This is a genomic window from Streptomyces sp. NPDC042259, from assembly GCF_055582085.1.
This window is the reverse complement of record NZ_JBVJDW010000002.1, coordinates 442,790-673,475: the sequence shown is the minus strand read 5'-3', so window position 1 is coordinate 673,475 and position 230,686 is coordinate 442,790. Positions and strand designations below refer to the sequence as shown.

Below are 230,686 nucleotides of genomic sequence, written 5' to 3'. Positions count from 1 at the left end.
GCGTCGGCGCCCTGCTGCTCAAGCCCCTGGACCGGGCCCTGGCCGACGGCGACCGCGTCCACGCGGTGATCCGCGGCGTGGCCGTCAACCACGGCGGCCAGGCACAGTCCTTCACCGCGCCCAACCCGGACGCCCAGGCGGACCTGCTGGTGACCGCGTACAACGAGGCGGGAGTCGACCCGGCGACCGTCGGATACCTCGAGGCGCACGGCACCGGCACGCGCCTGGGCGACCCCATCGAGATCTCCGGCATGGTCGCGGCGTTCGAGCGCCTCTACGACCAGTGGGGCCACCCGCGGCCGGCCGAACCGCACTGCGGGGTCGGCTCGGTGAAGACCAACATCGGCCACCTGGAGGCGGCCGCCGGGATCGCCGGCATGATCAAGGTGATCCTGGCCATGCGCCACCGCACGCTGCCGGCCAGCCGCAACGTGTCCCGGCCGAACCGGATGATCAAGACCGAGGGCACACCGCTGCGGCTCCAGCTCGCGCGGACGGCCTGGGAGGCACCCGCCGGCGGCGGCCCCCGCCGGGCCGGCGTCAGCTCCTTCGGCATGGGGGGCACCAACGCGCACGTCGTACTGGAGGACGCGCCGGAGACGGCCCTGCCGTCCCCGGCCGTGCCGCTCCCGGTGACCGTCCCCGTCTCGGCCCGCACCCCGCGGGCCCTGCGGGAGGCCGTGACCGCCCTGCTGGACGTGGTCCGCTCGCCGGACGCCCCGCCACTGGCCTCGATCGCGCGCACCCTGCGGACCGGGCGCGCGGCCCTGCCGTGCCGGATCACCGTCGAGGCGGCGGACCTCGGTGAACTCGCCGCGAAACTCGCCGCGGTGCTCGCGAACGCCCCGGCCGACGGCGTGGTCCCGGACCCCGCCCCGGGTCCGGACCCGGATGCCGACGCGGCTCCGGCCCCGGCCGCCCCGCCGGTGTCGCTGCCGACCTACCCCTTCAGCCGCGACCAGCACTGGGCGGCGCCCGTCGCCGGTACCGAGTTCCTCACCACCACCTGGCAGGACGCGCCCGCCCCGGACACCGCCCACGACGGCCGGCTCCTGGTGGTCACCACCGACCCGGAGTTCGCCCGCACGGTGCTCGCCGACCGCGGCGTCGCGCACGTCCCCGGCGACCCGCTGCCCGACGCGAGCGGTCTGACCGGCGTCGTCGACCTGGTCGACTGGTCCGCGCCCGGAACGCGGATCACCGAACGGATCGCCCTGCTGCGGCAGGTGCTCACCGCCAACCCCCGCACGGGGCTGCGCTGCGTGCACGTCAGCGGCGCCGAACGCTCTCCGCTCGCGGGCTTCTACCGTTCGCTGTCCGGGGAGTTCCCCGGCGTCCACGGGCGGACCGTCCGCGTGGACGGCGGCACCGCCGCACTCGTGGCGGCCGTCAGGGCCGAGACGTCGGCGACCGACTTGGAGACGGAGATCCGCTACGAGGGGAGCCGGCGCCGCCGCCCGGTGGCCGCCTTCGCCCCGGCACCGGCCGGTGCCGACCCGCTCGCGGGCCTCGGCCGCGGCGCGGTGCTCATCACCGGCGGCCTGGGCGGCATCGGCCTGCGCCTGGCGGCCCATCTGGCCGACCGCGGCGCCCGGCACATCGTGCTGGTCGGCCGTTCCCGGATGCCGGTCCGCAACCAGTGGGCCGCCCTCGCCGCCGAACCCGCCACGGACCCGGTCCTGCGGGCCCGGCTCACGGCGCTGCTCGCCCTGGTCGAGCGCGGGGTGACCCTGACCGTCCGGACCGACGCGCTGGACGATGTCACCTCGCTCCGCCGGCTGATCGGCCGCGTCAGGAAGCAGGCGGGCGGGATCGACGCCGTCTTCCACTGCGCGGGCGTCATGGACCCGCCCACGTCCTTCCTCTCCCGGACCGCCGAGGATGACTCCCGGGTGCTGCGGCCCAAGGCCGACGGGCTGCGGGTGCTCTGGTCCGCCTTCGGGGCGACGCCCCCGGACCTCATGGTGCTGTTCTCCTCGGTGGCCGGAGCGGTACCGCGGCTGGCCGCGGGCCACCTGGACTACGCGGCGGCCAACACCGTGCTCGACGACTTCGCCACCGCCCACGACGGCGAGTCGGGCTGTGCGGTGCGCTCCCTGCGCTGGCCGCTGTGGCGCGGCGTGGGCATGGGAGCCGAGCGGACGAGCGCCGGCGGTGCGCTCGGCATCCCCGACCTGAACGAGGACGAGGCCCTGGAACTGCTCGACCTCGCCCTGCGGGTGCCCGGCGAACCCGTCCTCCTGCCCTGCCGGGTGGAGCGCGCGTCGCTGGCCACGGCCGAGCTGTTCCAGGCGCCGTCCCGCCCCGCACCGGCCGCCCCCGCCCCCGGCAAGGCCCCCGCCCCGGCGGCCGATGACGCGCCCGCTCCGGCCACCGCGGCCGACGACGCGCCCGCCACGGCGGCGGACCTCGGTTGGCTGATCGCCCTGGTGGCCCGGACGACCAAGGTCGAACCGGCGCTGCTCGGGCCGGACACCGCGCTCGGTGACGTCGGCGTGGACTCGCTGCTGATGGCCGAACTGGTACGGGACCTCGAAGCGGAGCTGGGGCACCCGGTCGATCCGAGCCTGCTCCAGGAGCACCCCACGCTCGCCCGGCTGGCCGCCGCGCTCGGCGCGACCGCACCCGCCACCGCCCCCGGGCCGGCCGGCCGGCCCGCACGGGCCGTCGTCACCGAACCGGCCCCCGCCCCCGGCGGGAAGCCGACCCCGATCGCCGTGATCGGCATGGGGTGCCGGCTGCCGGGCGCCGCCGACCCCGCGCAGCTGTGGGAGGTGCTGCTCGCGGGCCGCGACCTCGTCACCGAGGTGCCGGCCGACCGCTGGGACACCGGCTCGCTCTACAGCCCGGCCGGCGGACCGGGCCGCAGCCAGAGCAAGTGGGGCGGATTCCTGGACGACGCCGCCCTGTTCGACCCGGAGTTCTTCGGCTTCGACGACGAGTCGGCCCGGCAGCTGGACCCCCTGGCGCGCAAGGCGCTGGAGGTGTCCGTGGAGTGTCTGCGCGATGCCGGCTACCGCGAGGACGAGGTACGGGGCCAGTCGCTGGGGGTCTTCGTCGGCACCCGGACCGGTAACCACCGCGTCCATCTGCAACCCCCGACACGGCAGTACACGGCCGGGGTCAACCAGAACTTCGTGGCCGCGCACATCTCGCACTTCCTCGACCTCTCCGGGCCGAACCTCGTGGTCGACAGCGCCTGTTCGTCGTCGCTGGTGACCATTCACCTCGCCGCGCAGAGCCTGGCGTCGGGCGAGTCGTCCATGGCCCTGGCCGGAGGCGTGGACCTGCTGTTCGACGAGGAGCCCTACCTCATGCTCAGCGCCGGCAAGGCGCTGTCGCCCAGCGGCCGCTGCCGCACCTTCGACGAGTCCGCCGACGGCCTCGTCCCCGGCGAGGGCGCCGGAATGGTGCTGCTCAAGCGGCTCGCCGACGCCCGGCGCGACGGTGACCGGGTGCTCGCCGTGATCGAGTCCTCGGGCGTCAACAACGACGGCAGGACCATGGGGCACACCACCCCCAACGGACGCGCACAACGCGCCCTGGTCTCCGACGTGCTCGCCCGCGGCGGGATCGACGCCCGCACCATCGGATACGTCGAGGCGCACGGCACGGGCACGATGATCGGCGACCCGATCGAACTCCAGGCGCTGACGGCCGTCCACCGGACCTACACGGACGACCGCGGTTACTGCGGCATCGGCAGCGTCAAGAGCGCGATGGGCCACCTGCTCAGCGCGGCGGGCGTCGCCGGGTTCATCAAGGCCGTACAGATCCTGCGGCACGGCCGGCTGGTGCCCACCCTGCACTGCCACCGGCCGAACCCGCGCTTCGCGTTCGCCGAGTCGCCGTTCTTCCCGGTGACCCGCGCCGCGGACCTGTCGCCCGGCAGCCGGGTGGGGGTCAGTGCCTTCGGCTTCGGCGGCACCAACGCCCACATCGTGCTCGGACCCGGTACCCCGGGCGAGCCGGGCAGGCCCCCGCTGCCGCTGCCCGCCTACCGGCGCAGCCGGTTCTGGCGCCTGCCCGCCGTACCCGGGCCGGCCACGGCGCCGGCCCGCTCGGCCCGGCTCGACCTGACCCTCATCTGACCCGGCCTGACCCTCACGCAACCCGGCGCGCCCGGGCCGTGGATCACGCTCCGCCGCATCGCCGATCACCAGGAGAGAACACGTGGACCGACGGTCCGTTCGCTGCGTCTTGCACCTGAACCGGGACAACCCGATCGTCGACGACCATCGGGTGCACGGGGTGCGCACCCTGCCGGGTGTCACCTTCCTCGACCTCGTCTGCCGGCTGCTCGCCGCGCGCGACATCCCGCTGGACGGCTCCGAGCTGCGCGACGTGCTGTTCGTCGAACCGGTGGTGACCACCGAGTCCTTCGACCGCGAACTGGTCGTCGCCCTCGAACCCGACGGCACCGACTTCCAGGTGACGGCGACCAGCCGCCGCACGCAGGACGGCACCCCCGTGGACGAGGCGGTGACCACCCACCTCCGGGCGACCCTGCGCACCGGTCTGCCGCCGCTGACCGGCGCCCTGGAGCCGGCCGCGCCCGGCACCCCGCGCGACGTGGGCGAGGTGTACGCGACGGGACGGTCGGCCGGGATCGAACACCGGGCTTTCATGCGGTGCGCGGGCACCCTGCGGGCGGCCCCGGGCCGGGTACGGTCCGAACTCGCGCTCGGCGACGAGGCCCGGGCCACGGTGGCGGACTTCCTGCTCCACCCCGCCCTGCTCGACGGGTCGACCATGCAGTCGTACGCGCTCGTCTTCGACGGCGCGGACGCGGACGGACGCCCGCTCATCCCCCTGCACATCGCCGCCTTCCGCGCGGCCCGCACCCTCGGTGACGCCTGCACCGTCGACCTGCGCCTGGCCCCCGCCCCCGCCGGGACCGGTGACGACGTGGTGAAGGCCGACATCGACCTGTACGACCGGTCGGGCGCGCCCGCCGCCCGGTTCACGGGCCTGACCTTCAAGCGCGTCCGCTCCACGGCGGCCATCACCCGGCTCACCACGGGCACACCGCCCCCCGCGCCGGGGCCCGCCACCCCGGCCGCCACGGCCCGCACCGCACCCGCCGCTCCCGTCGGGGCCTCGGCACCCGTGAGCACGGACGGTGACCCGGGCGACCTCCGGGCGGAGATCGCCGAACTGGTCCGCCAGGCCGTCGGCGACCCCGCCCTGGCGGTGGACGGCGACCGGGGCTTCTACGACCTCGGACTCGAGTCGACCCACCTGCTCACCCTGGTCCGCGCCTTCGAGGAACGCTGGGACATCGCCCTCTACCCGACCCTGCTGTTCGAATACCCCACGGTCGACGCCGTCGCGGAGCATCTCGCGGAGCTGCTGCCCGCCGACCGGCGTGCCCGGCCGGCCGCCGCACCGGCCGCCGCCGCACCGGCGGACGACACCCCCGCGCGGACCGGCTGCCTGACCGGGGTGTGGCAGACGGCGCCCCGGCCCACCGCGCCGGCCACCGCCTCGTTGCTGGTGATCGGCGAACTGCGGGCCCGGCCCGGTCAGATCACCGCCCGGCGCGGTCCCGCCTTCCGGCGGGTCGCCCACCACGAGTACGAGATCCGCCCCGGCGAGGCGGGGGACCTGCGGCTGCTGCTCGCCGACCTCGGCGCCCCGCCCGAGGCGGTCCTGCACCTGGCGCAGGACGACACCGCCGATCTGCCCGAGGCCGTCCAGGCGGCCTGCTGCGAGGTGCTCGCCCTGGCCCGGGCCCTGGCGGACACCCCGGTGCCGGTCGTGCACGCCGGACCGGCACCGGTCGCCGCCGCCGTGGCCGGGCTCGCCCGTACCGTCCGTCTGGAGCAGCCGCGCCTGGCGATCACGGCCGTCGAGTGCGACGGCCCCGCCGACCCCGACGCGCTGCTCGCGGAGTTCGGCGACCCGGACGAGACCTGGGTGCGGCACACCCCGGGGCGCCGCCACGTCCGCCGCTACCGCGAGGCGGACCCCGGCGGCGCGACGCCGATCCGGCCCGGCGGTGTCTACCTGATCACCGGCGGGGCCGGCGGCATAGGCCGGGAACTCGCCGCCCGGCTGACCGCACAAGGGGCCACGGCCGTCCTGACCGGGCGCACACCACGGCCCGAACCGGCCGCCGGCCGGTACCTCCGTGCCGATGTGACCGTGCCCTCCGAGGTGACCTCCCTGGTCACGGACATCCTCGACCGGTACGGCCGGCTGGACGGCGTCGTCCACGCGGCCGGTGTGCTGCGGGACGGCCTGTTCACCGCCAAGTCCGCCGCCGACGTCGCGGCGGTCCTCGCCCCCAAGGTGCGCGGCACGGTGCTCCTCCACGAGGCGACCCGCCACCTGGACCTCGACTTCTTCGCCGTCTTCTCGTCGGTGACCGGCGTCGCGGGCAACGTGGGCCAGAGCGACTACGCCGCCGCGAACGCCTTCATGGACGCCTACGCCCGCGAGCACCGGCTGACCTCCTTCGCCTGGCCCCTGTGGGCCGAGGGCGGCATGCGCACCGACCCGGCGGCCGAGGCACTGTTCCGCCGTCAGGGACAGGCCCCGCTGCCGACGACGGACGGCCTGGACGTCTTCGAGCGGGCGCTCACCCACACCGGCACCGAGATCGTCGTGCTCCACGGCGACCCCGAGCGGGCCCGCCGGTCGCTGGGCCTCCACCCCGCCGACCCCGCCTCGACCGAAGCCTCCGTAGACGCCTTCGACGTCCCCGGTCGGGGCACGCCCCGACCGGAGCGCCCGGCGCCGGAAGCCGACCGGGACATCGCGGTGATCGGCATCGCCGGCCGGTACCCCATGGCCGACGACCTCGACCAGTTCTGGACCAACCTGCGGACGGGACGCGACTGCGTCACCGAGATCCCCGCGGAGCGCTGGGCGTCGGCGGGCTTCTACGAGCCGGAGCGCACCCCCGGGCGGTCCACCAGCAAGTGGGGCGGGTTCCTGGACGGCATCGACGAGTTCGACCCCGCCTTCTTCCGGATCACCCCGCGCGAGGCCGAGGGCATGGACCCGCAGGAGCGGCTGTTCCTGCAGACCTCCTGGCACGCCCTGGAGGACGCCGGCCTGACCCGCGCCGACGTGGCCGGCCGCCCGGTGGGCGTCTTCGCGGGAGTGATGTTCAACCAGTACCAGATGCTGGGCCTGGGCGCCGAGGACCGGCTGCCGGTCCTGCCGACGTCCTTCTCCTCGGCGGTGGCCAACCGCCTCTCCTACTTCCTCGACCTGCGCGGCCCCAGCCTGGCGCTGGACACGATGTGCTCGTCGTCCCTGACCGCACTGCACCTGGCCTGCGAGAGCCTCCGGTCCGGGGACAGCGAACTGGCGCTGGCCGGCGGGGTGAACCTCATCGTCCACCCGTACAAGTACCTGCACCTGAGCCAGGTCGGCTTCGTCTCCTCGGACGGCCGCTGCCGCGCCTTCGGCGCCGGCGGGGACGGCTACGTCCCCGGCGAGGGCGTCGGCGTCGTCGTGCTCAAGCCCCTGGCCCGCGCGCTGGAGGACGGCGACCGCGTCCTCGGGGTGATCAAGGGCAGCGCCGTCAACCACGGCGGGCGCTCCGGCGGCTTCTTCGTCCCCAACCCCACCGCCCAGGCCGACGTCGTACGGCGGGCCCTGCACCGGGCCGACGTCGACCCCGCGTCGATCGGCTACCTCGAGACGCACGGCACGGGCACGGCGCTCGGCGACCCCATCGAGATATCCGCCCTGGCCCAGGTCTACGGCGGCACGCGGATCAAGCTGGGGTCGGTGAAGTCCGGCATCGGCCATCTGGAACCGGCCGCGGGCATCGCCTCCCTGACGAAGGTGCTGCTCCAGCTGCGCCACCGCACCCTGGTCCCGTCCCTGCACGCCGACCCGGCCAACACGGCCATCGACTGGGACGCCGTGGGCATGGGTGTCCAGCGCGAGGCCGCGCTGTGGCCCGCCGGGCCCGGCACCCCGCGCCGCGCCGGCGTCAGCGCGTTCGGCGCGGGCGGCGCCAACGCCCACGTTGTCGTCGAGGAGTTCCCCCAGCCCTGGGCCCCGGACGCCGCCGCCGTCGGACCGCAGGTGGTGCTGCTCTCCGCCCGCACCCCGCGGGCCCTGCGCGAGCTGGCCGAGCGGTACGTACGGCTGCCGGCCGCCGACCGGCTCGCGGAGGTGGCCGAGCTGGCCGGCCTGAGCGGCGCCGACCCGGAGGCCGAACTCGACGAACTCGGCCTGGACGCCGCCGATCTGCGCAGGCTGGCGGGGGCGCTCGCGGAGAACTTCCCCGGTCCCGCCCCGCACGTCGACGCCCGGTCGACGCTGGCCGGCCTCGCCGCGGCCGTGCGGGCCACCGGCACCGACACCCCCCTCGCCGACATCGCCTACACCACGCAGACCGGCCGGGAAGCCATGGAGGAGCGGCTCGCCGTCGTCGCCTCGGACATGGAGGAACTGCGCTCGGTGCTCCGCGCCTTCCTGGACGGCTCGGAGACCGCCGGCTACCGGGGCACGGTCACCGGGCGGAGCACCCTCGCCGCCCCCGACTCCACCGACCCCCATGTGCTGGCCGAAAGCTGGACGGCCGGTGCCGCACCCGACTGGCGCGCCCTGCACCGCGACCGCAAGGCGCGCAAGGTCGCCCTGCCGCAATACCCGTTCGCCCGGGTGCGGTGCTGGGTCGACGTCGAACCTCCCGCCCAGACGCCCCGGACCGTGGGCGCACCGGCCGCCGATCCGGCCCGCGCCGCCGAGCCGGTCCGCGCCGTCGCCCCGGCCGAGGCCGCCCCGCTGGACATCCCCCGCTGGGAGGCGTGCGCCGCGCCCGCCGTGCCCCGGACACCGGCCGGACCGGTCGTGGTGCTGCACGCTCCCGACCGCGCCGAACTCGCCCGCGAACTGGCCGCCCGGCATGACGGGGCGCACCTCGTCGCACTCGGGACGGCCGTGGAGGTGACGCCCCGGCTGGTCTACGTCCTGACCGGTGCCACGGACGCCGCCGCGTCGGAGACGGACCGGGTCACCGGCGCCGAGACCACCGGCGTCAAGGCACTGGCCCGCTACGCCCGCGTGTGGTCCCGCCTGCCCGCACTCGACTGGGTGATCGTCACCACCGGCGCCGCCGCGCCCCCCGGCCGCGAAGTGAGCGATCCGTACGCCGCCGGGATCGTGGGCTTCGCCCGGGTCCTGGAGAACGAGCACCCCGCCTGGTCCGTCGCGACCGTCGACCTCGACCCCGCCCACACATCGGCCGACCTCGTGACGGCGGCGCCCCGGGGCACCCGGCTCGCCTGCACCGGAGCCGTCCGCCACACCCAGGTGCTGCGCCCCGCCCCGCCCGCCGACGGCCCCGTGCCGCTCCGCCGCGGCGGCACCTACGTGATCATCGGGGGTGCCCGCGGCATCGGCCTGGCGATCGCCCGGCGACTCGTCGCGGACTGGGACGCGCACATCGTCCTGGTCGGCCGCCGGGAGCTGCCCGGCACCGGCCTGGGGGAGCGGATCCGCTACGTGCGGGCGGACGCGACCGACGCCCGCCGACTGGCCGCCGTCCTCGACGAGACGGGCCCGGTGCACGGCGTCGTGCACGCGGCGCTCGTCCAGCGGGACCGGCTGGTACGCAACCTCTCGGACGCGGACCTCGCCGAGAGCCTCGCGGCCAAATCCGGTGTCGCGGCGGCCCTCGTCGACGCCCTGCGCGGCCACCACCCGGACTTCCTGGTGTTCTTCTCCTCCGCGCAGTCCTTCACGGGCGACCCCGGCCTCGCCAACTACGCGGCCGGCTCCACCTTCCTGGACGCCTACGCCCACGCGCTCGACGCCCGCCTGCCCTACCCGGTGCGCGCGGTCAACTGGGGCTTCTGGGGCACGGTCGGCGCGGTGGCCGACGACACCCACCGCGACCGCCTGGCCGCGGCCGGCTTCCGGTCCATCACACCCGAGGCCGGATTCGCCGCGCTCGTCGAGGCACTCCGGCAGCCGGCACCGCAGGCGGTCGTGGTGCCCGGCACGGAGGCCTTGCGGACACGGATGGGAGCGACGAGAACGGAGAGCACCGACGTGACACCGACCGGCGGCCGGCTGACCACCGAGGACCTGCGCGTGGTGGAGGAATTCCACGCGCTCGACCGGCAGATGACGACGATCGCGGGCAAGGCCCTGCTCGGCCTGCTCGACGACCTGGGCGCCTGGCGGGGCCCCGACCCGGACGCCCGGGAGATCTCCCGCCGGGTGGGGGTCACCCCCCGGTACGAGCGACTGCTGCGCACCGTGCTGGACATGCTCACCGAGGCGGGTCTGATCGAGGCCGACGGCGGGCACCTGCGCCCCGCCCCGGACGCCCTGGCCGAGGCACGCGCCGGCGGACACCTCCGGCGGCTCGGCGAGCTGGCCGACGCCCACCCCGAATCCGCCGTCTTCGTACGGCTGCTGGCCCTGTGCGTCGAGCACTACCCGCGACTGCTGCGGGGCGAACTCCTCGCCACCGAACTGCTCTTCCCCGCCTCCGGCACTTCCCTCATGGAACGCGTCTACCGGGGCAACCCCATCAGCGACCTCTACAACGACCTGCTCACCCGGCACCTCGTCGCGCACGTCGAGCGACGCCTGACGGAGCTGCCCGCCGACGGCAAGGTCCGCATCCTGGAGGTCGGTTCGGGCACCGGCGGCACGTCCGCCGGGCTGCTCCGCGCGCTGGCCCCCTACGGCGAGCGGGTGGAGTACTGGTACACCGACCTGTCGGTCACCTTCCTCGCCCACGGCCGACGGGAGTTCGGCGAGCGGTACCCCTTCCTGCGGTTCAAGCGCCTGGACCTGGACACCGATCCCGTCGCCCAGGGCTTCCCGGCGGACGGTTTCGACCTCGCGGTCGGCGCGAACGTCCTGCACGCCACCTCCGACGTCGGCCGGGCCGTGCGTCATCTGCGCGGAGTGCTGCGCGCCGGGGGCGAACTGCTGCTCAACGAGCTGACCACGGTCACCCTGGCCGCCACGCTCACCTACGGGCTGTTCGACGGCTGGTGGGCCCACACCGACACCGCACTGCGCCTGCCCGGCTCACCGCTGCTGGACGTGCCGGGCTGGACCGATCTGCTCACCGGCGTCGGCTACGACGCGGTGTCCGCGATGCCGGGCTCCGCCGAGAGCACCCGCAACTTCCAGCACATCCTGGTGGCCAGGGCGGACGAGGGGGCGACGCCCGACGGCGCCCCCGGGGCGCCCCTCGCCGACTTCACCGACGCGCTCCTGGACCTGACCTCGGAAGCCTCCGGCATCCCCCGCGACGACCTCGACCTCGACCGGGCCATCGGGGACTACGGGTTCGACTCGGTCAGCTACAGCCTTCTCGCGAGCCGGCTGAACGACGAGTTCACCCTGTCCGTCACCCCCGCGCTGTTCTACGAGACGCCCACGCTGCGGGCCCTGGCCGACCGGCTCGTACGCGATTACCCGGAACTCCGGCACACCACCGCCCCGGTGCCCGCCACCGCCCCCGCGCCCGCCGCCTCCGCCGTCACCGGACACCGGCCGGAGCGGACCCCCGCCCCGGCGGCACCCGCCACACCCGCCGAGCCCGCCGCGCCCGCCACCGAGCCTGAGGCGATCGCCCTCATCGGCATGAGCGGGCGGATGCCCGCGAGCCGCGACCTGGACGAGTTCTGGGAGCACCTGGTGGCGGGTGACGACCTGGTCACCGACGTGCCCGCGGACCGCTGGGACCCCCGCGCGCTCCCCGACGGCGTCCCCGCCCACCGCGGCGGCTTCGTCCACGACGTCGACATGTTCGACCCCCTGTTCTTCGGCATCTCACCGCACGAGGCCGAAGGCATGGACCCCCAGCAACGGCTGGTACTGCAAGGCGTATGGACGGCACTGGAGGACGCCGGGCTCGCACCGGGCGCGCTCGCGGGCTCCGACGTCGGTCTGTTCATCGGGGCCGGATCGAGCGACTACGAGGACGTCCGGAAGGCCGCGAACGTGCCGGTCGACGCCCACGCCGCCACCGCCACCACCCACTCCATCCTGGTCAACCGGATCTCCTACCTGCTCGACCTGCACGGGCCGAGCGAACCGGTCAACACGGGCTGCTCCAGCTCCCTCGTCGCCATCCACCGGGCCGCCGAGGCGATCCGCTCGGGGGAGTGCGACATCGCCGTGGCCGGCGGCGTCAACCTCATCCTGTCGCCGCACAACCACGTCCTGCTCGGCGGCACCGGCATGCTCAGCCCGACCGGGCGGTGCCGGACCTTCGACGCCGAGGCGGACGGATTCGTCCGCAGCGAGGGTTTCGGCCTCGTGGTCCTGACCCGCGCGAGCCTGGCCCGGCGGCACCGCGTGCGGGCCTGGCTGCGCGGCACCGCCGTCAACCACGGCGGCCGGGCCCGGTCGCTGACCGCCCCCAACCCCGCCGCCCAGGCGGCGATGATCGTGCGGGCCCACGAACGGGCCGGCACCGACCCGACGACGGTGGGCTACCTGGAGACCCACGGCACCGGCACCGAACTCGGTGACCCGGTCGAGATCAACGGGCTGCGGCTGGCCTTCGACGAGCTGCTGGACCGACGCGGCGGACCCGCGCCGGCCGAACCCTTCTGCGCGCTCGGTGCGGTCAAGGCCAACATCGGCCACCTGGAATCCGCCGCCGGCGCCGCCGGGGTGATCAAGGTGCTCCTCGCCATGGAACACGGCATGCTGCCGCCCGTCGCCGGCCTCGGCGAGCAGAACCCGCACCTGCGCCTCGACGGCAGCCCCTTCCACCTGGTCCGCTCGGCACGGGCATGGCCGCGCCCGGCCGGCCGGCCGCGGCGCGCGGGGGTCAGCTCCTTCGGCTACGGAGGCGTCAACGCCCACGTCGTCCTGGAGGAGGCCGAGCCCGCGCCGGCCTCCGAACGCCCGCACGGCCCCTGGGTGTTCCCCCTTTCGGCCCGCACCCCCCAGGCCCTGCGCCGCTACGCGGCCGCGCTGCGCACCGCCCTGGACCGGACACCGGACCTGGGGGACGTCGCCCACACCCTCCAGCACGGCCGGGACGCCATGGCCGAACGGCTGGCGGTCACCGCCGGCGACCGGCACACGCTCGCCGCCGCGCTCGCCGCCGCCGCCGAGGGCGCGGACCACCCCGCACTGGCCCGGCCCGACGGCACCGCGCCCGCCGACCGCTGGGTCGCCGGGCAGCAGGTCGACTGGGAGCAGGGCGGGACGCTGATCCCGCTGCCCACCTATCCGTTCGAACGCCGCCGCTGCTGGGTCGGCTCCCACGACCCGGCCCCCGAGACGGCCCCCACCGCCCCGGCGGGCCTGTACGCGCCGCGCCTGCGGCCCCTCGCCGGCATGGCGGCCCCCGGCCCGGTCACCGGCCCGGTCTGGGTGCTCGGCTGCGACGACTTCCCGGCCACCGACGTCCACCGGGTCGACGGTGCGCCGCTCCAGCCGCTGCCCACGCCCGCCGCGGTCCACGCCGTGGTGCGGGGCGAGGCCGGAGTCCTCGAACTGTTCCGGATCGTCCGCCACCTCCAGTCGCGGCCCGCCGCGGCCGGCGAACTCTCCCTGACGGTCGTGACGCGCGAGGCCACCGAGGTGGACTCCCCGCTCACCGACCCGATGGCCGCGGCCGTGCGGGGACTGGCCCGGTCGGTACGGCACGAGTGCGAACGCTGGCGGGTCAGCACCGTCGACATCGGCGCCGGTGACCCGGCCGTCGTCCGTGTCGCCGTCCCCGGCGACTACGCGCTGCGCGCCGGGCAGTGGTACGGGGAGGTGCTCGAACCCCTCGACGGCACGGCGCCGGCCGCGCCCGTCCTGCGTGACGGCGGCACCTACGTGATCGTCGGCGGGACCGGAGACGTGGGACTCGACGTCGCCGAGCGGCTCGTGCGGCTCCACCGCGCCAAGGTCGTCCTCGTCGGACGCTCCGCGCCCGACGCGGCCAAGGCCGCCCGGATCAGGGCCATCGACCCGACGGGCACCTCGGTGGAGGTCCACCGGGCGGACGCCGCGCGACCGGCCGAGCTGCGGGCCGTTCTCGACCGGGTGGGCGTCGTGCACGGCGTCCTGCACTCGGTGACCGTGCCGAGCGACCGGTCGCTGGCGGCCATGGACGAGAGCTGGTTCACCCGGGGCCTGGCCGCGAAGACCCGGACCCTCGCGGCGCTGGTGGAGGCGCTGGGCGACCGGCGGCTCGACTTCCTCGCGGTCTTCTCCTCGGTCCAGTCCTTCCTGGGCAACCCCGGACAGGCCGCCTACGCGGCGGGATGCACCGCCCAGGACGCCGTCGGGCGCGCGCTCGCCGCACGGCTGCCCTACCCCGTCCGGGTCGTGAACTGGGGCGCCTGGGCGGGCTCCGCGCTCACCGAGCGCCACCGCGACCGGCTGCGCGCCGCGGGGGTCCACCCGCTCGCCCCGCAGACGGCATTCGAAGCGCTGAGCCAGGTGCTCGGCCGACAGGAGGTTCAGGTGGCAGTGGTCTCGGGCACGGAGGACTTCCTCGCCCGCATCGGCGTCCCCGTGCCCGGCACGGACGCGCGACGGCCCGCGGCCGTGCCCGTGCCCGAGCCCGCAGCGGTGCCCGCGGCAGCGCCCGCGGCCGCCCCCGTGCCCGGAGCCGTGACCGAGGCGCCCGCCGGGGAGGGGTGGCGCGCGGCCGCGGCCGACGAACTGCTGGCCCTCCTGCGCGAGGTGGCCGGGATCCGCCCGGGCGAGCTGGCGCCGGACGACCCGCTCAGCCGCTTCGGCTTCGACTCGATCATGTACACCAGGCTGAGCCACCAGGTGAACGCCCGCTGGGACCTCGACCTGACGCCCGCCGCGTTCTTCGGGGTGGCCACCGCGAACGACCTCATCGACAAGGTCCTGCGCCACCACGGCCCGGCCCTCGCGGCGCACCTGGCCACGACCGCGCCTCCGGCGGCACCCACCGCCCCGGAACCGGTCACCGCCCCCGAGCCGGCCGCCACCCCCATGGCACCGGCACCGGCACCGGCCCCGGAGCCCGCCGCGACCGCCCCGGCGGCCTTCACCGGCGATCCCGCCGCCGTGGCCGTCGTCGGCATGGCCGGCCTGTTCCCCGGCTCCGACGGCCTGGACGAGTTCTGGGAGCACCTGATCGCGGGTGACGACCTGGTCGGCGAGATCCCGGCCGACCGCTGGGACTGGCGGCGGCTGCACGGGGAGCCCGAGCCCGGGGAGTTCCGCACCACGGCGAAGTGGGGCGGGTTCATGCGCCGCGTCGACCTGTTCGACCCGCAGTTCTTCGGCATCTCGCCCCACGAGGCCGTGGCCATGGACCCCCAGCACCGTCTCGTGCTGGAGACCGCCTGGACCGCGATCGAGGACGCCGGCATCCGGCCGTCCGCGCTCGCCGGCACGGACACGGGCGTCTTCATCGGCAGCAGCACCTACGACTACTTCGAACTGCAACACGCCCTCGGTGTCCCGCTCGACGGGTACAGCACGGTGGGCAGGGCCCACGCGATCATGTCCAACCGGCTGTCCTACCTGCTGGACCTGCACGGCCCCAGCGAGACGCTCGACACCGCCTGCTCGTCCTCGCTCGTCGCCGTCCACCGGGCGGCCGAGGCCATCCGGCTCGGCGACTGCGACGTGGCGCTCGCGGGCGGCGTCAACGTCATGACCTCACCCACGCTGTTCGTGGACATGAGCCAGGCCGACATGCTGAGCCCGGACGGCCGGTGCCGCACCTTCGACGCGCGCGCCAACGGCATCGCCCGCGCCGAGGGCGTCGGCGTGGTCGTGCTCAAGCGCCTCGACGCGGCGATCGCCGACGGTGACGTCATCCACGCCGTCCTGCGCGGCAGTGCCGTGAACCACGGCGGCCGCACCAACTCGCTGACCGCGCCGAACCCGGACGCGCAGGCCGCCTGCGTCGTCAAGGCGCACCGCCGGGCCGGGGTGGACCCGCGGACCGTCACCTACGTCGAGACGCACGGCACCGGTACCGAACTCGGCGACCCGGTCGAGGTCGAGGGGCTGAAGACGGCGTTCGCGCAGCTGTACGCCGACCACGGGGCCGTCTGCACGGAGCAGCACGTGGCGCTGGGCGCGGTGAAGACCAACACCGGCCACCTGGAGGCGGCCGCGGGGGTCACCGGCCTCATCAAGGCCCTGCTCGCGATGCGGCACCGGGAGATCCCGGGGAACCTGCACCTGGAGACCCTCAACCCGCATCTGCGCCTCGACGGCGGCCCGCTGCGGGTGCTGGGCGGGCGCGAGCCCTGGCGGCGGGTCCGCACCCCCGACGGCGCCGAGGCGCCCCTGCGGGCCGGCGTCAGCTCCTTCGGCCTCGGCGGGGTCAACGCGCACGTGGTGGTGGAGGAGTACCGCGAGACACCGGCCGCCGGACCGGCCGGCGCCCAGCTGTTCGTGCTGTCTGCGAAGGACCCGGAGCGGCTGCGGGCCTACGCCCGGCGCCTGGCCCACTGGGCCCGGGACAACGAGGAGGTCGACCCGGCCGCCCTCGCCCACACGCTGCGCACCGGGCGGGAGGCGTTCTCCGAGCGCCTCGCCGTCGTCGCCGACTCGCCGCGCGCCCTGGTGGCGGCCCTGGAGTCCTGGCTGTCCGGCGCCGACGCGCCCGGGGTGTTCGCCGGGGACGGCCGGGACACCACCACGGCCCTCCTGCTGGAGGGGTCCGAGGGGCACCGGTACCTGCGGGCCGTGGTGGACGCCGGCCGCCTGGACAAGGTCGCCCGCTTGTGGGTCGGCGGAGCCCCGGTCGACTGGGCGGAGCTGTATCCGGGAGCGGCACCCCGGCGGGTGCCCGCACCGACCTACCCCTTCGCCCGGGAGAGCTACTGGCTCACCCCCGGAGCCCGGTTCGACACCGTCCAGGCCGCGGAGGCGGGCCTGATCGCCGATACCGCGACCGACGGGACCGGTGCCGGTGCGGACGCCGATGCGGACGCCGGTGCCGAGGTGGATACCGACGGCGGCGTCGGCGCGGAAGCCGTCACGGCGCCCACCCGGCCGGCCGCGGAGGCGGCGCCCGCCGACGGTGACCCGGAGAGCGTCGTCCGCGAGCACGTGCGGGGGCTGCTGGCCGCGCACCTGGGGATGCGACCCGACCGGCTGCCCGTCGAACGGGTGCTGTCCGACGCGGGCGTGGACTCCCTCGGTCTGCGCCGGCTGAGCCGCCGCCTCGGCGCCGACTACGGCGTGGACATCCCGGCGCGGATGTTCGGGGTGGCGCAGACGGTGCGGGCGGTCGCCCGTGCCGTGTTCGAGGCGTACGGGCCGCTGCCGGGTCACCCGCAGGGCGAGCCGGCTCAGGCCCCGGCCCCCGAACCGGCCGCCGAGCCTGCCCCGGACGGGGTAGCGGCGCTGCTGGCGGGCTTGCGGAACGGCACCGTCCGGGTGGACGACGCGCTGGCCGCACTGAAGGGGGGAACGGGCCGATGAGTACCGAACTGCGCGAGCTGCTGGCGGCGATCGCCACCGGCGAGGTGTCCGACGACGTGGCGGAGGCCCTGCTGCGGGGCCTGATGCCGGCCTCGACACCGCTCCCGGCATCCATACCGGTGCCGGAAAAGGCACCGACGTCCGCACCGACGCCCGTACCGGCGATGACGCCGGCGCCCGAGCCGGGCCCGTACCCGCTCAGCCGGGGGCAGGCCGCCCTGTGGGCGATCCACGCCGACCAGCCGCGGGCCGTGTCGTACAACCTCCCGCTGGGGCTCTGGCTGGGCGACGGCATCGACCCGGACCGGCTCGCCGAGGCACTGGCCGCCGTGGTGCGACGCCACCCGCAGCTGCGCGTCACCGTGCGGCTGGACGCCACCGGACCGGTGCAGGAAGTCACCGACCGCCCCGCCGAGGTGACCCGGCTGGACCTCACCCAGGTGACCGACGGGGAATTCGCCGCCCGGGTGCGGAATCTGGTGCGCCACCCCTTCGACCTCGAAGACGACCCGCTGCACCGCATGTGGATCATCGCGGCGCCCGGCGGTGCCACCCTGCTGTTGCTGGTGTTCCACCACCTGATCACCGACGGCGTCTCCAGCCACCTCCTGCTGCGCGACATCGTCGCCTGCCACGACGCCCTCGCCGACGGGCGGGAACTGCCGCCCGTCGAACCCGCCGCGCCCTACGCCGAGTTCGTACGGTGGCAGCGGACGATGCTCGCCGGCCCCGAGGCCGAGGAGCACCGGCGGTGGTGGCTCGACCGCCTGGCGGGGGCCTCGACCGCACCCGTGCTGCACGCGATCGCCGACCGCCGCCGGGTCGGCCCGGCCTCGCACGCCGAGGGCGCGATGGTGCAGCTGCGGCTGCCGGAGGCCACCTGGACCGCGGTCCGGGACACCGCCCGCGCCGCCCGGCTGACCCCGTTCAGCGTCGTTCTCGGTGCCTTCGCCGCGCTGCTGCAGCGCCACTCCGGGCACCGTGACATCAGCGTGATGGTGCCCACCGACGGCCGCCCCGCGCAGCGCTTCGACCGCACCGTGGGCTATCTGATCAACCCGGTGGTCCTGCGCCTGGACTGCGACCCCGACCGGCCCTTCACCGAACTCATGGACGCCGTCCAGACGCGGATGGCGGAGGCCGAGGACCACAGCGCCTACCCCTTCGCGTCCGTCGTCGACGACCTGCGCCGGACCTCGGACGGCGAGGCCGGCTTCGACATCGGCTTCTACATGCAGCAGGGCGTCGGCGGCGACCAGGACATGGCGGCCGGGCAGACCGTCTTCCGCGACGCGCTCGACCTGACCCAGGAGGGCGAGAACGACCTCGTCGTCGAGGTGGTCGTACGCGGCACCGGCGCCCACGTCTACGTCAAGTACGACCCGGAGCTGTTCGACCGCCCCACCGTCGAGCGGCTGGCCGAGCACTACCGGCTGCTGCTGGACGCGGTGACGGCCGACCCCGCCCGGCGGGTCGGCGACCTCGCGCTCGCCTCCGCCGCCGAACGGCGAACCGTCGAACGGGTCAACGCCACCCGGGCCGAACGGCCGCGCGACGTCACCGCCGCCGATCTGGTGCTCGCCCGCGCGCGCAGCGGCCCGGAGCGTACCGCCGTCGTCGACGTCACGGAAACGCTGACCTACGCGGAACTCTCCGGGCGGGTGCACGCCCTGAGCCAGGTCCTCACCGCCCGGGGCGTACGCCGCGGCGACCTGGTCGGCGTCCTCGTGGGCCGCCGGGCCGCGCTGATCGTGGCACTGCTCGCGGTCCAGGCCGCGGGGGCCGCATACGTCCCCCTCGACCCGGACTTCCCGGCCGCCCGACTCGCCCACATCGCCACCGACGCCGGACTCGCGGCCGTGGTCCTCGACCCGGACCTGGCCGGACGGCTGCCCGACGGCACACCCGGTGCGCGCATCCCCCTGACCACCACCGGGCCGGCGGACCCGGTCCCCCCGGCCCCCCAGGCGGGCCCGGTCGCCGGCCGCGACACCGACCTCGCCTACGTGCTCTACACCTCCGGCTCGACCGGGGAGCCCAAGGGCGTCGAGATCAGCCACGGCAACCTGGTCAACCTGCTCACCGCCATGGCCGGAAGCCCCGGCTGCGCCGAGGACGACACGCTGCTGGCCGTGACCACCGCGGGCTTCGACATCTCGGGCCTCGAACTGCTGCTCCCGCTGACCCTCGGCGCCACCGTCCACATCGCGCCCGCCGACGCGGTGCGCGACGGGTTCGCCCTGGCCGAACTGCTCGACGACTCGGGCGCGACGATCGTCCAGGCCACGCCGGCCACCTGGGAGATGCTGCTGCACGCCGGGTGGACGGGACGGGTGCGCAAGCTGCTGTGCGGCGGGGAGGCCATGACCGCCGAACTCGCCGACCGGCTGCTGGACCGGTGCGACGAACTGTGGAACATGTACGGGCCGACCGAGACGACCATCTGGTCCTCCACGCAGCGCGTCCGCCGCAACCGGCCCGTCAGCGTCGGCACCCCGATCGCCAACACCACCTTCCGCACCGCCGGCCCCGACGGCACCCCCGTGCCGTTCGGCGCGGTGGGCGAACTGCTCATCGGCGGCGACGGCGTCGCCCGCGGCTACCGCGGCAGGCCGGAGCTGACCGCCGAGCGTTTCGTCAGCGACCCGTCGACCGGGGAACGGCTCTACCGCACGGGCGACCTGGCCCGCTGGTCGGCCACCGGCGACATGGTGCTGCTCGGGCGGGCCGACCGGCAGGTGAAGCTGCGCGGCCACCGCATCGAACTCGGGGAGATCGAGGCCGCCGTCCGCCGCACCGGTGAGATCGACGACGTCCGGGTGGTGGTGCGCGAGGACCTCCCGGGCCAGCCGCGCCTGGTGGCCTTCGTGACGACCGCCGAGGCCTCCCCGGACGCCGCGGCTGCCGCCGTCCGGCAGGCGGCGGCCTGGCTGCCCGACTACATGGTGCCCTCCCGCACCGTGCCCCTGGCGCGGTTCCCCCTGACCCCCAACGCGAAGGTCGACGCCGGTCCGCTGACGGCCCTCCCCGTCGACGAACTGCTGCGCCGCTTCGGCCACGGTGACGGCACCGGGGAAGCGGCGGCGAGTCCGGTGCGGACGGCCCGGCCCCCGGCGGACGACGGCGACCTCCTGGCCCGGCTGCGGGAGGCGACCGCCGGTGTCGCCGGACTGCCGGTGGCGGACGTCCCCGTCGACCGGCCGCTGGGCGAGTCGGGCTTCGACTCGATCGGCTTCACCCGGCTGGCGGTGGCCCTGCGGGAGCGGTTCGGCATCACCGTGCGCCCGACGGTCTTCTACGCCCACCCCGATCTCACCTCGCTGGCCGCCTTCCTGGCCACGGCGCACCCCGAGGCGTGCGCCCCGGCCGCCCCGGTGGCCGCCGCGCGCGCCGCAGCCCCCGCCCCGGCCGCCGCGGTGGACGGCTACCCGCCCGTCGCGGTCATCGGGATCGGCGGACGGCTGCCCTCGGCCGGCACCCTGGAGGAGTTCTGGGACCACCTGGCCGCCGGCCGCGACCTGACCCGCCCCTACCCGATGGAACGCGGCTTCTCCGCACAGGTCTTCCCGGAGCGCTTCCGGGGCTCCTTCGTCGACGACGTCGACGCGTTCGACGCGCCGCTGTTCCGCATCTCGCCCCGGGAAGCGGCGCAGATGGACCCGCAGCAGCGGCTGCTGCTGCACGCCGCGCACGAGGCGGTGCTCGACTCCGGCCAGGCCCCGGCGGCGCTGGCCGGCAGCCGCACCGGCGTCTTCGTCGGCCTCAGCGGCGCGGACTACCTGAGCCTGCTCGGCCCCGGCTCCCCGGAGATGGGCGACCACTTCCTGATCGGCAACGTCGCCTCCATCGCGGCCAACCGCATCTCCTACGTGTTCGACCTGCACGGCCCCAGCGCCGTCTTCGACACGGCGTGCTCCAGCTCGCTCGTCGCCGTGCACCGCGCGGCCCGCGCCCTCCAGCTCGGGGACTGCGAACTGGCCCTGGCCGGCGGGGCGAACCTCCTGCTGTCACCGCACGGCTTCACCGGGCTGCGCCGCGCCGGGATGCTCAGCCCCGACGGCCGCTGCAAGACGTTCGACGAGCGTGCCGACGGCTACGGCCGGGGCGAGGGCGTGGTGCTCCTGGCACTCAAGCTGCTGGACCGGGCGCTGGCCGACGGCGACCCGGTGCACGGCGTGCTGATCGGCTCGGCGGAGAACCACGGCGGGCACACCCATTCGCTCACGGTGCCCAACCCCCAGGCACAGCGCGACGTCGTGCTCGCCGCGCACCGGGCCGCCGCGGTGGCGCCCGGCACGATCGGCTACATCGAGGCCCACGGCACCGGTACCTCGCTCGGCGACCCGATCGAGATCGACGCCCTCAAGGAGGCGTTCGGCCGGCTGCACACGGACTGGGGGAGCCCCGTCGTCCCGGGCCGGACCGGCATCGGGTCGGTCAAGACGAACATCGGCCATCTGGAGGCCGCCGCCGGCGTCGCCGGCATCGTGAAGGTCCTGCTGGCGATGCGGCACCGCACGCTGCCCGGCCTGGTGGACCTGCGGGTACCGAACCCGATGATCGACCTCGCCGGCAGTCCGTTCCGGCTCCAGACCGGAACACAGGCATGGGAAACACCCGACGGCGAGCCGGCCCGCGCCGGCGTCAGCTCGTTCGGTATGGGAGGCAGCAACGTGCACGTGGTAGTGGAAGAGGCGGGGAAGCGTTGATGAGCGGTAACACCGAGCACAAGACCGCTCGACTGATCGTGCTGTCGGCCGACGGCCGCGAACAGCTCGACCGGTACCGGGCCGAGCTGGCGGCCTGGCTGGACGCCCACCCCACGGCTTCCCTCGACGGCGTCGCGCACACGCTGCGGGTCGGCCGGGAACAACTGCGGGAGCGGCTCGCCGTGGTCGCCACGAGCACCCGGGAGCTGGCGGCGCGGCTGCGCGACGGCGAGGGCGTGCTGACCGGCACCGCCCGGGCGGACGCCGCCACGGACCCCAAGGACCCCGTCGCCACGGACCCGGGCGGCACGGGCCCCGGCGCCACGGACGATCTGGCCGAGGCCGCCCGGAGTTGGGTCGCGGGCCGTCCCGTCGTCTGGCCGGAGCTGCCCGGTGGCCGCCCGGCCCGGCTCTCGCTGCCCCACCCGCCCCGGCCGACCCGCCGCTACTGGATCAACCCGCCCGCCGGCCTGTCCGAGGGCCCCGTCGAACGCCTGCTGACCGGCGACGAGTTCTACCTGCGGGACCACGCCCTCGGCCCGGTCCGGATCCTGCCCGCGGTGGCGGCGCTGGAGTTCGCCGTGGCCGCCGCCGAGCGACGGGGACACGGCACCCCGACGGGCATCGTGAACGTCCTGTGGGCCCGCCCCGTGCTCGTCGAGGACGAGGCCGTGCGCGTGCGTCTGCACCTCGAACAGGCCACCGACGGCGTGTCCTACGAGGTACGGCGGGCCGACGGCACGGCCAAGGGCGCGCTCTGCTCCACGGGCACCCTCCGGTTCGACGCCCGGCCCGAGGCACCGCTCATCGATCTGGACGCCGTCCGGGCCCGACTGCCCCGCACGGCGTCGGCCGACGAGTGCTACGCCGTCTTCACCGCCCTCGGCGGCGGCTACGGCCCCAGCCTCCAGGGCCTGCGGTCGGTGCGGTCCGCGCCGGGCGAGGCCCTCGCGGACGTCGCCGTCCCGGCCGCCGCCGACCTGCCCTTCGGTGACTTCACCCTGCACCCGTCGCTGCTGGACGCGATGCTCCAGGTCTGTCTGTGGACCGACGCGGACCCCTCGGCCCCGCGCGCCCGGCAGCTGCCGTTCTCCGTGGACGCGGTCGACATCTTCGGCCCGCTGCCCGAGCGGGGCCATGTGCACGCCGTCCGGACCCCGGCGGGCCACGACGTGGCCCTCGCGGACGCGGAGGGCCGGGTGTGCGTACGGTTGCGTGCCGTCGTGACCCGGGCCGTCGACGGCGCCGCCCACCTGGACGACACCGTCGCCACGCACCTGCTCGCCCAGCGCTGGCGGCAGGCCCCGGCCCCGGTCGGCGGCCGGGCCGCGTGCGTGGTGCTGCTCGGCGAGGGAACCCTCCCCGGCGCCGAGCGGACCACCGAGGACGCCCTCTTCCCCCGCGCCGAGGAACTCCTCGTCGTACGCGCCGTGGACGGCGACCCGCTGCCCGGACTGCTGCGGCTCTTCCGCGCCTGGTCGGCGCAGCCGGACCGGCGGCCGGTGCGGGTGCTGCACGTCTTCCGCCCGACGGGCGGGGCCGAGGACGCGCGGGTGTACGCCCTCGACGGGTTCGCGCGCTCCCTCTTCCACGAGCACCCGGAGTTCCGCGTCGCGGTGATCGAGCCCGGCACGGCCTCCCTCGCCGACGCCGTCGCCACCGAGGCACGCGGCCCGCACGAATTCCGGGTCCGCTACACGGCCGACGGCCGTCAGGTCCCGCGCTGGGAGAGCGTCGAGCCGGCCGCCGCCCCGCTCGCACCGCGCGGCACCGTGCTGGTCACCGGCGGTGCCGGGGCCATCGGCCGGCACCTCGTCACCCACCTGGGGGGTACCGCCCGTTACGTCCTGACGGGGCGTTCGGCGACGGCCGACCTCGCCGCCCTGCGCGCCGCCGGTCTCGACGCGCACTACCTGCAGGCGGACCTGGGCGCCCCGGGCGCCGCGGCGGACCTCGTCGAACGGGTCCACGCCGCGTTCGGACCGATCCACGGTGTGCTGCACCTCGCCGGGACCACCCGCGACGCGCTGCTGATCCGCAAGACCGACGAGGAGAGCGCCGCCGTGCTGGCGCCCAAGGTGCGCGGCACCCTGGAGCTGGACCGGGCCACCGCGGACGATCCGCTGGACTTCTTCGTCGCCTTCTCCTCCATGTCCGGCGCCGCCGGCAGCCCCGGGCAGACCGACTACGCCTACGCCAACCGCTTCCTCGACGCGTTCACCGCGTGGCGGCGCGACAGCGACCGGCCCGGCCGCAGCCTCTCGGTGCTCTGGTCGCTGTGGGCCGACGGCGGCATACGCGTCGACGCCGACGACGCCACGGCGGCCCGGATGGCCCGTCAGGTCGGGCTGGTGGCCCTGCCGACGAGCGCCGCGCTGACCGCCTTCGACCGGGCGCTGGGTCACGACGGCGACCACGTCCTGGTCGCGCACGGCAACCTCGCGCGCCTGCGGGAGGTACTCGACGCGCCGGCACCGGAACCGGCCGCGCAGCCGGCACGGCCCGGTGCGGTGAGCGCGGAACCGGCGGCCGAGGGCGCGGCCGAGGACTTCCTGCGCGGGGTGCTCGCCGAGGTGTTCGACTTCCCGCCGGAGGAGATCGAGGCCGACACGGCGTTCGAGCAGTACGGCATCGACTCGCTCCTGATCATGGACCTGACCCGGCGGCTGGAGGAGCACTTCGGGTCGCTGCCGAAGACGCTGTTCTTCGAGTACCAGAACCTGCGCGCGCTCACCGACTGGTTCACCGAGCACCACGGCGCCCGGATCACGGAACTGACGGCCGCGGCCGAGGCCCCCACTCCCGCGCCCGCCGCCCCCGCGCCCGTGGCCCCCACGCCCGCGCCCGCCGTCGCGGCCCCCGCGCCCTCTCCCGTCGCCGCGGCTCCCGCCACGGTGACGCCGGCGGCCGTCGCCCCCGCCCCGCCCGGCCCCATGGCCATCGCCATCGTGGGCGTCGCCGCGCGGTTCGCCGAGTCGGACACGCTGGAGGCGTTCTGGGACAACCTGAGGGCGGGCCGGGACCTGGTCACCGAGATCCCGGCGGACCGCTGGGACTGGCGCGACTACGACCAGGCCACCCCCGCCGACCGCGCCGCCCGCTACAGCCGGTGGGGCAGCTTCCTGCGCGGCATCGACAAGTTCGACCCGCTGTTCTTCGGCGTCTCGCCCCGCGAGGCGGAGATCATCGACCCGCAGGAGCGGCTGTTCCTCCAGACGGCCTGGCACGCCATGGAGAACGCCGGCCGCACCCGTGCCGACCTGCGCGCCCACCGCGTCGGCGTCTACGTGGGCGCGATGTACGGGCTGTACCAGCTGCACGAGGCCGAGGACGGCCGGATCGGCGCCTCCTCGCACGCGTCGATCGCCAACCGCGTCTCGTACACCCTGGGCCTGACCGGCCCCAGTCTGGGCGTGGACACGATGTGTTCCTCCTCGCTGACCGCGATCCACCTGGCCGTGCGCGACCTGCGGGCCGGTGACACCGACCTGGCCGTCGCCGGCGGTGTCAATCTGCACGCCCACCCGTACAAGTACCGCTTCCTGGGCCAGGGCCAGTTCACCTCCAGCGACGGCCGGTGCCGCAGCTTCGGCGCGGACGGCGACGGTTACGTGCCCGGCGAGGGCGTCGGCGCGGTGCTGCTGCGGCCGTTGGCGGACGCCGTCCGCGACGGCGACCACATCCACGGCGTCATCCTCGGCTCCAGCGTCAACCACGGCGGCCGGACCAACGGCTTCACCGTGCCCAACCCCGTCGCCCAGGGCGAGCTGGTCGCCCAGGCACTGGAGCAGGCCGGCGTCGACCCGGCGTCGCTCGGCTACCTGGAGGCGCACGGCACGGGCACCGCCCTCGGCGACCCGGTGGAGATCCGCGGCCTCGCCCGGGCGCTGGGCACGGCCGTCCCGTCGTCGCGCACCCTGCCGATCGGCTCGGTCAAGTCCAACGTCGGCCACCTCGAATCCGCCTCCGGCATGGCCGGGCTGTGCAAGGTGCTGCTGCAGATGCGGCACGGCGAACTCGTGCCGTCGCTGCACGCGGACCCGCTGAACCCGAACATCGACTTCGACTCGACCCCGCTGCGCGTGCAGCGCGACCTGGCCCCGTGGCCCCGGAGCGCGGGCACCCCCCGGCGGGCGGGCATCAGCTCCTTCGGCGCGGGCGGCGCCAACGCCCACCTCGTCGTGGAGGAGTACCAGCCGAGCGCGGCGGACCCGGCGGACGACGACGAGCACGGCCCGTGGCTGTTCCCCCTCTCCGCCAAGGCACCCGAGCGGCTGCCGGTGCTCGCCGCCGAACTGGCGGACGCCCTCGAGAGCGACCCGCGCCCGCGCCTTGCGGACGTGGCGTTCACGCTCCAGCGGGGACGTGAGGAGTGGGCGGACCGGATGGTCGTGTCGGCCTCCACCGTCACCGAGCTGGTGGCCAGACTGCGCGGGAGCGACCCGGAGGGCGTCTGGACCGGCAGCGCGCGCGGCCGCAAGGCGTCCCGCGCCGCGGCGCCCGCCGGCACCGCCCCGGCGGACATCGCCGCCGCCTGGGCCGCCGGTGCCACGGTCGACTGGCCCGAGACGCGAGGACGGCGCGTACCGCTGCCCGGCTACCCGTTCGAGGAATTGCGCTGCTGGCTCACCGACACCATCTGGTCGCCGCCCGCGCAGCCGGGCCCGGTCCAGGCCGCGCCCCGCGCCGGGCACCCGCTGCTGGACGAGGTCGACCCGGCGGACAGCCTGGACGGGCTGACCTACCGGACGGTCTTCGGCCCCGACCACCCCTACATCGACGGTCACCGGGTCGGCGACATCCGTCTGCTGCCCGCCGCGGCCGTGCTGGAAATGGCCCGCGCGGCGGCCGAGGCGGCCGGGGCGGGGCAGCGGATCACGCTGGCCCACGTCCGGTGGCTGCGCCCCCTCGTCGTGGCCGGCACCGAGCGTGCGGCCAGGACCCGGCTGCGCCGCGGTGACCACGGCCTGGTCTTCGACCTGCGCGACGGTGACGGCGAACTGCTCGCCGAGGGCCGCGTCGACGCCCTGCCCGCGCACGCCCCGGAAACCCTCGCCATCGACACCCTCCGGGCCCGGCTGAGCCGGCGTCACGAGGGCGCCGCCATCTACGCGGACCTCGCCGCGGCCGGGCTGGTCTACGGCCCCGCCCTGCGGGCCGTGGAGTGGGTCGCCGTGGGCGACGGCGAAGCCCTGGTGCGGCTGCGGCTCCCCGCCGAGGCGGCCCGCTTCGACGGCTGCGCCCTCCACCCCTCGCTGGTCGACGGCGCGTTGCACGCGTTCGCGGTGCTGCGGGACCGGAGTGCCGGTCCCGCCATGGTGCCCTTCGCCCTCACCGCCGCCGAGGTCTTCGCCCCGGTGACGGACCTCGGTTACGCGCACGTGCGGACCGTCGGCGCCGACCGCTACGAACTGACCCTGACCGACGACGCCGGACGCGTCAGCGCCCGGCTGCGGGACCTGTCGCTGCGGCCCGCCCCGGGCACGGCGGCCCCGCAGGCCGCGGCGGCGGTGCCGGCGGTGTCGGCGGACGAGCTGATGTACGTGCCGCGCTGGTCCGCGCTGTCCGCGCCGGAGCCGGCCCCGGCCGGCGGAACCACCTGGCTGGTCCGCGGCCCGGAGTCCGCGGAGCTGGCGGCGGCCCTGACGGCACGCCTGGGCGGCACCGTCGTCGAACTGGACCACGACCGGGTCGCCACCGCGACCGGCCGGCCCGACCACGTCATCCTCCTCGGCCCCGGCGGGGGCGCGCGGACCGACGACGTCGACGCCCTCGAAGCCGCCCAGGAGCGGGGCGTCCTCACCCTGTTCCGGCTCGCCAAGGTCCTGCAGCGGCTCGGCTCCTCCGTCCGGCTCACCGTGGTCACCGAGGACGCGCTCGCCACGGCCGCCGAGCCGGTCGGCAACCCGTACGCGGCCAGCCTGCACGGCCTCGCCCTGTCGCTGGCCCAGGAACACCCGCGCTGGCGCGTGGCCGTCGTCGACCGCTCGTCGGCCGACCGGCCGTCCGCGGCCGTCCTCGACGTCCCCGCCGGCGGCCCGTACGCACTGCGCGGCGGGGTGCTCCACCACCGCCGGCTGGCCCCGGCCCCGGCCACGCCCGCCCAGGAGCGGATCCGCCACGGCGGCACCTACCTGATCCTCGGCGGGGCCGGCGGCATCGGCCTCGAACTCACCGACTGGCTCGTGCGCACGTACCGGGCGAAGGTCGTGCTGCTCGGCCGCGGCGAACTGGACACCGCCCGCCGGGACCGGCTGCGCGCCATCGACCCGAGCGGCACCCTGGTCTCCTACCGCCGGGCCGACGCGACGGACCCCGCCGCCCTGCACGAGGCGGTCGCGTGGACGCGCACGAAGCACGGCGCCCCGCACGGCGTCTTCCACGCCACGATCGTCCTGCGGGACCAGACCGTCGCCACCATGACGGAGGAGACCTTCCGTTCGGTCCTGGAGGCCAAGACCCGCACCTCCGTCGCCCTGCACGCCGCGCTCGACGGCGCGGCCGACCTGGACTTCGTCCTGTTCTTCTCCTCGGCGGTCGCGCTCTCCGGCAGCGCCGGGCAGGGCAACTACGCGGCCGGCTCGACCTTCGAGGACGCCTTCGCCCACCACCTCGACGGGGTACTGGGCGCCAAGGTCGCCGTGATCAACTGGGGTTACTGGGGAACCGTCGGCATCGTCGCCGACGAACGCCACCGCAGCCGGCTCGCGGCCACCGGGATCCACTCCATCACCCCGGAGGAGGGAATGGCCGCCGTGCACGCCGTGCTGGGCCGACCGGACCGGCAGGTCATCGTGGTCAAGGCGGACGCCTCCGCCCTCGCCGCCGTCGGCGTGGAACCCGCCCCGAAGAACCGGACGCACCCCGACGCGACCGCCGGGGCACCCTCGGACGACACGTCCCTGGTGCCGTCGCTCACGGCCCTCCCCCCGGTCGCCCGGCTGCTCACCGAGGCCGACGACGCCCGGCTGACCGAGGTCATGTGCGGCTGGCTGTGGACGCTCTTCCGGCAGGAGGGCGTGTTCCTCGGCCGGGGCGAGCGGTGGACCGCCGCGACCCTCGCGGAGCGACTGCGCGTCCTGCCCGCCCAGGGCAGGCTCTTCGCCGAGCTGCTGCGGCAACTGACCGAGGCGGGCTACCTGAACGACGACGGCGGGCACCTCACCCCCGCCGGCCGCCAGAGCCCCGAGGACCCCGAGGGCGACCTCGTCGCGCTCTGCGAGGCCAAGCCGGCGCTGAACCGCTTCGACCGGCTGCTGCTCCCGTGCATGCGGAACCTGTTCAAGGTGATGCGCGGCAGCGTCCGCGCCACCGACGTGATGTTCCCGGGCGGCTCGACCGCCCTCGTCGAAGGCGCCTACCGGGGCAGCCCGGTCGTCGACCGCGCCAACGAACTCGTGGTCGGCGCGGTCACCGACGGCCTGTCCGGCCACACCGGCCCCGTCACCATCGTCGAGATCGGGGCGGGCACCGGCGGCACCACCGCCAGCGTGCTCCCGGCGCTCGACGCCACCGGCGCGGACGTGACCTACGTCTACACCGACATCTCCCGCGCCTTCCTGCAGAACGGGAAGCAGCGGTTCGCCGCGACGCACCCCTACGTCCGCTTCCAGCAGCTCGACATCTCGGGCGACCCGGTGGCCCAGGGGTTCGAGCCCGGCAGCGCCGACCTGGTCGTGGCGGCCAACGTCCTGCACGCGACCTCCGACCTGCTGCACACCCTGCGTGCGGTGGCCCGGCTGCTCAAGCCCGGCGGGCGGCTGGTCCTCAACGAGGCCAGCAGCAACGTCCTGACCGCCACGCTCACCTTCGGCCTGCTCGACGGCTGGTGGCTGCACCAGGACGCCGAACTGCGCCTGCCCGGCTCCCCGCTGCTCTCCGCGCCCGGCTGGCGCAAGGCCCTCGCGCTCGCCGGTTTCGCCCGCAGCCGGGCGCTGCCGGCCGACGAGGGGCTGAGCCAGCACGTGGTGGTCGCGGAGACGGCACCGGGCACCGCCCCGGCGGCCCACCCCACGACGGCCGCGGTCACCCCGCGGGCCCAGGAGCCGGCGCCGGCCGCCACGCATGCGGCGCCCCCGGCGCCGTCCGGCGAGAACGCCGACGCGCTGGTGGAGGCCGCCCGGGAGTACGTCAAGGACGCCTTCGTGGAGATCCTCCAGGTCCCCCGCGACCGGCTCTGGCTCGACGAGACGTACGAGAACTTCGGCGTCGACTCGCTGACCGTGGCCCGCATCGTGGACCTGCTGTCCGAGCGCGTGGGAGAGCTGCCCGCGACGCTGCTCTTCGAGTATCCGACCGTCCGTGAGGTCGCCGACTACCTGGTCGAGCGGCATGCCGACCAGGTGCGCGCCCTGCTGCCCGAGGCGCCCGCCGCGGCGGAGCCCGCCGTACGGGAGCCCGCCGTGGCCGCGCACCCGGCCGTGCGCGCCTCCGACCGTCCGTCGGAGCCCGCCGCGGAGGCGGACCGGCGCATCGCGGTCATCGGCGTCGCCGGCCGCTACCCGCTGGCCGACGACCCCGACGCGTTCTGGGCGAACCTGCGCGCCGGCCGCGACTGCGTGCGCGAGGTGCCGGCCGACCGGTGGGACCCCGCCACCCTGACGGCGGACGGGCAGAGCACCAGCCGCTGGGGCGGCTTCCTCGACGGCATCGACGAATTCGACCCCCGTTTCTTCCAGATGTCGCTGCGCGAGGCCGAACTGACCGACCCGCAGGAACGCCTGTTCCTGCAGACCTCCTGGCACGCGCTGGAGGACGCGGGCTACACCCGGGCCCGGCTGCGCGGCAGCCGCGTCGGCGTGTACACGGGCGTCATGTACGGCCACTACCAGCTGTTCGAGGACGAGCGGGGCCTCGCGGGCGGCATGGGGTACGCCTCCATCGCCAACCGGGTCTCCTACTTCTTCGACTTCAACGGGCCGAGCCTCGCCGTCGACACGATGTGCTCGTCGTCGCTCACGGCCATCCACCTCGCCTGCGAGGCCCTGGCGGCCGGCCAGGCGGACTACGCGCTCGCCGGCGGCGTCAACCTCACCCCGCACCCGCGCAAGTACCGCCAGCTCGCGGCCGGCGGCTTCACCGGGGACAGCGGCCGGTGCCGCAGCTTCGCGGCCGACGGCGACGGGATGGTGCCCGGCGAAGGCGTCGGCGCCGTCCTGCTCAAGCCGCTGGCGGCGGCGGAGCGCGACGGCGACCGGATCCTCGGCGTGATCCTCGCCGGGGCCGTCAACCACGGCGGCAAGACGGGCGGCTACGCCGTCCCGAACCCCGGCGCCCAGGGCGAGGTCATCGCCCAGGCGCTGCGCGGAGCCGGCGTCGACCCGGCGAGCGTCTCGTACGTGGAGGCACACGGAACCGGAACCGCGCTGGGCGACCCGACCGAGGTGGCCGGACTGGTCCGGGCCTTCGGCGACCTGCCGGCGGGGTCGGTCGCCCTCGGCTCGGTGAAGTCCTCCGTGGGCCACCTGGAATCCGCCGCGGGCATAGCCGCCCTCACCAAGGTCCTGCTGCAGATGCGGGCCCGCGAGCTGGCGCCGTCGCTGCACGCCGAGCGCCTCAACCCGGCCGTCGACTGGAGCGCGGTGCCGTTCCGCGTGCAGCGGGAACTCACCCCCTGGACGGGCGCCGAGCCGCTGCGCGCGGGCATCAGCGCCTTCGGCGCCGGCGGCTCCAACGCCCACCTGGTGGTCGAGGAGTACCGGCAGGACACCCGGCCCGGCGCCACGGGCGGACCGGCCGTCTTCCCGTTCTCCGCCCGCGACGCCGAGGCACTGCGCCGCGTCGTCGAACGTATGCTGACCTGGCTGCGGACGGCCGGAACCGGTGCCGACCCCCAGGACATCGCCACCGCGGCCGGCGTCCCCGTCACGGCCGTCGACGAACCGCTCGACGAACTGGGCCTGGACCCGGCCACCATGGTGCGGCTGATCGGCCTCGGCGACTTCGTCCGCCCGGGCACCGTGCACGGCGGGACGACCCTGCGCGAGCTGGCCGGACGCGCCGGCGGCGCCGGCGTCGACCTCGGCCGGCTGGCGTACACGCTCCAGACCGGCCGGGAGCCCCTGGCCCACCGCTTCGCCGTCGTCGCGCGGTCGGCGGGAGAACTCACCGAGGCACTCGAGGCGTTCCTCGCCGGCCGGCCCGCCGGCCACACCGCCGTGGTGACCGCCGAACCCGGAACGGCCACCGTGCCCGCGCCGGCCGACCCCGACGGCGTGGCCCGCCGCTGGGTGGCGGGCGAGGTCTTCGACTGGGCGGCCGCCCACCAGGGTCCGGTGAGCCCGCTGTCCCTGCCCGGCTACCCGTTCGCCCGCACCCGCTGCTGGATCGACGCCGTCACCCCGGCCGCCCCGGCCCTGGCGACCGGCCCGGCCGGGACCGCCCGCCCGCGTCCCGCCCGCTCCCTCGACACCCTGCTGCGGCTGCTGGGCACGGTCAGCGGCTACCCGGTGACCGACCTCGACCCGGCCGGCTCCTTCCACGAACACGGCCTGGACTCGCTGAGCCTGATCCGCTTCGCCGACGACGTCGCGAACGCCTTCGGCGTGCCCGTCGGGCCCGACCAGCTGCTCGCCACGCCCACCCCGGCGGCGCTCGCCGAGTGGCTGGAACGGGAACACCCCGACGCCGTCGCCGCGGCGGCCCCGGCCGAGCCCGGCCCCGACCCGGCCCACCCCGCCTCGACCCACCCGGCCCCGGTCCGCCCCGCGGCGGACGCCCGGGCCGCCGACGACCCGGTCGTGATCGTCGGCATGGCGGGCACCCTGCCCGGCGCCCGGGACCTGGACGCGTTCTGGTCCGGCCTGCAGCGCGGCGGCGACCTGTTCACCGAGGTGCCCGAGGACCGCTGGGACAGCCGCGCGCACTACGGCGACCCGGCGCACCACCCCGACCGGACCCGGATCACCCGGGCCGGCTTCATGCCGGACATCGACCGCTTCGACCCGCTGTTCTTCGGCATCTCCCCGCGCGAGGCCCGGTGGATGGACCCCCGCCAGCGGCTGCTGCTGCGCACCGTGTGGACGGCACTGGAGGACGCGGGCATCGACCCGGCCGGCCTCGCCGGCACCGACACCGGACTGTTCGTCGGCGTCGGCTCGTCCGAGTACGCCGAACTGGTACAGCGCTCCGGCACGGCCACCGACGCGTACTCCTCGACCGGCCTGACCCCGTCCATGCTGGCCAACCGCGTCTCCTACCACCTGGACCTGCGCGGCCCCAGCGAACCCGTGGACACGGCCTGCTCCAGCTCGCTCGTGGCCCTGCACCGCGCGGCGGAGGCACTGCGGCTCGGCCACTGCGACACGGTGATCGCGGGCGGCGTCAGCCTCATGCTGTCGCCCCTGACCTTCGCCTCCCTCGAACGGGCGGGCATGCTCAGCCCCGACGGGGTGGGCCGGGCCTTCGACAAGGACGCCGCGGGATACGTACGCGGTGAGGGCGTCGGCGCCGTCGTGCTCAAGCGGCTCAGCCGCGCCCGCGCCGACGGCAACCCCGTCCTCGCCGTCCTGCGCGGCACCGCCGTCAACCACGGCGGCCGTTCCAACTCCCTGACCGCCCCCAACCCGCGCGCCCAGGCCGAGGTCATCGTGCGCGCCCACCGCGAGGCGGGCGTCGACCCGGCGACCATCGGCTACATCGAGACGCACGGCACCGGGACGGTCATCGGCGACCCCGCCGAGACCAACGGCCTGCGCCAGGCGTTCGCCGAGCTGTACCGCGACTGGGGCCACCCCGCACCGGCCGCCCCGCACTGCGCCCTCGGCGCGCTGAAGAACACCATCGGCCACCTCGAACCGGCGGCGGGCATCGCCGCGGTCCTGCGCGTGCTGCTGTCGATGCGCCACGGGCGCATCACCGGCGACCCGCACGGCCCGGAGCTGAACCCCCACCTCGCCCTGGAGGGAACGGCGTTCGAGATCGCGGTGGGCGGCCGTGACTGGGCGCCCGCCGCACCCGGCGTGCCACGCCGCGCCGGGGTCAGCTCGTTCGGCTACGGCGGCGTCAACGCCCACGTCGTGCTGGAGGAGTACCCGGCCGACGAGCCGGTACCGGCCGACGGCCCCGCCGTCTTCGCCCTCTCCGCCCGCGACCCGGAGCGGCTGCGCGCCTACGCGCGGGCGTTCGTCGACGCCTCGGACACCTGGGCGCACGACCTCGCCGGCACCGCCCACACGCTCCAGACCGGCCGCGCGGAACACGCCGAACGCCTGGCGTTCACCGCCGCGTCCGGTGCGCACGCGGTGGCCACCCTCCGGCGCTTCCTCGCCGGGGACACCTCCGGCATCCACCTCGGCCACGTCGACCGGCACGCCGACAGGTCGCCGTTCGACGGCCACGGCGACGAGGACACCGCCGCCGCCTGGGTCCGGGGCCGGGCGATCGACTGGTCCGCCCGGTGGCACCCGGCGCCGCGCCGGCGTTCCCTGCCCGCGTACCCCTTCGCCGCCGAACGGCACTGGTTCACCGACGGCGCCCCTGTGCCCGCCTCCGGTGACACGGCCGACCCGGTGCCCGTCCCCGATGACACCGCGCCCGTCAGCCTCTACACGGCCGCGTGGACGGCCGAACCCGTGCCGCCCGCCGCGCCGTTCACCGGCCGGGTGCTGGTCTTCGGCGACCTGCCGGTGCCCGGCGCCGTCCATGTGCGGCCCGGTTCCGCGTACGCCGACGACGGCTCCACCGTCACGATCCGCCCCGGCGAGGCGGAGGACTACGCCCGGCTGCTCGCCACCCCGGCCGACCGGATCGTGCACCAGTGGCCGCTGCTCGAACCGGACCGCGAGGACCTCGGCATCGCGTCGCTCTACCTGCTCGCCCAGGCCATGACGGTCTCCCGCGCCGCCACCCGGATCCAGGTCCTCGTGCCCGAGGGGGCCATGGCGGAGGCCTGGGGCGGCTTCGACACCTCGCTGCGCGCCGCCCTGCCCGGCACGGCCCTGGGCGTCGTCCGCGTCGCGGGCCGCGTCGGGACGGCCGCCCTGCTCGCCGAGGTCACGGCCGAACGGCTCACCTCGGCCGCGGTCCGGCTCTCGGCCACCGGCCGCACCGTACGCGCCCTGACGGAGGTCGCCGCGCTGCCCGCCGTCGCCACGCCGCTGCGCCCCGACGGCGTCCACCTGGTGACCGGCGGCACCGGCGGACTCGGCCTGCTGCTCGCCCGTACCCTGCTGGCGCGCGGCGCCCGGGTGGCCCTCACCGGCCGCTCGCCCGCCGCGGACCGCGCCCGGGAACTGGCCGGACTGCGCGCCCTCGGTGAGGTCGAGTACTTCCAGGCCTCCGTCACCGACCCCGCCGCCATGGCCGAGGTCGTGACGGCCGTCAAGGACCGGTGGGGCGCGCTGCACGGCGTCTTCCACCTCGCCGCGACGGCCTCACGGACGCCCCTGCCCGGCAAGGACGTCGCGGAGTTCCGCGCCCACCTGCGGGCCCGCTTCGAGGGCACCCGGGTGCTCGACGAGGTGACCCGTGACGAACCGCTGGAGGCGTTCGTCCTCTACTCGTCGCTGGCCGGCCAGCTCGGCGACTACGGACTCGTCGACTACGCCGTGGGCGCCCGCTTCCTCGACGGGTTCGCCGAGGAGCGCGAGAGACTGCGCTCGGCGGGCCGCCGCAGCGGCCGGACGGTCTCGATCGACTGGCCCATGTGGCGTGCCGGGGGCATGCACGTGGACCCCGAGGACGAGCGCCGCTACCTCGCCGGCACCGGCTTCCGCTACCTGGAGGCCGAGGAGGGCGAGCGCCTGCTCGACCTCGTCCTGCGCCTGGGGCACCCCCAGATCGCCGTGCTGCCGGGAGAGCCGGAGCGGATGCGCGAGCGGATCGAGGCCATGCGGATCCGGGAGAACGACCGCCAAGGCCGCCCGGACCCCGCACGCCCGGCGCCCCCGTCACCGTCGGCCGCACAGCCGCCCGTGCCGTCGGCCGCGCCACAGGCCGCCGGTGAACTGGCCGCCCGGCTGCGGACGATGGTCGCCGAGCTGCTCGGCCTGGCGCCCTCGGCCCTCGACCCGGAGGCCGGTTTCGGCGAGTACGGCCTGGACTCCTTCGGGCTCCAGTCCCTCTCCGTGGCCCTGGAGGAGACCTACGGCGTGACGGTGCCGACGACGACGCTGTTCGGCGCCAACACGGTCGACAAGCTCGCCCGGCACCTCCTGGCCGAACACCCCGCCCTGCTGGACACGGACGCGCCCCCGGCCACCCGGCCGGAAGCGGTGGCCGCCCCGGCACCCGCCCCCCAGGCACCCGCCGCCCCGGCTCCCTCGGCCTCCTCGGCCCCCGCGGATCCGGACGACGCCATCGCCATCATCGGCATGGCCGGCCGGTTCCCCGACTCCCCGGACGTGGAGGCGTTCTGGCGGAACCTCGCCGACGGCCGGGACCTGATCACCGAGACCCCCGCCGACCGGTGGGACTGGCAGGAGGTGTCCCGGCGCTTCGGCGGCACCGCCCGGTGGGGCGGCTTCCTCAGCGACGTCGACCGCTTCGACGCGCGGTTCTTCAAGATCTCGCCCGCCGAGGCCGAGGTCATGGACCCGCAGCACCGGCTGTTCCTCGAACAGACGTGGGCGGCGCTGGAGGACGCCGGCTGCCGACCGGACCGGCTCGCCGGCCGCCGGGTCTGCGTGTTCGCGGGCGTGCAGTTCAACGACTACGAGTCGATGGTCCTGCGCGGCGAACAGGTCAACCCGCACGCCGGCACCGGGCTGGCACGGACCATCCTGGCCAACCGCGTCTCCTACCTGCTCGACCTCAGGGGCCCGAGCGAGAGCATCGACACCGCCTGCTCCAGCTCCCTGGTGGCACTGCACCGCGCCGTCCGCGCCCTGCGCGACGGCGAGAGCGAACTGGCCATCGCCGGCGGCGTGAGCCTGGTGCTGACGCCGCAGACCGTCGTGGCCGGCAACCAGCTCGGCGTGCTCTCCCCGGACGGCCGCTGCAAGGCGCTCGACGCCCGGGCCGACGGCTACGTCAAGGGAGAGGGCGTGGGCGTCCTCGTCCTCAAGCCGCTCTCCCGCGCCCTCGCCGACGGCGACCGGGTGCACGCGGTGATCCGCGGCAGCGCCGTCAACCACGGCGGACACGCGTCCTCGCTGACCGCCCCCAACCCGCTCGCCCAGGCCGACCTGCTGGTCGACGCCTACCGGGACGCGGGCGTACCGGTCGAGACGGTCTCCTACACCGAACTCCACGGCACCGGCACCGCGCTCGGCGACCCGGTGGAGATCGACGGCCTCGCCCGCGCCCACCGGACCCTGGCCACCGGGCCCGCCACCGCGTGCGGCATCGGCACCGTCAAGAGCAACATCGGCCATCTGGAACCCGCCGCGGGCGTCGCCGGTGTGATCAAGGTGGTGCAGGCCATGCGCCACCGGACCCTGCCGCCGACGCTGCACCTGCGGACGCTCAACCCGCTGATCGACCTCACCGGCACCCCCTTCCGCCCGGTACGGGAGACGACCCCGTGGGCGCCCACGGACGCGAGCGGCGCGCCCCTGCCGCTGCGCGCCGGCGTCAGTTCCTTCGGCTTCGGCGGCGTCAACGCGCACATCGTCCTGGAGGAGGCACCCACCACGGCACCGACCGCCCCGGCACCGGCGGCCCGCGAGGTGTTCGTGCTGTCCGCCCGCGACGAGGACGCGCTGCGCCGCTACGCCGCGGCCACGGCCGCCTTCCTCGACGGGGAGACACCGCCGCTGTCCTCACTCGCGTACACCTCCCAGGTCGGCCGGATCCCCATGGCGGCCCGCCTCGCCGTCGTCACCGACTCGATCGACGACCTGCGCGCGCGGCTGACCGCCTTCGTCGACGGCGACGGTGCCGGCGACCGGGGCGGTGCGGACGGCGACCACGCGTGGCTGTCCGAGCCGGAAGGCGCCAGTTACCTGGCCCGCCTGATCCGTGAGGGAAACCTCGACCGGATCGCGCGCCTGTGGCAGGGCGGCGCCGACATCGACTGGAGCGCCCTGCGCTCCGACCGCCCGCCGCTCACGTCCCTGCCCACCTACCCGTTCGCCCGCGAACGGCACTGGCTCACCGCCGGTGACGCCCCCGAGGCACCGGGGGAGCGGCAGGACACCTCGCTGCTGCTGGTGAAGGACTGGGAGGCCGCGCCGCTGCCCCAGGGCGACCTGCCGGACCGGCTCATGGTGCTCGTCAGCGCCGAGACCGAGCCCGTCGCCACGGCGGCGTTCGGCCCCGCCGCCACCGTGGTCCGGCTGGACGGTGACGCCGACGACGCCACCCTCGCGCGGATCGCGGAGTCGGCACGCCACATGGCCGCCGTCGTCGACATGGTCGACATGTCGGCCACGCCGGTCACGGTGCCGGAGGCCGACTGGCCCCGGATCGCGCTGCTGCGCGAGCTGGTCACCGCGAACCGGACCCGCGGCTTCGGCTACCTGCACCTGACCCATGGCCTGACCACGTTCCGGGCCGAGCGGCCGACGCTGCGCGGCGCCGCGTTCGCCGGCCTCGTCCGGATGCTCACGGCCGAGTACCGCGGCGTGTTCGCCCGCACCCTCGACCTCGACACCCTTGCGCCTGACGCGGTGCGGGCGGCGGTCACCGCCGAACTCGCCGCCTCCGACCCGGTGACCGAGGCCTGTGTACGGGCGGGCACACGGCACCGGCCGGTGCTGCGCCCGGCCGAGCCGGTCACGCCGTCCGCCGACTGGTCGGCGGACCTGGCCGGCCGTACGGTCGTCGTCACCGGCGGGACGGGCGCCCTGGGCCGGCTGGTCGCGGCCCGGCTCATCGAGCGGGGAGCCGACCGGCTCGTCCTGCTCGGCCGTTCCCCGCTGCCCGCCCGCGACGCGTGGCCCGCGCTCCTCGCCGACCCCGGCACCGACCCGGCGCTGGCGGCGCGGCTGCGCGACCTCACGGCACTGAGCCGCCCGGGCGTGCGGATCGCGGTGGAGACCGCCCCGCTGGAGCGCGTCGGCGAGGTCCTGGACCGCGCCCGGCGCGAGCTGGGCCCGATCGCCGGGATCGTGCACTGCGCCGGGCTCGGGGTGATGCGCGACCCGGCCTTCATCGGCAAGCGGACCGAGGACATCCAGCGGGTGCTGGAGCCGAAGACGGCCGGCCTCCAGGCCGTTCTGGACGGTTGCGCGGACGATCCGCTGCGGTTCGTCGTGCTGTACTCGTCCGTCGCCGGCCAGGTGCCCGCGCTGGCGGTGGGCATGAGCGACTACGCGCTCGCCAACTCCGTACTGGACCGGGTCGCCGAGTACCGGGCCGCCACCGGTGACGTCGTCGTCAGGTCGGTGCAGTGGCCGAGCTGGCGCTCGGCCGGCATGCCCGAGGTCGACACCCCGGCGTACCGGGACCTCGGTCTGCGGACCCTCGACCCGGAAGCGGCGCTGGACCTGCTGGACCGGGCGATGACCGGGAGTGACCCGGTGGTGCTGCCGTGCGTCGTGGACGCCGGCACGTTCGACGCCGGCGCGCTGCTCGCGGTACCCGCCCCCGGCCGCCGCGACGACGCGCCGGCCGCCTCCGCCCCGGCGGAAGCGACGCGCGCCGTCCCGGCCGGGGACGGCCTCGTGCGGCGGGTGACCGAGGTGATCGCCTCGACGCTCCGGCTGGACCCCGCCCGGGTCGGCCCGGACGAGGACTTCGCCGACCTGGGCGTGGACTCCATCATGGTCGCCCAGATCCTCGCCGCGCTGGAACGGGAACTCGGCGTCGTCGCGGAGCCGTCGGCGGTGCTCGAGAACCCGACCGTGACGCTCCTCGCCAAGGCTCTGCGGGACCAGGTGCCGGAGGCTGCGTTCCCGGCCCTCACCCCGCCCGTGGCCGGTAGCCCGGCCGCGCCGGCCGGTACCCACCCGGCCGCGACGGCCGGTACTCCGACCCCGGCTCCGGGCGGTAATCCGGCTACGCCGGCCGGCGCCCCGGCCCCGGCCGGCACCCCGGCCATGCCGGCCGGTACTCCGGCCACCGTGGCGGTCGCGGAAGCGACCGGACGGGCCGGAACCGCCGCCGCGGCGCCGACGTTCGCGTCCGGAGCGTCCGTGGCCAAGGACGGCATCGCCGTCATCGGCATGGCCGCTCACTTCCCCGGCGCCCCCGACCACCGGGCGTTCTGGCGGAACCTGCTCTCCGGGACGGACTCGGTGACCGAGGTGCCGCCGTCCCGCTGGGACCCGGACCGGTTCTGGCGGCCCGAACCGCGGCCCGGCACCACCGTCAGCAAGTGGGGCGGCTTCCTCGACGGCATCGAGGACTTCGACCCGGACCACTTCCGGCTCGACCCGGCCGGCGCCCCCTACGTCGACCCCCTGGTGCGCCAGGTCCTGGAGACCGGCGCGGAGTGCCTGGCCGACGCCGGGCTCACCCCCGAGCAGGTCGCGGGCGGCCGCGTGGGGGTCTTCGCGGGCTCCCGGGCGGCGAACTTCGGTGCGCACCACGGCACCGCGGGCCCGCACTCGATCAGCGGGATGGCGCAGAACTTCATCGCCGCGCAGCTCTCCCACTACCTCGACCTGCGCGGACCGGCCGTCGTCGTCGACACGGCCTGCTCCAGCGCGCTCGTCGCGGTGCACCTGGCCACGCACAGCCTGCGTACCGGGGAGTCGGACCTGGCGTTCGCCGCCGGCGTCGACATCCTTCTCGACGAGGTGCCGTTCGTCGGCATGAGCGGGGCGGGCGCGCTGTCCCCGACCGGCCGCTGCCACACCTTCGACGAACGGGCCGACGGCATCGTCCTCGGCGAGGGCGCCGGCATGCTGCTGCTCAAGCGCCTGTCCGACGCGGTGCGCGACGGCGACCGCGTCTACGCGGTCATCGAGGGCAGCGCGGTGAACAACGACGGCCGCACCATGGGCATCACGACGCCGAAGCCGAGCGCGCAGCGGCAGGTGATCGAGGCCGCCTGGGCGGACGCCGGAGTCACCCCGGCGCAGATCGGGTACGTGGAGGCGCACGGCACCGGCACCATGATCGGTGACCCGATGGAGCTGAAGGCGCTGACGGAGGCGTTCCGCGGCTCCACCGACGAGATCGGCTTCTGTGGCGTCGGCAGTGTGAAGACCAACATCGGACACACCCTCAGCGCGGCCGGCATGGCCGGACTGATCAAGGTCGTGCTGTCGGTCCACCACGCGCAGTTGCCGCCGACCCTGCACTGCCAGACCCTCAACCGGCGCTTCCGGTTCGAGGAGTCGCCGTTGTTCCCCGTGCGGGAGGCGCGGCCGTTCACCGGCCGCGACGGAACCCGCCGGGGCGCGGTCAGCTCCTTCGGGTTCGGCGGCACCAACGCGCACATGGTGGTGCGCCAGGCCCCCGACGACCACGTGCCGTCCCGCGAGCCCCTGGAGGCGCCGCGCTACCGGCGGCGGCGGTTCTGGTTCGACGCGCCGGCGCCCGCGCCGACGTCCGTACCCGTGCCGACGCCCACGGAAGCCGGACCCCCCGTGGTGACGGACCCGCCCGAGCCGTTCTTCGAGCTCGAGTTCTCGACTGTGCCGGAAGGAAAGAAATGAACGCGTTGGACGGCCTGACCTGCACCGTGGTGGTGCGGGGGACCGACCCGGTGCTGCGCGACCACAGGGTGCACGGCACGCGCATCCTGCCCGGCGTGTCGTTCCTCGACATGATCTACCGGATCCTGCGCGCACGCGGGGTCGACACCGCCGGGGTGGAGCTGCGCCGCGTGCTGTTCCGCAACCCGGTGGCGGCCGGACCGGACTTCGACACCGAGTTGCGGGTGGGGTTCACCGCGGACGGTGACGGCTACCGGGTGTCGGTCACCGGCACCCGCCGCCCGTCCGGGGAGACCGAACCGGTGCTGGACTGCCGGCTGCTGCTGGACGTGCCCTTCCCCGTGGAGACCGTCGACCTGGCCGCCCTGCGCGCCCGGACGCCGCACCCCGCGGACATGGCGGACCTGTACGCGCTCGTACGGCGGACCGGCATCGAGCACGGTGACTTCATGCGGGCCCGCGGCACCCTGCACGTCGGGGACGGGGAGCTGCTGGCGGACCTGTCGCTGAGCCCGCAGGCCGCCGCGTACGCCGACTACTTCCATCTGCACCCGGCCGCGCTGGACTCCTCCACGCTGCTGCCGACACAGTTCGCCCCGTCCGGGGTCGGTGCGGCCGCGCGCCCGTACATCCCGATGCTCATCGAGTCGTTCCGGGCCCGGCGGCCGATCGGGGCGCGCACCCTGGTGCACGCCACCCCGCCCCGGCCGGCCGGCCCGGACGGCGACCTGACCACGTGTGACTTCCGGTTCCTCGACACCGACGGCGGTGTCCTGCTGTGGTTCAGGGGGCTCACCTCCAAGCGGGTACGCGGCGAGGACGCCATCACCCGGCTGGACGCCGCGCCGCGCCCGCGGCGGTCGGCCGAGACCGTGGTGCGCGCGCTGCTCGCCGAGCACCTTGAGACGGCGGACTTCGACGAGGAGGCGGGGTTCTACGAACTGGGCCTCGACTCCACCGGTCTGCTCGGCATCGCGGCCGACCTGGAACGGGCGTACGGCACCGATTTCTCGCCCACGCTGCTGTTCGAGCACAACACCTTCGCGTCCCTCGTCGAACACCTCGGGGACTACCGGCTGCCCGACGACGAGCGGGTCACCACCTCGGCCCGGCCCACCGAGGCCGTGGCCCCGGCCCCGGTCCCGGCCGAAAGCGCGGCCCCGGAAGAACCGCCCACCGAGGTCGTCTGGTTCGCGCCCCACTGGCGGGCCGCGCCGCTGCCGACGGCCCCGGCCCCGGCCTCCGTGCTGACCGTCGACGCCTCGACCCCGCGCGACTGGCCGGCCCTGCTCGCGGCGACCAACGCCTCGGACGTCCTCTGGACCCCGGCCGACCCGCAGGACCTGGAAGCGGAGGCGGTCGACCTGACCGCCTTCGCGGCGGCCCTGCTGCGCACGCGCAGGAGCCCGGTCCGCGTCGTCTGCCACCTGCCGGCCGACGCGCCGGCCGCGGCGGTCACGGGCCTGTTCCGCACGCTCCGCATGGAACAGCCGGGCGTGCGGGCCGCCGTGGTGTGCTCGCCGCACGCGGCCGACGCCCTGGCGGAACTCGCGGCCGGCGCACCCGACGTGGACGTCCGGTACGAGGCGGGGGAGCGCCGGGTGCGCGACGTGCGGCCGGTGCCCGCACCGGAGGCACCGGCGCGGCTGCGCGAGCGCGGCGTCTACCTGATCACGGGCGGGCTCGGCGGGGTCGGCCTCGCCCTGGCCCGGCACCTGGCGCGGACCGTGCGGGCCCGGCTGGTGCTCTGCGGACGGACGGCGACCCCGTCGTCGGTGACCGCCGAACTGACCGCCCTCGGGGCCGAGGTCACCGTCGTCGCGGCGGACGTCACCCGTGCCGAGGACGTCCGCCGCGCGGTCGACCACGCGCTGTCCGCCTTCGGCGCGCTGCACGGGGTGGTGCACGCCGCCGGCGTGCTGCGCGACGGACTGATCGCGGGCAAGAGCGCGGAGGACGTGCGCGCGGTGCTGGCGCCCAAGGTCGCCGGGGCCCGCCATCTGTACGAGGCCACCCGGCATCTCGGGCTGGACTTCCTGGTGCTCTGCTCCTCCACGGCCGCCGCCTGGGGCAACCGGGGCCAGGCCGACTACGCCTGCGCCAACGCCTTCCTCGACGGCTTCGCGGAAGGCAAGCCGGGCGTCGTCTCGGTCGGCTGGCCCGGCTGGGCGGACGGCGGCATGCCGCTCGACGCCGGCGCCCTGCGGACCATGGGGCTGAAGGCCATGGACACCCCCACGGCGGTGGACATCATGCTGCGGGCCGCGGGCAGCGGCCGGCCGCACCTGGTCGCCCTGGTGGGCTCGGCGGCCACGATCACCGACCGGTTCGCCCCGGCGACCGCCGAACCCGCCGCGCCCGCCGAACCTGTCACGGCCATCGAACCCGCCGCACCCGCCGAGCCCGTCACCGCCCCGGTGGCCGTCGCGGCCCCGGTGCGCGAGGGGGCCGACGAGGACGACGCGATCGCCATCGTGGGGATCAGCGGGCGCTACCCCATGGCCCGTGGTGTCGACGAGTTCTGGGCGAACCTCCGGGACGGCCGCGACTGCGTCACCGAGGTGCCCGCCGACCGCTGGGACCACGACGCCATCCACAGCGACACCAAGGGCGTGCCCGGCCGTTCGTACGGCCGGTGGGGCGGATTCGTCGACGGCATCGACGAGTTCGACGCCGCGTTCTTCCACATCTCGCCGAACGAGGCCGCCGTACTGGACCCCCAGGAGCGGCTGTTCCTCCAGGAGGCGTGGCACGCCTTCGAGGAGGCGGGGCACGCGCCCTCGTCCTGGCGCGGACGCTCCGTCGGAGTGTTCGCCGGCGTGATGTACAACCAGTACCAACTGCACGGCGTCCGAACCGAACCCGGCTTCGTCCCGTCGTCGTTCAGCGCGTCGATAGCCAACCGCGTCTCGTTCTTCCTCGACCTGAAGGGGCCGAGCATCGCGCTCGACACCATGTGCTCGTCGTCGCTGACGGCACTCCACCTCGCCGTCGAGGCGATCCGGCACGGGGCGTGCGAGGCGGCCCTGGCGGGCGGCGTCAACCTGCACGTCCACCCCAACAAGTACCTGCTGCTCAGCCAGTCGTCCTTCCTGTCCACCGACGGCCGCTGCCGGGCCTTCGGCGAGGGCGGGGACGGCTACGTGCCCGGGGAGGGCGTCGGCGTGGTGCTGCTGCGGCCGCTGCGCGACGCGCTGCGCGACGGCGACCACGTGCACGCCGTCATCCGCGGCACGGTGCTCAACCACGGCGGCCACACCGGTGGCTTCTCCGTGCCCAACCCGGCGTCACAGGCCGCACTCGTGGGGACCTCGCTGACGGCGGCGGGCGTCGACCCGGCCGACCTCGGCTACCTCGAAGCGCACGGCACCGGCACCAGCCTGGGCGACCCGATCGAGATCGCCGCACTGGAACGGGCCTTCGACGAGGTGGGGGCGGGCCCCGGCCCGTGGCCCATCGGCTCCGTCAAGTCCAACATCGGCCACCTGGAGTCGGCGGCGGGCATCGCCGCCCTCACCAAGGTCGTGCTGCAGATGCGGCACGGCGCGCTGGTCCCGTCCCTGCACGCCGAGACCCTCAACCCCGGTGTGGACTGGGCCGCCTCACGGTTCCGGGTGCAGCGCGCCACCGAACCCTGGACCCCGCGCGACGGCGTGCCGCGCACCGCGGCGATCAGCTCCTTCGGGGCCGGCGGCGCCAACGCGCACGTGGTGCTGAGCGAGTACCGCGCCCCGGACGACGCCGCCCCACAGCCGGCGCGGCCCCGGCTGTTCGTGCTCTCGGCCAAGGACGCCGCCCGGCTGGACGAGACGGTCGCGGAGCTGCTCGCCCACCTGGAGCGGGCCGGCGACGCCGCCCCCGCCGGCGTGCCGGCCGCCTTGGAGGAGATCCTTACCGAGGTCGTGGGCTTCCCCGCCGACCCCCGCGAACCACTGGCCGAACTCGGCCTGGACTACCCGCGGCTGGCCGAGCTGGCCCAGCGCGTCGAGGAGGCGTTCGGCGTCCGGCTGCCCGTCGACGGGGGGACCACCCCGGCCGCTCTGGCGGCCGGGCTCGCCGCGGCCGTCCCGCCCGTGGACCCGGCGGCACTGGCCTTCACGCTCTGGGCCGGACGCGATCACCTCGACGAGCGGCTCGCCGTCGTCGCCACCACCACGGCCGAGTTCGCCGAGGCCCTGCGCACCGGGACCGGCTGCCACCGCGGCCGACGCCGCCGCTCGGCCGCACCGGTCTCCGGAAACGACCCGCACACCCTGGCCCGGGCCTGGGTCGAGGGGGCGGACATCACCGTCCCCGCCCCCGACCGCCCCCGCCGGCTCTCCCTGCCCGGCTACCCGTTCGCCCGCGAACGGCACTGGATCGACACCGCCCCGGCCCCGCTGCCCGCCCAGTCGGCGGCCCTGCCCGCGCCGACCGGGCCGACCGGGCCGGTCGAGCCGGCCGCGCCCGCCGCACTGGCCGACCTGGTCGAGCTGCCCGACCGGCACGTGTTCACCACCCGGGTCTCCACGGCCGACCGGCCCTGGCTGGCCGACCACACCGTGGACGGCACCGTGCTCGTACCGGGGACGTACTTCGTCGACCTGGCCCTGCACGCCGGAGCCCGGCTCGACTGCCCCCGGGTGGCCGAACTCGTGACCCACACCCCCCTGCCGTCGCACGACGCGGACCTGCGCCTCGTCGTCGGCCCGCCCTCGGCGGACGGCCGCCGGGACTTCGAGCTGCACGCCCGCCCCACGGCGGGCACCACCTGGACCGCCCATGTGACGGGCGCCCTGGCCCCCGCCACCGAGGACACCCCGAGCACACCGCCGCTGCCCGGGGACGCCGAGGAAGTGGACGTCACCCGGCTCTACGAGACCCTCTCCGGTTACGGGCCCGCCTTCCGGGGCCTGCGCCGCGCCTGGCGCACCGCCGACGCGGTCTACGCCGACGTGGCCGTACCCGGCGGGGACGCCGGCCCCCACGGGCTGCACCCGGTGCTGCTCGACGCCGCCCTGCACACCGTGGCCCTCACCTCCACCCTCGACGGCGACCGCCCCTACCTGCCCTTCGCCTGGTCCGGGGTGCGCCTGCACACCCCCGGCGCGACCACCGCCCGGGTACGGGTGGCGCACCTCAAGGACGACACGGTCGAGGTGCGGCTCACCGACGCGACCGGCGCCCCCGTGGCGTCCGTCGACTCGGTCGTCCTGCGCCGGGCGGGCGCCCCCGCCGACCCGCTCCACATGCTCGCGTGGGTGCCCGTCGACACCCCCGAACCGGACCCGCACGCGCGCTACGCGGTGCTCGGCCCGGACCCCGACGGGGTCGCCGACGCGCTGACGGCCTCCGGGGCCGAGGTGGTCCGGGCGTCCGACCTGTCCGAGCTGTCCGGTCCGGCGGACGCGCCGCCGGTGGTGGTCCTGCCCGTCACGGCCGACGGCCCGCCGGCCGCCGCCGCCCACGCCCTCACCGGCCGGGTGCTCGGCCACCTCCAGGAGTGGCTGGCCGACGAACGCCACGCGGCCGCCCGGCTGGTCCTCCTCACCACCACCCCCGGCCCGGCCACCGCCGCGGCCTGGGGCCTGGTGGGCTCCGCCCAGTCCGAACACCCCGGGCGGTTCACGCTCGTCGAGGCGGACGGCCTGCTCGACCTGCCCCGGGCGCTGGGCTCCGACGAGCCCCGGCTGTCGCTGCGCGACGGGCGGGTGCTGGGCGCCCGGCTGGTCCGCACCCCGGCCACCGCCGCCCCGGCCGAGCCGCGACGGCACGGCACGGTCCTCGTCACCGGCGCGAGCGGCGCCCTCGCCGGGCCCGTGGTGCGCCACCTCGTGGAGCGCCACGGCGTGCGGGACGTGCTGCTGGTCAGCCGCAGCGGCCGCCGCCCGGCGGGCCTGGCCGGGCTGGACGCCCGCATCGAGACCGCCGCGTGCGACGTGGCCGACCGCACCGCCCTCGCCGCGCTGCTGGCCGGCCGGACGGTGACGATGGCGGTCCACGCCGCGGGAGTCCTCGACGACGGGGTCGTCACCGCCCTCGACACCGAGCGCCTCGCCCGGGTGCTGCGGCCCAAGATCGATGGCGCGATGAACCTCCACGAACTGCTGCCGGACGCCGAACTGGTGCTGTTCTCCTCGGTGGCGGGCGTGCTGGGCGGCCCCGGCCAGGGCAACTACGCCGCGGCCAACGCCTTCCTCGACGCCCTTGCCCGGCACCGCGCCGAGACCGGCCGGCGGGCCGTGTCGGTGGCCTGGGGGCCGTGGGCGCACGAGGACGGGATGGCCGCCGACCGCGACCGGCTCGCGCGCGGCGGCATCGAGCCGCTGCCGACCGACGCCGGGCTGCGGCTGTTCGACGCCGCCCTCACCGGCGGGCACCCGGCCATCACCGCCGTGCGGTTCGGCCCCGGCCGGGCCGCCGTCGTCCCGCACGTGCTGCGCGGTCTCCTCGCACCGGAACCCGCCGCCGCCCCCGCCGCCGACCCGGGGCTCGCGGGCCTTCGCCCCGACGAGCGGCGGGCCAGGCTGTCCGCGCTGGTGCGGGGCCAGGCCGCGGCCGTGCTCGGCTACCCGGGCGCCGCCGCGATCCCCTCCGACCGCTCGTTCCAGGAACTCGGCTTCGACTCGCTCAGCTCCATCGAGTTCCGCAACCGGCTCGGCGCGGCCCTGGGAATGCCCCTGGAGGCCACGCTCGTGTTCGACCACCCCACCCCCGCCGACCTGGTCGCCCACCTCGACGAGCGGTTCGCCGACGCGCCGGACGCCGACGGCCCGCCGTCCCCGCTCGCCGCCTTCGACCGCCTCGCCACCGCGCTCGCCGAGGCGACCGAGGACCTGGACGACACGGCCCGCGCACACGCCGTGGAACGCGTCCGCGACCTGCTGGAGCGCCTGGCACCCCCCACCGTGCCCGACACCCTCACCCCCTACGAGACGGCGACCGACGACGAGGTCTTCGCCCTGATCGACGCCGAACTCGGCAGCCCGCTGCCGCGACTGGAGGACCGCGACCGATGACCAACGAGGACAAGCTCCGCGACTACCTGCGGCGGGTCACCGCGGAACTCCAGTCGACACGCCGGAAGCTGCGTGACGTCGAGGAGCGGTCCGCCGAACCGATCGCGATCGTCGGCATGGCGTGCCACTACCCCGGCGGCGTCGCGTCGCCCGAAGACCTCTGGACGCTCGTCGCCGAGGGCCGCGACGGGATCACCCCGTCCCCGGGCGACCGGGGATGGAATTTGGACGCCCTCTACCACCCCGACCCCGACCACCCGGGCACGACCACCGTCCGCGAGGGCGGCTTCCTGCACGGCGCGGCCGAGTTCGACGCGGGATTCTTCGGCATCTCACCGAAGGAGGCCCTCCACACCGACCCCCAGCAGCGGCTGATCCTCCAGACGTCCTGGGAAGCCGTCGAGCGGGCGGGCCTGGACCCGAGCGGCCTGCGCGAGAGCCGCACCGGCGTGTTCACCGGCGTCATGCACCACGACTACCCCGGCGCCCAGGGGGCGGGCAGCGTCGTCTCCGGACGGGTGGCCTACCAGCTCGGCCTGCGTGGCCCCGCCATCACGGTGGACACCGCCTGTTCCTCGTCGCTGGTCGCCCTGCACCTGGCCGTGCGGGCACTGCGCCGCGGCGAATGCGAGCTGGCCCTCGTCGGCGGTGCCACGGTGATGGCCACCCCCACCGGCTTCATCGAGTTCAGCCGGCAACGCGGCCTGGCACCCGACGGCCGGTGCAAGCCGTTCGCCGCCGCCGCCGACGGCACCGCCTGGTCCGAGGGCGTGGGCGTGCTCGTCGTCGAGCGCCTCTCGACGGCACTGGCCGCGGGCCACCGGGTCCTGGCCGTCGTCCGTGGCACCGCCGTCAACTCCGACGGCGCCAGCAACGGGCTCACCGCCCCCAACGGCCCCGCCCAGCAGCGCGTCATCCGGGAGGCCCTGGCCGACGCCGGCCTCGCCCCCGACGAGGTCGACGCGGTGGAGGCGCACGGCACCGGCACCCCGCTCGGCGACCCCGTGGAAGCGCAGGCCGTGCTCGCCGTGTACGGCAAGGAGCGGCAGCGGCCGCTGCGACTGGGGTCGGTCAAGGCCAACCTCGGCCACACCCAGGCGGCCGCGGGCGTCGCCGGGATCATCAAGACGGTCATGGCCATGCGGCACGGAGTGCTGCCCCGCACCCCGCACCTCGACGCCCCCACCCCGTACGTGGACTGGTCGGCGGGCGCCGTGGAACTCCTGACCGACGACGTGCCGTGGCCCGCCGGCCACGGTCCCCGGCGCGCGGCCGTGTCCTCCTTCGGCGTCAGCGGCACCAACGCCCACGTCGTCCTGGAGGAGCCGCCCGCCCCGGAGGCCGGGCAGGACACGGAGGACGGACCGGCGCACGACGCGCGGGGACCGTGGGCCTGGCCCCTGTCCGGCCGGTCGGCCGCCGGGCTGCGCGCCCAGGCAGCCGCCCTCGCCGGCTTCCTCGCCGACCGCCCCGCCCTCCACCCCCGCGACGTGGCCTACTCCCTGGCCACCACCCGCGCCGCACACGAGCACCGCGCCGTCGTCCTCGGCACCGACCGCTCCGAACTCACCGCGGCCCTGGCCGAACTCGCCGCGGGCCGGCCGTCACCCGCCGTGATGGAGGGCACCACCGGCCCGTCGGGCCCGGTGGCCTTCCTCTTCCCCGGCCAGGGCTCGCAGTGGCGGGACATGGCCGTGCGCCTGCTGGAGACCAACGAGGTCTTCCGCGAGCGGATAGCCGCGTGCGAAGCCGCGCTCGCGCCGCACGTCGACTTCGAGCTGACGGCCGTCCTGCGCGGCGAAGGCGACCTCGACCGCGTCGACGTCGTCCAGCCCGCCCTGTTCGCGGTCATGGTCGCCCTCGCCGACGTCTGGCGTTCGCTCGGCATCCGGCCCGCCGCCGTCGCCGGCCACAGCCAGGGCGAGATAGCCGCCGCCTGCGTGGCCGGGGCCCTGACCCTCCCCGACGCCGCCCGCGTCGTCGCCCTGCGCAGCCGGGCCCTGACGGCCATCGCGGGCCGCGGCGGCATGATGTCCGTCGCGCTGCCCGCCGACGACGCCCGCGAGCGGCTGCGCCGCTGGGACGGCCGGCTGTCGCTGGCCGCGGTCAACGGCGCGACCTCGGTCGTCGTCTCCGGCGACCCCGACGCGCTCGACGAACTCCTCGCCGCCTGCGAGGAGGACGGCGTGCGGGCCCGGCGCGTCGACGTCGACTACGCCTCGCACAGCGCCCACGTCGAAGCCGTCCGCGACCAGGTGCTGGAAGCCCTCGCCCCGGTGCGCCCGCGCGCCCCCGAGATCCCCTTCTTCTCCTCCGTGGAAGGCCGCTGGATCGACGGCTCGGACGGGGACACCGCCTTCGACGCCGACTACTGGTACCGCAACCTGCGCGAGACCGTGCGCTTCGACGAAGCCGTCACCGCCCTCGTCGAACGCGACTGCGCCACCCTGCTGGAAGTCAGCCCGCACCCCGTGGTCACCGGCGGCGCACAGGAGACCATCGACTCCCTCGGCACCGACACCACCGTCACCCACACGCTGCGCCGCGACGAGGGCGGCCCCGAACAACTGCTCAACGCCCTCGCCCGGCTGCACGTGCGGGGGGTGCGGCCCGACTGGTCCGCGGTGTGGCCCGGTGCCCGCCGTATCGAGCTGCCCACCACCGCGTTCGTCACCGCGCCGTACTGGCTGCGCACCGGCACCGGCACCGGCGACGCCACCGCGCTGGGACTGGACAACGTCGACCACCCCGTCCTGCGCGCCGCCCTGCCGGGCGCCGAGGGGGTGGTGCTGACCGGGGCCCTGACCCTCGCCGCCCACCCCTGGCTCGCCGACCACACCGTGGAGGGGCATGTCGTCCTGCCCGGCGCGGCCCTGGCGGAACTGGTCTCCAGGGCGGGTGACGAGGCCGGCTGCGCGGCCGTCGACCAGCTCACCCTGCTCAGCCCCGTCGTCCTCGACGCCGACGCCGACGTCCGGCTGCGCGTCGTCATCACCGGCCCGGGCCAGGGCGGCTCCCGCGGACTGACCCTGCACGCCCGCACCGGGTCCGGCCACTGGACCACGCACGCCACCGCCGTCCTGCTGCCCACCGGCGACGCACCACCGGCGGCACCCGCCACCTGGCCGCCGTCCGACGCGCAACCCCTCGACGTCGAGGCGCTGTACGCCCGGCTGGCCGAAGCGGGCCTGGCATACGGCCCGGCCTTCCGCGGCGTACGGGCACTGTGGCGGGGCCGCGACGGCGACCTGTACGCCGAAGTCACCCTGCCCAGCGGCGGATCCGAGGGGGCCGACGGCTTCACCCTGCACCCGGCCCTGCTCGACGCGTGCCTGCACCCGGTGGCACTCGGGGGCTTCCTCACCCCTGAACACGGCCGCCCCTCGCTGCCCTTCGAGTGGCAGGGCCTGCGCGTCCACGCCGTCGGCGCCGACACCGTCCGGGTGACGCTCTCCGCCGCCGGCCCCGACGCCGTCCGCCTCGCCCTCACCGACCCCTCCGGGGCCCCGGTCGCGTCGGTGGACACGCTGGTGCTCCGCGAACTCCCGGCGGGCGCCCTGACCCGGCCGGACCGCGGCGACCTCCTGCGCCTCGCGCAGGTGCCCCGCCCCCTGCCCGACGTCTCCCCGGGCGACCACCCGGACTACGCCGTCCAGGACGCGGACCTCGCCCTGCTGCTGAAGCGGCGGCCCACCCGGGACACCGCGCCCTATGTGCTGGTCCCCGCCCCGGCCGGCGACCCGGCCGACGCGGTACGCGCCGCCCTCGCCCTCGTCCACGACTGGGTGGCGGACGACCAGGACGCCCGGCACCCGGCCCCGACGCTCGTCGTGGTCACCCGCCGGGTGCGCGACGACGTGGCGGAGGCCGCCGTCGCCGGTCTCCTGCGGTCCGCCCAGCTCGAACACCCCGGCCGTTTCCTGCTGCTGGACCTGGCCGACACCGAGGACGCCACCCTCGCCGCGCTCCCCGCCGCGCTCGCCACGGGCGAACCGCAGATCACCCTGGCGTCCGGCGCCGCGAGCGTGCCGCGACTGCTCCGCGCCGCCCCGGCCACGGCCGAGCCCGGCGACCTCGGCACGACCCTCGTGACCGGGGCGTCCGGGACACTGGGCGGGCTCGTCGCCCGTCACCTCGTCCACACCCTCGGGGTACGGGAGTTGGTCCTCGCCAGCCGGCGCGGACCCCAGGCACCCGGCATGAGCGAACTCACCGAGGAGCTGACCGGGGCCGGCGCGACCGTACGGGCCGTCGCCTGCGACGTCGCCGACCGCACCGCCCTGGCGGAGCTGGTCGACGGAGCCGGCTTCACCACCGTCGTGCACGCCGCAGGCGCCCTCGACGACGGCCTGGTGACCGACCTGACACCCGAGCGGCTCCCACGCGTGCTGCGGCCGAAGCTCGACGCCGCACGACACCTGCACGAACTGCTCCCCGACGCCCGGCTGGTGCTGTTCTCGTCCGCCGTCGGCGTGCTCGGCGGTCTCGGACAGGCCAACTACGCCGCCGCCAACGCCGGACTCGACGCCCTGGCCCGGCAGCGCCACGCCCAGGGGCTGCCCGGCGTCGCACTGGCCTGGGGCCTGTGGGACGCCACCAGCGAGATGACGGAAGGAGCCGACCGGGCCCGCTTCGGCCGCTCCGGCTTCCCGCCGCTGCCGACCGCCGACGCCCTGGCCGCGCTGGACGCCGCCCTGGCCTGTGACGAGCCGGTACTCGCCCCCATCCGGCTCGACCCGGCCGCCCTACGGGCCCAGGGGGAGGCCGTGCCCGTCCCGCTCCGCGACCTCCTCGGCGCGCCCTCCCGCCGCACCGCCACCCCCGGGGGACCGGTCGCCGACTCCGAACTGGCCGGCCGCCTTGCCGGGAAGAGCGGTCCCGAACGGCAGCGCATCCTGCTCGACCTGGTCGTCGGGCACACCGCCGCGGTACTCGGGCACACCTCACCGGACCTGGTCGACCCCGACCAGGCCTTCAAGGACGCGGGGTTCGGCTCGCTCAGCGCCGTCGAACTGCGCAACCGCCTCGCCGGCGCCACCGGTCTGCGGCTGCCGGCCACCTTGGTCTTCAGCCACCCCAGCCCGGCCGCGCTGACCTGCCACCTCGACGAACTGCTCGCGGGCGCGGCCCCGGCGGCGGCCCCGGCCCCCGCCACGGCCGACCCAGCTGACGCCGACGACCCGGTCGTCCTCGTCGGCATCGGATGCCGGATCCCCGGCGGCGTCCGCGGCCCCGAGGACCTCTGGGACATGCTGGTCGCCGAACGCGACGGCATCGGCCCGTTCCCCGACGACCGGGGCTGGCCGCTGGAGCGCCTCTACGACCCCGACCCCACGGCGGCCGGCAGCTCCTACACCCGGCACGGCGGCTTCCTGACCGACGCCACCGCGTTCGACGCGGCGTTCTTCGGGGTGGCGCCGCGCGAGGCCCTCGCCATGGACCCGCAGCAGCGTCTCCTGCTGGAGACGGTCTGGGAAGCGTGCGAGGACGCCGGGATCGACCCCGCCACCCTGCGGGGCACCCGGACCGGCGTGTACGTGGGCGCCATGTACCAGGACTACGGCCGTCTCCTGGAGAGCGCCGCCGCCGAGGGCTTCCTCGCCCCCGGCGTCGGCGGCGGCGTGCTGTCCGGCCGGGTGGCCTACACCTACGGGCTGGAGGGCCCGACCGTCACCGTCGACACGGCGTGCTCGTCGTCGCTGACCGCACTGCACCTCGCCGCCCAGGCGGTACGGGCGGGGGAGTGCGACCTCGCGCTCGCCGGCGGGGTGACGGTGCTCTCCACACCCGCGGCGTTCGTGGAGTTCAGCGCCCAGCGCGGACTGGCCGTCGACGGCCGCTGCAAACCCTTCGCGGCCGCCGCCGACGGCACCGCGCTGGGCGAGGGCGTCGGCGTGGTCCTCGTGGAGCGCCTGTCCCGCGCCCGCGCCCAGGGACACGAGGTCCTGGCCGTGCTGCGCGCCAGCGCCCTGAACTCCGACGGGGCGAGCAACGGCCTCACGGCACCCAACGGCCGTGCCCAGGAGCGGGTGATGCGCGCGGCCCTCGCCGCCGGCGGTCTGCTCCCCACCGACGTGCACGCCGTCGAGGCACACGGCACGGGCACGGCGCTCGGCGACCCGATCGAGGCACAGGCCGTCCTCGCGGTCTACGGCCAGGACCGGCCGGCGCCGCTGCGGCTCGGCTCGCTCAAGTCCAACGTGGGCCACATCCAGGCGGCCGCCGGTATCGCGGGCGTCATCAAGGCCGTGCTCTCCATCCGGCACGGGTTGCTGCCGCGCAGCCTGCACATCGACGAACCCTCCCCGCACGTCGACTGGAGCACGGGCGACGTCGCCCTGCTCACCTCGGCGGAGCCCTGGCCGGAACTCCCCGGACCGCGGCGCATGGGGGTGTCCTCCTTCGGTATCAGCGGCACCAACGTGCACGTGGTCATCGAGCAGGCGCCACCGGTGGAGACGCCCCGGGCGATGCCCGCCCTGGAAGGCGCGCCGTGGCTGCTGTCGGCCCGCTCCGAGGAGGCGCTCCGCGCGCAGGCGCGGCGGCTGCTGGAGGCGGACACCGGTGACAGCGCCGCGGTGGCGCGGGCCCTGGCCACCACCCGCTCCGCCCACCGGCACCGGGCCGTGGTGTCCGGTGCCGACGAAGAGCGCATGCGGGCGGCCCTGACGGCCCTGGCCGAGGACCGCGCGGCCGACGGTCTGCGGCGGGCGGGCGCGAGCACGCAGCGGCTGGCACTGCTGTTCACCGGCCAGGGCAGCCAACTGCCGGGAATGGGCAGGGGGCTGTACGAGACGTTCCCCGTCTACGCGCGGGCCTTCGACGAGGTGGCCGCGCACTTCGCGCTGGAAACAGGGCTGCGGGAGGTGGTGTTCGAGCGGGAGGACCTGCTGGACCGCACCGAGTACACCCAGCCGGCGCTGTTCGCCCTCCAGGTGGCCCAGTTCAGGCTGCTGTCGTCCTGGGGCGTCGTGCCCGAGGCCCTCGTCGGTCACTCCATCGGTGAGCTGTCGGCGGCCTGTGTCTCCGGTCTGCTGCCCCTCGCCGACGCCGCCGCGCTGGTGGCGGCGCGCGGCCGCGCCCTGGGCGCCCTGCCCGCCGGAGGGGCGATGGTGTCGGTGCGGGCCCCGGAGGAGGACGTGCTCGCCGTGCTGGACGGCCGGGCCGGCCAGGTGGCGATCGCGGCCGTCAACGGCCCCCGGGCGGTCGTGCTGTCCGGTGACGAGGACGCGGTGCTCGCGGCGGCCGGGGAACTGGCGGACCGCGGCCACCGCACCCGCCGGCTGCGGGTGGGCGTCGCGTTCCACTCGCCCCATGTCGACCCGGCGCTCGCCGACTTCCGGGCGGTCGCCGAGACCGTGCGGTTCGGGCGGGCCCGTATTCCCGTCGTCTCCACCGTCCGCACCGACCGGCCCATGGACACGCCCGAGTACTGGGTGGACCAGTTGCGCGGCGCGGTCCGTTTCGCCGACGCCGTCGGGCAGGCGCGCGAGGCCGGCGCCACGGCCTTCCTGGAGGTGGGCCCCGACGCCGTGCTCGCCCCGGCCGCCGAGGCGTGCCTGCCGGACGCCCCGGTCCGTCCCCTCTCCCTGCTGCGGCGCGGCCGCGACGACGTGCGCACCGCTACCGAGGCCCTGGGGATCCTGCACACGCACGGGGTGGACGTCGACTGGAAGGCCGTCCACGCTGGCCGGCCGACACACCGGGTGCCGCTGCCGAAGTACCCCTTCCGCGACCGGCGTTACTGGCCCGAGGCCGCGGCTCCGCAGCCCGGCCCCGCCCCGGCGACGGCACCGGCGACCGTACCGGCGGCGACCGTGCCGGTGACGGACCCGACGCTCGGCCCGTTCTGGTCGGCCGTCGACGACGCCGACGTCACCACCGCCCTCGGCCTGCTGGACCTGCGGGGCGACGAGACACCGGCCCAGGTGCTCGCGGCCCTCGGCCGGCTGCGGTGCGGCGGGCCCGCCCCGGTCATGGAACGGGCCCGCTGGCGACCGGTGCCGGACGCTTCCGCTCCGGTCCTCGCGCGCGATGTGCTGCTGCTCGCCCCCGCCGGGGGAGACGAGGACCTGGCGGACGCGATCGCCGGTGTCCTGGTCCGGCACGGTGCCCGGGTCCGGTCCGGCGGCGGGGAGCGGCCCGACCTCGTGGTCGCGCTGCCCGGTGCCGAACCGGTCGCCGCACCCGGTGTGCCCCGCTGGGTGCTCACCGAAGGCGGCACGGCGGTGCCCGACTGCGAGCACGTCGTGACCCTGCCGCGGGGGATCGACGCCCGCGCCAGGGCCCGGCTCTGCGCGGCGATCGCCGACGGGCACCGGGAGACGCTGATCCAGGCGGACGGCATGTCCGTGCGCGTCTACGAGCCGGTCACCCCGGCCGGCCGGTGGCGTCCCGAGGGTGACGTCCTGGTGGCCGGCCCCTCGGACGCGCTGACCGAGGCGACGGTCGACGCCGTACTGCGGGCCGGTGCCCGCTGCCTGGTGGCCGGGGGCGTGGCCTGCCCGCCCGGAGCCGTCAAGTTCGGTGCCGCCGGGGAGCCGGTACGGCTCACGGCGGCGATCGTCCGCCCCGGCACGGGCTTCGACGACGTCGAGGCGCCCCTGGTGGCCTTCGTGTCCGTGGGCGACCGGGTGGACGCGGCCCCCCGCGAAGCCGACGGGAGCGGCCGTGCCGTGCGCGTCGTGGCCGTCGACCCCGGCCTCGACCCGCGTACGGCCGTGCTCGGGCTGTGCCGGGCCATGGCCGCCGACGAGCCGGCCGTGCGTCTCCTCGCCCCGGCCGCCGCCACGCCGGAGACGGCGGCACCGCCCGTCGCCGGACCGCCGGCGGAAGCGGCACCGGCTGAATCGGCACCGGCCGAGGAGGTGCCGACCGAGGTGGCACCGAGCGATGAGACAGCGATCGAAGAGGCACCGACCGAAGAGGCACCGGCCGACGTGACGCCGGCGGACGGCCTCGCGGACGCCGGACCCGGCCGGGAGGACCGCGCGGGCCAGGATGCGGAGCTGAGGGCGACGCTGGCCGGGCTGCCGCGCGACCGCTGGGCGGAAGCCGTCCTGAGCGGGGTGCGGACGCTCGCGGCCGCCGTCCTGGGATACGAGTCCGCCACCGAGATCGGCGCCGAGGACGAGTTCTTCGACCTCGGCCTGACCTCGGTCACCGCACTGGAACTACGCGACCACCTCACCACGCTGACCGGTCTGGACTGGGCGGCCGACGTGCTCTACGAGTGCCCGACGCCGCGCGTGCTGACGGACCTCGTGGTCGAGCGGCTGACGGAGGAGGCGGAGTGAACCACCCGGGGCCCCGGCCCCGATGAAAGCCCCGTCCCGGGACCGTGAGCCGCCACCGGCCCACGCCCGGGACGGCGCGCCTGCCCGGTGTGGCCGGCTCCGCGGCACCGTCATGCGGCCGGCAGGTCACGGACCTGCCGGTCGTACTCCTCCAGCACCTGACGCAGCTGCGCGATGGCTTCGGCGGGCAGCTCCGGCGGCTCGGACTCCGAGACGTAACGGGCGGCCGCGGTCAGGGCCGCCAGTTCGTACGCGTGGAACGTGCCCCGCAGCACCATCGGGCGGATCCTCTCCAGTTCCATCGGTCAGCCCTGGGACCGCACGTACTCGACGACCTGCGCCAACTCGGCGGCGAAGCCGTCATAGTCCTCCTGCATGCCATTGATGTAGGCGCTCCACCCCAGGCTCGCCTTCGCGTAGTGCACGGCCTCCTGGATCTCCTCGTCCGTGGCGCCGAAGAGCTTCGCGGCCTCGGTGTGGAACAAGGTGCAGTAACGGCACTTGGTCTCGGAGTGCAGACCGACGCCGATCAGTTCCTTGTACTTGTTGGGTATGAGTGTCTCGCCGAGTTCGATCCTCTTGAAGATCTCCCACTCGGGTGCGAGCAGTTCGGTGGGGATGGTGGAGAAGAAGTGCGGGACGAGGCCCAAGGTCTCCTTGATGTCGGCTTCGATCTCGCCGCGATTGACCGTGGCAGCCATGACGGCTCCCTCCTCAAGGAGCGCCGCGCGCCCGCCCGGGGCCCGTTCGTGCTGGTCACGAGCTGGAGAGGCACCGAGATCCATCAGGGTGCGAAGCAGGGTGGACTCTGCGACGCTCGCGGCCCTCACCTTCCACTCAAGCACGAGGAATCCCCGCTGTCACGGGTGGCTGTCACGGGTGACCTCGGGAGCCCTTGGGTACGGACCGTAAGTGTTCGTATCCGGCGGGCCACCGGGCCGGGCGGCCCGCGCCCGGGGGCCGCGGGGCGGGGTTTCCCCTTCGGGCAGTCGGCGCTGCCCTTCCCGGCGGCGGCCGGGCCTGGACGCCCGGGACCGCCGCCCACGAGCCTGGGAGCCGGAAGCGGTCCGGCCGCGGAAAGGGCGCCGAAGCGGTGCGGCCACTCGAGGGGAGCCACACATGCACACGCGACACCACGGCGGCGAACACGAGCACGAGCACGACGAGACGGCGCAGCCCGGCAAGGCGGCGGACCCCCGCGCCCCCGGGGAATTGTCCCGGCTGTACGAGGCGGCCGCCTCGGGGCGTACGGACGTGGTCGGCCGCTCCGGGATGGGCGCCTTGCAACGAGCCGTGGGCAACGGGGCCGTACGGTCGGCGCTGCGACGGCAGACACCGGAGGAAGCCCCGCCGCGCTCCCCGGTCCACGACGTGATCGCGTCCGGCGGCGGCCGGTCCCTTGACCCCGAGACCCGCACCGACATGGAGGCCAGACTCGGCGCGGACTTCTCCGACGTCCGGGTGCACACGGGCGCCGCGGCACACGAGTCGGCGCGGGATGTCGGCGCCCGCGCGTACACGGTGGGCAACGACGTCGTGTTCCAGCGCGATGCCTACGACCCGTCCTCGCACGCGGGGCGCACCACGCTCGCCCATGAGCTGACCCACGTCATCCAGCAGCGCAGCGGCCCGGTCGAGGGCACCGAGGCGCCGGGCGGGATCCGGGTGAGCGATCCCGGCGACCGCTTCGAGCAGGAGGCCACGGCCAACGCCGAGCGGGTCATGGCACGGCCCGCCCCCGCCGTGGCGCCGCCCGCCGCCCCGGCCCCTGCCCCCACCCCCTCGGCCGCCCCGCCGGTGCAACGGCAGACCGAGGACGAGGACGAGGAACCGGCCGACGTCCAGGGGTCGTTCGTCCAGCGGGCCACGGAAGGCGGCGGCGAGGAGGAAGAGGAAGAGACGCCGCCGGAGTAGCGGGTGCCGCGGCCACTGACCGTTCCCGGCCGCCGCGCTCAGCCGTTGTCCGGCTTCTCCGCCCGCAGGGAGCCACCGAGGAACATCGACTCCGAGCACTGCGACGGAGTCGGCGCCTTCACGGGCCTGCCCACTTCGCGGCAACTGACCGACAGCGTGACCCGGCCCCCGGCGGGAACCTCGATCGGGGTCACGAAGTGGTAGTCGGAATCGCGGAAGTTCTCCAGCGCCAGATTGAAGTGCTGTTCGTCCTGGATCGACACCACCAGCGTGCCCGCGTCACCCTGCGGGTTCTGCAGCACGATGTCCGTCAGCTCGAACGTCTTGCCCTCGGGGACCACCATCGCGGAGGAACTCTGCGGCCCGCCGCCGACCGAGTCGCGCACCTCCACCCGGGCGCTCTTGGGCGCCGCGGGCCCGCCCGGCTCGCCGCGCTTCGGCGAACCGGCCGACGGGCCGGGCGAGGCCGGGGAGCCGGAGGCCCCCGAGGAGCCTGACGAACCGGCCGTGGCGCCCCCGTCGGCACCGCCCGGCGCGTTCGGGCCGCCCGACGGCTGCCCTTGCGAGCCCGCCGTACCGCCGCCCCCCTTCGGTCTGTTGTTCACGGCTCTCTCGACCGCGTCCGGTGTGATCGCCTCCCGCGCCGCCGACCGCACGGTGGGCCGGAGCACCGCGAACCAGAGCCCGACCAGCACGCCCACCAGCAACGCCGCCACGATCAGCGCGCGGGGCAGCCAGCCCGGCAGGATGGCCTGCTGCTCGTACGTGCCGTCCAGCACTTCCGGCTCGTGCGGTCCTTGCCCCTCCACCGGCCGCGGTACCACCGCCACCTGGAACGGATGGGTGACCGGTGCTCCGCGCCACAGCCGCTTGGCCGGGCGGACCCGCAGCTTCGCGAACCGGGCCTGGCCGGGCGGGACGGCGCACTCGGCGGGATCGAAGGCCAGCCGGGCCCGCTCGTCGTCACCGCGCGAGGTGAGCAGCACCGTCACCGGGATATTGCCCCGGTTGTCCACCGCGACCTTGTGCCGTCCGCGCCAGACGCTCCGCGAGGTGCGGGGCACCAGCTCGGAGGTGATCTCGGTGAACGGCAGTACCGTCACCACACTCTCGGGCACCACGGTGTCGCCCGGGGCGCCGGTGGGCACGACGCGCAGGCCGAGCGGTGTCTCGCCGGGCACGACGTCGCTCTCGCGCGGTGGCCGGAGCCGCAGGGTCGCGGAGCCGGACGCGCCCGGATAGAGGGACAGGGACGGCGGCTCGACGGTGGTCCAGCCGGCACACGGCCCGACCACCTCGAACACGAATTCCTCGACGGTGGTACCCGAATTGAGCACCCGCAGGGGAAGTCCGGCCTCGCCACCGGGCTCCACGGTGACCGAAGACGCGTCCAGGCTCGCCGAAACACTCATGCGCGCACGCTACGGGCCGCTCCCCGGGCGGCCAGCGGCCGCACAGGAACACTTTCGGGCAGATCGACGTTCGCGCTGAGACATCGTCAGTTTCCCTGGGGAATACTGAGCTTGCCGGGAAACGAGGGGGTGGGGCGAGCTGCGCATGCCCGCATGGACATGACAGACACATGACAGGTGCATTCGACAGGCATCACATCGGTGGCTCGGCACGGACCGGTGGCTCGGCAAGGGAGGAACGATGTGAACCAGACAACCGCTGACCGCATCATGGTCGACCTGAGAGCACAGGACCCCATCTCGCAAGCCGGCGTGGCGAGCCAGCTGCGCACCCGCCCCGAAGTACGGCTCGTCGACCGGGGCGGCGGGCAGGAGGCCCAGGTCGTGGTGATGGTCGTGGACGTCGTCGACGAGGTCGCCCTGCGGGTGCTGCGGCAGATCCAGCGGGCCGGCACCGCGCGCGGGGTGCTGGTCACCACGCAGATCGACGAACAGCAACTGGTGAGCGCGGCGGAATGCGGCTTCGTCGGAGTCGTACGGCGGGCCGAGGCCACCGGGGAACGGCTGGTGCAGGTGATAGGAGCCGTGGCGCGGGGGGAAGGGCATGTGCCGGCCGATCTGCTGGGCAGCCTGCTGGAGCAGGTGGGCCGTCTGCAGGGCGAGGTGCTCGGGCCGCGCGGCATCAACTTCAACGGCCTCTCCGCCCGCGAGATCGAGGTCCTGCGCCTGGTCGCCGAGGGATACGACACCGCCGACATCGCCCTGAAACTCGCCTACTCGGAACGGACCATCAAGAACGTGCTCCACGCGGTGATGACCCGGCTGAACCTGCGCAACCGCTCCCACGCCGTGGCCTACGCGCTGCGCCAGGGCCTGATCTGAACGACACCGCGGGACGTGCCCCTTCGGGCACGGCTTCGCACCCGAAGGGTTGGCTCGCCCACCGCTGCGGGCGCGGGCAGGCGCACGCGAGGGTGGGGCGGCCGGGGCCGGGACAGTCGATGGTGAACGGGGTGGAGCGTGCGGGGAGTTCAGCGATTACTGTCGTGGGCGGCGGGCTCCGGAACGGGTTCCGGCACGGGCTTCGCGGCGAGGCCCCGCACGGGCCCCGGCAGGCGCCGCCGGGCGGGCGTCAGGGCGGCCCGGATCGGCTCGGTCGCCGTCGTGCTGGCGCTGCTGGTGGGCGTCGTTCCCGGTGCCGCCGACGGCCGCGGCTCCCCGGAGTGGTGGACGGTCCGGCCCGACACCGTCGCGACGACGCTCGCCCCGGGCGCGTCCCTCCGGGTGGACAAGCAGGTGCGGACGCCGGTCGTGCCGCCGCGGCCGGACGTGGTGCTGCTGGTGGACGGCACCATCAGCATGGCGGAGACCATCGGGAAGCTGAAGACGGAACTCGGCACCATCACCAAGACGGTGCGGGACGCGCAACCGGACTCCTGGTTCGCCGTGGCCAAGTACGGCGACGTCACCGACGGGCCGAAGGCGTTCAGCGTGCTCCAGGGGCTCACGGGCAACCTGAAGGACGTCCAGGAAAAGGGGGTCGACCAGCTCAAGGCGGACCTCGGCGGCAGCAGCCCGCCCGTCGAGGACTGGATCAACGCCCTGTGGCAGGTCGCCCGGGGAGCGGACGGACAGACGGCGTTCCGCGAGGGTGCCAGCCCCGTCGTGGTCCTCATCGGTGACGCCTCCAGCCACGACCCCAGCCTCGGACACACCCTCGACGACGCCATCGGCGCCCTGCGGAACAGGAAGGCCCGCGTCGTCGCCGTCGACATCGGCACCCCCGTCGGGGACGGTCTCGACGGTGACGGCAAGCCGAAGGAGCCCCACGAGCCGAACCAGGGCACCAAGGTCGCGAACGCCACCGGGGGCACGATCCTCAAGGGCGTCGACCCCAAGCGGGTGGCCGAGAAGATCGTCGAAGGGCTGACCGCCCTGCCCACGACCGTCAGCCACCGCACGACCGGCTGCGACCCCGCCCTCGGCGTCACCCTGGAGCCGGCGACGCGCACAGTGACCAGCGGCACCACCGTCGCCTTCACGGAGACCGTCACCGCGGCGAACGACGCCCCCCAGGGGCAGACGCTGCGGTGCACGGTCCAGTTCCTGATGGACGGCAAGGTGCCGGGAGGAGCCGCACCGCCACGGGCCGAGGCCGGCCCCGGCCCCGTGCCCGCCTACCACGAACGGATCGAGGTCGCGGTGCGTGACATCACGGCCCCCCGGGTCACGGTGGACGACCAGGCGGTCGAAGCGACGGGCAGGGACGGTGCGCGGATCGACTACACCGCGACCGCGAACGACGCGGTGGACGGTGACCTGCCGGTCACCTGCACCCCCGGCCCCGGCTCCCTCTTCCCCCTGGGCACCACCCACGTCACCTGCGCGGCGACCGACTCCGCAGGCAACAAGGGCACCGGCACGGCCACGTTCACGGTGCGCGACGCGTCCGGCCCGCAGGTCACCCTCGACGACCGCGTCGTCGAGGCGACGGGCAAGGACGGCGCGAAGATCGACTACGTCGCCACGGCCAAGGACACGGTGGACGGTGACCTGCCGGTCACCTGCGTCCCCCCGCCGGGCTCGCTCTTCCCGCTGGGAACCACCGAAGTGAGCTGCACCGCCACGGACTCCGCGGGCAACAAGGGCACCGACACGGCCGCCTTCACCGTCCTCGCGGCCCCCCTCCCGGTCGCGGCGGACCTCGCGGTCACCGCGAGCGTGCTGCCCGTGCCCGACTACGTCGGCAGGACCACCCGGGCGCGCTTCACCCTCACCAACGCCGGCCCCAGGGTGGCGGAAGGCGTCGTGCTCACCACGGACTGGCCGGCCACGGCCGACTCCGGCCGCCCCGTGGTGGGACGGCTCTCGGCCTGCGACCGGGACAACCCGTGCCGCATCCCGGTCGGCGGCCGGCTCACCGTCACCCAGCCGGCGGTGTACGCGGCACCCGTCGACGGCGCCGTACGGGCCACGGTGCGCGGCGCGCTGCGCGACGTGGGGCAGGGCGACAACACCGCCCTCGCCCGGATCCGCGTCCTGCGGCCGGAACTCACCATCACACCGGAGGTCGGGCCGCCCGGCCAGGTGGTACGGGCACGCGGCAAGGACTTCCCGCCCGGCTCGGCCGTACGGCTCACCTGGCGGCCGGGGATCACCGCCGCCCGGTCGGCGGTGCGCGTCGGGCGCGACGGCACGTTCGAGGCCCAGGTGCTGGTGCTGCGCAAGGACCGGCTCGGCCCACGCGAACTGCGGGCGGAGGTCCGGGGACTGGAGCGGCTCCAACGGCCGTTCCTGGTCGTCCAACGCAAACTGAACCCACCGGACTTCGCGGGCCGGGGCTGAGACGGCAGGGGACACACCGGTGATTCACGAAGTCGACGAGTCCCTGCGCGCGCTGCTGCGGGACGACGCCCTGGAAGGCGCCCAGATCGTGGTGGCCTTCGACGCGCCCACACGGGACTGGGCGGCCAAGGTCAACGCGCCGACGGTCAATCTGTACCTGTACGACATCCGGGAGGACACGCGGCGCCGCGAACGCGGGCTGCACAACGCGTACGACGAGACCGGTGTCGTCGTGGCCCGCCGCCGGCCACCGCGCTACTTCAAGCTCTCGTACCTGATCACCGCGTGGACCAAGCGCCCCGAGGACGAACACCGGTTGCTCTCCGCACTGCTCGCCTGCCTGCTGCGGCACGAGGCCCTGCCCACCGAACGGCTCACCGGCTCCCTGGCCGAGATCGGCGTGGCGGTGCCCATGACCATCGCGCTGCCCCCGCCGGAGGACCGGTCGTTCGCCGACGTGTGGAGCGCGCTCGGAGGCGAACTCAAACCCTCACTCGACCTGGTGGTGAGCGTGCCGGTGACGGCGTCGCCGGTCTACGAGGCCGGTCCGCCGGTCGGCGAGGAGGGCGTGCGGCTCGGCTTCTCCGGCATCCCGCCCGAGGAGCGGAGCGGCACCGAGGAGACCTACCGGAGGACACCGGACGGACGGCGGCTACCGGTCTACGGCACCCGCCCGGGGGCACCGGGCATCGCCTCCCGGGTGGCGGAGGCGGACCGGGAATGAACGAGGACCCGAGCCTGCGCCACCTCCTGAGCCGCGCGGTCGCGGTCGAACGGCGCGTACGACGTGCGGTGGAGGCGAGACAGCGGACGGACCCGGACCCGGACGACGAGTTCCGCGGACTGTACTTGAGCGACGAGCGAGTACGACGGCTGCTCGACGAGGGCAGACCCATCGCGGTGCCGGAGCCGGTGTTCACGGGCGATGCCGATGCCGATGCCGACGCGAATGCCGATGCCGATGCCGGTCCGGCCGGACTGACACGGCTGGACGCCCTGATGAAGGCGTTCGACCTGACCGATCTGGACGCGGAGATCCTGCTCATCGCCCTGGTCCCGGACCTGGACGACCGTTTCGAGGCCCTCTACGGCTACCTGAACGACGACGTGACCCGACGCCGTCCCTCCGCCGGACTGGCCCTCGGCCTGTGCGGACTGCCCGCCGCCGACGCGGACGCGCGGGCCCGGCTGGGCCCGTCGGCGCCGCTGCGCGCGGGCGGGCTGTTGCTGGTGGAGGAGGGGGAGCGCCCCTTCCTGGGCCGGGAGTTACGGGTCCCGGACCGGGTGACGTCCCACCTGCTCGGCGACGACACCCCCGCCCCCCGGATCGCCGACCTGCTCGCTCCCTGGCACGACGTGCCCGGAGTGGGCGACCCGGGACCGCTGGCCCGCGGCCTGGACGGCGGCATCCACCTGGCGTACCTGCGCGAGGAGCAGGGCGGAGCGGGCACGGCCCTGGCGGCCTCCGCACTGACCCGTACGGGCCGGGGAACGCTGGGGGTGGACCTCGAACGCCTGGCCGCGGACCCGAACCCGGCGGAAGCGGTACGCGTCCTGACCCGCGAGGCCCGCCTCACCGGTGCGGGCCTGGTGTGCGGGCCGATCGACGCCCTGGCCCGGGAGAAACCGGAGACGATCCGCAGCCTCGCCGACGCGCCGCTCCCGGTGATCCTGGTGGGCCGCGCCCCGTGGGACGCGACGTGGTCGGCCCGCCCGCCGTCGCTGCTGCACGCACCGAGGGTGGAGCCGGCGGCGAGATCAGCCCTGTGGGCCAAGGCGTACCCCGCCACGCTCCCCCCGGACCTGGACGTGACCCGGGTCCTGTCCCCGTTCCTGCTGTCCCCGGACCAGATCGCCCGCGCGGCGAGGAGCGCGGCACAGGCATCCGTCCTCGACGGCGGCACCCTCACCCCGGACCACATCCGCGCCGGCGCCCGGGGCCAGAACGCGGCGGGCCTGGACCGCCTGGCCCGCCGCATCGAACCGGCGGTCGGCTGGCCGGACCTGGTCCTCCCACCGGACCCCCTGACCCAGCTCCGGGAACTGACCTCCCGGGCCCGCCACCGGGACCGGGTCCTGGGGGAGTGGGGCATGCGCCCCGGCGGCGGCCGGGGACGCGGCGTGACGGCCCTGTTCGCGGGAGACTCGGGCACGGGCAAGACGATGTCGGCGGAGGTGATCGCGGCGGACCTGGGCCTGGACCTCTACACGGTGGACCTGTCGACGGTCATCGACAAATACGTCGGCGAGACGGAGAAGAACCTCGAACGCATCTTCTCGGAGGCGGCCGGAATCAACGGCGTCCTGCTCTTCGACGAAGCCGACGCGATCTTCGGCAAACGGTCGGAGGTGAAGGACGCGCACGACCGCTACGCGAACGTCGAGAGCGCGTACCTGCTGCAGCGCGTGGAATCCTTCGACGGCCTGGCGATCCTGTCGACCAACCTACGAGCCAACCTGGACGACGCGTTCACCCGCCGCCTGGACCTGGTGATCGACTTCCCCGTCCCGGACGCGGCGCAGCGCCTGCTGCTGTGGGAACGCTGCCTGGGCCCGGTGCTGCCTCGCTCGGCGGGGCTGGACCTGGAATTCTGCGCGGAGTCGTTCGAGCTGACGGGCGGCAACATCCGCTCGGTCGCGGTGACGGCGGCGTATCTGGCGGCGGAATCGGGGGAGCCGGTGACGATGCCGGATCTGATCCGGGGGGTGCAGCGGGAGTACCAGAAGCTGGGCCGCTTGACGCTGGCCTCCGAATTCGGGCCGTATGTGGGGCTGCTGACGGGCTGACCGCCGGCACCCACTCCCATCAAACCTGCATGCGGGCCGCTACCTCGCTCTGGGAGCGGCACGGTTCCTGGCGCATGTCGGCGAGACGGTGTGCGCGTGCCTCCGAGACCATGCGCTGAGATCCGGCTGTGATCTCGTCGAGGTCCTCGGCGTCGAAGACCTCACGCTTGACGTCGTCCCACGGGTGAAAGCTTGTCATTCCTGCCCATTCTCTGCCGTTGTTCGAGATGGCCCAGCCAGGCGGCGTAATGAGCCTCCGCGAGGGGAATCGACTGGCGGTACCACTCGGACCGCTGCCCGGCCTTGTCTCCTGCTACGAGCAGGACGCGTTGCGCTGGCGGTCGAAAAATAAGCAGGATCCCCACCTCGCTGGCCCCCGGTCGAGCCGGGGCGTACCTCTTGGAGGTTAAGCGGTCCGGCCTCTCTGGGTGCTTCAAACCATGACATACGGGGCCTGTGCGTCGTCCCCCGCGCTCCGCACGGCTTGAGCCAGGGGCTGAGATCCATGACGGGCGCGGCCTACAACGACTGCAAGCCCGCTCGCGTTGCCGCAGTGCTGTGCTTGAACTCTAGTTGCGTCAGTCCCTCGTCACCCACTGGGGCGCCTTCTGCCAGGCGGAGCGGTCGAACGCATCCGTCCAATGGGTAGTCATAAACCCGGCCTTGGACCGATTTAAAATTTGACGAACTGCTGCCGTCGAATCAGATAGATTCACCGCTCCAAGACTCACTCGGGCCTGCATTACGTCAGCGTGAGGGAGTTTAAATGTCAACATCTCCATTTGCCCACCGGCCGGACTGCCGGTTAATTCGCTAAAATCTCGACTTGGCCCCTCTGTTGCTATGATCACGCATTTTTCCTCTTCGTTTACGGTCGGATTTTGCCCTGCGGTCCATGTTGAGTCCAGCCCGTCCGCTGAGTAAGGGCCGAATCTACCGCACGCTCGGTAGCGTGAGACGTCCGCAATCGACAAGGTTATGCGCCATGCCAGCCCAAATAAATCTCTCCAGTCTGGCGCTTCCGGGTCATAAGAAAAATAGGGGCTGGCAAACCTCTCCACGGTCCAGTGTTCGAGTTCTCCGAAACAGACGTCCAGAGTGTCCAAGAACCCGGAAATCAATACGCGATCCCCCTTGTTGATTCCTAGATATTCTGGTGAGGTCACATCGAATCGGCACTGTACCTTGGCGCCATTTGTGCGGCACAAGGGATTCCAGAGCTGGAAGTTTGGGTTTGCGATGCTTTTATTGTTCATATTAGGCTGACCCATTCCTTCATTCGCCGCTCCCGCGGAATCGTGAAGTTACGGAGTAGTCGTCAATAGCATCACCCCCTTTGCTTGAATTGCAGCTTTTGCACATGGGGACCAGATTGGGTATATCGTTGTAAAATGCGGTACGTACGGGATGTTTGCAATCTCGCCCTCTCGTCATCCAGTGAACGGAAACGGATGGTTGACTGTGGTCCAGGCTCAATAGCCCTTTGTCTTCCCGGGGGTCTGCCAAATGTTCAGGCCTGCCTCCGTGAGAAGGGCAGACGTATGTGCCTTCGACTCTGCGCAGGGGGTCGTGCTGCCAGGTTGGGGCCTTCTTCTCATTCTCCATTCTCGTGCGTTCATTCTCGCGCCAGTCGATGGTGGCTTTTCTCCAGCCACCATATACTCGGGGGCGGAAGTTCTCGCCTCTGTATGCCTTCTTCAACTCTCCATCAACCACCCATTTCGACGCGTGGCCGAGCGATTTAAGGCTCCTGAGCCCATAATCTCTGCCCACGCGTTCCAGGAGTTCCGCCATGTCATTTACCTTCGAATTTACGGTATCTTCGATATGTCTCCTCTCTCGCATGTAAACGGATTCCCGGTCCAGCTCGGCAAGCTCCATTAATATAATCTCGAACTGTTTGATTATTCGAGGCTTGTCCGGTGTGTTGGGAACCTCTTTTATGGCTTGGCGAGTGAGTTGTTGCAGCTTCTCTATTTTTCTTGACGCCATGCCAACGTCGACCTTGCCGTGTGTGGCCGTAGCGTGTAATGTGTGAGGCTCTCCGTTCATTTTGAGATGTCGTTTGACGGATACTTTTACTCTGTTTTCGCTTTCCTTGTCGCCCTTTCCGCTTCTGTCTTCCCCTTTCCTCTCTTTGTTATTTTCGGCGCGCATTTTCCAGAGCTTCTTGCCCGCCTTCGCCAAGAAGTCCACGATCCTGTCGATCGCACGATTCACCGGCCGCGAAACCGCGTGAAACACCTGCTTCACCTTGTTCGCCAGCCCCCCGACCCCCACCAGCGCCGCCAAGAAGCCGATCAGTAAGGGAACGCTCGCCGCCAGCGCGCCCTCGACCATTTTCGGAACGCCCGCCTTGCCGCCGTTCGCGATGGCGATGACCGCGTCCAGGACCGCGTTGACGAAATCGACCACCTGCGCGCCCTGGTTCACGATGAACGTGACGATGTCGATGATTCCCTTGACCGCCCTGACAAAGGCGGAGGCCGGGTTCAGCAGGGACACGATCCAGGTGATGCCCGCGATCAGAACCGTCGGGATCAGATAGCTCTTGAGTTTCTGGAGGATCGAGCCCTTGAGGTCACCGGCCTGGGCGGAGATTTCCTTCGACGCGCCCGCCGGGCCCTCGCGCTGCAACGCCCCCGCCACCGGCACCTGTTGTTCGACCGCGCTCATCGCCTGGTCCGGGACGCCCTTGCGGACGACTCGCGCGCGGATGTTGTCCCACGTCAGGCCCAGCAACGAGCCGATGATCCGGATGATGCCCTTGAGGTCGAACTTCGCCGGGAGTTCCAGGCCCGCCTTCACCGCCGTGCCCAGGAGCCAGGAGACCAGGCCCTTTTCCAGGTGGTCCGCGATGTTCCCGATGAAGAGGTTCAGGCCCGCGCCCACCGCCTGGACCAGGTTGCCCAGGAAGCCGATCGGATCCTTGATGATTTTCATGATGGCTCCGGCGGCCTTCGCCAGGATGCCCATCAGGAGATTCTTCAGTTCGTTGATCGTCTTGATGACGCCGACGATCGCGTCCTTCGCCTTGTCGATGAGGCCCTTGTTGGCCTCCTGGAGTTTCTTGATCTCCTCGTCGATCTTGTTGAGGGCCTGTGTGTACTTGGTGGCCAGCTCCTGCACCAGCTGCTGGGACTTCTCGTTGACCTCCGATTCCAGGTCGTCGAACTTGCCCGCGAAGTCCGCGGCCGCCTCCTGGCCGAACTGCCGTAGGTCGGCGGGGAGTCTGTCCACCTCGGCCTTCAGTTCGGCGCGGCCCTTCGCGATGCGGGCCTTCGCCTTGCCCAGTTCGGCGCCGATCGTGTCGGCGATGCCGGAGATGACGCCCTGCATCTGCTGGACATAGAGCTTGCGGGACTCCTGGTAGAGCTGGTTCGCCGCCTCCGGCAGGCCCTTGAACTTGTCCTTGACCCAGCGCAGCTTTCCCGTGAATCCCGAATAGCGCTTCTTCTTGTACGCCTTCATCCGGCGTTCCTGGTCGGCCATGAACGCGTCGCGGGCGGTCTTCTCGCCGCGTGTGAACTGGTCGTCGACCGTCTTGTCCAGGCCGGACAGGGTGCCTTCGACGTCCTTCTTCGTTTCGTCGAAGATTCGTCCGAGCCTGGCCGTGACCTCGGCCCGCTTCCGTTCGTCCTTCGACTTCGTCTCGCCCTTTCCGCCGTCGACCTGGCGGCCCGCCTGTGCGCGCGTGGCCGTCAGCGACGCCATCGCCCGGGTGCCGGCCGCCGCCGCGTTCGCCTTCGCGTCGTCGAGCTGCCGGCCTTCCGCGGCCTTGCCCAGGGCGGGGGCCTTCGCCGAGTCCTGCTCGGCTTTCTTCTTCTCCGACAGGGCCTGGTCGAACTCCGGCTCGTTGCCCTTGGCCAGTTGTTCCTCGGTGACGTCCGCGTCGGCCAGTGCCTGGTCGTTCTCCCTCGGGCCCTCGGAGAAGTCCGTCACCGCCGCCGGTTGCTTCGCCGGTATCGCCGCTTCGGCGCTCGGAGCGCCCGGGTTCCCCGGTGGCTTGTCCGGGGTCATCGGGGTGACGGGTTTTTCCTTGGCCGCCGAGGTGTCGGGGGCGGCCGCCGTCGTGGTCTCGATGTCCTTGGCCGAGGACTTGCTGCCCTCCGCGACCTTCCCGTCGACCTGTTCCTTGACCTTCTCGGCTTTCCCCGACTCAGAGAACTTGTCCGCCTCGTCGAGGTTCTTCGGCGCCTGGGCCGCGATCGCGTCGTTGACCGCCTTGATGAACGCCGCCTTGTCGAACTCACCCGGCTTCGCCGCGTTCATCTTCTCGGCCTGGGCCGCCTTGCCCTGGGCCTGTTTGTCGTCCGGCGGGGCCACCGCCGCGTCCTGCGCGGCCTTGGACTCACCGGCCGCCGGCGGGTGTTGCGCGACCGTCCGCTTCTTCTCCGCGATGTCCGCCGTGACCTCGCGAAAGCCCGGTGCCCGCGCCGGCGGGGGCTGCACCACCTCCGCGTAGCGCTGTGCCACCAGACGGGAGACCGCCGCGTTTCCCGCCGCCCCCTGAAGCCCCTGAAGCCGCTGAACGGCCGAGCGGTCCGGCCCCCGGCCCCCGGTCGGCGGGGCGGACAACCCTTCCGGCGCACGGGGCGCACGCGTCGTAGGCCCGTCCGCCTCGGACGGTGTTCCGCGATCCTTCGCGGTGACCTTTTCCGGGGCGGCCTTCACGACATCACCCGGTCGTCCCGTGCGTGCCCGACATGGGTCGAGCATGAGTGCGGCCGAGGGGCCGGGCCCCAAGCTCAGGGGGCCGGAACCGGGGTAACGCCGTATGTCCGTTCGGGCAGACGGCCCTGCACGTCGGGGCGGCCGAAAGCTCTTTCCGTTGATCCCGGGCGCTGACGAGAATCACCCTCGTTCCCCGGTCAAGGAGAGTGGTATGCCGTCGTACCTGTCCCCGGGCGTCTACGTCGAAGAGATGGAGTCCGGGTCGCGGCCGATCGAAGGGGTCGGGACCTCGGTCGCCGCCTTCGTCGGATTCGCGCAGAAGGGCCCGTTCAACGAGCCGACGCTCATCACGAACTGGACCCAGTTCGTCGGCGTCTTCGGTGACTTCGTCGAAGGGACCTACCTGGCCGCCTCGGTCTACGGCTTCTACGCCAACGGCGGCGGGACCTGCTTCGTCGTACGCATCGGCGGGCAGCACGGCGACGGGGACGACGCGGGCGCCGCCCCCGCCATCGCGGCCGGGCCACCGGCGTCGCTCGGCCCGTACCTCGTACGCGCCCTGCCCGGCGTCACCGGCGAGATCACCGTCGAGGTGGCCGATCCGGAGGGGGAGGACCCACCGCAGGACGTCTTCACGCTCCTGGTGCGGCGGGACGGCGACGTCGTCGAGACCTATCCCGCCGTCACCACCAAGCGCAGCAAGGACAACGTGGCCGCGCAGGTCGCGTCCCGGTCCCGGTTCATCGTCCTGGAGGAGCCCGGCAAGGGCGCCGCGCCCGCGCGGCCCGCCCCCCAGTCCGTCACCCTCGCCGCCCCGCCCGCCGACGGCACCCCGGCCCCCGAAACGCTGTCGGCCGAGTCCTACGTCGGCGACCCCGACCTCCGCACCGGCTTCGGCGGCCTGGAGGCCGTGGAACAGATCACCATGGTGGCGGCCCCCGACCTGATGAGCGCCTACGAGCGCGGCGCGCTCGACCTCGACACGGTCGTCTCCGTCCAGCAGGGCCTCATCGCCCACTGCGAGGCCATGGGCGACCGCATCGCCATCCTCGACCCGCCGCCCGGCCTGAGCCCGCAGCAGATCAAGGCATGGCGCACCGACCGCACCGGGTTCGACTCGAAATACGCCACCCTGTACTACCCGTGGATCAAGGTCTTCGACCCGAGCGCGGGACGCAACGCCTTCGTGCCGCCCAGCGGGCACATCGCGGGTGTGTGGGCCCGCAACGACGAGTCACGCGGGGTGCACAAGGCCCCCGCGAACGAGGTCGTGCGGGGGGCCGTCGACCTCCAGATCCAGATCACCAAGGGGGAACACGACCTCCTCAACCCCATCGGCCTCAACTGCCTCAGGGCCTTTCCCGGCCGGGGCATCCGGGTCTGGGGCGCCCGCACCCTCGCCGCCGACCCCGCCTGGCGCTACCTCAACGTCCGGCGGCTCTTCAATTACCTGGAGGAGTCGATCCTCGCCGGGACACAGTGGGTGGTGTTTGAACCGAACGATGACGCGCTGTGGGCCCGGGTCCGGCGCACCGTCTCGGCGTTCCTGGTCAACGAATGGCGCAAGGGGGCGCTGTTCGGGCTCACCCCTGACGAGGCGTTCTACGTGAAATGCGACCGCGAGACCAACCCGCCGGAAAGCATCGATGCGGGGCAGGTCATCTGCGAGGTCGGCGTGGCACCGGTCAAGCCGGCCGAGTTCGTGGTGTTCCGGCTCGCCCAACTGTCCGGCGGAAGCGGCGCGGTCGACGAATGACCGCGCACTGACTGAACTCTGGGACCGAACCCTAGGAGACTGGTATGCCGCTCCCCGATCTCGACAGTTCCGTCGGGCATTCCTTCGGACTGGAATTCGACAGCGTCCTCATCCGGCAGATCACCGAGGTCACCGGCCTGAAGATGGAACAGGACGTCATCGAGCTGAAGCAGAACACCGCCGACGGCAAATACGCCATCAAGAAGCTGCCCGGGCGCCCCAAGGCCGGAGAGGTCACCGTCGCCCGTGGTCTGACCGAGGACAACAGCTTCGAACGATGGATCAAGGACTCCCGGTTCGGGAAGATGAACAGCGCCCGCCGTAACGGCTCGATCATCGTCTACGACTACGAGGGCATCCCGATCAAGCGGTACAAACTGATCAACGCCTGGCCCAAGTCGCTGGAGATCAGCGCGCTCAAGGCCGGCGACACCTCCGTGCTCACGGAGAAACTGGCCATCACGTACGAGAGCCTGGAAGTCGATTGATGCGCCGCACCATCCCGGCCACAGCCCGGCAGGAGGAGTCCGTCCCCCCGGACCGGCCGGAGCGGCTGCGCACCGAGTTCCCCTTCGAACTGCCACGGGGGTACGTCGACGAATCCGGCACCGTCCACCGTTCCGGTGTGATGCGGCTGGCGACCGCCCGGGACGAGCTGATCCCGCTGCGCGACGACCGGGTACGGGAGAACTCCGCGTACCTCTCCGTGGTGCTCATCGCCCGCGTCGTCACCCGCCTCGGCACCATCGAGGATGTCCACCCGGGGGTCGTCGAGGACCTGTTCGCCTCCGACCTGGCCTTCCTGCAGGACTTCTACCGCCGTATCAACGCCGAAGGCCACACCCGCGCCGCCGTCACCTGCCCCGCGTGCCGGGAGAACTTCGCGGTGGATCTCGCCGGCGGTGGTCGCCTGGGGGAATCGTGACGTACGCGGCCGACCGGATCCACGAGGAAGTCGCGTACCTCGCCTACCACTTCCACTGGTCGCTCGATCAGATCCTCGACCTCGAACACGCCGACCGGCTGAGGTACGTCGACCAGATCGCCCGGCTGAACGGACCGGGGAACTGATGGGGTGGCTGTCCCGGCTGAGCGGCCGCCACCGGATCGCCACACCCGCCGACACGCCGGCGGCACTTCCCTCCGCCTCGCCCGGGGAAGGCTGGCGCGAGGTGCCGCCCCTGCAACGGACCGTGGGGGAGGCGGCTCTCGTCATCGACCCTGACGGGTTCCGCGACTCGCTCGGCACCTGGCGGAACGCCTCCTTCACCACCGCGCCGCTCGGTCACGGGACCGGCCCCCAGGCACCGTCCGGAGTCGGCCACGGGCTGGTGACGCCCGCCCCCGCCCCGACGGCCGCCCGGGAAGCGACGCCTACGGTGCCCTCTACGCCGGCCGTGGCTTCGGCGCCGTCCGCGCCCTCGGTTCCCCCGCAGTCACCGGCTTCCGCGCCGGTCCCGCTTCAACGGGTGGCCGGCGAACCCCTGGTGTCGGCCCGGCCGCTGGAGACGTCCCTGCATCGACTGACGTCTGTGCGCACGGCCACGAGCGCGAGCCCGAGTCCGAGCCCGAGTCCGGCTCCCGCCCCGGAGCCCGAGTGCGCCCCCGGTGCCGACGTCGCCTCGCCTGTCCAGCGTTCCACCGCACCGCACGGCCTCGGGCTGGGCGCACCCCTCGCCGCGCTGCCGCCCACCGCGCAACGCGTGCCCGTCGCGAGCACCGCAGAGCCCCCGGCAGCCTCGCCCCCGCTGCCGGGTACGACCGAACCGGAGACCGCCGCCCCCGAAGCCGCCGAGGCCCCGGCAGCACCCGAACCCGTACCCGAAGCCGCGCCCGCCGCCCCCACACGCCCGTTGCTCGGCGAGTCCCCGCTCGTGGCCCGTGAGAGCACCGCCCCTCCCGAGCCCCACTCGGAGCCCACACCGACGAACGGTCCCCGGACGCCCACGCCCATGGCTCGTCCACCGGTACCGCTGCAACGGGCCACGGCAGACGGCCGACCGGTCGAAGGCATCACCGGCCCGGGGCATGGGGCCGGGCGGGCGGCACCGGTCACGCCGGTGACACCCACGGTCCCGCTGGTCGCCCAGCGCACCATGACCCTCTACTCCGGATTCTCCGGACCGCTCGCCACAGCACCGGCCCGCCACGACCCCCTACCACCGGCCGTCGTTCCCGTGCGCTGGGCCGGCGCCGCCCCGGCGACGGCACCGCCATCCGTCCAGCGCAGCACCCCGGTGCCCACCACTGTCGTCCCCTGGGCAACCACCCCCGTCCCCCCGCCACCCGCCGGTCTCCCCGCCACCCCGGCACCGGCATCCCACACGAGGGCGGAACAGCCCGCCCGTATGCTCGACGCCGGCGCGGTGGCCGTCGCCGCCGGAGTGGCCCAGCGCACGGCCGACGGCTCGGTCGTCTTCCGGGCGGCGCGAGCACTGCCCGCCGTGCAGCGCGAGAGCGCTGTCCCCGGCCCCGCACCGACCGAACCCCCACCGCCGGGGCCGGGCCCACCGCCCGGCCCACCGCCTCCCGAGGCGGACCCCGAGCCCTCGTCCGAGCCCGGCCCCGAACCCACCCCGCACGCCACCACCGGCTCCTCCGACGGCAAAAGCACCCCGCACGGCACCCCCCGAGGCACCGCACCCGCCGTGACCGACGAACTGGTCCGCGCCCTGTTCGCCCCACTGAGCCGGTTGCTCAAGGCCGAACTCCGGCTCGAACGCGAGCGGGCCGGCTTCCTCATCGACACCCGGCACTGACAGCAGAGCAGACAGCCCAGCAGAGCAAAGGGGACAGCGCATGCCCGCAACCGATGACCCGGCGGTCAGTGTCTGCTTCGTCGTCACCGTCGACGGCATCGAACTCGGATCGTTCAACACCTGCGAGGGCCTCGGCTGCGAAGTGGTGCTGGAGCAGCGGGAGGAAGGCGGTAACAACGGGCATCTGTGGCAGCTGCCCACCCGGCTCAAGTACCCGAACGTGAAGCTGTCCCGGCCACTGACCCGTGAGACGGAGAAGGTGGCCAAGTGGTTCGCCGGCATGACCACGGGCTTCAAGCGCCGGACGGCGCACATCGAGGCGCGCACCGGGGACGGCAGCACGGTCGCCCAGTGGGGGCTGCTGGAAGTCGTACCGGTGCGCTGGACCGGGCCGTCCTTCAACCCGGAGTCGCCCAAGGTGGCCACCGAGACCATCGAGATCGCCCACCACGGCTATGTGATGGAGGGCTGAGGCCATGAGCGCACCCGTGGCGTTCAGCGCCGCCGGTACCGGCGGCACCGGGGCCCGAGGCGGTGGTGCCAGGCCCAAACTGGAGCACGCCTATCTGGAGTTGCGCACCCCGCCGCCCGGCGGGGGCCTCACCCCCGGCGGGCCGTGCGGGCGGATCGACTTCCAGTTCAACCCCAAGGAGCTGAGCCTGACCAAGGCGGCGGCGTGGAAGCGCACCCCCGCCAAGGGGGCGAAGAGCGCCGGTCCGCCCGAGTACCAGGGGCCGCAGCCCAGCAAGCTGACCGTCGAGATGTTCTTCGACGCGAGCGACACCCACGACACCAGCGTGGTGACGGCGGTGGAGCGGCTGTTCGCCTGTTGTGTGCCGACCGACGAGACACGGCAACGGCAGCGGTCCTCCCCGCCGTGGGTGGTGTTCCACTGGGGAGGTCTCACCGGGTTTCCCGGCTACGTCAGCCAAGTGCAGGTGAAGTACACCCTGTTCACCACCTCCGGGGTGCCGGTCCGGGCCGTGTGCCAGGTGACGATGGAGGAGATCAGCGGCGAGACCCCCGGGCAGAACCCCACCTCCGGGGCACTGCACGCCCGGCGGGTGCACCGGGTGCAGACCGGTGACACGCTGGCCCACCTCGCGTGGCGCGAGTACGGCGACCCCACCGCCTGGCGGGTCATCGCCGAGGCCAACGACATCGACGACCCGATGCGGCTGGCCAACGGCCGGGAGCTGCTGCTCCCCGCCCTCGACGAGCTGGACCGGCTCCGCGAACCCGACGGTTCGCACGGCACCGGCACCGGCATCGACTCCGCCGGCACCGGCACCGGGAGGCGGTGACCATGGCGGAACAGAGCGTCTCGGCGTCCCTGCTCGTGGAGTTCGCCGGCCGGCCACTGCCGCCGGCCCTGGCGAACACCCTCGTCGAAGGCTATGTGGACGACAGCCGCACGCTGCCCGATCTGTTCGTGCTGCGCTTCCGCGACCCCGGCAGGGTGCTGCTGGGGCAGGCGGGACTGGCCGTCGGGGCCAAGGCACGGTTGCTGGCCCGCGCGGGCGGCGGCCCGGCGCCCCGGCCGCTGCTGACCGGCAGCGTCACCGCGCTGGAGGTGGAGATCGACGACACCGGCACCTTCACCGTCGTACGCGGCCTCGACGAGTCCTACCGGCTGTTCCGCGGCCGCCGGGTGGCCAGCTACCAGAACATGACCCTCGCCGACATCTGTGCCCGGGTCGCCCAGCGGGCGGGGCTGCGCCCCGGGAACGTCGATGTGGCGGGCCCGGTGCTGGAGCACGTCGCACAGCCCAACATCAGCGACTGGGAGTTCCTGCGGGGCCTGGCCGAGGAGGCCGGCGCACAGGTCTACGTGGCCGACGGCCGGCTGCACGTCACCAAGCCCACGGAAGCGGGCGGCGCGCCCGATGTCTCGGCCCGGGCCGACAGGCACCCGCTCGTCCTGGAGATGGGGGTCAATCTGCTGCGCTGCCGGGCCGGGGTGTCGGCGGCCGAGCAGGTCTCGGCCGTCGAGGTGCGCGGCTGGGACGTACGGGCCAAACAGCCGCTGGTCGGCCGCGCGGAGGCGGGCCGGGCCCGGACCCTGGAGCTGGGTGTCACGGCGGCGGAGGTGACCGCGCCGTTCGGGGAGGCCGGCTTCGTCGTCACGGACGCCCCGTACGGCACGCAGGCGGAAGTGGACCAGGCGGCCGGGGCGCTGGCCGAACGCATCGCCGGGTCCTTCGCCGAGCTGGAGGCGGTCATCCGGGGCAACCCCGCGGTCCGGGCGGGCGGCGCGGTCACCCTGACCGGCGTCGGGGCGCCCTTCGAGGGGCGCTACACGGTGACCTCCTCGCGGCACGTGTTCGACGCGCTGCGCGGTTACGAGACGTGGATCTCGGTCTCCGGGCAGCAGGAGCGTTCGCTGTTCGGGCTGACCGGCGGCGGTGCCTCCCCCCACCAGGGCATCTCCGGGCTGGTCAACGCCACGGTCACGGACACCAAGGACCCCGAGGGGCTGGGCAGGGTCAAGGTGGGTTTCCCGTGGCTGTCGGACGAGTACGCGAGCGACTGGGCGCGTACCGCGCAGGCCGGCGGCACCGGTGGCGGCGAGGTGTTCGTCCCCGAGGTGGGGCACGAGGTGCTGGTGGGCTTCGAGCAGGGGCATCTGGACCGCCCGTACGTTCTGGGCGCCCTCTACAACGGGCAGGACAAGCCGTCCCAGGGCGCGGGCGGCCAGGACGGGGAGACCATCGACCCCACCAGCGGCGCCGTCACCAAACGCGCCTTCGGATCCCGCGACGGCAACAAGCTCGAACTGCTCGACACGGCGAACGGCCCGCAAGGGGTACGGCTGGTCACCGGCGACGGAAAGCTGAAGATCGACCTCGACCGCAAGGGCACCACCATCGTGCTGCACAGCGACGGCACCGTGGAGATCGCCGCCGGACAACGGGTGTCTATCAAGGCGGGTGACGGGGTGTCCCTGGACGCGGGTGACGGCGCGCTCGAACTCACCGGCGGTTCGGTGCGGCTGACGGCCCGCGGGGGAGTCCGGCTCGACGGCGGAAACGGCCGGGTCACGGTGGCCACCACCGGCGCGGTGGAGGTCCAGGGCAATCAGGTCGCGGTCAACGGCACCACCCGCACCGAGGTCAAGGGCGGCCGGACCGTGTCCGTCAACGCGCCCTTGGTGAAGATCAATTGAGGGCGCCGACGGGACGCCGACGGGGACGGTGACAGCCGCCGCCCCCGCAGCCGGAACAGCCGGAGCCGTACCCCCGGCCAACGCAGAGAGGCACCGCACATGCCAGCAGCCGCACGCGTCGGCGACCCCACCGGCCATCCCGGCACCGTCGGCCCGCCGGGAGACCCCACGGTGCTGATCGGCGGCAGCCCCGCGGCCACCGTCGGCACGCCCCACCGCTGCGCGTCACCCGCCGCGCACCCGCCGTCCACCGTCGCGACGGGCAGCGCCGGCGTACTGATCGGCGGCCGCCCGGCCGCCCGTGTCGGTGACACGACGGGCTGCGGCGCCCCGATCGTCTCCGGCTGCCCGACCGTGCTGATCGGCGGGTGAGCGGCGTGGCACAGCAGTTCATCGGCGCGGGCTGGGCGTTCCCGCCCCGCACGGACGCCACCGGCGGCATCGCCCTGGTCGGCGGGGACCGGGAGATCGAGGAGTCGATCCGGCTGGTCCTGGGCACCTCGCCCGGCGAACGCCCCATGCGGCCGGAGTTCGGCTGCGCCCTCGGCGATTACGTCTTCGCGCCCGCCGACGCCGGCACGGCCGGGCAGCTCGCCTACGAGGTGCGGCTCGCCCTGGAGCGGTGGGAACCGCGCGTGGAGGTGGCCGACGTCGCCGTGCGCTTCGACGAGGCGGACGACGGGGTGCTCTACATCGACATCAGCTACGCGATCCGGGGCGCCAACGATCCGCGCAACCTCGTCTTCCCGTTCTATGTGATCCCGCGCCACGACGCCCCGCCCACCGCCGGCCACCACCCACGCCCCGAGGAGGGCTCATGACGCTCCCCGGCCCCAACCTGGACGACCGGCGCTTCCAGACGCTGGTCGACGAGGCCAAGCGGCTGGTGCAGCAGCGCTGCCCGGAGTGGACGGACCACAACGTCTCCGACCCGGGCGTCACCCTGATCGAGGCCTTCGCGACCATGGTCGACCAGCTCGTCTACCGTCTCAACCGGGTCCCCGACAAGAACTACCTGGCGTTCCTCGACCTCATCGGAGTGCGGCTCTACCCGCCGACGGCGGCCCGTACCGAGGTCACGTTCCGGCTGTCCGCCCCACAGCCGGAGACGGTACGGATCAAGGCCGGTACGGAAGTCGCGACCGTACGCACCGAGACCGAGGAGGCCGTGGTCTTCACCACGAGCCGCGATCTGTCCGTGCCGCCGTGTTCGCTGGCCCACCTCGCCACCTGGCCCGACGCGGGAGGCGCCACGGACCGTTCGGAGGAACTGGCCCTGGGCCGTGACGTGCCCTGCTTCGCCACCCCGCCCGCGCCCGGCGACTGCCTGTACATCGGCCTGTCGAACCCGGTGCCCGGCTGTGTCCTGGTGCTGCGCCTGGACTGCCGGGTCGACGGCGTCGGCGTCGACCCCCGCCGCCCGCCGCTGGTGTGGGAGGCATGGGACGGCGGCGCCTGGGAGCCCTGCGAGGTGGAACAGGACGACACCGGTGCCTTCAACAAGGCGGGGGACGTCATCCTGCACATGCCCGCCACCCACAGCGCCTCCGTCGTCGCCCGGCACCCGGCCGGCTGGCTGCGCTGCCGGCTGCGGGAGGCCGCCCCGGACCAGCCCGCCTATCTCGCGTCCCCGACCGTACGGCGGATCACCGCCTTCACCCTCGGCGGCACCGTGGAGGCCGCCCACGCCGAGACCGTCACCGAGGAACACCTCGGCCCGTCGGAAGGCGTACCGGGCCAGGGCTTCCGCGTCGCCCGGCCGCCGGTGGTCCCGGACGGGGAACCCTTCGTCGTCGAAGTCGCCGAGGGAGGCGGCTGGGTGGAGTGGACCCGCGTCGACGACTTCGCCCACTCCACGGCGACCGACCGGCACATCACCCTCGACCCCACCTCCGGCCGGGTCGACTTCGGACCGGCCGTACGGGAACAGGACGGATCCCTGCGGCTGTACGGTGCCGTGCCCCCCAAGGACGCCCCGGTCCGGGTGCGCGCCTACCGCACCGGCGGCGGACGCCGCGGCAACGTCGCCCGGGGCGCGCTGCGCGTACTGCGCAGCTCCCTGCCGTACGTGGCCCGCGTCCACAACCGGCGCCCGGCCCTCGGCGGCGTCGACGGCGAGAGCGTGGACAACGCCCGCGTACGCGGCCCGATGACCCTGCGCACCCTGCACCGGGCCGTCGTACCGCACGACTACGAACAACTCGCCCGGGAAGTCGCGCCCGACGCCGCCCGGGTGAAGTGCGTACCGGCGGGCGACGCCGGGGAGCCGGACCAGGCGGGCGGGGTGCGGCTCCTCGTCGTTCCGGCCGGGCGCAGCGACGCCCAGGGCCGGATCGACTTCGACGAGCTGATCCCGCCGCCGGACACCCTCGCCATGATCGCCTCGTATCTGGACGACCGCCGCCCGATCGGCACCCGGCTCGTCGTCGAACCCCCCTACTACCAGGGCGTCACCGTCGTCGCCTCGGTCCGGGCGGGCCGGGCCGCCACGGCCGACCGGTTGCGCGAGACGGCCTTGGCCGCCCTCTACGGCTACTTCAACCCGCTCACCGGCGGCCCGGCCGGGCAGGGCTGGCCGTTCGGGCGGCCCATCCACTCCGGCGAGGTGTTCGGCGTGCTGCAACAGGTGCCCGGGGTCGATCTGGTGGAGGACGTACGGCTCTTCCCCGCCGACCCCGTGACCGGCCGGAGGGCCGAGGCGACCGCCAAGATCACGCTCGACCGGCACGCCCTGGCGTTCAGCTACGAACACCAGCTCCGGGTGCGGGAGGACTGACGTGCGCGGAACGATCCCCGGGCTGCCGACGCCCCACCCCCTCCTGCACCAACTGCCCGCCCTCTACCTCGAACACGATTTCCTGCGACGCTTCCTGGGCGCCCTGGACGAGGTGCTGGCCCCGCTGCACCTGACGCTCGACAACCTGCCCGCCTACCTTCACCCCCGCACCGCGCCCGAGGACTTCCTCGCCTGGCTGGCGGGCTGGCTCGCGGTCGAGGCCGACGCCGAACGCCCCGAGGACCAGCGGCGCGCCGTGGTCACCGAGGCGGTCGTCCGGCACCGACGGCGCGGGACGCGGCTCGGTCTGGCCGCGGCGGTACGGCTGGAGACCGGGACCGAGCCGGAGATCGAGGAGAGCGGGGCCACTGCCTGGTCACCGGTGCCGGGGGCGGCACCGCCCGGTTCGGCCCGGGCCTCGGTCACCCTCCGGCTGCGGGTGCCCGACCCGGACCGGTACGACCGGGCCCGGCTGGAGCGGCTCGTCGCCGCCGAGACACCCGCGCACGTCGCGTACCGGGTCGAGCTGCTGCCCACGGCGGCGGAGGGAGCGGATCCGTCATGAACTGCCCCGACTGCGGACACCGCAACGACGCCGCGGACCGGTTCTGCGTCTCCTGCCAGGCGTTCCTGGAGTGGGAGGACAGGCCCGCCCCCACGCCCCCGCCCCGCACCACCGGCACTCCGACGTCGCTGCCCGTCACCCCGCCCCAGCCCGTCCCGTCACCCGGTCCCACGACCGAGCCACCCGGACCCGCGCCCACCGGCCCACCGCCACCCGTGCCGCCCCGGCCCCCGGCGCCCCCGCCCCGGCCGCGGACTCCACCCACCCCGGCGCAGCCACCGTCCCCGTCGGCCGCCCCCCGGCGTCCGGGAGACCACCCCGACCGCGGTGGCCCGGCCGGCGCCCCGGAACCGGGCGGGGAAGCGGAGCCGGCCGGCCACCCGGGCGAGGCCGGGCGGCCGGCGGGCCGGCCCTGTCCGCGGTGCCGTACGGACAATCCGTACGACCGGCGGTTGTGCCACCGCTGCGGCACCGTCCTCGACCCCGCGCCACCGCCCCGCCGGGCGCGCACCCCGTGGTGGCGCCGGATCCTCCGGCGCTCCGAGGGCGCGCCGGAGGCCGGCGCCCGGCCCCGGCACCGGACCTGGCGGCGGCCCCGCCTGGCCCTGCCCGGCACGCTGCTGGTGCTGCTGCTCGCGGTGTGGTTCGGCCGCTCCCACCTCCCCGACGTGTTCACCTTCGCCCAGGACCGGACCACCAAGCCGGAGGCGCTGCGCCCGACGGAGGTCCGGGCCTCCAGCGAGGCGCCCGGCCATCCGGCGAGCGCGGCCTTCGACGGCTTCAGCAACCGGTACTGGGCACCCGTCAACCCCGGGTCGGGCATCGGGCAGTACCTGGAGGCCGACTTCGACAAGCCGGTGCGGTTGCGGGAGCTGCTGATCACCTCGGGGAGTTCGGTCAACCAGGACGAGTTCCTCACCCAGGCCCGCCCCGCGAAGATCACCGTGCTGCTCGTCTCCGCCGACGGCGAGCGCCGCACGAAGACGCTCACCCTCCGGGACCAGCCCGGCCAGCAGACCTTCGCGGTGCGCGGCACCGACGTCGTGCGCGTCCGGCTGACGGCGGACGCCGAATTCGGCATCCGCCTCGTCCGGCGGCTCGCCGTCGCCGAGGTGGAGTTCTTCGGCCGCCGCTGAACGAGCCGCGCGCCCCCGGTGCCGGGCCGGCCGGCCGGGCCGTCCGTGCGTGCGTGCCGGGCCGCGCCCTTCCGGTGTCAGTGAACGGCCGCGGTCTCCCCGGCGGCGGTCTCCGCGGGGCGCGTCAACTGCTCGTCCAGGAAGGCGGCGATCCGGGCGGCGAACCCGGCCGGGTCCTCGGCGGGTGCCCCGTGGCCCGCGTCGATCTCCGCGTACCGGGCGCTCGCTATGCCCGCCAGCAGCGCCCGCTGCTGCTCCGGGGCGATGATCCGGTCGTGCGCGCCGGCCAGGACCAGGGTCGGCGCGGTGATCCGGCCGAGCAGCGCCCGCAGGTCCACCGTGCGGTCGGCCTCGACCTGGCGTGCGATGCCCGGCGCGAGCATCCCCGTGAGCGCCGTGACCAGCTCCTCGTTGGCGGCGGTGTCCGTGCGCGCCCAGTACCCGGGGCCGAAGGCCATCAGCGGCAGCATCCGCGCGAACAGCGACGTGCCGTGCGCGGCGTCGGCGGCCAGCAGCTCCAGCCAGTGGCGGAACTCGGCGTCCAGCCGGGTGTCGGTGTGGGCCCAGCCCGCGTGCAGCACGAGCGAACGGACCCGGCCGGGGCGCGTCGCGGCGAGGTGCGCCGCGATCGCCGCGCCCAGGGAGTGGCCGACCAGGTGGAAGGTGCCGAGCCCCGCGTCGTCCGCGGCCGCCAGCACCTCGTCGGCGAGATCGGCCAGGGTGACCGGGCCCCCGTGGTCGGTGGTGCCGCCCGACCCCGAGTAGTCGGGCGCGACGACGGTGAACCGGTCGGCGACCGCCTCGGTGAGCGGCAGCCACTGCGCACGGTCGGCGCCGGTGCCGTGCACCAGCACCAGACCCGGGCCCGTGCCGGTGATGTCGTACGCGACGACGGCGTCGCCGCCGCTGATCCGCAGGTTCGTCCTGGGCATGTTCTCTCCATCTTTCCTGTGACGGGGGTGTTCTCCTGTGACGGGCGGTGGCCCTCAGCCGGCGGCGGGGTCCGGTCGCATCAGGGCGAGCGCGGCCCGCAGCGCCGCGTTGAACTCGGCCGGCCGCTCCTGGTGCGGGAGGTGGCCCGATCCGGCGATCACGCTCACCCCGGCACCGGGCGTGAGGGCGGCGCACTCCCGGGCCACGGCGACCGGGATCTGGGTGTCGAGTTCGCCGTGGATGTAGTGGACCGGCACCCGGAGCCCGGGCAGCAGCGGGCGGGGGTCGTAGGCGGCGAAGGCCGCCAGGTGCTGGTCGATGTAGACGCCCGAGTCGAGGATCTGCCGGACCGTCCAGTCGATCAGCGCCGGGTGGCAGCCCGGCGCGTACCACTCGGGCACCCACGCCGCGACCGCGCCGGCCCGGTCGCGGCCCAGCCGCCCGACCGGCCCGTCGAGCATCGCGGGCATCGTCGCGGGCCAGTGGGCGGGCCCGCCCACCGAGACCGCGCCCGCGACCAGCTCCGGGTGCCGCGCCCCCAGCTCGGTCGCGAAGGCCCCACCGATCGACGAGCCGACGACGACCGGCCGGTCCAGGCGCAGCGCCCCGACGAGCGCCACCAGGTCGGCCACCACCCCGTCGACGCTGTTGCCCCCGGCGGGCCGGGCCGACCGGCCGCAGCCGCGCCAGTCGACGGTGACGACCCGGTGGTCCCGGACGAGGTCGGGCAGCTGCGCGCCCCACACCCGGCCACTGGTCCCCCAGCCGTGCAGGAACAGCAGGGGCCGCCCGGTGCCCTCGTCCTCGTAGTGGAGCGTGGTGCCGTTCACATCCACGTATGTCATGCCGACTCCTTCGATCGCTGGTGTGCCGTGCGCTGTGCCCCCACCCCATCGCGATCACGCCCGGCGGCCAATGAGGAATGCGCGCATACACTCATCACGACATGTGATCAATCGCGCCGGCCGCCGTCCGGCCGGGCAACGGGGTGGGCATGGAGATCCGGCAACTGCGGTACTTCCTGACCGTGGCCGAGGAACTGCACTTCGGACGGGCCGCCGAGCGGCTGCACATCGTGCAGTCGGCGGTCAGCCAGCAGGTGCGCCGGCTGGAGCGGGAGCTGGACGTCGAGCTGTTCGACCGCACCACCCGGAGCGTGCGGCTGACCGAGGCGGGCCGACGGCTGCTGCCGCACGCCAGGGAGGTGCTGGCCGCGCGCTCACGGGCCCGGGCGGCCATCGACGAGCTGCGCGCGGAGCAGGCCGGGACACTGCGGCTCGGCTCGAGTTCCGGGCTGGGCGTGCGGCTGGACACCATCCTCGCCGCCTTCGCCCGGCTCGCCCCCGGGGCCCAGCTGGAGCTGGTCACCGGAACCACCGACGACCGGCTGAAGCGGGTACGGTCCGGCGAGCTGGACGCGACCCTGCTGCGCGGCGAGCGGACCGAACCGGAGCTGGAACTGCTGCCCCTGTGGCACGACCCGCTCATGGTCGCCCTGCCCGCCCGCCACGATCTCGCCGTGCGCGGCGTGATCGACATGGCCGACCTCGCCGGGCTGCCCCTGCGGCTGTCCTCGCGGGCCCGCAACCCCGCGCTGTACGAGCTGGTGACCCGGTCCTGCCGGGCGGCCGGCTTCGAGCCGGAGTTCGGCGCGGAATTCACCACCGCCCAGGACACCCTGGCCGGCATCGGCTTCGGCAAGCCGTCCTGGACGGTGTTCTACGCGCCGCACGCCGAACAGCTCCCGGTACCCGGCGTCGTCTTCCGCCCGCTGCGCGACCCCGCCCCGGTCATGCGCACCTACCTCGCCGTGCGGCCCGATCCGCCCCGCGCCGGACTGCGTGCCCTGATCGAGGCGTGCCACGCCGCGTGACCGGCCGGCCCCGGGTCCGTCGTTCTGCTGAAATCCCGCACCGCGCAGTGGGGCAAAGCGTCACAACATTGCCACGACTCGCGAGCGCCGGCCCCAGAGTGTGGGCCCCGGGGCCGTTCCGGGGCGGGCGCGCCGCCGGGGCACCGGGTGATCGCGTGTAGCTTTTGTCATACAGCCGTGCCGAGGACATCCGCGCGACGTGCGTTCGTCACCTCCGCGTGCCCCGCCGCTTTGGTACCGCCCCGCCGCACCCACCGACAGAGATCCGAAGGACGCCCCGCCCATGCCCTACGTGCGCCACTGGTTGCGCAACTCCCTCCTGCTGTTCGCGACCGCGATCGCCCTGGGCCTCGTCGCCGCGCACACCGAGCTGATCCAGCCGCACGACCTGTGGCTGGACCGCACGATCCAGACCCACACCCGCACGGGCTGGCTCAACCATGTGATGGAAGGGGCCAGCGCCCTCGCCTCGCCGGTCGCGGGCCTGCTGATCCTCGCCGTCTGGAGCGGCTGGCTGCTGTTCGTGCGGCGCAAGCCGACGAAGGCGGTCGCCACCTTCCTGGTGGTGGCGGTCGGCTGGAACAGCACGCAGATCGCGAAGGCCCTCGTCGCCCGGCCCCGGCCGCCGCGGCAGTTCATGTTGGACCCGGAGATCGGCTCCAACAGCTTCCCCAGCGGTCACACCGCCTTCACGGTCTCGGCCTTCGTCGCCGCGTACTTCCTGCTGCGCGAGACCCGGCACCGCCGGACCGTCCTCGTCCTCGGCGTGTTCGCGGTGCTGCTCATCGCCTTCTCCCGGATGTACGTCGGCGCCCACTACCCGACCGACACCTTCGGCTCCGTCCTGATCGCCGCTTCCGCGATCACCTTCGTGACGGGCGTGTGGCACGCCTGGCTGCTGCCGCGGCTGCACCGGGTGCCGCTGATGGAGCGCTACGGGCTCACCCGGGAGCGGGAAGCCCTCGCCCGCGAGGCCGCGACGGCACAGGGCATCGCGTACGTGCCCGGACAGACGCGGACGGGGGCGCCCGGCGCACCGGCCGGCGGCGGCCGTCACCGCAAGCACGCGTCACGCTGAGGCCCTGCCTCTGCCTCCCGCTGTTCCTTCTGTTTCCGACCCGGGCCGGCCCCGGGGGCCACCGGCCCCCGGGGCCGCTTCCGTCCCGCCACCCCTTCCGAATTCCTGCAACGCGTTCTACTGTGTGCGCCGTCGTCGCGGGGGTGCCCGCGCCGGTGCCCGGGACAGCCACCGTGACCAGCGGGACCTTGGAGGGGCCGTGGATCTCCAGTACACCCCCGATCAGCGGCGGTTACGCGCGGAGCTGCGGGAGTACTTCGCCGCGCTGGTGCCCGACAACGCCTACGCCCGTCACTTCGACCCCACCGAGCAGAAGCGCTTCTACCGCCGCACGATCCGCCGTCTCGGCGCGGACGGCCGCCTCGGTGTCGGCTGGCCGAAGGAATACGGCGGCAGCGGCATGACACCGATGGAACAGTTCATCTTCTTCGACGAGGCCGCGCAGGCGGGCGTACCGCTGCCGCTCATGGCCCTCAACACCGTCGGCCCCACGATCATGCGGTACGGCACCGACGAACAGAAGACGTACTTCCTGCCGAAGATCCTCTCCGGCGAGCTGGACTTCGCCATCGGCTACAGCGAGCCCGAAGCCGGCACGGACCTCGCCTCCCTCAGGACCCGCGCGGTGCGCGACGGTGACGAGGCCACCGGGCACTACACGGTGAACGGGCAGAAGATCTGGACCACCAACGGCGACACCGCCGACTGGGTCTGGCTGGCCGTGCGCACCCGGCCCGTCGAGGACGGGATGCCGCCGCACAAGGGCATCACCATCCTCCTCGTGCCCACCGACGACCCCGGCTACTCCTGCACCCTCATCCGCACCCTCGCCTCGCACGACACCACCGCGAGCCACTACGAGAACATCCGCGTCCCCGCCACCCGCCGCGTCGGCGAGGAGAACCAGGGCTGGCGGCTGATCACCACCCAGCTCAACCACGAGCGCGTGACGCTGGCCGCCCACGGCGCCACCGCCATCAGCGCCCTGCGCCAGGTCCAGCACTGGGCCGCCGACACCAAGCTCGCCGACGGCCGGCGCGTCATCGACCTCGGCTGGGTCCGCGGCCGGCTCGCCCGCACCCACATCAGGCTCGACGCCATGAAGCTGCTCAACTGGCGTATGGTGGACGCCCTGCACCGGGGCACGCTCACCCCGCAGGACGCCTCGGCCGTCAAGGTCTATGGATCCGAGGCCCGCCGGGACGCCTACGCCTGGCTGATGGAGGTCCTCGCCGCGGCCGGCCCGCTGAAGGAGGGCTCCGCGGGTGCCGCGCTCCACGGAGAGCTGGAACGCGGCTACCGCAGCGCCGTCATCTTCACCTTCGGCGGCGGCAACAACGAGATCCAGCGGGAGATCATCTCCTGGCTCGGACTCGGCATGCCGAGGGTGCGCCGCTGACGGCCCGCCACCGGGCTCCCGTGCCGATGCTCGGCCGCCGTGGCGTCACCGCTGGTAGGGGCTGTGCATGGTGAGAAAGCGGATGTCGAGGTCGGTCTCCAGGTAGTCCATGCGCCGCTCCCAGAAGGCGTGCATATGGGGGAGGGCCAGGTGGGCGTCGAGATCCGCCCGGGAGCGCCAGGCCTCGTAGAAGACGAAGACGCCGGGGTTCTCGCGATCCTCGTGGAAGTGGTACTCCAGGCAGCCGGCTTCCTGCCTGGTCGGCTCGACGAACGAGAGCAGAAGCCGCTTCAGCTCCTCGGCGCGTTCGGGCTTGGGGCGTGCGATGCCGACGAGTGCGAAGGGCTGGGTCATGAAGGGTCCCCCCTGGTAGGTACAATGAATCTCGTACCTGCTGGACGCTATCGGACTCGTAGGTACGATGCAATTCGTACCTCAAGGGAGGGGCCCGCATGCCCGACGGTGAAGGCCACCCGAGTGTCGAGGAGATCGAACTCGGCCCGGTGCTCTCCGCGCTCGCGGATCCGCTGCGCCGTCGCGTCGTGCGCGAGCTGGCCGCCGAACCCGACGGCGCGGCCCGCACGTGCAGCTCGTTCGGGTTGCCGGTCTCCAAGGCGACCGTCACGCACCACTTCCGCGCACTGCGCGAAGCCGGGTTGATCCGGCAGGTCGACCGGGGCAACAGCCGCATGGCCAGCCTGCGCCGGGCCGATATCGAACAGCGGTTTCCCGGTCTCCTGGGCATCGTGGCGGCCGAGCCGGGGGAGTGAGGCCCGGGAGCGGGGCGGTCGCCTTCCTGCCGGTGCCCTGACGTGCGCGTGGGCACCGGCTCCGGCGCATGGCCCGTTTCCTGTCCTTGGGTGCCTCGTTGGGCTGATTGGCGGCTTTCCTGCCTGGCCGCCACCCTGCTCAGCCGACGAGGAAATGGAGCTGTGCCATGCGTCGTATTCCTTCGCTCGCCACCGCCGCTGTCGCCCTGGTCGTCGCCGTCTTCGGCGCCGCGCCCACCGCGACCGCCTCCGCCGCGGCTCCCGCGGCCCCCAGCCTTTTGGCGGCCTACAACTGCGCCCCCGGGCACTTCTGCGTCTACAGCGACTGGGACGGCGGGGGAACCCGCTGCCAGTGGTCCCAGAGCACCAAGGCGAACACCGCCGACGACTGCTCCTTCATCCGGCGCGGGCAGAACGTCCGCTCCGTATGGAACGGAACCGGGCACCGGGTGCAGTACTACACGCAGACCAACCACAAAAAGGGCCGTGTCGGATCCACCCCCGCCGGCGCGGGCGGCAACCTGCAGGGCAACTACGCGATCCGTTCCTTCCAGCCGCAGTAGGGAACACGCGCACTGGTGCGGGCCCGTGGGGGAAGGACCTCCACGGGCCCGCACCCGTTCCGCGACCGGGCGGTGACGGGCCCGCGGCGCCCCGGCGGAGCACCGCCGGGGCGCCGGAAAACCCCACCAGCGAAGGAGAGTCGGATGACCGGCAAGGTGTGGTTCATCACCGGAAGCACGCACGGGCCGGGGCGGGAGATCGCCGAAGCGGCGCTGCGTACCGGTGACCGCGTCGCCGCGACCGCCCGCGACGGGCGGCGTCTCGACCGGCTCGTGCGCTCCTACGGCGGTGACGTCCTGCCGATACCGCTCGACGTGACCGACCCGGCCGCGGCACGCCGGGCCGTGGACGAAGCGGTGCGGGCGTTCGGGCGGATCGACGTCGTCGTGAACACCCCGGGCCGGGCGCAGGAGGAGGCCGTTCCGGCGTCCGCCGAGGACACCCATCTCCCAGGAGTCGTCAACGTCGTCAAGGCGGCCCTGCCCGTACTGCGCCGTCAGGGCAAGGGGCACGTCCTCACCTTGTCCGTACCGGGTCTCTCGCCGTGCCGGCTGTCCGACTTGGCCGTGCGCGGTTTCAGCGAGGTGCTCGCCCAGGAGGTCGCCCCGCTCGGGATCAAGGTCACGGTGATCGAGCCCGGCGACTCCGGCACCGGCTTCCCCCAGAAGGATTCCCTCCGCGCGGCCGACGCCCCGGCGAACGTGGCGGACACCGTCCGCCGCCTCGTGGAGTTGGACGAGCCACCGATACGCGTCCTGCTGGGATCCGACGCCCCGGACCGCCCCGTCACCGTCGTCAGACGACACCTCGACGAAGTGGTCAACGGCGGCGACATCGGCCTCGTCGACGCGTTGTGGGCGGAAGACCTGCGGTGCCACGGCGGTGTCCTGGGGGAGTGCCACGGCCTCGACGAGTGGAAAGAATTCATGGCGGCCAACAGGGGCGCCCTCGCCGACCTGCGCCTGGACGTCGAGGACATGGTCGCGAGCGGCGACAAGGTCGCGGTCCGGTTCGTCGGCAGCGCCACCCACTCCCGGGCGTTCATGGGGATACCGGCCACCGGCCGAAGGGCCCAATGGCTCGGCATCGGCATCTACACCGTCCGGGACGGCAAGATCACCGACGCGTGGTTCGGCGAGGACTGGCTGGGCATGCTGCTCCAGCTCGGTGCCGTGAGGCTGCCCACCGCCTGAGACCGCCCTCCGTACGAGCGCCGGCCGGCGCCGGGACCGGTGCGGAACCGTTCGCCCCCCCGGCCGGGCCAAGGGCGTAGGGGAGGGCACCGACGTCACAGCGGTGCGCGCTGGCCGCGGGCGCGCGGGGGAGGGGTGCGGGAAGCGGGGAGCGCGAACGCCGGGAGCCGTCCTGGCGCCTACAAGCCGCGCGGACCGGCCGCCATACTGGAGGGGCCGGGGGCGGCAGAGCGAATTCGACGGGGGCGGCGGCACACCGATGGCGGACACCAGGCTGATCCAGGGCCGGTACCAGCTGCTCGACCTGATCGGGCGGGGCGGGATGGGCGAGGTGTGGCGGGCCCGTGACGAGTCGCTGGGCCGTCATGTGGCCGTCAAGTGCCTCAAGCCCATGGGGCCCCACCACGAACCGTCCTACCTGCGCGTGCTGCGTGAGCGGTTCCGGCGCGAGGCGCGGGTCGCGGCCGCGCTCCAGCACCGCGGCATCACCGTCGTCCACGACTTCGGCGAGTCCGAGGGCGTGCTGTACCTGGTGATGGAGCTGCTCGACGGCCGCAACCTCGGCGAGCTTCTGGAGGACAACGGGCAGCGCCCCCTGCCCGTGCCCGAGGTCCTCGACATCGCCGAGCAGCTCGGTGCCGCCCTCGCCTACACCCACCGGCAGGGCGTCGTGCACCGCGACCTCAAGCCCGCCAACATCATGCGGGTCGCCGACGGCACCGTGAAGATCTGCGACTTCGGCATCGCACGCCTCGGTCACGACATCGGATTCAGCAGCCGCCTCACCGGTACCGGCATCGCCATGGGCACCCCGCATTACATGTCGCCCGAGCAGATCGGCGCCGGGAACGTCGACCACCGCAGCGACCTGTACTCGCTGGGCTGTGTGCTCTACGAGATCGCCACCGGTGCCCCGCCCTTCGACATGGACGACGCCTGGGCCGTTCTCGTCGGCCACCGCGACACACCGCCCGAGCCGCCGCGCGAGCGGCGTCCCGAACTGCCCGAGCCCTTCGAGCGGATCGTCCTGGACCTGCTCGCCAAGGAGCCCGGGGACCGGCCGGACGACGCCGGTGAACTCGTCCGGCGGATCGCCCGGCTGCGCGCGGCGGGGCGGCCCGGTGGGGTGCGCGGGGACGGCCCGGCGCCGCACCGGACGCTGCCCGAGGGCAGGGCCCGGCCGTTGCGGGCGTCCGCCCGGCTGCCCGAGCCGCCCCGGCTGCCCGGCTGGGCCAGGAACATGACCACCGGCTCCAAGGCGGCCGGCACCGGCCCGCTCCAGCCCCCGCCCCCGCACCCCGCCACCGCGCTCACCGGTTCCTGGACGGGGGTGCCGGGGGTGCCGGGGGTGCCGGGGGCGTGGAACGGCGTCACCGGCTCCGGCCGGCCGACTCCCCCCGCTCCCGGGGCGGAACGCCCGCCGCCGCCCGCCGAGGTGCTCGCCGAGCTGGCGAGCCGGCACAGCGCCGGGCTGAGCCTGGCCCGTCTGGGCCGCTGGGACGAGGCGGGCAAGGTGCACCGCGGCGTGGCCGCCGAGCGCGAGCACGTCCTCGGCCCGGACCACCCCGACACTCTCGCCAGCCGGTACGAGGTCGCCTTCACCCTCAGCCGGCTGGGCCGCTCTGCCGACGCGCTGCGCGAGTACGCCCAGGCCGCGGACGGCCGGGCGCGGGTGCTCGGCCCCGACCACCCGGACACCCTCGCCGCCCGCCAGGAGACCGCGTACGTCCTCGGGCAGCTCGGCCGGCACTTCGAGGCCCATCAGATCTACGCCGATGTGCTCGCCCTCCGGGAGCGCACCATGGGCGCCGACCATCCGGACACGCTGCGCTGCCGCCACAACCTCGCCTACAACCTCAGCAGACTCGGGCGGCTGGAGGACTCCTACCGCATGGCCCTGGACGTGGCCCAGGCGCGTGCCCGGGTCCTGGGCGCCGACCACCCCGACACGCTCGTCACCCGTTACGAGGTCGGCTACGCGCTCGGCCAGTTGGGGCGCTGGGCCGAGGCGCTGCACACCTACCACGAGGTGGCCGCCGCCCGGGCCCGGGCGCTGGGCGCCGATCACCCCGACACCCTCGCCGCCCGCTACGAGGCCGGTATCTGTCTGGGCCGGCTGGGCCGCAGCGCGGAGGCCCTGGAGCTGTACCGCGATCTCGTGGCGGTCCGTACCCGGGCACAGGGCCGGGACCACCCCGACACCCTGCGGGCCCGGCACGGCCTCGGCGTCAACCTCGGCCGGCTCGGTCGCTGGGAGGACGCCCTCGCCGAGGCGCGCGACGTCTGTGCGATCCGCGCCCGGGTGCTCGGGCCGGACCACCCCGACACGCTCGTCAGCCGTCGTGAGGTCGCGGTCGGGCTCGGCTGGCTCGGCCGCTGGAGCGACGCGCTCGCCGTCTACCGCGATGTCGCCCAGGCCCGCCAGCGGGTCCTGGGCGCCGACCACCCCGACGCGCTGGCCAGCCGCAACGACGAGGCCCACTGCCTGGAGCAACTGGGCCGCTCCACCGAGGCCCACGAGCTGTACCGCCAGGTCGCGGCGCTGCGCCAGACCCGCTCCCCGCACGGCACGCACCACCCGCGGTGACGCCGCGCACCGCACGGTCCTGCCAGGCCCGTGACGCCTGGCACCGGGGGTGCCTTCCATCGGTAGCCGGGGAAGCCCGCCGCGTCGTCGGGGCCGCCCGAGTACGCCCGGTACGAGGGCGGCCCTCCGCGGTGCGAGCGCACGCACCGGACGCCCCGGGCCACGCCCCGCGGGCGAGCGGCGCCGCTTCGCGGACACGACCCCAGCTGACGCAGCATCAGAAAATCTCTTCCCTCGTCCGGCCGGCTGGGGCATCCTGCCGCCCATGCGGACGGAGTTGAGCGAGCAGCTGGGCATCGAGTACGCGGTCTTCGGCTTCACCCCCTTCCCCGCGGTGGCCGCGGCCATCTCCCGGGCCGGGGGTCTCGGCGTGCTCGGCGCGGTGCGCTACAGCACCCCGGGCGATCTCGCCCGGGACCTCGACTGGATGCAGACGCACACCGACGGCAAGCCGTACGGGCTCGACGTCGTCATGCCGGCCAAGAAGGTCGAGGGGGTGAGCGAGGCGGACGTCGAGGCGATGATCCCGGCCGGGCACCGCCGGTTCGTCGCCGAGACCCTCGCCCGGTACGGCGTGCCCGAACTCCCCGACGGCGAGGCCTCGGGCTGGCGCATCACCGGGTGGATGGAAGAGGTCGCCCGCTCCCAGCTCGACGTCGCCTTCGACTACCCCGTGCGGCTCCTCGCCAGCGCCCTCGGGCCGCCGCCCGCGGACGTCGTCCGGCGCGCCCACGACCACGGCATGCTCGTCGCCGCGCTCGCGGGCAGCGCCCGGCACGCCGCGCGCCATGTCGCCGCCGGCATCGACATCGTCGTCGCCCAGGGCTACGAGGCCGGCGGCCACACCGGTGAGATCGCCACCATGGTGCTGACGCCCGAACTCGTCCGGGCCGTCGCCCCGCTGCCCGTCCTGGCCGCCGGCGGCATCGGTTCCGGCGAGCAGATCGCCGCCGGACTCGCCCTCGGCGCGCAGGGTGTCTGGCTCGGTTCGCTCTGGCTCACCACCGAGGAGGCGGAGCTGAACTCCCCGGCCCTGACCGCCAAACTCCTCGCCGCCGGTTCCGGCGACACCGTCCGCTCCCGCGCCCTGACCGGCAAACCCGCCCGCCAACTGCGCACCGCGTGGACCGACGCCTGGGACGACCCGGCGGGCCCCGGCACGCTCCCCATGCCGCTCCAGGGGCTGCTGGTCGCCGAGGCCGTCTCCCGCGTGCAGCGGTACGGCACGGAGCCGCTGCTGGGCACACCGGTCGGTCAGATCGTGGGCCGGATGACCTCCCGGCGCAGCGTCCAAGCCGTCTTCGACGACCTGACGACGGGTTTCGAGCGTGCCCTCGACCGGCTGGAGGTCATCGCCGGCCGCGCCGCCGCCGACGCGGATCCGGTCAGGAACGCGGCGACGGACCCCGTCACCGTCACGGACGCCGGCCCGGACGCCGTCACCGTCACGGACACCTGAGGAGGCGCACCGCCATGGCAGACACCCTCCAGCACCCCAACGGCTTCTGGGCCCAGGCCACCGCGGACCCCGGCCGGCGCGTGCTCGTCGCGCCCGACGGCCGGGAGTGGACCGCGGGCGCGCTGCACGCCGCCGCCAACCGGCTCGTGCACGGGCTGCGCGCCGCCGGCCTCCGGCCGGGCGACGCCTTCGCCGTCGTCCTGCCCAACGGCGTCGAACTCCTCACCGCCTACCTCGCCGCCGCCCAGGCCGGGTTCTACCTCGTCCCCGTCAACCACCACCTCGTCGGCCCGGAGATCGCCTGGATCGTCGCCGACTCCGGCGCGAAGGTCCTCATCGCGCACGAGCGGTTCGCCGCCACCGTCACGGCGGCGGCCGACGAGGCCGGCACCCCCGCCGACCGCCGCTACGCCGTCGGCGACCTCGCCGGCTTCCGCCCGTACACCGCCCTGCTCGACGGCCGGCCCGCCACCCCGCCGGCCGACCGCACGCTCGGCTGGGTCATGAACTACACCTCCGGCACCACCGGGCGCCCCCGCGGCATCCGCCGCCCGCTGCCCGGCCGGCCACCGGAGGAGTCCCACCTCGGCGGCTTCCTCGGCATCTTCGGCATCAAGCCCTTCGACGGCAACACCCACCTCGTCTGTTCACCGCTGTACCACACGGCCGTTCTGCAATTCGCCGCCGCCTCCCTGCACATCGGCCACCGGCTGGTGCTGATGGACAAGTGGACACCCGAGGAGATGCTGCGCCTCATCGACGAGTACCGGTGCACGCACACCCATATCGTCCCCACCCAGTTCCAGCGGCTGCTGGCACTGGACGAGCGGGTCCGGGCCGCGTACGACGTGTCGTCCATGCGGCACGCCGTCCACGGCGCGGCCCCCTGCCCCGACCACGTCAAACGGGCGATGATCGACTGGTGGGGGCCGTGCGTCGAGGAGTACTACGCGGCGAGCGAGGGCGGCGGTGCCTTCGCCACCGCGGAGGAGTGGCTGAAGAAGCCCGGCACGGTCGGCAAGGCGTGGCCCATCAGCGAACTCGCCGTCTTCGACGACGACGGCAACCGGCTGCCCGCCGGTGAACTCGGCACCGTCTATCTGCGGATGACCACCGGCGGCTTCGCGTACCACAAGGACGAGAGCAAGACGGCGAAGAACCGCATCGGTGACTTCTTCACCGTCGGCGACATCGGCCATCTCGACGAGGAGGGGTATCTCTTCCTCCGCGACCGCAAGATCGACATGATCATCTCGGGGGGCGTCAACATCTACCCCGCCGAGATCGAATCCGTCCTGCTGGCCCACCCGGCCGTCGCCGACGCCGCCGTCTTCGGGATCCCGCACGAGGAGTGGGGCGAGGAGGTCAAGGCCGTCGTCGAGACCGCCGGGGGCCGGACGCCGGACGCGGCGCTCGCCGCGGAGATCCTCGCCCACTGCGGGCGACGGCTCGCGGGCTACAAGCGCCCCCGGTCCCTCGACTTCGTGGCCGCCATGCCCCGCGACCCCAACGGCAAGCTCTACAAACGGCGCCTGCGCGCACCGTACTGGGAAGGCCGGGAACGCGCGGTCTGACCCGCGCGATCCGGCCCGGCCCGCCCGGACCCGGCCGCTCACCCACCATTCCCGGCCGCCTCGTCCCAGGAGATTCCGTTGTCCTTCCCGGCTCGCTAGACATGTCCGCTGTCAGCCGGCCAACAGGAGGAGAACACGATGAACGGCTTCGTCACCAAGAGCGGAAAAGCCCTGCTCGCCCTGTCCGTCACCGCCGTACTCGGCGCATCGGGCCTGGGCACCGCCCACGCGGGCACGGCCGCCCCGGACGCCGGGCGCGGCCAGTCCCCGGCCGGTGCCCCGCGCACGGCCGCCGACGCGGTGCGAGCCGAGACGGCCAAGCGCGCGGCCGGGCCGGACGCCCGCATCGTGTGCTACCGCGCGCATGTCGCGGGCATCGGCTGGCAGCCGGCCGTCTGTGACGGCAACATCGCGGGGACCACGGGCCAGAGCAGAGCCATCGAGGCCCTGGAGGTCGCCACCGGCAGCGTCGGCGGCCTGTGCCTCAACGCCCATCTGCAGGACATAGGCTGGCAGGGCACCCGCTGTGGCGCGGACTACACCAACGTCGTCGTGGGCACCACGGGTCAGTCCCGCCGGATGGAAGCCCTCCAGATCCGTGTCGAATCCGGGAGCGTGGCGGCCCGGGCCCACGTGCAGAACCTCGGCTGGCTGGGGTCCGTGCGCGGCAACCCCGTCACGGTGGGCACGACCGGCCGCTCGCTGCGGCTGGAAGCGGTACAGCTCTGGGTCTGACCCCCGATCGCCGGACGGGCTCGGTATCAGCCCGTCCGGCGCTTGAGAACGCGCCCGCGGGGCGCTCGCCGCCGCAGGCGACGACGGCCGCAGCCGCCTGGGCGAAGCGCGGTCAGCGCTCGCTCACCCGCACCACCTTGAGCTTCGGTGACGCGAGGATGTCCTTCTCACAGAACCGGCTCGTGATCAGACGCCCGGCCGAGAACAGCTCGGTCTGGTCGCTGTAGTGCGGCGAGCGCGGGTTGGAGGACTGCCCGTAGGTCAGCAGCGTACGGGCCACGGGACAGCCGCTGCCGTCGAAGCCGACGGCCTGGATGTAGCTGGATCCGTGCACCACCTCGGTGTAGCCGCCGCGCGGGGCGTCCCAGCGGCCCTCGACCATGTTCCAGATGCCCAGTGCGTCCGCGCCGCCGGAGACCGGGATGCGCTTGCCGTTCCGTACGACGAACTGGTGCTCGCCCAGAGGAGCGTCCAGTGCGATGCCCGCCGCGCGCAGCTCGCCGACCGCGTCGGCCAGTGCCCTGGCGAAGCCCGGGTCCGCGGTGTTGAGGGTGTTCGGCGTGGTGACGGGGGCGGCCGCCGAGAACGGCACCCGCCACAGCCGTTCCGGCGGAACGGAGCCGACGAGAGCGCGCCAGAAGCGGTCGAAGAGCAACGCGCCCTTGCTGCCGGCCCGTACCGTCCGGTCCCAGCCCGCCAGCACCTCGCACGCCGCCGAGACGTCGACGGACGTGCCGTCACTGCCGGTGGCCTTGCCGTCCGGCAGTGCGGCGCACGCCTTCGCCGCGTCGGTGGCCGCCAGATCACCGGCGGGCGCCCGGTTGGCGAACTGCTGCCGTTCCAGATCGGCCACCGTCAGCTTGCCGCGCTTCGCCATGGCCGTGACGTCCTGGACAGCGCCACGGGTGCGCAGGGAACGCGCGGTCCCGATGTCCCCGAAGATCCTGGGGTAGCCGGTGACCGGCCGGTCCGCGTTGGCGAGCCAGGGGCTGTCGTTGGAGTTCTCGGCGTAGGGGGCGTCGACCAGGGCCGGCATCGCGGCCGGGCCGAACGTGCCGGGCTGCAGCGCGTCGGGGTCGTCGCCGAGGGCGCAGTCCCGGCGCGAGCCGTCCAGCACCGCGAGCCCCGAGGCCGGGAAGGTCTGCCGGCCGAGCGGCGTGGAGCAGCGCTCGGCCAGCTCGTCGGTGACGCGCGGCAGCACCTGCGACTGGGTGTAGAGGCTGTGGCCCCGGGAGTCGGCGGCGACGGTGTTGACCCACGGCAGCCCCTGGGTGCGGCGCAGCGCGTCCTGGACGTCCGGCACCCCACGGGCCTTGCCCAGGGCCAGGAAGGCGTCGGTCATGCGCAGATTGGCCGTGTTGGGGTCGACGATCGTGTAGACGGAGCCGGCCGTCCACGGGAGGGGCAGGTTCCCCATCGAGGTCGTCACCGGACCGAAGCGGGTCCACCACTGGGTGCGGGTGACGTCGGTGGTGCGGCCGTCCTTGCCCCGCACCGGCACGGTGACCGCGCGCTTGGTCATCCGCTCGGGTTTGCCGTCGACCAGGTAGGAGTACGGGTCGCCGGGGGCCGTCTTCAGTTCGTACAGGCTCATCGCCATGCCGGTGGAGACCGTGTGGCTCCACGCCATGTCCGCATTGTGGCCGATGGCGACGACCGGCAGGCCGAGCAGCGTGCTGCCCATGACGTTCAGCTCGCCGGGGATGGTCGTCTGCGACTGCCAGAAGCGCGCTCCGCCCTGCCACGGGTAGTGCGGATTGCCGAGCAGCAGACCGCGTCCGCCGGCGGTGGCGGAGCCGGCGAAGGCGACCGCGTTGGACCCCATGGTCTTGCCGCGCCGGCCGAAGAGCTCGCGGGACGCCGTTGCCGGGTCGAGGGTCGCGGCCGCGCGAGTGGCGGGCTTGGCCTGCGGGCGCGTGTCCGTGGTGCCGTCGGGGAACGCGCCCCGGCCTGCCAGCTGCGTCATGGCGTAGCCGCGTTCCGCCACGTCCAGGGCGGTCACCGGACGGACCCAGCCGGCGGTGCGGCAGGCCGGGTCGGTGATCTTGTTCTGGCGCAGCCAGGCGTTGTACCCGGCGGCCCAGCCGCGCATCAGCTCCTTGGCCTGCCGGCTCGGACCGACGGGCGCGGGCCGGTCGAAGAGCCGCTCCACGGTCTTCGCGTCCCGCAGCCCCCGGAAGTACAGGTCGCTGGAGAGGTTGGTGGCGGCCGAGGACAGCGACCGGTCGGGCACGGCGTCGCCGCCGAAGTGGCGTGAACGTTCCCCGCGCAGGGTGACGAACCCGTCGGCGAGCGTGCACACCTGGTCGGCGGCCTGCGCCCACCCCTGGCCGAAGCCCAGCTGGGCGTAGTCCTTGCCGACGATGTGCGGGATTCCGTACTCGGTGTAACGGATGACGGCGGACAGCCCGCCGTCCGACGGTCTGTCCGTACGGTCGGGGGCGGCGGCCGAGGCGGGCAGCGCCGTGGCTGCCGTCAGCAGCGCCAGCCCCCCTACGGTCAGCGCGCGCAAGCGGTGACGGAGGTGCACGATGAACTCCCCTATGAAGACGGAGAAAACAGGTGTCTGCGAGGTGTCAGACGCAGCCACCGCGCCACCAGTTGACCGACTCGCGAGGGTCCTCCGGCGCCCTTGACGCGGCCCCGGGCGCGCCCCCGGGATCCGGCCATGGTGACCGGGGCGGCGATCAGCTCTCCGCGCCGCTGTCTCCGTCCCGGTCCCGGTCGCCGTCGGCGCCGTCGGCCGCCGCCCGGGCCACCTCACCTGCCCAGCGGTAGTCCGCCTTGCCGCTGGGAGAGCGGCGGACGTGGTCGGTGAGGACGACGACGCGCGGGATCTTGTAACCCGCGAGCCGGGTCCGGCAGTGCGTCCGTACGGCGTCGGCCGTCAGCGGCGCGGCGCCCGCGCGGGGCTGGACCACGGCGGCGACCCGCTGGCCCCACGTGGGGTCGGGCACGCCCGCGACCAGAGCGTCGTACACGTCCGGATGGGCCTTGAGGGCCTGCTCGACCTCCTCCGGGTACACCTTCTCGCCACCGGTGTTGATGCACTGCGAGCCGCGTCCGAGGACCGTGACCACACCCGTCTCGTCGACCGTCGCCATGTCGCCGAGCAGCACCCAGCGCTCGCCGCCCGCCCGGAAGAACGTCTCGGCGGTCTTCACGGGGTCGTTGTAGTAGCCGAGCGGCACATGGCCGCGCTGGGCGATCCGCCCCACCTCGCCGGCCGCGACCCGCTCGCCCGTCGCCGGATCCACCACGGCGGTGCGGTCGTTGACGCGCAGCCGGAAACCCCGCACGGGCCCCGCGTCCTCGGCGGCGGTGCCGTTGAAGCCGGACTCGGACGAGCCGAAGTTGTTCAGCAGCGCCACGTGCGGCAGGAGCGCCGCGAACTGGGCGCGCACGGTGTCGGACAGGATGGCGCCCGAACTGCTGACGGTCAGCAGCGAGGAGCAGTCGCTGCCGCGCAGCGGCCCGGACAGCGCGTCCACCAGCGGCCGCAGCATCGCGTCGCCCACCAGCGAGACGCTGGTCACCCGCTCGCGCGCCACGGTGCGCAGTACCTCCTCGGGAGCGTACTTGCGGTGCAGGACGACCTTCTGCCCGAAGCCGAAGGCGATGAACGAAGTGAGCGTCGACGTGCCGTGCATCAACGGCGGGGTGGGGAAGAAGACGAGCCCCGCGCCACCCGCCGCGACCCGCTCTGCCACCTCCTGGGGCCGCCGCACCGGCACACCGCTGGGCGCGCCCCCGCCGAGACCGGAGAAGAACAGGTCCTCCTGCCGCCACAACACGCCCTTGGGCAGCCCGGTGGTCCCGCCGGTGTAGATGATGAACCGGTCGTCACCGGAGCGCGGTGCGAAGTCACGCCAGGGAGCCCCCGACGCCTCGGCATCACTGAACCGGGCGGGGGCCGGGTGCGGCTCGGCGGCGCCCTCGGGGGCCGTGCCCACCCGGACGAGGTGCCGCAGCCGCTCCGCCCGGGGCGCGGCCGCCGCGACCCGGTCGGTGAACTCCGCGTCGAAGACCAGGGCGGCCAGATCGGCGTCCCGGTACAGATACGCCAACTCCTCTGCCACATAGCGGTAGTTCACATTGACCGGCACCGCCCGGATCTTCAGACAGGCCCATACCGTCTGGAGGTACTCGACACCGTTGTAGAGGTGCAGTCCCACATGCTCGCCCGGCCCGATCCCGCTGTCCCGCAGATGGTGGGCCAGCCGGTTGGCCGCCGCGTCCAGCTCCCGGTACGTCAGCCGCCGCTCCGTTCCGCCGCCCGGGAGGTCGAGATGGACCAGCGCCTCCCGGTCCGGGACCGTGTCGACGACCGACTCGAAGAGATCGGCGAGGTTGTAGTCCACGTCTCCTCCTGACCGGGGCCTGACCGGGAGAACAGGGGTCCGGCGGTCATTAGAGCGTCCGGGCGCCGAGGGAGGAAGGGCAGCGGCCCAAGAAAACTGACGGGAAGTCAGAAATCTATTGAACCCGGCCCCCGCCTGCTGCAACCTGTTCACCGTCTCGAGACGGGAGAACTGTCATGGGCGGGACCCCGCACCTCACCGCGGAACGCGTCGGCGCGACCCTCGTACTCACCCTGAACCGGCCGGAGGCCAAGAACGCCCTCTCACTGCCGATGCTGGTCGGACTGTACGACGGCTGGCTCGCGGCCGACGCCGACGACGCGATCCGCTCGGTCGTCCTCACCGGCGCCGGCGGCGCCTTCTGCTCCGGAATGGACCTCAAGGCCCTCGCCGGCCAAGGACAGCCCCCCGACGTGTACCGCCGGCGCTTCGACGCCGACCCCGACCTGCACTGGAAGGCCATGCTCCGGCACCACCGGCCCCGCAAACCGGTCATCGCCGCCGTCGAGGGCCCCTGCGTCGCCGGCGGCACCGAGATCCTCCAGGGCACCGACATCCGCATCGCCGGCGAGAGCGCCGTCTTCGGCCTCTTCGAAGTACGCCGCGCCCTGTTCCCCATCGGCGGCTCCACCGTCCGCCTCGCCCGCCAGATCCCCCGCACCCACGCCCTGGAGATGCTGCTCACCGGACGCCCCTACCCGGCCCGGGAAGCCGAACGCATCGGCCTCATCGGCCGGGTCGTCCCCGACGGCACGGCCCTGGAAGCGGCCCTGGCGACCGCCGAACTCGTCAACGCCAACGGGCCGCTCGCCGTCGAAGCCGTCAAGGCCTGCGTCCACGACGCCGCCGAGATGAGCGAGGCCGACGGCCTCGCCCTCGAACTGCGGCGCGGCTGGCCCGTATTCGACACGGACGACGCCAAGGAAGGCGCCCGCGCCTTCGCCGAGAAGCGCCCCGCCGTCTACCGGCGCTCCTGAGCGCCGGCGCCGAAGGAGAGCAGTCGCATGCCCGAACCCCTGACCGCCCCCCTGGTCGTGGAATTCCCCTTCACCCGCTCCCTCGGCCCCGTGCAGAGCGCCTTCCTCACCGGACTGCGCGAACGGACCGTCCTCGGCGTCCGGACCACCGACGGACGCGTCCTCGTACCCCCCGTCGAATACGACCCCCGGACCGCCGAGGAGATCCACGACCTCGTCAAGGTCGCCGCCACCGGCACGGTCACCACCTGGGCCTGGAACCCCGCCCCACGGCGCGGCCAGCCTCTGCGCACCCCCTTCGCCTGGGCCCTCGTCCGCCTCGACGGCGCCGACACCGCCCTGCTGCACGCCCTCGACGCCCCCGGCCCGGACGCCGTCCGCACCGGGATGCGGGTCCACATCCGCTGGGCACCGGAACGGACCGGAGCGATCACCGACATCGCCTGCTTCGAGCCGTACGACGACTCGGCAAGCGGGCCCGCCGGGCGGCCCGCCGCCGAACCCGCCTCCCCACCGGGCGCGTTCACCGACCCCGTCACCACCATCGCCACCCCCGCCCGCCTCGACTACACCTACGCGCCCGGCCGCGCCCAGAGCCGCTACCTCACCGCCCTCGCCGAGCGCAGGACGGTGGGCGAACGCTGCCCCGCCTGCCGCAAGGTCTACGTCCCGCCCCGTGGCGCCTGCCCCACCTGCGGCGTCGCCACCGAAGAACCGGTGGAGGTCGGCCCGCGCGGCACCGTCACCACCTACTGCGTCGTCAACATCAAGGCCAAGGGCATGGACATCGAAGTCCCCTACGTCTACGCCCACATCGCCCTCGACGGCGCCGGTCTCGCACTCCACGGACGCATCGCCGGCATCCCCTACGACGAGGTGCGCATGGGGCTGCGCGTCGAACCCGTATGGACCGAAGGCGCCCGCTACCCCGACCACTACCGCCCGGCGGACGAGCCCGACGCCGCCTACGACACGTACAAGGAGCTGCTGTGACGCACGCCGCCCGGAACGTGGCGATCGTCGCCTTCGCGCAGAGCGACCACCGGCGCCGCACCGACGGGCTCTCCGAGACCGAGACGCTCATGCCGGTGCTCCACGACGCCCTCGGCCAAGCGGGCCTGGCCGCCCGCGACATCGACTTCACCTGCTCCGGGTCGAGCGACTACCTCGCCGGACGGGCCTTCTCCTTCACCATGGCCCTCGACGGAGTCGGTGCCTGGCCGCCCATCACCGAGTCGCACGTGGAGACGGACGGGGCCTGGGCGCTCTACGAGGCGTGGGTCAAAATCCTCACCGGTGCCGCCGACACCGCGCTCGTCTACGCCTATGGCACCTCCTCGGCGGGTGACGTACGCGACGTCCTCACCCGGCAGCTCGACCCCTACTACCTGGCTCCCCTCTGGCCCGACCCCGTCGCCCTGGCCGCCCTCCAGGCGCGGGCGCTCATCGATGCGGGGGAGACCGACGAGCGGGCCCTCGCCGCGGTCGCCGCGCGAAGCCGCACGGCCACGGCGGCGGCCGGCCGGCACCTGCCCGCACGGGACGCCCGGGCCGCGGACGACTACGTCGTGGCCCCACTGCGCACCCGCGACTGCCCGCCCATCGGCGACGGCGCCGCCGCCGTCGTCCTCGCCGCCGGGGACACCGCCCGCCGGATCCACCACCGGCCCGCATGGATCCGCGGCATCGACCACCGCATCGAGGCCCACGCCCTCGGCGTACGCGACCTCACCGACTCGCCCTCCACCCGCCTCGCCGCGACCCGCGCCGGAGCCTTCGACGCCCCCGTCGACACGGCGGAACTGCACGCCCCCTTCACCTCGCAGGAAATCGTGCTGCGCAAGGCACTGCGGCTGGGCGACGACGTCACCGTCAACCCCTCGGGCGGCGCCCTGGCCGCCAACCCCGTCATGGCCGCCGGCCTCATCCGGCTCGGTGAGGCCGCGGCCCGCATCCACCGGGGCACCAGCGACCGTGCCCTCGCCCACGCCACCGCCGGCCCCTGCCTCCAGCAGAACCTCGTCGCGGTCCTGGAAGGAGAGACCCGGTGAACCGAGAACCCGTGGCCGTCGTCGGAATCGGGCAGACCCGGCACGCGGCCGCCCGCCGTGACGTCTCCCTCGCCGGACTGGTCCGCGAAGCCGCCCGGCGCGCACTCGACGACGCCGCGCTGACCTGGACCGACATCGACGCGGTCGTCATCGGCAAGGCACCCGACTTCTTCGAGGGCGTCATGACGCCCGAGCACTACCTCGCCGACGCGCTCGGCGCGGTCGGCAAACCGCTGCTGCGGGTGCACACCGCGGGCTCCGTCGGCGGCTCCACCGCCCTCGTGGCCGCCGACCTCGTCACCGCCCGCGTCCACCGGACCGTCCTGACCCTGGCCTACGAGAAACAGTCCGAGTCCAACGCCATGTGGGCCCTGTCCCTGCCCGTCCCCTTTCAGCAACCCCTGCTGGCCGGCGCGGGCGGCTTCTTCGCCCCGCACGTCCGGGCCTACATGCGCCGCACCGGCGCCCCCGCCCACGTGGGCTCCCTCGTCGCCTACAAGGACCGCCGCAACGCCCTCAAGAACCCCCACGCCCACCTCCACGAGCACGACATCACCCTGGAGAAGGTCCAGTCCGCACCCATGCTCTGGGACCCGATCCGCTACTCCGAGACCTGCCCCTCCTCCGACGGGGCCTGCGCCATGGTCCTCACCGACCGCGCGGGCGCGGCCCGCGCCCCGTACCCGCCCGCGTGGCTGCACGGCGGCGCCATGCGCAGCGAACCGACGCTCTTCGCCGGCAAGGACTTCGTCTCGCCGCGCGCCGGGAGGGACTGCGCCGCCGACGTCTACCGCCAGGCGGGCATCACCGACCCCCGACGGGAGATCGACGCCGCCGAGCTGTACGTGCCCTTCAGCTGGTACGAGCCGATGTGGCTGGAGAACCTCGGCTTCGCGGCGGAGGGCGAGGGCTGGAAGCTCACCGAGGCGGGAGCGACCGAGCTGGACGGCGACCTCCCCGTCAACCCCTCCGGCGGTGTCCTGTCCACCAACCCCATCGGCGCCTCCGGCATGCTCCGCTTCGCCGAGGCCGCGCTCCAGGTCCGCGGCCGGGCGGGCGAACACCAGGTGGCGAACGCCCGCAAGGCACTCGGCCACGCCTACGGCGGGGGCGCCCAGTTCTTCTCCATGTGGCTGGTCGCCGCCGAACCCCCCACCACCTGAGGGGAGTACGGGCGCTCCCCGGCGGCCTGTCCGGCACCCGCCGCGCTCGCTACTGTGGCCCCGGGACGACGACGAACCGGGAGGAGCGCGGACGTGGCGGACGGCATGACGGGTCACCTGAGGGAACAACGGCCGGGACGGCGGACGGTTGGCGGACAGCCGGACCTGGACCTCGGCAAGGCCACGTGGCAGTCGAGCAGCGAGGGGACGGGCGACGTCCAGGTCGCCTTCGTCGAGGGCTACATCGCCATGCGCGACGGCCGGGACCCCAAAGGCCCCTCGCTGGTCTTCACCCCCGAGGAATGGCGCGCCTTCGTCGTGGGCGCGCGCAAGGGCGAGTTCGACCTGACGTAGGCCGGTCGTGTCCCCCGCACCACCGCTGCGCGGCGGTTGTCCTCAATCTCCCCCAGCTACCGCTGGGAGGTGCCCCCAGCGGGCTGGTTGTGGCTGAGCCCAGCCACAACCAGCCCGTCCGGCGTTTGAGGACGCGCCCGCAGGGCGCCATGCCGCCGCAGGCGGCACCACTAGGGTGACCCCATGGCGGGAGAAAGCGATCTGACGAAACTGCTCAGCGGCATGCGGCCACGGCTCAACCCCGGGCGCTATGTCTTCACCGTCGTGACCGGCCCGGCACCGGCCGGCGTCAATCCGGTGGTGACCGTGGCCGAGGACGAGGGGCTCACCCTCGTGCTCCGTAAGGAGGAAGCCGACACCGCCGGACTGGCGTACGCCTACGTCGCCGGCTGGATCACCCTGCGGGTCCATTCGGCCCTAGAGGCCGTCGGTCTGACCGCCGCCGTCGCCCAGGCACTGGCCCAGGCCGGGCTGAGCTGCAACGTCGTCGCGGGCTGCCACCACGATCATCTCTTCGTCCCCCACGAGCGGGCCGCTGAGGCCGTGGAGCTGCTTGAGGCCCTCGCCGCCGGCGCCGCCTGAGCGGCAGCGGGCCACGCCGGGTTCCCCGGGACGGCGGCCCGGCCGCGGGCACGTACGATGTGGGCATGTCGTTCCTCCGCCGCCGCAGCGCAGCCACGCCCACCGGGCCGGACTTCGACGTCCTCGCCATGGACCCGGGGGACTGGCCCGGCGACCTCGGGGCCGGGCTGCTGCCCGCGCCCGACGGCACCTGCCAGGGCGTCTTCCTCCGCTACGACCTGTTCGGCGGGCGCGGCCCGGCGATGATCATCGGCAATCTGCCGGAGGGCTCCCCGGCGCGCGAGCTGGGCGAGGACCAGGTGCCGTTCGAGGTCGCGCAGCTCCTCGCGGCGCTGGGCAACGACGAGCCCGTGCACGTGGTGGGCACCGAGGACATCCCCGTCATGCACGAGGACAACCTCCTCATCGTGCGGCGCGTGAAGTGTTCCGAGGGCCGTATCTCCTGCACCCAGTTCGACCGGAGTGACGGCGTGCTCGTCACCATCGCGAGCTGGGACCGCCCCATCACCGACGAGCTGTACCAGCTCCTCAAGCCGCTCCCCGCGGAGATGTTCCAGCAGGGCTGACGCCCCCTGCGCGCCGGACGGGGCTCGACGCGAGCCCGCCCGGCGACCGCGGACGCCCCCCAGGGGCACGCCTCATCGGTTGGAGGGCCGCACCTCCACATCCGAGGCCTTGACGAAGGCCACCCGGTGTCCGAACTGGATCTCGTAATAGACGTCCTTGCCGCGGATCACCTTGTGGGCCTTCTCGTCGAAGGCCGTCGCCCACAGATACTCGCTCGGTGACCGCTGGCCGAGCGCGTAGGCCTGGCCGGCGAGCAGCTTGTACGGCAGGGGCGAGACGGCCTGCACCGGCACCTCCGCCGGGTAGGCCTCCTTCTCCGGGTACGCGCGGCCGTAGACCGGGACGTCCGTCCTGCCCTGCTTGGGCGTGACCACGCTGCCGTAGGCGTCCATCGCCGTCGGTTTGTCCCACGGGTTGTAGAACCACGCCTTCTGTCCCAGGTACCAGACGGCGGTCCACTCACCCCGCTGACCGGCGACGGCGAACTGCTGGCCGGTGGAGGCACGGGCACCCGTGTCGTTGACGTCGATCGTCGAGTCACTTCCGTCGGGGCGCAGACCGATGTCCTTCACCAGCGGGGCGTCCGGGGCCGGCCCGGTGTGCAGCCGGACCGCGCCCGAACCGTGCCGGACGCATGCCTGACCGGGCTTGACGCAGCCGGTGTAGTCGGGCTGATGCTCGTGGTAGTGCGGCGCGATGGTGACCATGCCGGCGAACGGGCCGCCCGTGGGCTGGAAGAACTTGCCCATCAGCGCGAAGTAGTGGGCCCAGTCCCAGTACGGGCCGGGATCGGTGTGCATGCCCCTGATCGTCGCGGCGGTGGTCCCCGGGACGTTGTCGTGTCCCAGGATGTGCTGCCGGTCCAACGGGATCTTCAGTTTCTGCGCCAGATACCGCACCAGCCGGGCGGACGTGCGGTACATCGCCTCCGTGTACCAGGCGTCGGGCTGGGCGAGGAAACCCTCGTGCTCGATGCCGACCGACTTGGCGTTCACATACCAATTGCCCGCGTGCCAGGCGACGTCCTTCGTCGGCACGTGCTGGGCGATATGACCGTCCGAGGAGCGCACGGTGTAGTTCCAGGAGACGTACGTCGGATCCTTCACCAGCTTGATCGTGGTCTCCCACGAGCCCTCGGTGTCATGGACGACGATGAAATCGGGCTTCTGCGACGTCGGCCGGTCGGCCAGATCGTGATTGCCGTAGTCCTCGCCCTCGAGCTTCTGGTAGGGCGCGGGAATCGACTCACAGGCCACGGTGGGCGGGCACTCGACCCCCGCGTCCGGGGCCTTCGCCAGCCGCAGCCCGCGCACCTGCTCCCGCCGGGGCGCGAGCCCCGGCGTCGCGGGCAGTGCGACCTGCTGGCCGGCATCGGTGGTGCGCCGCTCACCGGTGCGGATGACGTCCATGACGTCGTTCGCGAAGGTGGCCGCGGTCGCCGCGTCCGCGGCGCCCGAGTAGCTCGCCACCGCGCCGTACCAGTCGGCGGGATCCGCGCTCGGCGGCAACCCCAGCCGCTTCTGCGCGGCGGCCAGCAGCGCCGCACCCCCCAGGACGTTGGCCGAGGTCTCCTGGCGCAGCGCCTTGCCGGACAGCCCCGTCAGCGTGGCGGCGCGCTCCAGGGTGCGCAACCGGGCCGGGAGGGGGCCCGCCGGGATCGTCCGCACGGCCGCACGGGGGGCGCGGCGGGGCCGGGCCGCGTCACCCCGGGCGTCCTCCCTCGCCTCGCTGTGGTGCGGGGCCCCGGCCAGGGCGGCGGCCGCGTCGGTGAGATGCATCGGGCCGTAGCCACCGGTCACGCTCGGGGCGCCGCCGTGCGCGTCCCAGCGCGACTCCAGATAGGAGACCCCGAGCAGCACACGCTGCGGGACGTGGTACTTCGCCGAGGCTTCGGCGAACGCGCGCTGCAGCGCGCCGGACGCCGGCTGCCCGGCGGTCGCGGTCGGCACGGCCGCGAGCACGGGCAACAACAAAGCGGCCGACGCGACGGCGCCGGCCGCCCGCAGGGTACGGCAGGATCGAAGGGGACGTCCGCGCGGACGTCTGGGGCGGCGGGCCGGTGGGGTGCTCGATGACATGACGGCGGATCCTCGCAATGCAGCCTCCTTGGAGCGGGCCGTGCCATGCGCTGGGATGGTAGGGGCGCGACCAGGCGTGCGGGACCGGACTTTCTAGAGGTAACCGCAATCAGACGATCCGTCAATCATCGTGCGGAGTCGGTGTCGGACACGCGAAACGCCCGTGCCGGGGCGTTCTCCCGGCATGGGCGTTCCGGTCCCGCGAGGCGGCGCTGCTCCAAAGCGGTGAACGTACGGAGAAGGGCGGCCCGCCGCGCGCCGGGCGCGGCGGGCCCCGCCGGGTTCAGCGGGTACCCACCGCGGCCCGGACGGCCCGCCGGGCCAGCGCGCAGTCGTCGTGCAGCCGGCGCAGCAGCAGCCGCTGCTCCTCTCCGGCATCGGCCATGCCCGGCCCCGACGGCGTGGGGTCCTGCATGGAGCGCTGCACGGCGGTTTCGTACGTCCGGATCTCGCGGGTCAGCACGAGCATCAGATTCACCAGAAAGGCGTCACGGGAAGCGGGCCCCGCGGCCTGGGCGTGCTGGCTGATCTGACGCCGCGCCACCGGGGCGTCGCCGAGGACGGTCCACAGCGTGGCCAGGTCGTACCCCGGGAGGTACCAGCCGGCCTGGTCCCAGTCGACCAGCACCGGCCCGGCGGGCGAGAGCAGCACGTTCGAGAGGAGGGCGTCGCCGTGACAGAACTGCCCCTGCACATGGGCCAGTCCGTGCAACAGCTTCTGGAGATCACCCAGGTCACGGTCGGTGAGCAGGCCGAGTTCGTGGAACCGGGCGATGCGCTTGCCGTAGTCCAGCGGCATGTCGAACATGCCGGCCGGCGGCCGCCAGAGATTGACCCGGCAGATCGTGCCGAGCGCCGCCCGCACATCGGCGCGGGGCGGGGAGGCCACCGGATGCCGCTGGGTGGCGGCCGGGCGGCCGGGCATCCTCTCGATGAGGAGGGTGCAGTTGTCCGGATCGGCTGCGATGAGCCGGGGTACCCGCACGGGCGGGCGATGGCGCACGAAGGCGCGATATGTGGCTATTTCATGCCGGAATCGTTCGGCCCAGGCCGGGGAGTGATCGGTTAAGCACTTGGCCACGGCCGTCGAGCGCCCCGTCGTACCGACCAGGAGGACGGAGCGTGCGCTGCGGCGCAGTACCTGGACGGGGTTGAACTCCGGGCAGACGCGGTGCACCGACGCGATGGCCGTGCGCAGCTGCGTGCCCTGCGGGCCGGACAGGTCGATCCTTCCGCTGAGCGGTTGGGCGCCGATCCCCGGGGCCCGCCGGGCCCGGCCCGCCCCGAACGCGGCCCCCGCGGCGTGGGAGGGGTCGAGGTACGGTCCCCCGCCGCTCTGCTGCGGTCGGATCGGCCGGGGCGGCGCGGACACGGAGGTCGATGCTGCATACATGGGCGGAACAGATCCCTTCGTGTGCCGACGAGTTGCCGCGCATCCCGGCTCCCGGGGCCGGTGCACCCTGGGGAATGCCCTCCGGACGCCGGGGGCCGGGGTTGCGCGTTCCTACATCACACCCGACCGTCGGTGGCACACCATCTGGCGCACCCTGGCGAAGCCTGGCGAATACTCGCTTGGCCCATGACGGGCCGATACCTTCAAGTCAGCCGAGGAACCTGGGGGCTTGACGTGACAAGGGAACCCAACACCCGCCTGGCGGATCTGTTCGGCCTCGCCGGATGGACCAAGGGCGAGCTGGCGAGACTCGTGAACCGGCAGGCGGCTGTCATGGGACATCCGCAGCTGGCGACCGACACCTCGCGGGTCAGGCGCTGGATCGACATGGGGGAGTCCCCGCGCGATCCCGTGCCCAAGGTGCTGGCCGCCCTGTTCACCGAGCGTCTCGGTCGTGTCGTGACCATTGAGGACCTCGGGTTCGGCCGGCGAGGGCGCACGACCAAGGGACAGTCCGTCGACGGACTGCCCTGGGCGCCCGAGCGGACCGCCGCGGTCCTCACCGAATTCACGGGAATGGACCTCATGCTCAACCGACGCGGCTTGGTGGGCGCGTGTGCCGCGCTCTCCGCAGGCTCAGCACTCAGCAGCGCCATGCACGACTGGCTGCACGCCGACCCCCTCCTGACCTCCGACGCCCCCCGGCTCGACGACCCGCTGCGCCGGGACGTCCCGCACACCGAGGCCGCGAGTTCCGACCGCTACGAGGCGGCACCCGTGGGCTCCACCGAGATCGACGCCTTGGAACGCTCGGTCGACGTCTTCCGCGCCTGGGACGCGGCCCGCGGCGGCGGGCTGCAGCGCAAGGCGGTGGTCGGCCAGCTCAACGAGGTGGGCGGCATGCTCTCCTACCGCCACCCCGACCACCTCCAGCGCAGGCTGTGGGGGGTCGCCGCGAATCTCGCGGTGCTGGCGGGCTGGATGTCCCACGACGTGGGCCTGGAGCCCACCGCGCAGAAGTACTTCGTCATCGCCGCGCACGCGGCCCGCGAGGGCGGCGACCGGCCGCGCGCGGGGGAGGCGCTCTCCCGCGCCGCCCGGCAGATGGTCCACCTCGGCCGCCCGGACGACGCCCTGGACCTGATGAAGCTCGCCAAGTCCGGCTCCGGCAGCGAGACCCTGCCGCGCACCCGGGCCATGCTGTACACGATCGAGGCCTGGGCGCAGGCGTCGATGGGGCGCGGCCAGGCCATGCGACGGACCCTGGGCCAGGCCGAAGAGCTGTTCGCGTCGGACAAGGGCGATGTGCCCCCGCCGAGCTGGATGCAGTCGTTCCACGAAATGGAACTCCACGGGATGCAGGCCCTGGCCTACCGGACGCTCGCGGACCACGAACCGGGGGCCGCGGTCATCGCCCAGCGGCACGCCAAACAGGCACTGGCGCTGCGGGGGAACGACACCCTGCGTTCGAAGATCTTCGACTACATCTCCATGGCCTCCGCCTGTCTCATCGGCAACGACCCCGAGCAGGCCGATACCTACGCGCGGCTTGCCCTGGCCTCCATCGGCGACACCTCCTCGCACCGCACCTGGGACCGGCTGCGGGAGATGTACCGGCTCACGGGGAAGTACGCGGGCTTCGCCCGGATCGAGGATCTGCGCCAGGAGATCCAGCGGGCGTTGCCGAAGGGCCCCGGGAAGGGCACGGGCAAAGGCAGGAGCGCGAACGTGTGACCGGCTGTGGTGCGAGCCCGGTGCCACAAGCCCCCACGGGGCTCGGCGAAGAAGGGGGCCCGGTGTCTTCGATCCGTGTGTCCTCGATCCGTGCGCAGCGGCTGCCGGGTGCTCAGCTGCCGACGCGGGCGACGAGCACACAGGCGTCGTCCTCGCGCGCCTCGCCGCCGAACTCCTCCAGCACCACCCGTACGCCGTCCTGCGCGCTTCTCGCCCTCGCGAAGCGCGGCGCCAGCTCCAGCAGTCGCTCGGTGCCGGGGTCGGGGCAGGGCCCGGTGCGGCGGGGCGCGAGCCCCTCGGTGTGCAGGACGAGCACGTCTCCCGGCTCCAGGCGCTCTTCGGCCTGGGCGTACGAGGCGTCGGCCACCGCCCCGAGCAGTACGCCCTCCGGGGGCCTCAGCGAACGGCCCTGGCCGCCCCGGAAGAGCAGCGGGGCCGGGTGGCCGGCCTGCGACCAGAGGAGGGTGCGCTCGCGGGGGTCGTAGCGGCAGCACACCGCGCTGCCCAGCGCGGGCTGGGCGGCCGCGTCGAGCAGGCGATTGAGCAGGCCCATCAAGGGGCCGGGCTCGGTCCCGACGACGGCCATGCCGCGCAGCGCGCCGAGCAGCATGGCCATGCCGGAGGTCGCCGTCACGCCGTGTCCGGTGAGACCGCCGACGCTCAGCAGGGTCCGCCCGTCCGGAAGCCGCATCGCGTCGTACCAGTCGCCGCCGATCAGGGCGCTGCTGGCGGAGGGGAGGTAGTGCGCGGCCAGGTCGAGGAGGCCCGCCGTCCCGGCGTCGTCGACGGCGGGGGCGTCGCGCCCGTCCCGTGGGAGCCGGAGGGAGCCGCGCCACGGGGGCAGCACGGCCTCCTGCAGCTCGACCGCGAGCCGGCGCTCGGCTTGCGCGAGGTGCTGATGCCGGCGCAGTGAGTCACGGGTCTCGTGCACCTCCCGCTGGCTGCGGCGCAGCTCGCTGACGTCCCGCAGCACGGCCCACATGGAGGCCGTGGTGCCGTCGGCGTCGAGCACCGGCTCGCCCATCATGTGCACGGTGCGCACGGCGCCGTCCGGGCGCACGATACGGAACTCGCCGTCGATCGCCTTGCCGTCCACCAGACAGTCGGTGACCAAGGAGGACAGCACACCCCTGTCCTCCTCCAGCAGCCAGGAGGGCAGCTCGTCGAGGGTGGGCGCCCCGTCCTCGGGGCGGCGGCCGAACAGCGCGAACAGCTCGTCGGACCAGGTGACCTCGTCGTTGAGGAGATTCCACTCGGCGCTCCCGGCGCGGCCGGGCGGCCCGTCGGGCCGCGGTCCGTCCGTCGGGCCCAGGGCGGGCGCGCCCGGCGGCACCTCGGCGGGCAGCCCCGCGCGGAGCTGGTCGAGGTGCTCGCCCAGGCCGTCCAGATGGTGCGCGGCCAGCTCGCACAGGGCGCGCTGCCAGCGCAGCCCGGGATCGCCCGCCGCGTCCTCGCCGGCCGTCTCGCGGCGCACGGCGTCGATGTCGCCGCGCAGCCGCCGCGTCTGCGAGATCAGTGCCTCGACGGTGCCGGGCTGCGGCGTTCGGTCGGCGGCGGAACGGTCCGCGGAGAGGGGGGACGGCATCACGTACTCCGATACATGCGCGGCGCGGCCGGCTCTGGTGGACCCGGTGGATCCGTGGAAGGGCCGGTAACGACTGTTGCACAGGGAGCGAGCGTCCGTCAGTGATTTCGCAATACCCGATACGGTGGTGCTGGAGGCATATGTCAGAGGCTTTCGGGTGCCCGTCAGGGGGCAATTCGGGCACGGCTCGGCGGAATGCTCTGCTCCGGGTAGGCTGCGGGCGCTCGGAGGACCGCGAGTTCCTCCAGTTCACCAGGCATAGCGCAGGTGGACACCGGCAAGAATGCCGGACGACGGAAATCCCGTTGCCAGCCGACCTCCCGCACCGGATGCTGACCCCATGTTCGATCCAGACATAGCGCCCAGCGGCACCCTGCTCGGCCTCCTTCAGCGAGGCCGCGGCGACGGGACCCTGCATGCCCTCGCGGCGCCGCGGGCCGAGGCGCTCGCGGCACTGCACCACTGCGTGCTCCGCGATCCGCGGTGTGACTGGCAGGTCGAGAACCGCTCCCTCTACTACGCGCGGCTCTACCTGGACCTCGACGGCGGACTCGAGGAGATCGAGCAGCACCTCTTCGCCCCGGACGACCTGCTCGACACCGCCGAGGAGCGCACCGGCCTCGCCCTCGCCGTCCTCGGCCACCTCGCCTCCTACGGCCGCGACGACGCCCTGCTGCTGCTGCGCCGCTACGCCACCACCGGCGGCAACTGGTCCTGGGCCCTCGACGAGCTGGCCCTGCGCGACGACGACACGGGGCTGGCCGCCCTGGGCGAGATCATCGTCGCCCGGTTCCCCCGGACCCCCGAAGGGGAGTCCCGGCTCGCCGCCGCCGTACGGGACGCCTTCGAGCCCCGCCCGTGGCGTCTGTGGGCCGAGGACCCGCACGCCCCCGTGACCGCAGCCCGGGTGCGCGCCGCCCGGGAACAGGGCTCCTTCGACCGCTGGCAGCGGCAGCTGCGCCCGGCGGGCCCCCGCCCGGGCTGGAGTGTCCGCGAGGTCCTCGACTGGGCCCAGCAGGGGCTGTCCCTCCACCCCACCCAGCATCGCCACGTGCCCGCCACCCGCTGTCTCACCGCGGTCGCCGGGCCCGAGGACCGGGACGAGATCATCGAGGCCGCCGCCACCGCCCCCGACGCCGCCCGCGCCACCGCGCTGCGCTATCTCGCCGAGCACCACGACCCCCAGGCCCTCGACCTCATCGAGGCCGCGGCCGACGACCCCCGCGAACTCGTCGCGGAGGCCGCCGTCACCGCCTTCGAACGCATGCGCAGCACCGCGGCCCTGGACCGGGCCCGGGTGTGGATCCACCGCGCCGACGCCCTCGGCGCCGCCGCGGCGGGAATGCTGGCCTGCCGGGGAGCGACGTACGATGCCGCGATCGTGCTCGGCGCCCTGCGGCGGACGGTGCGGGCCCAGGGCCCCGACGCACCCGTGCTGTGGGACCTCGTCGACGGCGCCGGGCGCCTCGCGATCACCTGCGCCGCACCGGTCCTGCGGCACGTCTACCGCGAGACGTCCTCCTCGCATCTGCGGGGTCGGGCGGCCCGTGCCCTCGCCGCGACGGACCCCTCCTTCGCCACCGGCTTCGCCGTCGAGTGCCTGTGGGACTGCGAGGAGAGCACCCGGGAACTCGCCGCGCACCACGCCACCACGGCCGACGCCCGGGTCGTGGAACAGCTCCGCAGGCTCGCCGCCGATCCGGCGGAGGAGGCCGAGGTCCAGACCGCGGTCCGCAGCCGCTTCGGCCCGGACGCTCCCTCGGGGTGACGCCTCGCCGCCGCGCGGTGATGGGCGCTTAGCCACATCAAGCCCGTCCGGCGCTTGAGGACGCGCCCGCAGGGCGCCTTGTCGCCGCAGGCGGCACCACTGGCCGGTAGTCGAAGAACCGTCAGAGTCCGTCGGCACCACCGCTGCGCGGCGGTCGTCCTCAAGCGCCGGACGGGCTGATTTTTGGCTGGCCCCAGCCATCAAACCCCTGGGGGTACCTTCCAGCGGTAGCTGGGGGAGATTGAGGACGCGCCCGCAGGGCGCTCGCCGTCGCAGACGGCAAAACCGGCCCGCGGTCAAAGAGCCGGCCGGCCCCAGGCCTAAGGTGGCGCGAAGCCGCCCTCCGCGGTCCCGACGCCCCCGCGAGCCCGGGCGCCGGCCCCTTCCTCGTATCAAGGAGCGACGTGCCCGACCAGCGCGCCCCCCGACCCTGCCCGCCCCCGTCCCGTCCGGCAGTCGCCCTGTCGGCGGCGCTGTCGGTGCTGTCGGTGCTGTCCCTCCAGTTCGGCGCCGGGGCGCTCCCGGCTGTGGCAGCGAGCGCGCCGCACGGCGGCACGGTCGCCCAGGACAGCCGGACGGCTACCGTCCGGATCACCGAGGGCCAGGTCAAGGAGGTCGGCCGGGGCGGCACGATCCTCTATCCCAGCGTGACCAGCTGTCTGACGGTGACGGTCCGCCTGGGCGACGGCGCCAAGGCGGGCGCCCACGCCAGCCTGTTCCAAGTACCCGGCGAGTACCGGTCGGACGAGATCCTCGCGGCACTCAAGCGGCAGTTGGGGAGCCGGGCCGTCCGCGCCGTCGAGGTCCAGGGGGCGGTCGGAGCCTGGCACCCCGGCTACTTCACCAAGGCGGTGGAGAGTTACGGCGAGGGCGAGAGCGTTCCCTACCCGACGCGGCCCGACCCCGACGGCCTGGCGGCGGCCGTCGCCGCGGGCCTCGGCGTCCCGAGGGCCGCGGTGACGGTGCGGGACCTGCCCGACGGCGATCTGATCGTGCGCTGACGGGCCGGCGGCGCGGGCGCCGGGCGTCCCGCGCCGGGCGTCCCGCGCCGGTGCCCGGGGTGCTTCCGGCCCCCGAGGTGGAAATCGTGGTGGCGCCGGTATGCCAAGCTGGGACCCACGCCGGTATGACTGACCAGGAGGTTTTCATGACAGAGAACAACGCGCCGCAGGACGCGACCACCGACGGCGCCCAGGACGGCGGGGAGCCCGAGGACGCGGTCAAGCGCAAGTTCCGCGAGGCCCTGGAGCGCAAGCAGGGCAAGGCCGCGGGCGGGGCCAACGGCCAGAGCCGCGACGGTTCGAAGATCCATGGCACCCAGGGCAAGGCGGGCGGCCAGCGCAACTTCCGCCGCAAGAGCGGCTGATCCCGCTCGACGCCGCCCCGACTCCTGGCGGCCGGTCGCCCCGGCCGGTGCCGCACCGGCAACTCCCGGTGCGGCACCGGCCTTTGCGCGGCGGTGGGGCCCCTCCGCGCGGGCCTCAGCTCGTCCGGGCCACCCATACGAGGGCGAGCCACGGTGTGGCGGCGGCACCCGCCGCCAGGGCCCAGCCGGTGCCCGTCGCGGGGAAACCGGTGAGCAGGGGCAGGATCAGTCCGGCGCCGCAGGCCAGGACGGCCGCCGCCGGCAGATGGACGCGGGGCCGGAACCGGCGCGCGGATCGGACCGCGAACTCGTTGCCGTGCAGCACCATGCCGGTGACGATCCCGGCCGCGAAGGTCAGCACCCAGATGGCGGGCAGGGCGATCAGCCGGCCGACGAAGGTGCCGATGTCGTTGTCCGGCGCCTCGCGCACTCCGAGGCCGGGCCGGCTCGGCGCGTAGCGCAACCGCACGGTATGCCCCTCCTCCGGCAGCCCCCGGGTGTGCACGTTCTCGACGGTGACCCGCCGCGCCCCGGAGTCGAAGGGGATGACGACCTCGATGGTCGACGCGAACTCGTCGACGTCGTTGATCTCCACGCCCGTGAAACGCGGCTTGTCGACGATCCGCTGGACGCGGACGTCGTACGTGCCGCCACCGGACTGTCCGACCTTCGCGAGCCACTCGCCGTACGGGCCGTCCGGACCCACCCCCTGGCAGAGCGCGGCGCCGCTGGTGAGCGCGATGCCGAAGCCCAGTGCCCAGCACACCAGGCGTGAGGAGCGGGGCGCGTATCTCTTGCGGGAGGCCCGCTTGCGCAGCACCGCCCGCCGTCTGGCCCGCACCAGCCAGGAGACGCATATCCAGCACAGCGCGCAGCCGGCGGCCACGCCGAGCAGCCACAGCTGCTGCCGCTTGGGCGGCAGCTCCCGGAACGGGATCACACCGGCCAGCGCGACCGCGTAGGCGGCGAGCAGTGTCGCCCATCCGGTGAGCCGCGTCCCTATGTTCATGATCCACATCCCCCGCCACGCCACTTGATGATCTTGACGTGGACAGCGTAATTGGTGCATTCGCGCCACAACGCCGTACGAAAGAAGCGGACGAACCGGTACCGGTCTCAGTACCGGGTGAGGAACCGCTGCGGCTGGCAGGCGTCGCAGGGCCGGGCGCCGTCCGACGCGAGCTGGTCACGGGCCTCCGCCGTGGTCATCGCGTCCTCGCCGCCCTTGGGCACCCAGCAGCCCGCGTGGTGCAGCTCCAGGAGGAGCCTGCCGGACCGGCGGTGCGTGGTGACCAGCCAGAGGGCGTCCTCGAGCCCGGGCCGGAAGGTCCCGTGGTGCTCGGCGCGGGTGGCGAGGGCGCCGTGCGCGGTGTCGGTCTCCTCGAAGTCCCCGCCGTCGAGGTGACGCAGCACGACCGCGCGCACCCAGTCGCGCGGGGAGTGGCCGGCTTCGCGCGCGGCGGCCTCGATCAGGGCACGTTCGTCAGGGGTGAAGAGCTGCTCCATGACGCGGGACAGTAGCAGCGCGAGGGGGTGGCGGGCCCTGCCGTCGAAGGTCGGAGAAATGTTCTGACCTGCCACGTTGACAGGTCTGCGGGCCGAATATGCCGCATGCGTCATGCCTGCGGCGGCCGGGTGCCGATGTCCTCGTTCCACAGTTCGGGCCGGTCGCGGACGAAGCGGCTCATCAGCGCGGCGCACTCGCCGTCGTCGAGGAGGGTGACGGCGACGCCGGAGTCGGAGAGCCACTGATGGGCGCCGGGGAAGGTGGTGGCCTCGCCGACGACTACGCGGCCGATGCCGAACTGACGGATCAGCCCGGCGCAGTACCAGCACGGGGACAGCGTGGTGACCATGGTGGTGTCGGCGTAGCCGCCGGGGCGCCGCCCGGCCGCCCGGAACGCGGCGGTCTCCGCGTGGGTGGCCGGGTCGTCGTCCTGCACCCGCCGGTTGCGCCCGGCGCCCAGCAGGGTGCCGTCGGGGCCGAACAGGGCGGCACCGATCGGGATGCCGCCCTCCGCGAGCCCGGCACGGGCCTGCTCCAGGGCGACGTGGAGGAGTCGTCGGTCATCGCTCATGAGGGGGCTCTTCCCGTCCGGCGGTGCTTCCACGCCGACGGCCGGGGGCTCGCGGGAGCTACTTCGGCGCGTGCTCGCCGAGGTAGAAGAGCAACCAGATGAAGCCCGCGAGCACATGGCTGACCACGACGTAGATGAGAACGCGGAAGGCCACGGCCTTCTCCTTGTACTTCTCACTGCCTGCGCCGGGGTCGCGCGGGAGCGCGGCCCGCTCGGCCGGGTGGTGGGTCACTGCTGCTCTCCAGTCGTCGTGCTGTGGGTGGCGCGGCCGGGGTGGCGGCCGGGCACAGGGGGTGTCAGGGGGTGCCCGGCCGCTCGGCCTCGCGCAGTTCCGTCAGGAGTTCCTCCTGACCGGTGAGGACCTGGGTCAGCAGCCGCCGGGCGGCCGCCAGCAGCTCGGCGACGTCGCCGCCCGCCAGCGCGTAGACGACCGTGGGGCCCTCGCGGGTGGCGGTGACGATGCCGGAGCGGCGCAGCACGGCCAGCTGCTGCGAGAGGCTGGAGGGCTCGATCCCGATGGCGGCGAGGAGGTCCCGCACCGGCATCGGCCCGTCCTGGAGGAGTTCCAGGACCCGGATGCGCACGGGGTGCCCGAGCATCCGGAAGAACTCCGCCTTCGCCTGGTAGAGCGGTACCCGTACCCCGATCAACGCTCCCGCCCCTCTTCCGCGTCCGCCGCGTCCGGGTCGACGCCGTGCGTGCGGGCCAGCCGTAGCGCGTCGTCCAGCTCGTCGGCGGCCACGGCCGTCGCGTAGGCGTCACCGTCGGCCCGTGCCGCCTCCAGGGCCGCGCGCGCGTCGCGCACCCGTTCCCGCATCGCTTCGCCGAACGCGCTCACCACGACCCCCCATGCGGACGTCCGGCGACCCGGATGCCTGATGAATTGAAGAATTCTTCAATTCTAGGGCCCGCCCCGCCGGGTACCGCCCGGGGGGGTGCCGGTCATGTCCGCCATGCCCCGTCCGTCATCAATTCCCGCCCCTCCAGCTCGTTCTCCTCCCGCCAGGCCAGGATCCGGCGGGGCCGGAAGCGGAGGTACACCCAGGCGTCGTGCCCCCGGGGGTCCCAGGACAGCTTCGCCGCGAAGGCGTCGGCCGCCGGGGCCGGGAGGTCCGAGCCGGCGACGGTCTCGGCGGCGGCGTCGATGAGGACCACGTCCCGGGTGTGGCCGAGGGCGATGCGGGCCTCCCCGTTCGTCGCGAGGTTGCGGGCGGTGCGGTTGGTGGCGCGGGTGCACATCACCAGCGTGCCGTCGTGCCAGACGAAGGACAGCGGGGCGAGCAGGGGGCCGCCGTCGCGGTCCGCCGTGGACACCCAGGCGTCCTGGTCGTTCTCCAGCCGTTCCAGCACGTCGGACTTCCGTTGCCCGGCACTGCGCGCCGGTGGCGTGTTCGTCATTCCCCGGACGCTACCGACGGAGCGCGCCCGGGCGCCTCGGCCGTGAGCCGTACGCCGCCCCGGCCGACCGCTGTAGTACCGACGGCCTACCCGGCGGCCTGCCCACGGCCTGCTCGATGGCGGCCCCGGTCCGGTGTGGTCTGTGTGGGTGGACTGACGGTGTGTTGCGTGCAGATTGTCGGATGATCAGAGGGGCGCCTTGTTAGTTTTTGGGGGCCGATATAGCGGTTTATATGAATTATGAGAGTTGTGTGGTGTGCCCAAAGTTCCCGTGTCCTTACGCGACTGGGGGTGTGTGGTGACGGTATCGGCGAGTGGAGCCCGGTTGACGGCCGCCGGTGGACGCCCGGTGGCGAGTGTGTCCGGTGAGGGTGCCTCCGGCGGCCGTCCCGCCGACGGGATGACCGCCGGGAGTGGATCCGCCGGCGCCGGCGCGGCCGGCGGGCCGCCCGGCGGTGTCCCCGGGCCGGGGGGCGCCGCGGGCGGAGCGGGCCCGGGAGGACCGGGGAGCCCTGGTCCCCCCGGTTCCGGCGGTACGGGCTCCGGGGGAGCCGGCCCGGGCGGCCCGGGCGGGCCCGAGGTGACGGAGCCGGACGGGGCGAACGGGCCGACGGGCTACGACTACGAGGGGTTCAGCCGGCTGGCGGGGGAGCTGACCGAACCGCCGAATGGTGGCTACCGGGTGCGGTACCAGCGGCTGCTGGACCGGGAATCCGGCAGCGGATGGGGGATCGGGCTGCTCGTGGGAGCGGCCCCGCTGGTCTCCATGGGCCTGCTGGTATGGCTGCTGTGGCCCGGACACTGGGCGCACCGGGAATACGTCGGCCCCATCGGGCGGGCCGCGGACACGGCGATGCTGATCTCGATCGGGCTCATCGAGGTCTTCCGCGTCGTCAACGTCCTCTCCAACGCCCACGCGACCTGGGTCGCCCGGGACCCGGTGCCGGTGCGGGCGCAGCCGGGCACGCGGGTGGCGTTCCTGACGAGCTTCGTGCCCGGCAAGGAACCACTGGCGATGGTCAAGGCCACCCTGGAGGGGGCGGTGCGGATCGAGCACGACGGGGTGCTCGACGTATGGCTGCTGGACGAGGGTGACGACCCCGAGGTCAAGGCACTGTGCCGGCGACTGGGCGTACGGCACTTCTCCCGCAAGGGGATCGCGCGGTGGAACCAGCCGTCGGGCTCCTTCCGGGCCCGCACCAAGCACGGGAACTACAACGCCTGGCTCGACGCGCACGGCCACGACTACGAGTTCATGGCCTGCGTGGACACCGACCACGTACCGCTGCCGAACTTCCTCCAGCGCATGATGGGGTACTTCCGCGACCCGGACGTGGCGTTCGTCGTCGGCCCCCAGGTCTACGGCAACTACACGGCGGCCGTGACGAAGGCCGCTGAGAGCCAGCAGTTCCTCTTCCACGCGCTGATCCAGCGGGCGGGCAACGCCTACGGTTCACCGATGTTCGTGGGGACGAGCAACTGCGTGCGCGTCGGTGTGCTGCGCCAGATCGGCGGGCTCTACGACTCGATCACCGAGGACATGGCGACGGGGCTGGAGATCCACCGTCGCCGCAACCCGGCCACGGGCCACCGCTGGAGGTCGGTGTACACCCCGGACGTGCTGGCCGTGGGCGAGGGCCCGTCCTCCTGGACCGACTTCTTCTCCCAGCAACTGCGCTGGTCGCGCGGAACGTTCGAGACGCTTCTCAAGCAGTACGGCCAAGCGGTCTGGCGGCTGTCGCCCGGCCGGGCGCTCAACTACACGCTGATGGTGACCTACTACCCGATGGCGGCGCTCAACTGGTTCCTGGGCGCCGTGTCGTGCGTGCTCTTCCTCGGGCTGGGCGCCGCCGGGATCAACGTGGAGTCCCAGGTGTGGCTGATGCTCTACAGCGACGCGGCGGCCCTCCAGGTCGGGCTGTACATGTGGAACCGGCGCCACAACGTGAGCCCGCACGAACCGGCCGGGTCCTCCGGCGCGGCCGGGATGGTGATGTCCGCCCTCTCCGCCCCGCTGTACGCGAGGGCGCTGGGCGAGGCACTGCTGCGGCGGCGCTCGCGGTTCGTCGTGACCCCCAAGGGCGACTCGGCCAGCCCCGACTGCCTGGCGACCTTCCGCACCCACCTGGTGTGGGTCGGTGTCTTCGGGCTGTCGCTGGCCGCGTCGATGGTGCTCAGTCACGCCCATACGGCGATGCGGATCTGGGCCGCGCTGGCCATGCTGACCGCGCTCGGGCCCCTCGGGGTCTGGCAGGCGGGTCTGTGGCGGGACCGCTGGCACTCCCGCCGTGAGCCGCTACCGGCGGAAGCCGCGGCCGGGGAGGCCGGGGAGGCGGAGGCGGCCCGCCCGGTGGAGCAGCGCAGCCCGGTGTGAACGGAGACCGCCCGCGGCCGGCGGCCCCCGGTACGGATGGGCGGCGCGAAAGGCCCGGTGCGGTGACGGCGCCGGGAGTGCCGACACGACGGATGGAAGGTGGGTGGTGTGGTGAAGGTCTACCCGAGGACGAGGACGCGCAAGGCGGCGCTGGGCGCGGTGGCGGTGGCGGCGCTCGTCGCCGCGAACGCCCCGGCCGCGGCCGGGTTCGCGGAGCGGGCCTGGCACGAGTACACCATCAACCAGGCGTCCTACAAGGCCCGTTACGGGCACTGGGACCTGGTGGACGTCCCCGAGAAGTTCAGGATCAACGCGATCCACGCGGCCCTGCTGCACACCGGCAAGGTGCTGCTCATCGCGGGCTCGGGCAACGACGAGAAGAACTTCAAGGCGGGCACCTTCCAGAGCGTGCTGTGGGACCCGCGGAACGACACGTTCAAGGAGATCGACACCCCCAAGGACATGTTCTGCGCGGGCCACGCGCAGCTGCCCGACGGAAAGCTGCTGGTGGCGGGCGGCACCGCGCGCTACGAGAAGCTGACCGGCGACGTGACGCGCGCGGGCGGCGGGATGATGGTGAAGAACGAGGACCCCGACAAGCCCCGTACCCTCCCCGCGGGCACCGTCTTCGAGGGCTCGACCGGCAAGCGGTACCGCTCGCAGCTGCCGGTGCTGGTGCCGCGCGCGACGAAGACGGTGATCGAGGAGACCGAGGACACCCCGAAGAAGGTCCGGGTCAGCGCGTCCCAGGCCCGGGTGTACGTGGAGTCCGACGTCGAGGGGGAGGCGGGCATCGCCAACACCGCCGACCAGTACCGGATCAAGGGGCTGCGGGGCAAGGACACCCAGACGGTCTACGGCCTGGCGACGAAGCTGGGGCTGGACAAGAAGGACTTCCAAGGCCTCAAGGAGGCCTACGAGTTCGACCCCGTCACCGAGCGGTACGTGACCGTCGACCCCATGGACGAGGCCCGCTGGTACCCGACCCTGGTGACCTTGAAGGACGGCCGGGTGCTGGCCGTCTCGGGCCTGGACGACATGGGCGAGATCATCCCGGGCAAGAACGAGATCTACGACCCGAAGTCCCGCACCTGGGGACCGGCGCCGCGGCAGTACTTCCCCACCTACCCCGCGCTGTTCCTCACCAAGGGCGGCAAGCTCTTCTACTCCGGCTCCAACGCCGGGTACGGCCCGGCCGACAAGGGCCGCAGGCCGGGCGTGTGGGACGTGGAGAAGAACACCTTCACCCCCGTCCCCGGACTGCGGGACCCCGAACTCACCGAGACCTCCGCGTCGGTGCTGCTGCCGCCGGCCCAGGAACAGAAGGTGATGATCCTGGGCGGCGGCGGGGTGGGGGAGTCCCACGAGGCCACCCCACGCACCGCGGTGGCGGACCTGAAGGCCGCGAAGCCCGCGTTCGCCTCCGGCCCCGAACTGCCGGTCGGCACCCGCTACCTCAACGCCGTGCTCACCCCCGACGACAAGGTCTTCACCACCGGCGGCTCACGCGACTACCGCGGCAAGCGGGGATCCGACATCCTGGGCGCCCAGTTCTACAACCCCCGGTCGAAGACGTTCGACGTCGCGGCGGCCCCCACCGTGGGCCGCGACTACCATTCCGAGGCGCTGCTGCTGCCCGACGGGCGGATCGCGGTGTTCGGCTCCAATCCGCTCTTCGCCGACGAGGACGACAGCCGGCCCGGCAGGTTCGAGCAGCGCATCGAGGTCTACACCCCGCCGTACCTCTACCGCGACAAGCGCCCCACCCTGCGCACGGGACCGATCCAGGCCGAACGCGGCGGATCCGTCACCCTCCCCACGCCCGCCCCCGGCAAGGTGGCGGCGGTGCGGCTGATGCGTCCGAGCGCGGTCACCCACGCCACCGATGTCGAGCAGCGCTCGATCGCCCTGGAGGCGACGGCCCGGGCCGACGGCCTGTCCGTGACCATCCCGAAGGACCCGTCCCTGGTACCGGCCGGCTGGTACATGGTCTTCCTGACCGACCGGGACGGCACACCGTCCGAGGCGGCTTGGGTACGGGTGCGTTGAGCGGCACTTGGCCTGTGCGGGTCTTTGGGCGCGGGCCGTCTTTTGGCCGCGGGCCGTCGTTGCCGCCTGCGGCGGCGGGCGCCCTGCGGGCGCGTCCTCAAGCGCCGGACGGGCTGAAAATCAGCCCGTCCGGCGCTTGAGGACACCGCCGCGCAGCGGCGGCGCGGGCGCGGCACCCGCTATTTCGACGGCGCCGGCGGCGGCGCCGGAACGGCCGGAGTCGGGGGTGCTGTCGGCCGCGCCGGCGGACTGGGCTCGAGCGCGAGTTTCAGCGCGTAGTCGGCCCACCAGTGGCCGGCCGGTGGGGCGCCCCGGCAGGTGCCGTCCGACTCGCCGGGGCGTTTGACCCAGACGAAGGCGTCGACGCGCGGCGCCCCCGTGACCGTCGTGGGCGCGGCGCCCAGAGCCCGGCCCGGGGGATTGCACCACGACTCCGAACCGTTGCCACCGGTGGCCTTGTCCTGGTCCGGAGGCAGCGGGCCGTTGCCATTGCGACTGGTGTCGATGATGTAGTGCGCCCCGCCCAGCAGGTCCGAGAGCTTGTCGCCGTACTCGCGGTTCACGGCGGTGGTGTGGAAGTTGGAGACGTTCAGCGCGAACCCGTCGGCCTGCGACACCCCCGCCAGCTCCAACGCACCGGCCAGGAGCCGCTGATCGGAGATCCAGCCGGGGTTGCCGGCATCGACGTACACCGAGGTACGCGGATTGGACTTGAACTTCCGTACGGCCTCGCCCAGCAGCCCGAGCCGCTCCTTCGCCACCTCCTGGGGCACACAGCCCGACGCCCACTGGGCGATGGCGTCGGGTTCCAGCACCACCCACGCCCGGCGTTCGGCGATGCCCGCCGCGGCCGAGGCCAGCCAGGCCCGGTAGTCCTTCGCGTCCTTCGCGCCCCCGGAGGAGTACTGGCCGCAGTCCCGGTGCGGGATGTTGTAGGCCACCAGGACCGGGACCCGGCCCGCCTCCTCGGCCTGTCGGGTGACCTGCTCCACCCGTTCCTTCGGGTCGTTGCCGTCACCGGGCATCCATACGGCCGTCGGCTGGTCGGCGATGCGCCGGAGCACCGCCGCGTCCAGTTCCCGGCCGCGTTCCTGCCAGGCCCGCACCTGGCGTGCCGCCCGGCCCGTGGGCTCCACCCAGAACGGGGAGTCGGGGCCGTCGGTGGCGCTCACCGCGACCGCCCGGCCGTCACAGGACGGCAGGCACACGCCGCACGCACACGCGAACAGGACGGCGCCGCGCCGGGCTCCGGTGATGAAGCGGGTTGTCTGTGCCCTGGGCATGAACTCCACCCTTCCGCCTTCTTCACATGGTCCTCGTCCGTTCCTCCACGCTTACATGTGTCGGGTCGTCAGGTCGCCTGGTACTGCGCCGAACGGGCAGCACCGTGCTCCAGCCGGCGGTGCGGCACCGGCGCGTGCCCGGTCCGCCGACTGGTCGTCAGGCACGTTCCCGGTCAGGGCCGGTACTCGTCGTGGAACTGCTCGAACACCACCTCGTAGCCGTCCGGGTCCCGGCCCACGAAGATCCGGGCCCAAGCCGTGTCCTCCGGCTCACTCAGGACGGGGAGCCCTTCGCGTCGCCACAGGCCGTACACGGCGTCCAGATCCGGCGTCGGAAGGGCCAGCGCGAAACCGAGCCCCAGCGGGCCGGCTTTGACCGCCTGGCCCTCCTCGGGCCGGTTGTACTCGTGGGCGTGCAGGTCCGAAAGGATCAGCCAGGTGTGACCGAAGGTCAGGTAACGCAGGTGGGGTTGTTCGTCGTTGGGGATCTCGCGGAAACCCAGCCGCAGGTAGAGATCACCCGAAGCCCGCAGATCCCGGACCCGTAACCCCACCTTGACCTGCTTGGCACCCATCATGTTCCGGCTCCTCTCCACGCTGGCTCGGAACGGGGATGGTAAACCACGTACCGATTCCCGCCTCCCGCGGTGTGGAATGGCTCCATGAGACGTCAGCGGGAGAAGAAGCGGCCTTCCTTCGGCATGCCGAAGGCCATCGTCCTCCTGGCGACGCCGGAAGGCTGGCGCCACCGTGTTCGCACCGTGGAAGGCGGGACGGTCTGCGGGCGGCTGGCGGGCGTTCCGGTCGACGCCGGCCCGGACAAGGCGCGGGCCGCCGCGGCGGTCGTGGTGGTGGGACTCGCCCGCGACGCCCACGCGGCCGACGTCGACGTGGTGTGGGATCCCTCCCCGGAGCCCGGGGTCTGGACCGGTCGGGTCACCCCCGTCGCGGGCGGCAGGGCGGCCCCGACGGGCGCCTGACGAAACGCGGCCGACTCATCCGCCGAGCACCTCCGCCAGGTCGTAGTGGACCGGTTCCTCCAACTGCGCGTACGTGCACCCGTCCGGCTCCCGGTCGGGACGCCAGCGGCGGAACTGGGCGGTGTGGCGGAAACGGTCGCCCTGCATGTGGTCGTAGGCGACCTCGCAGACCCGCTCCGGGCGCAGCGGGATCCACGACAGGTCCTTCTTGCCCGTCCACCGGCTCGGGCCGCCGGGCAACCGGTCGGCGGCCTGCGCCTCCTCGCTGGCCCACTGTTCCCAGGGGTGGCCCTCGACGGAAGACATCCGCAGCGGCTCCAGTTCGTCCATCAACTCCCGGCGGCGGCGCATGGGGAAGGACGCGCAGACCCCGACGTGCTGGAGCCGGCCCGCGTCGTCGTGCAGACCGAGGAGCAGCGAACCGACGACCGGTCCGCTCTTGTGCAGCCGCAGGCCCGCGACCACGCAGTCGGCGGTGCGCTCGTGCTTCACCTTCACCATGACCCGCTCGCCCGGCCGGTAGGGCAGCCCGGGGGGCTTGGCGACGACCCCGTCCAGGCCCGCGCCCTCGAACCGCTCGAACCAGGCTCGTGCCACGTCGAGGTCGTCGGTGACGGGCGCGACGAAGAGCGGGTCGGCCGCGTCGCGCAGCGCCTCCTCCAGCGCGGCCCGGCGGTCGCGCTGCGCCGTCTGGAGCAGCGACTCCTCGCCGAGGGCCAGCAGATCGAACGCCACGAAGCTCGCGGGGGTGGTCTCCGCCAGGTGGCGCACCCGGGAATCGGCCGGATGAATGCGCTCCAGCAGGGCGTCGAAGTCCAGCCGTCCGCCCCGGACGATGACGATCTCGCCGTCCAGCACACAGCGCGGCGGCAGCTGTTCCCGCAGGCCGCCCACGAGTTCGGGGAAGTAGCGGGTCAGCGGCTTGCCCGAGCGGCTGCCGAGTTCGATCTCCTCGCCGTCGCGGAAGACGATGGCTCGGAAGCCGTCCCACTTGGCCTCGTAACTCATGCCCGGCGGGATGGCCGCCGCCGACTTCGCCAGCATCGGCCGCACCGGAGGCATCACCGGAAGGTCCATGATCTTGATTGTGCGGGCGCGACGGCCCGCGCGCCCGCCGACGGGCGGCGCGCGCCCGTGCGGCCTAGCGTGACGGTATGGCAGATTCGCTGGAGCTCACCGTCGGCGGGCGGACGGTGCGGGTGTCCCACCCGGAGAAGGTCTACTTCCCCCAGCGGGGGTTCACCAAGGCCGACCTCGCCCACTACTACCTGAGCGTCGGCGACGGCATCCTGCGCGCCCTCAGGAACCGGCCCACCACCTTGGAGCGGTACCCCGACGGCGTGGAGGGGGAGTCGTTCTTCCAGAAGAGGGCGCCCAAGAACCTCCCGGAGTGGATCCCCACCGGCCGGATCTCCTTCCCCAGCGGCCGTCACGCCGACGAGATCTGCCCCACCGAGACCGCGGCCGTACTGTGGGCGGCCAACCTCGGCTGTCTCACCTTCCACCCCTGGCCGGTGCGGCGCGACGACACCGAGCACCCCGACGAGCTGCGCATCGACCTCGACCCCCAGCCCGGCACGGGCTACGCCGACGCGGTCCGCGCCGCCCTCGAACTGCGGGACGTGCTCGACGGGCTGGGCCTGGTGGGCTGGCCCAAGACCTCCGGCGGCCGGGGGCTGCACGTCTTCGTCCCCATCGCCCCGCGCTGGACCTTCGTCCAGGTGCGGCGCGCGGCCATCGCCGTCGCCCGGGAGCTGGAGCGGCGGGCACCGGAGCGGATCACCACCGCCTGGTGGAAGGAGGAGCGGGGCGCCAAGATCTTCGTGGACTACAACCAGACGGCCCGCGACCGCACCATCGCCAGCGCCTACTCCGTACGACCGCGCCCGCACGCCCCGGTCTCCGCACCGCTGCGGTGGGAGGAGGTCCCCAGCGCCGTGCCCGAGGACTTCGACCTGGCCACCATGCCCGCCCGGTTCGCCGAGGCGGGCGATGTGCACGCCGACATGGACGAGCACGCCTACGGCCTGGAGGCCGCGCTCGAACTGGCCGACCGCGACGAGCGCGAACACGACCTGGGCGATCTGCCGTACCCGCCGGAGCACCCGAAGATGAAGGGCGAACCCAAGCGGGTCCAGCCGAGCCGCGCCAAGAAATGAGGCCACCCGGACGGCCGATCACCCGGAAGGAGCGGAATTCTTTCGTCCGGTTTAGCGGGACATCGCGTGCGGAAACTGGGCATTGCGTTATCCACTTCGCACTGCAGGGAGTTCCCATGTCCAGGACACTCGCCATCCGTGGCGTGCTCGCGGCCGCCGCCCTCGCCATCCCGCTGCTGGCCGTCGCACCGGCCCAGTCGGCGCCGACGCCGGTGGCGGCGAACGGCACGGTCATGGCCGCTTCGGGGGTCAACGAGCGCGCCTACCCGAGCATCGACTCCAAGGTGGCGGGCCACCCGCTGAAGCACCGGGCCCCCGTCGGCCTGCGCTGCAAGGTCCGGGCGCAGAACATCGGCGGCAACGAGTACTGGTACCTCCTGCGGGCCCGGCCCACCTGGGTCGCCGCGAAGTACGTCGGCACGGTCGGTGCCGTCCCCCTCTGTAAGAACGTCAACCGCAGCGCCCTCGACGCCGCCCCCGCGACCCGCGCCGCCATGGGCTGACGTCACCGGCCCGTCACCGGCCCATCGTCAGGCCGTCCTTCGCCGCCCCCCGGGACAGCACCGCCTCGCGGATCTGCTCCCGGGCGTCGGCGAGGTCCGACCGCGACGGCTGCTCCCGGACCGCCCGGTCCAGAGCGATCACCCGGAACGGCGGACCCTGGTCCGTGAGCTGGGGCAGGAACTCGGCCTTCGTCACCGTCCAGCGCCCACCCGCCCGCCCGGGCGGGGCGAACGTGAAGCGGGCGAGGGAACTCTGGTTGCCCCGCCCGTCGGGGACCCCGCGGGGATTGAACATCTCGCCCGCGAGCTGGTCGCCCATCCCGTACACCACCCAGGTGCCGCCCACCTTCTCGTAGGCCTGCGGCACGTGGTTGTGGGTGCCGAGGATGACGTCGATGTCCGGACGCCCGCCCGTGCGGGCCGCGGTGAGCCGCTTGGCCAGCGTGAGCTGCCGCTCGTCCGGGTCCCGCTGCCACTCCGTGCCCCAGTGCAGGGAGACCGCGACGACATCGGCACCGGCCCTCCGGGCGGCCCGGGCGTCCCGCACGACGCGGTCCTCGTCGAGCAGATTGACCGCCCAGGGGCTGCCCTCCGGTACGGGGATGTCGTTCGTGCCGTAGGTGTAGGACAGATGGGCGACTTTCGCCGGCCCCGCGCGCAGCAGGTTCACCCGGGCGCCCTCCGCCGCCGAGCGGGCGGAGCCGGTGTGCCGCAGCCCCACCACGTCCATCGCGTCCAGCGTCCGGCGCACGCCCGCGCTCCCGGCGTCCAGGGTGTGGTTGGAGGCCGTGGAACAGGAGTCGTAGCCCGTTTCCTTCAGCGCCCGCGCGACCTGCGGCGGTGAGACGAACGCCGGCCAGCCGCTGAAGGGGCCCGACGGCTCCCCGTACACCGTCTCCATATGACAGATCGCCACGTCGGCGCCGGAGACGATGTCCTTCACCCCGGCGAACATGGGCCGGAAGTCGTACCCGGTCCCCGAACGGTCCCCGTCCCGCCGCGACTGCCGGATGATCGCATCGTGCGGCAGTACGTCACCCGAGGCCAGCAGGGTGAATCCCCGCTGCCCCCGCGCCGCCTGGGTGACCCCCGGCCCCCGGGCCGCCGCCCGGCCGTCGGCGTCCCCGCCCGGCGCGCACCCCGGTGCCACGGCGAGCGCTATCCCCAGCGCCGCCACGGCGGCCCTGCCTCCGAATGTCCCCATGCTCCGACTCCCGCTCCGTCGACGCTGAGCTGCACGCCTTATACGACTTATTGGTGCATCTCTGTGCGACTTGGGCGAGTCGGGGACAAGGGGCGGCGGAAGCGCACCGAACGGGAAGGCGCCGACCACGGGCGCACGGGCGCGCACCGGGGCGCGAAGACCACCCGGCGCCGAACGGCCGCGCCGGTCACGCTTCCGGCCGGCCCGGCCGGGTGCCATGATGGCGAGCGGGGGAGGGGAAACCGGTGAACTGTACACACTGTGGCGCGCCCGTGATCCAGGGCTCCGACGGCGGCTGGTCGTGCAACAACTGCGGCGCGGCCGGGAAATAATGGACGGCACCGACATCCCCCAGACGAATGCTGCCGCGATGCTGTGCAAAGACTGCCTGAACCCGGTGATCGAAGGCCCCGAAGGGGGCTATGTCTGCGGCCAGTGCTTCCACGTCGTGGAACCCAACGGCTACGCGGAGCGCCGGGCCGAAGGCGTGCGGAAGGCCGCCGAGGAGCGCCGGATCCGCACCGAGGAGCGCCGGGGCCGCCCCGGCGCGCGGAAGTGGTCCTGAAGCCCCCCGCCGGCCCGGTGGCCGTCCGGCCGCCCGGGCAGCCCCGCCGCGCCACCCGGCGACGGGGCCGTCGGACGCGTGGGGCCCGGCTCACCCGGCGCCCGCCACCGGGCACCGCCGACGGGGAGATACCGGACGTCACCAGGGGCGGGGCCCGGCCCCGCCCCTGACGCCGGTGACGGCGCACGGGGTCACCGCGCGCGGTGACCCCGGCACCCGACCCCAGCACCAAGCCACAGGGGCAGCCCGTGCCCGCCGTGCCCGGCACGGGACCCGCATCAGCCGGAAGGAAGCGCGCAGTGAACCACCCCGCTCATGGTTGTGTCCTGTTGCTGGACGGCACCCCGGACAGACGACGGGGGGCGTCGCCCAACCCCACCGCGCACGCCATCGCCGGGGCCAACCCCCGCGGATTCCTCGCCGCCGCGTCCGCCGACGTGGTCCAGCTTCCCGCGATGGCGGGCCCCCAGAGCGTCCTGGCCTACCTCCAGCACGCCGTCACCGGTACCGGACCGCTGCTGGTCTGGGTCACCGGCCACCTCATGATCCCGGCCCGCCGCAGTACCGAACTGCACCTGGCCCTGCGGGAAAGCACCCCCGCCACCGTCCGCTACACCGGACTGCCCTGGGAATGGCTCACCCGCACCCTGCGCGACCACCTCGGCCCCACCCTGCTCGTCATCGACGCGGAAGCCGATGCCCACGCCCTGCCGCACGTGGCCGCCGCCGCCCGCGAAGGGCAGCTCGCGGCGGGCGTCCCGGCCTGTGGCGTCGTCACCCCCGCCGCGCCCAAGGCGCCCCTGGAGGCCGGCCCGTACACCCGTGCCTTCCTGACGGCCCTGCGCACCGGCCACCCCACCGCCGGGCCCACGCTCGACCCCGCCCACGTCCACCACCAGGCCCTCGCCCAGGCCCCCCTTCCCGAGCGCGCCGTGGCCTTCCAGGACGGTGCGTTCGGCCCCGTCCTCACCAACCCGTCCGGTACCCCCGTGGTCCGGCGCCCCGCCCCCGTGCCGCCGGTGCCCGGCTTCGGCTCCCCGGCGCCCGTCGACACCGCGCCCCCGGCGCGCCCGCTCCCCGAGCCCACCGCCGAGCCCGACGACGACCCGCTGCCGCGCATCCTCGCCGCCGCCCACGCCGGCCGGCACAACGAGGCCGCGAACATGGCCGCCGCGTGGGAACAGCAGACGCTGCGCCGGCACGGCCCGGACAGCGCCGAGGCCCGGCTGTGGATCGAGGTGCGCGCCGACCTCGCCCGGCTCGCGGGCGACCACCCGCGCGCCGCCGAGCTGTGGATGTCGGCCGCCGCGAACCGGCTCGCCCGGGGCGGGCCGGCCGACACCGAGGCGCTGGCCGCGCTGAAGCGGGCCCACTACTGCTGGCAGCACAGCGGGGAGCGGGCCCACCGGCTGGCACCCGCCCTGCTCGCCCTGTGGGAGCAGATGCCGGACAGTGTCGACGCCACGGCGGATGTACGGGCGCGGTTGACGGAGGAGGTGTCCCCCCGGCCGGTCGCGGGCTAGGACCTGCACGGTTTCGTCGGCGCCGCGGCCTTGCGGACCGGCGCGCGGGGAAACGCGTCGAAGCACCGGCTGCGCGCCTGTCCGGTATCGGGGACCGGAGTGCTCCACGTGCTCCTTGCCGCGCGGATTGACAGCGTGGCCGGTTCGGCTCCAACTGTCCGCAAGGGAGAAAGACCCGGCACGGCGATCGCCTAATAGGCGGGGGTGGCGAGATGTCGGCATCGAGTGCGGAGCCCATCGCGATCATCGGAATGGGCTGCCGCCTGCCCGGTGGTGTCCGCTCCCCGGCGGGGTTGTGGGATCTGATGCTCTCCGGCCGTGACACCGCCACACCGATCCCGTCGGATCGGTGGGACGCGGCCGGCATCGCGATCTACCAGGCCCCGGAGTTGGTCGACCGGAACAGGCGGGCATGCTTCGTGGAGGGCGACGTGCGGGCGTGGGAACCGGAGGCGTTCTCGGTCGCGCCGACGGAAGCCGCGGCGGTCGATCCGCAGGTCCGCATCCTGCTGGAAGTGGCGTGGGAGGCGGTGGCCCACGCCGGTATCCCGCACGACCGGATGCGCGGTACCCGCACCGGTGTGTACGTGGGCGCGTACATAACGGACAACCTCGTCCGCGAGACGAGGTCGCCGGAGAACACGCTGGGTCTGACGTACCTGGCCGGGAACCTCATCGCGACTCTGGCCGGGCGCGTCGCGTTCGGCCTGGACCTACGGGGCCCCGCCCTCGCCGTCGGCACGCACTGCTCATCGGGCATGGTCGCGATGGACCTGGCCTGCTCGCACCTGACCCTCGGCGACTGCGACCTGGCGTTGGCGGGCGCGTCGATGCTGATGATCCTTCCGCAGACGCACCTGGCGGAGTCCCGTCTGCTGCTGTCACCCCACGGACAGAGCCGCCCGTTCGACTCCGGCGCGGACGGGTACGTCCGCGGTGAAGGCGCGGGCATGCTGCTGCTGAAGCGGCTCGTCGACGCGCGCCGGGACGGTGACCACGTGCTCGCGGTCATCCGCGGGTCCGCGGTGAACAACGACGGGCAGTCCGGGCGGTTCACCGCTCCGTCGGCACCGTCACAGGAGGCGTTGTTCCGGTCCGTGGTGGATCTCGCCGGGATCGACCCCGCACACGTGGGCCTGGTGGAAGCGCACGGGCCGGGAACGGTGGTCGGTGATCCCATCGAATTCCAGTCGCTCGACGCCGTCTACGGGCACGGGATCGGTGGATGCGCGCTGGGATCGGTCAAGAGCAACATCGGGCATACCGAACCCGTCTCCGGCATCGCGGGCACGATCAAGGCGGTACAGGCCCTGCGCCACGGTCGGGTCCCCCCGAACCGCAACTTCCGGGAGTGGAACCCCCAGATCGAGCGGGGGGAGGGATCACGGCTGTTCGTGCCGACCGAGCTGACCCCCTGGCCGGTTCCGGAGGGGACGAGACTCGCAGCGGTGTCCTCGTACGGCATCGTCGGCACCAACGGGCACGTCATCCTCGAACAGGTCCCCACGGGCCGACCGGTGACACGTTCGGCAGCGCGGGCGCGCGTCCCCGACCGGGCCGGCGGGCAGCCGGCGGCGGTCGTGTATCCGCTGTCGTCGTTGTCGCGGACCGTGGTGCGTGCCAACGCGACCGGGCTGGCCGACTGGCTGGAAACCGGTCCAACGGTCCTCGACCCGGACGGCAGCGCGCTGCCGGTGTCGGCGGGGGACCTCGCGCACACGCTCTCCATGCGCCGCCAGCATGGCCCGTGCCGGGCCGGCCTCATCGCCACCGACCTGGACCAACTGGTGCACGCCGCACGGAGTCTCGGGGAGAACGTGGACGACAGCCGGGTGGTCACCGGAGACGTGATCCTTCCCGATGACCACCCCGGCCCGGTGTTCGTCTACACAGGGCACGGATCGCAATGGGCCGGGATGTGCCAGGACCTGCTTGACGGGAATCCCGAGTTCACCGCCGTCATCGACGAGTTGGAGCCGCTGATCCGCGCGGAGAGCGGATTCTCGGTCCGGAGCATGATCACGCACCCGGAGGAGATGGCCGGCATGGCCCGGGTGCAGCCCACGCTGTTCGCGATCCAGCTGGCCCTGACGCGGATGTGGCGATCGTGGGGAATCCGCCCCAGCGGCGTGATCGGGCATTCGATGGGCGAGGTCGCCGCCGCGGTGGTCGCCGGAGCGTTGTCCCTCAGCGACGGGACCGCCGTGATCTGCCGCCGCTCGAAGCTGCTGTCCACCCTGCCGGGTGGTGCGATGGCATCGGTCCGGCTCCCGGCCGAGAAGGTCGCCGAAGACCTGGCGGCAGCGCACGCCGACCGGGTGTCGGTGGCCGTGATCGCCTCCCCGGAGTCGACCGTCGTGTCCGGCGACGCCGCCCAGATCGACGAGATGGTCGCGCGGTGGACCGCACAGGGGCGGATCGCCGCCCCGGTGCGGGTGGAAGTCGCCTCCCACTGCGCACATGTCGATCCTCTGCTCGACGAGCTGCGCACCGTCCTGGCGGATCTTTCCCCGCGGCCGCCCCGGGTGCGGTTCTTCTCCACCGTTGACCCGGAGCCGGGGATCCTGGACGCGGACTATTGGGCGGACAACATCCGCAAGCCGGTTCGGTTCGCCGACGCCTGTCGTGCGGCGTTCGAGGCGGGACACCGCCTGATGGTCGAATGCTCGCCCCACCCGACCGGGGTGCGGCCGGTCGCCGACACCGCCGCCCGGACCGGGGTGGGTGACGCGGTGACGCTCGGCACCCTCTACCGGGACGCCCCTGGGGAACACGCGTTCCTCACCAGCCTGCTCACCGCGTACTGTGCGGGCGCGACGGTCGACTGGGCCCGCCGCTACGGGACCGGCGCACTCGTCGAACTGCCGCCGACCGCGTGGAACCGCAAGAGCTGGGATACCGACGAGCCACCGCACGCGCTGGTGTACCCCACCTTGGTGGGCGCCACTCAGCACGCGCTGCTCGGCGGCCACGTTCAGGACCCGCACGCTCCGGACCGCGCCCTCTGGCAGACCCCACTCGGCCCCAAGCGGGTGCCGTGGCTGGCCGACCACCAGGTGGCCGGTGTGCCGGTCATGCCCGGCGCCGGGATCGCGGAAATGATGCTCGCCGCCGCGGTATCGCTCTTCGGTACCCCGCGGGTCACCCTGTCCCGACTCACCCTGTCCGCGCCGCTGGTGCTCGACCCGGAACCAGTCGTGACCACCACCCTCACGCGCGAGGGCGACACCAGTGGCCGGGCGGTGGTGCTCTCGCGGTCCGACCAAGGACCCTTGACCCACGCCTCCGGCATCGTGGAGCGACTCACCCGTGCCCCCGGGCCCCCGCCGGACGTCCCCGCCGCGGACAGCGCCGAATGGGAGGACCGCAGGCCCGAGGAGGTCTACCGGTGCTTCCGTGAACGACACCGGGTCCTCCACGGGGAGTCCTTCCAGGGGCTCGACCACGTCCTGCTGCACCGGGACGGCCACCGTGCGATCGCATCGGTCCACATCCCGGAACCGGCGCGCATGGCGGCGGGGAGGTTCGCGGTCCATCCCGTCCTGCTGGACAGCGTCATCCACGCGATCGCTGCGGTGTGGCTGTTCCGGCACGCCACCGAAGCGGGCCCGGTGATGGTTTCCGGCATCGGCGAGATCCGTGTCCACGCCCCCACCGGCCATACCCGGAAGGCGCACATCGAAGTCACCCGGGTGAACGTGGGGGAATGCGTGGCGTCCGCGGTCCTCACCACCACGGACGGGACGGTCACCGCCGAGATCGACGACCTTCGCATCGTGAACGTCATCACCCCGGCCGAGCGGTTCGAACGGCGCCTGCTGCACCACACTTGGGCTTCCGCCCCGCTACCGGTTCCCGAGCCCGGCGACCGCACCGGGACGACGGGAGATGCCGTATCGCCCGGTCGATGGCTGCTGATCGCGAACCAGCACCACCCCTGGGGCGCCGCGACAGCCGAAGCCCTGACCGAGTACCCGGGGGTCGACGCCTGTCTTGTGGTGAGCTCCGGCGACCCGGACACGTTCCGGACCGACGTCGCCGCGGCCCTGCGGAAACCGGGCCCCCACGGACAGCACACCTGGGCCGGAGTGGCGCTCCTGGCCGACGGGCAACCGACCGGCGAGGCGGACGAGCCCGCCGCGATCGCGCGCTCCCACGTGACCCGGCTGGCCACGATGCTCCCGCTGGCCGCCGGACTGCCGCAGCCCCCCCGTGTCTGGGCCGTGGCATCCGGCCCGGGCACCGGATCGCTCACCACGGGCGGCCTGAGCGGCATGCTGCGGACCGCCGCCTACGAGTACCCGCACCTCATCCCCGGCCTGATCCACACCGGTGACACCACCGACCCGGTCGTCCTGGCACACGATCTGCTGGCCACCCCGCGTGTGCCTACCGAAGTCACCCGGCGCGACGGCGCACGGTACGTGGCTCGCCTGCGCACCGGCCCGCCCCCCGGGGCACCGGCCGTCGTGACCGCGGGCGAGCCGGGCGAGGGCGATCCGCCGGCCGTGCGCCGGAACGGCACCTATCTGGTGACCGGAGGATTGGGCGCGCTGGGTATGGCGGCGGCGCGGTGGCTCGGTGAGCAGGGGGCCGGGCACGTCGTGCTCTGCGGACGGACCGGCCCCACCCGGGAGGCCGAACGTCGCCTGGACGAGCTGCGCGCCGACGGCACCATCATCACCGTGGTCCTCGGTGACATAGCCGACCCGATGACCGCTCGCCGTGCCGTAACCGCCGGCCCGCACCTGCGGGGCATCATCCACACCGCCGCGGTGGTGGAGGACGCCACGCTGGCGACGCTCACCCCCGAGCTGATCGCCCGAGTCTGGCGCGGCAAGGCCGAAGGAGCGTGGGCCTTGCACCTCGCCACCCAAGATCTCGGCCTCGACCTGGACTTCTGGGTGAACTACTCCTCCGCCGCCGCGTTGCTGGGCTCACCCGGGCAGGCGGCGTACGCCGCCGCGAACACGTGGCTCGACACGTTCACCGCCTGGCGCCGTCAACACGGCCTCGCGGCCACGAGCATCCAGTGGGGCGCATGGAGCGAGATCGGCCGGGGACAGCACATGGACGAGCGGGGCCTGTCACTCATCAGCCCCACCGACGGTATCGACGCCCTGCGACGGCTGATCCACCTCAACCCCGTGCACAGCGGCTACACACCAGTCGACCTGGACCAGTGGCTGCGCCCGTACCCCGACGCGGCTCGCAGCGCCCTGTTCACCGAACTGCGGACCACGATCTCCCACCAAGACGGCAGTGAAGTGCTCGACGCGGTGCTGGCCGCGACCACCCTCCCACAGCGCCAACACCTCATCGAACAGCACATCATCGCGTGCGTACGCGAAATCATGCACATCACCGACCGGCCCATCACCCCGACCACCAGCCTGCTCCTCGTCGGTCTGGACTCGATGGCAGCCGTCCAACTGCAGAACCTGCTCAACCGCACACTGCGGATCGTGATCGGACCGGAGGTGATGTGGATCCGGCCGAACGCCGCCGCCATCGCGACCTCGGTCCTGGACCGGATGGGGTTCACCGCCGCTGCCGACGCCCCCGCCCGCAGCGATTCCCCGCGACCGGCCGACGCGACGGAAGGAGCGACCACATGACCGCCACCGCGCCCACCTCACCGTCATCGACGGCCAGTGCTCGGCATGGCCTGCGCCGGCCGTGGACGCCATGAGCCACCACACCACCGGCCAGGCGGTCGTGATCGGCGCGGGAATCGCCGGCCTCCTGGCCGCCCGGGTTCTGCGCGACAGGTGCGAACAGGTGACGATCATCGAACGCGACACGCTGCCTTCCGCGCCCGTCCCGCGTCCAGGCGTCCCGCAAGGCCGTCAGGCCAATGCCCTGATGGCCCAAGGCCGCGCCGTGATCGAGGAACTGTGCCCCGGCTTCACCACACGTCTCGCCGACGCGGGCGCCCGGACGCTGGACATGTGCCACGACATGCGCATGCGGTTGGATGCCGGGCTCGCGCCAGTGACGCGACCCGGGCCGCTGTTCCAGCCGTCAAGCCGTCCCCTGCTGGAAACCACACTGCGGTCATTGGTGACAGACGCCGCGAACGTGGAAGTGGTCGACGGACAGGCCGTCACGGGGCTCATCACCGACGGCACACCGTCGCGCGTCACCGGCGTCCGGCTCCGCTCCGGGGGCCGGCTCACCGCGGATCTCGTGGTCGACGCTTCCGGCCGCACCAGCCACCTGCGGGACTGGCTGACCGAGCGGGGCATGCCCCGCGTACGGGAAACCACGGTCTCGGCGGGCACCGCCTGCACCACCCGCTTCTACCAGGCCCCCGAGAAGCCCACCACGTGGATGGGGTTCGTCGCGGCGCAGCAGGTACCGCACCGGCCGGTGGGCGCATACATCCTGCCCATCGAAGACCATCAGGTCGTCGTGAGCCTGTACAGCGCGAAAGGACACGATCCGCCCACCGACGACGGGTTCGGGCAGGTCGCGCGCGGTCTGCACGAGCTGTGCGCCGACATACTCGAACCCCTGTGTCCGCTGACCCGCCCGGTCCGGTACGGCCACTGCGCCAACCGGATGATCCACTACGACCGGGCCCTATGGTGGCCGGACGGCCTGATCGCGCTCGGCGACGCGGTGTGCACGCTCAACCCCGTCTACGCACAAGGAATCACCACCGCCGCAGCGCAGGCCCGCGTCCTGCGGAACATCCTGGCCGGCGACCTGGACGGGCATTGGACGCGCCGGTTCCAGCGCCTCGTACGCCGCGAACTCGCATGGCCATGGCTCCTGGCCACCGCCGTGGACCAGGAGTGGATCGACCATGCCCACCCGGGGAGCGACCGACGACGCGGTCTGCCCCACCGCCTCGCCGACTGGTACCTCGCACGCTGGCGCGACCACGTCCCGACCAGCCCGTACCTCTACCGCGAGTTCGCCAGGATGATGCACATGCTGGACGGCCCGGCATCGCTGGCGCGCCCCGCTCTCGTGATCCGCATCCTCCGTCGTCCGCCACGTGCGGTCATGGACTGACAGTGCCGCGCCCTCCCGAAGCAGCCGGCCAGGAGGGGCCCGTACACCCCGAGGGGGCGCCATGATGAGGCGACGATCCAGCACCGCACCGGCCCCGGCGTCGTCTCCCGCGCGCGGCAGGTGGAAGTGCCCCTCGGTCTACTGGGCCTGCCTGGGGCTCGCGTTCGTCCTGCTGCAGACCTGGGTACTCACCCGATGGGCGCTCGACGGCAACCTGCATGCGTACCCGGCCACGGGCTACACCATCCCGGACCATATGCGCGTCCTCACCCACGTCATCCAAGCCATCACGGTCTTGTTGATCGCCGGATTGGCGATCTGGTGCCGGCGTGAATCGCGCAATCAGCACGCCATCAGCCTGACCACCGCGCTTTTCGTCGGATGCTGCCTGTCCTGGTGGACCAACCCTTACGCCAGCACGTTTCACTACGCCGCCGCACCTAACCGTTACGATCTCAACGTCCCTTCCTGGGGGCCCTACCTTCCGGGCTGGCGGGGCGAGACGCCCGTCCTCGAATCGTTCGTTCTGACGGCGGCCTACACCCCCCTCGTTCTCTGGCCCCTCGCAGGCCTCACCTGCTGCCGGTTCCTGCGCCGGCACCGGCCGCACTGGAGCCTGCCCCGGGTCATTGCCACAAGCGTGGTTCCGCTGATCGTGTTCGACGTGATCGTGGTGCAAGTGTTCGTGCTCCTCGGCGGATTCGGCTATCCACGAGCGGTGCCCGGGTTCACTCTGTTCGAGGGCGAGTGGTACCAGCAGACGATCACGAACGTCTTCTCGATCTGTGTGCTTTGCGCCACCCCTATGTTCGCGATGGCATTCAACGCCGAAGTCCGCGGCACGACCGTGCACATCTTCCGCGGCAGCGATCTCCTGCCCCGGCGCGTGCGGCCCTGGATTCGGATTCTCGCGGGAATCGGCCTCGTCAACCTGTGCGTCCTCGCCTTCCAGGCCGGAGAACTGATCGCCTCGCTCTTCGGGTATCCCAACCCGGCCACACCGAGCTGGTACCAACGCCCCCCACAGTGACCCGCTTACGGGGTCGCATCAGCGAACGTCCTCGGAGCGTCCCGGCCCGTCAGCTGCGCTGAGACGTCCACCAACGGGCCTTGTACATGCCGCCGTGCAGCAGCGTGCGGGTTCCGTCGGGCTGGTACAGGGTCAGGGTGGAAGTGCACCAGGCGCAGGGGTTGCCCGCTTCGGGGCGGGCCACGAGTACCTGACCGGTGGCCGGGTCGTCGCCGACGCTCTTGATGGACCGGCCGCTGACCCTGGACTGGAGCGGGTAGGAGACGAACTGCCGCTCCGAGGTCGCGTACTGGTACACCGCCGAGGACGTGACCACCCACAGCCGGCCGGGCGAGGTGAGCACCGGGGCCAGGTCGTGACCGCCCCGGGTGGGCAGCGCCCGGCGGTGGGCGACCCTGAGGGCCGGTCGGTCGGTCGTGCCGCCCACGGACAGCGCCACGAGTTCGCGGTCGCCCACCGCCCACAGCAGTTCGTTGCGCGGATCCCAGTGCACCCCGTGCGCCCCGGCGAGGGCCAGCTGCGTGTACTCCGCGGCCCGGGTGTTCCGGGACGCGGCGTACACCCGCACGTACTGGCCCTTGCTGGCCGCGACCGCCACGTTCCCGTTCGGCAGCAGTTCGATGCTGTGCGCGTTGCCCGAGCCGGTGTCGGCCGCCCAGTACGTCGTGCCCTCCGGGTACCGCACGACGGCGGCCAGCCCCCCGGAGGCCGTGGTCAGCAGATAACGCCGGCCGCCCATCTCCCGGAGCTTGGCCTCGCTCACGTTCGTCCACGAGTCGGCGGGCCGCAGGTCGGCGAGGTCCGCGCGGCCGTCGGCGCGCCACGACCACAGCACGCCCCCGTCCGGCCCCTCGGCGCTCCACCGAGTCCGCTCCGCGTCCAGGACGTACACGGACCGGCTGGCCTGGTCGGCCGCCACGATCGGGGTGGCCGCCACGAGAGCGGTACGCCCGCCCGCCCTGTGGTGGGCCTCCGTCACCCCCGACGTTCCCAAAACGGTCAGTGCCGCGAGGACGGCCGCCCACACGCGTCTCACGTGGCCGCCCGTGCCGTCGTCGTGCTCTGGTTCTCCACGTGTGGACTCCCATCCCGTGACGCACAGGTGCGCCGACAGGATCGGGGAGCGCCCCCCGGCCGTCGCCGCGCCACGCCCCGGGTGTCCCACGAACGAGGTGCGCGAGGCCGCGCCAGGCCCGGCCAACCGGCCCGGCGCGGCCGATCAGCCGCGCCAGGCGCCCGCGGCGGCCGCGGCCGCCACGAACACCGTGAAGTCCCGTGGCTCCCGGCCCAGGGCCCGCCGCACACCGTCGGAAATCTTGGCCTCCAGGCCCCGGCGGATCGGGTTCAGGGCCGCGGCCCACAGCTCCGCGTCCTCCGCCGGAACCCCCTCGGCCCTCAGCTCGGCCGTGAACCGCTCGACCGACACCGGGACGTAGCGGATCCGGCGGCCCGTGGCCCCGGCGATCTCCGCGACCACCGTCTCCAAGGTCACCGCCCGGGGCCCGGACAGTTCGTACACCTGCCCGGTGTGCCCGTCCTCCGTCAGCGCCGCCACCGCGACCGCGGCGACATCGTCGAGATCGACGAACGACGCCGCCTCGTCAGCGGTCGGCAGCCGCAGCTCGCCCGCGAGCAGCGGGTCCAGGAACAGACCCTCGCTGAAGTTCTGCGCGAACCACCCCGGACGCAGGACCGTCCACTCCAGACCCGACTCCCGCACCACCCGCTCGCCCACGAGGTGGCTCACGGCCCCCGGTTCCGTCCCGTCCCGCGCCCCCGCTTCCGCGCTCTTCCCGTCCTCGCCCTCGTCCTCGTAGTACCCGGGCACGTCCACCCCACGGGCGGACAGCAGGACGATGCGCCGGACCCCGCCGCGCGCGGCGAGCCGGGTGAAGGACGCCGGTACCGGCACCCCCTCCAGCGGTACCGCGTACACCGCGCCGACGCCCTCCAGCGCCGGCCCCCAGGTGCTCTCGTCCAGCCAGTCGAATCGCTGTGCGCTGCCGCGGGACGCCACGCGCACGGCCACGCCGCGCTCCTGGAGTCCCGCCACCACGCGGCGGCCGGACTTGCCCGTGCCGCCGATCACCAATACCGGTTCGTTCGTCATGCCCCGAGCCTCTCCGGCGGGCCTGCCGCGCGGCCATGGCCGAAACACTCGACGGGATGTCCGCGCGTCCAGGGCGCCCCGCTCCGGCGGCCTCAGACGCCGATCCGCTCACGGGCCGCCGTGGCCCGGGACGCCCGGTGCGCGCTCGGACTGACGCCGCGTTCCCGCTTGAAGGCCGCGCTGAAGGCGAACCCGTCCGCGTACCCCACCCGCCGCGCCCCCCCGGCGACCGTCGCCTCCGGCTCGGCCAGCAGTTCGGCGGCGAGCGTCATCCGCCACGCCGTCAGATACGCCAGCGGCGGCTTGCCGACCAGCTCGGTGAACCGCTTGGCCAGGGACGCCCGGGAGACCCCCGCACCCGCGGCCAGCGCGGCGATGGTCCACGGCCGGGCCGGCGCGTCGTGCATCGCGCGCAGGGCCGTGCCGACCACCGGGTCGCCGAGGGCGCGGTACCAGGCGGGCGGGCAGGCGTCGGGCCCGTCGAACCACGCCCGCAGCGTGCACACGAGCATCCAGTCCATCAGCCGGTCGAGGACGAACTGCTGCCCCGGCTTGTCGGCGGCGGCCTCGGCCGCGATGAACTCGTGGAGCGTGCCGCAGCTCTCCGGATCGTCCTCATCGGGCACGATCAGCACCCGGGGCAGCGCGCCGGTCAGCCGGCGGCCGACGTCGGACTCCGACCGGTAGGCGCCGGACACCAGTTCGGCGCTCTCCCCGGTACGGTCCGCCGGCCCGGACGCGAGCGCGTCCACGAAGGTGAACGGCTCGGGCCCGCGCACGAGCGCGGTGTCGCCCCGCCGCAGCGGCCGCGGCTCGCCCTCCACCGGTACCAGCCACCCCGCCCCCCGCACCAGTGTGCACAGCGTCAGCGGGGCCCCGTCCGCGAACCGCAGCGACCACGGCGCCGTCACCGTCCACCGGCCGAACAGGGCCCCGTCGGCCCGTACCCCACGCAACAGATCCCCCAAGGCGTCCATGCCGTCACCTTAGACGGACCCGGAACGCCCCGGACGGGGACCGGGCCCGGCCGGAAGGAGAACCAAACCGGAGGGTTTCCTTTCGGATTTGATGCCCTGGACGGGTGATTTTCCGCGCGGGGTCTGTGGCCGCCGGGCGGAGTCGGGGATCATTTCCCGGGAGAGCGCCCGAAAGCGGGGCATCCCGCCGCGCCTCGCCCGCGTCCGTCTCACGAGGACTCACGAGGACTCACGGGGACGCCCGTCCTCGCGACGGGGAGCGCACGCCGATGACGGCGATCACTCCGGTCGCCTCGTGAACCTTCCGAAAGGCCGCGCACGATGACTCTCACCAGTTCTCCGGACGGACTCGTCGTCCCCCCGGGCGCGGGGCGCACCCTCGTCACGGCGGCCCAGCAGGTGACGTTCAAGGTGACCGGGGAGCACTCGCGGGCGGCCTCCAGCTTCGAGGTCGTCGTCCCCCCGGGCTTCGACGTCGGCGCGCATCTGCACACGCGCAGCGAGGAGCTGTTCTACGTGCTCGACGGCGAACTCGACGTCCTCGCCTTCGAGCCCCGGGTGCGGACGCTCCGCAACTGGCGGGAGTGGGAGTCCCCGAGCGGGGAGCGCTGTGTGCGGGCCACGGCGGGCACGCTCATCGTCGTACCGCCCGGCTGCCCGCACGCGTTCGCCAACCCGACGTCCGACCCCGCGCGGATGTTCTTCCAGGCCTCGCCCCCGCCGGACCACGAGCGCTACTTCGAGGAACTCTTCGAGATCCTCAACTCGGGTCCGGAGATCGACCAGGACGCCATCGCCGACCTGCGCCGGCGGTACGACATCCAGCAGCTCACCCCGCTGACCGTCGCCCCTCCCGTCGCCGCCCCCGCTACCCCCGCCGCCACTCCCGTCTCCGCTCCCGCCGTCCCCACCGTGCTGGGCTGATACGGCGGGCGGCCGGTCAGCCGGCGATGCGCCGTTCGTCCGCACTGATCGGCAGGTCGTTGATGCTGGCGTAGCGGCGGCGCATCAGACCGTTCTCGTCGAACTCCCAGTTCTCGTTGCCGTAACTGCGGTACCACCGGCCCTCGTCGTCGTGCCATTCGTACGCGAAGCGCACGGCGATGCGGTCGTCGCCGTACGCCCACAGTTCCTTGCGCAGGCGGTAGCCGTGCTCGCGCTCCCACTTGGCGCGGAGGAAGTCCACGATCTCCGCCCGGCCGTTGAGGAACACATCGCGATTGCGCCACCGCGAATCCTCGGTGTAGGCGAGGGCGACGCGCTCGGGATCGCGGCTGTTCCACGCGTCCTCGGCGGCCTGGACCTTCCGCCGGGCGGACTCGGCGGTGAACGGCGGGAGCGGTGGCCTCTGCTCGGACATGACTCTTCCCTTCCGCGGGGAGAACGGTCGTTCTCTCCGCTGTCCGGTAGCCTAGGAGAACGATGGTTCTCGGGCAAGACGCGAGGTGGGAGCGGTCATGGAAAGCACGGCTACGGAAGCTGCGGCGCCGGGGGACCGGGTGCTGGACGCGGCGGGGGCGCTCTTCTACGGGCGAGGACTCCAGGCGGTGGGCATGGACGCGATCCGTGCCGCGTCGGGCGTCTCCCTCAAGCGCCTCTACCAGCTCTATCCGTCGAAGGACGCACTGGTCGAGGCCTATCTGCGACGGCGTGACGCCCAATGGCGGGACGCGCTGGCGCGCTACGCCGACGCCCGGCCCGCCGGGCCCGGGCGGGTCCTGGCCGTCTTCGACTGGCTGCACCAGTGGTGCGAGGAGCCCGACTTCCGCGGCTGCGCCTTCGTGAACTCCTTCGGGGAGCTGGGCGGTGCCTCAAAAACCGTGGCGGCGGCCGCCCGGGCCCACAAAAGCGCCTTTCTGCGGCACCTCACCGGTCTGGTGACCGGCGCGGGCGCCCCCGCGGCGCTCGCGGACCAGCTCGCCCTGCTCGCCGAGGGAGCCGTCGTGACGGCCGCGATCTCCGGCGGTGCCGAGCCGGCGCTGCGGGCCAAGGAGGCCGCGCGCGTCCTGCTGGAGGCGGCGCTGACCCCGTCGCGGAGCTGAACCGGAGGGCCGCCCCGAATTACCTATTTGGCCAACCTCGTTCCGGATAAAGGCCGTTCACCCCTCTTCTCCCGCTATGAACTCTTCGATAAGAATGTGCGGGCAGTCCCTTGGAGGGGTGGTCACGCATGATTCCCGAACCGAATCGCACGGCACTCGAAGACGAGTCCGTCGAAGTACCGCCGCCGGTGGCGGGGTTCATCGACATCTCCGAACGCCTGACGGGCTTTGAGGCGTTCGACCTGTATGCCACCGGAATGGCCCGCCTGTACCACGACACCACCGTCGAGCAGGTGGGCCGCGAGGCCGTCGGCCGTTTCATCGACGACATGGCGGCCGCCGGGGGAGACCCGGACCGGCTCGTCGACGAGACGTCCCGCGACCTCGCCCGCGCCATCACCCACCTGTGGTACCTGGGCGTATGGCCCCCGCTCGCCCGGGACGTGCACCGCGCGCTCGGCCGGCAGACGGCCAACGTCGCCTTCACGGCCGCCCCCGAGGCCCATCCCGAAGCCCTGGTCTGGCGGACCTTCCACGGTCACCCGCCGGGCGCCAAGGCCCCCGGCTTCGGCACCTGGGCCGATCCGCCACCGGGCGCCCCGCCCGTCGCCCGGCCCGCCGTCCCGCCCGCGCGCACGGGAACCGAGGGCACAGGGTCCGAGCGCACGGCACTCGACACGGGAGGCGCCGCGTGAACGGCCCGACGCACGGCCGGCGCCGGTACGACGTGATCGTGGTGGGCGCCGGGATGGCCGGCAGCCTCGTCGCCAAACGCCTGGGGGATCAGGGCTGGCGCGTGCTCGTCCTGGAGGCCGGCACCGGCACCCTGGACACCTGGCCCGGCCATCTCGACGCGCTGAACACGTTCGCGTCCGCCGTGGCCAAGGTCCCCAACTCGCCCTACCGGCCCAACCCCGTCGCCCCGTCCCCCGACATCCGCCACGTGGGCGGGGCGAGCGGCGGCGGGTACCGGGCGAACGGCTACCTCGTCCAGCGAGGCGCCCTGCCCTACTACTCGGACTATCTGCGGGCCGGCGGCGGCACCGGTCTGCACTGGCTCGGCCTGACGCCCCGGATGCACCCCGAGGACTTCGCGGTCCGCAGCCGCTACGGCTACGGGCGGGACTGGCCGATCGGTTACGACGACATCGAGGCCCACTACCGCGCGGCCGAGCGGGAGCTGGGCGTCGCCGGGGACGCGGCCGAACAGGCCGAGGCCATCGGGCTGCCGTTTCCCGAGAAGTACGTCTACCCGATGCGGGAGATCCCCCGCAGCTACCTCGACGACGTCCTGGCGGCCCGGCTCGACGGACACGCCGTCCAGGAGAAGCCCGGATCCGCGCACACCACGCTGCGCGTCGTCACCACCCCGCACGCCCGTAACAGCACACCCCACGAGCGCTACGACGACGGACGCGGCTACCGCCCGGTCGGCGCGGCGGGGCTGCCCAATTACGGTGAACGCTGTGTGGGCAACGCCTCCTGCACACCGATCTGCCCGGTCCAGGCCAAATACACCCCGCTCAAGACCCAGGCCGCCTGGAGCCGTGACGTCACCCTCGTCACCCGCGCGGTGGTGAGCCGGGTCCTCACCACGAGCACCGGCCGGGCCCGGGGCGTCGAATACCGGGAGTACGACGACCCCGCCGTCCCCGCGAGCGTCACCCGCACCGCGGAAGCCGATGTGGTCGTCCTGGCCGCGCACGCCGTCGAGAACGCCAAGCTGCTGCTCCTCTCCCGACTGGCCAATCGCAGCGACCAGGTGGGGCGCAACCTCATGGACCACCCGGTGCTGCTCACCTGGGGGCTGATGAACCACCCCGTCGGTCCCTTCCGCGGCCCCGGATCGACGTCCGGTCTGGAAGGCTTCCGCACCGGAGGCGCCCGGCGGACCCGCGCGCCCTTCCGCATCGTGATCGCCAACTGGGGGTGGAGCTGGCCGGCGGGCTCGCCCGGCGCCGACGTGGCCCGGCTGCTCGGCATGGGCGGCGACCCGGCGGCACCGCGCGGACGCGGGCTGTTCGGCCCCGCACTGCGCGAGACCCTGGGCCGGGGCATCGGCCGGCAGTTCACCCTGCAATTCGAGATGGAGCAGGAGGCCGAGAGCCGCAACCGGGTCACCGTCGACCCGCTCCACCGCGACCTCCTCGGCATCCCGCGCCCCGTCGTCACCTACGACCTCTCCGACCGCGTCAAGCGCGGCATGGCGGCGGCGAAGGCCGTCTCCGACCAGATCTTCCGGCTGCTCGACGCCGAGGACCACACCGTCTACGCCCCCGGCCCCTTCGCCCCCGGCCACTTCCGGTTCGAGGGCCGCGACTTCGCCTACCAGGGCGCGGGCCACGGAGCCGGCACCCATGTGATGGGGTCCTCGCCGGACACCTCCGTGGTCGACCAGTGGCAGCGCTGCTGGGACCACCCCGGCCTCTACGCCGTCGGCTGCGGCAGCATGCCCTCGGTCGGCACCGCCAACCCCTCGCTGACCATGGCCGCCCTGGCACTGCGCAGCAGCGAGCGGATCCACCGGGAGCTGAGCGAGCTGCGCCGGCCCCCGACCGTCCGTACCGCCGACGTCCCGGAGTCCCGCCCATGACGGCCACCGGCCCGCTGACCGGGCAGCACGAGCCCGCCCGGCACACCGACATCACCGCCGACCTCGCGCTGGTCGAGGAACCGCCCTTCCGGGTGCCGCGCGACCGCGCCGAGCTGCACCTGTTCCTCCAGGCCGCGCTGACCCTCGAACACCTCACCATCCCGCCCTATCTGACGGCCATGTACACCCTGCCGCCCGGCACCAACCGGCCGGCCCACTACGCCGTGCGGGCCGTCGTGCTCGAGGAAATGCTGCACATGACCCTCGTCGCCAACCTCATGAACGCGACGGGCGGCACCCCCCTGGTGGCGCACTCGCGCTTCGTCACCGGCTACCCCGCCCGGCTGCCCTTCAGCCGGGACAAGGTCCCCGTCGCCCTGCGGCACTTCGGGACGAAGGCGCTGGACACCTTCCTGTACATCGAGCGGCCGGAGTACGTCGCCGAACCGCCCGGCCACCCCTCGGTGGCGGACGACGACGGCTGGACCTCCATCGGCCAGTTCTACAACACCATCCGGGAAGGGGTGATCCGCCTGTCGAGGAAGCTCGGCGAGGAGGAACTCTTCCGCGGCGACCCGGCGCGCCAGGTCGGCCCGAAGGACTTCTACAACTCCGGCGGTGAGGTCTTCGCGGTCACCGGCCTGACGTCCGCGCTCAAGGCGCTGCGGGTCATCACCGAGCAGGGCGAGGGCGCGGCCGGGGGCATCCACGACACCGACGACCGGCTCTTCGGCGAGGCCCGCGAGGTCGCGCACTACTTCCGGTTCAATGAGATCCGCCAGGAGCGGAGTTACGCCCCCCACGATACGCCGCGCTCCGGACCGACCGGCCCGGCCGTGAACGTCGCCTGGCAGGACGCCTACCCCATCGACCCCGAGGCGAAGGTGGCGCACTACCCGCCCGGCAGCGCCGTACGCCGGGCCGCCGACCATTTCAACGAGGTGTACGCGCGGCTGCTGGTCGTCCTCGAACGCGGGTACAACGGGGAGCCGGAGACCCTGGGGGCGGCCGTGCCCGTCATGCTGGAGCTGCGTGACCTCGCCGGGGCGCTGTACCGCAATCCGCACCCCGACCCGGCCAAGCGCGCGCTGGGCCTGCATGCCGCCGCCACCTACGAGATCACCGACGGGCACTTCGCCCGCGCGCGCGACCGGCTGTCCCGGGCCCCCGGCCTTAGCGCCCGGTAGGGCTGAGGGTCCGATCGGCCCGTCACCCGCGGGTCTTCGGCTGACGGCCGGTTTTGCCGCCTGCGGCGGCGGGCGCCCTGCGGGCGCGTCCTCAATCGCCGGACGGGCTTGTTTGGGCTGAGGCCAGCCACATCAAACCCGCTGGGCCCCCAGGCTAGGAACTCGGCGGCTCCGCCCTGGGCGGACGCTCCACCGGTGGTTTCTCCACCGGCGTCCGGGGCACGGGCGGACGCTCCGCCGAGCGGGGCGGAGGCTGGGGCGGCTCCACCGGTTTGTACGTCGGCTGGGGCTTCCAGGTGTTCGGTGGCGGTGGCTGGGCGGACTGCCGCGTCGGCGGTAACGACTTCTGCGGCGTGCGCTCCCGGCCGTCGGTCGTCGGCACCCGGCCCCCGGTGGGCTGCCGGCCGCTCGGCAGGGACGAGGACGCCGAAGTCGGCGGCCTGGTGCGGACGACGGCGGACGGCACCGCCGGAGCCGTCGGCACGACCGTGGCGTCCCTCGTCGGCTTCGTGGACGCCGACGGGCGGCCCGACGACGCTCCGGTACCGGGGACCGTCGTGGACGGTGTTCCCGAGCCGGATGACGAGGAGGGCGTCCCCGACCCCGGCACGGAAGCGGACGGCGGCGGGGAAGAGGGGGTGCCCGACTCCGGTGCGGGAGTGCCACTGCCGCCACTGGGCGTGGGGAGCAGGGCGGAGGGGGTGGGCACCGGGAACGGCGCGGAGTCCTTCGAACCGTCGGAACCGGTCCCGCGGTCGAAAGCCTTGTTCGGCGCGTAGGGGTCGACGAGCGGGACGGACGTCAACGGCCCCTTCTCCTTGGGGCGTTCCTTGATGACGGTGATCCGGACGTAGGCGAAACCCTCCCAGCGCTTGCCCGTGTAGGAGGACTCCTCGTAGTCGACGTCGGTGTCCGGCTGCCGCAGCGGGTTCCCGCAGTTGCACTTGACGGCCGGCCGCGCGTAGGAGTCGACGAGCACCGCGACGCCCGCCTGGAGGACCGACAGATACTCCGTGATCTTGCCGTTCCCCTGGTAGTTGTGGTTCTTGACCAGGGTGTCGTGGAGCAGGACCACCGGCGTCAGCTTGTCGATGTGCGCGGTGAGGTCCCTGGGGTCGATGTCGCGGGCCGAGCTCCAGGCCTTCGCCTTGACGCTGTCCCGCGTCAGCTCCCTGATGAGGGCCGCCTTGTCGCAGTGCGCGACGTTCCGGGTGCCACCGAACGCGCCGCGGCTGTCCCCGGCCAGCTCGCCGCCCCGGCGGGCGGAGTCGACCCCCTTGAGGTCCGTGCCCGCACCGGTGAGGAACGGGGCCGCGCCGACCACTCCCACGGCCTCCAGGGCGAGATCGGCCGCCTTCTTCTTCTGCGTACCCGAGCAGCCCAGGCTGCCCGTCCCCCCGAGCAGGACGGGCACGGCCAGCAGCGCGACGGCGCGCAGCAGGCGTTCGCGCCCGCGGGCACGCCGGATGCCCGGCCCGCCCGCCTCGCGTTCGGTGACCTTGTACGGAAACGACCCCAGCCGCATTGACGCACCCCCGATAGCCGGTCTGTGATGTCGGTGATCAGTGATCGCCCCGGGCCGCGTCACCGGGGCCTTCGCGCACCTCGCCGCCCGCCCCTCACCCGTATCCGCAGGCCTCCACCCAGCCGCCGTTCGCGCATGTCGTGGCCGCCTCCGGGGACGGCACGGCGGACGGTGTGGCGGCCGCGGGTGTGTCCCGCGGCTCGGGTGTCGCGGACGGGCGGGGCTGGTCCCCCGAAGTGCCGTCCGACGGCCGGCGGGTGTCGCTGACGACACCACCGGTGCCGCCCGACGGTGTGCCGCCGTCGTCCCGGGTGGCGATGACCGCGGCGGTGGCCGCCCCGCCGGCGAGCAGGAACGCCAGCACCGGACCGAGGATCACCGTCGCCTTCCGGCGGCCGTTCCGTGGTCCCGGGCGCGGCGTACCGGACAGCGGCCGCTCGGGCTCTCGCGGGGTGGGCGGTCCGAAGACACCGCCGGGCCGGGGAGCCGGCCCCGGGCGGGGGACGGGCGGGAGCGGGGAGACGTGCCGCACGACGGGCCCGGGGGAGGGTGCGGGCGACGGCGACGGCGACGGCGTGGGCGAGGGGGCGGGCGCCGGCCCGGGGACCGGCGAGGGGACGGCGACGGCCGTCCTGACGTACTCCCCGGTGTGCGCACGCGCCCAGCCCGGTGGCTCGGTGAGCCGCCCGGCCGCGACGGAGTCCAGCAGCCGCTGCGCCTCCACCGCGCCCATCCGGTCCCGCGGGTCCTTACGGAGCAGCCCTTCGAGCAGCGGGGTGAGCGGGCCCGCCCGCCGCGGGGCGGGCGCCTCGTCCTGGACCACGGCCTGCAGGGTGCTCAGTGCGGAGGTCCGCCGGAACGGCGACAGTCCCTCGATCGCCGCGTACAGGGTGGTGCCCAGCGACCACAGGTCCGACGGCGTGCCGGGGCGCTGGCCCATCGCCCGCTCGGGGGCGAGGAAGTCGGGCGAGCCGACGAGGTCGCCGGTGCGGGTGAGGGTGCCCGACCCCTCCACCACGGCGATGCCGAAGTCGGTCAGTACGACCCGGCCGCTCTCCTCGATCAGGACGTTGGCGGGCTTGACGTCGCGGTGCAGCACCCCGGCCGCGTGCGCGGCGCGCAGCCCCTGGAGGACCATGGATCCGATCCTGGCCGCCTCCCTGGGGTGCAGGATCCCCTCCTCCTCCAGCACGTCGGCCAGCGACTTGCCGCGCACCAGCTCCATGACGATCCAGGGCCGGCCCTCCTGCTCGACCACGTCGTGCACCGTGATCACGTACGGATGACTGACCCGGGCGGCCGCCCGGGCCTCCTGCTTCAGCCGTGCGTACAGCAGCCGGACGTCCGCGTCACGCATATGGTCCGGTGCCCGGACCTCCTTCGCCGCGACCTCGCGGTCGAGCAGCTCGTCGACGGCACGCCACACCACTCCCATACCGCCGCTGCCGAGCCGTCCGACGATCCGGTAACGCCCGGCCAGCAATGGACTTCGCTCCTCGTCCATGGCATACGCCCCCTTCCCGCGCGCACGGCACCCCGAGCCGCACGCATTCGGGCACACTCCCTCAGACGGCGGGCCCGGCGATATCGTTCCCGCCTTCGGAACATTCGCGGAATTCCCTTGAGTCCCTTCTGACACTACCCGTTTGACCAGGGGATTCACCTCTCGTGCGCCTCTATTGTCCGTAAGCCGCCGGGAAGTTACCGGCGGGTCTATTCCATCGCGCCGGGACTTCCTTTACGGCCGACTAAGGGAATCCATGATTCCGGGGCAGTGATTCTTCCGGCATGCCGATCAACGCGGTTATTCGGGAAGGAATTGCTCCGGTCTTCCGGAGGCGGTGCCGAATCTTCTCAAGAGGCGGTGGCCGGAATATCGTTCCCCTCTGGGTCCGCGGCGGTCGGTGGTCACGCGCGGGCCGCACACGGCAGGGGGGAAGCCAGTGGACGGCCTCGCGTTGCTCATCGAACTGCTGCCGCCCGAACAGCGGGCGGGCGACCCCGCCGCCGTGTGCCCCGAGGCCTGCCGCGAGCCCGTGCGGACCTGGCTCGCGGCCGCCGCCGCGCTCGCGGCGGGGGAACCCGTACGGGCCCTGACCGCCTTGGACCGGACCCCGGAGGGGCCTGCCGGACACCTGGTGGTCACCCGGGCCCTGCGGACGGCGGCGACCGCCGTGGAACACCACTGGTACCCCGGCGGCACGGGGGATGCCGCGCGGCGCGAGGACCCGTCGGCGGTCCCGACGGCGGCGGCCGGGAGCGCCGACGGGATCGCGACGCTCACCGACCCCGCGCTGCGGCTCGCCGCCGTCCTGGCGGGCCGGCTCCTGCCCGGTCTGCTCTCGGCCCGCACGACGGTCGGGCACGGGATGCGGGCCGTCGCCGCGTACGAGGAGGCGGGCGAGCACGACGCCGCGCGCGCCGCGCGCGCCGGGATCCGCGCTGCGCTGCGCCGGTTCGACGCACTGGGCGAGGACCCGGCCGTCACGGCCCACGCGGTGCCCGCCGCCTGCCACGCACTGCTGGCGGCCGACCTCCGGGTCCGCGCGGCCGACCCCGGCGGGGCGAAGGCCCTGCGCCGGGAGGCACTGCGGGCCGCCCCCGACAGCCTCGTGATCGGCGGCCTCTCGGCGCTGCTCGTCGGCGACTGGGAACTCGGCGCCCCGGGCGCGGCGGAACGCTGCTCGGCCCGGGACAGCACCCCCGGGCCCCGTGCCCCGGCCCGCGCCGAGGCCCGCTACAAGCTGGCGCGGGAGCGGTTTCGGGCGGCCGGGTCGGCCCGGGGGCAGGCGGCCGCCCTGCTGCGGATCGCCCACACCGCCCGGGTCGAGAGCCGGACGTCCGACCGCGTCGCGGCCCTGGAGCGGGCCCTCGCCCTGGCCACCGAGGCGGGCGACGGCGCCTGCGCGGCCCTGCTGCGGGTGCACCGGAGCCTCGACCGGATCACGGCCCGGCAGCAGCCGGACCCCCGGGACGTCGAGGCCGTTCTCACCTGGACGTCCACGGCCGGCAGCGGCTCATGGGGCCGGGGGCTGGCGGAACTCGTCACCGAACGGGCCGAGTTCCTCAGCGGCCGGGGAGAGGCCGCCGCGAGCCGTGCCTCCCTTCTCCTGGCCGCACGCCTCACCGGCACACCGGCGGCCGGCGACACGCTCGCCACCCGCGCGCGGCCGCATACGACGGCACACCACCGGCTGGCCCCGCTCGTGTTCAGCGACCTCCGGATGCGGGAGCACACCGAGCGGCTGGAGCGGGGCGGGGCACCCGGTCCGGGTGAGCGCCTGGGCCTCGTCCACGCCACCGCGGCCTTCCACCAGGCAGCCGTCGCGCTGCGGGACCCGGACCTCATCGCCGCCTCGCGGCCCCGCATCGCGCGGGCGATCGCCGCCGCCGAGGGACTGTCACCGTTCGGCGGACAGACCGTCGAAGCGGCCCTGCGCGTGCTGCGGGCCGAAGCGGGGGCGGTGACGTTCCACGAGACGCTCCACCGGTCCCGGCGGGCCCGCGCCGCCGGCCTGGAGACGGAGGCCGACCGGCTCGCCGAACGGGCCCTGGCGGAAGCCGACGGCGGCACGGACCTCCTGGAGCGCTGTGCCGCCCTGACCGAACTGCGCCGGTTCCCCGAGGCCCGGGCCGTGTTGGACCACCTCGCGGCCCGCGGGGAGCCGTCCGCCTTCCAGGAGGCCGTGCTGCGGCTGCGGCTGCGTCAGCCCCGCCTCGCCGAGGCGGCGACACAGCAGACCGGCAGACGCGGGCCCGCACCGGACGACCCGTGGGAACTGCCCGCGCTCCAGGCCGAGGCGGCGCGGGGGCGGGGCGACCACGCCGCCGCCGTCGGCCACGCGCTGCGCGCCATCACCCGCTACGAGGAGCACCGCGTCCGGCCGGCCCGGGACGCGCTGCGGGCCGCCACGGCCGACAGCCCGGTGGTCGCGGGCATGTACCACACGGCCATCATGTCGCTCCTGGCCCAGGACGGGGCCGGGGCGCAAGCCGCCGCGGCCGCCGCCGCCTTCGGCCTCGCCGAGCGCAGCCGCTCCGGTTTCCTCGACGCCGTGCACGCCCTCGACGCCGCCGGACCCGCGGCGGGGGCCGTACGGGCCTGGCTCCGGGCCGAGGCCCGCTGGTCGGCCCAGTTCGAGGACGCGGCGCACGAGATCCGCCGGGCCCACCCCACCCCCACCCCCGGGCCGACGGTCCGGCGGCGGATCACCGACGCGGAACGCGCCCGGGACGCGGCCCGGGCGGACGTCGCCCGGCTCGCCCCCGCCGCCCTCGCCCCCCGGCGCGGCGGCACCGGCCCGGACGCCGCGGCCGTCGCGGGCGCACTGCCCCCGGGCACCCTGCTGATCGAGTACCACCTCTTCGACGAGGACCTGGTCGGCTGGGCGATCACCCGCGACGGGCTGCGCGTGGCGCGGGCCCGGAGCTGGGCCCACGGCACGGTGGCGACGGCCCGCCGCTTCCACCGGCACTGCGCGCGAGCCCCCGGGGGCGAGGACACCGGACGGCGGCTCTCACAGCTGCTGCTGCGCCCGTTCCGCTCCGCGCTCGACCACTGCGAACGGGTGGTCGTCGTGCCCCCGGCCCGGCTCGCGCGCCTTCCCTTCCACGCCCTGCCCTGGGGCGGTGACGTCCTGGGCGCCACCCACGACGTCTCCTACCTGCCCGCGGCCTCGCTCCTGACCCGCCCCCGCCCCCCGGACCGGCCGTGGCGGGACCGTACGGCACTGCTCGTGGGCGCGCCCGCCACCGACCCGCGGACCGGCCCGGCGGACCTGCCCGGCACCGCGGCGGAAGTCGCCGGCGTCGCACGGCTGCTGCCCGCCCACCGGCTGCTGACGGGAGCGTCCGCCACCCGCGAGCGGGTCCTGCGGGAAGCCGCCGGCCGTGACGTGCTGCACCTGGCCACCCACGGCGACGTGGACGAACTGGCGCCCGGCCGCCTCCGGCTGGCCCTCGCCGGACGGGACGCCCTCGGTCTGCCCGATCTGCTCGGCCCCGGCCCGGACCCGCACCTGCTCGTCCTGTCCGCCTGCGACACCGGGCACGGCACCGCGACCGCCGGCGGGGACGTGCTCGGGCTCACCCGCGCGGCGATGCTCAGCGGGGCCCGGCACGCCGTGGTGCCGCTGTGGCCGGCCGACGACGACACCGGTGCCCTCGTCGTCACCCGGACCTACCGGCACCTCGCCGACGGTACGGCGACCGCCGTCGGCACCGCGCTCACCCTCGCCCGCCGCGAGGTGCGCGCGCTCGCCCCCGCCGAACGGGCCGAGGAGTTCGCCGCACTCGCGGCACAGGCGGGCGTCACACGCGAGCCCGCCGGGCCCCGGGCCACGAACCCCCGCCCCGCCCCCCACCCCCGCTCCCCGCACATCGAGGCCCGGCACCCGTGCCACTGGGCCCCCTTCATCCACGTCGGAGCCTGAGCCGGCGCCGCGCGTCAGTCCTCCAGCATCGCCGCGATCACCGAGCGCCAGTCCTCGCCCGGCCGTTCGACGAGTTCCTCGGCGAGGGCCTCCGCGCGGTAGCGGTGCCGGTGGAGCAGGGGAGCGGAGGCCGTCGTGGCCGCCGGACGGATTCCGCCACCGCTCCCGAGCAGCCGGGTCAGCTCGCTCGCGAACTCCTCCCAGCCCACATGGCCGCCGATGGCGTTCACCATGCCGTGCGCGGGCCGCTCGGCACAGGTCACCAGGGCCCGGGCCAGGGCGGCCGCGTGCACCCAAGGCGCCCCGGCCCAGGGGTCACCGGACGCCGGGAGGGCCCCCGCGGCGGGCAGCACGACCGGCTCCCCCGACCGGGCGGCCTGGAACAGCGCCCCCGTCGCCCCCCACCGCAGCTGGTCGCGCAACCGGGGGTGGGGCCCCCACACCAGCGGTGCCCGCACCGCGGTCGCCCCGCCCCGCCCCCCGGTGCCCGCGGCCCCCCACAGCATCCGCTCGCAGTCCAGCTTGGCCCGCCCGTACGGCGTCAGAGGTTCGGCGGACGGCGTGTCCTCGGTGACCTCCACCACCGGCGGCCTGCCGTAGGCGTCCACGCTGCTGACGAAGACGAACGCGCCCCGGCGCCAGCCGTCCAGCAGCGCCCGCATCGCCGCGACGTCCACCTCGGGCGAGGTGAACGTGCACGCGCAGTGGATCACCGCGTCCACGCCCGCGACCGCGTCCCGCAGGCTGCCCGGGTCCGCGAGATCGCCCTCGGCCACCTCGACCCCGTCGCCCGCCACCAGATGCGCCGACTCCGGTCGCACCAGCGCGCGCACCGGTCGCCCCCGGGCCGCCAACTCCCGCAGGACGAACGCCCCGACCCCGCCCGTGCCACCCGTGACCAGGACCGTTCCCGTCCTGGTGGACCCCGGGCCGGCGGCGCCGCCTGCCGTGGCCGCCGGGGCCGCCCGCTTCCGGGTGCGCTGCTCCGCCCGTTCGTCCAGCAGTACCGCCAGCGCGCGCGGCGTGCGGTGCTCCAGGACGTCCAGCCCCGTCAGCGGCAGACGGAGCCGCTCACGCAGCCGCTCCGCGACGCGGACGGCGAGCAGCGAATGCCCGCCCAGGAAGAAGAAGTCGCCGTCGGGACCGGGGTCGTCGCCCAACAGCTCGCCGAACACGGCCCTGACGGTCTCGCCCCGCGCACCGAGGGGTGCGGTGATGGGCTCGTCCCCGGGGCCGTCCACGGGGCCGTCCACGGGGCCGTCCACGGGGCCGTCCACGGGGCCGTCCCCGGGGCCGTCCACGGGGCCGTCCACGGGGCCGTCCACGGGGCCGTCCCCGGGGCCGTCCCCGGGGCCGTCCCCGGGGCCGTCCACGGGGTCGGCCGTCCCGCGCGACAGCGGCCGCCCGGGGTCCGCCGCCACCTCCGTCAGGAGCGCGGCGAAGGCGTCCAGCAGCCCCCGGGCGGTCTCCTCGTCGAGCCGCCCCCGGTCGTACTGCACCAGGGCGCGCGGCCCGCCGCGGTCCGTGGCCTCCGCGACGTAGAAGCCGAGGCCGAACTTGGCGGTCCCCAGGTCGATGTCGACGGGCTCGCACACCGTCCCGGCGAGGCGCAGCCCCGACGGCTTCGGCAGGACGTCGGCGGTGACACCGACCAGCGGATTGCCGTCGCCGTCGCGGGCCGCCGCGCCGAGCCGGTCGACGACCAGGTCGAACGGGACGTGACGGTGACGCTGCGCCTCGAGCAGGTCGTCCCGTACCCGCGACAGCAGCTCCCCGAAGTCCCGCGCACCGGACAGGTCCGTACGGATCGCGAGGGTGTTGACGCACAGGCCGACCAGGTCGCGCCATTCGGCCCGGTCGCGGTGGCTGCTCGCGCACCCGATGACGAGGTCCTCGCCGCCGGTCCGCTCCAGCAGTGTCGCGAACGCGCCCGCGAGCACCACCGTGAACAGGGTGGCCTTGTGGTCGCGGCCCACCTCGCGCAGCGCTTCCAGGGTGTGCGGGGTCAGGGGCGTGGCGAGGACGTGGCCCTCGCCCCGGCCGCCGGCGGGCACGGCGACCCCGGGCAGGGGCACGGGCCGGGCCCCTGCGAGCCGTTCGGTCCAGTACGCGAGCCCGGTCTCCAGCGCCGCGGCGCCCTCCGCGCGCTCCCGGCGGGCGAAGTCCGCGTACCGCGGCACCCCGGCGTTCGCCACCTCGTCCCCGTCCGGCCCGCCCCGGCCCTCCACGGCCGCCCGGTACCGGGCGTCGAGTTCACGGACGATCACTTCGAGCGAGCCGCCGTCCACCGCTATGTGATGGAACGTCAGCAAAACCGTGTGGTCCTCGGGCGCGTGCCGCACACAGAGCACGCGCGGCAGTGGCCCGGCGCCCAGGTCGAAGGGGCGCGCCGCCTCCCGTGCCAGCTCACCGCCGCCGTCGCCGGTGGCGTCCACCACCCGCAGCGGTACCGGTGCGGCGGGCATCACCTCCTGGCAGGGCTCGCCGTCGTCGTGCCTGTACCGCGTGCGCAGCACCTCGTGCCGGCGCACCAGGGCGGTGACGGCCCCGGCGAGGGCGTCCAGGTCGAGGGGGCCGCGCACCCGGGTCGCGAACGGCACGTTGTACAGCGCGCCGCTCCGGCCGAGCCGGTCCATCAGCCACATCCGGTGCTGGGCGTGCGAGAGCGGCACCGGGCCCGCGTCCCCGCCGCCCGGCGCGGGCGCCCGGGTGGAGGCCGTGGAGGCGGCGCCTCGCCCGCGCTGCCGGGCGAGGCGGAGCAGCGCCTCCTGGCGCGAGGTGTCCGGGGTGCTCGTCATCGGCCCTCCTCCGTGGCGGCGGTGACGTCCGTACCGAACCGGCCGACGAGCGCCTCCTCGATCAGCGCGGCCTGTCCGGCCACCGTGGGCGCCGCGAAGAACTCGGCGAGCGACAGCTCGATGCCGACGTCCTCGCGCAGGTCGTCCACGATGCCGAGCGCCAGCAGGGAGTGGCCGCCGAGGTCGAAGAAGTCGGCGTCCGGGGTGTCGACCGTCCGCTCCAGGGCCCGGGTCCACGCCTCGGCCACCGCCTGCTGGATGGGTGACAGCGCCTGCCGTGCGACGGCCGGCTCCCCGGCGGCGTCGGCCTGGGGGATGCCGGGCACCGGGCGTTCGGCCAGCGCCCGGCGGTCGACCTTGCCGGTGGCGGTCAGCGGCAGACCGTCCACCACGGACCACCCGTTGGGCAGCAGGTGCGCGGGCAGCCGCTCGGCCAGATGGGCGCGGAGCGCGGCCACCGTGAGGTGTCCGCCGTCGACGGGCACGACGAAGGCGACCAGCCGCGCGTCCTCCGGGGTGGGCCGCAGCACGGTGACGGCCGCGTCCGCGACGCGCGGGTGCGTGCGCAGCGCGTGCTCGATCTCGCCGGGCTCGATCCGGAAGCCACGGATCTTGAACTGGTCGTCGGTGCGGCCGTGGAAGTCCAGCACGCCGTCCGGGCGGGCCGACACGAGGTCGCCGGTGCGGTAGAGCCGTCCGGTGGCCGGGTGGTCGACGAAGCGTTCCGCCGTGAGGGCGGGCTCCCGGAGGTAGCCGCGGGCGAGCCGGGGGCCGCCCAGCCAGAGTTCACCACGGGTGCCCGCGGGCACCGGGGCGCCGTGCTCGTCGAGGACGTGCGCCGTCGTCCCGGCGACCGGGCGGCCGATCGGCGGCGGGCCGTCGCAGTCGGCGTCCCGCACCCGGTGGGTGGTGGCGAAGGTCGTCGCCTCGGTCGGCCCGTACCCGTGGACCAGCTCCAGCCACGGATGCGAGCGCAGCACGCTCCGCGCGTGCCGGGCCGACATCGCCTCGCCGCCGACGAGCACGCCGCGCAGCACGCCGAAGACCGGTGACCGGCGGTCGGCCAGATGGTGGAAGAGCGCGGTGGTCAGCATGGCGACGGTGGCGCCCAGCCGCTCCACGTCCCGGGCCAGCCCCTCCAGCGAGTGCCGGTCGGCGGTGGAGACGGCCACCGCCGCCCCGTTCGCCAGCGCGACCCAGACCTCGAAGGGGGACGCGTCGAAGGTCTGCGCCGAGTGGAAGAGCACCCGGTCGCGGGGGGTGACCGTCACGAAGTCCGGCGCGACGGTCAGTCCGGCCACCCCGCGATGGGTGATCGCCACGCCCTTGGGGCGGCCCGTCGAACCCGAGGTGTACATCACGTACGCCACGGCGTCCGGGTCGTACGCGGGGGGAAGTACCCCGACGTCCTGCCCCGGGCACGGGGTATCCGGGTCGGCGGCCCCCGCCGCGGAGACGGCCAGCGTCCGCCCGGCCGGCAGGCCCGCCGCCTCCAGCAGGTCCTTCTCACCCAGCGTCAGGGCGACCCCGGCGTCGGCCAGCATCGCCTCGGTGCGCGGCCGGGGGTAGGCCGGATCCAGGGGCACGTAGTGGCCGCCCGCCCACCAGACGGCGAGCTGGGCGACGACGACGCCCACCGAGTGCGGCATGAGCAGCCCGACCGCGGTACCGGTCCGTACTCCCCGGGCGCGCAGCACACCGGCCAGCCGCCGGGCGGCGCCGGTCAACTCGGCGTAGGTGAGCGCCAGTTCACCGTCCAGGACGGCCAGCGCCCCCGGGGTCGCCCCGGCGTGGGCGGCGACGTGGGCGAGCACACCGCCGTCGGCCGGGTCCGCCGCGGCGGTCGCCCGGGGCGCGGTCCCCGTGGCCACCGGGGCCGAGGCCGCCGGGTCGGACGCCGCCGGGGCCGCCGGAGGTGCCGACGGGGCGGGCCGGTCCGTCCGCTTGGCGTCGAGCAGGGCGGCCAGGGCGCGCAGGTCGGGCTGCCGGAGCACTTCCGGTGCCCGCAGCCGTACCCCGCACTCCTCCTCCAGGGCGGCCAGCAGCCGGGCGGCGGTCAGGGAGTCACCACCACTGTCGAGGAAGCCGTCCCCCGGGCCGAGGTCCGGACGGTCGAGCAGCGTACGGCACAGCCGCACCACCAGCTCTTCCGTACCCGAATCCGGGGCGGGCGCGGGCACCGGGGGGACCCGCGTGTCCGCCGGAGCGGACTTCGGCGGTGCCTCCCCGGCCAGCAGCGCGGCACGGTCGACCTTGCCGTTGGCGTCGAGGGGGAACGCGTCGACATACCGGACGGCCGAGGGCACCGCCTGCTCGGGCAGCCCGTCGCGCACGGCCGCCAGCAGCTCCGCACCGGTCGGCGTGCGGCCACCCGGGACGGGCAGGACGTACGCGATCAGCCGGACCCCGCCGTCGGCCCCGGTCGCGGCCGCGACGACCGCCCGCCGGACGCGGGCGTCGTGCTCGAAGGCCGCCTCGACCTCGGCCGGTTCGATCCGGGCCCCGCGCACCTTGACCTGGTCGTCCAGGCGGCCGAGGAACTCCAGGACGCCGTCGGCGCGCATCCGCACCCGGTCACCGGTGCGGTAGACCCGGTCGGTCCCGGTCATCCCCGCCGGGGGCGCCACGAAGCGCCGGGCCGTCAGTTCCTCGTCCAGATAGCCGATCGCCAGCCCGGCGCCGCCGAGGAGCAGCTCACCGGGCTCGCCCCGGGGCACCAGGCGCCCCGAGGGGTCGGCGACCCCGACGACGGTGCCGTCCAGCGGCAGCCCGATGGGCGGCGGCGTCGCGGTGTCCGCGGGCTCCACGCCGGCGCCGTCCGCCGCGCCCGCCGGGTTCAGGGCGTGCGCGGTGGCCAGCACGGTCGCCTCCGCGGGGCCGTACGCGTTGTCCACCAGGGCGGTGACGTCCCCGCCCGGCCGGCGGCGCATCCGGTCGCCGCCGACCGACAGGCGGCGCAGTGCGGGAAGCGGCGGCCACGGCCGCTCGAAGACGGTCTCCGCGAGCGGTGTCGGCAGGATCGCCACCGTCACCGCCGCCCGCCGCCACCAGTCGGTGAGCGCCTCGGGGTCCCAGCGCACCTCGTCCGGCGCGACGCTCAGCGTGCCCCCCGAGCACAGGGCGGCCCACAGTTCCAGGACGTGCGGGTCGAAGGAGACGCCCACCAGCAGTCCGTGCCGGTCGCCGGGGCGGGCGCCGACGCGGTCGAGGTACCAGCGCAGCCGGGCGGCGAGCGCGGCACCGTCCACCGCGACCGCCTTGGGCGTGCCCGTCGACCCCGAGGTGAGCACGGCGTAGAAGGCGCCCTCGGGCGCGGCCGTGCCCGAGGCCGGCTCGCGCGGCGTGAACGCGGCGACGGCCTCCGTCGCGTTGGCCCCGGCGGCGGGCAGGGGCAGGGACAGCCGCTCACCGGCGCAGTACGCCTCGGGCAGCACCTCGGGCGCGCCCACGAGTGCGGTCACCCGGAGGCCGCCGGTCACGGCGGCGAGCCGCCGGTCGCCGGGGCGCGGCCCGAGCGGGAGGTAGACGGCGCCGAGCCGGGCGAGGGCGACGGCCGTCGCGGCCAGGGCCGCCGAGCGGTCCAGGCACACCCCGACCAGGTCGCCGGGGCGCACCCGGGGGCGCAGCACGTCGGCGACGCGCTCGGCCAGGGCGTCCAGCTCGGCGTAGGTCCAGCTCAGTTCCCCGTCCTCGACGGCGGGGGCGGACGCCTCATGGCGCACCCAGTGCTCGAACCGGGCCAGGACGTCCCAGTCGTCCGCCGGGGCGGGCGCGCCGTGGGCGACGCTGAGGCGGGTCTCACCGTCCGCTGCGTCCGGGCGGGACGCGTTCACTGCAGTAGTCATGATTCCTCTGGACGAAGTCGAAGGGGCCGCGCGGGCCGCGCACCGGGCGCGGGCCGCGCGGGATACGAGAGGGAATACGAGAGGGAAAGGGGAGCGGTGGTGCGGGGGCGGGCTCAGCCGAGGCCCATCGACCGGGCGACGATCACCTTCTGGATCTCCGACGTGCCCTCGATGATCGTCATCATCCGGACGTACCGGTACAGGAACTCCAGCGGATGCCCCCGGACCCAGCCCGTCGCGCCGTGCACCCGCAGCGAACGGTCCACGACCCGCACGGCGGTCTCGGAAGCGGTCAGCTTGGCCAGCGCCGCGTTCTCCGGCGTCTCCACGCCCGCGTCCACCAGCCGTGCGCACGCCAGCGTCAGCAGCTTGGCCGCCTCGACCTCCGCGTGGCTGCTCACCAGGTGCTCCTGCACATGCTGGTACGCGCCGATGCGTTCGCCGAACGCCCGCCGCTCACGCGCGTACTCGATCCCCAGCCGCAGGGCGTACTCGGCGATGCCGTTGCACATGGCGGCCACCACGAGACGGCCCCGGGAGAGGCTGTCGATGCCGTTGCCGAGGGCGGCACCGATCCCGGCCTCGCCACCGACCACGGCGTCGGCCGGCAACCGCACCCCGTCCAGCAGCAGTTCGTACAGCCGCTCGCCCGACATGCCGTCGTAGGCCTGCCCGATCCGCAGCCGCGGATGGTCCATCCCCACGACGAACGCGGTCGGTCCCCCCGCGCCGGACGGGCCCGCGTCCGCCTGGGCCACCACGATCGCGAAGTCGGCGTGCCCGGCGTTGCTGACGAACGTCTTACGGCCGGTCAGCACCCACTCCCCGCTCTCCTCGCGGGTCGCGGTGCTGGTGAGCTGGAAGGCGTCCGACCCGGCGTTGGGCTCGGTCAGCGCCAGACAGCGCGTCGCCTCCCCGCGCACCAGCGGCTTCAGATACCGCTCGACCTGCTCCTCGGTGCCCTGCCGCAGCAGCGGACTGGGCCCGTCCGAGCCCGCCAGCGCGTACGGGGCGAGGGGACAGCCGCTGCGCCCGGCGGCGTGGTGCAGCAGCACCACGGCGCCGAACGGCATCCCGGAGCCGCCCAGTTCCTCGGGGTAGTCGCCCGCGTAGAAACCGAGCTTCGCCGAGCGGCCGCGGACGTACGCCCGCAGATCGGCGGGCGGCAGGTCACCGCCCTCCGGCAGCTCGGCCGCCAGCGGCACCAGCTCCCGGCGGACGAACGACTCGAAGGAGTCGACGAGTTCGCGGTGCTCCGTCTCCAGGACGGACGAGGGGGCGGTGCTCATCGGACCGCCTCCGTGACCGCGCGCGCCTGGTCGGCGAGGACCGGATGCTGGAAGAGGACCCGCAGCGGCGGGCGGCCGCCGAGCCGGGGCTCCAGCCACGCGGCGAGCTGGGCGGCCAGCAGGGAATGCCCGCCGACCTGGAAGAAGTGCGACGACGGTGCGAAACGGTCGTGCCCGAGCACCTCCCGCCAGCCCTCACTGAGCAGCGCCACGGCCGGGTCGGCGACCTCGGCGGGCGTGGGCCCGGTGTCGTGGTCGAGCGGCAGCCCGGCGGCCGTGCGGGTCAGGGCGGCACGGTCGGGCTTGCCGCCGGGCAGGGTCGGCATCTCCTCCAGCCGGATCCAGCGGCCCGGGACGAGCGCGGCGGGCAGCCGGCCCGACAGGGCGGCGTGCAGGGCCTCGGAATCCACCGCCGACGGGGACTGCTCGGGGGACTCGAAGAAACCGACCAGGCGCGGGCCGCCGGACGCCTCCCGGTCGAGGACGACCGCGCAGGACCGGCCGCCGAGTTCGGCGGACGCCGCGGCCTCGACCTCCTCCAGTTCGATGCGGTAACCGCGCAGCTTGACCTGGTTGTCGCGGCGGCCGAGGAAGACCAGACGGCCGTCGCGGTCGCGGTAGCCGAGGTCACCGGTGAGGTACACCCGCGCACCGCCGAGCGCCGGCACGGTCACGAACCGGGCGGCCGTCGCCTCGCCGCCCCCGAGGTACCCCTCGGCGAGAGCGGCCCCGCCGATGGCGAGTTCACCGACCGCGCCCCACGGCAGCGGATAACGGCCCCCGTCGAGGACGTGCACGTCGACGCCCGGCAGCGGGACGCCGAGCGGCACCTCGCAGCCCTCGGCCAGCTCCGCCCGGTCCACCTCGTGCACGGTGGAGGTGACGGCCGCCTCGGTCACCCCGTAGGCGTTCAGCACGGTGACGCCGCCGGCACCGGTGCCATCGGTGGCGTCGAGCAGCTCCCGCAACGCGCCGGCCGGCAGCCGCTCGCCGCCGCACACCAGCAGCCGCGGCGACCAGCGGCCGTCGCCGAGCGCGTCCCGCAGCTCCGCGCGGACCGCGAGGAGGTAACTCGTCGGCAGGTTGGCGACGGTGACCCGGCGGGCCGCCAGCACGGCGATCAGCTCCGCGGCCGTGGGCACCTCCCGCTGCGGGACGACGAGGGTGGCACCGGCCAGCAGCGACGGCAGCACCTCCTCCAGCGCCACGTCGAACGACGGCTGGGCGAACAACAGCACCCGGTCCCCGGGGGTCAGCGCGTACCGCTCCGCCACGTGTGCGGTGAAGTGCGCCAGCGCGTCCCGGCCCACCACCACGGCCTTGGGCAGGCCGGTGGAGCCGGAGGTGTGGATGATGTACGCCGCGCCCTCGATCCACTCGGCCGGCTCGGCCTTGGGGAACTCCGCCGCGTCGAGGAGCGCCACCGGCAGGCCCTCGGCGGGCAACGACAGCGCGCTCTCCCGGTCGGTCAGCACCAGCGCCGGGCGCAGCCGCGCCAGGAGCGTCTCCAGGCGCGCGGCCGGGTCGTTGGGGGACAACGGGGCGTACACCGCCCCCGTGCGCAGACAGGCGAGCAGGGTCACCACGGTGTCCACGCCGCGCGGCAGCACGGCCGCCACCGGCCGCCCCTGGGTGACGCCCGCCGCCCGCAGCTTCCCGGCCAGCTCCTCGACCCGGCGGTCGAGATCCCCGTACGTGATCTTCAGGGCGCCGCTGACGATCGCGACGGCCGCGCTGTCGCGCCCCGCGACGGGGTCCAGGGCCGCCGCGGTCGCCGCCGGTGCCGCCGCGGCGTCCGCCGGGGCCACGACGCCGGGCGCGGGGGCGAGTTCGGCCAGCGGTGTCGTCGGCGCGCCCAGATAGGCGCGGACCAGGTCCAGGAACCGCCCGGCGAGCAGCTTTGCCGTCGCCTCGTCGAAGAGGTCCCGGTCGTAGTCCCACACCAGCGTCATCCCCGCCGCGCCCGTGCGCGGGCCGACCGTGCGCCGGTCGTCGGGGAGCAGCACCAGATCGAGGTCGAAGCGGGTCGTGCCGGTGTTGAAGCCCTCGAACAGCGACACCTCCAGGTCCGGCACCGCGATCTGCGGCAGTGCCGCGTCGTGCGCGCTGAACATGACGCTGAACAGCGGGTTGTCCGCCCCGGAGGTGTGCAGCCCCAGCGCCCGGGTGAGCAGCTGCACGGGTACTTCCTGGTGCGGCAGCGCCCGGATCAGACCGTCGGTCACCTCGTCCACCACCACGTCGGCACCGGCCGCGGGGTCCAGCCGCAGCCGCAGCGGGATGGTGTTGACGAACATGCCGGTGGCGCCCTCGAAGCCCTCCGGACGGTTGCCGACCGCCGTGCCGACGACGAGGTCGGCGCGTCCGCTGTGACGGCGCAGCAGTTCGGCGAAGAGCGTGAGCAGGGTGGAGAACGGGGTGTGCCCCTGGGAGCGGCTGTGGGCCCGCAGCCGCTCCGCGAGGTCCGCGTCGATCGGCTGGCGCAGCTGGGCGCCCGCGTGCCGGCGCCGTACCCCGGGCCGGGCCAGTCCGGGCAACGGCAGATCGAAGGCGGCGTCGGCCAGCTCCCGCTGCCAGTAGCCGAGGCTCGCCTCCCGCCGCTCCTGCCGGGCCGGGCCGTCGGCGGCCCGTATGTGCTCCTCGTACGAGGGGGCGGCCGGCAGCTCGACCGGCTCGCCCAGCACCCGCGCCCGGTACACGGTGAACACGTCACGGAGCAGGATCGCGAAGGAGTGCCCGTCGTGGACGAGATGGTGCTCGACGTGGACGATCCGGTGGTGGCCGGCGCCGAGCCGGACCAGGCACCAGCGCAGCAGCGGTGCCTCGAAGACGTCGAGGGGCGTTTCGGCCTCGGTGCGCAGCAGCGCCTCGAACGCGGCCTCCGGGTCGGCCTCCCGGCCGAGGTCGACGGTCCGTACCCGGGGCGTACAGCCCTCGCGGACGCGCTGGCCGGGCAGCGCGCCCGGGTTGTCGACGAGTTCGAGCCGCAGCCCGGAGTGCCGGTCGAGGGCGGCGGCCAGCCCGTCGCGGAGCGCGCCCTCGTCGAGCGTGCCCCGCAGATCGATGGTGGCGGTGAAGTTGTAGGCGCGACTGCCGGGCAGCATCTGCTCGTGCAGCCAGACGATCTCCTGGGATGTGGAGAGTCCGAACATGGTCAACCCTTCCGTGGGGTGGGAGGAGGGGCCCGGTGCCCGCGCCGGGTGGGCGGCGGGCCGGGGTGGGGAACAGGCCGGGAGCCGAAGGACCGCCGGCCGGGCGGGCGGCGTTCAGCCCACCGGCGCGTGTCCGAGGGTGTGGGCGCGCAGGGTGTCGAGCAGAGCGGCGAAGGCGTCCTCGGCGAGCGGGTCCGGCACGACGCCCCGGTCCCACGCCATGCGGACGAGAAGGTCCGTTCCGTGGGAGACGGACACGGCGAACGGCGCCTGTACGGGGCGGCCGTCGATGTGCGTCTCGTGCCCGGTGGCGTCGCCGAGCCGCAGCGGCGGACGGCGGCGCAGGTCTTCGGCGGTGAGCAGCCCGTCGAGCCGGCCCGACCAGGGCACCCCGGCCGCGCGGGCCGCGCGCACCACCTCGTCGAACGGGGCGTCCGCGTGGTCGAGGTCGTCCCACCACGCCACGGTCCGCTCGTCGGGCCCGCAGGCCGTGGCCGGGTGGACCACGGTGTTGAGGAAACAGCCCAGGACGGGTCGGGCCGCGGCGGGCCGGCCGCCCCACGGGTAGCCCAGGGCCGGGACCCGGTCCGGCCCGTACAGCGTGCGCGCGGCGGTGGCGCAGGCGTCGAGCAGGGCGGGGAAGGGCGGCCGGGAGCCGTCGGGCGTGCCGGGCAGCCGGTGCAGGGCGGCTCCGGTCCCGGCCGGCCCGTTCCCGGCGCGTGCCCCCGGCGTGGCCCCGGCGGCCGGGCGGAGCGCGGCGAGCCGCCGGGCCCAGTACGCGAGGGACCGCTGCCCCGACGCCCGCGCCTCCGCGTCCAGTTGGAGGTCGACGGCCTCGCGGTAGGCGGCCAGCTCGTCCGCCGCCCGGGCCCCGGGGACGTCCCGCGCGCCGAGGCCGTGGCGGTAGGCATCGGTGAGATCGGCCAGGACGCGCCCGATGGACGCCTCGTCACAGGCCGCGTGGTCCATGACGACGGCGAGGACGTCTCGGTCGCCCGCCGGGTCGGCGGCGAAAAACAGCCGGAGCGGCGGGCCCTCGGCCGCCCAGGCGCCCAGCACCCGGCGCAGCGCGTCGTCCGCGCTCTCGCCGGGGCGCGGCTCCACGCGGCTCACCCGGGCGTCGGGCTCGGTGAGCCGCTGCACCGGGACCCCGCGCAGCGTTTCGGGACGGGCCCGCAGGGCGGGGTGCAGGGCGGCGAGGTGCCCGGCCGCGGCCCGCAGCCGGCCGGTGTCGACGGATCCGCGGGGGAAGGCGAAGAACAGCGGGACGAGATCGGGCCGGCCGGCCGGGTCCATCCGCCGGGCGAGCAGGAACCGCCGCTGCGCACCGGTGACCGGGAGCGGCGCGGCGGCCCGCGCCACGCCGTCGACGGCGTGCCGGTAACGGTCGAGGTACTGCGAGGTGATGCTGCTGGACTGCACGATGTCCTCCCGCGCGCCGGGGGGCGCGCTGACTCGTGAGACGAAGGGGGGTGGGGCCAGAGGTGGTGGGGGTGCGCGGGACCGCCGGGGTACCGGAGCGTCCGAGCGGTGCGCTTCCAGGGCGCCGCCGGGCCCGGGCGGGCCTGGACGGGCCTGGACGGAAGGGGTGCGGGCCCCGGGCGGGGTCCGGCTCCGAGGGGGCGGGGCCAGGTGTCGGGCAGGGCTCAGGTACCGGACACGGCTCGCCCCGCGTCGGCGTCGGGGACCGGCAGATCACGCAGCCGCCGCAGCGGGGACAGCAGCAGGGGCACCGGGACGAGCAGAAAGCCCACGGCACACACCCACACGGCGGCGCGCGGCCCGGCGGCCGAGGCGACGGCCCCGCCGAGCAGGGCCCCGAGCGGCATGGTGCCCCAGACCATGAAGCGCAAGGTGGCGTTCATCCGCCCGAGGAGCGCGTCGGGGCACAGCAGTTGCCGGAAACTGACCTGGGCGACGTTGTAGACCACCGCTCCGAAGAACACGGCCGCGGAGGCGACCGCGAACCACCCGGCGGCGGCGCCGGGTCCGGCCAGCGGCCACAGCAGCGCGAACGGTCCCGTCACGACGGTGGACAGCCAGATGACCCGGGCCTGGCCGACGGCACGGGCGAGTGCTCCCGCGCACAGCGCTCCCGCCAGTCCGCCGACGGCCGAGGCCGACAGCATCAGCCCGAGCACCCCGGGCGGCAGGCCGAGTTCCCGCACCAGGAACACCGTCTGGACCGACATCAGCATCGCGGAGAAGAAGTTCGCGACCCCGGTGGCGCAGGCGATCATGCGCAGCACGGGGTGGCGCAGGACGAACACGAGCCCTTCCGCGACCTGCGTGCGCAACGGAACGCCCGGGACGGGCACGGGCCGTGACTCACGGGCGCGGATCCCGCGCAGGAAGAGCGCCGACACGAGATAGCCGATCGCGTCGGCCAGCAGGGCGACGGGAGCCCCGAGCAACTGCACCAGGGCGCCGCCCAGCCCCGGCCCGGCGACCTGGGCGGACGAACGGGCCGTCTCCAGGGCGCCGTTGCCCGCGACCAGCTGCTCCCGGGGGAGCAGGCCGGGCAGATAGCTCTGGTGCGCGATGTCGAAGAACACGGTGGCCACGCCGGTGACGAGCGCGGCCACGTACAGCTGCGCCATGGTCAGCGCCCCGGCCCACGCCGCGAGGGGCAGGCTCAGCATCGTCACGGCCCGTACGACGTCGGCGCGGATGAGCAGGGGCAGTCGGCGCACCCGGTCCACCCAGGCTCCCGCGGGCAGCCCGACCAGCAGGAACGCCGCGGTCTCGGCGGCTGTCAGCAGGCCGGTCTCCATGGGGGACGCGTCGAGTTCCACCACGGCCACCAACGGCAGGGCCACCAAGGTCACTTGAGTGCCGACCTGGCTCACCGCCGCGCCGGAGAGCAGTAATCGGAAGTCGTAGTTCCGAAAGAGCCCTGAGCACATGGGCTTCACTGACGAGGACATTTGGCAGACATTTGGTGATGAGGGTGGGCTCAGTCAAAATCATCCGGGTACTTCCGGACAGTTTTGTTCGTAATGCGGACAAGTGTTGGTGACGTTGAGGCGAACGGTTTCGGACTGTCAAGGGAACGTCACCCAGGGTGGCCTGCGGCGGAAGGGTTTTCCGGGCCCCAGGGGCCGCGAGGGGAGCCAGTTGTTCGAATGTCCGATAGTCGGTTCCTGGTCCGGGGTGAATGGGTCCGAAGTGGTGACACCCGGGCGGCTTTACGCTAAGCGGACGAGCCGGGAGCCCCCCACAGCTCCAACTCCGCCTGCACCGGCAGGTGATCGCTGGGGAACCGCCCGCCCTGCTGGAAGACGTTGATGACCGCGTGCCGGGTGCGCACCCGGGGTGAGGTGAGGATCCAGTCGATGCGGTCGCCGCCCGGTACCGGCGGCCGGTAGCCGTGGAAGGTCGCGTACTGCTCACTACGCCGGTCGGCCGCGTCCCAGGAGTCCACGAGCGAACCCTGGTCGAGCATCGTGTCGTAGACGGGGTTGCCGTGGGCGGCGACGTTGAAGTCACCGGTGACGATCCGTGGCAGAGTCGGGTCCAGACCACGCAGCCGGGTGGTGATCAGCGCGGCGGAACGCTCACGCGCGTACTGGTGGGCGTGGTCGAGATGGGTGTTGAGGACGTAGAACTCACCCCCGGTGCGCAGATCGCGGAACCGGACCCAGGTCACCATCCGGACCACGGTGTTGCCCCACGTGGCGGACCCGATCAGATACGGGGTGTCGGACAGCCAGAAGTGGTCGTACGCGACGGGGGCGAGCCGCCGTACTTCGTAGAAGACTGCTGTGAACTCATCGCGACTGCCTCCCGCCCGGCCCGTGCCGAGCCAGGCGTAGCGCGGCCCCAGATCGGCGGCGATGTCGCGCAGTTGCCCGTACAGCCCCTCCTGAGTGCCGAGGAGGTGCGGGCGCTCGTGGCACAACAACGCCCGCATCACGGGCCGGCGCTCGGCCCAGGTGTGGGGCGGGATGTCGGAGGCGTAGCGGAGGTTGAAGCTCATCACGCGCAAGGGGCTCCGCGCGGGATCGGTGCGGCGTTCGAGAGGAGCGTGCGCGAAGGCGGTCACGGCGTCTCCAGGTTCCGGGCGAGATCCGGGTACCGGAGATTCTCACGCCCCTGTGTGCCTTGCAACGGGGCGGTTGCCTGGCCGGCCGGGCGCGCTGTGTGGTGTCCTCAAACGCCGGACGGGCTTGCTGTGTGGTGTCCTCAAGCGCCGGACGGGCTGGTTTCGGCTGGAGCCCAGCCACATCAAGCCCGTCCGGCGTTTGAGGACGCGCCCGCAGGGCGCCTTGCCGCCGCAGGCGGCACCACCGGCTGGCGGCCGAAAGAACCGCCGGAGTCCGGCGGCACCACCGCTGCGCGGCGGTAGTCCTCAATCGCCGGACGGGCTGGTATTGGCTGACCTCAGCCAAATTGAGCCCGTCCGGCGATTGAGGACGCGCGCCCGCAGGGCGCCCGCCGCCGCAGGCGGTAAAGACAGGCCGGTAGCCGAAAGAACCGCCGGAGGCCTAGGGTGGGGCACGCAGCTGGTTCGCCCCGTCCGCCAGGCGGGAGCGTCGTAAGAGGGAACCCGGTGGAAGTCCGGGACTGCCCCGCAGCGGTGAGTGGGAACGACCGCCGTCATACGCACTGGACGCCCACGCGTCCGGGAAGCGACGGCCAGTAGGAGCCCGGCGGCCCCAGGCCGAAGGGCGCGCCCGCGAGTCCGAAGACCTGCCACTGCCCGCACGCCACCCGCGTGCGGTGATCGCGGTGGTCCCGAGGGAGGGCCGGCGGCGGCAGGCAGGCGCGCCCGGCGCGCCCGCCCTCTTCGTCGTGTTCCGTCGTCCCTTCGCGCCCGGTCCGCCGTGGTCATTCCGCGACTCGCGAAGGAGAGTTCCGTGACCGACCGCACCGACCGCACCGACCGCACCACCACCCCGCCCTCCCGCGCCACCGTCCACGGCTACCCCCGGCAGGGCCGGGGCCGGGAGCTGAAGAAGGCCGTCGAAGGCTACTGGGCGGGCCGCGTCAGCGCCGATGCCCTGCAGGCCACCGCCGCCACCCTGCGCCGCACCACCTGGAGCCAGTTGGCGGAAGCCGGTGTGGACGAGGTCCCCACCGGCGACTTCTCGCTCTACGACCACGTCCTGGACACCACCGTCATGGTCGGCGCCATCCCCGAGCGGCACCGCGCCGCCGTCCAAGGCGACGCCCTGGACGGCTATTTCGCGATGGCCCGCGGCACCCAGGAGGCCCCGCCGCTGGAGATGACGAAGTGGTTCGACACCAACTACCACTACCTCGTGCCCGAACTGGGCCCGGACACCGTCTTCACCGCCGACCCCGCCAAGCCGCTCGGCGAACTGCGCGAGGCCGTGGCCCTCGGCCACACGGCCCGCCCCGTCCTGGTCGGCCCGGTCACCTATCTGCTCCTCGCCAAGCCCGCCCCCGGGGTCCCGGCGGACTTCCAGCCGATCACCCTCCTCGACCGGCTGCTCCCCGTGTACGCCCAGGTGCTGGCCGAACTACGGGCCGCGGGCGCCGCATGGGTCCAGCTCGACGAACCCGCCCTCGTCCAGGACCAGCCCCCGGCCGTCCTCGGCGCCGCCACCCGCGCCTACCGTGACCTGGGCGCCCGCACCGACCGGCCCAGGATCCTGGCCGCCGCGTACTTCGACCGCCTCGGTGACGCCCTGCCCGTCCTCGCCAAGTCGCCCGTCGAAGGGCTGGCCCTGGACTTCACCGGCCCCGCCGCCGCCAACCTCGAAGACCTCGCCGCGGCCGGCGGCGTGCCCGGCAAACGCCTCGTCGCCGGTGTCGTCGACGGACGCAACATCTGGCTGAACGACCTCGAGCACTCGCTGGCCACCCTCGCCACCCTGCTCGGTCTCGCCGGCCGGGTGGACGTGGCGCCGTCCTGCTCGCTGCTGCACGTCCCCCTCGACGCCACCGCCGAACGCGACATGGACCCCCAGGTGGTCCGTTGGCTCGCCTTCGCCCGGCAGAAGACCGAAGAGATCGTCACCCTCGCCCGCGGACTGAACGAGGGCGCCGACGTCATCGCCCCGCGCCTCGCCGCCAACCGCTCCGCCCGCGCCTCCCGTGCCGCCTCCGCCCTCACCCACGACCCGGCCGTCCGGGCCCGCGCCGCGGCCGTCACCGAGCGGGACACCCGCCGCCCGCAGTCGTACCCCGAACGGGCCGTGGCCCAGCGGGCCCGGCTGGGCCTGCCGCTGCTGCCCACCACGACCATCGGCTCGTTCCCGCAGACCACCGAGCTGCGCACCGCCCGCGCCGACCTGCGGGCGGGACGGATCGACGCCGCCGGGTACGACGAGCGCATCGCCGCCGAGATCCGCGACGTCCTCGCCTTCCAGGAGAAGGCCGGCCTGGACGTCCTCGTCCACGGCGAGCCCGAACGCAACGACATGGTCCAGTACTTCGCCGAGCGGCTCACCGGCTATCTGGCCACCCGGCACGGCTGGGTGCAGTCCTACGGCACCCGCTACGTCCGCCCGCCGGTCCTCGCCGGTGACATCTCCCGCCCCGAGCCCATGACCGTGGCCTGGACGCGCTACGCCCAGTCACTGACCGAGCGCCCGGTCAAGGGCATGCTCACCGGGCCCGTCACCATGCTCGCCTGGTCCTTCGTCCGCGACGACCAGCCGCTCGCCGACACCGCGCGCCAGGTCGCCCTGGCCCTGCGCGACGAGGTCGCCGACCTGGAGGCCGCCGGCACCGCCGTCATCCAGGTCGACGAGCCCGCGCTGCGCGAGACGCTGCCCCTGCGCACCGCCGACCGCCCCGGCTACCTGGCCTGGGCCACCGAGGCGTTCCGGCTGGCCACCGCGGGCGTCCGCGCGGACACCCAGATCCACACCCACATGTGCTACGCCGAGTTCGGCGACGTCATCGGCGCCATCGAGGAACTGGACGCCGACGTCATCAGCCTGGAGGCGGCCCGCTCGCACATGCGGATCGCCGACGAACTCGCCGTGGCCGGATACGGCCACGAGGTGGGCCCGGGCGTCTACGACATCCACTCACCCCGGGTGCCGGGCGTCGAGGAGACCGCCACCCTGCTGCGCAAGGGGCTCGGGGCCATTCCCGCCGAGCGGCTGTGGGTCAACCCCGACTGCGGGCTGAAGACCCGTGGCTGGAGCGAGGTCCGCGGCTCCCTGGAGCACCTGGTCGAGGCGGCCCGGCGGGTACGGGCCGAACTGACCGGCGCCGACGCGCGCTGACACCACCCCGGACCGAGGCGGGCGCACCCGGTGCCGATGTGCCGGGTGCGCCCGCGGTTCACGGCCAATCCCGCTCAAGCAGCCCAAATCCCTACGGCCTCTCGTGATTGACTGCCCCCACCGGTCAAGCCCCCACAGGAGAGGACGGCCACGATGAGCAGGCGCCCCGAGCCGCGTCGGATGATCATCGGTGGGGAGGAGGCGGTGGTGGTGGCCCCCGAGGAGTACGAGCGCCTGACGGCCACCCGGAGACAGGTGGGCGCACAGGTCGCCCGGATCCGCGTCCTCAAGCACGAACTCCGGCAGGCCCTCGCCGTGCTGGCGGCCGTCGAGTCATCGCTGTCCGACACTCCGCACGATCACCCGGGGCCGTCCTTCGACGGCGGGGGCACCGGCGCCGGCCGTCCGGCGGGCCCCTGCGTCCGCTGCGGGCTGCTGGAGCTGATCCGCCGGAGCGCCCCGGCCGCGGCCGGGGGGCCGCGGGGCGGTCTGACCGCCCTGTGAATCCCCGCGCCCGCTCCCGGGCATCCTCAGGGCGTCGGTGGTGCCGGCTCCGGAGCCAGGGGCCGGCCGCAGCGCAGGTTCCAGCGCCCGGCCCGGCCGGTGAGTTCGGTCAACGACAGAGGCGACACGTCGAGCCGCCAGAAGAGCCGCGGAGGCATCCCCAGCGCGTGCACGACCGCGGCGCGGACCACCGCGGGTTCCACGACGGCGAGCAGCCGGCCGTCGTCGTCGCCGCGGCCGTCCAGCCAGGAGCCGACCCGCTCGACGAGGTCCAGCAGCGACTCGCCGCCGTGCGGCGCCGCGCCGGGATCGGCCAACCAGGCGGCCACCGCCTCGGGTTCGGCGGCGGACAGCTCGGCCAGCCCCCGCCCCCGCCAGTCGCCCACCTCCAGATCCCGCAGTTCGGGCACGAGGGCGGGCGACAGGCCGAGCGCCTCGGCCGTCTGGCGGCAGCGCGCGGAGGGGGCGCATACGGCGGCCGACATCCGGGGCAGCCCACCGGCGGCCGCGCGGGCCTGCCGGGCCCCCGCCTCGTCGAGCGGGGCCCCGTCGTCGAAACGGGCCTCGCGCAGTGCGGCACTCATCGCGGGTGAGAGCAGCGTCACACGTACGGTCATGGTCCCCAACTCTCCTCCCCGGCGGGCCCGGTCGGGCCAGGCTCCAGCAGATCACGGGCGGCACGCGGGGCGCGCGCGGGGGTACACAACCGCACGCCGTAGCGCCCCGGTCGCGTACACGGTACGGTCGCGTGTACATGACGACGGTGTGACGGAAGTCCGGTGGGAACCCGGCACGGTCGCGCCACTGTGTACCCGGCGAACGCCCCCGATCCACGCGGGGCGGCGGCCGGGAAGTCAGACCCGGCACCGTCGTTGACAGCACCACGATCGGGACGCGTGTTCCCCAGGAGGTTTTGCCATGGCTCAGTCAGCCGCCCCCGCCACCGGTACTTCCGCCGTACCGGCGGTCACCCCGATATCGCTGAAGGAGATCGCCCCCTGGACGGTCTTCTTCGGGATCCTCGCGCTGATCCTGCTCTACTTCGTCGGCGCCGAGCAGGGCGCCACCGCGCTGATCTCCGGTGAGGGTGTGCACGAGTGGGTGCACGACGGCCGTCATCTGCTCGGCTTCCCCTGCCACTGAGAGACCAGGGGTCAAGAGCTCGTGAACTCCGTATCCGTACGGGCGCTGCTCGTACGCGGCATGCTCGCCGGCCTCGCCGCCGGCGCGCTGGCGCTGCTCACGGCCTATCTGCTCGGGGAATCCCGGGTCGACGCGGCCATCGCCTTCGAAGAGGCGCACAGCCATGACCACGGCGGCGGTGAGGAGCTGGTCAGCCGCTCCCTGCAGTCGACGGCGGGCCTGGCCACCGGAATCCTCGTCTACGGCATCGCGCTGGGCGGCATCGCCGCCCTGGTGTACTGCTACGCACTGGGCCGCGTCGGCCGCTTCGGCCCGCGCGCGACGGCTGCCCTGGTCGCGATCGGCGCGTTCGTCGCGGTCTACCTGGTGCCGTTCCTGAAGTACCCGGCGAACCCGCCCGCCGTGGGTGACCCGGACACCCTGGACCAGCGCACCGCGCTGTTCTTCCTGATGATCGCCCTGAGCGTGCTGCTCGCCGTGGGCACGGTCATCCTGGGCAAGCGGCTCGCTCCCCGGCTGGGCAATTGGAACGCGAGCGTCGCGGCGGGCGCCGCCTTCCTGGTGGCGGTGGGGATCTCCTTCGCGTTCCTGCCCTCGGGCGAGAACGTGCCGGAGCACTTCCCCGCCGTGCTGCTGTGGCAGTTCCGCCTCGCCACACTGGCCGTGCAGTTCGTTCTGTGGGCCGGTTTCGGGCTGTTCTTCGGTCACCTCGCGGAGCGCCTGCTGATCTCCAAGGCGGGGGACCGGCAGGGCGACGAGGCGGCGTCGCGGACGGCGACCGTGACGCACTAGCGCACGCAGCGAGCGCTGAGAACGCTGAGAGCACCGCACGTGTCCCGTGGGACGCCAGGGCAATGCCCGGCCGTCCCACGGGACATATGCGTTCGGGGGTGCCGTCGCCGCCCGGGCCGTCCGCCGGGGCGTCAGTCCCGGCGCAGCAGCATGTCGATGATCGAGTCGAGGTGGTGGGCCCGCTCCTGCCCCGGCGGAAGTGCCGTGGGGACGGCGTGCACCAGCTGGCCGTGGCCGAGGAAGCTGGTGTAGCCCAGTGTGCCGCGCAGCCGGGCCTCTTCGGGGGTGAAGCCCAGCTCGGCGAAGAGCTGGGTGAGATAGCCGAGCCGGCGCTCGGTCACCCGCCCCACCACCGTGGTGACCAGCGGGTGTCCGACGGTGGCCAGCAGTGAGACCTCGAGGGGGTTCTCGGTGACCGCCTCGGTCGCCGCGACGAACAGTCTTCGCAGGCGCAGCTCGGGGTCCGGCTCGGCCGACAGCGCGGTGATGACCGCCTCGGTGCGGGTCTCCTCCCAGCGCAGCAGCGCGGCCTCGATCAACGCGTCCCGGCTGGCGAAGTGCCAGTAGAAGCTGCCCTTGGTCGTACCCAGCCGGACGGCGAGCGGTTCGACCGCGACGGCGGCCAGCCCGCCCTCGCCGATCGCGGTGAGCGCCGCGTCCGCCCAGTCCAGCGCGGTCAGCCGCTGCCGTCCGCCGGGGTCCCGCAATCGCCGTTGCACCATGACCGTACGCTACCGTACGGTTGAACATACGCCAGCGTATGGAGGGACGATGCGCACGGTCCGCAACATCCACGAACGCGTCATCGAGGCACCGGCGGAGACGGTCGGAGACCTGATCGACCGGCTGTCGTCCGACGACGACCCGATCTTCCCCACCCCAGCGTGGCCCGCGATGCGCTTCGACCGCCCGCTCGGCGTCGGGGCCGAGGGCGGTCACGGCCCGGTGCGCTACCGCGTCGGCGCGTACGAACCCGGCCGTCGCGTCCGCTTCGACTTCGGCCCCCCGTCGTACGGCTTCCACGAACTGACCGTGGAACCCCTCGGTCCCGGCCGTTGCCGCGTGCGGCACACCCTGGAGCGGGCCCGGCGCGGCACCGACGCGCTGATGTGGGCCCTGGCGATCCGCTTCGCCCACGACACCGTCGTCGAGGAGCTCTTCGACAACATCGAGCGGGCGACGACCGGTTCCCCGCGGCGCGCGGTGCGCTGGTCCCCCTGGGTCCGGACGCTGCACCGGCTCATCTGGGACAAGCCGGCCGCGGTGGAACTCCCCGGCCGTGCCCGGCTGGCCCGGACGGCCTTCGAGCGCACCGATTTCACCGACGCCTGGCAGCTGGAGATCCTGCCGGGCATGCCCGAGGACCCACGGGCCTGGGAAGGCGCGCTGCCCTTCCCCGTCGTGGCCCGGGGTGACGGCGAGGTCCTGCTGGGCAAGGACGCCGGCCACCTCGATTTCCGTGCCTCGATCCTCGTCGACCAGGGGCACGTCACGCTCGGCACCGTCGTGCGGATCCACAACCCGGTGGGCCGGGCCTACTTCGCGGTCGTCAAGCGGGTGCACCCTCTGATGGCCCGCGCCCTGCTGCGCCGCACCCACCGCCGGCTGGCGCTGGCCGCCCCGAGCGCGGGCTCCCGGGAGCGGTTCCGCCGGGTGCCGGACACGGCCGCCGTGCGGGCGGCCGTGCGGTGACCGGGGGGCGGACCCGTTGAACAGGGGACAGCGGGTCCGCCCCCCTCCTTCACCCCCCGTTCCCCCGCCCGGCGGTCGGCCGGGGGGCCGGGCGGTGGTGTGCGGCTCCCGGGTCAGGCCCCGAGCAGCGTGGCCTCGACCGCCGGGTCCAGGCCGAGCGGGGGACGGTCCGTCCGCCGCGGCGGCGGGCCGTCCAACTCCCGCAGCCACGCCCAGGTGTCGGCGACCGTCTCCTCGACGGGACGGCAGCGCAGCCCGGCGGCCAGCGCCTTGGACACGTCACCGAGGTGCATGGTGTCGTACGCCTCGCCCGGCGGCACCCAGACCGGCAGGTCCGTCCACGGCTCGACGCCCGCGGCGAGGATCGCCTCCGGATCCGTCCAGCGCAGCTCGGCGCCGGAACCGGTGACCCGTACGCACGCCTCCAGCAGTGCGCCCATGGTGGTGTGCCCGGGCGGGCTGATGAGGTTGTAGGGGCCGCCGAGGTCCTGCTCCACGGCATCCAGGGTCCACCGGGCGAGATCCCGGGCGTCGATGTACTGCAACGCCAAGTCGCGTGGCCCCGGGGCCAGTACCGGGCCGCCCCGGGCGATGCGCAGCAGCCACCACGGCAGCCGCCCGATGTTCTCCCGGGGGCCGAGGATCAGCCCGGCCCGCACCAGCAGCGCCCGGTCCCCGAACACCTCGGTCGCGGCCAGCTCCCCGCCCCGCTTCGCCCGCGGGTAGTCCACCTCGCCGGCGTCGGGCGAACCGTCCACCAGCGGGGCGTCCTCGTCGTGCCCGGGCGCGCACGGATAGGTGTACACCGAGCCGGTGGACACATACACATACCGCCGGACCCGGCCGGCCAGGGCCCGCGTCGCGTCCCGCACGGCCGACGGCGCGTTCGCCCACGTGTCGACCACGACGTCCCACCCGCCGTGCTCCAGCGCCGCCAGACCACCCGCTTCGGTGCGGTCGCCCAGCAGCTCGACCACGCCCGGCGCGGCCTCGTGGCGGCCGCGGTGGAAGACGGTCACCTCCCAGCCCCGGGCCAGCGCCTCGTCGGTGACGGCGCGGCCCACGAACTCCGTTCCACCCAGCATCAGAAGTCTCATGACCGTGACTGTGCACCCCGGACGCGGCGGCGGGGAAGCGCCCCATGCTCTCAGCGGAATCGCCCAGAGCGGAACCCCCCGGTCTTCCTGTGCGTGCCCCCTGTCGCGGCGCTTCCCCCCCGCGGGCCGGCTCCGCCTGGATCGCGTAACCCCCGGCCGCCGGACGAGCCGGTCAGCGCATCGGCCCGGGAGTGGCCGGGCCGAACCGCCGGCGGTAGGTCGTCGGGCTGAGCCCGGTACGCCGGCGCAGCCGCGCCCGGAGGTTCGAGGCCGTTCCCAGGCCACTGGCCCGGGCGATCACGTCGAGCCGTAGCTCGCCGCGCTCGATCAGCCGGCAGGCCAGCGCGACCCGTTCGCCGGTGAGCCAGGCCAGTGGCGTGGTGCCGAGTTCGGCCCGGAAGCGCCGGTGCAAGGTGGCCGGGCTGACGGCCGCACGGGCCGCCAGGTCCGCCACGGAGAGCGGCTGCTCCAGGCGCTCCAGGGCCCAGGACAGCAGGGGCGCGAGCGAGGCTTCGGGGACGGCGGGCACGGGCCGCTCGACGAACTGCCGCTGGCCGCCGTCGCGGTGCGCCGCGAACACCAGCCGCCGGCTGACGGTGTTCGCGGTCTCGGCGCCGTGGTCACGGCTTATCAGATAGAGGCCGAGATCCAGCGCGGCGGCGCTTCCCGCGGCGGTCAGCACGTCGCCGTCGTCCACGAACAGGACGTCGGGTTCGAGGCGGACCTCCGGGTAGCGGGCCGAGAACTCCGCCGCCCACTTCCAGTGCGTGGTCGCCCGGCGGCCGTCGAGGACCCCGGCCGCGGCGAGGGTGAACGCGCCGGTGCAGAAGCTCACCAGACGGGCGCCCCGTCCGGCGGCCCGCCGGATCGCGGCCGTCACCGCCGGGTCCGGCGAGGTACGGGGTTCGGGGCGGTTGGGCACGATCAGGGTGTCGGCGGCGTCGGCCGCCTCCAGCCCGGCGACGCCGGAGAGCGTGAACATCCCGTCGTTCATCCGCACTGCGGGCGAGGCGGCGCAGAGCGTGAAGTCGTACCACGGCCGGTCGATCTCGGGGCGGCGCAGCCCGAACAGCTCGGTGGCGACGCCGAGTTCGAAGGGGTTGGAGCCCTCGTCGACGAGAACGGCCACCCGGTGCGAGGATCCATGCGACATATGCGATTCCTAGCACTCGTCCCGTCCGGTCGCCAACGCCCATGATGACCGAATGATCAACGAACCGATCGACCTGTCGACCGCGCTGAACAGCTTCGACCAACTGTGGAGCCCGCGGATCGTCACGCAGGTCAACGACTACGACGTCCGTATCACGAAGGTGGCGGGGGAACACGTCTGGCACACGCACGAGAACACCGACGAGTTCTTCCACGTCCTCGACGGCGAGCTGAGCATCGGCCTCCGTGACGGCGAGCCCGGGGGACCCGGGGGAGGGGGCGAGCGCGTCGTCGTGCTGCCGAAGGGATCGGTGTTCGTCGTCCCGCGCGGGGTGGAACACCGTCCGTTCTCCACCGCCGGGGCCTCGATCCTGCTGTTCGAGCCGACCGGCACGTCCACCGTCGGGGACCGGCACGACCCGGTACCCGACCATGTCGACGCCACCACCGGGCACGCGCTCGGCTGACGCCTTCCCCTTCCGCGCGTCTACCGGCGTCCGCGGGGGCCGGGATCCGACGACCGGCCCGGGATGCCGGTGCCCCCGCATTCCGGCGTCCCGGCCCCCTTACGTTCGTCACGCGGACGCGACATGATGCTTGCTCCGAAATCCCAGTGAGGGAAGGGAGGTCGAGGAGTGGCCTTCACCTTCATGCTGCCCTTGGCGCTCGTCTGGCTGCTGTTGGCCGTCATTCCCGTGCGCAACCCGTCCGCGCGGCGGCTGTGGATCGGCATCTACGTGGGCATCTCCCTCCTCGTCCTGCTGGGAGCGTTCCTGTACAGCGAGAACGAGCGGCCACGTCCGTGGGGCTCCACCGAGGAGCGGTACGCGCCGTTCATCGTCGCGGCGGTGATCGTGGGGCCGGGCCTGCTGGCGGCCCTGATCCGGCTGGTGGCCTCGAGACCGGACCCGGTTCCGCCCGCGCTCCCGTACCCGCCGGGCCGGTCCAGCCCGTATCCACCTCCGTACACGTGGCAGCCGTATCCGCCCGGGCAGCACCCGCCCGCTCCCCAGGGGCCTCCCCCGGGGCACCCCACGCCTCCCGCGACACCCCCGCCCCCGCACGGGCCTCCCACCACGTGACGACAGGGTGGTGACGGGGCGCCGGGGCCGGGAACGACGGTGGGGCTGTCGCAGTCGTCGCGACAGCCCCACCGGCCCACTCCACCGGGCTCCACTAGGCTCCACCTGCCTTCATCGGGCCCGAAGGTCTCAGTGGAGGCAGAGACAGAACGGATGGCCCGCCGGGTCGGCGTAGACCCGCCAGTTGGCCCCGGGGTGCACCTGGTCCGTCCGCTCCAGCACGGTCGCGCCGAGGGCGAGCACCCGCTTCTCCTCCGCGTCCAGGTCGTCCACGTCGAAGTCCAGGTGGAGCTGTTGCGGGCGCTCCTGGCCGGGCCATTCGGGCGGTAGGTAGCCGTCCACCCGCTGGCACGCCAGCGGTGTCCCCTCGAACCCGTGCACCTCGATCCAGTCGGAATCCCCGTCGTCCGAGACCACCCGGCCGCCGAGCAGCTCCGCGTAGAACTCGGCGAGCCGTACCGGATCAGCGCAGTCCAGCGCGACCGCCTGCAGCTTGCGAATCACTTCCGACACCCTTCTCTCTTGGGCCACTTCCGCGACATCGTGTACGGGAGGGGCGTACCCGCCATGGTGACAGGCATGCGCGAACCGCCCACCGGAGGCCGGGTGGCGCATGGCGTTGGGCAGTATGGGTCCGGGCACGACGTGCCCGAGAGGGGACCATGGAGACGGGAAACATACGCCATGGACGACAACGAACAGACGTCTTTAGATCGCATCCGCAAGGCCGCGCTGAGGGACCAGGACCGCGACTGCCTCAACTGCCGGCAGTGCGGTCGCCTCATGCAGGTGATCGTCTCGGCGGAGGACTCCGCCGACCCGCGATCACCCGCGACCGTGCGCTCACACTGCCCGGAGTGCGTCAGGCCACAACTCGAAAAGCCCACGGAGGGAAGTGACAAAGCCCGCCCCTCGCACCGCCCGCCCGGTCGGGACCATCTGCTCGAACGGTGAGCGGTGGTGGGGATCGGCTCACCCCGTTGTTCCGGCGTGGGGTGGGCCGGGTTCCCGCATCCGGGGAAACGTCGAAGGCCCGAACCGCGCTCGCGGTTCGGGCCTTCGACGTGAACCCAGGTCAGAGCCTGGTTTCCTCGGCAGGGGCGACAGGATTTGAACCTGCGACTAGCGGGTTTTGGGAGTCCCTCCCCCAAGCACAAGCGGCACGGGATGAATGTGCAGCTCACCGCCCGCGTACCTGCCTGAGCTCACCCCATGCGCCGGATCTTCTCGAACGGGTATCGGCAGACCACCACGATGACGGAGCCGTATCCGGCCATCGCCAGCAGCGCGCCGGCAGACAGGGACGGGTCCCCGTCCTTGAGGAGCATGCCGATCAGCGGGACCAAAGGGGGGATACTGAGAACGGCGGCGCCGGTGCACCAGAACGCGATGAGCTCGTTCGCCTTCGCCGCCAGTTCCCGGTCCTCCATGACGGTGCGTGGGACCTCGTACCCCTGGTGCCGGTCACAGACCTGTCCCCGGTACCCGGTGACGGCGGCGAGGAGGGACACCAGCCCCAGTACGAGGAAGGCGGCGAGGGTGAAGTAGATCATGGTCCTGGTCCCGGTCCGAACCTGGTCGGCGGCGCGGCGGCCGCCGACCAGGCTGTCGGCTAGCGGATGTATTTGATGATGAAGGCAGCGACGAGGGAGACGGCCTTGTTCTTCACCCAGCCAGGCAGCACCTTCCATGCCCAGCCGCCGATTTCGCCGCCGAGGCAGCCGACGATGGCGTTCTTCGCGTAGGTGCCCTTTCCGGAGAACTTCCCGTCGGCGACATCGCTGAGGACCGACGTGGGGACGCTGGCCACGGCTCCCTTGGCACACCACGCCGCTGCGGCGATCGCGGCCGCGGCGATCGGGAAGGCCCTCGTGGCCCGGCCCGACTCCCCGCCGGACGCCATGACGTCCTCGATCTCGGCCTGGGCCTCGAGGCCCAGGCCGTTGTTGATGAACTCGTACTGTTCCGCGGTCAGCTGCTCCGCTCTCGCGTCCTGCTGCACGGCGGCGGTGGCAGCCCGGTCCGCTACGGTCGCATCCGCTGCGTGCGCCGCTCCGGCGCCGAACAGCAGGCTCGCAGCTGTCAGCCCGGCCACGGAGAAGGTGGCGCGACGGAACTCAGTGCGTGACGGTATGCCCGTAGACACGTAGGTCCTCCTCGGGTTGTGGCATGCGTGATCTGCCACCGGCCGAAGGTGTGCGAGACGGAGACGGACGACCCCAACCAGCAGCTTGATCATTTCTATGCATGATTTTTACGCGAGTAAAGGACCCGACAGCCCTGTCATTTCACTTACTGTCTGTGCTACTGAGAGTCCGGCCCGAGCCGGGCTCATGCCAGCCGTCGGCGGCCCCCCCCGCTTGGCAACCTCGACGACTGCGGTTTCACCATCTGGTGTCGCTGTCTGGGCCGGGCAAGGTCATCACAGACCGGCGGGCCACGATCCATGACCGAACAGGGAGTGGGCAAGCAGCCGTGCCGGCACGGCTTCTCCCCGCAGCGCGGCCCTGAACCGGCCGTCCGTATCCAGGCCCTCCCGTAGTCGTCGTCACCGTCCGTGCCGGCCGAGTCTTCCTCGCCCCAGACGCCCTTGTTGCGGTCCGTTCCGGGCAGTTCGGTACGGCAGTGAGACACCCACGCCCGCGTCGCCGCTCACTCGGCGTGCGTGTGGTCGACGTCGCGGAAGTTCTCGGTCTCGACCTTGCTTCCTCGGCTCCCACCGTCGCGCCAACGCACCTGGAAGGTCAGCGAACCGTCGGACTTCGGGCACTCAACGATGCCAGCCATGGCGTGACGGCAGGCCTTTGGAGGGCCAGTTGCGTTCCCACGGTGTTCCCAAAATTTGGGCTCATGACGGCGTTGGGGCTGCCGCACCTAGTGCGACAGCCCCTCTTCGCGCGTTTTTGCAGGTCAGAGGCAATGTGCCTGACTGACCCTCAGCAGGGGCGACAGGATTTGAACCTGCGACTAGCGGGTTTGGAGTCCGCTGCTCTGGCCAGCTGAGCTACGCCCCTTCGGCGTGGTGATCACTCTGCCATGGGCAGGGCGTCCGCCGCCAGCCGGTTTGCCGTGGTGCTGGTCACCGTCGCCCCCGCGGGGCGAAGGCGGGCGTCCGTACCCGCGAGGGCCCCCGGTGGGGAAGACTGCACCTGTGAGCACCACGACACCTCAGCCCTCGCCCCGTACCGCGCTCGGACGTGGCGTCAGCACTCTGATCCCCGGCCCCGCCGCGTCCTCCGGTGAGCAGGCCGCCGCCGCGCTCGCCGCCCTGCGGACCACGACCGTGCACGTCGGGGTGCTCCAGGCCGCCGCCGTGCTGCTGGGCGAACTGGCCCGCACCGCCGAGGACGAGACCACGCGGGCGACGGCGGTCACGACCGCGGCCCTCCTCGAACAGGCGATGCGCACCGCGGAGTGACCGACGGGTAGGCAGCGAACGGCCGCCCGGGGTTCCATGGGAGTTCACCGCTCCGTCCGTTGTCGAACGTACCTTCGCCGCGATGTCGTCGTCTCCGGAAGGCTTTCTCCCATGAGGCCCCTGGCCACCCCCGTACGTCCGCGCGCCGCCTCGGCCGCCCTGGCCCTCGCGACCGGGGCGCTGCTCCTGCACTCGACCGGTACCGCGCAGGCCGCCCCCGGCCGTTTCCCGGTGACCGCCACCGTGGAGACCGCCCCGGTGTCGCACAGCGGTGACGCGGCCGACGACCCGGCGATCTGGGTCCATCCCACCGACCCGTCCCGGTCCGTCGTGGTCGCCACCGACAAGAAGGGCGCGCTGGAGGTCCACGACCTCTCCGGCAACCGCGTCCAGCGGATCCACGGGGACCACGGCAACAACGTCGACCTGCGGGGAGACATCGTCGTCTCCGCCGACGACGAGGCTGCGGGCGGCGGCGCGATGCACATCTACCGCATCGACCCGGCCACCCGGAAGCTGACGCACCTCAAGGACGTCGCCACCGAGGTCACCGCGCACGGCATCTGCATGTACACCTCGCCCACCAGCGGCAAGCTGTACGCCTACCCCAACTCCACCTCCGGCCGCGTAGAGCAGTGGGAGCTGGCGGTGCGCGGCGACCAGGTCGACGCCACCTCCGTGCGCCTCTTCGACGCGGGCTCCGCCGTCGAGGGCTGCTACGCCGACGAGCGGACCGGCAAGCTCTACGTCGGCGAGGAGGACGTCGGCGTGTGGGCCTACGGCGCCGAGCCCACCGCCGGCACCACCCGCACCAAGCTCGACTCCACCGGGTCCGGCGGTCATCTCACCGCCGACGTCGAGGGCATCACCGCCGCCGGCCGCTACCTCATCGTCTCCTCGCAAGGCAGCGACGACTTCGCCGTCTACGACCGCACCGGCGGCGGCTATCTCGGCCGCTTCGCCGTCACCAAGGGGACGGCCGCCGACGGCTGCGAGGACACCGACGGCATCGACGCCACCGCCGCGCCCCTCGGTGCGAAGTTCCCCGGTGGGGTCTTCGTCTGCCAGGACGGCACCAACTCCGCCCCGGGGACCAGCGGCAACCAGAACTTCAAGCTCGTGCCGTTCGAACGGATCTCCGCGGTCCTCGGCTGACGGGCCGAGCAGGTGTCACGGGTGCCCGGTCGGCATGGGCCGACCGGGCACCCACGCGTTTGTCAACAGGCCTTTGTATGTGACTTTTCCGGCCGCCTCGGCCGATACCCCACGGTGGCCGGTCTTGCTACGTTCGTTCAACCCCCGTGACCCGGTGCCCCGCGCACATCCGCACGAAGGCCCGTGACAAGGCCCGTACGAAGGCAAGGAAACCATGACCACAGCGCCACTGCGGGCACCGGACGCCTCCGGCGCCGCGCCCGGCAACGCACCGGAACCGGGCCCCGACGACCGCACCGCACGCGCCGGCCACGGCGCTCCCTTCGTGCAGTTCGGCCCGGAGCTCCTCGCGGCCGCGCTGGCCGAGGTTCCCCAGGACGCGGTCGCACGGTTCACCGACTCCTGGCACGACCTGCCGGCCGACGCGCACCTGGGCACCGCCACGCCCTACCGGTTCCGCCGCTACGGATCCTTCCGGCTGCTGCCCGACCGGCTCGAGAAACGGCCGCACGCCGCCTTCTTCCAGGACCGGGCCGTGAACAAGGTGCACGGCGGCGTGGACCGCATGTTCGCCCCGCTCGACGACGCCGTGGCGTCCGGCGCCGCGCTGCACACGGTCGTGCGCACCCTCTGGGAGCGGCTCCCCGGCCCCCGCACCGGCATCGACACCTGCGGCGTCCACCAGATACGCGTCACCGCCACCACGGACACGGACGGCCACCCCGCGCCCGAGGGAGTCCACCAGGACGGCCACAGCTACGTCGCCCAGGTGCTGATCCGGCGCGAGGACGTCGAGGGCGCCGAATCCAGCCTCTACGACCTGCGCCGACGCCGCATCCACCACGCCCTGCTCACCACCCCCATGGAGACCATCGTCCTCGACGACCGGCGCGTCCTGCACGGCGTCTCCCCGGTCCGCCCCGCCGCCGGCGCCCGCACCGGCCTGCGGGACATGCTGCTCGTCGACTTCTTCCCCTGCTCCGGCGGCTGAGAGCCCCGCACCGCGCGGACGGCGACGTGGGCGTTCCCCGTCGGGCGGGCCGCGCCGGGCGAGCTGGGCCCGCCGGGCCCCGAGGTGGCAGACTGTCCGCCGACCTGGAGGAGGAACCCGTATGTCGATGACCGGCCAGCTGCGCAAAGCGGTGCGGCTGAGGCGCCGCCGCCACGCGGTGGACCTCAGCCACCCGGCACGCTCACCGCTCGGATCGGCCGTCGTCAATTGCGCCGTCTACCTCGGTGGCGTCCGGCAGGAGGACGACTGCCCCGCCGAGGAGGCGATCAAGCACGTACGCGAGGCGGGCGACGGCTTCGTCTGGATCGGGCTGCACGAGCCCACCGTGGAGCAGTTCGCCGACATCGCCACGCTGTTCGGCCTCCACCCGCTGGCCGTCGAGGACGCCGTCCACGCCCACCAGCGCCCCAAGCTGGAGAGCTACAACGACACGCTCTTCACCGTCCTCAAGACGGTCTGCTACGTCGACCACGACAAGCTGACCGCGACGAGCGAGGTGGTGGGCACCGGAGAGATCATGGTGTTCACCGGCCATGACTTCGTGGTCACCGTCCGGCATGGCGGCCACGGCTCCCTCGGCCCGCTGCGCGAGCAGCTGGAGGCCACCCCCGAGCTGCTCGCGAAGGGGCCCGCCGCCGTCCTGCACGCCATCGCCGACCACACGGTCGACGACTACCTCGACGTCGTCGACTCCGTGCAGGGCGACATCGACGACGTCGAGGCCGAGGTCTTCGCCAGCGGCAGCGACCGCCCCGCCGACGCGGGCCGGATCTACCAGCTCAAGCGGGAACTCCTGGAATTCCGACGGGCCGTGATACCTCTGGACCGGCCCGTGCGGGAGCTGTCGACCAACCCGTACCCCGTGGTCGACCAGGAACTGCGGACGTACTTCCGCGACGTCGCCGACCATCTGGCCCGGGTCGCCGAGCAGATCATCGCCCTCGACGAGCTGATCAACTCCATCCTGCAGGCGCATCTCGCCCAGGTCACCGTGGCGCAGAACGAGGACATGCGCCGGATCAGCGCCTGGGTCGCCATCGTCGCCGTACCCACCATGGTCTGCGGGGTCTACGGCATGAACTTCGAGCACATGCCCGAGCGGCACTGGACGTACGGATACCCGCTCGTCCTCCTCGTCATCGCCGCCGCCTGCTACGCCATCCACCGGGGCTTCCGCCGCAACGGCTGGCTGTGACCCGCACGCCCCCGCCCGTACCGTAAAACCACTGGTCAACGCGGGCCGACGTGGCTCAAGGTGGTCGTCATGCACGAACCGAACCACCGCATCCGCGCGCTCCACACCGACTCCACGGTCACCGTCTACCAGGCCTACACCCCCGCGATCGGCGTTCCGGCGGCACGCGACGGGCGCTTCCCGGCCGCGTGGAAGCGCGACCGGATGACATGGATCAAGCCCTCCTTCCTGTGGATGATGTACCGCTGCGGCTGGGGCACCAAGGAGGGGCAGGAGACGGTCCTCGCCGTCGAGATCACCCGTGAGGGCTTCGAGTGGGCGCTGCGCCACGCCGCGCTGTCGCACTACGAGCGCGGTGTGCACCCCGACCGGGACACCTGGCGCCGCGAGCTGCGCCGGGCACCGGCGCGGGTGCAGTGGGACCCCGAGCGCGACCTGCGCCTGGCCGCGCTGCCGTACCGGTCCCTCCAGCTCGGGCTCTCGGGCGAGGCCGCGCGCCGCTACGCCGACGAGTGGACGGTCGCCATCACCGACGTGACCCCGCTGGCACACGAGATCCACGCCCTGGTGCGGTCCGGCGAGACGGAAGCGGCGACCCGGCTGCTGCCCGAGGAGCGCCCGTACCCCGCCGGGGACGAACTGCTGGCCCGGCTACGGGCCTAGGCTCGTAGCCGAAAGACCCGCCGGTCGGCCGAGCGGCCCTAAGACCCGTGCAAGTCCTCCCACGTGATGGCCGGGCTGCCCGCCCGCAGGCTGTAGTCCATGGCCGGGTCGCGTACCGGCCATTTGAGGCGCAGCCAGCTCGGGATCGTGGCGGGAATGCCGTCGTCGCCCGCCAGGTGCCAGAACGTATTGGAGTCCCGCCGTGCGAAGTAGGGACAGAAGAGAGAGATCACCAAGGTCACCCGGCGGCCGTCGGTCACCGGGGTGACCGCGTGGAAGATCCGGCTCCCGTGCAGGAACAGCGTGGTCCCGCGCTCCCCGCACGGCGCCTCCCGGATCCGTGGGTCGCCCGCGGTCACCCCCGCGAATTCATCGGTGCGCCCCTGGAAATACGTGAAGCGCCCGCCCTCGTAATCGTCGTCACCGCTGAGCTGGATGGTGAAGACATAGTCCATGCCGTCGCGGTGCCACCGTACGATCTCCGGCCGGCCTCGGCCCTCGAAGTAATTGATCTGCGCGGTGGGAATGCGCAACGGATGCGGAATCAAGGGAACTCCCGCCAGCCGGGAGCAGGTGAGCAGGAAAATCCGGTCGCGCATCATGTTGTTGATGAACGGCGATACGAGATCGGCGCCGCGCAGCCGGCGCGTCGCGATGAAACGGCCGCCGCCCGCCGCGCCCTCCAGCTGGTCGCACACCTCGGCCAGCCGGTCGATGCCGTCCGGGGTGAGGATTCGCGCGGGTCCGACGGTGGCGGTGTCGTCGAGTCCGCCGTGCGCGTGACCGAGTTCTTCCCGGCGGTAGCCGAATTCTTGGAGCGACGTGCGCGGGCCCGTGGCGTCGGTCTGCACATAATCGGTGCGCCAGCGCGGTTCGGTGGGCGAAACCGCGATCCGCCGTGGCTTCCGGGCCTGTATCGCGTGAAAGACCTGGTCGAATCCCGTCGGTGTTCTCGGCAGGTCGAGCGCGCTGCTTCCACCGTTTCGCACAGAGTTCCTGGACATGCGTGCGTCTCCTTTCGATGGGAGAACACCGGGGCCACCGCACCGGAATGGCGGCATCGAATCACCGGCATCCGGACCCCACAAGCCCGGATCCCGCCACGTGCCGGGGCGGGCCGGAGGGGGCGGCGCAAGTCGGGGGCCCGGGCGTGCAACCGCCGGGCCGGGTGAGGGGTCATACCCCGTATGGGAAGCAGAGCGAGAACCAAGACGGGATCCGCCGCCGCACGCCGAACGGCCGTGCTGCTGGGGGTCGTCGGACTCACGGCGCCACTGACGGTGGCCCTGGGCGGGACCGCCCAGGCAGCGGCCAGCACGTGCACGACACAGACCGGGCCGTACCAGAAGGACGCGGAGAAGTTCCTGGGCCGCCCGGTCGACGGACGGCAGTCGCCGGAGGACTGCCGGGCGATCCAGGCATTCCAGAACGAACACGGCATCCGCCCCAATATCGGCTACGCGGGCCCGGTGACCTGGCGGGCGATGGAGGCGGAGATCACCAAACGCGATCCGAACGCCGCCGGGAAGTGCCCGGTGAACAAGGGCCGCATAGCCTGTGTGGACCTCACGCGCCAGATCAGCTGGATCCAGGACGGCAAGGCCCTCAAGTTCGGCCCGGTACCGGTGCGCACGGGCCGGGACGGGTACGAGACCCGTACCGGCGCGAAGAAGATCTACTGGCGGTCGATCGACCACTGGTCGAGCATCTACAAGGTCCGCATGCCCTACAGCCAGTTCTTCGACGGCGGGCAGGCCTTCCATGCCATCAGCGGCAGCGTCTGGTCGCCGCCCGGCTCGCACGGCTGCGTCAACATGCGCACGGCGGATGCGAAGAAGTACTGGTCCATGCTCCGCAACGGTGACGACGTCCAGGTCTACGGCCGCAAACCCGGTACGTGAGACCCCCGGTCCGTGGGTAGGGACAGAGTCTCGAACCACGTGGGCCGCGCCGGGCCCTGAGCGACCGGAGGTAGGGGTCATGGCAGGGTTGATCGACCGGATCAGGAATTTCGCCCGGAGCCCCCAGGGCCGCCGGGTCATCAGTGAGGGCAAGCGGGCCGCCCGGGACCCACGCAAGCGGGCCCAGCTGAAGGCGCTGCTCGGCCGGGTGCGCGGCAGGCGCTGACCCTACGGGCCGCAAGGGCCGGGCCCCGGCCCGTACGAGCGGTACGGGCCGGGGCCCCCGGGCGCAGTGCCCGGCCGGGCGGCTGGTGCTGCGCCACGCGCGTGCGGTGGTGTCTCGGCGGGCACCACCCCCGGGCGGGAACCCCGTCGTCGCGGAGGCACCGTGCCCTGCCCTGGAGCCGGCCCTCTGCCCCGGAGCCCGGCCCCCGGCCACTCGGCGCGTCGCCCGGGAGAGCCGAAAACGGCCCGGGAACAAACTCGGCACAATATCGGACCGGTCGCGCGGTTTCCGGAAATTCGCGCCCGACGCGCCGGTAGTCCAACGGAGTTACGGGTGATCGCCGCCGAGCACACCCGTCGAATTGTCACCGCAACCGGCAATTCCGACAGCCGTCATCAGGCCGATCTTGGCGCCGTCCGATGCCCGGGAGGTCCCCCCGCCCGGCGCTCGCGCGGCGGGCATACGAACGGGGCATAGACCAATGTCGCCACAGGTCATCCCGGCGATGGCCACTCGCCCGGAGCCGATCGGTCCGTAACCGGGCGCGGCCCGGGTCGAGTTGAATTCCGGACAACGCCAGGTGACGAGCGCCGGGCTCCTCCTCAGTGCGCCCCGCGCGGCCTGCGGGCATGGCGCACTATATGGCTGGGCGGTCGAGAGGCTCAGCGCGCTTCTCGGGGGGTGTGGCACCGCTGTGCCATCCGCCCGGATCACCGCCGCGCGGTCCCGGCTCCGGTCGTGCGGCACGGGTACGGGCATCGGCGCGCGTACCGCGGCAGGGGAGGAGCGGACGCGGCCGGGATGGGGTCCCGGGCCGCAGTGGAGCCGGATGTGGGGACTACTCGGGGTGCGCTCAGTGGCGGTATCGACGCCATGCGCACGGGATGAACCGTACGGACGACGCCCTCGCGCGCCGTTCCGTCATGGGGGGGAGAACATCATGGGTCGTGCGACCCGGCTGGCCGCGGCATGCGCCTCGGCGGCCCTACTGGCTGTGACGCTACCGGCGGGCGGCGCCGTCGCCGCCGACGCGGAGCCCAGGATCGACCTGCGGGTGCTGGTCGTCGACGACGGCGGGCCCGCCACCGAGGCGATCCGCGCCGAACTCGACGAAGCCGGCACGCCGTACACGAAGATCACCCTGGCGGACTCCGGCCGCCCGCGGATCGACGAGGCGTTCCTGAGCGACACCGTGGACGGCAGACCGCGCGCCAGATTCCAGGGCGTGGTACTGCCCAACGACAATCCCTTCGGGGCCAATTCGCCGGAGATGGCGGCCCTGGCCGGGTACGAGAAGCGCTTCGGTATCCGGCAGGTGGACGCCTACACCTACGCCCGCCCGGCCGTGGGGCTCAACACCCCCCAGGGGTCCGGTTACAGCGGCTCCCTGGACGGCAAGTCGGCCCAGGTGACCGGGGACGGGGCCGCGGGGCCGTTCGGCTATCTGAAAAGAAACGTTCCTTTCGAGGACAACGACACCGCCGTCAACGAGAGCTGGGGCTATCTCGCGACCCCGCTGGAGAAGCAGGCGAACGGCGCGACGTACACCAGCTACCTCGACGCCCCCATACCCGGTGGCTCCGCGCGCGGCTCGCTGATCGGCCGGTACGACCACGACGGCCGCAGCGAACTGGTCGTCACCTTCGTCTACAACCGGTACCAGTCACAGTTCCGGCTGGTCTCCCGGGGCATCGTGGAGTGGCTGACCCAGGGGGTCCACCTGGGCGCCGCACGCAACTACTTCGGCGTGCACGTCGACGACGTCTTCGCCTCCGACGACCGCTGGGACACCAAGCTCAAGTGCACCCCCGGTGACGTCGACTGCCCGGGCAACCCCGGTGCCCAGAGCCCGCCGATCCGGATGACGGCCGCCGACGCGGCCTACGCCAAACAGTGGTCCGAGGGCCACGGCCTCCCTCTGGACCTCGCCTACAACGGCGTCGGCAGCGAGGAGTACAAGGCGGAGCACGGCGGCGCGGAGGACCCGCTGCTGCGACAGCTCGTCACCGACCAGAAGTCCTACCGCTGGATCAACCACACCTACACCCACGCCTTCCTGGGCTGTGAGCAGAACACCTCCGTCGTGCCCTGGAAGTGCGCCACCGACCTCTTCGGCAGGACGCGCTGGGTCAGCCGCCAGACCATCAACGGCCAGATCAACGACAACCTCGCCTGGGCGGCCCGCCAGGGGCTGGCCCTCGACCGGGACGAGCTGGTGACCGGCGAGCACTCCGGCCTCAGGACGCTGCCCCAGCAGAACACCGACAACCCCGAACTCGCGCCCGTCCTCACCGCGAGCGGAGTCGGCTCGATCGCCAGCGACAACTCGCGCGAACCGCGCCAGCGCCAGGTCGGAACCGCGCTGACCGTGCCCCGCTACCCGATGAACGTCTACTACAACGTCGGCACGGCCGCCGAGCAGACCGACGAGTACAACTGGCTCTACACCAAGAAGTCCGACGGCGGCAGCGGCTTCTGCGAGAACTCCACGACGACCACCTGCCTGAAGGCCCCGCTGGACGTCAAAACCGGATTCGCGTCCTACATCGCGCCCCTCGAATCCCGCATCGCCCTCGGCCACGTCCTGGCCAACGACCCGCGGCCGCACTTCATGCACCAGTCCAACCTCTCCGAGGAACGCCTGGGCTACACCGTCATGGAGAAGGTCCTCAGCGACTACTCCGCCCTCTTCGCCGACAACACGCCCCTGGTCAACCTCCGGATGCGGGACGTCGCCACGGAGCTGCGCAAGCGGGCCGCCTGGGACGCCGCGCTCGACGCCGGGAAGGTCACGGCCTACCGGACCGGCAACACGGTCACCGTCGAGGCCCCCACCGGGGTCGAGGCACCCGCGACCCTGCCGAACGGCACCACGCAGGCCAAGGGCGCGGACAGCACCCCGTTCGGCGCCGCCTACGCCGGAGCCCGCTCCGGCTGGGCCGCCCCCGACGGACTGCCCCGGCTCACCTTCACCCTGCCCGGCGACAGCCCGGCCGGCCGCACCGCGCCCGGGACCGCCGCCCGGGTGCAGCCCCCGGCCGCCGCGCTCACGGTCCCCAAGGGCGTCGGCCACCCCGTGCGCCCCGGGACCGGAGCCCCCGCCCGGCGCTGAACCGCCCCGTGTCCTCCGTGCCGAACCACCCCACGCCCCACCGTCTCCCGGAGAGAACAGAATTCATGCACGGACCGTTCGCCGAACCGGCGTTGGACACCCCCTCGGTGACACTGCTCACCGAGGGGACCTACCCGCACAGCCACGGCGGGGTGAGCGTGTGGTGTGACCAGCTGGTCCAGGGCATGCCGGACATCGACTTCCGGATCATCGCCGTGACCGGAACCGGCCGGGAACCGCTCGCCTGGGAACTGCCCGGCCACGTCCGGAGCGTGGACACGCTCCCGCTGTGGGGGCCGCCCCCGGCCGGCCGCGCCCCGCGCGGCCGGGCGCTGCGCCGCTTCCTCACCGCCTACGAACGGTTCCTGCTCGCCCTCCTCGACCCCGCCCAGGAACACCACTTCCCGCGCACCTTCTACCGGCTCGCCGAGTACGCCGCGGCGGGCACCCTGCCGGCGGCGCTGCGCGGCGAGGCCGCCGCCCGCGCCCTGGTCCGGGTGTGGAACCGCCCCGAGCTGGCCACCGCCGCCGCCCGGCCCACGCTGCACGACGCGCTGACCGCCACCGACCTGCTGGAGCACGCGCTGCGCCCGCTGGGCGCCACCCCGCCGGCCGACGGGGTCACCCACGCGGTGAGCGGAGGTCTCGCGGCGGTGCCCGGGCTGCTCGCCCACCACCGCCACGGCACGCCCTTCCTCCTCACCGAACACGGCATCTATCTGCGCGAGCGCTACCTCGGCTTCCGCGCCGAGCCCTACCGCTGGCCGGTCAAGGCCCTGATGCTGGGGCTGTTCCGGCTGCTGGCCGAGGAGAGCTACCGCCGCGCCGCCCTGGTCACCCCGGGCAACCGCTACAACCGGCGCTGGGAGGAACACGGCGGCACCCCGCCCGACCGCATCCGCACCGTCTACAACGGCGTCGACCCCGCCGCGTTCCCGCCCGCCGGCCCGGAACCGGAGACCCCCACCCTCAGCTGGGCGGGGCGCGTCGACCCCATCAAGGGACTGGAGACCCTCATCCGCGCCTTCGCGCTCGTCCGGGCCCAGATCCCGGCCGCCCGGCTGCGGCTCTTCGGCGGCACCCCGCGCGGCGGGGAGGGCTACCGCACCGCCTGCGAGGGCCTCGCGGCCGAGCTGGGCGTCGCCGACGGGGTCACCTTCGAGGGCCGGGTCGAGGACATCCGCGACGCCTACGCCGCGGGCAACGTGGTGATGCTCTCCAGCATCAGCGAGGGCTTCCCCTTCACCCTGATCGAGGCCATGTCGTGCGGGCGCGCCACCGTCTCCACGGACGTGGGCGGCGTCCGCGAGGCGGTGGGCGACAGCGGGCTCGTCGTGCCGCCCCGCGACCCCGAGAGCATGGCGAAAGCCGCGCTGCGGCTGCTGACGGACCCCGCGCTGCGGGCCCGGATGGGCGAGTCGGCCCGGCTGCGGGTGATCGAGCAGTTCACCCTCCGCCAGACCATCGACTCCTTCCGCGACATCTACCACGACCTGGCCCGCACCGGGCAGCCCGAGTTCGTGCGGACGTTCCGTCCGGAGTCCGTGCCCGTCATGGCCCTGGCGGCGGGCGGTGCCGGATGAGCGGCTTGCTGCGGCTCGTGCCCGACGAGCCCGAACCCGTCCACGACCTCGCCGCCGCGCACCCCCGGACCCGCCCGCGGCCCCGGCCGCGCTGGGCCGCCGACCCGGTCGACGACCTCGCCGAGGAACTCGCCGAGGTCTGCGCCGCGGCCGTCCACCCCGACGAGATAGCGGCCGTCCTGGAGGCCGACGGGCTGACCGGCGAGCAGATCACCGAGCGCTACGGCCGCCGCGACGCCTTCGAACTCGCGGCGGAACTGTACGCACGGGTCCCGCGCGGCCACCCCGAACCCGGCCCCCGCCCCGACCCGTGGCGGGTGCACCCCGGCCAATTCGTCCTGCGCGCCCTGGTGTTCACCCTGCCCGGCTTCGGTTACGCGCTCGGAGCCCCGATGATGGCCGGTGGCCGGGACGGCCACGGTCTGCCCGCCGGTACCGGGGCACTCGTCGCCTCCGCGCTCGCGGCCTGGGCCTGGAACCAGGGCTTCGCCCACCGCGCGTACCTCCGGCTGGGCACCGGCGGGCGCGCCGCCGCCGGCCGGACGCTGCTGTGGGGTGCCCCGCTCGGCGCCCTGCTGGCCATCGCGGTCGCGGTGGCGTTCCCCGCCCCCGCCGGGGCCACCGCCTACGCGGCGGGCCAGGCGCTGTACCTGGCGGCGGCCACCGTCCTGCTGGTGCTGGGCCGGGAGCGGCTCCTGCTGCTCGCCCTCCTGCCCACCGCCACCGGGGGAGCGGTGCTCCTCGTCACCGGCCCGCCGGTATCCGTACGCGTCGCCCTGCTGCTGGCCACGGCCACAGGCGTGGTCCTGGCGGCGGGACGGGAGATCGTCCGCACCCGCGAGGGCGACACCCCGCCGGCCGGGCCGGCCCCGCTGCCCCTGGCCGCCTCCGTCCCCTACGGCCTGTTCGGCCTGGGGTGCGGGATCCTGACGACCCTCGCCGCGCTCGGTGACGTCCTGCGCCACGGCGCGGGCGCCACCACGGCGGGGTCCGCCGTTATCGCCCTCACCCTCAGCATGGGCGCCGCGGAATGGCTGCTCTACCGCTGCCGCGGTCTGGCCCTGGCGGCGCTCGGCCACAGCGTCACCACCGGGGGACTGCTGCTGCGGGCCGCCCGGGTCCTCGCCCTGTGCGTGGCGGGCTACCTCGCCGCCCTGGCCGTCCTCGCCCTGGCCACCGGGGCACTGTGGCCGGACGGGCCGCCACCCACCGTCCCGCGGACCGCGGCGCTGCTGGCGCTGGGCGCGGTCCTGTGGGCCGGGCTGCTGCTCCAGGCGTTCGGTATCGCCTGGACCCCGGCACTGCTGTGCCTGGCGGCCGCCGGGGCCGAGACGGCCGCGCAACTCCTGCGGATCTCCACACCGGCCACCGTCCAACTCCTCGTCTGCGGCGGTACGGCGACCGTTCTCCTGGTCGTCGCCACCGCCCTGCTCGGACGCGTCACGACACACCGCTGAAGCACACCGTCCCCGCACCACCGTCCCCGCACATCGCGCACACCGCACGGCAGTCCGCACAAGACGAACGCCCTTCGGAGCCACGCGTGATGAAAGACCGTCACACACAAGGGAGACCCCCTATGCCCACCCCCGCAGTCGTCGCCGTCACCGGTGCCGAGGGATTCATCGGCTCGCACCTGGTGGAGGAACTCGTCACCGCCGGGCACCGGGTACGCGCCATGGCGCAGTACAACTCCTTCTCCTCCTTCGGCTGGCTGGAGACGCTCCCCGAAGAGGTGATGGAGCACGTCGAGGTGGTCCTCGGCGACGTACGCGACCCGGGGTCGGTGAACGGGCTGGTGGCGGGCGCGGACACCGTCTACCACCTGGCCGCGCTGATCGCGATCCCCTACTCCTACCGCGCCCCCCACAGCTATGTGGAGACCAACGTCACCGGCACCCTCAACGTGCTCGAAGCCGTCCGCCACCTGGGCGTTCCCCGGCTGGTGCACACCTCCACCAGCGAGACGTACGGCACCGCGCGGACGGTGCCGATCACCGAGGACCACCCCATCAACACCCAGTCCCCGTACGCTGCGTCGAAGGCCGGCGGCGACCGCCTCGCCGACAGCTACCACGCGAGCTTCGACCTGCCGGTGGTCACCCTGCGGCCGTTCAACACCTTCGGCCCCCGCCAGTCCATGCGCGCCGTCATCCCGACCGTCATCGCCCAGGTGGCCGCCGGGGAACGGGCCATCACCCTCGGCGATCTGCGCCCCACCCGTGACTTCACCTATGTGAAGGACACCGTGGCCGCCTTCCTCGCCGCCGGCACCGCCCCCGCCGCCGACGTCGTGGGCCGCACCTTCAACGCCGGCACCGGAGAGGAGATCTCGGTCGGCGATCTGGTGCTGCTGATCGGCAAGCTCATGGACCGCGAGCTGACCGTCACCGAGGACCCCGCGCGCATCCGGCCCGCGGCCTCCGAGGTGATGCGGCTGGTCTGCGACGCGACCCGGCTGCGCACCGCCACCGGCTGGGCCCCCGCCCACACCCTGGAGGCGGGGCTCGCGCGCACCGTCGAATTCTTCCGCGACCCGGCGAACCTCAGCCGGTACAAGGTCGGCATCTACAACGTCTGACACCACGCCTGACACGCCGTCAACGACCGTCACGGCGCCACCCACCGCAGAGAGGAACGCCACCATGCATGTCGTCATACTGGCCGGAGGCAAGGGTGTCAGGTTGCGTCCGTACACCACCGCGCTGCCCAAGCCGCTGGTGCCCATCGGTGAGGAACACGCGATTCTCGAGATCGTGATGCGCCAGCTGGCCGGCGCCGGATTCACCAGCTGCACCCTGGCCATCGGCCACCTCGGGCACATCATCCGCGCCTACGTCGGCGACGGCTCCCAATGGGGCATGAAGGTCGACTACGCGACCGAGGAGAGCCCGCTGGGAACCATGGGCCCCTTGCTCACCATGCTCGACCGGCTGCCCGAGCACTTCCTGGCGATGAACGGCGACATCCTCACCGACCTCGACTTCGGCGCCATGTACCGCACCCACGTGGCCGCCCGGGCCCCGCTGACCATCGCCACCTACGCCCGGAAGGTGCACATCGACTTCGGCGTGCTGACCACCGACTCCGGGCGCGTCACCGGTTTCGCCGAGAAGCCGAGCATGGACTACCGCGTCTCCATGGGGGTGTACGGCGTCTCCCGCGCGGCCCTGTCCCGCTACACCCCCGGCCTGCCGCTCGGTTTCGACGAACTCGTCCTGGACATGCTGGCCGCGGACACCCCGCCGCACGCGTACGAGTTCGACGGCTACTGGCTCGACATCGGCCGGCCCGACGACTACGACCGGGCCAACCGGGAGTTCTCCCTGCACCGCGACATGCTGATCAAGGGAGTGTGAACGGCCCGCATGCGCATTCTCGTTCTGGGCGCCACCGGCTTCCTGGGCCGGCACGTCGTCGGGCAGCTGCGCGCCCTCCCGGGCGCGCGGGTGCGAGGCGGCGGCCGGGCCCCCGGCGCCGGTCTCCCCGTCGACCTGGCCACCGCCGACCCGGCCCACCTGGCGGCCGCACTGCGCGAGGCCGCCCCCGACGCCGTCGTCAACTGCGCGGGGGTGGTCGACGGCAGCGCGGTCGACCTCGCCGCGGTCAACGCCCGGGGGCCGGCCGTGCTGTGCGCAGCACTGCGCGAGGCCGCCCCGGCGGCCCGCCTGGTCCACCTCGGCTCCGCCGCCGAATACGGCCCCCCGGACGGGAACCGGCCCGTCACCGAGACCGCCCCGGCCCGGCCGGTCGGTCTCTACGGGGCCACCAAACTCGCCGGCACCCTCGCGGTGACCACCTCCGGCCTCGACGCCGTCGTCCTGCGGGTCTTCAACCCCGTCGGCCCCGGGTCCCCCGCCTCCTCGCTGCCCGGCCGGCTCGCCGCCGAGCTGCGCCGGGCCGGCCCCGACGGCACCGTGCGGACCGGAGACCTCTCCGCCAGCCGCGACTACGTCGACGCGCGGGACGTGGCCCACGCCACGGCCCTCGCCGTCACCGCGCCCGCGCCACCGCCCGCCGTCCTCAACATCGCGGGCGGCAGGGCCCGCCGGGTCCGGGAGATCGCGGACGGGCTGGCGCGGGCCGCCGGCTTCCGCGGGCGCGTCGAGGAGGACGGCGGCGGCTCCACCCGCTCCGCCGCCGTCTCCTGGCAACAGGCGGACATCACCGCCGCCGCGCACGCCCTTGGCTGGGCACCCCGGCACACCCTCGCCGAATCCCTCACCGACCTGTGGGCCGAGACCGCCGCCCGGGCGGAGTCGCTCCGGTGACCGGCCGGACCTACCCCGGCACGGGCGGGGCCCCGCCCCCCGGCGGCGGCCGGCGGCTGCTCGTCCCGCTCTACGTCCACCCGGCGGTGGACCCGGGGGCATGGGCGGCGCTGACGGACGCAGCCACCGGACTCCACGCCGTGATCCTCAACGTGGCCGACGGGCCCGGACACCGCCCCGACGAGGACTTCCGGGCCGCCGCCGGCCGGCTCCGGGACGCGGGCGTCCCGCTGCTCGGCTACACCGACACCGGCTACGGCCACCGGCCGGCCCGCGAGATCATCGCCGACATCCGCAGACACCGCAGGTGGTACGACGTGGACGGGATCTTCTTCGACCAGGCGGCGGCCCACGCCGCCCTGCTGCCCCGCTACCGCAGACTCGTCGTCCTGGCCAGGGCGCTGGGCGCCCGGACCGCCGTCCTCAACCCGGGCACCCACCCCGACCCCGGCTACGCCCTGATCGCCGACCTCCTGGTCACCTTCGAGGGCACCTGGGAGGCCTACCGGCGGGCCACGGTCCCGAACTGGACGGCCGACCACCCGCCCGAGCGGTTCTGCCACCTCGTCCACGGGGTCCCGCCCGAGCGGGCGGAGCAGGTCGCGCGGACGGCCGACGGCCGGGGCGCCGCGGTGCACTGCGCGGTGCCGGGGGAGGGGGCCAACCCCTGGCGGATCCCGCCGCCGACGGGCGTCGGCACCGGGCTCGCGGAAGGCCTCCGGTGACCGGGCGGCGCGCCGGCGCGGCGCTGCTCACCCTCGCCCTGCTCGCCCTCGCGGGCTGCTCCACGGGCGACCACCGGCCCGACACCCGGAAACCGGGGACGACATCCTCGGAATCCCACGCTCCCCCCGGTTCCCCCACGCGAACCGGCCCCCCGGACCCCGACGCGCGGACGCCCGGCCCCTCGTCCGGGCCGTCCCGTCCCACCGGGCATCCCCGCCCCGGCTCCCACCGCTGGCAGCCCCGCCCCGGCACCCGCTGGCAATGGCAGCTCGACGGGAGCGTCGACATGAGCGTGGACGTCCCCGTCTACGACATCGACGGCTTCGAGAACTCCGCGCGGACCGTCGCGGGACTGCACGCGCGCGGCCGCAAGGTGATCTGTTACATCAACGCGGGCGCCTGGGAGAAATTCCGGCCCGACCAGAAGGAATTCCCCGAGGAACTGCTCGGCGAGAACAACGGCTGGGCGGGCGAGCGGTGGCTCGACATCCGCCGCCTCGACGTCCTGGAGCCCTTGATGGCCGCCCGCATCGACATGTGCGGGAAAAAGGGATTCGACGCCGTCGAACCGGATTTGACCGAGGGATACCGCAACGACACAGGATTCCCGCTCACCGCCGCCCACCAACTGGCCTTCAACCGCATGCTCGCGAAACTCGCCCACGACCGCGGACTCGCCGTGGGACTCAAGAACGACCTCGATCAGATCCCGGAACTGGTGGGTGACTTCGATTTCGCGGTGAACGAGGAGTGCGCGCAATTCGGCGAATGCGAACGGCTGAAGCCCTTCGTGCAACGGAACAAGGCTGTCTTTCACGTGGAGTACGCCCTGGCGCCGGACGCGTTCTGCCGTGACGCGCGGCGGCTCGGGCTCAGCTCCATGCGCAAACGCCTCGACCTGGACTCCTGGCGGAAACCCTGCTGAACACCCCCGCCCGAAGTGCTCGGGGTAAACGCTCCGGGTTGCCGGATATCTACGGAAAGGTAGCATTTTCGGAGAACGGGTAGATGGTGCGTTCAAGTCCACCCGGCTCCACTCCTGGGGCCGTAGCTCAAGGCAGAGCGACCCGTTCGCCCACACCCCCCACACGGACGTGGTGCGACGCATGCGGATCGCGGCAGGCCCGCTGGACTGGTCACTGGTGAGCGGATGGATTCCGCTCACCCTTCTGGTCGTGGGGCTCTGCGCGCTGGCGGCCCTGCTCTGCTCCCGGCAGCGCCGGTGGTGGATCCGCTGGGGACCGCTCGCCGTGCTGCTCGCCGCGGTGCTCACCTGGCTGCTGCGGATGGCCGTCGACGACTGGCTCCAGCTCTTCCCCGACCCGCTGCCGACCGATGTGGTGCTCTGGGCCGGCGTGGCCGTCCTCGGGATCTGCCTCACGCTCTTCCGCCTGCCGCTGCTGCGGCCCCGCCGGTGGCTGCCCCTCCTGCTCGCCGGACTCCTCGTCGTCCTGCTGGGGGCCTCGCAGATCAACCGGCACTTCGACCAGTACCCGACGGCACGCACCGCCCTCAACACCTGGCTGGAGAAGACCACCAGCCTGGCCGACGCGACCGGGCGGCCGGAGCCCGCCCTCCGGGTCCCGGCGGGCAAGGCGGTCTCCGACATATGGCGGCCCCCGAAGGGGCTGCCCGAGAAGGGCACGCTCTCCAAGTCCGCCATCCCCGGCACCACCTCCGGCTTCGACGCCCGCAGCGCGTACGTCTTCCTGCCCCCCGCCTACCGCTCCACCCCCCGCCCGCTGCTGCCGGTCATCGTGCTCATGGCCGGCCAGCCGGGATCCCCCGACGACTGGATCAACTCCGGCCGGCTCGTCGGCATGATGAACACCTTCGCCGCCGCGCACCGCGGGCTCGCCCCGGTGGTCGTCGTCGTGGACCCGCTCGGCAGCCAGTTCGCCAACACCCTCTGCGTGGACTCCGGGCTCGGCAAGGTCCAGTCCTACCTCGCGAAGGACGTCCCCGACTGGATCCGTTCCCACCTCCAGGTCGCCACGGCCCGCACCTCCTGGATCGTCTCCGGCATCTCCTTCGGCGGCACCTGCTCCCTCCAGCTCGGCGTCAACGCCCCCGACGTCTACGGGGTCGTCAACGACATCTCCGGGCAGGACGCGCCGACCCTCGGCAGCACCAAGAAGACCGTCGACACGGCGTTCGGCGGCGACCCGGCCGCCTTCGCCGCCGTCAACCCGCTCGACGTGATGGCACACCGGCGGTTCCCCGACACCAAGGCCGCGTTCATCGCCGGCCGGGACGACAAGACCTACCGGCCGCAACAGCGCAAGGTCTACGAGGCCGCGGTCAGGGCCGGCATGCGGGCGGAGTGGGTGGAGCTGCCCGGGGGGCACAGCTGGCAGGTCTGGCGGCCCGGCCTGGAGCGGCAACTGCCCTGGCTGTCCCGGGAGACGGGACTGATCCGATGACGTCTCCGAACGGTCCGGGCCCGCTCCCCGCCCCGCCCGACGCCCCGGCCGAGGCACCCGTCGTCGGCGACAGCCGTCACCCGTGGCGCACCACCCTCGACCGGCTCCTCGCCCCCGTGCGGCACGCCCCCTTCACGCTCGCCTTCCTCGCGGTCCTGTGGATCGTCGGCGCCGTCACCGACAGCCTCGGCAGCGGCCCGGGCCCGCACCGCGTGGAACGCTTCGGGGCCGGGGTGCCCGCCCTCGCCGAGGGCCGGTGGTGGACCCCGGCCACCTCCCTCCTGTGGTGCCCCGGGCTCGCCGGCTACCTCGGGGCGACCCTCCTCGCCCTGGTCCTGCTGACGCCCGCCGAACGCCGCCTCGGCGTCACCCGCACCGCCGCGGTCCTGCTCGGCGGCCAGATCGCGGGCACCCTGCTGGCCGTCGGCATCGTCGAACTGGGCTCCCTCGCGGGCGAGCAGTGGCTGGACAGCCTCGCCCGGGACCTCGCGGTCACCCCCACCGTCGGCACGCTCGCCGTCGGCGCGGTCCTCAGCTACCGGCTCACCGCGCTGTGGCGCCGCCGGGTACGGCTCGGCATCGGCGCGTTCGCCCTGGTGATGGCCCTGTACGTGGGACATCTCCAGGGCGTCATGCGGTTCGGCGGGGTCGTGGCGGGGCTGGCCGCCGGTGCCGCGCTCCACCACCGCTCCGGCCGGGTCCGGCCGCGCCGCTCCTCGCACACCGAGGCCCGGGTGCTGGTCGCCCTCGTCGTGGCCGCCTCCGCGATCGGACCGATGATCGCCATTCTCTACCGCGACGCGTACGGCCCCTTCAACTCCTTCGACAACCTCTACGTCTCCATCCAGCCCACCGCCCAGGAGGTCGCCGAAGCCTGCGCCTCGTCCGCCCGCGACTGCCACTCCGAGCACGCGATCCAGGACTTCTACCACTCACCCTCGGTGATCATGGCCGCGCTGGTGCCCATCTGGCTGCTCGTCCTCGCCGAGGGACTGCGCCGCGGGCTGCGCCTCGCCTGGTGTCTCGCCGTGGTGGTGCACCTCGCCTGGATCGCGCTGCTCGGCTATCTGCTGGACGACTTCCTCGCCGATCCCCGGGCTTACGGCGCGGTGCCCGCCGAACACGCGGGCTACGTGCAGTCCTTCGTGGAACAGATGCTGCTGCCCATCCTGGTCCTGCTGCTGCTCGTCCTGACCCGCGACCGGTTCGACCTGCGGCTGCCGCGCACCGCCACGCGCAAGCTGGCGGCGGTCGTCGGGGTCGCGTTCCTGCTGGTCTGCGCCGTCTACGTGGGCATCGGGTACGCCGTGCGCGACCAGTACGACCCGGCCGCCACGCCCGGGCGGCTCTTCGGCGGGCTGGTGTCGGTGTTCCTGCCGCCGGCCTTCCTCGACGAGTTCGGCGACTCGCCTATCCCGGTCGGCGGCATGGCGAAGGCCCTCTACCAGTACTGCGGACTCGTCTTCTGGGCGGTCGCCCTGGTCGCGCTGTTCTTCACCTTCCGCCGCCCCCGGCTGCACACCGACGCCGACGCGGCCGTACGGGCCCGGGAACTCCTCACCACGCACGGCGGCTCGAACCTCTCCTACCTCACCACGTGGGACGGTAATTACTACTGGTTCGACGCGAGCGGCCGGGCCGCCGTCGCCTACCGGGTGATCTCCACGGTGGCGCTGACGACCGGTGATCCGTTCGGCGCCCCGGAGGCCCGCGCGGCCGCCGTCGCCGGCTTCTCCCGGCACTGCGACGAGCGCGGTTGGACCCCCTGCTTCTACAGCGTGGGGGCCGAGACCCTGCGGGCCGCCGAACGGCTGGGCTGGCGTTCGGTGCAGGTGGCCGAGGACACCGTGGTGCCGCTGCCCGGCCTGGCCTTCACCGGCAAGAAGTGGCAGGACGTCCGTACCGCCTTGAACAAGGCCAAGAAGGAGGGCATCACCGCGGAATGGTGGTCCTACCCCGAGGCCCCGGTCGCCCTCACCGACCAGGTGCGGTCGATCTCCGAGGAGTGGGTCGCCGACAAGGGGCTGCCGGAGATGGGTTTCACCCTGGGCGGCCTCGACGAACTCGACGACCCGGCGGTGCGCTGTCTGCTCGCCGTGGACGCCGACCGCACGGTGCACGGCATCACCAGCTGGATGCCCGTGTACGGCGGCGACGGACCGCGGGGCTGGACCCTGGACTTCATGCGGCGCAGGGCCGGCGGATTCCGCGGCTCGATGGAGTTCCTCATCGCGTCGGCGGCCCTGGGCTTCAAGGAGGAGGGCGCCGCGTTCCTCAGCCTCTCCGGAGCCCCCCTGGCCCGCACGGCCGGCGCCGAGCCGCCCACCGCGCTGCAACGCGTCCTGGACTACGGGGGGAAGGTCCTCGAACCGGTCTACGGCTTCCGGTCCTTGCTGAGTTTCAAGGCCAAGTTCCAGCCGCAGTACCGGCCCATGTACATGACGTACCCGGACCCGGCGTTCCTGCCCGCCATCACCCGGGCGATCTCCAAGGCGTATCTGCCGCACATGACACCGGGGCAGGGCATGCGGCTGATGCGGCAGTTCTCGGGGTAGGGCCGGCTAGGAGAGCGGCCGGGGCTCGCCCCGCCGGCCGTCGCAGGACGCGCGGAAGCGGTCCTCGTACGCCGCCGCCAGATCGGTCAGGGCCCGAGCGCAGTCGCCCGTGTAGGACGGCCCGTGCATCAGGCCCAGCGTGGCCGGCCGCAGGGCGGCCAGGCGGCGCATGGTCGGGGCCGTGGCGGCCGTCAGGCACGTCGCCCCGAAGACGTCCTCGGCGGCCAGCGCGGGGCCCACGATCTCGCTCTCCGTCAGCGGCGGCGCGTCACCGACGCTGGTGAAGAGATCCCCGCACAGGAGCGTGCCCGTCGTCTCCTCGTACAGCAGCCCGGCGTCCCAGCCGTGCGGCACATGCGGGGTCTCCAGCCGGCGCACCCGCTTGCCGCCCAGGTCGAGCACCTCCTCGTCCTCCAGCGGGCGCGGCGGGCGGTCGGCCATGTCGTTCACCGACACCAGACACCCCATCGCGCCGTGCGCGACCTCGGCCCCAGGGGCCGCCTCCAGCCAGGAGTTGAGCGAGCCGCACTCGTCGGCCTCGACATGACCGAAGGTGATCCAACGGAGGTTTGCCACCGGCGTCACCCGTGCCACGGCTTCCGAGACCAGGGGGAACAGCGCCCGCAGCCCGCAGTGGAAGAGCAGCGGCTCCTCGGCGTCGACGAGGAATTGGTTGAACATGAAGTCCGCGTCGCTGATGTAGGTGGACAGCCGGTAGATGTCCGGCGCGATCTCCGTGACCTGCGTTTCCATCGGCCCAGTCTGGCCGCGGCCGATCGGCCGAAGGGGGCGGCCTGCCGTCGGCCGCGCCGGAGCCCGCGGACCGATTCCCTCGAACGGGTCAACCCTGTGGCCTCGGGCCGGGGTGGCCCGGTCAGGCCAGGTAGCCGCCGTCGATGTCGAGAACGGCACCGGTGACGAAGGAGGCGCCGGGGCTCGCGAGGAAGACGATGCCCGCCGCGATCTCCTCCGGCCGGCCGTGGCGCCCCATGGCGTTCGCCGCATGCTGGGCGTCCGCGAACTCGCCGGTCGAGGGGTTCATGTCGGTCGCCACCGCGCCGGGCTGTACGACGTTGACGGTGATCTGCCGGGCGGCCAAATCCCGGGCCGCGCCCTTGCTGTACCCGACGACGGCGGCCTTGGAGGCCGCGTAGTCGGCGACGCCCGGGAACCCGGGGCGGGTGGCCAGCGTCGAGCCGACGGTGACGATGCGCCCGCCGGCGGCCATCACCCGGCTCGCGGCCCGGATGGCGGTCATGACCCCGCCGACGTTGACCGCGAGCTGCCGGTCGAACGCGGCGTGGTCGCCGTCGGGGGAGCCGACGGGCCCGTTCACCGACACACCCGCGTTGTTGACGAGGATGTCGAGCCGCCCGAAGTCGGCCACGACCGTGTCGACCAGGGCGGTGACCTGCCCGGCATCGCCCTGGTCGGCCCGGTGTGCCGCGCCGCGCACACCGAGGGCCTCCACGGCGCGCACGACCTCCCGGGCCCTGTCGGCCGCCGTGGCGTAGCCGATCACCACATCCGCCCCCGCCTCGGCCAGCGCGCGGGCGGTCGCCGCACCGATGCCGCGCGACCCGCCGGTCACCAGTGCCACTTTGCCTTCGAGTGTCTTCGTCATGAGTCCCATCCAGAATTGTGTACCGATCGGTATTGAAAGGGGAGAGTACTATATCGATCGGTACGAAATGAATGGAGGTCGCCGCCCGTGACCGCTGGACGCCCGCGTGAGTTCGACATCGACGAACGCCTGGACCGCGCCCTGCGCGTCTTCTGGCGGCAGGGCTACGAAGGCGCGGCGCTGTCCGATCTGACCCGGGCCATGGGCATCAGCAGGCCGAGCCTCTACGCCGCCTACGGCAACAAGGAAGCGCTGTTCGACAAGGCGATCGACCGCTATCTGGACGCCTACGCCCGTCACGTCCGCGAGGCCCTCGACGCACCCACGGCCCGCGCCGCCGCCGAGCGCTTGCTGCGCGGCGCCGTCGAGGTCACCACCTCGCGGGACAACCCCGGCCGTGGCTGCCTCATCGTCCAGGGGGCCCTCGCCACGGGAGAACAGGCCGGTGTCGTCCGTGACAAGCTCGCCGCCCGCCGTCGCGCCGGCGAAGCGGACCTGTGCGCGCGCTTCGAACGGGCCCGTGCCGAGGGCGACCTGCCGGCCGCCGCCGACGCCGCCGGTCTGGCCCGCTACGTCGCCATGGTCTCCTACGGCATCTCCGTCCAGGCGTCGGGCGGCGCCACCCCCGACGACCTGCACCGGGTCGTCGACGTCGCCCTCGGCTCCTGGCCGAAGTGACCATCGGGGAATTCACCTGAACGGGGTCGACGATCCGCGCCTCCCGCTACCGGTGGCCCCGCCGCCGGTAGCGTGACGCGCGAGGCGGCCTGGCGGCGGGCCAGGCGGCCATCGAGGCGGAGGCGGCTGTGACGATCGGTGAAACCCCGCGACTGTACGACGTCCCCGACCTGTCGGCGCTGGACTTCGACCCCTTCCTCAAGGAGTCGCTGCAGGCCGCACCGGTCCGCATCCGGCTGCCGCACGGGAAAGGCGACTGCTGGCTGGTGACCCGGTACGCCGATGTCCGGTTCGTGACCTCGGACGCGCGGTTCAGCAGGGACATCATCGGTAAGTCCGTGCCCAAGATGACCAAGCACTTCATCCCGCTCGACCGCGCCGTCAGCTTCGTGGACCCGCCCGACCACGCCCGCGTGCGCTCGGTCGTCGCCCCCGCGTTCACCCAGCGCAGCATGGAGCGGCTGCGGCCCCGCGCCCAGGCCGTGCTCGACGGCCTGATCGACGACCTGCTGGCAGCCGGACAGCCCGCCGACCTCATCCGGTATGTCACCTCGCCGTTCCCCCTGGAGGTGGTCAGCGAGCTGATGGGCGTCCCCGCCGGGGACCGGCCGCAGATCCGCGACTGGGCACAGACCCTGCTGACGAGGGCGTCCGACGAGGCCGCGGCCGAGCGGGCCAAGGAGGTCAAGGACGCCGCCCACGACTACTTCCGCGAGCTGGCCGCGGAGCGCCGTGCCGCACCGCGGGAAGACCTGATGAGCACGATGGTGGCCGCCGTCGACGCGGGCCGGATCGATGAGGAGGAGCTGCTGGCCCTCGCCACCCTCATGGGCCTCAACGGCTGGCACGCGGTACGCAACAACACCTCGAACATGATCTACGCCCTGCTCACCCAGGACGGGTTGCTGGACCGGCTGCGGTCCGAGCCCGCCGTGGTGCCGAAGGCCGTCGACGAACTGCTGCGCTGGATCCCGCACAAGCACGGCGTCGGGCAGCCGCGCATCGCCACCGTGGACGTCGAGGTCGGCGGTGCCCACATCCCCGCCGGTGACATCGTCTACGTCTCCTACGTCGCCGCCAACTGGGACGAGGAGGTCTACCCCGACCCCGGCCGGATCGACTTCGAGCGCCAGGGGCCGCCGCACGTCGCCTTCGGGCACGGCCCGCACTTCTGCGTGGGCCCCTTGCTGGCCCGCATGGAATCGGAGGTCCTGCTGTCCACCCTGGCCGGCCGGCTGCCCGGGCTGCGGCTCGCGCTCCCGGCGGACCGGGTGCGGTGGCAGACCGAGGTGCTGATCCGGGGCCCGGTCGAGCTGCCGGTCGCGTGGTGAGGACCCGGACCCCGCGCCGCCGCCCCGGCGGGGCGTTCACCCCGCCGGGGGCGCCCCTCTAAGGTGGGGGACATGGCTTCCGACGAGCAGAGCGTACGGATCGACAGCTGGATCTGGTCCGTGCGGCTCACCAAGACCCGTTCGCTGGCGGGTACCGCCTGCCGCGCCGGTCACGTGCGCGTCAACGGCGAGCGCGTCAAGCCCGCCTACGCGGTGCGGACCGGCGACGAGGTCCGGCTGCGGGTGGGCGGACGGGACCGGATCGTGGTGGTCTCGCGCGTGGTGAAGAAGCGGGTCGGCGCCCCGGTCGCCGCGGAATGCTACGTCGACAACAGCCCGCCGGCCCCGCCGCGCGAGGAGATCGCCCAGGTCGCGCACCGCGACCGGGGCACCGGCCGGCCGACGAAGCGCGACCGCCGCGACCTGGAGCGCCTGCGCAACGGCTGAGCGCCGCAGCCATGTCCGGCGGACCCTTCGGCTACCGACCGTTTCCGCCGCTTGCGGCGGCCGGGCGCTCTCCGGGCACAGCACAAGCCCGTCCGGCGTTCGAGGACGCAGCACAAGCCCGTCCGGCGTTCGAGGACGACCGCCGCGCAGCGGTGGTGCGGGCGCCATGGGCCGCAGCGCCCGCCCACATGATCCGCCGGACACGGCCTGGCCCGGCAGAGCCGGCACGGCAGTGCCTGAGCGGCCCCACGCCGGGCTCGAAATCCGGTTCGGCCGCCGGTCGTATACGCTGGTCGTGTGATTCCGCTCGTCAAGCGCCGCCACGTGGACCTCGTCCGCGTTACGAGCATGTCCTGTCGCCGCTCCGGCTGACCATCACCTGACCTGGCCCGCTTTCTCCGGGCATGTGGTCCCCCCTTTTTTTCTCCTGCCTTTCCTAGCCGCTACCCGGCCCCGCTCCCTCCGCATACCCTGCGGCGCTTCGCGGGCCGTCCGGCCACCGCCGGGCGTGACCGGGCCCTCACGCTGTGGATAAATCTTATGATCAACAAGCTTCCCGTCATCGATCTCTCCGCCGCCTCGGCCGGCCCCGAAGCGCGGGCGCGCTTCCAGGACGCGCTGCACACCGCCGCCCGCGACGTGGGGTTCTTCCACCTGACCGGCCACGGCGTCACCCCCGCCGAGACCGATGAGCTGATGCGCACCCTGCGCGCCTTCTTCGCCCTGCCCGAAGCGGAGCGGCTCTCCATCAGCAACCTCAACTCCCCCCATTTCCGCGGCTACACCCGCATAGGCGACGAGCGGACCGGCGGCAGCCGTGACTGGCGGGACCAGATAGACATCGGCGCCGAACGCGCGCCGCGGGTGCCCGGCCCGGACGAGCCCGGCTACTGGTGGCTGGAGGGCCCCAACCAGTGGCCCGCCGCCCTGCCCGAGCTGCGCACCGCCGCCCTGGGCTGGATCGACCGGCTGAGCGCGGTGGCCCAGCGGCTGCTGCACGAGCTGCTCGCCGCGATCGGCGCCCCGCCCGGCTTCTACGACGACGCCTTCGCCGACAGCCCCCATCTGCACCTCAAGCTCGTCCGCTACCCCGGCAGCGCCCCCGACGGCGCCGCGCAGGGGGTAGGCGCGCACAAGGACTACGGCTTCTTGACCCTGCTGCTCCAGGACACGGTCGGCGGACTGCAGGTGGAGGGCCCCGATGGGGCGTTCATCGACGTGCCGCCCGTGCCCGGCGCCTTTGTGATCAACCTCGGCGAGCTGCTGGAAGTGGCCACCAACGGCTACCTCAAGGCCACCAACCACCGGGTCGTCTCCCCGCCCGGGAACCGGGAGCGCTACTCCGTGCCGTTCTTCTACAACCCCCGGCTGGACGCCCGTATCGAGCCCGTCCCCTTCCCGCACGCCCACCGGGCCCCCGGCGTCACCCAGGACTCGGCCAATCCGCTGTTCGCCGAGTACGGCCGGAACGAGATCAAGGGCTGGCTGCGGGCACACCCCGCCGTGGCGCGTCGGCACCACGCCGAGCTGCTGGACGCCCCCGTGCCGGTGAGCTGACCGGCGTCCGCCGGCCGATCACGAATCGCGCCCTCCACCGGCATCGCCCATCATGCGAAGGGAAGCCGGTGAAAGGGCGCGATGTGCCATGGAGCGAGCCTCTCCCGCCGATGTCCCCGGGGGCCCGGCGGCGGACCACCACCCGGCCCCCGACCCCGGCCGCTGGGCGATGCTCGCGGTGCTCTGCGCCAGCCTTCTGCTGGTCGCCCTGGACGCCACCATCCTCAACGTCGCGCTGCCCTCGCTCATCGACGATCTTCAGCCGGGCGCGCTCGAACAGCTGTGGATCATCGATATCTACGGTCTCGTGCTCGGCGGCCTGCTGGTCACCAGCGGTGCGGTGAGCGACCGGTACGGCCGCAAGCGGCTCTTCCTGAGCGGCTTCGTCCTCTTCGGCCTGGCGTCCGTCGTCGCGGCCACCGCGGGCAGCTCCGCGCAACTGATCTGCGGCCGGGTGCTGCTCGGCCTCGGCGGCGCCATGGTGATGCCGTCGACGCTCTCCCTGATCCGCAACATCTTCACCGACGCCCACGAGCGGGCGCTCGCCATCGGCATCTGGGCCGCCGTCGCCGGCGCCGGAGCGTGCGTGGGACCGCTCGTCGGCGGGGTGCTCGTCGAGCACTTCGGCTGGGCGGCCGCGTTCTGGGTGAACATCCCGGTCGTCGTCGTCACGGTCGTCGCCGGACTCCGGCTGCTGCCGGAGTACCGCAGCCCCCAGCCCGGCGGGCTCGACTGGCCCAGTGCCCTGCTCTCCATCGTCGGCATCGTGTTCCTGGCCTGGGGCATCAAGCACGTCGCCAAGGGCAGCCTGCTGCCCCAGGACCTGGGCACGCTCGCCCTCGGGGTACTGCTGCTGGCGGTGTTCGCGCGACGCCAACTCCGCTCCGGGGACCCGCTGCTGGACGTACGCCTCTTCAAGCGCCGTCCGTTCCTGGCCGCCGCGCTGGCCACTCTGCTCGCCATGCTGGCCATCGGTGCCGCGCTGTTCCTCATCTCGCTGTGGTTGCAGTACGTCCACGGCTATTCGCCCTCGCAGGCCGGTCTGCGGACCCTGCCCGCGGCCGCCGCCATGCTGGCCGGTTCGCTGTCGACCCCCTGGCTGATGCACCGCGTCGGGGTCCGTTCCGTGCTGGCCGTCGGCCTCGGCGCCCTCGCCGCGGGGTTCCTGCTGCTGGCCCTGTCCCCGGTCCCCACCGGCTATCCGGTCGTCGCGGTGGTGCTGGCCGCGCTCGGCCTCGGCGACGGGCTGGCGATCACCGCCTCGGCCGCCGTGCTGGTCTCGTCCGTACCGGCGGAACGCGCCGGGCAGGCGGGCGCCGTCTCGGAGACCGCCTACGAACTCGGCGTCGGCCTCGGGGTGGCCCTGCTCGGCAGCATCCACGGCGCCGTCTACTACCGGCACATGACCGGACTGCCCTTGGGCGGCGCCGACGCGGAGCGGGCGCGGGAGTCGGTCGGCGGTGCCACGGAGGTCGCAGAGAAGACCGGCGGCACGACGGGCCGGCAGGTGCTCGAAGCCGCCCGGGACGCCTTCGACGACGCCCTCACCACGACGGCGTACGTATCGGCGGCGATCGTCGTCGCGGTGACCGTGCTCGCGGTCTGTCTGGTGCCTCGCGGCTTCAGGACGACGGGCGGTCATTAGGCCGTGCCGACGGGCGGCCACCGACTGGCTTTTGCCGCCTTTCGCCTGGCCGGCGGTCTCTTCGGCTGCGGGCCGTGTTGGCCGCCTGCGGCGGCGAGCGCCCTGCGGGCGCGTCCTCAATCTCCCCCAGCTACCGCTGGGGGGACCCCCAGCAGGCTTGATTCGAGCCACGCCGTCATCCCGATGGCCCCGTCCCGGCTGCGGTCCCCGGTCGTGGCGGATGGACTGGGACCGTCCCCCGAGGCCGTCTCCCGGGGCCGCCGGGGACCGGCCAGGAGAGGACGTGACGCGGATGCGCACCCGGCCCGGCAAGACAGCGGTGGTGATGGTCACCGCGGCCCTCCTGGCCGGCGGCTGCCTGGCGGGCGGCGGGAACGGCGGGCAGACCCGGTCACCGGGCCCCCCGGCCCCCTCGGGCGGGCCGGGCGGGCCGCGGCGGGCCGCCCCGCCCGGGCCCCCCGTCCCGGGCGTACCCGCGAAGATCGCCCGGCAGCGCCTGGACTGGGCCCTGTGCGACCCCGAGGACGCCGGGGAGGGCGTGCCGCAGCCGCTGCCGGACGCCGAGTGCGCCTGGCTGACCGTGCCCCTCGACTACACGGTGCCCCACGAGAACACCATCAAGGTGCGGGTGGCACGGGTGCGCGCCCCGGCCCGGTCCCGGCGGCTCGGGGCGCTGGTGTTCAACCCCGGCGGACCGGGCGAGCCGGGTGCCGCCCTGGTCGCCGACGGCACGTTCACGGCGACCCCCGAGGTGCGCGACCGCTACGACCTGGTCGGCTTCGACCCCCGCGGCATCCGCCGCTCGGCCCCGCTGATATGCCCCGCGAGCGACACCGGCAGCGATCTCATCCCGCGCACCCGGCAGCGGATGGCCGCGGAGTTCAAGGCCACGGCCGAGCGGGCGGCCGACTGCCGCGAGGCCACCGGCGCGCTGATGGCCCACATGGACACCGTCAGTGTCGCCCGCGACCTGGACCTGCTGCGGGCGGCCCTGGGCGAGGACAGACTCCACTACCTCGGCGTCTCCTACGGCACCTACATAGGCCAGCACTACGCCCGGCTCTTCCCGGACCGCGTCGGGCGGTTCGTCCTCGACGGGGTCGTGGACCCCGGCGCCGACCAGGTACAGACCGCGCGGGAGGACGTCAAGGCCATCGGCGAGAGCTTCGCGAGCTACGCGCGGACCTGCGCGGCCAACGGCTGCTCCCTCGGCGCCACCCCCGGCGAAGTCACCACCACGACCACCGACTTCGTACGGGGCCTCGACACCCACCCCGTGCCGGGACCCGACGGCAGCCGGCTCACCACCGCCATGGCGGCCCAGGCCATCCGTGACTCCCTCTACCAGGACGCCCGGTGGCCGGAACTGACCCAGGCCCTGGTCGACGCCATGAACGGCGACCCGGAACCACTGCTGCGCCTCGGCCCCTACGGGGGCCGGCGCACCGGCCGGGACGCGGCCGGTGCGGAGGGGGAAGCGGCCGCCGACCCGTCCATGGCCAGGAACGCCGTCGACTGCCTGGACAGACCGGGACCGAGAAGCCCCGACGACATCCTCAAGTACCTCGGGGAGTTCGAGAAGGCGTCACCGCTGTTCGGCTCCACCGTGGCCACGGCCATGGTCCACTGCGCCGCCTGGCCCATCACCCCCACCGGCAAGGCCGAGCCCCTCAGCGCGCCCGGCGCCCCCGCGATGGTCCTGGTCTCCTATGCCGTCGACCCGGCGACACCGCTGGTCAACGCCCGGGCGGTACGGGCGAACCTGGGCGCGGGCTCCCTGGTCGTCCGGGCCGGCACGGGCCACTCCGCCTACGGCAGCGGCTCGGAGTGCACCGACCGCGCGGTGGGCACCTTCCTCGTCTCCGGCGAGCTGCCCCCGACGGAACTGGTCTGCGGGGCCTGACCGCCGGCTCACTGCTCGCGCCGCACCACCAGCAGGGCGGCGTCGTCGGACAGTTCACCGCCCGCGTAGGAGAGCAGATCGGCCACGAGGCGGTCCGCCAGCGCGTCCGGGGCCGGTTCGGGCAGCCGGGCGAGCCGGCCGGTCAGCGGGTAGAAGACTCCGGACGCGTCACGGGCCTCGGTCACGCCGTCGGTGTACAGGACCAGCAGATCGCCCCGGCCGAGGGCGAACTTCCGTCCGTCGTACCGGTCGCCGACGAGATGCAGCAGGCCCAGCGGGGGCTGCGGGACGGGCGTTTCCACCTCGTCCACGCCCCCCGGGCGCCGTACCAGCGGCGGCAGATGGCCGCAGTTCACCAGCTCGGCCGGGCCGTCGTCGTCCGGCACGCCGACCAGCGCGGCGGTCACGAACTCCTCGCTGGGCGGGCGCCGCCCCAGGGCGGCGTCGAGCCGGCGTGCCACCGCGCCGAGATCCGCCTCCACCTGGGCGGCCTCCCGGAACGTCCCGAGCACGTCGGCCGCGGCGTCCACGGCGGACAGCCCCTTGCCCCGGACGTCACCGATGATCAGCCGGGTCCCGAAGGGCGTGGCCAGCACCGCGTACAGATCACCGCCCACCCGGGCCTCGGCCGCGGCCGCCAGATACCGCACCGCCACCCGCAGGGTGCCGATCCGCTCCGGCAGGGGCCGCAGCAGCGTGCGCTGCGCCGCCTCCGCCACGGAGCGCGACTGGAGCAGCTCGCGCTCCCGCGTGGCCACGAGGACGACATTGGCGGTGCTGACGCAGGTGATCGCCAAAACGGTGCAGCCCGACGTCAGATGCACGGCGAGTGACACCTCCGGGTCGGCCCGCGCGAGCAGGGGGACGAGCGCCAGGGCGAGCAGCCCGGCCGCCAGCGGGACCCGGGCGCGCCGGGTGCCGATACTGGCGAGCACGGGCGCCGTGGCCAGCACGGGGGAGAGCGTCCACCGCGGATTCGTGGCCAGGTCCGTCGCGACGGACGCGGCGAGGAGCAGGTACGCGGCCACGACGAGGTGCTGCGCGCGGCGGGGGAGCCGCGAAGCCTCGGGCGGCCTGTCCCGGCCTGGGGCGAGCGTCATGATTGTCTCCACCCTAGGGACTGCGCGACCGCCCGCAACCGGACCGCCGCCGGACACCGGGCGTACGGACTCCCCGCCCACCGCCCCGGCCCCGTAACCAGATGACCAACTCGCCATACTGGCGTTCGGGTCCGCCCTCGCGCACCGGCGGGCCCTCGGCGACGAGAACAGGAACCCACCGCTTCGATGACCGATCACAAGACCGACAACATCCTCCGCCCCCGCCCCGTCCAGGACCCCGAGCTGCGCCTGTTCGTCCTGCACCACGCCGGTGGCTCGCACGTGCCGTTCCGGAGCTGGGCCCGGCTGCTGCCGGCCGAGTGGGAACTGTGCCTGGTCGACGCGCCCGGCCGGGTGACCCGGCCCGGCCAGGCCTGCCGCAGCGCGGCGGAGCTGGCCGAACGGTTCCTCGACGACTTCCGGCCCCTGATGGACCGGCCGTACGCCCTCTTCGGGCACAGCATGGGTGCCATCGCCGCGTACGAGACCGCCCTCGCCGCGCACGCGCGCGGACTTCCCCTGCCGCGGTGGCTGGGACTCTCGGCCATCAGCGCCCCCGAACACCACCCCCGGGGCTCACGGCGTTTCGCGCTGCCCGACGACAAACTGCGCGAAGCGGTGATGAAGCTGGGCGGCACGCCGCGTGAGGTGCTGGACGACCCCGAACTCTGGGCCTTCCTCTCGCCGATCCTGCGGGCCGACTTCGAACTCGCGGAGACCTGGCGGCCCCGCCGGGACGCCCCGGCTCTGCCGGTCCCCCTGTCGGTGTTCGCCGCCGACGCCGACGCGGGTGTCCCGCTGTCCCGCACGGAGGGCTGGGCGGCCACCAGCACGCGCTTCCTCGGCACCCGGGTGTTCAGCGGGGACCACTTCTACTTCCAGCCCGACCCGTCCGCGCTGGTCGACTCCGTCGTGGCGGACATCCGGGCCGCGGCCCCCGTCCACTGAAAGGCTGTCAGCCTCACCCGCCCCCGGAACGATGCCCGTTCCGGGGGCCGGCCGCGTCCGCGGCGCGGGCTCGTCAGGACGGCTGCGGCGGGTTCGGCTCGATCGCGGCGAAGGGGGCGCCGAACGGGTCGGCGAGCCAGGCCATCCGGCCGATGTCCGGGGTGTCCATGGCGGGCATGAGGACCGCACCACCGTGGTCCACCGTCCGCGCCACGACCGCGTCCGCGTCCTCCACGGCGAAGTAGGGCAGCCAGCGCGTCTCCTGACCGTCCTCGAGCGGGGCGACACCGCCGAACGTCGCGTCCTGCTGGTCGCCCTCGGCCGCCGAGAGGACGGTGTAGGTCATGCCGGGGACCTCCATCCGCTCGCTCCGCCACCCGAACAAGGAGTGGTAGAAGGTCTGGGCCGCCTCCGGGTCCGCGGTGTGCAGCTCCGCCCAGCACAGGGTGTCGGGCTCGGAGGCCGCTTCCAGTCCCTTGACGGCGGCGGACTGCCACACGGCGAACTCCGCGCCGCCCGGATCGGTCAGACAGGCCATCCGGCCGGCGTCCATCACGTCGAACGGCTCGACCCGGACGGTGCCGCCGTTCTGCTCGGTGGCCCGTGCGGTGGCATCCGCGTCCGGGGTGCGGAAGTACACCGTCCAGGCGGCGTCCGCCCCTTCCTCGGTGAGCGGTCCGAGGGCCGCGACCGTCCGGCCGTCCTTCCGGAAGAAGCCGTAACCGCCCGCTTCGGGGCCGGCCGGCCGGAAGTCCCAGCCGAACACCGAGGTGTAGAACGCGGCCGCCGCCTCGGTGTCGGGGCTGCCGAGGTCGAGCCAATTGGGTGCGCCGGTCACGACGTCAGTGGTGAGCATGGTGGTGTGCTCCTTCGACGGATCCGCGCCGGGGCGGCCGGCGTCCGCGGGCGCGGCGATCCGGTGCTGTCCCGACGTTCTCAGTCTGGCACCGCCCGGGGACGGCCGCGCGGGCTCGTGGGGGAGCGCCCGGCCGTCCGGCACCACCCCGGAGCGGAGGGCGCCGCCGTTCGCGGCGGAGGGCTCGGGCGGTGACGATGGAAGGGCCGTGTGCGCCGGCCGCGGCGACGTCCGAATCGAACCCCCGGCGCGCGCCCGCGCCGCCGGTGGGACTCAAGGAGGAAACCATGACCACTGCCAAGGACATCATGCACGAGGGCGCGCAGTGGATTCCCCGTACGGAGACGCTGGACCGTGCCGCCCAGCTGATGCGACGGCTGGATGTGGGCGCCCTGCCGGTCAGCGACCAGAACGACCGGCTGTGCGGGATCATCACCGACCGTGACATCGTCGTCAAGTGTGTCGCCGCCGGTCACGACCCGTCCCAGGTGACCGCGGGGGACCTGGTCGAGGGCACCCCGCGCTGGATAGACGCGGGCGCCGACGTCTCCGAGGTGCTGGCGGAGATGGAGAGCCACCGGATCCGCCGGCTGCCGGTCATCGAGAACAAGCGCCTCGTGGGCATGATCAGCGAGGCGGACCTGGCCCGGCACCTCTCCGACGACCAGATCGCCGCGTTCGCCGAGAAGGTCTACGCGGTGCGGTAGCCGTGTGCCGGGGGCGGACGCCGGGATCCCGTGGCCGCCCCCGGCACCGACCGGGCTCGCGGTCAGGCTTCCGAGGGAGTTACCGAGGGGTCTTCAGCGGGGTCTTTCGAGGGACCGTCGGAGGAGTCTTCCGAGGGAGCGGTGCGGGGAACCTCGTCGGGCTCGCCGCCCGGCCGGGCGGCGTCGGTCAGTTCCTCGGCGAGCAGGTCCATCAGCAGGGCGTCGTGCCACGCCCCGTCCGGTCCCCGCTCGTAGCGGCGCATGATGCCGACCGGGCGGAAACCCACCTTGCCGTAGCAGCGGATGGCCGCGGCGTTGTCGGCCGCCGGGTCGATCACGATCCGGTGATGCCCGTGATGGGTGAGCAGATGCCGGGCGAGGGTACGCACGGCGTCGCTCCCCACGCCCCGGCCGTGCACCGCCGGGTCCACATAGATGTCGATGTTGGCGTGACGGTAGTCCGGGTCGGTCTCGGCGGACCACTGGATCGCACCGGCCACCTCGCCCCCGTACTCGATCACCAGGGTGTGGCCGCCGGGATAGGCGAGGTCCTCGGCCACGGCGGCCGCCAAGTCCTCGCCGCCGCGCCAGCGTTCGTACACCTCGGGCTTCGCACGGATGGCGGCCAGCGCGGGAATGTCGTCCGGTGTCGCCGGACGCAACACGACAGCGGTTCCGTACAGAGTCTTCTGCATATCTCCGAACGCTAGTCCACACCACGCCCGGAGCCGCTGATACCCACATCACACCGATCGTTCCACGCCTCGTCCGCCGGTGATTCCTATGATGTGGGGGCAAGGGGCTGGTCCCCGGACGGTTTTCCCCGCGCCCGACACCGCGCGGGAGCACAGGGGCGGGGGACCCATGAGGCAGCTGGGCACGGGCATCGGCTGGCGCCCGGAGATCGCCGACGACATCGCCCGGCTGCCGGACGTCGACTGGGTGGAGGTCGTGGCGGAGAACCTTTGCCCGGGCCGGCTCCCCGACGCCCTGGAGCGGCTGCTCGCCCGCGGCACGCCCGTCGTCCCGCACGGTGTCTCGCTCGGCCTGGGCGGCGCCGAACGCCCCGACCCCGCCCGGCTGCGCGCCCTCGCCGAACTGGCCGAGGAACTCGACGCGCCGCTGGTCAGCGAGCACATCGCGTTCGTCCGGGCCGGGGGCCCGCCGACCGCCTCGCCCCGGATGGAGGCCGGGCACCTGCTGCCCGTGCCCCGCACCCGCGACGCCCTGGACGTGCTGTGCGCGAACGTGCGGATCGCGCAGCAGGCCCTGCCCGTACCGCTCGCACTGGAGAACATCGCGGCGTATCTGACGTGGCCGGGCGAGGAGTTGACCGAAGGGCGGTTCCTCGCCGAACTGGTCGAGCGGACCGGTGTGCGGCTGCTCGTCGACGTCGCCAACCTCCACACCAACCACATCAACCGGGGCGAGGACCCGGTCGCGTTCCTGGACGAACTGCCGGCCGGGGCCCTCGCCTACGTCCATGTGGCGGGCGGCTTCGAGAGCGACGGCCTGTGGCACGACAGCCACGCCCACCCGGTGACCCGGCCCGTGCTGGACCTCCTCGCCGAGCTGTGCTCCCGCGCCCGGCCGCCCGGGGTCCTGCTGGAACGCGACGAGAACTTCCCCGCGACGGACGAACTCGCCGCCGAACTCGACGCGATACGCGCGGTGTTCCGGGAGCCGCACCATGTCTGAACCCCCGCGTCACGACCCGCCCGGGGAGGACCGGGACGTCGACGCCGCCCGCCACCGGCTCGCCCACGCGCAGACCGAGCTGCTGGCCGCACTCGTCGCGGACGGCCCGCCGCCGGACGGCTTCGACCCGGCACGGCTGCGGGCGCAGCGCCGGGCGCTGACCGCCAAGCGCGCGGACGTCCTCACCAAGGTGGCACCCGAACCGGTGGCGATCCTGGCCGAGGACTTCCGCGGCCTGTTCCTCGACTACGCCCGGGCCCGCCCCATGACCGCCGGATACCGCCGGGACGCGACGGACTTCGTCCGGCACCTCCTGGACACCGGCGAACCGCGGGACGCCGAGCGGCGGAAGCTGCTGACGGCCTGGTGGGAGGAGCGCACGGCACCCGGCCCCGCCCCCGGCCTCCTCGGCCGGCTGTCCTCGGCGCTGCGCGCCGCGCGCTCGGCACGCACCGCGAAGGGCGCCGCCACGCGGGGCGACTGACCACCGCTCACCCCCTCCCGGTGAGGGCCGGCGCGGACGCCCGTGCGTCACCCGGGCGGCGCAGCGTTCGTTTGCGCGGGGGTGCGGTCGCTGCCAGCCTGAGGCGGTGATCCCCGGCAACCCGCCCCGCCCCCCTCGCCGCCCTTCGCCCCTGACGGCCGTGACCGCCGCGCTGGCCGCGCTGGCGGCCGTCCTCGCCGTCTGCGCGGCCCCCGCGAACGCGGCGGCGGGTTACGACGTCCAGCGGTGCGGCAATACCTCCGACCGGGTGCTGCTGACCCTGGACGACTGGTCGGAGGAGGACCCGGACCGGGCCGTACGGGCCGGGGAATTCCTCCAAGGGCGGGGTATCCGGGCCGCGTTCTTCCTCGTCAACCACCATGCCCAGCGCTATCCGCGGATCACCACCGCCCTGCGGCGCCAGGGCCACTGGGTCGGCAACCACTCCTACTCCCACCCCCATCTGACCACCCTCTCCGAGAAGGCGGCCCGCGAGGAGATCCGCAACGGGCTGCGGAGCACCCTGCTGCGGCCGCCGTTCGGTGACTACGGGCCGCGCGAGACGGCACTCGCGGCGGAACTCGGCTACCGGATCTGCACCTGGACCGTGGACACCCTGGACTGGGAGACCACCGGTGGGCAGTTCCCCGGCCCGGACGTCCTACGGGCCCGGGTGCGACAGGCCCCGGCGGCGGCCAAACGCGGCGGAGTCATCCTCGGGCATCTGTTCACCCACTTCCCGGACGCCCTGCCCGGCATCGTCGACGACCTCCGCGATCAGGGCTACCGGCTGTGCCGGGACAACGGCCCCACCACGGAGAACATCCCGAACCCCCTGGACTGCTGAGGCCCCGGCCGCCGGTTCCGGTCAGCTCCCGGCACCGGCCACCGCCCTGGGTCGGGAGAACGACGTGGTGATCCTGGCGGCCGAGGTGCCCAGGCCCGTGGGCAGGCCCCACGACGGTGCCGACGGGGCGTAGAGGCGGAGCAGGTCGGCTTCCGCGTACCGGCGGCAGCCCTGGTGCCAGGTCAGGATCCCGGACAACCAGTGCTTGAGTTCCTCGGCGTAGCCCGTCAGCGTCGCCCGGGCCGCCTCGTCGAGGTCGAAGTCCTCGAACAGTGCCGGGAGTTGCACGGCGACGATGTGCTGGAACTCGCGCATCCGGGAGGTCATGAGATCACTGACGATACCGAGGGCCTCCTCGGTCCCGCAGCCGAAGAAGTTCTGCACCACGAGGACGGCGTTGTGGATCTCGCCCTCGAATTCGATCTCCTTCTGGTACGAGAAGATGTCGTTCATCAGGCAGGCGTAGTCCTGGGCGGCGTTCTCCATCGCCTTGAGGGGGCGGGCCTGGTAGACCTCCGGCGGCACGGTGTGTCCGTGGCCGATCCGGGACAGGCTCATCGTGAGGTCCGAGCCGAAGGTCTGGCGGCGCATCTCGATGTAGTCGACCGGCTCCGGGATGCGGTTCTGCTTCTGGTTGGACAGCTCCCACAGCCAGCTCTCCAGCATGACCCGGACGGCGTCCTGGAACGTGCGCCGGTCGGCGGCGTCCATCGGGCCCGCCGTCCGCGGCCACAGATCGGCGAGGCCGCGCTCCAGCGGGTTCAGTGGGACCGGTGTCGTGGCGAGGTCCAGGGGCATGAACCGCAGCAGCCGTTCGTGGCAGGCCTTCGCCGCCGCCATGTCCGGGGTGCGGCCGAAGACCGCCGGGTAGTAGTCGTCGGCGTAGGTGCCCCAGGTGAGCCAGTCCGACGTCAGGTCGAGTTCCCCGGGGGCCGCGTCGGGGTGGATGCCGGCGCCGCACAGGGGCAGGTCGATGTCCTTGAGCCGGGCCTCGTCCCAGAGGGCGGCTCCGGGAATGCCCGGGACGGCGTCCAGGAGCCCCACGCGACGGCTCCACTCGACGTTGTGCCGCCGCGCGGCGTCCAGATGCGGGCTCAGCCGGGTCCGGTAGGGCATGAGGAAGTCGGGGTGCGGCAGCGGACCGACCTTCTGGAACGGGACGTGCGCGTGGCTGCGGAGCCGGGTGGGAACCGACGCCGCCAGCGAGAGCAGGGCTCGCGCCGCCGAGGTGCCGAGGCCGGAGGGGCCGGCCGGCAGGGCCGCCGCGCCGGCCGGGAGGGTGGGGGAGTTCGCCCCGGCCCCCGAGGCGCCGTTCATGTAGCGGCTGGAGCGCATGTGCCACTCGTGGCCGCCGGACTGCCAGTCCTGGAGGCCCTTGACGTAGGCGAAGACGTCACCGTGCGCCTTCGGGTCCAGCCCGTGTTCCCGCAGGAGCGGGGCCACCTCGGTGAGCGCGGTGTGCTCGAACTGCTGCAGGCGCGCGGTGAGGAGGTCGTTGACCGCGTCGGCCGCCTCCTGGGTGTCGCAGCCGAGGAACGTCTCCAGTACCAGCACCGCGTTGGCCAGCTCGCCCTCGCTCTCGGTCTCCCGCTGGTAGGAGAAGAGGTCGTTGCGCAGGTGCACGCCGTCGGCGAAGGTGTCCTTGAGGACCCGCATCGGCCGGCTCGCGGCGACGGCGGCGGGCACCTCGGCCCCGACCGCGTGCTCGACGAGATTGGCGGACCAGGGGGCACCGCCCACCTTGCGGCGCATCTCGATGTACTCGACGGGGTTGGACACCCGGCCTTCGTCGATATTGGCCAGCTCCCACAGGGACTCCTCCAGCAGATGCCGGGTGCTCTCGTGGAAGCGCCGGCGCCAGTCCCGCGACATGGACGGGACCGTGCGGGCCCACAGCTCCGCGAGCCCGGCCTCGACCTGGTTGGTCGGTGTGGCGGGGGTGTCCACCGGGTCGACGGGCATGAAGGCGGGCAGCCGGTCGAGATAGGCCTTCGCGCCGGCCATGTCACGGCTGCGCTTGAAGACGTCCAGGAAGTGGTCGTCGAAGAAGAACACCCAGACGTACCAGTCGGTCACCAGGGACAGTTCGGCGGCCGAGGCGTCCGGATGGGTGTACGCGCAGAGCAGGGCGTAGTCGTGCGCATCGAAGTCGGACTCCTCCCAGATGCCGGATCCCTCGATCATCTTCATGTCGCGTGCCCATGCCTTGGAGTGCTCGCGGGCACTCTCCAGATGAGGGTTCAGACGCGCCGGATACGGCATGTAGAAGGAGGGGAGCTGGAAGGGCTCTGACATCGTGCACGGCCTTTCGCGTGGCCCGGACCAAATCGCCCCCCACGCTAGGCCGTTGGCCGTACGGAAAGGCGAGGTAAGTCATCTTTCCCCTCAATAAGGTGAATACGGCCATCGCTCCGCTTAAAGATCTTGTAACCGGGGGGAGGCCTGTCACCGCCGGCCGGCCGGTCCGCCCGGCTCCGCGCCCGGGGCCAGGGCGCGGGCGGTGTACATCCGGGCGTAGGTGCCCGCGTTCCGCAGCAGTTCCTCGTGGGTGCCCCGCTCGATGATCCGCCCGGCCTCCATGACGACGATGACGTCGGCATCCCGGATGGTCGAGAGCCGGTGCGCGATGACGAAGCTGGTGCGGCCCTCGCGCAGCGAGTTCAGCGCCCGCTGGATGAGGACCTCCGTACGGGTGTCGACCGAACTCGTCGCCTCGTCCAGCACCAGGATCGCCGGCCCGGTGAGAAACGCCCGTGCCACCGTGATCAGTTGCTTCTCACCGGCACTGACGCTGGACGTCTCGTCGTCGAGCACGGTGTCGTACGCGTCGGGCAGGGTCCGCACGAAGCGGTCCACACAGGTGGCGCGCGCCGCGGCGACGATCTCCTCGCGGGTCGCGTCGGGCCGCCCGTACGCGATGTTCTCGGCGATCGTGCCGCCGAACAGCCAGGCGTCCTGCAGCACGAGACCGATGTTCGCGCGCAGCTCCTCGCGGCTCATCCCCGCGATGTCCGTGCCGTCCAGCAGGATGCGCCCGCCGTCGGCCTCGTAGAAGCGCATGAGGAGATTGCCCAGGGTGGTTTTGCCCGCCCCGGTCGGTCCGACGATCGCCACGGTCTGGCCGGGCAGCACGGTGAGCGACAGATCCTCGATCAGCGGGGTGCCCGGGGTGTAGGCGAACGACACCCGCTCGAACTCCACGTGCCCCTCGACGCGTCCGGGCCGGGCCGGCCGCGGCGGGTCGGGTTCCTGCTCGTCCGCGTCGAGCAACGCGAAGACCCGCTCGGCGGACGCCGCGCCCGACTGCAGCCGGCCCGCGACGCTCGCCGCCTCGACGACCGGCCGGCTGAACCCGCCGGAATACAGGATGAACGCCTGCACCTCGCCGATCGACAGCGAGCCGCTCACCACCCGCAGCGCGCCGACGACGGCCACGACGATGTAACTGAGGTTGGCGATGAACATCATCGACGGTTCGATGGTGCCCGAGACGGACTGTGCCTTCGCGCCCGCGCGGTACATGGCCTCGTTGTGCTCGTCGAAGGCCCGTTCCGCCAGCTCCCGCCGGTTGAAGCCCTTCACGAGCGAGTGACCGCTGTACATCTCCTCGACATGGGCGTTGAGCGTGCCGGTCGCCGCCCACTGCGCGGCGAACTGCGGCTGCGCCCGTTTGACGATCAGCGTGGCCAGCAGCGCCGACACGGGCACCCCGATCAGCATGATCAGCGCCAGCAGGGGGGAGATCACGAACATCAGGACCAGCATGCTCAGCGTGGAGAACACCGCGGTGATCAGCTGGCTCAGTGACTGCTGGAGGGTCTGCTGCAGGTTGTCGACGTCGTTGGTGACCCGGCTCAGCACCTCGCCCGGCGGATTGCGGTCGAAATAGCTGAGCGGCAGACGCCCGAGCTTGGCCTCCACCCGCTCGCGCAGATCGAACACGACCCGCTGGACGACGGCCGTGGCCAGCCACCCCTGCAGCAGGGTGAACAGCGACGCGGCGGCGTACAGCGCGAGGACGATCAGCAGCAGCCGTCCGACCCCGTCGAAGTCGATGCCCCGGCCGGGCACCACGTCCACCGTGGCGAAGACATTGGCGAGCGAGTCGTGGCCCTCGGCGCGCAGCCGTTCCACGACGGCTTCCTTGGACTCGCCCGTGGTCACCCGCTTGCCGACGACACCGGCGAAGACCAGGTCCGTGGCGTCACCGAGGAGCTTCGGACCGAGGGCGTTCAGGGTGACGCCGACGATGCCGAGGCCGAGCAGCACGGCGACCCGCGCCCGTTGCGGGCGGAGCAGTCCCAGCACCCGGCGGACCGTACCGCGTGGGTCGCGGGCCTTCTCCGACGGCCCGGTGCCCTCAGGTGAGGTGCCCGGGTCCCCGTCCGCGACGGTGCCGGGCTCCCGGGGGGACGTGCCCGGTGCCGCGCCGACCTTGACCGGGGGAGTCATGCCGCCCCGCCTTTCCTGTGGGTACCGGGGGGTGGGGGTCCGGGTGCGCCCTGGCGTCCGGGCGCGAGGGCGCCTTCGTCACCGTCACGGTCGTGGCGTCGCACCGGCGGCCTCCTCGCTGGTGAGCTGGGAGAGCGCGATCTCGCGGTAGGTCGGGCTGTCGCGCATCAGCTCCTCGTGGGTGCCGGTGCCCACGACGCGCCCGGCGTCGAGGACCACGATGCGGTCGGCGTCCCGGACGGTGCTGACCCGCTGGGCGACGACGACCACCGTCGCCCCCGCGATCTCGGGGGCGAGGGCCGCCCGCAGCGCGGCGTCGGTGGCGTAGTCGAGCGCCGAGAAGCAGTCGTCGAAGAGGTAGACGCCGGGCCGGCGCACCAGGGTGCGCGCGATGGACAGCCGCTGGCGCTGGCCGCCCGAGAGGTTCGTACCGCCCTGGGCGACCGGCGCGGCGAGGCCCCCGGGCATGCGCTCGACGAATTCCCGGGCCTGGGCGATCCCCAGGGCGTGCCACAGCTCCTCGTCACTCGCGCCCGGGCTGCCGAACCGGAGGTTGCTCGCCACGGTGCCGGAGAAGAGGTAGGGCTTCTGGGGCACGAATCCGATGGTGCGGGAAAGCGCCCCGGCGTCGTAGTCGCGCACGTCGACGCCGCCCACCAGGACGGAGCCGCCCGTGCGGTCGAACAGCCGCAGCAGCACGTTCAGCAGCGTGGTCTTGCCGCTGCCGGTACTGCCGAGGATCGCCACCGTCTCCCCGGGGCCGGCGGTGAGGTCGATGTCGCGCAACACCGGCTCCTGTGCCCCCGGGTAGCGGAACTCCACGGCCCGCAACTCCAGGCGGCCGATGTCGGTGCCCGTGTGGACCGGTGCGGCGGGAGCCCTGACGCTCGGCTCGGTGTCGAGCACCTCCTGGATGCGTGCGGCGGACACCTTCGCGCGCGGTACGGCCAGGAAGACGAACGTCACCATCACGACCGACATGAGGATCAGACCGAGATAGCTCAGGAAGGCGCTCAGCGCACCGATCCGCATCGCACCGGTCTCGATGCGCCGGGCCCCGAACCAGATCAGCCCCACCATGAAGGTGTTCATCACCATCATGACGAGGGGGAGCATCGCCGCGATCAACCGGGCCACGCGCAGGGACAGCTCGGTCATCTCGGTGTTGGTCCGGGTGAACCGTTCGCGTTCGTGGGTGTCCCGGACGAAGGCCCGCACCACCCGGACCCCGGTGATCTGCTCACGCAGCATCCGGTTGACCTGGTCGACGCGTTGTTGCATCAGGGCGTACCACGGGCTCATCCGGGTCAGGACGAGCGTGAAGGCACCGGCGATCACCACGACGATCGCCACCAGGAACATCGACAGCGGCACGTCCTGCCGCAACGCCAGCAGGACGCTGCCGACGCACATGATGGGTGCCGACACCGCGATGCCCAGGGCCGACTGGGTCAGGGCCTGGATCTGCTGGACGTCGTTGACCGTTCTGGTGATCAGTGAGGGGGTGCCGAAGCGGCCCACCTCGCGGGCGGAGAAGTCCAGCACCCGTCGGAAGACCGCGGACCGCAGATCGCGTCCGAGGGCCATCGAGGCGCGTGCGCCGAGGGTGACGGCTCCGATCGCGCAGGCGATCTGCGTGACCGCCACGGCGAGCATGACGCCGCCGACCCGCCAGATGTAACCGGTGTCGGCCTCGACCACGCCGTTGTCGATGACCGCGGCACCGAAGACGGGCAGCAGCAGCGTGGCCAGGACCTGTACCAGTTGCAGCAGCACGAGCAGGGTGACGGAGCGGCGGTAGGGGCGCAGGCGGGCACGCAGGAGTCTGATCAGCACCGAACTCTCCGGACGGCAGGGCCGACGGACCGCCGGCCCGCCCAGTCCACCGCACAACGCACAGGAGAATCCCTAGTGTTCGCCGCCATGGTGGCTACCGGGGGTCGCCGGAGGGGCCGTTCGCGGGGGCCGGTCTCGCAAATTCCCTAGTGTGTCGGCGTTTTCTTGACACTGCCGTCGGGCGACTGCGAGCGTGCGGTCGCATATATCGGCCGGACAGCAGCGCATTCGGTGCCAGTTCATCGAC

The 230,686-nt window shown here is 73.7% G+C and carries 147 protein-coding genes, 1 tRNA gene, 3 pseudogenes and 1 riboswitch (1 of these 152 only partly in view); of the genes and pseudogenes, 95 read left to right on the top strand and 56 right to left on the bottom strand.

The window, feature by feature from the left end; genetic code table 11:
• From ACZ6MA_RS07390 to ACZ6MA_RS07365, 6 genes are all read left to right on the top strand, one after another.
• A protein-coding gene (locus ACZ6MA_RS07390; RefSeq protein ID WP_469431804.1) for a beta-ketoacyl synthase N-terminal-like domain-containing protein crosses the window boundary here: on the top strand, positions 1 to 4,091 show its 3' portion. 1,906 nt of this gene lie to the left of the window's left edge; the window shows 4,091 of its 5,997 coding nt (coding positions 1,907-5,997); its start codon lies beyond the left edge, outside the window; the stop codon is at positions 4,089 to 4,091.
• 82 nt (positions 4,092 to 4,173) lie between these two features.
• Positions 4,174 to 17,376 carry an SDR family NAD(P)-dependent oxidoreductase gene (locus tag ACZ6MA_RS07385; RefSeq protein ID WP_469431803.1) on the top strand — a complete coding sequence of 4,401 codons (13,203 nt, stop codon included), beginning with the start codon at positions 4,174 to 4,176 and terminating at the stop codon, positions 17,374 to 17,376.
• Positions 17,373 to 22,085: an amino acid adenylation domain-containing protein gene (locus ACZ6MA_RS07380; RefSeq protein ID WP_469431801.1), complete on the top strand. Its 4,713-nt coding sequence runs from the start codon at positions 17,373 to 17,375 to the stop codon at positions 22,083 to 22,085. Before ACZ6MA_RS07385 ends, ACZ6MA_RS07380 begins: the two co-directional genes overlap by 4 nt.
• Entirely contained in the window at positions 22,085 to 41,572 is a 19,488-nt protein-coding gene (locus tag ACZ6MA_RS07375; RefSeq protein WP_469431800.1) for an L-histidine N(alpha)-methyltransferase, read from the top strand. Before ACZ6MA_RS07380 ends, ACZ6MA_RS07375 begins: the two co-directional genes overlap by 1 nt.
• Complete coding sequence (locus ACZ6MA_RS07370) at positions 41,569 to 48,570, top strand: SDR family NAD(P)-dependent oxidoreductase (protein WP_469431799.1); 7,002 nt, start codon at positions 41,569 to 41,571, stop codon at positions 48,568 to 48,570. Before ACZ6MA_RS07375 ends, ACZ6MA_RS07370 begins: the two co-directional genes overlap by 4 nt.
• Positions 48,567 to 57,866: an SDR family NAD(P)-dependent oxidoreductase gene (locus ACZ6MA_RS07365; RefSeq protein ID WP_469431797.1), complete on the top strand. Its 9,300-nt coding sequence runs from the start codon at positions 48,567 to 48,569 to the stop codon at positions 57,864 to 57,866. Before ACZ6MA_RS07370 ends, ACZ6MA_RS07365 begins: the two co-directional genes overlap by 4 nt.
• A gap of 110 nt (positions 57,867 to 57,976) precedes the next feature.
• Here ACZ6MA_RS07365 and ACZ6MA_RS07360 read toward each other — a convergent pair whose 3' ends face one another.
• Both ACZ6MA_RS07360 and ACZ6MA_RS07355 read right to left on the bottom strand, forming a co-directional pair.
• A complete protein-coding gene (locus tag ACZ6MA_RS07360) occupies positions 57,977 to 58,168 on the bottom strand; it encodes a hypothetical protein (protein WP_469431795.1) in 192 nt (63 codons plus the stop codon).
• Between the two features lie 3 nt (positions 58,169 to 58,171).
• Positions 58,172 to 58,567, bottom strand: a complete 396-nt coding sequence (locus tag ACZ6MA_RS07355) for a carboxymuconolactone decarboxylase family protein (RefSeq protein WP_469431794.1) — start codon at positions 58,565 to 58,567, stop codon at positions 58,172 to 58,174.
• Positions 58,568 to 58,985: 418 nt separating this feature from the next.
• Between ACZ6MA_RS07355 and ACZ6MA_RS07350 the strand changes: the two genes are divergently transcribed.
• Entirely contained in the window at positions 58,986 to 59,780 is a 795-nt protein-coding gene (locus ACZ6MA_RS07350; protein ID WP_469431792.1) for an eCIS core domain-containing protein, read from the top strand.
• Between the two features lie 38 nt (positions 59,781 to 59,818).
• Here ACZ6MA_RS07350 and ACZ6MA_RS07345 read toward each other — a convergent pair whose 3' ends face one another.
• Positions 59,819 to 61,192 carry a COG1470 family protein gene (locus ACZ6MA_RS07345; RefSeq protein WP_469431790.1) on the bottom strand — a complete coding sequence of 458 codons (1,374 nt, stop codon included), beginning with the start codon at positions 61,190 to 61,192 and terminating at the stop codon, positions 59,819 to 59,821.
• A gap of 270 nt (positions 61,193 to 61,462) precedes the next feature.
• Between ACZ6MA_RS07345 and ACZ6MA_RS07340 the strand changes: the two genes are divergently transcribed.
• The 4 genes from ACZ6MA_RS07340 to ACZ6MA_RS07325 all read left to right on the top strand — a co-directional run bounded on the left by ACZ6MA_RS07340 (position 61,463) and on the right by ACZ6MA_RS07325 (position 67,324).
• Positions 61,463 to 62,074: a helix-turn-helix transcriptional regulator gene (locus ACZ6MA_RS07340; protein WP_469432273.1), complete on the top strand. Its 612-nt coding sequence runs from the start codon at positions 61,463 to 61,465 to the stop codon at positions 62,072 to 62,074.
• A gap of 138 nt (positions 62,075 to 62,212) precedes the next feature.
• Positions 62,213 to 64,537, top strand: coding sequence for an HYR domain-containing protein (locus tag ACZ6MA_RS07335; RefSeq protein ID WP_469431789.1), 2,325 nt, complete (start codon positions 62,213 to 62,215; stop codon positions 64,535 to 64,537).
• Between the two features lie 19 nt (positions 64,538 to 64,556).
• Positions 64,557 to 65,261 (top strand): Pvc16 family protein, encoded by a 705-nt coding sequence (locus tag ACZ6MA_RS07330; RefSeq protein WP_469431788.1) that lies wholly within the window; start codon positions 64,557 to 64,559, stop codon positions 65,259 to 65,261.
• Complete coding sequence (locus ACZ6MA_RS07325) at positions 65,258 to 67,324, top strand: ATP-binding protein (protein WP_469431786.1); 2,067 nt, start codon at positions 65,258 to 65,260, stop codon at positions 67,322 to 67,324. Before ACZ6MA_RS07330 ends, ACZ6MA_RS07325 begins: the two co-directional genes overlap by 4 nt.
• A gap of 19 nt (positions 67,325 to 67,343) precedes the next feature.
• On the opposite strand, the gene ACZ6MA_RS07320 is transcribed toward ACZ6MA_RS07325, so the two are convergent.
• From ACZ6MA_RS07320 to ACZ6MA_RS07310, 3 genes are all read right to left on the bottom strand, one after another.
• A complete protein-coding gene (locus ACZ6MA_RS07320; protein ID WP_469431785.1) occupies positions 67,344 to 67,523 on the bottom strand; it encodes a hypothetical protein in 180 nt (59 codons plus the stop codon).
• Between the two features lie 379 nt (positions 67,524 to 67,902).
• On the bottom strand, positions 67,903 to 68,580 hold the full coding sequence (locus tag ACZ6MA_RS07315) for a hypothetical protein (protein WP_469431784.1): 678 nt from the start codon (positions 68,578 to 68,580) through the stop codon (positions 67,903 to 67,905).
• 19 nt (positions 68,581 to 68,599) lie between these two features.
• Entirely contained in the window at positions 68,600 to 71,998 is a 3,399-nt protein-coding gene (locus ACZ6MA_RS07310) for a phage tail protein (RefSeq protein ID WP_469431783.1), read from the bottom strand.
• A gap of 211 nt (positions 71,999 to 72,209) precedes the next feature.
• Here ACZ6MA_RS07310 and ACZ6MA_RS07305 point away from each other — a divergent pair, with 211 nt between their 5' ends.
• From ACZ6MA_RS07305 to ACZ6MA_RS07245, 13 genes are all read left to right on the top strand, one after another.
• On the top strand, positions 72,210 to 73,754 hold the full coding sequence (locus tag ACZ6MA_RS07305; RefSeq protein ID WP_469431781.1) for a phage tail sheath family protein: 1,545 nt from the start codon (positions 72,210 to 72,212) through the stop codon (positions 73,752 to 73,754).
• 44 nt (positions 73,755 to 73,798) lie between these two features.
• The gene (locus ACZ6MA_RS07300; protein WP_356449855.1) at positions 73,799 to 74,242 is read left to right on the top strand and encodes a phage tail protein; all 444 of its coding nucleotides are present in this window, start codon (positions 73,799 to 73,801) and stop codon (positions 74,240 to 74,242) included.
• Positions 74,242 to 74,679, top strand: a complete 438-nt coding sequence (locus ACZ6MA_RS07295; RefSeq protein ID WP_469431779.1) for a hypothetical protein — start codon at positions 74,242 to 74,244, stop codon at positions 74,677 to 74,679. Before ACZ6MA_RS07300 ends, ACZ6MA_RS07295 begins: the two co-directional genes overlap by 1 nt.
• Complete coding sequence (locus tag ACZ6MA_RS07290) at positions 74,676 to 74,825, top strand: DUF6760 family protein (RefSeq protein WP_469431778.1); 150 nt, start codon at positions 74,676 to 74,678, stop codon at positions 74,823 to 74,825. Before ACZ6MA_RS07295 ends, ACZ6MA_RS07290 begins: the two co-directional genes overlap by 4 nt.
• The gene (locus ACZ6MA_RS07285) at positions 74,825 to 76,513 is read left to right on the top strand and encodes a hypothetical protein (protein ID WP_469431777.1); all 1,689 of its coding nucleotides are present in this window, start codon (positions 74,825 to 74,827) and stop codon (positions 76,511 to 76,513) included. The genes ACZ6MA_RS07290 and ACZ6MA_RS07285 overlap by 1 nt, the downstream gene beginning before the upstream one ends.
• 40 nt (positions 76,514 to 76,553) lie before the next feature.
• A complete protein-coding gene (locus ACZ6MA_RS07280; RefSeq protein ID WP_469431776.1) occupies positions 76,554 to 76,985 on the top strand; it encodes a phage tail protein in 432 nt (143 codons plus the stop codon).
• A gap of 4 nt (positions 76,986 to 76,989) precedes the next feature.
• Positions 76,990 to 77,817, top strand: coding sequence for a CIS tube protein (locus tag ACZ6MA_RS07275; RefSeq protein WP_469431773.1), 828 nt, complete (start codon positions 76,990 to 76,992; stop codon positions 77,815 to 77,817).
• 2 nt (positions 77,818 to 77,819) lie between these two features.
• The gene (locus ACZ6MA_RS07270; protein WP_469431772.1) at positions 77,820 to 79,679 is read left to right on the top strand and encodes a VgrG-related protein; all 1,860 of its coding nucleotides are present in this window, start codon (positions 77,820 to 77,822) and stop codon (positions 79,677 to 79,679) included.
• Positions 79,680 to 79,778: 99 nt separating this feature from the next.
• Positions 79,779 to 80,051, top strand: coding sequence for a PAAR domain-containing protein (locus ACZ6MA_RS07265; protein WP_469431771.1), 273 nt, complete (start codon positions 79,779 to 79,781; stop codon positions 80,049 to 80,051).
• A 5-nt stretch (positions 80,052 to 80,056) separates the two neighbouring features.
• Positions 80,057 to 80,500, top strand: a complete 444-nt coding sequence (locus ACZ6MA_RS07260; protein ID WP_469431769.1) for a GPW/gp25 family protein — start codon at positions 80,057 to 80,059, stop codon at positions 80,498 to 80,500.
• Entirely contained in the window at positions 80,497 to 82,455 is a 1,959-nt protein-coding gene (locus tag ACZ6MA_RS07255; protein ID WP_469431767.1) for a putative baseplate assembly protein, read from the top strand. The genes ACZ6MA_RS07260 and ACZ6MA_RS07255 overlap by 4 nt, the downstream gene beginning before the upstream one ends.
• Before the next feature lies 1 nt (position 82,456).
• Positions 82,457 to 83,020: a phage tail protein gene (locus tag ACZ6MA_RS07250; RefSeq protein WP_469431765.1), complete on the top strand. Its 564-nt coding sequence runs from the start codon at positions 82,457 to 82,459 to the stop codon at positions 83,018 to 83,020.
• The gene (locus ACZ6MA_RS07245) at positions 83,017 to 84,156 is read left to right on the top strand and encodes an NADase-type glycan-binding domain-containing protein (protein ID WP_469431764.1); all 1,140 of its coding nucleotides are present in this window, start codon (positions 83,017 to 83,019) and stop codon (positions 84,154 to 84,156) included. The genes ACZ6MA_RS07250 and ACZ6MA_RS07245 overlap by 4 nt, the downstream gene beginning before the upstream one ends.
• Before the next feature lie 77 nt (positions 84,157 to 84,233).
• Here ACZ6MA_RS07245 and ACZ6MA_RS07240 read toward each other — a convergent pair whose 3' ends face one another.
• On the bottom strand, positions 84,234 to 85,088 hold the full coding sequence (locus ACZ6MA_RS07240) for an alpha/beta fold hydrolase (RefSeq protein ID WP_469431763.1): 855 nt from the start codon (positions 85,086 to 85,088) through the stop codon (positions 84,234 to 84,236).
• Positions 85,089 to 85,142: 54 nt separating this feature from the next.
• The gene (locus tag ACZ6MA_RS07235) at positions 85,143 to 85,934 is read right to left on the bottom strand and encodes an alpha/beta fold hydrolase (protein ID WP_469431761.1); all 792 of its coding nucleotides are present in this window, start codon (positions 85,932 to 85,934) and stop codon (positions 85,143 to 85,145) included.
• 149 nt (positions 85,935 to 86,083) lie between these two features.
• On the opposite strand from ACZ6MA_RS07235, the gene ACZ6MA_RS07230 reads away from it, so the two are divergent.
• The 3 genes from ACZ6MA_RS07230 to ACZ6MA_RS07220 all read left to right on the top strand — a co-directional run bounded on the left by ACZ6MA_RS07230 (position 86,084) and on the right by ACZ6MA_RS07220 (position 89,439).
• A complete protein-coding gene (locus tag ACZ6MA_RS07230) occupies positions 86,084 to 86,962 on the top strand; it encodes a LysR family transcriptional regulator (RefSeq protein ID WP_469431760.1) in 879 nt (292 codons plus the stop codon).
• Positions 86,963 to 87,245: 283 nt separating this feature from the next.
• Complete coding sequence (locus ACZ6MA_RS07225) at positions 87,246 to 88,040, top strand: phosphatase PAP2 family protein (protein ID WP_469431759.1); 795 nt, start codon at positions 87,246 to 87,248, stop codon at positions 88,038 to 88,040.
• Between the two features lie 199 nt (positions 88,041 to 88,239).
• Positions 88,240 to 89,439, top strand: coding sequence for an acyl-CoA dehydrogenase family protein (locus ACZ6MA_RS07220; RefSeq protein WP_469431757.1), 1,200 nt, complete (start codon positions 88,240 to 88,242; stop codon positions 89,437 to 89,439).
• 45 nt (positions 89,440 to 89,484) lie between these two features.
• Here ACZ6MA_RS07220 and ACZ6MA_RS07215 read toward each other — a convergent pair whose 3' ends face one another.
• Positions 89,485 to 89,793, bottom strand: coding sequence for a putative quinol monooxygenase (locus tag ACZ6MA_RS07215; RefSeq protein ID WP_469431755.1), 309 nt, complete (start codon positions 89,791 to 89,793; stop codon positions 89,485 to 89,487).
• A 98-nt stretch (positions 89,794 to 89,891) separates the two neighbouring features.
• Between ACZ6MA_RS07215 and ACZ6MA_RS07210 the strand changes: the two genes are divergently transcribed.
• The 7 genes and pseudogenes from ACZ6MA_RS07210 (at position 89,892) to ACZ6MA_RS07180 (ending at position 98,321) form a co-directional block, all read left to right on the top strand.
• Positions 89,892 to 90,209 (top strand): ArsR/SmtB family transcription factor, encoded by a 318-nt coding sequence (locus ACZ6MA_RS07210; protein WP_469431754.1) that lies wholly within the window; start codon positions 89,892 to 89,894, stop codon positions 90,207 to 90,209.
• Positions 90,210 to 90,376: 167 nt separating this feature from the next.
• Complete coding sequence (locus ACZ6MA_RS07205) at positions 90,377 to 90,772, top strand: peptidase inhibitor family I36 protein (protein WP_469431752.1); 396 nt, start codon at positions 90,377 to 90,379, stop codon at positions 90,770 to 90,772.
• Between the two features lie 144 nt (positions 90,773 to 90,916).
• Entirely contained in the window at positions 90,917 to 91,966 is a 1,050-nt protein-coding gene (locus ACZ6MA_RS07200; protein ID WP_469431750.1) for an SDR family NAD(P)-dependent oxidoreductase, read from the top strand.
• Positions 91,967 to 92,225: 259 nt separating this feature from the next.
• Positions 92,226 to 94,553, top strand: a complete 2,328-nt coding sequence (locus ACZ6MA_RS07195; RefSeq protein WP_469431749.1) for a serine/threonine-protein kinase — start codon at positions 92,226 to 92,228, stop codon at positions 94,551 to 94,553.
• Positions 94,554 to 94,818: 265 nt separating this feature from the next.
• Positions 94,819 to 95,919: pseudogene (locus ACZ6MA_RS07190) on the top strand (NAD(P)H-dependent flavin oxidoreductase); the annotation flags it as partial.
• 107 nt (positions 95,920 to 96,026) lie between these two features.
• Complete coding sequence (locus tag ACZ6MA_RS07185) at positions 96,027 to 97,586, top strand: acyl-CoA synthetase (protein ID WP_469431748.1); 1,560 nt, start codon at positions 96,027 to 96,029, stop codon at positions 97,584 to 97,586.
• Between the two features lie 138 nt (positions 97,587 to 97,724).
• On the top strand, positions 97,725 to 98,321 hold the full coding sequence (locus tag ACZ6MA_RS07180) for a hypothetical protein (RefSeq protein WP_469431746.1): 597 nt from the start codon (positions 97,725 to 97,727) through the stop codon (positions 98,319 to 98,321).
• A gap of 112 nt (positions 98,322 to 98,433) precedes the next feature.
• Here ACZ6MA_RS07180 and ACZ6MA_RS07175 read toward each other — a convergent pair whose 3' ends face one another.
• Entirely contained in the window at positions 98,434 to 100,851 is a 2,418-nt protein-coding gene (locus ACZ6MA_RS07175) for a penicillin acylase family protein (protein ID WP_469432272.1), read from the bottom strand.
• A 157-nt stretch (positions 100,852 to 101,008) separates the two neighbouring features.
• A complete protein-coding gene (locus ACZ6MA_RS07170; protein ID WP_469431744.1) occupies positions 101,009 to 102,682 on the bottom strand; it encodes an acyl-CoA synthetase in 1,674 nt (557 codons plus the stop codon).
• 176 nt (positions 102,683 to 102,858) lie between these two features.
• On the opposite strand from ACZ6MA_RS07170, the gene ACZ6MA_RS07165 reads away from it, so the two are divergent.
• The 7 genes from ACZ6MA_RS07165 to ACZ6MA_RS07135 all read left to right on the top strand — a co-directional run bounded on the left by ACZ6MA_RS07165 (position 102,859) and on the right by ACZ6MA_RS07135 (position 108,375).
• Positions 102,859 to 103,659 carry a crotonase/enoyl-CoA hydratase family protein gene (locus ACZ6MA_RS07165; RefSeq protein WP_469431743.1) on the top strand — a complete coding sequence of 267 codons (801 nt, stop codon included), beginning with the start codon at positions 102,859 to 102,861 and terminating at the stop codon, positions 103,657 to 103,659.
• Positions 103,660 to 103,686: 27 nt separating this feature from the next.
• On the top strand, positions 103,687 to 104,652 hold the full coding sequence (locus tag ACZ6MA_RS07160) for a Zn-ribbon domain-containing OB-fold protein (protein WP_469431742.1): 966 nt from the start codon (positions 103,687 to 103,689) through the stop codon (positions 104,650 to 104,652).
• Positions 104,649 to 105,710, top strand: coding sequence for a lipid-transfer protein (locus tag ACZ6MA_RS07155; protein ID WP_469431740.1), 1,062 nt, complete (start codon positions 104,649 to 104,651; stop codon positions 105,708 to 105,710). Before ACZ6MA_RS07160 ends, ACZ6MA_RS07155 begins: the two co-directional genes overlap by 4 nt.
• Positions 105,707 to 106,873, top strand: coding sequence for a thiolase domain-containing protein (locus ACZ6MA_RS07150; protein WP_469431739.1), 1,167 nt, complete (start codon positions 105,707 to 105,709; stop codon positions 106,871 to 106,873). Before ACZ6MA_RS07155 ends, ACZ6MA_RS07150 begins: the two co-directional genes overlap by 4 nt.
• Positions 106,874 to 106,978: 105 nt before the next feature.
• The gene (locus ACZ6MA_RS07145; RefSeq protein ID WP_469432271.1) at positions 106,979 to 107,227 is read left to right on the top strand and encodes a DUF397 domain-containing protein; all 249 of its coding nucleotides are present in this window, start codon (positions 106,979 to 106,981) and stop codon (positions 107,225 to 107,227) included.
• Between the two features lie 183 nt (positions 107,228 to 107,410).
• Positions 107,411 to 107,809, top strand: a complete 399-nt coding sequence (locus tag ACZ6MA_RS07140) for an ACT domain-containing protein (protein ID WP_469431737.1) — start codon at positions 107,411 to 107,413, stop codon at positions 107,807 to 107,809.
• Positions 107,810 to 107,874: 65 nt separating this feature from the next.
• The gene (locus ACZ6MA_RS07135) at positions 107,875 to 108,375 is read left to right on the top strand and encodes a hypothetical protein (RefSeq protein WP_469431736.1); all 501 of its coding nucleotides are present in this window, start codon (positions 107,875 to 107,877) and stop codon (positions 108,373 to 108,375) included.
• 72 nt (positions 108,376 to 108,447) lie between these two features.
• On the opposite strand, the gene ACZ6MA_RS07130 is transcribed toward ACZ6MA_RS07135, so the two are convergent.
• Complete coding sequence (locus ACZ6MA_RS07130) at positions 108,448 to 110,454, bottom strand: N-acetylmuramoyl-L-alanine amidase (protein ID WP_469431734.1); 2,007 nt, start codon at positions 110,452 to 110,454, stop codon at positions 108,448 to 108,450.
• Between the two features lie 283 nt (positions 110,455 to 110,737).
• Positions 110,738 to 111,847, bottom strand: a complete 1,110-nt coding sequence (locus ACZ6MA_RS07125; protein ID WP_469431733.1) for an aminoglycoside phosphotransferase family protein — start codon at positions 111,845 to 111,847, stop codon at positions 110,738 to 110,740.
• Between the two features lie 234 nt (positions 111,848 to 112,081).
• Here ACZ6MA_RS07125 and ACZ6MA_RS07120 point away from each other — a divergent pair, with 234 nt between their 5' ends.
• Positions 112,082 to 113,581: a DNA-binding protein NsdB gene (locus tag ACZ6MA_RS07120; protein WP_469431732.1), complete on the top strand. Its 1,500-nt coding sequence runs from the start codon at positions 112,082 to 112,084 to the stop codon at positions 113,579 to 113,581.
• A 112-nt stretch (positions 113,582 to 113,693) separates the two neighbouring features.
• Here ACZ6MA_RS07120 and ACZ6MA_RS07115 read toward each other — a convergent pair whose 3' ends face one another.
• Entirely contained in the window at positions 113,694 to 115,166 is a 1,473-nt protein-coding gene (locus tag ACZ6MA_RS07115; RefSeq protein ID WP_469431730.1) for a PP2C family protein-serine/threonine phosphatase, read from the bottom strand.
• 340 nt (positions 115,167 to 115,506) lie between these two features.
• Between ACZ6MA_RS07115 and ACZ6MA_RS07110 the strand changes: the two genes are divergently transcribed.
• The 3 genes from ACZ6MA_RS07110 (at position 115,507) to ACZ6MA_RS07100 (ending at position 118,300) form a co-directional block, all read left to right on the top strand.
• Positions 115,507 to 116,934 (top strand): HEAT repeat domain-containing protein, encoded by a 1,428-nt coding sequence (locus ACZ6MA_RS07110; protein ID WP_469431729.1) that lies wholly within the window; start codon positions 115,507 to 115,509, stop codon positions 116,932 to 116,934.
• Between the two features lie 404 nt (positions 116,935 to 117,338).
• A complete protein-coding gene (locus ACZ6MA_RS07105) occupies positions 117,339 to 117,935 on the top strand; it encodes a hypothetical protein (protein WP_469431727.1) in 597 nt (198 codons plus the stop codon).
• Positions 117,936 to 118,081: 146 nt separating this feature from the next.
• Complete coding sequence (locus tag ACZ6MA_RS07100) at positions 118,082 to 118,300, top strand: DUF5302 domain-containing protein (RefSeq protein WP_469431726.1); 219 nt, start codon at positions 118,082 to 118,084, stop codon at positions 118,298 to 118,300.
• 115 nt (positions 118,301 to 118,415) lie between these two features.
• Here the strand turns inward: ACZ6MA_RS07100 and ACZ6MA_RS07095 are convergent, their stop codons facing one another.
• From ACZ6MA_RS07095 to ACZ6MA_RS07065, 7 genes are all read right to left on the bottom strand, one after another.
• Complete coding sequence (locus tag ACZ6MA_RS07095) at positions 118,416 to 119,309, bottom strand: hypothetical protein (RefSeq protein ID WP_469431725.1); 894 nt, start codon at positions 119,307 to 119,309, stop codon at positions 118,416 to 118,418.
• Positions 119,310 to 119,416: 107 nt separating this feature from the next.
• On the bottom strand, positions 119,417 to 119,881 hold the full coding sequence (locus ACZ6MA_RS07090) for a DUF6233 domain-containing protein (RefSeq protein WP_469431723.1): 465 nt from the start codon (positions 119,879 to 119,881) through the stop codon (positions 119,417 to 119,419).
• Positions 119,882 to 119,916: 35 nt separating this feature from the next.
• Positions 119,917 to 120,378: a nucleoside deaminase gene (locus ACZ6MA_RS07085; RefSeq protein WP_469431722.1), complete on the bottom strand. Its 462-nt coding sequence runs from the start codon at positions 120,376 to 120,378 to the stop codon at positions 119,917 to 119,919.
• A gap of 58 nt (positions 120,379 to 120,436) precedes the next feature.
• Positions 120,437 to 120,610: a DUF6126 family protein gene (locus tag ACZ6MA_RS07080; protein ID WP_469431721.1), complete on the bottom strand. Its 174-nt coding sequence runs from the start codon at positions 120,608 to 120,610 to the stop codon at positions 120,437 to 120,439.
• A 64-nt stretch (positions 120,611 to 120,674) separates the two neighbouring features.
• The gene (locus tag ACZ6MA_RS07075) at positions 120,675 to 121,028 is read right to left on the bottom strand and encodes an ArsR/SmtB family transcription factor (RefSeq protein ID WP_469431719.1); all 354 of its coding nucleotides are present in this window, start codon (positions 121,026 to 121,028) and stop codon (positions 120,675 to 120,677) included.
• Positions 121,025 to 121,216 (bottom strand): hypothetical protein, encoded by a 192-nt coding sequence (locus tag ACZ6MA_RS07070; protein WP_469431718.1) that lies wholly within the window; start codon positions 121,214 to 121,216, stop codon positions 121,025 to 121,027. The genes ACZ6MA_RS07075 and ACZ6MA_RS07070 overlap by 4 nt, the downstream gene beginning before the upstream one ends.
• A gap of 104 nt (positions 121,217 to 121,320) precedes the next feature.
• Positions 121,321 to 121,776 carry a pyridoxamine 5'-phosphate oxidase family protein gene (locus tag ACZ6MA_RS07065; RefSeq protein ID WP_469431716.1) on the bottom strand — a complete coding sequence of 152 codons (456 nt, stop codon included), beginning with the start codon at positions 121,774 to 121,776 and terminating at the stop codon, positions 121,321 to 121,323.
• A gap of 400 nt (positions 121,777 to 122,176) precedes the next feature.
• Here ACZ6MA_RS07065 and ACZ6MA_RS07060 point away from each other — a divergent pair, with 400 nt between their 5' ends.
• Both ACZ6MA_RS07060 and glxA read left to right on the top strand, forming a co-directional pair.
• Positions 122,177 to 124,150 (top strand): glycosyltransferase family 2 protein, encoded by a 1,974-nt coding sequence (locus ACZ6MA_RS07060; RefSeq protein ID WP_469432269.1) that lies wholly within the window; start codon positions 122,177 to 122,179, stop codon positions 124,148 to 124,150.
• Between the two features lie 111 nt (positions 124,151 to 124,261).
• The gene (glxA, locus tag ACZ6MA_RS07055; protein ID WP_469432268.1) at positions 124,262 to 126,199 is read left to right on the top strand and encodes a radical copper oxidase GlxA; all 1,938 of its coding nucleotides are present in this window, start codon (positions 124,262 to 124,264) and stop codon (positions 126,197 to 126,199) included.
• Positions 126,200 to 126,378: 179 nt separating this feature from the next.
• On the opposite strand, the gene ACZ6MA_RS07050 is transcribed toward glxA, so the two are convergent.
• Positions 126,379 to 127,482 carry a glycoside hydrolase family 6 protein gene (locus tag ACZ6MA_RS07050; RefSeq protein WP_469431714.1) on the bottom strand — a complete coding sequence of 368 codons (1,104 nt, stop codon included), beginning with the start codon at positions 127,480 to 127,482 and terminating at the stop codon, positions 126,379 to 126,381.
• 173 nt (positions 127,483 to 127,655) lie between these two features.
• Positions 127,656 to 128,060 (bottom strand): VOC family protein, encoded by a 405-nt coding sequence (locus ACZ6MA_RS07045; protein ID WP_469431713.1) that lies wholly within the window; start codon positions 128,058 to 128,060, stop codon positions 127,656 to 127,658.
• Between the two features lie 84 nt (positions 128,061 to 128,144).
• Here ACZ6MA_RS07045 and ACZ6MA_RS07040 point away from each other — a divergent pair, with 84 nt between their 5' ends.
• Complete coding sequence (locus tag ACZ6MA_RS07040) at positions 128,145 to 128,462, top strand: hypothetical protein (protein ID WP_469431712.1); 318 nt, start codon at positions 128,145 to 128,147, stop codon at positions 128,460 to 128,462.
• 15 nt (positions 128,463 to 128,477) lie between these two features.
• Here ACZ6MA_RS07040 and ACZ6MA_RS07035 read toward each other — a convergent pair whose 3' ends face one another.
• Positions 128,478 to 129,539 carry an ATP-dependent DNA ligase gene (locus ACZ6MA_RS07035; RefSeq protein WP_469431710.1) on the bottom strand — a complete coding sequence of 354 codons (1,062 nt, stop codon included), beginning with the start codon at positions 129,537 to 129,539 and terminating at the stop codon, positions 128,478 to 128,480.
• A 77-nt stretch (positions 129,540 to 129,616) separates the two neighbouring features.
• Between ACZ6MA_RS07035 and ligD the strand changes: the two genes are divergently transcribed.
• Together ligD and ACZ6MA_RS07025 are read left to right on the top strand one after the other, a co-directional pair.
• Positions 129,617 to 130,621, top strand: a complete 1,005-nt coding sequence (gene ligD, locus ACZ6MA_RS07030; RefSeq protein WP_469431708.1) for a non-homologous end-joining DNA ligase — start codon at positions 129,617 to 129,619, stop codon at positions 130,619 to 130,621.
• Positions 130,622 to 130,737: 116 nt separating this feature from the next.
• On the top strand, positions 130,738 to 131,124 hold the full coding sequence (locus tag ACZ6MA_RS07025; RefSeq protein WP_469431706.1) for an SH3 domain-containing protein: 387 nt from the start codon (positions 130,738 to 130,740) through the stop codon (positions 131,122 to 131,124).
• Positions 131,125 to 131,137: 13 nt separating this feature from the next.
• Here ACZ6MA_RS07025 and ACZ6MA_RS07020 read toward each other — a convergent pair whose 3' ends face one another.
• Positions 131,138 to 132,328, bottom strand: coding sequence for a CapA family protein (locus tag ACZ6MA_RS07020; RefSeq protein ID WP_469431705.1), 1,191 nt, complete (start codon positions 132,326 to 132,328; stop codon positions 131,138 to 131,140).
• A 370-nt stretch (positions 132,329 to 132,698) separates the two neighbouring features.
• Here ACZ6MA_RS07020 and ACZ6MA_RS07015 point away from each other — a divergent pair, with 370 nt between their 5' ends.
• The 5 genes from ACZ6MA_RS07015 (at position 132,699) to ACZ6MA_RS06995 (ending at position 142,469) form a co-directional block, all read left to right on the top strand.
• A complete protein-coding gene (locus ACZ6MA_RS07015; protein ID WP_469431703.1) occupies positions 132,699 to 132,893 on the top strand; it encodes a hypothetical protein in 195 nt (64 codons plus the stop codon).
• Between the two features lie 299 nt (positions 132,894 to 133,192).
• A complete protein-coding gene (locus ACZ6MA_RS07010; protein ID WP_469431702.1) occupies positions 133,193 to 134,416 on the top strand; it encodes a hypothetical protein in 1,224 nt (407 codons plus the stop codon).
• Positions 134,417 to 134,628: 212 nt separating this feature from the next.
• Positions 134,629 to 140,034 (top strand): type I polyketide synthase, encoded by a 5,406-nt coding sequence (locus ACZ6MA_RS07005; RefSeq protein WP_469431701.1) that lies wholly within the window; start codon positions 134,629 to 134,631, stop codon positions 140,032 to 140,034.
• A gap of 70 nt (positions 140,035 to 140,104) precedes the next feature.
• Positions 140,105 to 141,439, top strand: coding sequence for an FAD-dependent oxidoreductase (locus ACZ6MA_RS07000; RefSeq protein WP_469431700.1), 1,335 nt, complete (start codon positions 140,105 to 140,107; stop codon positions 141,437 to 141,439).
• Between the two features lie 61 nt (positions 141,440 to 141,500).
• Positions 141,501 to 142,469, top strand: coding sequence for a spirocyclase AveC family protein (locus tag ACZ6MA_RS06995; protein ID WP_469431698.1), 969 nt, complete (start codon positions 141,501 to 141,503; stop codon positions 142,467 to 142,469).
• A gap of 49 nt (positions 142,470 to 142,518) precedes the next feature.
• Here ACZ6MA_RS06995 and ACZ6MA_RS06990 read toward each other — a convergent pair whose 3' ends face one another.
• The 3 genes from ACZ6MA_RS06990 to ACZ6MA_RS06980 form a co-directional block, all read right to left on the bottom strand.
• The gene (locus ACZ6MA_RS06990; RefSeq protein WP_469431697.1) at positions 142,519 to 143,505 is read right to left on the bottom strand and encodes a DUF6528 family protein; all 987 of its coding nucleotides are present in this window, start codon (positions 143,503 to 143,505) and stop codon (positions 142,519 to 142,521) included.
• A gap of 183 nt (positions 143,506 to 143,688) precedes the next feature.
• Positions 143,689 to 144,579, bottom strand: coding sequence for an NAD(P)H-binding protein (locus tag ACZ6MA_RS06985; RefSeq protein WP_469431695.1), 891 nt, complete (start codon positions 144,577 to 144,579; stop codon positions 143,689 to 143,691).
• Positions 144,580 to 144,671: 92 nt separating this feature from the next.
• On the bottom strand, positions 144,672 to 145,556 hold the full coding sequence (locus tag ACZ6MA_RS06980; RefSeq protein WP_469431694.1) for an AraC family transcriptional regulator: 885 nt from the start codon (positions 145,554 to 145,556) through the stop codon (positions 144,672 to 144,674).
• 321 nt (positions 145,557 to 145,877) lie between these two features.
• Between ACZ6MA_RS06980 and ACZ6MA_RS06975 the strand changes: the two genes are divergently transcribed.
• Complete coding sequence (locus ACZ6MA_RS06975; protein WP_469431693.1) at positions 145,878 to 146,480, top strand: cupin domain-containing protein; 603 nt, start codon at positions 145,878 to 145,880, stop codon at positions 146,478 to 146,480.
• 16 nt (positions 146,481 to 146,496) lie between these two features.
• Here ACZ6MA_RS06975 and ACZ6MA_RS06970 read toward each other — a convergent pair whose 3' ends face one another.
• Positions 146,497 to 146,916 (bottom strand): nuclear transport factor 2 family protein, encoded by a 420-nt coding sequence (locus ACZ6MA_RS06970; protein WP_469431692.1) that lies wholly within the window; start codon positions 146,914 to 146,916, stop codon positions 146,497 to 146,499.
• Between the two features lie 97 nt (positions 146,917 to 147,013).
• On the opposite strand from ACZ6MA_RS06970, the gene ACZ6MA_RS06965 reads away from it, so the two are divergent.
• The 4 genes from ACZ6MA_RS06965 (at position 147,014) to ACZ6MA_RS06950 (ending at position 151,378) form a co-directional block, all read left to right on the top strand.
• Entirely contained in the window at positions 147,014 to 147,598 is a 585-nt protein-coding gene (locus ACZ6MA_RS06965; protein WP_469431691.1) for a TetR/AcrR family transcriptional regulator, read from the top strand.
• Positions 147,599 to 147,726: 128 nt separating this feature from the next.
• Positions 147,727 to 148,293, top strand: a complete 567-nt coding sequence (locus tag ACZ6MA_RS06960) for a hypothetical protein (RefSeq protein WP_469431690.1) — start codon at positions 147,727 to 147,729, stop codon at positions 148,291 to 148,293.
• A complete protein-coding gene (locus ACZ6MA_RS06955; RefSeq protein WP_469431688.1) occupies positions 148,290 to 150,191 on the top strand; it encodes a GMC family oxidoreductase in 1,902 nt (633 codons plus the stop codon). The genes ACZ6MA_RS06960 and ACZ6MA_RS06955 overlap by 4 nt, the downstream gene beginning before the upstream one ends.
• The gene (locus tag ACZ6MA_RS06950; RefSeq protein ID WP_469431687.1) at positions 150,188 to 151,378 is read left to right on the top strand and encodes a ferritin-like domain-containing protein; all 1,191 of its coding nucleotides are present in this window, start codon (positions 150,188 to 150,190) and stop codon (positions 151,376 to 151,378) included. The genes ACZ6MA_RS06955 and ACZ6MA_RS06950 overlap by 4 nt, the downstream gene beginning before the upstream one ends.
• 154 nt (positions 151,379 to 151,532) lie before the next feature.
• On the opposite strand, the gene ACZ6MA_RS06945 is transcribed toward ACZ6MA_RS06950, so the two are convergent.
• Both ACZ6MA_RS06945 and ACZ6MA_RS06940 read right to left on the bottom strand, forming a co-directional pair.
• Positions 151,533 to 152,903: a DUF6777 domain-containing protein gene (locus ACZ6MA_RS06945; protein WP_469431686.1), complete on the bottom strand. Its 1,371-nt coding sequence runs from the start codon at positions 152,901 to 152,903 to the stop codon at positions 151,533 to 151,535.
• A gap of 94 nt (positions 152,904 to 152,997) precedes the next feature.
• Positions 152,998 to 154,407, bottom strand: a complete 1,410-nt coding sequence (locus tag ACZ6MA_RS06940) for a serine/threonine-protein kinase (RefSeq protein WP_469431684.1) — start codon at positions 154,405 to 154,407, stop codon at positions 152,998 to 153,000.
• A gap of 439 nt (positions 154,408 to 154,846) precedes the next feature.
• On the opposite strand from ACZ6MA_RS06940, the gene ACZ6MA_RS06935 reads away from it, so the two are divergent.
• Entirely contained in the window at positions 154,847 to 158,335 is a 3,489-nt protein-coding gene (locus tag ACZ6MA_RS06935) for a CHAT domain-containing protein (protein ID WP_469431683.1), read from the top strand.
• A gap of 14 nt (positions 158,336 to 158,349) precedes the next feature.
• Here ACZ6MA_RS06935 and ACZ6MA_RS06930 read toward each other — a convergent pair whose 3' ends face one another.
• The 7 genes from ACZ6MA_RS06930 to ACZ6MA_RS06900 all read right to left on the bottom strand — a co-directional run bounded on the left by ACZ6MA_RS06930 (position 158,350) and on the right by ACZ6MA_RS06900 (position 173,464).
• Positions 158,350 to 161,133 carry a condensation domain-containing protein gene (locus tag ACZ6MA_RS06930; RefSeq protein WP_469431682.1) on the bottom strand — a complete coding sequence of 928 codons (2,784 nt, stop codon included), beginning with the start codon at positions 161,131 to 161,133 and terminating at the stop codon, positions 158,350 to 158,352.
• Entirely contained in the window at positions 161,130 to 164,978 is a 3,849-nt protein-coding gene (locus tag ACZ6MA_RS06925) for an amino acid adenylation domain-containing protein (RefSeq protein WP_469431681.1), read from the bottom strand. Before ACZ6MA_RS06925 ends, ACZ6MA_RS06930 begins: the two co-directional genes overlap by 4 nt.
• 113 nt (positions 164,979 to 165,091) lie before the next feature.
• The gene (locus tag ACZ6MA_RS06920; RefSeq protein ID WP_469431680.1) at positions 165,092 to 166,267 is read right to left on the bottom strand and encodes an acyl-CoA dehydrogenase family protein; all 1,176 of its coding nucleotides are present in this window, start codon (positions 166,265 to 166,267) and stop codon (positions 165,092 to 165,094) included.
• Positions 166,264 to 169,419, bottom strand: coding sequence for a non-ribosomal peptide synthetase (locus tag ACZ6MA_RS06915; protein WP_469431678.1), 3,156 nt, complete (start codon positions 169,417 to 169,419; stop codon positions 166,264 to 166,266). The genes ACZ6MA_RS06920 and ACZ6MA_RS06915 overlap by 4 nt, the downstream gene beginning before the upstream one ends.
• 114 nt (positions 169,420 to 169,533) lie before the next feature.
• Entirely contained in the window at positions 169,534 to 170,841 is a 1,308-nt protein-coding gene (locus ACZ6MA_RS06910; RefSeq protein ID WP_469431677.1) for a non-ribosomal peptide synthetase, read from the bottom strand.
• A 224-nt stretch (positions 170,842 to 171,065) separates the two neighbouring features.
• Entirely contained in the window at positions 171,066 to 172,346 is a 1,281-nt protein-coding gene (locus ACZ6MA_RS06905; protein ID WP_469431675.1) for an MFS transporter, read from the bottom strand.
• Between the two features lie 266 nt (positions 172,347 to 172,612).
• On the bottom strand, positions 172,613 to 173,464 hold the full coding sequence (locus ACZ6MA_RS06900) for an endonuclease/exonuclease/phosphatase family protein (protein WP_469431674.1): 852 nt from the start codon (positions 173,462 to 173,464) through the stop codon (positions 172,613 to 172,615).
• A 461-nt stretch (positions 173,465 to 173,925) separates the two neighbouring features.
• A riboswitch (cobalamin riboswitch) is annotated at positions 173,926 to 174,117 on the top strand.
• Positions 174,118 to 174,278: 161 nt separating this feature from the next.
• On the opposite strand from ACZ6MA_RS06900, the gene metE reads away from it, so the two are divergent.
• Entirely contained in the window at positions 174,279 to 176,624 is a 2,346-nt protein-coding gene (gene metE / locus ACZ6MA_RS06895) for a 5-methyltetrahydropteroyltriglutamate--homocysteine S-methyltransferase (RefSeq protein WP_469431673.1), read from the top strand.
• Between the two features lie 153 nt (positions 176,625 to 176,777).
• Complete coding sequence (locus tag ACZ6MA_RS06890) at positions 176,778 to 177,128, top strand: hypothetical protein (RefSeq protein WP_469431672.1); 351 nt, start codon at positions 176,778 to 176,780, stop codon at positions 177,126 to 177,128.
• A gap of 26 nt (positions 177,129 to 177,154) precedes the next feature.
• Here the strand turns inward: ACZ6MA_RS06890 and ACZ6MA_RS06885 are convergent, their stop codons facing one another.
• The gene (locus ACZ6MA_RS06885) at positions 177,155 to 177,745 is read right to left on the bottom strand and encodes a histidine phosphatase family protein (protein WP_469431670.1); all 591 of its coding nucleotides are present in this window, start codon (positions 177,743 to 177,745) and stop codon (positions 177,155 to 177,157) included.
• Between the two features lie 301 nt (positions 177,746 to 178,046).
• On the opposite strand from ACZ6MA_RS06885, the gene ACZ6MA_RS06880 reads away from it, so the two are divergent.
• A complete protein-coding gene (locus ACZ6MA_RS06880; protein ID WP_469431669.1) occupies positions 178,047 to 178,271 on the top strand; it encodes a CbtB domain-containing protein in 225 nt (74 codons plus the stop codon).
• Between the two features lie 21 nt (positions 178,272 to 178,292).
• Positions 178,293 to 179,063 carry a CbtA family protein gene (locus tag ACZ6MA_RS06875; protein WP_469431668.1) on the top strand — a complete coding sequence of 257 codons (771 nt, stop codon included), beginning with the start codon at positions 178,293 to 178,295 and terminating at the stop codon, positions 179,061 to 179,063.
• A gap of 131 nt (positions 179,064 to 179,194) precedes the next feature.
• Here the strand turns inward: ACZ6MA_RS06875 and ACZ6MA_RS06870 are convergent, their stop codons facing one another.
• Positions 179,195 to 179,785 carry a TetR/AcrR family transcriptional regulator gene (locus ACZ6MA_RS06870; RefSeq protein WP_469431667.1) on the bottom strand — a complete coding sequence of 197 codons (591 nt, stop codon included), beginning with the start codon at positions 179,783 to 179,785 and terminating at the stop codon, positions 179,195 to 179,197.
• A 49-nt stretch (positions 179,786 to 179,834) separates the two neighbouring features.
• Between ACZ6MA_RS06870 and ACZ6MA_RS06865 the strand changes: the two genes are divergently transcribed.
• The gene (locus tag ACZ6MA_RS06865) at positions 179,835 to 180,755 is read left to right on the top strand and encodes a DUF2867 domain-containing protein (protein ID WP_469431666.1); all 921 of its coding nucleotides are present in this window, start codon (positions 179,835 to 179,837) and stop codon (positions 180,753 to 180,755) included.
• A gap of 113 nt (positions 180,756 to 180,868) precedes the next feature.
• Here ACZ6MA_RS06865 and ACZ6MA_RS06860 read toward each other — a convergent pair whose 3' ends face one another.
• Together ACZ6MA_RS06860 and ACZ6MA_RS06855 are read right to left on the bottom strand one after the other, a co-directional pair.
• Positions 180,869 to 181,852: an NAD-dependent epimerase/dehydratase family protein gene (locus ACZ6MA_RS06860; protein ID WP_469431665.1), complete on the bottom strand. Its 984-nt coding sequence runs from the start codon at positions 181,850 to 181,852 to the stop codon at positions 180,869 to 180,871.
• 172 nt (positions 181,853 to 182,024) lie between these two features.
• Positions 182,025 to 183,005, bottom strand: a complete 981-nt coding sequence (locus tag ACZ6MA_RS06855; RefSeq protein WP_469431664.1) for a GlxA family transcriptional regulator — start codon at positions 183,003 to 183,005, stop codon at positions 182,025 to 182,027.
• A 52-nt stretch (positions 183,006 to 183,057) separates the two neighbouring features.
• On the opposite strand from ACZ6MA_RS06855, the gene ACZ6MA_RS06850 reads away from it, so the two are divergent.
• The gene (locus ACZ6MA_RS06850) at positions 183,058 to 183,471 is read left to right on the top strand and encodes a cupin domain-containing protein (protein WP_469431663.1); all 414 of its coding nucleotides are present in this window, start codon (positions 183,058 to 183,060) and stop codon (positions 183,469 to 183,471) included.
• Between the two features lie 168 nt (positions 183,472 to 183,639).
• Complete coding sequence (locus ACZ6MA_RS06845; RefSeq protein ID WP_469431662.1) at positions 183,640 to 184,086, top strand: hypothetical protein; 447 nt, start codon at positions 183,640 to 183,642, stop codon at positions 184,084 to 184,086.
• A 129-nt stretch (positions 184,087 to 184,215) separates the two neighbouring features.
• Here ACZ6MA_RS06845 and ACZ6MA_RS06840 read toward each other — a convergent pair whose 3' ends face one another.
• The 5 genes from ACZ6MA_RS06840 to ACZ6MA_RS06820 all read right to left on the bottom strand — a co-directional run bounded on the left by ACZ6MA_RS06840 (position 184,216) and on the right by ACZ6MA_RS06820 (position 187,100).
• Positions 184,216 to 184,590: a VOC family protein gene (locus ACZ6MA_RS06840; RefSeq protein WP_469431660.1), complete on the bottom strand. Its 375-nt coding sequence runs from the start codon at positions 184,588 to 184,590 to the stop codon at positions 184,216 to 184,218.
• Between the two features lie 701 nt (positions 184,591 to 185,291).
• Positions 185,292 to 185,639: a hypothetical protein gene (locus ACZ6MA_RS06835; protein ID WP_469431659.1), complete on the bottom strand. Its 348-nt coding sequence runs from the start codon at positions 185,637 to 185,639 to the stop codon at positions 185,292 to 185,294.
• 59 nt (positions 185,640 to 185,698) lie between these two features.
• Entirely contained in the window at positions 185,699 to 186,232 is a 534-nt protein-coding gene (locus tag ACZ6MA_RS06830; protein ID WP_469431658.1) for a hypothetical protein, read from the bottom strand.
• 506 nt (positions 186,233 to 186,738) lie between these two features.
• Positions 186,739 to 186,873 carry a hypothetical protein gene (locus ACZ6MA_RS06825; protein WP_469431657.1) on the bottom strand — a complete coding sequence of 45 codons (135 nt, stop codon included), beginning with the start codon at positions 186,871 to 186,873 and terminating at the stop codon, positions 186,739 to 186,741.
• 153 nt (positions 186,874 to 187,026) lie between these two features.
• Positions 187,027 to 187,100: transfer RNA gene (locus ACZ6MA_RS06820), tRNA-Trp, on the bottom strand.
• Positions 187,101 to 187,237: 137 nt separating this feature from the next.
• Between ACZ6MA_RS06820 and ACZ6MA_RS06815 the strand changes: the two genes are divergently transcribed.
• The 5 genes from ACZ6MA_RS06815 (at position 187,238) to ACZ6MA_RS06795 (ending at position 191,529) form a co-directional block, all read left to right on the top strand.
• Positions 187,238 to 187,504, top strand: coding sequence for a hypothetical protein (locus ACZ6MA_RS06815; RefSeq protein ID WP_469431656.1), 267 nt, complete (start codon positions 187,238 to 187,240; stop codon positions 187,502 to 187,504).
• Between the two features lie 111 nt (positions 187,505 to 187,615).
• Entirely contained in the window at positions 187,616 to 188,659 is a 1,044-nt protein-coding gene (locus ACZ6MA_RS06810) for a phytase (RefSeq protein ID WP_469431655.1), read from the top strand.
• Between the two features lie 214 nt (positions 188,660 to 188,873).
• Complete coding sequence (locus ACZ6MA_RS06805; protein WP_469431654.1) at positions 188,874 to 189,650, top strand: 2OG-Fe dioxygenase family protein; 777 nt, start codon at positions 188,874 to 188,876, stop codon at positions 189,648 to 189,650.
• A gap of 121 nt (positions 189,651 to 189,771) precedes the next feature.
• Positions 189,772 to 190,866 carry a magnesium and cobalt transport protein CorA gene (locus ACZ6MA_RS06800; protein WP_469431653.1) on the top strand — a complete coding sequence of 365 codons (1,095 nt, stop codon included), beginning with the start codon at positions 189,772 to 189,774 and terminating at the stop codon, positions 190,864 to 190,866.
• 69 nt (positions 190,867 to 190,935) lie between these two features.
• The gene (locus tag ACZ6MA_RS06795) at positions 190,936 to 191,529 is read left to right on the top strand and encodes a DUF4291 domain-containing protein (protein ID WP_469431652.1); all 594 of its coding nucleotides are present in this window, start codon (positions 190,936 to 190,938) and stop codon (positions 191,527 to 191,529) included.
• Between the two features lie 38 nt (positions 191,530 to 191,567).
• Here the strand turns inward: ACZ6MA_RS06795 and ACZ6MA_RS06790 are convergent, their stop codons facing one another.
• Positions 191,568 to 192,533 (bottom strand): hypothetical protein, encoded by a 966-nt coding sequence (locus ACZ6MA_RS06790; RefSeq protein WP_469431651.1) that lies wholly within the window; start codon positions 192,531 to 192,533, stop codon positions 191,568 to 191,570.
• A 183-nt stretch (positions 192,534 to 192,716) separates the two neighbouring features.
• On the opposite strand from ACZ6MA_RS06790, the gene ACZ6MA_RS06785 reads away from it, so the two are divergent.
• From ACZ6MA_RS06785 to ACZ6MA_RS06730, 12 genes are all read left to right on the top strand, one after another.
• Positions 192,717 to 193,430, top strand: coding sequence for a L,D-transpeptidase family protein (locus ACZ6MA_RS06785; RefSeq protein ID WP_469431650.1), 714 nt, complete (start codon positions 192,717 to 192,719; stop codon positions 193,428 to 193,430).
• Positions 193,431 to 193,509: 79 nt separating this feature from the next.
• Positions 193,510 to 193,656 (top strand): hypothetical protein, encoded by a 147-nt coding sequence (locus ACZ6MA_RS06780; RefSeq protein WP_469431649.1) that lies wholly within the window; start codon positions 193,510 to 193,512, stop codon positions 193,654 to 193,656.
• Between the two features lie 940 nt (positions 193,657 to 194,596).
• Complete coding sequence (locus ACZ6MA_RS06775) at positions 194,597 to 196,768, top strand: hypothetical protein (RefSeq protein ID WP_469431647.1); 2,172 nt, start codon at positions 194,597 to 194,599, stop codon at positions 196,766 to 196,768.
• Positions 196,769 to 196,833: 65 nt separating this feature from the next.
• The gene (gene pelF / locus ACZ6MA_RS06770; RefSeq protein WP_469431646.1) at positions 196,834 to 198,351 is read left to right on the top strand and encodes a GT4 family glycosyltransferase PelF; all 1,518 of its coding nucleotides are present in this window, start codon (positions 196,834 to 196,836) and stop codon (positions 198,349 to 198,351) included.
• Positions 198,348 to 199,808: a hypothetical protein gene (locus ACZ6MA_RS06765; RefSeq protein ID WP_469431644.1), complete on the top strand. Its 1,461-nt coding sequence runs from the start codon at positions 198,348 to 198,350 to the stop codon at positions 199,806 to 199,808. Before pelF ends, ACZ6MA_RS06765 begins: the two co-directional genes overlap by 4 nt.
• A gap of 122 nt (positions 199,809 to 199,930) precedes the next feature.
• Positions 199,931 to 200,932 (top strand): SDR family NAD(P)-dependent oxidoreductase, encoded by a 1,002-nt coding sequence (locus ACZ6MA_RS06760; protein ID WP_469431643.1) that lies wholly within the window; start codon positions 199,931 to 199,933, stop codon positions 200,930 to 200,932.
• Positions 200,933 to 200,996: 64 nt separating this feature from the next.
• Complete coding sequence (locus ACZ6MA_RS06755) at positions 200,997 to 201,710, top strand: nucleotidyltransferase family protein (protein WP_469431641.1); 714 nt, start codon at positions 200,997 to 200,999, stop codon at positions 201,708 to 201,710.
• Positions 201,711 to 201,719: 9 nt separating this feature from the next.
• Positions 201,720 to 202,622: an NAD-dependent epimerase/dehydratase family protein gene (locus tag ACZ6MA_RS06750; RefSeq protein ID WP_469431639.1), complete on the top strand. Its 903-nt coding sequence runs from the start codon at positions 201,720 to 201,722 to the stop codon at positions 202,620 to 202,622.
• Entirely contained in the window at positions 202,619 to 203,347 is a 729-nt protein-coding gene (locus tag ACZ6MA_RS06745) for a spherulation-specific family 4 protein (RefSeq protein WP_469431637.1), read from the top strand. Before ACZ6MA_RS06750 ends, ACZ6MA_RS06745 begins: the two co-directional genes overlap by 4 nt.
• Positions 203,344 to 204,273, top strand: coding sequence for an endo alpha-1,4 polygalactosaminidase (locus tag ACZ6MA_RS06740; protein ID WP_469431636.1), 930 nt, complete (start codon positions 203,344 to 203,346; stop codon positions 204,271 to 204,273). The genes ACZ6MA_RS06745 and ACZ6MA_RS06740 overlap by 4 nt, the downstream gene beginning before the upstream one ends.
• A gap of 181 nt (positions 204,274 to 204,454) precedes the next feature.
• Positions 204,455 to 205,771 (top strand): alpha/beta hydrolase, encoded by a 1,317-nt coding sequence (locus ACZ6MA_RS06735; RefSeq protein ID WP_469431635.1) that lies wholly within the window; start codon positions 204,455 to 204,457, stop codon positions 205,769 to 205,771.
• Positions 205,768 to 208,326, top strand: coding sequence for a bifunctional lysylphosphatidylglycerol flippase/synthetase MprF (locus ACZ6MA_RS06730; RefSeq protein ID WP_469431634.1), 2,559 nt, complete (start codon positions 205,768 to 205,770; stop codon positions 208,324 to 208,326). The genes ACZ6MA_RS06735 and ACZ6MA_RS06730 overlap by 4 nt, the downstream gene beginning before the upstream one ends.
• Positions 208,327 to 208,332: 6 nt before the next feature.
• Here ACZ6MA_RS06730 and ACZ6MA_RS06725 read toward each other — a convergent pair whose 3' ends face one another.
• A complete protein-coding gene (locus ACZ6MA_RS06725) occupies positions 208,333 to 209,079 on the bottom strand; it encodes an oxygen-binding di-iron domain-containing protein (protein ID WP_469431632.1) in 747 nt (248 codons plus the stop codon).
• 121 nt (positions 209,080 to 209,200) lie between these two features.
• Positions 209,201 to 209,950 carry an SDR family NAD(P)-dependent oxidoreductase gene (locus tag ACZ6MA_RS06720; protein ID WP_469432267.1) on the bottom strand — a complete coding sequence of 250 codons (750 nt, stop codon included), beginning with the start codon at positions 209,948 to 209,950 and terminating at the stop codon, positions 209,201 to 209,203.
• Positions 209,951 to 210,037: 87 nt separating this feature from the next.
• On the opposite strand from ACZ6MA_RS06720, the gene ACZ6MA_RS06715 reads away from it, so the two are divergent.
• The 6 genes from ACZ6MA_RS06715 to ACZ6MA_RS06690 all read left to right on the top strand — a co-directional run bounded on the left by ACZ6MA_RS06715 (position 210,038) and on the right by ACZ6MA_RS06690 (position 217,511).
• Complete coding sequence (locus ACZ6MA_RS06715) at positions 210,038 to 210,628, top strand: TetR/AcrR family transcriptional regulator (protein WP_469431631.1); 591 nt, start codon at positions 210,038 to 210,040, stop codon at positions 210,626 to 210,628.
• A 128-nt stretch (positions 210,629 to 210,756) separates the two neighbouring features.
• A complete protein-coding gene (locus ACZ6MA_RS06710; RefSeq protein WP_469431629.1) occupies positions 210,757 to 211,959 on the top strand; it encodes a cytochrome P450 in 1,203 nt (400 codons plus the stop codon).
• Positions 211,960 to 212,031: 72 nt separating this feature from the next.
• The gene (locus ACZ6MA_RS06705) at positions 212,032 to 212,406 is read left to right on the top strand and encodes an RNA-binding S4 domain-containing protein (RefSeq protein WP_469431628.1); all 375 of its coding nucleotides are present in this window, start codon (positions 212,032 to 212,034) and stop codon (positions 212,404 to 212,406) included.
• Between the two features lie 540 nt (positions 212,407 to 212,946).
• Entirely contained in the window at positions 212,947 to 213,963 is a 1,017-nt protein-coding gene (locus tag ACZ6MA_RS06700) for an isopenicillin N synthase family dioxygenase (protein ID WP_469431626.1), read from the top strand.
• Between the two features lie 88 nt (positions 213,964 to 214,051).
• Positions 214,052 to 215,608, top strand: coding sequence for an MFS transporter (locus ACZ6MA_RS06695; protein WP_469431625.1), 1,557 nt, complete (start codon positions 214,052 to 214,054; stop codon positions 215,606 to 215,608).
• Between the two features lie 292 nt (positions 215,609 to 215,900).
• Entirely contained in the window at positions 215,901 to 217,511 is a 1,611-nt protein-coding gene (locus tag ACZ6MA_RS06690) for an alpha/beta hydrolase (RefSeq protein WP_469432265.1), read from the top strand.
• Positions 217,512 to 217,519: 8 nt separating this feature from the next.
• Here the strand turns inward: ACZ6MA_RS06690 and ACZ6MA_RS06685 are convergent, their stop codons facing one another.
• A complete protein-coding gene (locus ACZ6MA_RS06685) occupies positions 217,520 to 218,611 on the bottom strand; it encodes a PP2C family protein-serine/threonine phosphatase (protein ID WP_469431623.1) in 1,092 nt (363 codons plus the stop codon).
• A 186-nt stretch (positions 218,612 to 218,797) separates the two neighbouring features.
• Here ACZ6MA_RS06685 and ACZ6MA_RS06680 point away from each other — a divergent pair, with 186 nt between their 5' ends.
• Positions 218,798 to 219,559, top strand: a complete 762-nt coding sequence (locus ACZ6MA_RS06680; protein WP_469431621.1) for a thioesterase II family protein — start codon at positions 218,798 to 218,800, stop codon at positions 219,557 to 219,559.
• A gap of 73 nt (positions 219,560 to 219,632) precedes the next feature.
• Here ACZ6MA_RS06680 and ACZ6MA_RS06675 read toward each other — a convergent pair whose 3' ends face one another.
• Positions 219,633 to 220,415 carry a VOC family protein gene (locus tag ACZ6MA_RS06675; protein ID WP_469431620.1) on the bottom strand — a complete coding sequence of 261 codons (783 nt, stop codon included), beginning with the start codon at positions 220,413 to 220,415 and terminating at the stop codon, positions 219,633 to 219,635.
• A 287-nt stretch (positions 220,416 to 220,702) separates the two neighbouring features.
• Here ACZ6MA_RS06675 and ACZ6MA_RS06670 point away from each other — a divergent pair, with 287 nt between their 5' ends.
• Positions 220,703 to 221,122, top strand: coding sequence for a CBS domain-containing protein (locus ACZ6MA_RS06670; protein ID WP_469431619.1), 420 nt, complete (start codon positions 220,703 to 220,705; stop codon positions 221,120 to 221,122).
• A gap of 185 nt (positions 221,123 to 221,307) precedes the next feature.
• On the opposite strand, the pseudogene ACZ6MA_RS06665 reads toward ACZ6MA_RS06670, so the two are convergent.
• A pseudogene (locus tag ACZ6MA_RS06665) lies at positions 221,308 to 221,817 on the bottom strand (GNAT family N-acetyltransferase); the annotation flags it as partial.
• Between the two features lie 169 nt (positions 221,818 to 221,986).
• On the opposite strand from ACZ6MA_RS06665, the pseudogene ACZ6MA_RS06660 reads away from it, so the two are divergent.
• Together ACZ6MA_RS06660 and ACZ6MA_RS06655 are read left to right on the top strand one after the other, a co-directional pair.
• A pseudogene (locus tag ACZ6MA_RS06660) lies at positions 221,987 to 223,304 on the top strand (MbnB/TglH/ChrH family RiPP precursor modification enzyme).
• A 160-nt stretch (positions 223,305 to 223,464) separates the two neighbouring features.
• On the top strand, positions 223,465 to 224,151 hold the full coding sequence (locus tag ACZ6MA_RS06655) for a polysaccharide deacetylase family protein (protein WP_469431618.1): 687 nt from the start codon (positions 223,465 to 223,467) through the stop codon (positions 224,149 to 224,151).
• Positions 224,152 to 224,172: 21 nt separating this feature from the next.
• Here ACZ6MA_RS06655 and ACZ6MA_RS06650 read toward each other — a convergent pair whose 3' ends face one another.
• The 3 genes from ACZ6MA_RS06650 to ACZ6MA_RS06640 all read right to left on the bottom strand — a co-directional run bounded on the left by ACZ6MA_RS06650 (position 224,173) and on the right by ACZ6MA_RS06640 (position 230,439).
• On the bottom strand, positions 224,173 to 226,446 hold the full coding sequence (locus ACZ6MA_RS06650; RefSeq protein ID WP_469431616.1) for a family 2 encapsulin nanocompartment cargo protein terpene cyclase: 2,274 nt from the start codon (positions 226,444 to 226,446) through the stop codon (positions 224,173 to 224,175).
• A 150-nt stretch (positions 226,447 to 226,596) separates the two neighbouring features.
• Positions 226,597 to 228,603, bottom strand: a complete 2,007-nt coding sequence (locus ACZ6MA_RS06645) for an ABC transporter ATP-binding protein (RefSeq protein ID WP_469431614.1) — start codon at positions 228,601 to 228,603, stop codon at positions 226,597 to 226,599.
• A gap of 84 nt (positions 228,604 to 228,687) precedes the next feature.
• Complete coding sequence (locus ACZ6MA_RS06640) at positions 228,688 to 230,439, bottom strand: ABC transporter ATP-binding protein (protein ID WP_469431613.1); 1,752 nt, start codon at positions 230,437 to 230,439, stop codon at positions 228,688 to 228,690.
• Positions 230,440 to 230,686: the final 247 nt, after the last annotated feature.

Bases quoted from the DNA above. Each gene is read 5' to 3' on its own strand.
- ACZ6MA_RS07380 (WP_469431801.1), top strand. From the start codon at position 17,373: ATGAGTACCGAACTGCGCGAGCTGCTGGCGGCGATCGCCACCGGCGAG.
- ACZ6MA_RS07375 (WP_469431800.1), top strand. From the start codon at position 22,085: ATGAGCGGTAACACCGAGCACAAGACCGCTCGACTGATCGTGCTGTCG.
- ACZ6MA_RS07370 (WP_469431799.1), top strand. From the start codon at position 41,569: ATGAACGCGTTGGACGGCCTGACCTGCACCGTGGTGGTGCGGGGGACC.
- ACZ6MA_RS07365 (WP_469431797.1), top strand. From the start codon at position 48,567: ATGACCAACGAGGACAAGCTCCGCGACTACCTGCGGCGGGTCACCGCG.
- ACZ6MA_RS07360 (WP_469431795.1), bottom strand. From the start codon at position 58,168: ATGGAACTGGAGAGGATCCGCCCGATGGTGCTGCGGGGCACGTTCCAC.
- ACZ6MA_RS07355 (WP_469431794.1), bottom strand. From the start codon at position 58,567: ATGGCTGCCACGGTCAATCGCGGCGAGATCGAAGCCGACATCAAGGAG.
- ACZ6MA_RS07350 (WP_469431792.1), top strand. From the start codon at position 58,986: ATGCACACGCGACACCACGGCGGCGAACACGAGCACGAGCACGACGAG.
- ACZ6MA_RS07345 (WP_469431790.1), bottom strand. From the start codon at position 61,192: ATGAGTGTTTCGGCGAGCCTGGACGCGTCTTCGGTCACCGTGGAGCCC.
- ACZ6MA_RS07340 (WP_469432273.1), top strand. From the start codon at position 61,463: ATGGTCGACCTGAGAGCACAGGACCCCATCTCGCAAGCCGGCGTGGCG.
- ACZ6MA_RS07325 (WP_469431786.1), top strand. From the start codon at position 65,258: ATGAACGAGGACCCGAGCCTGCGCCACCTCCTGAGCCGCGCGGTCGCG.
- ACZ6MA_RS07320 (WP_469431785.1), bottom strand. From the start codon at position 67,523: ATGACAAGCTTTCACCCGTGGGACGACGTCAAGCGTGAGGTCTTCGAC.
- ACZ6MA_RS07315 (WP_469431784.1), bottom strand. From the start codon at position 68,580: ATGAACAATAAAAGCATCGCAAACCCAAACTTCCAGCTCTGGAATCCC.
- ACZ6MA_RS07305 (WP_469431781.1), top strand. From the start codon at position 72,210: ATGCCGTCGTACCTGTCCCCGGGCGTCTACGTCGAAGAGATGGAGTCC.
- ACZ6MA_RS07300 (WP_356449855.1), top strand. From the start codon at position 73,799: ATGCCGCTCCCCGATCTCGACAGTTCCGTCGGGCATTCCTTCGGACTG.
- ACZ6MA_RS07295 (WP_469431779.1), top strand. From the start codon at position 74,242: ATGCGCCGCACCATCCCGGCCACAGCCCGGCAGGAGGAGTCCGTCCCC.
- ACZ6MA_RS07285 (WP_469431777.1), top strand. From the start codon at position 74,825: ATGGGGTGGCTGTCCCGGCTGAGCGGCCGCCACCGGATCGCCACACCC.
- ACZ6MA_RS07280 (WP_469431776.1), top strand. From the start codon at position 76,554: ATGCCCGCAACCGATGACCCGGCGGTCAGTGTCTGCTTCGTCGTCACC.
- ACZ6MA_RS07275 (WP_469431773.1), top strand. From the start codon at position 76,990: ATGAGCGCACCCGTGGCGTTCAGCGCCGCCGGTACCGGCGGCACCGGG.
- ACZ6MA_RS07270 (WP_469431772.1), top strand. From the start codon at position 77,820: ATGGCGGAACAGAGCGTCTCGGCGTCCCTGCTCGTGGAGTTCGCCGGC.
- ACZ6MA_RS07265 (WP_469431771.1), top strand. From the start codon at position 79,779: ATGCCAGCAGCCGCACGCGTCGGCGACCCCACCGGCCATCCCGGCACC.
- ACZ6MA_RS07255 (WP_469431767.1), top strand. From the start codon at position 80,497: ATGACGCTCCCCGGCCCCAACCTGGACGACCGGCGCTTCCAGACGCTG.
- ACZ6MA_RS07245 (WP_469431764.1), top strand. From the start codon at position 83,017: ATGAACTGCCCCGACTGCGGACACCGCAACGACGCCGCGGACCGGTTC.
- ACZ6MA_RS07240 (WP_469431763.1), bottom strand. From the start codon at position 85,088: ATGCCCAGGACGAACCTGCGGATCAGCGGCGGCGACGCCGTCGTCGCG.
- ACZ6MA_RS07235 (WP_469431761.1), bottom strand. From the start codon at position 85,934: ATGACATACGTGGATGTGAACGGCACCACGCTCCACTACGAGGACGAG.
- ACZ6MA_RS07230 (WP_469431760.1), top strand. From the start codon at position 86,084: ATGGAGATCCGGCAACTGCGGTACTTCCTGACCGTGGCCGAGGAACTG.
- ACZ6MA_RS07225 (WP_469431759.1), top strand. From the start codon at position 87,246: ATGCCCTACGTGCGCCACTGGTTGCGCAACTCCCTCCTGCTGTTCGCG.
- ACZ6MA_RS07215 (WP_469431755.1), bottom strand. From the start codon at position 89,793: ATGACCCAGCCCTTCGCACTCGTCGGCATCGCACGCCCCAAGCCCGAA.
- ACZ6MA_RS07210 (WP_469431754.1), top strand. From the start codon at position 89,892: ATGCCCGACGGTGAAGGCCACCCGAGTGTCGAGGAGATCGAACTCGGC.
- ACZ6MA_RS07205 (WP_469431752.1), top strand. From the start codon at position 90,377: ATGCGTCGTATTCCTTCGCTCGCCACCGCCGCTGTCGCCCTGGTCGTC.
- ACZ6MA_RS07200 (WP_469431750.1), top strand. From the start codon at position 90,917: ATGACCGGCAAGGTGTGGTTCATCACCGGAAGCACGCACGGGCCGGGG.
- ACZ6MA_RS07195 (WP_469431749.1), top strand. From the start codon at position 92,226: ATGGCGGACACCAGGCTGATCCAGGGCCGGTACCAGCTGCTCGACCTG.
- ACZ6MA_RS07185 (WP_469431748.1), top strand. From the start codon at position 96,027: ATGGCAGACACCCTCCAGCACCCCAACGGCTTCTGGGCCCAGGCCACC.
- ACZ6MA_RS07180 (WP_469431746.1), top strand. From the start codon at position 97,725: ATGAACGGCTTCGTCACCAAGAGCGGAAAAGCCCTGCTCGCCCTGTCC.
- ACZ6MA_RS07165 (WP_469431743.1), top strand. From the start codon at position 102,859: ATGGGCGGGACCCCGCACCTCACCGCGGAACGCGTCGGCGCGACCCTC.
- ACZ6MA_RS07160 (WP_469431742.1), top strand. From the start codon at position 103,687: ATGCCCGAACCCCTGACCGCCCCCCTGGTCGTGGAATTCCCCTTCACC.
- ACZ6MA_RS07145 (WP_469432271.1), top strand. From the start codon at position 106,979: ATGACGGGTCACCTGAGGGAACAACGGCCGGGACGGCGGACGGTTGGC.
- ACZ6MA_RS07140 (WP_469431737.1), top strand. From the start codon at position 107,411: ATGGCGGGAGAAAGCGATCTGACGAAACTGCTCAGCGGCATGCGGCCA.
- ACZ6MA_RS07135 (WP_469431736.1), top strand. From the start codon at position 107,875: ATGTCGTTCCTCCGCCGCCGCAGCGCAGCCACGCCCACCGGGCCGGAC.
- ACZ6MA_RS07130 (WP_469431734.1), bottom strand. From the start codon at position 110,454: ATGTCATCGAGCACCCCACCGGCCCGCCGCCCCAGACGTCCGCGCGGA.
- ACZ6MA_RS07125 (WP_469431733.1), bottom strand. From the start codon at position 111,847: ATGTATGCAGCATCGACCTCCGTGTCCGCGCCGCCCCGGCCGATCCGA.
- ACZ6MA_RS07115 (WP_469431730.1), bottom strand. From the start codon at position 115,166: ATGCCGTCCCCCCTCTCCGCGGACCGTTCCGCCGCCGACCGAACGCCG.
- ACZ6MA_RS07110 (WP_469431729.1), top strand. From the start codon at position 115,507: ATGTTCGATCCAGACATAGCGCCCAGCGGCACCCTGCTCGGCCTCCTT.
- ACZ6MA_RS07100 (WP_469431726.1), top strand. From the start codon at position 118,082: ATGACAGAGAACAACGCGCCGCAGGACGCGACCACCGACGGCGCCCAG.
- ACZ6MA_RS07095 (WP_469431725.1), bottom strand. From the start codon at position 119,309: ATGAACATAGGGACGCGGCTCACCGGATGGGCGACACTGCTCGCCGCC.
- ACZ6MA_RS07085 (WP_469431722.1), bottom strand. From the start codon at position 120,378: ATGAGCGATGACCGACGACTCCTCCACGTCGCCCTGGAGCAGGCCCGT.
- ACZ6MA_RS07065 (WP_469431716.1), bottom strand. From the start codon at position 121,776: ATGACGAACACGCCACCGGCGCGCAGTGCCGGGCAACGGAAGTCCGAC.
- ACZ6MA_RS07060 (WP_469432269.1), top strand. From the start codon at position 122,177: ATGACCGCCGGGAGTGGATCCGCCGGCGCCGGCGCGGCCGGCGGGCCG.
- ACZ6MA_RS07050 (WP_469431714.1), bottom strand. From the start codon at position 127,482: ATGCCCAGGGCACAGACAACCCGCTTCATCACCGGAGCCCGGCGCGGC.
- ACZ6MA_RS07045 (WP_469431713.1), bottom strand. From the start codon at position 128,060: ATGATGGGTGCCAAGCAGGTCAAGGTGGGGTTACGGGTCCGGGATCTG.
- ACZ6MA_RS07040 (WP_469431712.1), top strand. From the start codon at position 128,145: ATGAGACGTCAGCGGGAGAAGAAGCGGCCTTCCTTCGGCATGCCGAAG.
- ACZ6MA_RS07035 (WP_469431710.1), bottom strand. From the start codon at position 129,539: ATGGACCTTCCGGTGATGCCTCCGGTGCGGCCGATGCTGGCGAAGTCG.
- ligD (WP_469431708.1), top strand. From the start codon at position 129,617: ATGGCAGATTCGCTGGAGCTCACCGTCGGCGGGCGGACGGTGCGGGTG.
- ACZ6MA_RS07025 (WP_469431706.1), top strand. From the start codon at position 130,738: ATGTCCAGGACACTCGCCATCCGTGGCGTGCTCGCGGCCGCCGCCCTC.
- ACZ6MA_RS07020 (WP_469431705.1), bottom strand. From the start codon at position 132,328: ATGGGGACATTCGGAGGCAGGGCCGCCGTGGCGGCGCTGGGGATAGCG.
- ACZ6MA_RS07015 (WP_469431703.1), top strand. From the start codon at position 132,699: ATGCTGTGCAAAGACTGCCTGAACCCGGTGATCGAAGGCCCCGAAGGG.
- ACZ6MA_RS07005 (WP_469431701.1), top strand. From the start codon at position 134,629: ATGTCGGCATCGAGTGCGGAGCCCATCGCGATCATCGGAATGGGCTGC.
- ACZ6MA_RS07000 (WP_469431700.1), top strand. From the start codon at position 140,105: ATGAGCCACCACACCACCGGCCAGGCGGTCGTGATCGGCGCGGGAATC.
- ACZ6MA_RS06995 (WP_469431698.1), top strand. From the start codon at position 141,501: ATGATGAGGCGACGATCCAGCACCGCACCGGCCCCGGCGTCGTCTCCC.
- ACZ6MA_RS06985 (WP_469431695.1), bottom strand. From the start codon at position 144,579: ATGACGAACGAACCGGTATTGGTGATCGGCGGCACGGGCAAGTCCGGC.
- ACZ6MA_RS06980 (WP_469431694.1), bottom strand. From the start codon at position 145,556: ATGGACGCCTTGGGGGATCTGTTGCGTGGGGTACGGGCCGACGGGGCC.
- ACZ6MA_RS06975 (WP_469431693.1), top strand. From the start codon at position 145,878: ATGACTCTCACCAGTTCTCCGGACGGACTCGTCGTCCCCCCGGGCGCG.
- ACZ6MA_RS06970 (WP_469431692.1), bottom strand. From the start codon at position 146,916: ATGTCCGAGCAGAGGCCACCGCTCCCGCCGTTCACCGCCGAGTCCGCC.
- ACZ6MA_RS06965 (WP_469431691.1), top strand. From the start codon at position 147,014: ATGGAAAGCACGGCTACGGAAGCTGCGGCGCCGGGGGACCGGGTGCTG.
- ACZ6MA_RS06960 (WP_469431690.1), top strand. From the start codon at position 147,727: ATGATTCCCGAACCGAATCGCACGGCACTCGAAGACGAGTCCGTCGAA.
- ACZ6MA_RS06950 (WP_469431687.1), top strand. From the start codon at position 150,188: ATGACGGCCACCGGCCCGCTGACCGGGCAGCACGAGCCCGCCCGGCAC.
- ACZ6MA_RS06945 (WP_469431686.1), bottom strand. From the start codon at position 152,903: ATGCGGCTGGGGTCGTTTCCGTACAAGGTCACCGAACGCGAGGCGGGC.
- ACZ6MA_RS06940 (WP_469431684.1), bottom strand. From the start codon at position 154,407: ATGGACGAGGAGCGAAGTCCATTGCTGGCCGGGCGTTACCGGATCGTC.
- ACZ6MA_RS06930 (WP_469431682.1), bottom strand. From the start codon at position 161,133: ATGACGAGCACCCCGGACACCTCGCGCCAGGAGGCGCTGCTCCGCCTC.
- ACZ6MA_RS06925 (WP_469431681.1), bottom strand. From the start codon at position 164,978: ATGACTACTGCAGTGAACGCGTCCCGCCCGGACGCAGCGGACGGTGAG.
- ACZ6MA_RS06920 (WP_469431680.1), bottom strand. From the start codon at position 166,267: ATGAGCACCGCCCCCTCGTCCGTCCTGGAGACGGAGCACCGCGAACTC.
- ACZ6MA_RS06915 (WP_469431678.1), bottom strand. From the start codon at position 169,419: ATGTTCGGACTCTCCACATCCCAGGAGATCGTCTGGCTGCACGAGCAG.
- ACZ6MA_RS06905 (WP_469431675.1), bottom strand. From the start codon at position 172,346: ATGTCCTCGTCAGTGAAGCCCATGTGCTCAGGGCTCTTTCGGAACTAC.
- ACZ6MA_RS06890 (WP_469431672.1), top strand. From the start codon at position 176,778: ATGAGCAGGCGCCCCGAGCCGCGTCGGATGATCATCGGTGGGGAGGAG.
- ACZ6MA_RS06885 (WP_469431670.1), bottom strand. From the start codon at position 177,745: ATGACCGTACGTGTGACGCTGCTCTCACCCGCGATGAGTGCCGCACTG.
- ACZ6MA_RS06880 (WP_469431669.1), top strand. From the start codon at position 178,047: ATGGCTCAGTCAGCCGCCCCCGCCACCGGTACTTCCGCCGTACCGGCG.
- ACZ6MA_RS06870 (WP_469431667.1), bottom strand. From the start codon at position 179,785: ATGGTGCAACGGCGATTGCGGGACCCCGGCGGACGGCAGCGGCTGACC.
- ACZ6MA_RS06865 (WP_469431666.1), top strand. From the start codon at position 179,835: ATGCGCACGGTCCGCAACATCCACGAACGCGTCATCGAGGCACCGGCG.
- ACZ6MA_RS06860 (WP_469431665.1), bottom strand. From the start codon at position 181,852: ATGAGACTTCTGATGCTGGGTGGAACGGAGTTCGTGGGCCGCGCCGTC.
- ACZ6MA_RS06855 (WP_469431664.1), bottom strand. From the start codon at position 183,005: ATGTCGCATGGATCCTCGCACCGGGTGGCCGTTCTCGTCGACGAGGGC.
- ACZ6MA_RS06850 (WP_469431663.1), top strand. From the start codon at position 183,058: ATGATCAACGAACCGATCGACCTGTCGACCGCGCTGAACAGCTTCGAC.
- ACZ6MA_RS06835 (WP_469431659.1), bottom strand. From the start codon at position 185,639: ATGATCTACTTCACCCTCGCCGCCTTCCTCGTACTGGGGCTGGTGTCC.
- ACZ6MA_RS06825 (WP_469431657.1), bottom strand. From the start codon at position 186,873: ATGGCTGGCATCGTTGAGTGCCCGAAGTCCGACGGTTCGCTGACCTTC.
- ACZ6MA_RS06810 (WP_469431655.1), top strand. From the start codon at position 187,616: ATGAGGCCCCTGGCCACCCCCGTACGTCCGCGCGCCGCCTCGGCCGCC.
- ACZ6MA_RS06805 (WP_469431654.1), top strand. From the start codon at position 188,874: ATGACCACAGCGCCACTGCGGGCACCGGACGCCTCCGGCGCCGCGCCC.
- ACZ6MA_RS06800 (WP_469431653.1), top strand. From the start codon at position 189,772: ATGTCGATGACCGGCCAGCTGCGCAAAGCGGTGCGGCTGAGGCGCCGC.
- ACZ6MA_RS06795 (WP_469431652.1), top strand. From the start codon at position 190,936: ATGCACGAACCGAACCACCGCATCCGCGCGCTCCACACCGACTCCACG.
- ACZ6MA_RS06790 (WP_469431651.1), bottom strand. From the start codon at position 192,533: ATGTCCAGGAACTCTGTGCGAAACGGTGGAAGCAGCGCGCTCGACCTG.
- ACZ6MA_RS06785 (WP_469431650.1), top strand. From the start codon at position 192,717: ATGGGAAGCAGAGCGAGAACCAAGACGGGATCCGCCGCCGCACGCCGA.
- ACZ6MA_RS06780 (WP_469431649.1), top strand. From the start codon at position 193,510: ATGGCAGGGTTGATCGACCGGATCAGGAATTTCGCCCGGAGCCCCCAG.
- ACZ6MA_RS06775 (WP_469431647.1), top strand. From the start codon at position 194,597: ATGGGTCGTGCGACCCGGCTGGCCGCGGCATGCGCCTCGGCGGCCCTA.
- pelF (WP_469431646.1), top strand. From the start codon at position 196,834: ATGCACGGACCGTTCGCCGAACCGGCGTTGGACACCCCCTCGGTGACA.
- ACZ6MA_RS06765 (WP_469431644.1), top strand. From the start codon at position 198,348: ATGAGCGGCTTGCTGCGGCTCGTGCCCGACGAGCCCGAACCCGTCCAC.
- ACZ6MA_RS06760 (WP_469431643.1), top strand. From the start codon at position 199,931: ATGCCCACCCCCGCAGTCGTCGCCGTCACCGGTGCCGAGGGATTCATC.
- ACZ6MA_RS06755 (WP_469431641.1), top strand. From the start codon at position 200,997: ATGCATGTCGTCATACTGGCCGGAGGCAAGGGTGTCAGGTTGCGTCCG.
- ACZ6MA_RS06750 (WP_469431639.1), top strand. From the start codon at position 201,720: ATGCGCATTCTCGTTCTGGGCGCCACCGGCTTCCTGGGCCGGCACGTC.
- ACZ6MA_RS06735 (WP_469431635.1), top strand. From the start codon at position 204,455: ATGCGGATCGCGGCAGGCCCGCTGGACTGGTCACTGGTGAGCGGATGG.
- ACZ6MA_RS06730 (WP_469431634.1), top strand. From the start codon at position 205,768: ATGACGTCTCCGAACGGTCCGGGCCCGCTCCCCGCCCCGCCCGACGCC.
- ACZ6MA_RS06725 (WP_469431632.1), bottom strand. From the start codon at position 209,079: ATGGAAACGCAGGTCACGGAGATCGCGCCGGACATCTACCGGCTGTCC.
- ACZ6MA_RS06720 (WP_469432267.1), bottom strand. From the start codon at position 209,950: ATGACGAAGACACTCGAAGGCAAAGTGGCACTGGTGACCGGCGGGTCG.
- ACZ6MA_RS06705 (WP_469431628.1), top strand. From the start codon at position 212,032: ATGGCTTCCGACGAGCAGAGCGTACGGATCGACAGCTGGATCTGGTCC.
- ACZ6MA_RS06700 (WP_469431626.1), top strand. From the start codon at position 212,947: ATGATCAACAAGCTTCCCGTCATCGATCTCTCCGCCGCCTCGGCCGGC.
- ACZ6MA_RS06695 (WP_469431625.1), top strand. From the start codon at position 214,052: ATGGAGCGAGCCTCTCCCGCCGATGTCCCCGGGGGCCCGGCGGCGGAC.
- ACZ6MA_RS06690 (WP_469432265.1), top strand. From the start codon at position 215,901: ATGCGCACCCGGCCCGGCAAGACAGCGGTGGTGATGGTCACCGCGGCC.
- ACZ6MA_RS06685 (WP_469431623.1), bottom strand. From the start codon at position 218,611: ATGACGCTCGCCCCAGGCCGGGACAGGCCGCCCGAGGCTTCGCGGCTC.
- ACZ6MA_RS06680 (WP_469431621.1), top strand. From the start codon at position 218,798: ATGACCGATCACAAGACCGACAACATCCTCCGCCCCCGCCCCGTCCAG.
- ACZ6MA_RS06675 (WP_469431620.1), bottom strand. From the start codon at position 220,415: ATGCTCACCACTGACGTCGTGACCGGCGCACCCAATTGGCTCGACCTC.
- ACZ6MA_RS06670 (WP_469431619.1), top strand. From the start codon at position 220,703: ATGACCACTGCCAAGGACATCATGCACGAGGGCGCGCAGTGGATTCCC.
- ACZ6MA_RS06650 (WP_469431616.1), bottom strand. From the start codon at position 226,446: ATGTCAGAGCCCTTCCAGCTCCCCTCCTTCTACATGCCGTATCCGGCG.
- ACZ6MA_RS06645 (WP_469431614.1), bottom strand. From the start codon at position 228,603: ATGACTCCCCCGGTCAAGGTCGGCGCGGCACCGGGCACGTCCCCCCGG.